The 229,262-nt window shown below is 58.8% G+C and carries 202 protein-coding genes, 8 tRNA genes, 1 pseudogene and 1 other annotated feature; of the genes and pseudogenes, 110 read left to right on the top strand and 101 right to left on the bottom strand.

Translation table 11 applies throughout. The features are described 5' to 3' along the window. The first annotated feature begins 15 nt into the window (after positions 1 to 15). The 4 genes from AB5Y99_RS05080 to yjjG all read left to right on the top strand — a co-directional run bounded on the left by AB5Y99_RS05080 (position 16) and on the right by yjjG (position 2,623). Positions 16 to 92 (top strand) — tRNA-Met (locus AB5Y99_RS05080). An 88-nt stretch (positions 93 to 180) separates the two neighbouring features. Beyond that, positions 181 to 257, top strand: a tRNA-Met gene (locus AB5Y99_RS05085). A gap of 171 nt (positions 258 to 428) precedes the next feature. Continuing rightward, entirely contained in the window at positions 429 to 1,928 is a 1,500-nt protein-coding gene (locus AB5Y99_RS05090) for a leucyl aminopeptidase family protein (protein WP_368209135.1), read from the top strand. 14 nt (positions 1,929 to 1,942) lie between these two features. After that, on the top strand, positions 1,943 to 2,623 hold the full coding sequence (gene yjjG, locus AB5Y99_RS05095) for a pyrimidine 5'-nucleotidase (RefSeq protein WP_005333455.1): 681 nt from the start codon (positions 1,943 to 1,945) through the stop codon (positions 2,621 to 2,623). A gap of 117 nt (positions 2,624 to 2,740) precedes the next feature. Here yjjG and AB5Y99_RS05100 read toward each other — a convergent pair whose 3' ends face one another. The 3 genes from AB5Y99_RS05100 to dusC form a co-directional block, all read right to left on the bottom strand. Then, positions 2,741 to 3,460 (bottom strand): ABC transporter substrate-binding protein, encoded by a 720-nt coding sequence (locus AB5Y99_RS05100; protein WP_201946831.1) that lies wholly within the window; start codon positions 3,458 to 3,460, stop codon positions 2,741 to 2,743. 161 nt (positions 3,461 to 3,621) lie between these two features. Next, positions 3,622 to 3,990, bottom strand: a complete 369-nt coding sequence (locus AB5Y99_RS05105; RefSeq protein WP_005333451.1) for a hypothetical protein — start codon at positions 3,988 to 3,990, stop codon at positions 3,622 to 3,624. Between the two features lie 97 nt (positions 3,991 to 4,087). Next, complete coding sequence (dusC, locus tag AB5Y99_RS05110) at positions 4,088 to 5,032, bottom strand: tRNA dihydrouridine(16) synthase DusC (RefSeq protein WP_204381018.1); 945 nt, start codon at positions 5,030 to 5,032, stop codon at positions 4,088 to 4,090. Positions 5,033 to 5,155: 123 nt separating this feature from the next. On the opposite strand from dusC, the gene AB5Y99_RS05115 reads away from it, so the two are divergent. The 6 genes from AB5Y99_RS05115 to nfo all read left to right on the top strand — a co-directional run bounded on the left by AB5Y99_RS05115 (position 5,156) and on the right by nfo (position 10,585). Further along, entirely contained in the window at positions 5,156 to 5,533 is a 378-nt protein-coding gene (locus tag AB5Y99_RS05115; RefSeq protein WP_323894228.1) for a YbaN family protein, read from the top strand. A gap of 134 nt (positions 5,534 to 5,667) precedes the next feature. Beyond that, entirely contained in the window at positions 5,668 to 6,213 is a 546-nt protein-coding gene (apt, locus tag AB5Y99_RS05120; protein ID WP_005352403.1) for an adenine phosphoribosyltransferase, read from the top strand. Between the two features lie 172 nt (positions 6,214 to 6,385). Continuing rightward, positions 6,386 to 8,980 carry a DNA polymerase III subunit gamma/tau gene (dnaX, locus tag AB5Y99_RS05125; RefSeq protein ID WP_150389015.1) on the top strand — a complete coding sequence of 865 codons (2,595 nt, stop codon included), beginning with the start codon at positions 6,386 to 6,388 and terminating at the stop codon, positions 8,978 to 8,980. Between the two features lie 114 nt (positions 8,981 to 9,094). After that, the gene (locus AB5Y99_RS05130; RefSeq protein ID WP_005333445.1) at positions 9,095 to 9,424 is read left to right on the top strand and encodes a YbaB/EbfC family nucleoid-associated protein; all 330 of its coding nucleotides are present in this window, start codon (positions 9,095 to 9,097) and stop codon (positions 9,422 to 9,424) included. A gap of 129 nt (positions 9,425 to 9,553) precedes the next feature. Further along, positions 9,554 to 9,733 (top strand): hypothetical protein, encoded by a 180-nt coding sequence (locus AB5Y99_RS05135; RefSeq protein ID WP_150389016.1) that lies wholly within the window; start codon positions 9,554 to 9,556, stop codon positions 9,731 to 9,733. Positions 9,734 to 9,742: 9 nt separating this feature from the next. Then, entirely contained in the window at positions 9,743 to 10,585 is an 843-nt protein-coding gene (gene nfo / locus AB5Y99_RS05140; protein WP_150389017.1) for a deoxyribonuclease IV, read from the top strand. Positions 10,586 to 10,681: 96 nt separating this feature from the next. Here nfo and AB5Y99_RS05145 read toward each other — a convergent pair whose 3' ends face one another. Beyond that, positions 10,682 to 11,587, bottom strand: a complete 906-nt coding sequence (locus tag AB5Y99_RS05145; protein ID WP_150389018.1) for a LysR substrate-binding domain-containing protein — start codon at positions 11,585 to 11,587, stop codon at positions 10,682 to 10,684. A gap of 102 nt (positions 11,588 to 11,689) precedes the next feature. Here AB5Y99_RS05145 and AB5Y99_RS05150 point away from each other — a divergent pair, with 102 nt between their 5' ends. From AB5Y99_RS05150 to AB5Y99_RS05165, 4 genes are all read left to right on the top strand, one after another. Next, the gene (locus AB5Y99_RS05150; protein ID WP_005352390.1) at positions 11,690 to 12,682 is read left to right on the top strand and encodes a TDT family transporter; all 993 of its coding nucleotides are present in this window, start codon (positions 11,690 to 11,692) and stop codon (positions 12,680 to 12,682) included. Between the two features lie 258 nt (positions 12,683 to 12,940). Next, the gene (gene lpxM / locus AB5Y99_RS05155) at positions 12,941 to 13,930 is read left to right on the top strand and encodes a lauroyl-Kdo(2)-lipid IV(A) myristoyltransferase (RefSeq protein WP_368208917.1); all 990 of its coding nucleotides are present in this window, start codon (positions 12,941 to 12,943) and stop codon (positions 13,928 to 13,930) included. Between the two features lie 150 nt (positions 13,931 to 14,080). Beyond that, positions 14,081 to 15,076: a lipid A biosynthesis acyltransferase gene (locus AB5Y99_RS05160; protein WP_069555789.1), complete on the top strand. Its 996-nt coding sequence runs from the start codon at positions 14,081 to 14,083 to the stop codon at positions 15,074 to 15,076. Between the two features lie 195 nt (positions 15,077 to 15,271). Next, positions 15,272 to 16,132: a PA4780 family RIO1-like protein kinase gene (locus AB5Y99_RS05165; RefSeq protein ID WP_227273755.1), complete on the top strand. Its 861-nt coding sequence runs from the start codon at positions 15,272 to 15,274 to the stop codon at positions 16,130 to 16,132. 60 nt (positions 16,133 to 16,192) lie between these two features. Here AB5Y99_RS05165 and AB5Y99_RS05170 read toward each other — a convergent pair whose 3' ends face one another. The 3 genes from AB5Y99_RS05170 to AB5Y99_RS05180 form a co-directional block, all read right to left on the bottom strand. Next, on the bottom strand, positions 16,193 to 16,717 hold the full coding sequence (locus tag AB5Y99_RS05170; protein WP_368208919.1) for a GNAT family N-acetyltransferase: 525 nt from the start codon (positions 16,715 to 16,717) through the stop codon (positions 16,193 to 16,195). After that, complete coding sequence (locus AB5Y99_RS05175; protein ID WP_368208920.1) at positions 16,714 to 17,952, bottom strand: GGDEF domain-containing protein; 1,239 nt, start codon at positions 17,950 to 17,952, stop codon at positions 16,714 to 16,716. The genes AB5Y99_RS05170 and AB5Y99_RS05175 overlap by 4 nt, the downstream gene beginning before the upstream one ends. Before the next feature lie 263 nt (positions 17,953 to 18,215). Beyond that, positions 18,216 to 18,710, bottom strand: coding sequence for a prolyl-tRNA synthetase associated domain-containing protein (locus tag AB5Y99_RS05180; RefSeq protein ID WP_151286911.1), 495 nt, complete (start codon positions 18,708 to 18,710; stop codon positions 18,216 to 18,218). A 166-nt stretch (positions 18,711 to 18,876) separates the two neighbouring features. Between AB5Y99_RS05180 and AB5Y99_RS05185 the strand changes: the two genes are divergently transcribed. Further along, entirely contained in the window at positions 18,877 to 21,303 is a 2,427-nt protein-coding gene (locus AB5Y99_RS05185; protein ID WP_368208922.1) for a DNA polymerase II, read from the top strand. Between the two features lie 74 nt (positions 21,304 to 21,377). Then, the gene (locus tag AB5Y99_RS05190; protein ID WP_005333426.1) at positions 21,378 to 21,629 is read left to right on the top strand and encodes a DinI family protein; all 252 of its coding nucleotides are present in this window, start codon (positions 21,378 to 21,380) and stop codon (positions 21,627 to 21,629) included. 177 nt (positions 21,630 to 21,806) lie between these two features. Here the strand turns inward: AB5Y99_RS05190 and AB5Y99_RS05195 are convergent, their stop codons facing one another. The 5 genes from AB5Y99_RS05195 to dcuC form a co-directional block, all read right to left on the bottom strand. After that, the gene (locus AB5Y99_RS05195; RefSeq protein ID WP_150389025.1) at positions 21,807 to 22,655 is read right to left on the bottom strand and encodes a DUF2927 domain-containing protein; all 849 of its coding nucleotides are present in this window, start codon (positions 22,653 to 22,655) and stop codon (positions 21,807 to 21,809) included. A 26-nt stretch (positions 22,656 to 22,681) separates the two neighbouring features. Continuing rightward, positions 22,682 to 23,185: a M48 family metallopeptidase gene (locus AB5Y99_RS05200; protein ID WP_150389026.1), complete on the bottom strand. Its 504-nt coding sequence runs from the start codon at positions 23,183 to 23,185 to the stop codon at positions 22,682 to 22,684. A gap of 145 nt (positions 23,186 to 23,330) precedes the next feature. Next, positions 23,331 to 24,974, bottom strand: coding sequence for a hypothetical protein (locus tag AB5Y99_RS05205; protein WP_368208924.1), 1,644 nt, complete (start codon positions 24,972 to 24,974; stop codon positions 23,331 to 23,333). 189 nt (positions 24,975 to 25,163) lie between these two features. Beyond that, positions 25,164 to 26,810 (bottom strand): bifunctional UDP-sugar hydrolase/5'-nucleotidase, encoded by a 1,647-nt coding sequence (locus AB5Y99_RS05210; RefSeq protein ID WP_368208927.1) that lies wholly within the window; start codon positions 26,808 to 26,810, stop codon positions 25,164 to 25,166. 91 nt (positions 26,811 to 26,901) lie between these two features. Further along, positions 26,902 to 28,254 carry an anaerobic C4-dicarboxylate transporter DcuC gene (gene dcuC / locus AB5Y99_RS05215; protein ID WP_005336914.1) on the bottom strand — a complete coding sequence of 451 codons (1,353 nt, stop codon included), beginning with the start codon at positions 28,252 to 28,254 and terminating at the stop codon, positions 26,902 to 26,904. Between the two features lie 194 nt (positions 28,255 to 28,448). Here dcuC and AB5Y99_RS05220 point away from each other — a divergent pair, with 194 nt between their 5' ends. After that, the gene (locus tag AB5Y99_RS05220) at positions 28,449 to 28,913 is read left to right on the top strand and encodes a hypothetical protein (protein WP_252657360.1); all 465 of its coding nucleotides are present in this window, start codon (positions 28,449 to 28,451) and stop codon (positions 28,911 to 28,913) included. Between the two features lie 183 nt (positions 28,914 to 29,096). Beyond that, on the top strand, positions 29,097 to 29,693 hold the full coding sequence (locus AB5Y99_RS05225) for a DUF922 domain-containing protein (protein WP_323894247.1): 597 nt from the start codon (positions 29,097 to 29,099) through the stop codon (positions 29,691 to 29,693). 95 nt (positions 29,694 to 29,788) lie between these two features. On the opposite strand, the gene mnmC is transcribed toward AB5Y99_RS05225, so the two are convergent. Continuing rightward, positions 29,789 to 31,807: a bifunctional tRNA (5-methylaminomethyl-2-thiouridine)(34)-methyltransferase MnmD/FAD-dependent 5-carboxymethylaminomethyl-2-thiouridine(34) oxidoreductase MnmC gene (gene mnmC / locus AB5Y99_RS05230; RefSeq protein ID WP_323894248.1), complete on the bottom strand. Its 2,019-nt coding sequence runs from the start codon at positions 31,805 to 31,807 to the stop codon at positions 29,789 to 29,791. Positions 31,808 to 31,897: 90 nt separating this feature from the next. On the opposite strand from mnmC, the gene fabB reads away from it, so the two are divergent. Next, positions 31,898 to 33,109, top strand: a complete 1,212-nt coding sequence (fabB, locus tag AB5Y99_RS05235) for a beta-ketoacyl-ACP synthase I (RefSeq protein WP_127007769.1) — start codon at positions 31,898 to 31,900, stop codon at positions 33,107 to 33,109. Between the two features lie 294 nt (positions 33,110 to 33,403). Here the strand turns inward: fabB and AB5Y99_RS05240 are convergent, their stop codons facing one another. Then, the gene (locus AB5Y99_RS05240; RefSeq protein ID WP_019445829.1) at positions 33,404 to 35,089 is read right to left on the bottom strand and encodes an aspartate:alanine antiporter; all 1,686 of its coding nucleotides are present in this window, start codon (positions 35,087 to 35,089) and stop codon (positions 33,404 to 33,406) included. Between the two features lie 137 nt (positions 35,090 to 35,226). On the opposite strand from AB5Y99_RS05240, the gene AB5Y99_RS05245 reads away from it, so the two are divergent. Beyond that, positions 35,227 to 35,391: a hypothetical protein gene (locus AB5Y99_RS05245; RefSeq protein ID WP_368208929.1), complete on the top strand. Its 165-nt coding sequence runs from the start codon at positions 35,227 to 35,229 to the stop codon at positions 35,389 to 35,391. A 234-nt stretch (positions 35,392 to 35,625) separates the two neighbouring features. Next, positions 35,626 to 35,808, top strand: coding sequence for a hypothetical protein (locus tag AB5Y99_RS05250; RefSeq protein WP_368208930.1), 183 nt, complete (start codon positions 35,626 to 35,628; stop codon positions 35,806 to 35,808). 54 nt (positions 35,809 to 35,862) lie between these two features. Here the strand turns inward: AB5Y99_RS05250 and AB5Y99_RS05255 are convergent. Beyond that, positions 35,863 to 35,938 (bottom strand) — tRNA-Asn (locus AB5Y99_RS05255). A 133-nt stretch (positions 35,939 to 36,071) separates the two neighbouring features. Between AB5Y99_RS05255 and uvrB the strand changes: the two genes are divergently transcribed. From uvrB to AB5Y99_RS05270, 3 genes are all read left to right on the top strand, one after another. Beyond that, a complete protein-coding gene (uvrB, locus tag AB5Y99_RS05260) occupies positions 36,072 to 38,084 on the top strand; it encodes an excinuclease ABC subunit UvrB (RefSeq protein ID WP_368208932.1) in 2,013 nt (670 codons plus the stop codon). Further along, positions 38,081 to 38,338, top strand: a complete 258-nt coding sequence (locus AB5Y99_RS05265) for a YkvA family protein (protein ID WP_213388687.1) — start codon at positions 38,081 to 38,083, stop codon at positions 38,336 to 38,338. The genes uvrB and AB5Y99_RS05265 overlap by 4 nt, the downstream gene beginning before the upstream one ends. Before the next feature lie 179 nt (positions 38,339 to 38,517). Further along, on the top strand, positions 38,518 to 39,165 hold the full coding sequence (locus AB5Y99_RS05270) for a DedA family protein (RefSeq protein WP_019445832.1): 648 nt from the start codon (positions 38,518 to 38,520) through the stop codon (positions 39,163 to 39,165). A gap of 77 nt (positions 39,166 to 39,242) precedes the next feature. Here the strand turns inward: AB5Y99_RS05270 and dsbB are convergent, their stop codons facing one another. After that, positions 39,243 to 39,764, bottom strand: a complete 522-nt coding sequence (gene dsbB, locus AB5Y99_RS05275; RefSeq protein ID WP_005336895.1) for a disulfide bond formation protein DsbB — start codon at positions 39,762 to 39,764, stop codon at positions 39,243 to 39,245. A 98-nt stretch (positions 39,765 to 39,862) separates the two neighbouring features. Then, on the bottom strand, positions 39,863 to 41,443 hold the full coding sequence (gene nhaB, locus AB5Y99_RS05280; RefSeq protein WP_368208934.1) for a Na(+)/H(+) antiporter NhaB: 1,581 nt from the start codon (positions 41,441 to 41,443) through the stop codon (positions 39,863 to 39,865). A 333-nt stretch (positions 41,444 to 41,776) separates the two neighbouring features. On the opposite strand from nhaB, the gene fadR reads away from it, so the two are divergent. The 6 genes from fadR to AB5Y99_RS05310 all read left to right on the top strand — a co-directional run bounded on the left by fadR (position 41,777) and on the right by AB5Y99_RS05310 (position 47,298). Continuing rightward, a complete protein-coding gene (gene fadR, locus AB5Y99_RS05285; protein ID WP_026034983.1) occupies positions 41,777 to 42,490 on the top strand; it encodes a fatty acid metabolism transcriptional regulator FadR in 714 nt (237 codons plus the stop codon). Positions 42,491 to 42,755: 265 nt separating this feature from the next. Further along, entirely contained in the window at positions 42,756 to 42,896 is a 141-nt protein-coding gene (locus AB5Y99_RS05290) for a TIGR02808 family protein (protein ID WP_005345965.1), read from the top strand. 188 nt (positions 42,897 to 43,084) lie between these two features. Beyond that, a complete protein-coding gene (locus AB5Y99_RS05295) occupies positions 43,085 to 43,642 on the top strand; it encodes a YaeQ family protein (protein ID WP_005352343.1) in 558 nt (185 codons plus the stop codon). 12 nt (positions 43,643 to 43,654) lie between these two features. After that, entirely contained in the window at positions 43,655 to 44,539 is an 885-nt protein-coding gene (locus tag AB5Y99_RS05300) for an AEC family transporter (RefSeq protein WP_368208936.1), read from the top strand. A gap of 175 nt (positions 44,540 to 44,714) precedes the next feature. Next, positions 44,715 to 45,179: a hypothetical protein gene (locus tag AB5Y99_RS05305; protein ID WP_021229454.1), complete on the top strand. Its 465-nt coding sequence runs from the start codon at positions 44,715 to 44,717 to the stop codon at positions 45,177 to 45,179. 283 nt (positions 45,180 to 45,462) lie between these two features. Continuing rightward, entirely contained in the window at positions 45,463 to 47,298 is a 1,836-nt protein-coding gene (locus AB5Y99_RS05310) for a sigma 54-interacting transcriptional regulator (protein ID WP_368208938.1), read from the top strand. A 165-nt stretch (positions 47,299 to 47,463) separates the two neighbouring features. Here the strand turns inward: AB5Y99_RS05310 and AB5Y99_RS05315 are convergent. From AB5Y99_RS05315 to AB5Y99_RS05345, 7 genes are all read right to left on the bottom strand, one after another. Continuing rightward, positions 47,464 to 47,540, bottom strand: a tRNA-Val gene (locus tag AB5Y99_RS05315). 38 nt (positions 47,541 to 47,578) lie between these two features. Then, a tRNA-Val gene (locus AB5Y99_RS05320) sits at positions 47,579 to 47,655 on the bottom strand. Between the two features lie 34 nt (positions 47,656 to 47,689). Then, positions 47,690 to 47,766 (bottom strand) — tRNA-Val (locus AB5Y99_RS05325). 18 nt (positions 47,767 to 47,784) lie between these two features. Further along, positions 47,785 to 47,861, bottom strand: a tRNA-Val gene (locus AB5Y99_RS05330). 13 nt (positions 47,862 to 47,874) lie between these two features. Further along, positions 47,875 to 47,951, bottom strand: a tRNA-Val gene (locus AB5Y99_RS05335). 159 nt (positions 47,952 to 48,110) lie between these two features. Continuing rightward, entirely contained in the window at positions 48,111 to 49,490 is a 1,380-nt protein-coding gene (locus AB5Y99_RS05340) for an MATE family efflux transporter (RefSeq protein ID WP_005360967.1), read from the bottom strand. Between the two features lie 149 nt (positions 49,491 to 49,639). Beyond that, on the bottom strand, positions 49,640 to 49,846 hold the full coding sequence (locus tag AB5Y99_RS05345) for a YaeP family protein (RefSeq protein WP_270904857.1): 207 nt from the start codon (positions 49,844 to 49,846) through the stop codon (positions 49,640 to 49,642). Between the two features lie 130 nt (positions 49,847 to 49,976). On the opposite strand from AB5Y99_RS05345, the gene AB5Y99_RS05350 reads away from it, so the two are divergent. From AB5Y99_RS05350 to AB5Y99_RS05360, 3 genes are all read left to right on the top strand, one after another. Continuing rightward, positions 49,977 to 50,879 carry a DMT family transporter gene (locus AB5Y99_RS05350; protein WP_368208940.1) on the top strand — a complete coding sequence of 301 codons (903 nt, stop codon included), beginning with the start codon at positions 49,977 to 49,979 and terminating at the stop codon, positions 50,877 to 50,879. Positions 50,880 to 50,981: 102 nt separating this feature from the next. Continuing rightward, the gene (locus AB5Y99_RS05355; RefSeq protein WP_368209137.1) at positions 50,982 to 51,596 is read left to right on the top strand and encodes a riboflavin synthase subunit alpha; all 615 of its coding nucleotides are present in this window, start codon (positions 50,982 to 50,984) and stop codon (positions 51,594 to 51,596) included. A gap of 18 nt (positions 51,597 to 51,614) precedes the next feature. Next, the gene (locus tag AB5Y99_RS05360) at positions 51,615 to 51,998 is read left to right on the top strand and encodes a VOC family protein (protein ID WP_236765310.1); all 384 of its coding nucleotides are present in this window, start codon (positions 51,615 to 51,617) and stop codon (positions 51,996 to 51,998) included. Positions 51,999 to 52,059: 61 nt separating this feature from the next. On the opposite strand, the gene AB5Y99_RS05365 is transcribed toward AB5Y99_RS05360, so the two are convergent. The 5 genes and pseudogenes from AB5Y99_RS05365 to AB5Y99_RS05385 form a co-directional block, all read right to left on the bottom strand. Continuing rightward, a complete protein-coding gene (locus AB5Y99_RS05365) occupies positions 52,060 to 52,263 on the bottom strand; it encodes a CPXCG motif-containing cysteine-rich protein (RefSeq protein WP_323892011.1) in 204 nt (67 codons plus the stop codon). Positions 52,264 to 52,682: 419 nt separating this feature from the next. After that, positions 52,683 to 52,802: pseudogene (locus AB5Y99_RS05370) on the bottom strand (hexitol phosphatase HxpB); the annotation flags it as partial. Between the two features lie 11 nt (positions 52,803 to 52,813). Continuing rightward, the gene (gene hxpB / locus AB5Y99_RS05375; RefSeq protein ID WP_043850459.1) at positions 52,814 to 53,473 is read right to left on the bottom strand and encodes a hexitol phosphatase HxpB; all 660 of its coding nucleotides are present in this window, start codon (positions 53,471 to 53,473) and stop codon (positions 52,814 to 52,816) included. Positions 53,474 to 53,599: 126 nt separating this feature from the next. After that, positions 53,600 to 54,778 carry a formate-dependent phosphoribosylglycinamide formyltransferase gene (gene purT, locus AB5Y99_RS05380; protein ID WP_368208943.1) on the bottom strand — a complete coding sequence of 393 codons (1,179 nt, stop codon included), beginning with the start codon at positions 54,776 to 54,778 and terminating at the stop codon, positions 53,600 to 53,602. An 85-nt stretch (positions 54,779 to 54,863) separates the two neighbouring features. After that, positions 54,864 to 55,754: a DMT family transporter gene (locus AB5Y99_RS05385; RefSeq protein ID WP_368208944.1), complete on the bottom strand. Its 891-nt coding sequence runs from the start codon at positions 55,752 to 55,754 to the stop codon at positions 54,864 to 54,866. Between the two features lie 226 nt (positions 55,755 to 55,980). Between AB5Y99_RS05385 and AB5Y99_RS05390 the strand changes: the two genes are divergently transcribed. Continuing rightward, complete coding sequence (locus tag AB5Y99_RS05390) at positions 55,981 to 56,568, top strand: FMN-dependent NADH-azoreductase (protein ID WP_005352326.1); 588 nt, start codon at positions 55,981 to 55,983, stop codon at positions 56,566 to 56,568. 198 nt (positions 56,569 to 56,766) lie between these two features. Here the strand turns inward: AB5Y99_RS05390 and AB5Y99_RS05395 are convergent, their stop codons facing one another. The 4 genes from AB5Y99_RS05395 to AB5Y99_RS05410 form a co-directional block, all read right to left on the bottom strand. Beyond that, a complete protein-coding gene (locus tag AB5Y99_RS05395) occupies positions 56,767 to 56,946 on the bottom strand; it encodes a hypothetical protein (protein ID WP_159143782.1) in 180 nt (59 codons plus the stop codon). A gap of 163 nt (positions 56,947 to 57,109) precedes the next feature. After that, entirely contained in the window at positions 57,110 to 57,298 is a 189-nt protein-coding gene (locus AB5Y99_RS05400; protein ID WP_019445848.1) for a DUF4250 domain-containing protein, read from the bottom strand. 2 nt (positions 57,299 to 57,300) lie between these two features. Continuing rightward, positions 57,301 to 57,765, bottom strand: coding sequence for a MarR family winged helix-turn-helix transcriptional regulator (locus AB5Y99_RS05405; RefSeq protein ID WP_005336856.1), 465 nt, complete (start codon positions 57,763 to 57,765; stop codon positions 57,301 to 57,303). 170 nt (positions 57,766 to 57,935) lie between these two features. Further along, positions 57,936 to 59,150 carry a UPF0149 family protein gene (locus AB5Y99_RS05410; protein WP_159143781.1) on the bottom strand — a complete coding sequence of 405 codons (1,215 nt, stop codon included), beginning with the start codon at positions 59,148 to 59,150 and terminating at the stop codon, positions 57,936 to 57,938. Positions 59,151 to 59,381: 231 nt separating this feature from the next. On the opposite strand from AB5Y99_RS05410, the gene AB5Y99_RS05415 reads away from it, so the two are divergent. Both AB5Y99_RS05415 and AB5Y99_RS05420 read left to right on the top strand, forming a co-directional pair. Then, a complete protein-coding gene (locus AB5Y99_RS05415; protein ID WP_005336853.1) occupies positions 59,382 to 60,242 on the top strand; it encodes a S1 RNA-binding domain-containing protein in 861 nt (286 codons plus the stop codon). Position 60,243: 1 nt separating this feature from the next. Then, positions 60,244 to 60,555, top strand: coding sequence for a DUF1289 domain-containing protein (locus AB5Y99_RS05420; protein ID WP_005360950.1), 312 nt, complete (start codon positions 60,244 to 60,246; stop codon positions 60,553 to 60,555). A gap of 55 nt (positions 60,556 to 60,610) precedes the next feature. Here AB5Y99_RS05420 and AB5Y99_RS05425 read toward each other — a convergent pair whose 3' ends face one another. Then, positions 60,611 to 60,934 carry an HI1450 family dsDNA-mimic protein gene (locus AB5Y99_RS05425; protein ID WP_005336851.1) on the bottom strand — a complete coding sequence of 108 codons (324 nt, stop codon included), beginning with the start codon at positions 60,932 to 60,934 and terminating at the stop codon, positions 60,611 to 60,613. 147 nt (positions 60,935 to 61,081) lie between these two features. Between AB5Y99_RS05425 and AB5Y99_RS05430 the strand changes: the two genes are divergently transcribed. Then, positions 61,082 to 61,210, top strand: a complete 129-nt coding sequence (locus tag AB5Y99_RS05430; protein WP_019445852.1) for a hypothetical protein — start codon at positions 61,082 to 61,084, stop codon at positions 61,208 to 61,210. A gap of 3 nt (positions 61,211 to 61,213) precedes the next feature. Here AB5Y99_RS05430 and mtgA read toward each other — a convergent pair whose 3' ends face one another. The 5 genes from mtgA to minC form a co-directional block, all read right to left on the bottom strand. Beyond that, complete coding sequence (mtgA, locus tag AB5Y99_RS05435; protein WP_191966332.1) at positions 61,214 to 62,005, bottom strand: monofunctional biosynthetic peptidoglycan transglycosylase; 792 nt, start codon at positions 62,003 to 62,005, stop codon at positions 61,214 to 61,216. Further along, complete coding sequence (locus tag AB5Y99_RS05440) at positions 61,990 to 62,316, bottom strand: HI1450 family dsDNA-mimic protein (RefSeq protein ID WP_191966331.1); 327 nt, start codon at positions 62,314 to 62,316, stop codon at positions 61,990 to 61,992. Before AB5Y99_RS05440 ends, mtgA begins: the two co-directional genes overlap by 16 nt. Positions 62,317 to 62,512: 196 nt before the next feature. Further along, positions 62,513 to 62,779 (bottom strand): cell division topological specificity factor MinE, encoded by a 267-nt coding sequence (gene minE / locus AB5Y99_RS05445; RefSeq protein WP_005336848.1) that lies wholly within the window; start codon positions 62,777 to 62,779, stop codon positions 62,513 to 62,515. A 2-nt stretch (positions 62,780 to 62,781) separates the two neighbouring features. Beyond that, positions 62,782 to 63,594 (bottom strand): septum site-determining protein MinD, encoded by an 813-nt coding sequence (gene minD / locus AB5Y99_RS05450; protein ID WP_005336847.1) that lies wholly within the window; start codon positions 63,592 to 63,594, stop codon positions 62,782 to 62,784. 18 nt (positions 63,595 to 63,612) lie between these two features. Continuing rightward, positions 63,613 to 64,332: a septum site-determining protein MinC gene (minC, locus tag AB5Y99_RS05455; protein WP_058056865.1), complete on the bottom strand. Its 720-nt coding sequence runs from the start codon at positions 64,330 to 64,332 to the stop codon at positions 63,613 to 63,615. A 107-nt stretch (positions 64,333 to 64,439) separates the two neighbouring features. On the opposite strand from minC, the gene AB5Y99_RS05460 reads away from it, so the two are divergent. Then, on the top strand, positions 64,440 to 64,718 hold the full coding sequence (locus AB5Y99_RS05460; protein WP_005352312.1) for a YcgL domain-containing protein: 279 nt from the start codon (positions 64,440 to 64,442) through the stop codon (positions 64,716 to 64,718). A gap of 854 nt (positions 64,719 to 65,572) precedes the next feature. Here the strand turns inward: AB5Y99_RS05460 and AB5Y99_RS05465 are convergent. The 3 genes from AB5Y99_RS05465 to AB5Y99_RS05475 form a co-directional block, all read right to left on the bottom strand. Further along, positions 65,573 to 66,943, bottom strand: a complete 1,371-nt coding sequence (locus AB5Y99_RS05465; protein ID WP_005336844.1) for an L-serine ammonia-lyase — start codon at positions 66,941 to 66,943, stop codon at positions 65,573 to 65,575. Between the two features lie 275 nt (positions 66,944 to 67,218). Beyond that, positions 67,219 to 68,604 carry an L-serine ammonia-lyase gene (locus AB5Y99_RS05470; RefSeq protein ID WP_139443603.1) on the bottom strand — a complete coding sequence of 462 codons (1,386 nt, stop codon included), beginning with the start codon at positions 68,602 to 68,604 and terminating at the stop codon, positions 67,219 to 67,221. Positions 68,605 to 68,757: 153 nt separating this feature from the next. Next, positions 68,758 to 69,042 (bottom strand): pyrimidine/purine nucleoside phosphorylase, encoded by a 285-nt coding sequence (locus AB5Y99_RS05475; RefSeq protein WP_042055930.1) that lies wholly within the window; start codon positions 69,040 to 69,042, stop codon positions 68,758 to 68,760. Between the two features lie 270 nt (positions 69,043 to 69,312). Here AB5Y99_RS05475 and AB5Y99_RS05480 point away from each other — a divergent pair, with 270 nt between their 5' ends. Then, positions 69,313 to 70,554, top strand: a complete 1,242-nt coding sequence (locus AB5Y99_RS05480; protein WP_005352303.1) for a dicarboxylate/amino acid:cation symporter — start codon at positions 69,313 to 69,315, stop codon at positions 70,552 to 70,554. Positions 70,555 to 72,174: 1,620 nt separating this feature from the next. Here the strand turns inward: AB5Y99_RS05480 and pfkA are convergent. The 3 genes from pfkA to elyC all read right to left on the bottom strand — a co-directional run bounded on the left by pfkA (position 72,175) and on the right by elyC (position 74,957). Further along, positions 72,175 to 73,146 carry a 6-phosphofructokinase gene (pfkA, locus tag AB5Y99_RS05485; RefSeq protein WP_005336840.1) on the bottom strand — a complete coding sequence of 324 codons (972 nt, stop codon included), beginning with the start codon at positions 73,144 to 73,146 and terminating at the stop codon, positions 72,175 to 72,177. A 149-nt stretch (positions 73,147 to 73,295) separates the two neighbouring features. Continuing rightward, positions 73,296 to 74,051, bottom strand: coding sequence for a triose-phosphate isomerase (gene tpiA, locus AB5Y99_RS05490; protein ID WP_047440675.1), 756 nt, complete (start codon positions 74,049 to 74,051; stop codon positions 73,296 to 73,298). 135 nt (positions 74,052 to 74,186) lie between these two features. Then, positions 74,187 to 74,957, bottom strand: coding sequence for an envelope biogenesis factor ElyC (elyC, locus tag AB5Y99_RS05495; RefSeq protein ID WP_191966303.1), 771 nt, complete (start codon positions 74,955 to 74,957; stop codon positions 74,187 to 74,189). A gap of 101 nt (positions 74,958 to 75,058) precedes the next feature. Between elyC and cmoM the strand changes: the two genes are divergently transcribed. The 6 genes from cmoM to AB5Y99_RS05525 all read left to right on the top strand — a co-directional run bounded on the left by cmoM (position 75,059) and on the right by AB5Y99_RS05525 (position 83,713). Next, entirely contained in the window at positions 75,059 to 75,835 is a 777-nt protein-coding gene (gene cmoM, locus AB5Y99_RS05500) for a tRNA uridine 5-oxyacetic acid(34) methyltransferase CmoM (RefSeq protein ID WP_033113262.1), read from the top strand. 100 nt (positions 75,836 to 75,935) lie between these two features. Next, positions 75,936 to 77,255 (top strand): chromosome partition protein MukF, encoded by a 1,320-nt coding sequence (gene mukF / locus AB5Y99_RS05505; protein ID WP_042030892.1) that lies wholly within the window; start codon positions 75,936 to 75,938, stop codon positions 77,253 to 77,255. After that, the gene (mukE, locus tag AB5Y99_RS05510) at positions 77,236 to 77,955 is read left to right on the top strand and encodes a chromosome partition protein MukE (protein ID WP_005336835.1); all 720 of its coding nucleotides are present in this window, start codon (positions 77,236 to 77,238) and stop codon (positions 77,953 to 77,955) included. The genes mukF and mukE overlap by 20 nt, the downstream gene beginning before the upstream one ends. A gap of 3 nt (positions 77,956 to 77,958) precedes the next feature. Continuing rightward, positions 77,959 to 82,386 (top strand): chromosome partition protein MukB, encoded by a 4,428-nt coding sequence (gene mukB, locus AB5Y99_RS05515; RefSeq protein WP_323892030.1) that lies wholly within the window; start codon positions 77,959 to 77,961, stop codon positions 82,384 to 82,386. Between the two features lie 254 nt (positions 82,387 to 82,640). Next, positions 82,641 to 83,027, top strand: a complete 387-nt coding sequence (locus AB5Y99_RS05520; RefSeq protein WP_323892033.1) for a septal ring lytic transglycosylase RlpA family protein — start codon at positions 82,641 to 82,643, stop codon at positions 83,025 to 83,027. 158 nt (positions 83,028 to 83,185) lie between these two features. Next, positions 83,186 to 83,713: a hypothetical protein gene (locus AB5Y99_RS05525; RefSeq protein WP_323892036.1), complete on the top strand. Its 528-nt coding sequence runs from the start codon at positions 83,186 to 83,188 to the stop codon at positions 83,711 to 83,713. Between the two features lie 36 nt (positions 83,714 to 83,749). On the opposite strand, the gene AB5Y99_RS05530 is transcribed toward AB5Y99_RS05525, so the two are convergent. From AB5Y99_RS05530 to AB5Y99_RS05540, 3 genes are all read right to left on the bottom strand, one after another. After that, the gene (locus tag AB5Y99_RS05530) at positions 83,750 to 84,376 is read right to left on the bottom strand and encodes a heme-binding beta-barrel domain-containing protein (protein WP_323892038.1); all 627 of its coding nucleotides are present in this window, start codon (positions 84,374 to 84,376) and stop codon (positions 83,750 to 83,752) included. A gap of 299 nt (positions 84,377 to 84,675) precedes the next feature. Beyond that, on the bottom strand, positions 84,676 to 84,879 hold the full coding sequence (locus tag AB5Y99_RS05535; RefSeq protein ID WP_323892041.1) for a hypothetical protein: 204 nt from the start codon (positions 84,877 to 84,879) through the stop codon (positions 84,676 to 84,678). A 478-nt stretch (positions 84,880 to 85,357) separates the two neighbouring features. Then, positions 85,358 to 86,599 carry an esterase/lipase family protein gene (locus tag AB5Y99_RS05540; RefSeq protein ID WP_368208948.1) on the bottom strand — a complete coding sequence of 414 codons (1,242 nt, stop codon included), beginning with the start codon at positions 86,597 to 86,599 and terminating at the stop codon, positions 85,358 to 85,360. A 212-nt stretch (positions 86,600 to 86,811) separates the two neighbouring features. Between AB5Y99_RS05540 and AB5Y99_RS05545 the strand changes: the two genes are divergently transcribed. Further along, positions 86,812 to 87,816: a Wadjet anti-phage system protein JetD domain-containing protein gene (locus tag AB5Y99_RS05545; RefSeq protein WP_323892047.1), complete on the top strand. Its 1,005-nt coding sequence runs from the start codon at positions 86,812 to 86,814 to the stop codon at positions 87,814 to 87,816. Between the two features lie 41 nt (positions 87,817 to 87,857). Here AB5Y99_RS05545 and AB5Y99_RS05550 read toward each other — a convergent pair whose 3' ends face one another. Continuing rightward, positions 87,858 to 88,451, bottom strand: coding sequence for a hypothetical protein (locus tag AB5Y99_RS05550; RefSeq protein WP_323892050.1), 594 nt, complete (start codon positions 88,449 to 88,451; stop codon positions 87,858 to 87,860). A 605-nt stretch (positions 88,452 to 89,056) separates the two neighbouring features. On the opposite strand from AB5Y99_RS05550, the gene ygeW reads away from it, so the two are divergent. From ygeW to AB5Y99_RS05585, 7 genes are all read left to right on the top strand, one after another. Further along, positions 89,057 to 90,244 carry a knotted carbamoyltransferase YgeW gene (ygeW, locus tag AB5Y99_RS05555; RefSeq protein ID WP_005336811.1) on the top strand — a complete coding sequence of 396 codons (1,188 nt, stop codon included), beginning with the start codon at positions 89,057 to 89,059 and terminating at the stop codon, positions 90,242 to 90,244. A 137-nt stretch (positions 90,245 to 90,381) separates the two neighbouring features. Further along, positions 90,382 to 91,581, top strand: a complete 1,200-nt coding sequence (dpaL, locus tag AB5Y99_RS05560) for a diaminopropionate ammonia-lyase (RefSeq protein ID WP_368208951.1) — start codon at positions 90,382 to 90,384, stop codon at positions 91,579 to 91,581. A gap of 139 nt (positions 91,582 to 91,720) precedes the next feature. Further along, positions 91,721 to 92,938 carry a YgeY family selenium metabolism-linked hydrolase gene (locus tag AB5Y99_RS05565; RefSeq protein ID WP_201973183.1) on the top strand — a complete coding sequence of 406 codons (1,218 nt, stop codon included), beginning with the start codon at positions 91,721 to 91,723 and terminating at the stop codon, positions 92,936 to 92,938. Positions 92,939 to 93,043: 105 nt separating this feature from the next. After that, positions 93,044 to 94,468, top strand: a complete 1,425-nt coding sequence (gene hydA / locus AB5Y99_RS05570; RefSeq protein WP_368209139.1) for a dihydropyrimidinase — start codon at positions 93,044 to 93,046, stop codon at positions 94,466 to 94,468. A gap of 95 nt (positions 94,469 to 94,563) precedes the next feature. Beyond that, the gene (gene arcC, locus AB5Y99_RS05575) at positions 94,564 to 95,496 is read left to right on the top strand and encodes a carbamate kinase (protein WP_368208953.1); all 933 of its coding nucleotides are present in this window, start codon (positions 94,564 to 94,566) and stop codon (positions 95,494 to 95,496) included. A 193-nt stretch (positions 95,497 to 95,689) separates the two neighbouring features. After that, complete coding sequence (locus tag AB5Y99_RS05580; RefSeq protein WP_368208954.1) at positions 95,690 to 96,613, top strand: DMT family transporter; 924 nt, start codon at positions 95,690 to 95,692, stop codon at positions 96,611 to 96,613. Between the two features lie 160 nt (positions 96,614 to 96,773). Continuing rightward, positions 96,774 to 97,859, top strand: a complete 1,086-nt coding sequence (locus AB5Y99_RS05585) for a calcium/sodium antiporter (RefSeq protein WP_005360785.1) — start codon at positions 96,774 to 96,776, stop codon at positions 97,857 to 97,859. A gap of 103 nt (positions 97,860 to 97,962) precedes the next feature. Here AB5Y99_RS05585 and yqeB read toward each other — a convergent pair whose 3' ends face one another. Both yqeB and yqeC read right to left on the bottom strand, forming a co-directional pair. Further along, positions 97,963 to 99,555 (bottom strand): selenium-dependent molybdenum cofactor biosynthesis protein YqeB, encoded by a 1,593-nt coding sequence (gene yqeB / locus AB5Y99_RS05590; protein WP_368208955.1) that lies wholly within the window; start codon positions 99,553 to 99,555, stop codon positions 97,963 to 97,965. 39 nt (positions 99,556 to 99,594) lie between these two features. After that, the gene (gene yqeC, locus AB5Y99_RS05595; RefSeq protein ID WP_368208958.1) at positions 99,595 to 100,431 is read right to left on the bottom strand and encodes a selenium cofactor biosynthesis protein YqeC; all 837 of its coding nucleotides are present in this window, start codon (positions 100,429 to 100,431) and stop codon (positions 99,595 to 99,597) included. Positions 100,432 to 100,435: 4 nt separating this feature from the next. Between yqeC and mocA the strand changes: the two genes are divergently transcribed. Next, a complete protein-coding gene (mocA, locus tag AB5Y99_RS05600) occupies positions 100,436 to 101,095 on the top strand; it encodes a molybdenum cofactor cytidylyltransferase (protein WP_368208960.1) in 660 nt (219 codons plus the stop codon). Positions 101,096 to 101,204: 109 nt separating this feature from the next. Here the strand turns inward: mocA and AB5Y99_RS05605 are convergent, their stop codons facing one another. Continuing rightward, on the bottom strand, positions 101,205 to 101,432 hold the full coding sequence (locus tag AB5Y99_RS05605; RefSeq protein WP_368208961.1) for a hypothetical protein: 228 nt from the start codon (positions 101,430 to 101,432) through the stop codon (positions 101,205 to 101,207). A gap of 136 nt (positions 101,433 to 101,568) precedes the next feature. Between AB5Y99_RS05605 and ygfK the strand changes: the two genes are divergently transcribed. The 10 genes from ygfK (at position 101,569) to xdhC (ending at position 118,439) form a co-directional block, all read left to right on the top strand. Continuing rightward, a complete protein-coding gene (ygfK, locus tag AB5Y99_RS05610; RefSeq protein ID WP_368208963.1) occupies positions 101,569 to 104,679 on the top strand; it encodes a putative selenate reductase subunit YgfK in 3,111 nt (1,036 codons plus the stop codon). 30 nt (positions 104,680 to 104,709) lie between these two features. Then, on the top strand, positions 104,710 to 106,038 hold the full coding sequence (gene ssnA, locus AB5Y99_RS05615; RefSeq protein ID WP_368208964.1) for a putative aminohydrolase SsnA: 1,329 nt from the start codon (positions 104,710 to 104,712) through the stop codon (positions 106,036 to 106,038). Between the two features lie 80 nt (positions 106,039 to 106,118). Beyond that, complete coding sequence (gene ygfM / locus AB5Y99_RS05620; protein WP_368208965.1) at positions 106,119 to 106,895, top strand: molybdopterin-dependent oxidoreductase FAD-binding subunit; 777 nt, start codon at positions 106,119 to 106,121, stop codon at positions 106,893 to 106,895. Then, complete coding sequence (locus tag AB5Y99_RS05625) at positions 106,892 to 109,789, top strand: molybdopterin-dependent oxidoreductase Mo/Fe-S-binding subunit (RefSeq protein ID WP_368208967.1); 2,898 nt, start codon at positions 106,892 to 106,894, stop codon at positions 109,787 to 109,789. Before ygfM ends, AB5Y99_RS05625 begins: the two co-directional genes overlap by 4 nt. 95 nt (positions 109,790 to 109,884) lie before the next feature. After that, positions 109,885 to 111,402, top strand: a complete 1,518-nt coding sequence (locus AB5Y99_RS05630; RefSeq protein ID WP_368208969.1) for a nucleobase:cation symporter-2 family protein — start codon at positions 109,885 to 109,887, stop codon at positions 111,400 to 111,402. A 39-nt stretch (positions 111,403 to 111,441) separates the two neighbouring features. Next, positions 111,442 to 112,758, top strand: a complete 1,317-nt coding sequence (gene guaD / locus AB5Y99_RS05635) for a guanine deaminase (protein WP_368208970.1) — start codon at positions 111,442 to 111,444, stop codon at positions 112,756 to 112,758. Between the two features lie 397 nt (positions 112,759 to 113,155). Then, a complete protein-coding gene (locus AB5Y99_RS05640; protein WP_180343373.1) occupies positions 113,156 to 114,457 on the top strand; it encodes an NCS2 family permease in 1,302 nt (433 codons plus the stop codon). A 310-nt stretch (positions 114,458 to 114,767) separates the two neighbouring features. Further along, a complete protein-coding gene (gene xdhA / locus AB5Y99_RS05645; RefSeq protein ID WP_368208971.1) occupies positions 114,768 to 117,086 on the top strand; it encodes a xanthine dehydrogenase molybdenum-binding subunit XdhA in 2,319 nt (772 codons plus the stop codon). Continuing rightward, positions 117,079 to 117,957, top strand: a complete 879-nt coding sequence (gene xdhB / locus AB5Y99_RS05650) for a xanthine dehydrogenase FAD-binding subunit XdhB (protein WP_323892094.1) — start codon at positions 117,079 to 117,081, stop codon at positions 117,955 to 117,957. The genes xdhA and xdhB overlap by 8 nt, the downstream gene beginning before the upstream one ends. Further along, complete coding sequence (gene xdhC / locus AB5Y99_RS05655) at positions 117,954 to 118,439, top strand: xanthine dehydrogenase iron sulfur-binding subunit XdhC (protein ID WP_202003997.1); 486 nt, start codon at positions 117,954 to 117,956, stop codon at positions 118,437 to 118,439. The genes xdhB and xdhC overlap by 4 nt, the downstream gene beginning before the upstream one ends. Positions 118,440 to 118,554: 115 nt before the next feature. Here xdhC and AB5Y99_RS05660 read toward each other — a convergent pair whose 3' ends face one another. Continuing rightward, positions 118,555 to 119,094, bottom strand: a complete 540-nt coding sequence (locus AB5Y99_RS05660) for a glycine zipper 2TM domain-containing protein (RefSeq protein WP_323892096.1) — start codon at positions 119,092 to 119,094, stop codon at positions 118,555 to 118,557. 501 nt (positions 119,095 to 119,595) lie between these two features. Between AB5Y99_RS05660 and AB5Y99_RS05665 the strand changes: the two genes are divergently transcribed. Next, on the top strand, positions 119,596 to 119,784 hold the full coding sequence (locus AB5Y99_RS05665; RefSeq protein ID WP_005345660.1) for a hypothetical protein: 189 nt from the start codon (positions 119,596 to 119,598) through the stop codon (positions 119,782 to 119,784). Between the two features lie 62 nt (positions 119,785 to 119,846). On the opposite strand, the gene AB5Y99_RS05670 is transcribed toward AB5Y99_RS05665, so the two are convergent. Continuing rightward, positions 119,847 to 121,373: a YfcC family protein gene (locus tag AB5Y99_RS05670; protein WP_323892099.1), complete on the bottom strand. Its 1,527-nt coding sequence runs from the start codon at positions 121,371 to 121,373 to the stop codon at positions 119,847 to 119,849. Positions 121,374 to 122,038: 665 nt separating this feature from the next. Here AB5Y99_RS05670 and AB5Y99_RS05675 point away from each other — a divergent pair. Then, positions 122,039 to 123,661 carry an acyl-CoA synthetase gene (locus AB5Y99_RS05675; protein WP_368208972.1) on the top strand — a complete coding sequence of 541 codons (1,623 nt, stop codon included), beginning with the start codon at positions 122,039 to 122,041 and terminating at the stop codon, positions 123,659 to 123,661. Between the two features lie 85 nt (positions 123,662 to 123,746). Here the strand turns inward: AB5Y99_RS05675 and AB5Y99_RS05680 are convergent, their stop codons facing one another. Further along, positions 123,747 to 125,036, bottom strand: a complete 1,290-nt coding sequence (locus tag AB5Y99_RS05680; protein ID WP_236095558.1) for a sensor domain-containing diguanylate cyclase — start codon at positions 125,034 to 125,036, stop codon at positions 123,747 to 123,749. A gap of 354 nt (positions 125,037 to 125,390) precedes the next feature. On the opposite strand from AB5Y99_RS05680, the gene AB5Y99_RS05685 reads away from it, so the two are divergent. Then, a complete protein-coding gene (locus tag AB5Y99_RS05685) occupies positions 125,391 to 126,920 on the top strand; it encodes a P-loop NTPase fold protein (protein ID WP_330124199.1) in 1,530 nt (509 codons plus the stop codon). A gap of 33 nt (positions 126,921 to 126,953) precedes the next feature. On the opposite strand, the gene hisIE is transcribed toward AB5Y99_RS05685, so the two are convergent. The 8 genes from hisIE to hisG are packed head-to-tail and all read right to left on the bottom strand — an operon-like array spanning position 126,954 to position 134,207. Beyond that, a complete protein-coding gene (gene hisIE / locus AB5Y99_RS05690) occupies positions 126,954 to 127,604 on the bottom strand; it encodes a bifunctional phosphoribosyl-AMP cyclohydrolase/phosphoribosyl-ATP diphosphatase HisIE (RefSeq protein WP_368208973.1) in 651 nt (216 codons plus the stop codon). Continuing rightward, on the bottom strand, positions 127,597 to 128,370 hold the full coding sequence (hisF, locus tag AB5Y99_RS05695; protein ID WP_368208974.1) for an imidazole glycerol phosphate synthase subunit HisF: 774 nt from the start codon (positions 128,368 to 128,370) through the stop codon (positions 127,597 to 127,599). Before hisF ends, hisIE begins: the two co-directional genes overlap by 8 nt. Then, the gene (gene hisA, locus AB5Y99_RS05700) at positions 128,370 to 129,131 is read right to left on the bottom strand and encodes a 1-(5-phosphoribosyl)-5-[(5-phosphoribosylamino)methylideneamino]imidazole-4-carboxamide isomerase (RefSeq protein ID WP_368208976.1); all 762 of its coding nucleotides are present in this window, start codon (positions 129,129 to 129,131) and stop codon (positions 128,370 to 128,372) included. The genes hisF and hisA overlap by 1 nt, the downstream gene beginning before the upstream one ends. Positions 129,132 to 129,136: 5 nt before the next feature. Beyond that, entirely contained in the window at positions 129,137 to 129,781 is a 645-nt protein-coding gene (gene hisH / locus AB5Y99_RS05705; RefSeq protein WP_236341640.1) for an imidazole glycerol phosphate synthase subunit HisH, read from the bottom strand. Further along, positions 129,781 to 130,890, bottom strand: a complete 1,110-nt coding sequence (gene hisB, locus AB5Y99_RS05710; protein ID WP_368208978.1) for a bifunctional histidinol-phosphatase/imidazoleglycerol-phosphate dehydratase HisB — start codon at positions 130,888 to 130,890, stop codon at positions 129,781 to 129,783. The genes hisH and hisB overlap by 1 nt, the downstream gene beginning before the upstream one ends. A 15-nt stretch (positions 130,891 to 130,905) precedes the next feature. Further along, positions 130,906 to 131,976 carry a histidinol-phosphate transaminase gene (gene hisC, locus AB5Y99_RS05715; RefSeq protein WP_368208980.1) on the bottom strand — a complete coding sequence of 357 codons (1,071 nt, stop codon included), beginning with the start codon at positions 131,974 to 131,976 and terminating at the stop codon, positions 130,906 to 130,908. Then, entirely contained in the window at positions 131,973 to 133,298 is a 1,326-nt protein-coding gene (gene hisD, locus AB5Y99_RS05720) for a histidinol dehydrogenase (RefSeq protein WP_368208982.1), read from the bottom strand. Before hisD ends, hisC begins: the two co-directional genes overlap by 4 nt. Positions 133,299 to 133,310: 12 nt before the next feature. After that, entirely contained in the window at positions 133,311 to 134,207 is an 897-nt protein-coding gene (hisG, locus tag AB5Y99_RS05725) for an ATP phosphoribosyltransferase (RefSeq protein WP_307894932.1), read from the bottom strand. A gap of 28 nt (positions 134,208 to 134,235) precedes the next feature. Beyond that, positions 134,236 to 134,360, bottom strand: a sequence feature (His leader region). 187 nt (positions 134,361 to 134,547) lie between these two features. Between hisG and AB5Y99_RS05730 the strand changes: the two genes are divergently transcribed. The 7 genes from AB5Y99_RS05730 to rnd all read left to right on the top strand — a co-directional run bounded on the left by AB5Y99_RS05730 (position 134,548) and on the right by rnd (position 142,189). Further along, a complete protein-coding gene (locus AB5Y99_RS05730; protein ID WP_101324750.1) occupies positions 134,548 to 134,793 on the top strand; it encodes a hypothetical protein in 246 nt (81 codons plus the stop codon). Positions 134,794 to 134,860: 67 nt separating this feature from the next. After that, a complete protein-coding gene (locus tag AB5Y99_RS05735) occupies positions 134,861 to 136,780 on the top strand; it encodes an ATP-dependent DNA helicase (RefSeq protein WP_005345619.1) in 1,920 nt (639 codons plus the stop codon). 90 nt (positions 136,781 to 136,870) lie between these two features. Next, positions 136,871 to 137,572 (top strand): tRNA (adenosine(37)-N6)-threonylcarbamoyltransferase complex dimerization subunit type 1 TsaB, encoded by a 702-nt coding sequence (tsaB, locus tag AB5Y99_RS05740; RefSeq protein WP_368208984.1) that lies wholly within the window; start codon positions 136,871 to 136,873, stop codon positions 137,570 to 137,572. Between the two features lie 118 nt (positions 137,573 to 137,690). Next, on the top strand, positions 137,691 to 138,206 hold the full coding sequence (locus AB5Y99_RS05745; RefSeq protein WP_019446435.1) for a Slp family lipoprotein: 516 nt from the start codon (positions 137,691 to 137,693) through the stop codon (positions 138,204 to 138,206). A gap of 8 nt (positions 138,207 to 138,214) precedes the next feature. After that, complete coding sequence (locus AB5Y99_RS05750) at positions 138,215 to 139,093, top strand: alpha/beta fold hydrolase (protein ID WP_368208986.1); 879 nt, start codon at positions 138,215 to 138,217, stop codon at positions 139,091 to 139,093. A 198-nt stretch (positions 139,094 to 139,291) separates the two neighbouring features. Next, positions 139,292 to 140,968, top strand: coding sequence for a long-chain-fatty-acid--CoA ligase FadD (gene fadD, locus AB5Y99_RS05755; protein ID WP_204420633.1), 1,677 nt, complete (start codon positions 139,292 to 139,294; stop codon positions 140,966 to 140,968). A gap of 108 nt (positions 140,969 to 141,076) precedes the next feature. Continuing rightward, entirely contained in the window at positions 141,077 to 142,189 is a 1,113-nt protein-coding gene (gene rnd, locus AB5Y99_RS05760) for a ribonuclease D (RefSeq protein ID WP_204418996.1), read from the top strand. 180 nt (positions 142,190 to 142,369) lie between these two features. Here the strand turns inward: rnd and AB5Y99_RS05765 are convergent, their stop codons facing one another. From AB5Y99_RS05765 to selD, 3 genes are read right to left on the bottom strand one after another with little or no spacing between them, the layout of a single operon-like run. After that, complete coding sequence (locus AB5Y99_RS05765) at positions 142,370 to 143,014, bottom strand: MBL fold metallo-hydrolase (protein WP_368208988.1); 645 nt, start codon at positions 143,012 to 143,014, stop codon at positions 142,370 to 142,372. Between the two features lie 22 nt (positions 143,015 to 143,036). Then, positions 143,037 to 144,152 carry a tRNA 2-selenouridine(34) synthase MnmH gene (mnmH, locus tag AB5Y99_RS05770; protein ID WP_323892134.1) on the bottom strand — a complete coding sequence of 372 codons (1,116 nt, stop codon included), beginning with the start codon at positions 144,150 to 144,152 and terminating at the stop codon, positions 143,037 to 143,039. Continuing rightward, positions 144,149 to 145,186, bottom strand: coding sequence for a selenide, water dikinase SelD (selD, locus tag AB5Y99_RS05775; protein ID WP_368208990.1), 1,038 nt, complete (start codon positions 145,184 to 145,186; stop codon positions 144,149 to 144,151). Before selD ends, mnmH begins: the two co-directional genes overlap by 4 nt. A 409-nt stretch (positions 145,187 to 145,595) precedes the next feature. Here selD and AB5Y99_RS05780 point away from each other — a divergent pair, with 409 nt between their 5' ends. After that, entirely contained in the window at positions 145,596 to 146,024 is a 429-nt protein-coding gene (locus AB5Y99_RS05780) for a GNAT family N-acetyltransferase (protein ID WP_368208994.1), read from the top strand. 34 nt (positions 146,025 to 146,058) lie between these two features. On the opposite strand, the gene AB5Y99_RS05785 is transcribed toward AB5Y99_RS05780, so the two are convergent. Continuing rightward, the gene (locus AB5Y99_RS05785) at positions 146,059 to 147,243 is read right to left on the bottom strand and encodes an acyltransferase family protein (RefSeq protein ID WP_368208996.1); all 1,185 of its coding nucleotides are present in this window, start codon (positions 147,241 to 147,243) and stop codon (positions 146,059 to 146,061) included. A gap of 345 nt (positions 147,244 to 147,588) precedes the next feature. Continuing rightward, a complete protein-coding gene (locus AB5Y99_RS05790; protein WP_005336736.1) occupies positions 147,589 to 148,782 on the bottom strand; it encodes a class I SAM-dependent methyltransferase in 1,194 nt (397 codons plus the stop codon). A gap of 293 nt (positions 148,783 to 149,075) precedes the next feature. Here AB5Y99_RS05790 and AB5Y99_RS05795 point away from each other — a divergent pair, with 293 nt between their 5' ends. Beyond that, complete coding sequence (locus AB5Y99_RS05795; RefSeq protein WP_202003944.1) at positions 149,076 to 150,644, top strand: flagellin; 1,569 nt, start codon at positions 149,076 to 149,078, stop codon at positions 150,642 to 150,644. Between the two features lie 130 nt (positions 150,645 to 150,774). On the opposite strand, the gene AB5Y99_RS05800 is transcribed toward AB5Y99_RS05795, so the two are convergent. After that, a complete protein-coding gene (locus AB5Y99_RS05800; RefSeq protein ID WP_202003942.1) occupies positions 150,775 to 152,205 on the bottom strand; it encodes a methyl-accepting chemotaxis protein in 1,431 nt (476 codons plus the stop codon). Positions 152,206 to 152,287: 82 nt separating this feature from the next. On the opposite strand from AB5Y99_RS05800, the gene AB5Y99_RS05805 reads away from it, so the two are divergent. Both AB5Y99_RS05805 and AB5Y99_RS05810 read left to right on the top strand, forming a co-directional pair. Beyond that, positions 152,288 to 152,560 carry an acylphosphatase gene (locus AB5Y99_RS05805; protein WP_005345583.1) on the top strand — a complete coding sequence of 91 codons (273 nt, stop codon included), beginning with the start codon at positions 152,288 to 152,290 and terminating at the stop codon, positions 152,558 to 152,560. 15 nt (positions 152,561 to 152,575) lie between these two features. Further along, on the top strand, positions 152,576 to 153,442 hold the full coding sequence (locus AB5Y99_RS05810) for a CHAD domain-containing protein (protein ID WP_202003937.1): 867 nt from the start codon (positions 152,576 to 152,578) through the stop codon (positions 153,440 to 153,442). A 136-nt stretch (positions 153,443 to 153,578) separates the two neighbouring features. On the opposite strand, the gene metG is transcribed toward AB5Y99_RS05810, so the two are convergent. Further along, the gene (gene metG / locus AB5Y99_RS05815; RefSeq protein ID WP_368208998.1) at positions 153,579 to 155,612 is read right to left on the bottom strand and encodes a methionine--tRNA ligase; all 2,034 of its coding nucleotides are present in this window, start codon (positions 155,610 to 155,612) and stop codon (positions 153,579 to 153,581) included. 186 nt (positions 155,613 to 155,798) lie between these two features. Here metG and apbC point away from each other — a divergent pair, with 186 nt between their 5' ends. From apbC to AB5Y99_RS05835, 4 genes are all read left to right on the top strand, one after another. Then, positions 155,799 to 156,881, top strand: coding sequence for an iron-sulfur cluster carrier protein ApbC (apbC, locus tag AB5Y99_RS05820; protein WP_323892140.1), 1,083 nt, complete (start codon positions 155,799 to 155,801; stop codon positions 156,879 to 156,881). Between the two features lie 110 nt (positions 156,882 to 156,991). Then, positions 156,992 to 157,636: a uridine kinase gene (udk, locus tag AB5Y99_RS05825; protein ID WP_005345570.1), complete on the top strand. Its 645-nt coding sequence runs from the start codon at positions 156,992 to 156,994 to the stop codon at positions 157,634 to 157,636. Between the two features lie 63 nt (positions 157,637 to 157,699). Then, positions 157,700 to 158,281, top strand: a complete 582-nt coding sequence (gene dcd / locus AB5Y99_RS05830; protein ID WP_005336719.1) for a dCTP deaminase — start codon at positions 157,700 to 157,702, stop codon at positions 158,279 to 158,281. 377 nt (positions 158,282 to 158,658) lie between these two features. Next, a complete protein-coding gene (locus AB5Y99_RS05835) occupies positions 158,659 to 160,128 on the top strand; it encodes an inorganic phosphate transporter (protein ID WP_005336717.1) in 1,470 nt (489 codons plus the stop codon). A 132-nt stretch (positions 160,129 to 160,260) separates the two neighbouring features. On the opposite strand, the gene AB5Y99_RS05840 is transcribed toward AB5Y99_RS05835, so the two are convergent. Further along, positions 160,261 to 160,512 (bottom strand): DUF1289 domain-containing protein, encoded by a 252-nt coding sequence (locus tag AB5Y99_RS05840; protein WP_323892142.1) that lies wholly within the window; start codon positions 160,510 to 160,512, stop codon positions 160,261 to 160,263. Between the two features lie 150 nt (positions 160,513 to 160,662). Here AB5Y99_RS05840 and mltA point away from each other — a divergent pair, with 150 nt between their 5' ends. Next, positions 160,663 to 161,814 carry a murein transglycosylase A gene (gene mltA, locus AB5Y99_RS05845; RefSeq protein WP_323892145.1) on the top strand — a complete coding sequence of 384 codons (1,152 nt, stop codon included), beginning with the start codon at positions 160,663 to 160,665 and terminating at the stop codon, positions 161,812 to 161,814. A 128-nt stretch (positions 161,815 to 161,942) separates the two neighbouring features. Here mltA and yfaE read toward each other — a convergent pair whose 3' ends face one another. The 5 genes from yfaE to ubiG form a co-directional block, all read right to left on the bottom strand. Next, positions 161,943 to 162,266 carry a class I ribonucleotide reductase maintenance protein YfaE gene (yfaE, locus tag AB5Y99_RS05850; RefSeq protein ID WP_021230069.1) on the bottom strand — a complete coding sequence of 108 codons (324 nt, stop codon included), beginning with the start codon at positions 162,264 to 162,266 and terminating at the stop codon, positions 161,943 to 161,945. Continuing rightward, entirely contained in the window at positions 162,263 to 163,396 is a 1,134-nt protein-coding gene (nrdB, locus tag AB5Y99_RS05855) for a class Ia ribonucleoside-diphosphate reductase subunit beta (protein ID WP_005336708.1), read from the bottom strand. Before nrdB ends, yfaE begins: the two co-directional genes overlap by 4 nt. A gap of 80 nt (positions 163,397 to 163,476) precedes the next feature. Then, the gene (gene nrdA, locus AB5Y99_RS05860; protein WP_368209000.1) at positions 163,477 to 165,744 is read right to left on the bottom strand and encodes a class 1a ribonucleoside-diphosphate reductase subunit alpha; all 2,268 of its coding nucleotides are present in this window, start codon (positions 165,742 to 165,744) and stop codon (positions 163,477 to 163,479) included. A 624-nt stretch (positions 165,745 to 166,368) separates the two neighbouring features. Further along, entirely contained in the window at positions 166,369 to 167,064 is a 696-nt protein-coding gene (locus AB5Y99_RS05865) for an HAD family hydrolase (protein ID WP_368209001.1), read from the bottom strand. Further along, the gene (gene ubiG / locus AB5Y99_RS05870; RefSeq protein ID WP_005352120.1) at positions 167,064 to 167,780 is read right to left on the bottom strand and encodes a bifunctional 2-polyprenyl-6-hydroxyphenol methylase/3-demethylubiquinol 3-O-methyltransferase UbiG; all 717 of its coding nucleotides are present in this window, start codon (positions 167,778 to 167,780) and stop codon (positions 167,064 to 167,066) included. The genes AB5Y99_RS05865 and ubiG overlap by 1 nt, the downstream gene beginning before the upstream one ends. 198 nt (positions 167,781 to 167,978) lie before the next feature. Between ubiG and gyrA the strand changes: the two genes are divergently transcribed. After that, complete coding sequence (gene gyrA, locus AB5Y99_RS05875) at positions 167,979 to 170,717, top strand: DNA topoisomerase (ATP-hydrolyzing) subunit A (RefSeq protein ID WP_368209003.1); 2,739 nt, start codon at positions 167,979 to 167,981, stop codon at positions 170,715 to 170,717. Between the two features lie 107 nt (positions 170,718 to 170,824). Here the strand turns inward: gyrA and AB5Y99_RS05880 are convergent, their stop codons facing one another. Continuing rightward, complete coding sequence (locus AB5Y99_RS05880; protein ID WP_368209005.1) at positions 170,825 to 172,222, bottom strand: alpha-amylase family protein; 1,398 nt, start codon at positions 172,220 to 172,222, stop codon at positions 170,825 to 170,827. Positions 172,223 to 172,484: 262 nt separating this feature from the next. Between AB5Y99_RS05880 and AB5Y99_RS05885 the strand changes: the two genes are divergently transcribed. Next, positions 172,485 to 172,640 (top strand): hypothetical protein, encoded by a 156-nt coding sequence (locus AB5Y99_RS05885; protein WP_005336695.1) that lies wholly within the window; start codon positions 172,485 to 172,487, stop codon positions 172,638 to 172,640. A 158-nt stretch (positions 172,641 to 172,798) separates the two neighbouring features. On the opposite strand, the gene AB5Y99_RS05890 is transcribed toward AB5Y99_RS05885, so the two are convergent. Beyond that, a complete protein-coding gene (locus tag AB5Y99_RS05890; RefSeq protein WP_368209006.1) occupies positions 172,799 to 173,854 on the bottom strand; it encodes a PA0069 family radical SAM protein in 1,056 nt (351 codons plus the stop codon). A 173-nt stretch (positions 173,855 to 174,027) separates the two neighbouring features. Here AB5Y99_RS05890 and AB5Y99_RS05895 point away from each other — a divergent pair, with 173 nt between their 5' ends. From AB5Y99_RS05895 to AB5Y99_RS05960, 14 genes are all read left to right on the top strand, one after another. Further along, positions 174,028 to 174,615 (top strand): tetratricopeptide repeat protein, encoded by a 588-nt coding sequence (locus tag AB5Y99_RS05895; RefSeq protein ID WP_279487648.1) that lies wholly within the window; start codon positions 174,028 to 174,030, stop codon positions 174,613 to 174,615. Positions 174,616 to 174,847: 232 nt separating this feature from the next. Next, the gene (gene thrS, locus AB5Y99_RS05900) at positions 174,848 to 176,776 is read left to right on the top strand and encodes a threonine--tRNA ligase (protein ID WP_064336042.1); all 1,929 of its coding nucleotides are present in this window, start codon (positions 174,848 to 174,850) and stop codon (positions 176,774 to 176,776) included. 21 nt (positions 176,777 to 176,797) lie between these two features. Beyond that, positions 176,798 to 177,328, top strand: a complete 531-nt coding sequence (gene infC / locus AB5Y99_RS05905; protein WP_196783562.1) for a translation initiation factor IF-3 — start codon at positions 176,798 to 176,800, stop codon at positions 177,326 to 177,328. Positions 177,329 to 177,414: 86 nt separating this feature from the next. After that, positions 177,415 to 177,612 carry a 50S ribosomal protein L35 gene (rpmI, locus tag AB5Y99_RS05910; protein ID WP_005336688.1) on the top strand — a complete coding sequence of 66 codons (198 nt, stop codon included), beginning with the start codon at positions 177,415 to 177,417 and terminating at the stop codon, positions 177,610 to 177,612. Positions 177,613 to 177,627: 15 nt separating this feature from the next. Continuing rightward, positions 177,628 to 177,984, top strand: coding sequence for a 50S ribosomal protein L20 (gene rplT / locus AB5Y99_RS05915; protein ID WP_005336687.1), 357 nt, complete (start codon positions 177,628 to 177,630; stop codon positions 177,982 to 177,984). A 380-nt stretch (positions 177,985 to 178,364) separates the two neighbouring features. After that, entirely contained in the window at positions 178,365 to 179,348 is a 984-nt protein-coding gene (gene pheS, locus AB5Y99_RS05920; protein ID WP_323892163.1) for a phenylalanine--tRNA ligase subunit alpha, read from the top strand. Positions 179,349 to 179,360: 12 nt separating this feature from the next. Then, complete coding sequence (gene pheT, locus AB5Y99_RS05925; protein WP_005351970.1) at positions 179,361 to 181,748, top strand: phenylalanine--tRNA ligase subunit beta; 2,388 nt, start codon at positions 179,361 to 179,363, stop codon at positions 181,746 to 181,748. A 3-nt stretch (positions 181,749 to 181,751) separates the two neighbouring features. Further along, positions 181,752 to 182,048, top strand: a complete 297-nt coding sequence (gene ihfA, locus AB5Y99_RS05930; RefSeq protein WP_005300715.1) for an integration host factor subunit alpha — start codon at positions 181,752 to 181,754, stop codon at positions 182,046 to 182,048. A gap of 15 nt (positions 182,049 to 182,063) precedes the next feature. After that, positions 182,064 to 186,053 carry a transporter substrate-binding domain-containing protein gene (locus AB5Y99_RS05935; RefSeq protein WP_368209009.1) on the top strand — a complete coding sequence of 1,330 codons (3,990 nt, stop codon included), beginning with the start codon at positions 182,064 to 182,066 and terminating at the stop codon, positions 186,051 to 186,053. After that, the gene (locus AB5Y99_RS05940) at positions 186,040 to 187,284 is read left to right on the top strand and encodes a response regulator (RefSeq protein ID WP_323892172.1); all 1,245 of its coding nucleotides are present in this window, start codon (positions 186,040 to 186,042) and stop codon (positions 187,282 to 187,284) included. Before AB5Y99_RS05935 ends, AB5Y99_RS05940 begins: the two co-directional genes overlap by 14 nt. A 2-nt stretch (positions 187,285 to 187,286) precedes the next feature. Then, on the top strand, positions 187,287 to 187,928 hold the full coding sequence (locus AB5Y99_RS05945; RefSeq protein ID WP_113739514.1) for a GNAT family N-acetyltransferase: 642 nt from the start codon (positions 187,287 to 187,289) through the stop codon (positions 187,926 to 187,928). Positions 187,929 to 187,988: 60 nt separating this feature from the next. Further along, entirely contained in the window at positions 187,989 to 188,762 is a 774-nt protein-coding gene (gene cobB, locus AB5Y99_RS05950) for a Sir2 family NAD+-dependent deacetylase (protein ID WP_005351956.1), read from the top strand. Positions 188,763 to 188,853: 91 nt separating this feature from the next. Beyond that, a complete protein-coding gene (locus tag AB5Y99_RS05955; protein ID WP_368209011.1) occupies positions 188,854 to 189,330 on the top strand; it encodes a hypothetical protein in 477 nt (158 codons plus the stop codon). After that, positions 189,330 to 190,979 carry a diguanylate cyclase gene (locus AB5Y99_RS05960; RefSeq protein WP_368209013.1) on the top strand — a complete coding sequence of 550 codons (1,650 nt, stop codon included), beginning with the start codon at positions 189,330 to 189,332 and terminating at the stop codon, positions 190,977 to 190,979. Before AB5Y99_RS05955 ends, AB5Y99_RS05960 begins: the two co-directional genes overlap by 1 nt. 86 nt (positions 190,980 to 191,065) lie before the next feature. Here AB5Y99_RS05960 and AB5Y99_RS05965 read toward each other — a convergent pair whose 3' ends face one another. From AB5Y99_RS05965 to potA, 12 genes are all read right to left on the bottom strand, one after another. After that, entirely contained in the window at positions 191,066 to 192,070 is a 1,005-nt protein-coding gene (locus tag AB5Y99_RS05965; protein ID WP_368209016.1) for a substrate-binding domain-containing protein, read from the bottom strand. Continuing rightward, positions 192,070 to 193,002 (bottom strand): ribokinase, encoded by a 933-nt coding sequence (gene rbsK, locus AB5Y99_RS05970; protein WP_368209017.1) that lies wholly within the window; start codon positions 193,000 to 193,002, stop codon positions 192,070 to 192,072. Before rbsK ends, AB5Y99_RS05965 begins: the two co-directional genes overlap by 1 nt. A 108-nt stretch (positions 193,003 to 193,110) precedes the next feature. Further along, positions 193,111 to 193,986, bottom strand: coding sequence for a ribose ABC transporter substrate-binding protein RbsB (gene rbsB, locus AB5Y99_RS05975; protein ID WP_005336672.1), 876 nt, complete (start codon positions 193,984 to 193,986; stop codon positions 193,111 to 193,113). Between the two features lie 30 nt (positions 193,987 to 194,016). Beyond that, complete coding sequence (rbsC, locus tag AB5Y99_RS05980) at positions 194,017 to 194,985, bottom strand: ribose ABC transporter permease (protein ID WP_005336670.1); 969 nt, start codon at positions 194,983 to 194,985, stop codon at positions 194,017 to 194,019. Next, positions 194,982 to 196,511 carry a ribose ABC transporter ATP-binding protein RbsA gene (gene rbsA / locus AB5Y99_RS05985; RefSeq protein WP_040065582.1) on the bottom strand — a complete coding sequence of 510 codons (1,530 nt, stop codon included), beginning with the start codon at positions 196,509 to 196,511 and terminating at the stop codon, positions 194,982 to 194,984. Before rbsA ends, rbsC begins: the two co-directional genes overlap by 4 nt. 36 nt (positions 196,512 to 196,547) lie before the next feature. Further along, a complete protein-coding gene (gene rbsD, locus AB5Y99_RS05990) occupies positions 196,548 to 196,967 on the bottom strand; it encodes a D-ribose pyranase (protein ID WP_335844094.1) in 420 nt (139 codons plus the stop codon). A 233-nt stretch (positions 196,968 to 197,200) separates the two neighbouring features. After that, positions 197,201 to 197,818 carry a glutathione S-transferase family protein gene (locus AB5Y99_RS05995; RefSeq protein WP_368209019.1) on the bottom strand — a complete coding sequence of 206 codons (618 nt, stop codon included), beginning with the start codon at positions 197,816 to 197,818 and terminating at the stop codon, positions 197,201 to 197,203. Between the two features lie 394 nt (positions 197,819 to 198,212). Beyond that, entirely contained in the window at positions 198,213 to 198,731 is a 519-nt protein-coding gene (locus tag AB5Y99_RS06000; RefSeq protein ID WP_368209022.1) for a hypothetical protein, read from the bottom strand. A 495-nt stretch (positions 198,732 to 199,226) separates the two neighbouring features. Further along, positions 199,227 to 200,294 carry an extracellular solute-binding protein gene (locus AB5Y99_RS06005; protein WP_005345409.1) on the bottom strand — a complete coding sequence of 356 codons (1,068 nt, stop codon included), beginning with the start codon at positions 200,292 to 200,294 and terminating at the stop codon, positions 199,227 to 199,229. 81 nt (positions 200,295 to 200,375) lie between these two features. Beyond that, the gene (gene potC, locus AB5Y99_RS06010; protein WP_005336644.1) at positions 200,376 to 201,146 is read right to left on the bottom strand and encodes a spermidine/putrescine ABC transporter permease PotC; all 771 of its coding nucleotides are present in this window, start codon (positions 201,144 to 201,146) and stop codon (positions 200,376 to 200,378) included. Then, complete coding sequence (gene potB, locus AB5Y99_RS06015) at positions 201,143 to 202,030, bottom strand: spermidine/putrescine ABC transporter permease PotB (RefSeq protein ID WP_368209023.1); 888 nt, start codon at positions 202,028 to 202,030, stop codon at positions 201,143 to 201,145. Before potB ends, potC begins: the two co-directional genes overlap by 4 nt. Then, positions 202,017 to 203,120, bottom strand: coding sequence for a spermidine/putrescine ABC transporter ATP-binding protein PotA (gene potA, locus AB5Y99_RS06020; protein ID WP_368209025.1), 1,104 nt, complete (start codon positions 203,118 to 203,120; stop codon positions 202,017 to 202,019). The genes potB and potA overlap by 14 nt, the downstream gene beginning before the upstream one ends. Before the next feature lie 201 nt (positions 203,121 to 203,321). Between potA and AB5Y99_RS06025 the strand changes: the two genes are divergently transcribed. After that, on the top strand, positions 203,322 to 204,059 hold the full coding sequence (locus tag AB5Y99_RS06025) for a hypothetical protein (RefSeq protein ID WP_005351939.1): 738 nt from the start codon (positions 203,322 to 203,324) through the stop codon (positions 204,057 to 204,059). A gap of 16 nt (positions 204,060 to 204,075) precedes the next feature. Continuing rightward, the gene (locus AB5Y99_RS06030; RefSeq protein ID WP_368209027.1) at positions 204,076 to 204,762 is read left to right on the top strand and encodes a DUF2987 domain-containing protein; all 687 of its coding nucleotides are present in this window, start codon (positions 204,076 to 204,078) and stop codon (positions 204,760 to 204,762) included. A 102-nt stretch (positions 204,763 to 204,864) separates the two neighbouring features. Here AB5Y99_RS06030 and ttcA read toward each other — a convergent pair whose 3' ends face one another. From ttcA to ccoN, 11 genes are all read right to left on the bottom strand, one after another. Beyond that, positions 204,865 to 205,773, bottom strand: coding sequence for a tRNA 2-thiocytidine(32) synthetase TtcA (gene ttcA / locus AB5Y99_RS06035; RefSeq protein WP_323892196.1), 909 nt, complete (start codon positions 205,771 to 205,773; stop codon positions 204,865 to 204,867). A 74-nt stretch (positions 205,774 to 205,847) separates the two neighbouring features. Continuing rightward, a complete protein-coding gene (gene uspE, locus AB5Y99_RS06040; protein WP_005345417.1) occupies positions 205,848 to 206,795 on the bottom strand; it encodes a universal stress protein UspE in 948 nt (315 codons plus the stop codon). 151 nt (positions 206,796 to 206,946) lie between these two features. Beyond that, the gene (locus AB5Y99_RS06045; protein WP_005351934.1) at positions 206,947 to 207,702 is read right to left on the bottom strand and encodes an FNR family transcription factor; all 756 of its coding nucleotides are present in this window, start codon (positions 207,700 to 207,702) and stop codon (positions 206,947 to 206,949) included. Between the two features lie 68 nt (positions 207,703 to 207,770). Beyond that, positions 207,771 to 208,457 carry a sulfite exporter TauE/SafE family protein gene (locus tag AB5Y99_RS06050; RefSeq protein WP_368209029.1) on the bottom strand — a complete coding sequence of 229 codons (687 nt, stop codon included), beginning with the start codon at positions 208,455 to 208,457 and terminating at the stop codon, positions 207,771 to 207,773. Next, positions 208,441 to 208,629 (bottom strand): cbb3-type cytochrome oxidase assembly protein CcoS, encoded by a 189-nt coding sequence (gene ccoS / locus AB5Y99_RS06055; protein ID WP_005336630.1) that lies wholly within the window; start codon positions 208,627 to 208,629, stop codon positions 208,441 to 208,443. Before ccoS ends, AB5Y99_RS06050 begins: the two co-directional genes overlap by 17 nt. Before the next feature lie 138 nt (positions 208,630 to 208,767). Next, positions 208,768 to 211,152 carry a heavy metal translocating P-type ATPase gene (locus AB5Y99_RS06060; RefSeq protein WP_323892202.1) on the bottom strand — a complete coding sequence of 795 codons (2,385 nt, stop codon included), beginning with the start codon at positions 211,150 to 211,152 and terminating at the stop codon, positions 208,768 to 208,770. An 86-nt stretch (positions 211,153 to 211,238) separates the two neighbouring features. After that, positions 211,239 to 211,739, bottom strand: a complete 501-nt coding sequence (locus AB5Y99_RS06065) for a FixH family protein (RefSeq protein WP_368209030.1) — start codon at positions 211,737 to 211,739, stop codon at positions 211,239 to 211,241. Between the two features lie 140 nt (positions 211,740 to 211,879). After that, complete coding sequence (ccoP, locus tag AB5Y99_RS06070; RefSeq protein ID WP_047435046.1) at positions 211,880 to 212,860, bottom strand: cytochrome-c oxidase, cbb3-type subunit III; 981 nt, start codon at positions 212,858 to 212,860, stop codon at positions 211,880 to 211,882. Next, positions 212,860 to 213,039, bottom strand: coding sequence for a CcoQ/FixQ family Cbb3-type cytochrome c oxidase assembly chaperone (locus AB5Y99_RS06075; protein ID WP_005336620.1), 180 nt, complete (start codon positions 213,037 to 213,039; stop codon positions 212,860 to 212,862). Before AB5Y99_RS06075 ends, ccoP begins: the two co-directional genes overlap by 1 nt. Positions 213,040 to 213,049: 10 nt before the next feature. After that, positions 213,050 to 213,664, bottom strand: coding sequence for a cytochrome-c oxidase, cbb3-type subunit II (gene ccoO, locus AB5Y99_RS06080; protein WP_005336618.1), 615 nt, complete (start codon positions 213,662 to 213,664; stop codon positions 213,050 to 213,052). A 16-nt stretch (positions 213,665 to 213,680) separates the two neighbouring features. After that, positions 213,681 to 215,105, bottom strand: a complete 1,425-nt coding sequence (ccoN, locus tag AB5Y99_RS06085; protein WP_005336616.1) for a cytochrome-c oxidase, cbb3-type subunit I — start codon at positions 215,103 to 215,105, stop codon at positions 213,681 to 213,683. A gap of 281 nt (positions 215,106 to 215,386) precedes the next feature. On the opposite strand from ccoN, the gene AB5Y99_RS06090 reads away from it, so the two are divergent. The 9 genes from AB5Y99_RS06090 (at position 215,387) to AB5Y99_RS06130 (ending at position 229,058) form a co-directional block, all read left to right on the top strand. Next, a complete protein-coding gene (locus AB5Y99_RS06090) occupies positions 215,387 to 215,848 on the top strand; it encodes a hypothetical protein (RefSeq protein WP_005351925.1) in 462 nt (153 codons plus the stop codon). A gap of 93 nt (positions 215,849 to 215,941) precedes the next feature. Beyond that, positions 215,942 to 216,400: a GAF domain-containing protein gene (locus AB5Y99_RS06095; RefSeq protein WP_110303689.1), complete on the top strand. Its 459-nt coding sequence runs from the start codon at positions 215,942 to 215,944 to the stop codon at positions 216,398 to 216,400. A 102-nt stretch (positions 216,401 to 216,502) separates the two neighbouring features. Then, complete coding sequence (proQ, locus tag AB5Y99_RS06100; protein WP_005351923.1) at positions 216,503 to 217,141, top strand: RNA chaperone ProQ; 639 nt, start codon at positions 216,503 to 216,505, stop codon at positions 217,139 to 217,141. 8 nt (positions 217,142 to 217,149) lie between these two features. Next, entirely contained in the window at positions 217,150 to 219,165 is a 2,016-nt protein-coding gene (gene prc / locus AB5Y99_RS06105; RefSeq protein WP_213387198.1) for a carboxy terminal-processing peptidase, read from the top strand. 144 nt (positions 219,166 to 219,309) lie between these two features. Beyond that, complete coding sequence (gene pepN / locus AB5Y99_RS06110) at positions 219,310 to 221,934, top strand: aminopeptidase N (protein ID WP_323892206.1); 2,625 nt, start codon at positions 219,310 to 219,312, stop codon at positions 221,932 to 221,934. Between the two features lie 70 nt (positions 221,935 to 222,004). Next, entirely contained in the window at positions 222,005 to 222,226 is a 222-nt protein-coding gene (locus tag AB5Y99_RS06115) for a DUF2835 family protein (protein WP_005351919.1), read from the top strand. Between the two features lie 278 nt (positions 222,227 to 222,504). Beyond that, positions 222,505 to 227,343, top strand: coding sequence for an NAD-glutamate dehydrogenase (locus AB5Y99_RS06120; RefSeq protein ID WP_107682981.1), 4,839 nt, complete (start codon positions 222,505 to 222,507; stop codon positions 227,341 to 227,343). A gap of 77 nt (positions 227,344 to 227,420) precedes the next feature. Continuing rightward, positions 227,421 to 228,431 carry a quinone-dependent dihydroorotate dehydrogenase gene (gene pyrD, locus AB5Y99_RS06125; RefSeq protein WP_107682980.1) on the top strand — a complete coding sequence of 337 codons (1,011 nt, stop codon included), beginning with the start codon at positions 227,421 to 227,423 and terminating at the stop codon, positions 228,429 to 228,431. A 90-nt stretch (positions 228,432 to 228,521) separates the two neighbouring features. Beyond that, the gene (locus tag AB5Y99_RS06130; protein WP_107682979.1) at positions 228,522 to 229,058 is read left to right on the top strand and encodes a cell division protein ZapC; all 537 of its coding nucleotides are present in this window, start codon (positions 228,522 to 228,524) and stop codon (positions 229,056 to 229,058) included. Positions 229,059 to 229,262: the final 204 nt, after the last annotated feature.

Here is a 229,262-nt window from a genome sequence, read left to right on the forward strand (position 1 = left end):
AGGTGACAATTCGGACGCGGGGTGGAGCAGCTCGGTAGCTCGTCGGGCTCATAACCCGAAGGTCGTCGGTTCAAATCCGGCCCCCGCAACCAACTCTTTCGTCAGCTTGCGATTGTATAAACAGTCGAAGGCAGACAAACGCCAACAAGCTACTGCTCGGCTTGAGGGTGACAATTCGGACGCGGGGTGGAGCAGCTCGGTAGCTCGTCGGGCTCATAACCCGAAGGTCGTCGGTTCAAATCCGGCCCCCGCAACCAACTTTCTGAAAGTTCCCTTCCTGTATTGCCAACCATTGAACAATCCTTCTTGATGCTCGTCACCATCTGGTGATTGCTGCTATTTCTGACGCTTTTTCAAGACCAAAACTGGTCGTATCAACCATTTGTTGGGTATCATCAGGTATCTCTTCATGGATGAGGCACGCGCCTGTGATCACTCCCTTCACCTATCTTCCTCCTGCTATTGAAAGCCGGGATGCCACGGTGGCCGAAGCCCTTGCCCAAGGGCTGCCGTTGCAACTGCTGCTGATCGCCGAAGAGCAGAAGGAGTCCTTGCTTTCGCTGCCCGCCCTTGCGGGTCTCCAGACCCAGCTTGCGCTGGGGAAAAAAGCGCCCTTTACCCTGATGCATGGCAATACCCTGTTGCAGGTGATGTTTGTGGCCGGCAGTGTGACGCGGGATCACCGCCTCTATAAACAGATCAGAGGCTGGATTGCTCCTCTTTCTGGGCTCAATGTGGAGCGGCTCGGGCTGCATCTGGAAGGTTTTTCTCCCTCCGAGCGAGTGATGCTGGCCGAAGTGATGTTGTCGGCCCTGCTTGCCGCCAATATTTCGTTGCCCACCAGCAAGCGCCGCAGTGAAAGCAGCTGGAGCTATCAGCAGATCAAGGTTTCACCCGCAGTGGTGCTGGACTTGGCGCGCCTCTACAGCGAAGCGGGGGGCAACGGGCTGGCTCGCCATCTGGCGGTGTTGCCTGCCTCCGAGTTGACGGCCGCCAGCTATCGCGAGTTTGTCAGCAAGCTGGCGCAAGATGAGGGGTGGCAGTGCCATCACTATGATCAGGCGCAGCTGGCCGAGCTGGGGGCGGGGGCGTTTCTGGCTGTTGCTCGTGGCTCGGAAGACAATCAGGGAGCCATGGTCAAGCTCAGCTACTATCCACCCAAACCGGTGCGCCGCATTGCACTGGTGGGCAAGGGAATTTGTCACGACTCCGGCGGTTACAACCTCAAGGTCTCTGGCAGCATGTATGGCATGCATCTGGACATGGGGGGCAGTGCAGTGGCGCTCGGCACCCTCTACGCTATCAGCCGAGCCCAGTTGCCTTACGAGGTGCACTGCTGGCTGGCCATTGCCGAGAACCATATCGGCCCTCATGCCTATCGTCCTGGCGAGGTGGTGACCGCCATCAATGGCACCTCCATCGAGGTGGTCGATACCGACGCCGAAGGGCGAATGGTACTGGCCGACACCCTGGCAATGGCGGTGCAGGATACCCCGGATCTGCTGCTCGATTACGCAACCCTGACCGGGGCCTGCAAACGGGCGCTGGGTAGCCGTTACAGCGGCGTTTTTACCAATCGCAGCGAATGGATGACATCGCTGGTCAATCTGGGTCAGCGCAGCGGTGAACGAGTCTGGCCCTTCCCGCTTGATGACGATTACGACGACAACATCGAAAGCGAGTGGGCCGATCTGTTGCAGTGTGCGCCGGGCAGTTCTCCGGATCACATTGATGCGGCCCGTTTCCTCGCCCACTTCGTGCCCGAGCAGACCCCCTGGCTGCACTTCGACCTGAGCGGTTTTCGCAACAAGGGGGGCAATGGGGTGGTCTCCAGCGAAGTGACCGGCTTTGGCGTGCGCCTCACGCTGGATCTGCTGGCCAGCCCGCTTGGCAGAGTTGGTCGCCAAACCTCTGAACAATCTGAATGATAACAAGGAGTTCTGTGAAACAACCAAGCTATGACTGGGTGCTGTTCGATTTGGATGAAACCCTGCTCGATTTTCCGGTCGCCTCTGCGCTGACGCACACTCTGCAGATCTATGGCGTACAGGCTGATGACGCCAGCATGGCGCAGTACCACGCCCTCAACCACGGGCTCTGGCAGCAGTACAACGACGGCGAGATCGATGCAACGGCGTTGCAGCAGACCCGCTTCTCCCTCTTTGCCCAGCAGGTCGCCGCCGATCCCATGGCGATGAACAACACCTTTCTGGAGCAGATCATTGCCCTTAGCATGCCTCTTGAAGGGGTGGTCGAGACTCTGCAGCAGCTGCGCAGCAAGGTGCGGATGGGGATCATCACCAATGGTTTCAGCGTGCCTCAGCGGGGGCGGCTCGGCAAACTGGGCTGGAGTGAGTGGTTCGAGCCGCTGGTGATCTCCGACGAGATCCGGGTGACCAAGCCGGCGCCAGCCATTTTCCAGCACACCCTCTCCCTGATGGGGCAGCCAGATCCGGCCCGGGTGCTGATGGTGGGGGATAACCCGAAAACCGATATTGCCGGGGCGGCGGCGCAGGGGCTGGCGACCTGCTGGTACAACCCGGCGCGGCAAGCGGGCGAGTGCGATGCCACCCACGAAATCCACCACTTCGCCCACCTTGCCGATATTGTGCTGGGACGCTGATAGCCAGGCTTAATCCATCACGTTATCGGTGACCAAAACGTCCTGGCAAGTTGCAACCAGGGTTGTTTGAAACAGGATTGGGTTTGCTTGAGACGGCAAGGGGAGCTGATGCTCCCCTTACTTATGAGTGTTTTCCTGTGAATGCAGGGATCTGAACTGGTAGCGATCGAGGATCTGCTGATAGTCGGGGCTCTGTTTCAATTGATCGATAGCCTGATTGATCCGCTGCAGTTGCGCCTCAGTGGTGCTCTCTTTGCTCAGCATCAGGTGAACAGGTGTCTGTTCGATATGCAGCAGAATATACAGTTTGTCCTGCACGCCATCCTTACCCTGCCACTCCTGCAGTCCGTGGGGATCCAGAATAAACCCCTGGATCCGTCCCCCTTGCAACATCTTCAGCAGCTGATCCAGCCGCAGGCGCATCTGCAGACGGGGCTGCAGCTCGGGCCTTGCCATCAACTGGCGGAAGGTATTGCCGTAATCAAAGCCCTTGAGCACCCCGATATGAAAGTCAGGGGTGTTGATCAACTGCTCCAGGGTGGTGATCCCGCGCCAGCGAGCGGCATCTTGCCGACGGATGACGATGGCCGTCTCCTCTTCCCGATAGGGGTGGCTGAAGCGGGCATATTGCTGCCGCTCGGCGGTGATATTGGCTGACATGGCCAGTTGAACCGTGCCGAATTTCAGCTCGTGCAACACGCGAGCCCAAGGCATTTCACTGAATCTGGCCTGATAACCGGCACGCAGGAAGATGGCGTTGAGCAGCTCCACATCCAGTCCGCGGAGCTGTTGCTGTTCATTGCGATAACTGAAGGGCTGCCAGTCGACCCAGCCCACGACCAATGACTCTTGTGCCGTAGCCTGGCAACACAAACACCATAACAACAAGAGTCTGTACACAACGCATACCCTCGAACAGGCTGATACGGTTGAGTATTGGACAGGAACGACGGAGTAACCAGTGCTGAGGGTTGAGCGGATGCACAGATGTGCATCCCTCACAGTTCGTGGGCGTGGAATCCCTTGCGATAGCGGGTTTCACAGCGCGGGCAGCGTTGCAGGGTCGGATCCTGTTCCAGCTGTTCGATGGAAAGCGGCTCTTCACAATCGGAGCAGAGGCCATAGAGGCCGAGATCCATCTGGCAGAGTGCCGCATCGATCCGCTTGAGGCGGGCCACGCTCTGCTCAACCTTCGGCAGATCCAGCCGGCTGGTCAGTTCCACCAGTTGATCCTGCTCGCAGTGACCGACCTGTTCGGCCCACTCGTCACGGCGGCAGGCTTTGAGCTGACCGATCAGCGTTTCTCTTACTTGGGCCCAGTCTGACAGCAGGCGATTACGCCAGACAGTCAACTGTGCTTGCGTCATTTCACACACATTATCCCCCACAGGACAGACGACAGATTCGGGGCAGTATAGGGATCCGATAACTCTATCAAGATGATATGCGTCAAGTTAAACGTGGTTAGCCGTGGCTTTTGGCTGCTTGCAGCAGGGCATCGCGGATGGGAGCCGTCTCTTTGAGCACCCGGATCTCCTGAAACAGCAGGTCCGCTTCGGGATATTCCCGCTTGAGGTAGCTGAACCACTGTTTGATGCGGCTGGGGTAGTAGTCGGCTTTTTCGCTGGCCAGATCCTGCTCGGTATAGCTCACCATCAACTGCAGCACCTCGGCCCAGCTCATGTGCGGGCAGCCGGTTTTCATCACGTTGGCCAGATTGGGCAGGGAGATGGCGCCGCGCCCGACCATCAGGGCACCGCAACCCGAGACCCTGGCGCAGGCGAGGGCATCTTTGTGATCCCAAATTTCGCCGTTGGCGGTGACTGGGATGGGCAGGGCGCGGCGAATGGCGTCCACATACTCCCAGTGGGCGGGGGCCTTGTACCCTTCGCGCTTGGTGCGCGCATGAACGGCCAGCTCGTTGGCGCCCCCCTGGAAGACCGCCTGGGCGTTCTCCAGATAGAGATCCTTGTCGTCGTAACCGAGGCGAATTTTGGCGCTCACCGGCAGATGGGCGGGCACTGCGTCACGTACCGCCTTGACGATGCGGTAGATGGTCTCGGGCTCTTTGAGCAGCACCGCACCGCCCTTGCTCTTGTTGACCGTAGGGGCGGGACAGCCGAAGTTGAGATCGACGCCGGGGGAGCCCAGCTCGATGGCGCGCACGGCGTTCTCGGCCAGCCACTCAGGGTGTTGCCCCAGCAGTTGCACCCGCACCGGGGTGCCTGCGCGGGTTTTGCCATCTTGCAGCAGTTCAGGGCAAAGGCGGTAGAACACCTTGGCGGGCAGCAGCTGATCGACGACCCGGATAAACTCGCTCACGCAGAGATCGTAATCATTGACGGAGGTGAGTACCTCCCGCATCAGGTGATCCAGTACCCCCTGCATGGGGGCCAAAATAACGCGCATAACGGCTTTCCGACGAGAGTGGCAAGAAAAAAGAGCGCAGATTGTAGTGGGGTTGCGGCCTGCTGTCAGCACCCGCTCAAACTCTGTTAGGCTAGAGGGAGATAAATCACGCAAGGAGAAGGAATGAAGCGTTGGTGTCTGATGGCGCTCGGGTGGCTGGCATTTGCCACCGGTATTGTGGGCATTGTGCTGCCGCTCTTGCCGACTACCCCCTTCATGTTGCTGGCCGCCGCCCTGTTTGCCCGCTCATCGCCCCGTTTTCATCGCTGGCTGCTGGCCCATCCCTGGTTTGGCCCGCCCATCGTGGATTGGCAACAGTATCGCGGCATTCGTCGTCAGGCCAGACGGCGCGCCATTATCTTCATTTTGCTCACCTTTTCGGTGTCGCTGGTGGTGGTGCCACTGCTGTGGGTCAAGGGGTTGCTGGTTATCATAATGGTGATCCTGCTCACCTGGTTATTGCGCCTGCCGGTGCTGGAGCCAGTTGCAATGGTGAAGTGAAGTCCCTAAGCTATTGCAGCAATAATGCTATGGAGTCGGCCTGTCATTTTTGCGTGACAGGCTTTTTTATTTCCCGCAGAAGGGAATTGAGAAAAAATGGCCACCCCTGGGTCAAAAAAATAAGCGGTCAACACATGAATCCGGAAACCCTGAAATTTATCGAAGCAAGCATCAAGACCATTCCCGACTATCCGAAGCCGGGCATTCTGTTTCGTGACATCACCAGCCTGATCGAGAACGCCGAGGCCTTCAAGGCCACCATCGATCTGCTGGCCAATCATTATCGTGATCAAGGGATCACCAAGATTGTTGGCACCGAAGCTCGCGGCTTCATCTTTGGCGCGCCGGTTGCCTATGCCATGGGGCTGGGCTTCGTACCGGTCCGCAAGCCGGGCAAGCTGCCGCGCGAAGTGATCGAGGAGTCCTATGCCCTCGAATACGGCACCGACACCCTGCAACTGCACACCGATGCCATCGTGCCCGGTGACAAAGTGCTGGTCGTGGACGATCTGCTGGCGACCGGCGGTACCGTCGATGCGACCGTCAAGCTGATCCGCCGTGCCGGTGGTGAAGTTGCCGATGCGGCCTTTATCATCTCCCTGCCGTCTCTGGGTGGCGATGCTCGCCTGACTGCCGCTGGCATCAAGGTGGTCTCACTGGTCGAGCTGGCCGGCGAGTAATGCCTCTTCGGCCCGATCCTCTGCATCGGGCCTGCATTGAACCGGTGCCCGTGCGGGCATCGGTTTGAAAATCAAGCGATCCCTCCCGCTCTGACCGATAGCCGATACAGCCAGCCCGCCATTTGTGTTAGCATCCGGCCTCAATGCCCTGTCTTCCCTGCATGATGGATTTATGAGCTATCAGGTTCTGGCGCGTAAATGGCGCCCCCATACGTTTGAACAAGTGGTAGGCCAGCAACATGTGCTGACCGCCTTGACCAACGCCCTGGATCAGGGACGGCTGCATCACGCCTATCTGCTGAGCGGTACCCGTGGGGTCGGCAAAACCACCATCGCCCGTATTCTGGCCAAGAGCCTCAACTGCGAGCAGGGGATCAGCAGCCACCCATGCGGTGTCTGCGATACTTGCCGCGAGATCGATCAGGGCAACTTTGTCGACCTGCTGGAGATTGACGCGGCGTCCCGCACCAAGGTGGAAGATACCCGCGAGCTGCTCGACAACGTGCAGTACCGTCCGGCCCGCGGCCGCTTCAAGGTCTACCTCATCGATGAAGTGCACATGTTGTCGCGCCACAGCTTCAACGCGTTGCTGAAAACCCTGGAAGAGCCGCCCCCCTATGTGAAGTTTCTGCTGGCCACCACGGATCCGCAGAAGCTGCCCATTACCATTCTCTCGCGCTGCCTGCAGTTTCATCTGAAGAGTCTGGATCAGACCCAGATTGCCAAGCAGCTCGAATGGGTGCTGGATCAGGAGGGGCAGCCCTTCGAGCCCCGCGCCCTGCTGGCTTTGGCCAAAGCCGCTGACGGCAGTATGCGCGATGCCCTGAGCTTGACCGATCAGGCGCTGGCCCACGGCAATGGTAGCGTGCGCCTCGAGAGTGTGCTGGCGATGCTGGGCACGCTCGATCACCGCCATCTGCACCAGCTGCTGGAAGCCATTTTGCGGCAAGATGCCCCCGCGACCATGGCCAAGATCACCGAGATCGCCACCCTGGGCCCCGATTTTGATCAGCTCCACGCCGAGCTGGAAGGCTTGCTCCATCGCATCGCCATGGCGCAGCTGCTGCCTGCCAGTGTGCAGGAGCAGGGGGCGGATGCTGATTCCCTGCTGCAACTGGCCAAGGCGATGAGCCCGGAAGAGGTGCAGCTCTGCTACCAGATCGTGCTGGGTGGTCGTAAAGATCTGCCCTGGGCCCCCGATGGCCGCACTGCGCTGGAGATGACCTGCCTGCGGATGCTCGCCTTCTCCCCAAGGCGCGATGCCCTGCATCCGGCCAGCCTCACCGCGTTGCCCCCGTCAATGACGAGCAATGCAACGCCGGTTGGCACCTTGCCGGGAAAGCGCCCGGCCGCTGAATCGGCCGTAGTGGCACCGATCAGCGGCGCCGTGCCCGCACCGCTAGCCAGCCCTGTTGCCAGCACGCCTGTTGCTACCAGTGCAGTGCCCGCGGTTGATGTCTCCCTGCCTGCGATGACGGATGACATCGGCAACCCCGCCGATAGCGAGGAGGAGGCGCAAGCCGCCGAGCTGTTCAGCCAGCAGGATGAGCTGCTGCGCGAAGCCGCAGGCATGGGGTATCAACCCGAGCCCGCGTTGCCACGTGTGCAGCCCGATGTGTCTGCGTACTCAGCCGCACAGCCCGTTGATGCTGATGATCGAGCGTCTGCCGCAGCCGATACCGACTATTCCCGTGGCGAGCCGCTGACCGCCCCCTTCGAGCCCGCGCTCGCAGCGACAGCAACGCCTGTTGCCGCTGCTGAACCGGTATCAGCGGTATCGAGCATGCAGAGTCTGCTTGGCAAGCGAAATATGCTGCGCAGCCGCCAGCGAGGTCAGGATGCCCCGGCGGCGCCTGCGCCGCGCGCAGTACCAGTTGCGCCAGCTCGTCCTGTCGCGCCCGCTGCTGCTCCGGCCGTCACCCAACAGCCAGCTCCGGTCGGCCAACCGGCCGGACAGGGGATGGTGACGATGGGACACTATGATGATCTGCCACCGGTGGATCTCTATGGCGACGGTTACGAGCCGCAGGGTGATAACGGCGATTACGAAGAGTACCTCAATCAGGGATTTGCCGGGCAGACTCAGGTGATGAGCCACGCTCCCGTCACGGCACCGGCCCAGCCAACCGATCTGCCACCCTGGGATCTCGACGGACAGCCGAGCTATCGACCCGGTGAGCGCAGTGCTGGGGTGCCTGCGGTGACGCCCGCCCCAGCGACTCAGCCACCCGTTGCCACCACGGCGGTGGCCGCTACCCCTGTGACGCAGGATGAACCCCCTCAGCCGGTGATGGAGACCATCGACTGGGATGAGCTCGAGAGTGACAGCGAGCCGCAAGAGGGAGAGGCGACCCGCCTTATCCCCTCCTCGCTGCTCAATGGTTGCGGTGACCCTTGGGCCGAGTTGATCGCTCACACTCAGGTGGGAGGGCGGCTGCGTCAGCTGGCCATCAACTCGGTGATGACGCGGGAAGGGGACAAGGTACTGCTAACCCTCAAGCCCGAGCAGCGCCATCTGGTGAGCGACAAGGCGCGCGCCGATCTGGCAGAGATCATCGGGCCAGCGCTGGGGCAACCGGTGCAGGTCGAGGTGACGCTTGGTGTGGTGCCTGACCAGGAGACCCCCCTCGAGATCGAGCACCGCCTTTATCTGGGGGTGCGCGAGCAGGTGACCCGGGATCTGGAGCAGGATCCCAACGTGCAGTTTTTAGTTCAGCGGTTTGGTGCCGTGCTTCATCACGAGAGCATCGAGCCCCTCAACCGCTAAATTCCGTGGCCGGGAGCTTGCTTCCGGTTGAAAAGCAGTTTGGCTGTCCCCATCTAGGACAGACAAGCCCACAGCCCGGCGCTGGATGCCGGATTTCAAGACGAGAGACGACATATGTTTGGTAAAGGTGGAATGGGGAACCTGATGAAACAGGCCCAACAGATGCAAGAGCGTATGCAGAAGGCGCAGGAGCAGCTGGCTCAGATGGAAGTGACCGGTGAAGCCGGTGCTGGCATGGTCAAGGTCACCATGACCGGTAGCCACAGCGTCCGTCGCATCGAGATCGACCCCTCCCTGATGGAAGATGACAAGGAGCTGCTGGAAGATCTGGTTGCCGCCGCTTGCAACGATGCCGTGCGTCGTGTGGAAGAGCAGAACAAGGCCAAGATGGGCGAACTGACCGGTGGCATGCAACTGCCGCCAGGCTTCAAGATGCCCTTCTAAGACGACTCTCCCCGCGCATTCTTGCTCCCTTGTCGCTGGCCATTCGGGCCACGGCAAGGGAGACGGCCGAGAGACCCAAAGACGCAGCGTTGTTGCTCAGGCGATACGCTGCGTTTTTTTATGGGCGCCATGCTGGCGTGGACGGGCTCTAACTATCCCTTCTGGGGAGAGGTTGCCACAGAGCAGGCCGATTGCGCCATGAAACGCAGCCGCTTTGCCAAGGCGGCGCTATTTGTCGATACCCGCTATCGGATATCCCGGTTTGGCGTGGCCGGGCTGGATCGGCATAATGGCGGCTTGCCGTATTGAGGAGATTGTATGAAATATATCGGAGCCCACGTCAGTGCGGCCGGCGGGGTGGAAAATACCATCGCCCGTGCCCAGGCCATCGGGGCCAACGCGTTTGCCCTCTTTACCAAGAATCAACGTCAGTGGCAGGCGGCTCCCTTGTCGGATGCCACCATCCGCGCCTTCAAGGCGGCCTGTGACAAGGCCGGTTTTCTGCCGGAGCAGATCCTGCCCCACGACAGTTACCTCATCAATCTGGGCCACCCGGATCCCGATGGTCTGGCCAAATCCCGCGATGCGTTTCTCGACGAAATGAAGCGCTGCGAGCAGCTGGGGCTTTGCTATCTGAACTTCCATCCCGGTAGCCATCTCAAGCAGATCCCAGAGGCGGCCAGCCTCAAACTGGTGAGCGAGTCCATCAACTGGGCGCTGGAGCGCAGTGAAGGGGTGACGGCGGTGATCGAGAATACCGCCGGGCAGGGGACCAACCTCGGCTGGTCGTTCGAGCACCTCACCACCATCATCGAGGGGGTGGAGGACAAAAGCCGCGTCGGGATCTGTTTCGATACCTGCCACGCCTTTGCCGCTGGCTACGATTTGCGCACCGCCGAGAGCTGCGCTGCCGTCTTTGCCGAGTTCGACCGCACGGTGGGTTTTCACTATCTCAAGGGGATGCATATCAACGGCGCCAAGTGCACCTTCGGTAGCCGGGTCGATCGCCACCACAGCTTGCGGGAGGGCAATCTGGGAGAGGCGGTATTCCACCACATCATGAATGATGATCGCTTCGATCGCATTCCGCTGATCCTCGAGACCATAGACGAGTCCATCTGGGGCGAGGAGATCAGCTGGTTGCGCAGTCTGGCGAAGTGATACCGAGCAAGCGAATCAAAGAGAGGGAGCCGCGGCTCCCTCTCTGCTTTTTCCGTTATTGGCGGGCGGGCCTGCCAGCGGCGCTCCGAGCGGGCGTTACTCTGCGCGGCTCACCTCGGCATCCTTCACCTGAGCCCGGCAGAAGTGGATAAAGTGGCGCAGGGAGGTGGAGTGGTACTTCTGCTTGTGCCAGATAAGGGAGAGCTGGCGCGGGAAGCGACGGGAGAGGGGCAGGGCGATCAGCCGCCCATCTGCCAGGCGATCCGAGGCTGCCAGCCGGGAGATAAAGGAGATGCCAAGCCCCTTCTCCACCGCCAGCATCACCGCCTCCAGGGTGTTGAGTTCAAGCCCTGGTTGCCAGCGGGGCAGCTCGGGCTGGATCTGCTGGATAAATTGCTCGCGGCTGCCCGATTGTGCTTCACGCAATACCCAGGTCTCGCCCCCCAGTCGGGAGAGGGAGAGATCCTTCTTGTTGGCAAGCGGGTGACCGGGTGGGGCTACCACCAGCATCTCGTCCTGCAGCCAGGGTTCGGCGAGCAGGTCGGGGTGGTGGTTCTCCCCCTCGATCAGTGCCATATCCAGCTCGAAGTTGGCCAGCGCATGGCATAGCAGGTGAGTGTTGTTGATGGTCACCTTGGGGGGGAGCCCCAGCTCCTGTTTGCTGCTGGCGAGCAGGGTGGGGAGCAGGTAGTTGCCGATGGTCTGGCTGGCACCAAGGCGAAGCTGGCCGCTCGGCTCGGCATCGGGACTGAACAGGTTCTCGATATCCTGCATCCGGGTCAGCAGCTCTTCGGCGGCCGGTTGCAGCAGGCGCCCCTCGTTGTTGAGCTGCAATCTGGGGTGAATGCGGTCAAACAGCGGGGTAGAGAGCTGGCGCTCCAGCTCCTGCAGCGACTGGGAGACAGCCCCCTTGCTCAGGCAGAGCTCGTTGGCGGCAAGGCCAAGGTTTCCATAGCGGGCAATGGTGGCGAACACTTTCAGCTGCTGCAGGGTCAGTTTCATCGTGTTTGGTTTTCCTGAATGATTGATTTAATTCATTTAGATATCGTAAACGATAAGGGGGCATTATCCTATCGCCATAGTCATCAATAGAAAGGTGTCATCATGATCGCAAGAACCCGTAAATCACTGGCTGCCGCCCCAACCCCCATGGCGGGTCTGGCGCTGGGCATCGCCAGCCTTGGTTGGTGTTGGGAAAATGCCGGTCACTTCGATGGCCGGATGCAACTGCTGGGCGCTGCCATCGCGGCCGTGCTGCTGGTGATCCTGACCTTCAAGTTTCTGCTTCACCCCCGCCTGCTGTTGCAGGATCTCGCTCACCCCGTGGTGGGCAGTGTGGTACCGACCTATGCCATGGGCACCATGGTGGTCTCCAAAGCGTTGGGTATGATTGCGCCGCAAGCGGGCGAGGCCCTCTGGCTGTTTGCCGTGGCGGTTCATCTGCTGTTCCTGGCCACCTTTATCTGGCATCGTGCCAAAGAGTTTGAAATCCACCACATGGTGCCGAGCTGGTTCGTGCCGCCGGTAGGCATCATCGTGGCGGACGTCGCCTTCCCGGGTGGTCAGTTTGCCCCGCTGGCCAACGGTCTGCTCTGGTTCGGGATCATCTGCTATGGCCTGATGCTGCCGCTGATGCTCTATCGCCTGATCTTCAGCCATGAAGTGCCGGATGCCGCCAAACCGACCATCGCCATTCTGGCGGCTCCTGCCAGCCTCTCTCTGGCCGGTTACCTGACCGTCAGCCAGGAGCCGTCACTGCTGCTGGTGGCCGTGCTGTTGGGGATCGCCATCCTGATGACCGGCATCATCTATCTGGCCTTCATCAAACTGCTGCGTCTGCCCTTCTCGCCGGGTTATGCCGCCTTCACCTTCCCGTTGGTGATCGGTGCCACCGCCCTGTTTAAAGTGGCTCATCTGGTGGAAGGATTTGCGCAAGGGAGTCACTACGTCGAGCAGATCAGACTGCTGGCCCACTTCGAGCTGGGGGTGGCTACCGTCATCGTCGGGTATGTGGCACTGCGTTACCTGATGTTTTTTCTGCCGCAGCGTAATACCGAAATGAATAACGGCATGGCCCGCCAGGGTGCTCACCGTTAAATCTTGAAGAAGATGTGACATCGGGAAATGGATAAGCAGTGCGCTCCGAGAGCGACGGGATAAACGACCAGTCATACGATGGATGGACAAAGAGCCTCCACCCTGGTTGTGTAACGAGCAAAATGCCCCGCAGTGCGGGGCATTTTTTTATGGTTTTTTGATGTGGCGCCCGTGGCGGGCTATTTGCCATGGATTTAACTGGTATTACCTGTCAGGACGACTACAATGCAGCACCACTTTTTCGCTCGACCCCAATACATGTCGTCCCAAGATCCCGTATTTGACTCCTCTTTTGAAGCCCGTTTTCTGCATCCCCGCTACTGGTTCAGCTGGCTGGCGCTCGGCGTGCTGATGTTGCTCGCCTTTGTGCCGGTGCGATTGCGCGACCGTTTGGCCGAAGCCTTGGCACCGCTGGTGTTTCGTATCTCGAAAAAACAGATTTATATCGCCAGAACCAATCTGGAGATCTGCTTCCCGGACAAGAGCCCGGAAGAGCGGGATGCCATTGCACTGACCTCGATCCGGGTCGGCCTCAAGAGTCTGTTGGGATTTGGCGAGTTCACCATGCGCAGCCAGCGTTATCTGATGAGCCGGATGCAGGTGATCGGTTGGGAGCATATCGAGGCGGAGCGGGCGGCCGGCCGTCCGGTGATCCTGGTGGTGCCCCATACCTGGCCGGTGGATGCCTCTGGTTACTGCTTCACCCAGCGCGGGGTGCCCATGTGCACCATGATGAAACGGGCACGCAATCCGGTGTTTGACTGGCACCTCAACCGTGCACGAGCCAAGAACGGTTGCCGTGTTTATGAGCGCAGCGCCGGGATCAAGGCGGTGATCAGGACTATCAAGAGCGGTCGCAGCTTCTTCTATCTGCCGGATCAGGATCATGGCCGCGAGAAGAGCATCTTCGCCCCCTTCTTTGGCTATCCCAAAGCGACCCTGCCTGCTTTGCCCCGTCTGGTGCAGGTCAGTGGCGCCAAGGCGGTGCCGCTGCTCGCCTGCTATGACGAAGCGAACCACTGCTACCGGCTGGAGATTGAGGCACCGTTCGACAACTATCCCACCGAGGATGTGATGGCTGATACCTGTCGCATGAACGACATGGTGCAACAGCAGCTGATGCGCCATCCGGGCCAATACATGTGGTTCCTCAAGATCTTCGATACCCGTCAGGATCAGGAGGGGCTGGATGGCCTTTACGAGGCGGGGATCCAGCGGATCCGCAAGGGATTGTCGCCCCACGGCTGACCCAGAATTTGCGTTGATTGAAATGGCCCCAGGTGGGCCATTTTTTATGATAACTCGTCTGATCAGTGCCTTGCGGGTCGATGGCCTGCCTCCCCAGGGTAGAAAAAAATGTCAGGATAACTACAATAACCGTTTGTTTTTGATGACTTGATGGCCGCCATGTCTGCGTTAGATCCGGTATTTGATACCTCATTTCATAGCCGCCTGCTGCATCCCAAATGGTGGGGTAGCTGGTGTGCGCTGGGCCTGCTCTCCCTGCTGGCATTTACCCCCGCGAGACTGAGGGATCGCTTCGCCGATCTGGTCTCTCCAACCCTGCTGCGTTTTTCGAAAAAGCAGGCCTATATCGCAGATACCAATCTCAAGATCTGCTTTCCCGAGCTGGATGCCGCGGCACGGCAGGCGCTGCTACTCAAATCGATCCGGGTCGGGCTCAAGACCTTTATGGGCTTTGGCGAGCTCAGCTGGCGAAGCAAGGCGCGGCTGACCCGCCGCATCAAGGTCACCGGCTGGGAGCATGTGCAAGCTGAGCAGGCTGCGGGCCGCCCGGTGATCCTGGTGGTGCCTCACACCTGGGCAGTCGACATGATTGGCCGCTACTTCTCCATGATGGGCATCGAGATGTGCACCATGATGAAGAGCCCGAAAGATCAGGTGTTCGACTGGTACATCAACCGCGAGCGGGCCAAAGGGGGCAAGGTCTATGAGCGCAGCGCCGGGATCAAACCGGCGATCAAGTCGATCCGCGCCGGTGCCAGTTTCTTCTACCTGCCAGATCAGGATCACGGCCGCGAGGCGAGTGTGTTTGTTCCCTTTTTTGGTCGCCCCAAGGCAACCCTGCCCGCGCTGCCCAAGCTGGTGAAGCTGACTGGTGCCAGAGCCGTGCCCATCTTCGCTAGCTATGACGAGGATGAGGGACGCTATCTGCTGGAGATTGAGCCGCCGTTTGACCCTTATCCCACCGCCGATCTGCTGGCAGACGTCAATGCCATGAACCGGGTGGTGGAGATGCAGGTGGCGCGCCATCCCGAGCAGTACATGTGGTTTCTCAAGATCTTCGAAACCCTGGAGCATCAGGAGGGGGATGACGGCCTCTATGAAGCGGGGATCCAGCGCATTCGTCAGGGTTTGCCGCCCGAACCTTGAAAATTGGCCCGCTTGCGGGCCATTTTTGTTGGTACAGGAGCCTTTCGTATTTGGTCTGCTGCTGGCGGTTTTTAAGGCGAACAGGTGGACAAAAACAGCGCAAACAGGGGATAACAGGGTGTCTTATGAAAGGGAGAGGCAGGTGAGCGTGCGCGGAGCTATCTTCGAGAGCGGAAATAGGGTAAAAGGGCGGCCATGAAAATTCCAAATCGAATCCAACCTCTGGTTGATGACGGCCTGGTCGATGAGGTCGTCAGCCGGTTGATGAGCGGCAAAGAGGCCGACGTCTATGTGGTGTGCTGCGGCGACGAGATCCGCTGCGCCAAAGTCTATAAAGAGGCGTCCAAGCGCAGCTTCAAGCAGGCCGTGGTCTATCAGGAGGGGCGCAAGGTGCGTAACAGCCGCAGCGCTCGCGCCATGGAGAAGGGCTCCAAGTACGGCCGCAAACAGCATGAAGAGGTGTGGCAGAACACCGAGGTCGACGCCCTGTTCAAGCTGGCGGCGGCCGGTGTGCGGGTGCCGCAGCCCTATGTCTGCCTCGATGGCGTCCTCTTGATGGAACTTATCACCGATGAGGATGGCAATGTCGCGCCGCGCCTCAACGATGTGGCGCTTACCCCCGAGCAGGCGGTCATCGACCATGCCAAGGTGATCCGTTACGTGGTGCGGATGCTCTGCGCCGGTCTTATCCACGGCGATCTCTCCGAGTTCAATGTGCTGGTGGATAGCCAGGGCCCTGTCATCATCGATCTGCCCCAGGTGGTGGATGCCGCCGCCAACAACCAGGCCAAGGCGATGCTGGAGCGGGACGTCAACAATATGCGCAACTACTACGGCATGTATGCCCCCGAGCTGCTCAAGACCCGTTATGCCCAGGAAATGTGGGCGCTGTTTGAAGATGGCAAACTCACCCCCGATAGCGAGCTGACCGGTCACTTTGAAGAGAGTCGCGCCGCCATCGATCTCGATTCGGTGCTGCAGGAGATTGAGAGCGCCGAGGAGGAGGCCTATGCCCGTCAGGCCCGGATGAAGGCGGAGCAGGAAGACAGCTACTAACGGTCTTGCCACGTTCGCAAAAAGAGCGCCTTCGGGGCGCTCTTTTTATTACTGCTGCGGCTATGGTCGGCTGGGGCAGGGGGCTAGCTGATACATCTCCAGCCAGTTGCGATCCCCCGGATGGAAGCGCCGCCCCAGCAACACGCCCCCGGCGGCCGTAATGACCTTGCGGGAAGCCAGATTATCTTCGCCGCAGCTGATCAGCACCGGCGCTGCCAGCACCTGTTGTTGCACCCAGCGCAGCAGCACGGTCGCGGCCCCTTCGCCACGGCGAGAGGGGCGGGTTTCGTAACCGATATGACCCAGCCACTGGCGGGTTGCCTCATTGTCACCGTGACGCAGTCGCAGGGTGGCGATGATCTCCTCGCTATCGAGGGCAAAATAGGTGGTAGTCGGCAGGTATCCACTGGGCAAGTTGCGCCCTTCTGCGTGATCCAGCAGGCTCTGTAGCCAGCTGTCCGGGTCAAATTGCGCCACCTGATAGAGCGGCTGTCCGTCCTCGGCGCATTCGGTGACATAGCGACGGTAAGCCGGAGCATCTGCCAGCCTGGCCGGTCGGCACTGCAGAGCGAGCACTGTGCTCATGACAGGAGCGCGCAGGGCTGCAGCGGTTGCGGTTCGCTGTGGTGGGGTTCCAGCACGCAGGCCCGTTGCCTTCCAGCCTGTTTGGCGGCGTAAAGAGCCTGATCCGCTCGCAGGTAGGCCGCTTCAAATCCCTCGTCAGGGTGCAGCGAGGTGAGGCCGATGCTGAGGCTGATGGGGCCACCGGCCAGCGCCCGGGTCGCCTCGGCGATCTGCTGTTGCAGGCTGTGACAGTAGTCGGGCAGGGTCTGCGGGTCCGCCATCAGCAGCAGGGCCAGCTCATCGCCGCCAAGCCGACCGGCCATGTCCTCGGCAGGCAGGGTATTGGCGATCACCCGACCCACGGCCCGCAGCATGGCATCACCGGCGGGGTGGCCGTGGTGGTCGTTGATCTGTTTGAAGTTATCCAGATCGATCAGCAGCAGCTGGCCGGGGCTCGTCACCTCGCGGGCACGCAGGGCCACCTGGCGTTCGAAATAGTGGCGGCTGAACAGGCCGGTCAGCTCGTCCTGATTGGCGCGCCGCTCCAGCGTGCGCTGGGTGGCCAGCAAGGCTTGCTGCTGGCGGGTGTGGACCAGGCTCAGCAGCAGATAACTGCGGGCGATGGTAAAGAGCAGGCTGAGCAGGATCACAGGTCCGAGCAGCGGGTCGGTGAAGGAGTTGGCCGCCAGCTCCGGTTGCCAGAGGTGTTTGGCGATCCGCAGCAGTTGCAACAGCAGTTGCAGGCCGAGCAGCAGAATGGCAAAGCGCAGCACCCGATAGACAGGGGCCAGCCGCTGGTAGCGCCAGAGCTGCCAGATAAGCAGCGCAATCTGCAGCGAGAGCACGCCGGAGAGCACGATGATCCGGCTATGCACATCAAAGAGGGGTTGCTTCAGGGCGGTCAGGGCAAACAGAACGAAACCGCCGAGGGTAACGGCGGGCAGCAGCCAGCCCAGTTGGTCGGCTTCACGGCGAAAGAAGTGGCGCATCCCCCGTTCATAGAGCAGGGTGGTCGACATCAACAGCAGGTTGGTGCAGAGAATATTGGCAAGGGATGCATTTCCCTCAAGGGGGCGCAGCAGCAGGCAGCAAAAAGCCCCCGCGATAACCAGTTCCCCCGCTGACCAGTAGATCAATGCCCTGATCTGGCGATGGGTGTGCCACATGGCGGCGAAAATGGTGGCGACCCCCACATGTGACAGCGTGACGAACAGCACCAGACTCAACAACTGGGCCGAGGAAAACAGACTTGGCATCAAGGGGCTCTCTGGGAAGTCACCTGTGAACGAACAGGCGATGGGGTATCGCCCGCTGGCAGTGGCCGATCACAACATGAATCCAACCTATTATCAATGGGTTAAATGGCCGAACGTGCTCACCTCCGACTTTTTGCACGATGGCAATTGCTGACTCGATTTATCAGCGCACAAGGAGCCATTTTATTGTCTTGTCAGTCAATTTCGCTGCGTGAAAGGTGGTTGTGTTGGCGGCAGGGTGAACCCAACCGCCAGACGTTGTGCTAATCGCAGGTTGCAGCAGGCAAGCGCATTACGATGGCCTCCCTGTCCAGATGGGTCAGCAGACGGCGCACGTCGTCGAGGCGGATGATCAGAGTCGCGGTGTTGACCAGCGGATGGCACTGCACCTGTTCGGCCTGCCAGATGGCCTCGTCCACCACCAGCTCTACCGCTTTTTCCCTGTCGCGCACCATGGCGAGCAGGGTCACCGATCCCGGGGTGAGGCCGAGCACCGCATCGAGCCGCTCGGGGGAGCCAAAGCTCAGCCGCTTGACGCCGAGCATGGCAGCCAGCGCCTTGAGGTCGACCCGGTGATCCTCCGGACTCACCACCAGAAACAGCCGCTCGCTTTTCGGATCGCGCAAAAAGAGGTTCTTGGTCTTGGCGGCGGGCAGGTCGGGCAGCAACTTGCTCGCCTCCTCACAGGTAAACACCGGGGGATGGTCAAAGCGCTGGTAGGGGATAGCCAGCTGATCCAGCAGGGAATAGATTGCCACAGAGACTCCTTTCGTCGGCGAAGAGTGGTCAGAACGGGATGGGCGGGAATAACGACCGGATCGAGCTTACCAGTTTGACTCCCGCCTCGCAGCCAGCGTGATGATTGCGAGCAGGCACTGTATGAACGTACAATAGTCCCATTCTCGGACAGCCCCTTTACGCTTCATGACTGCAACCCAGCCCACCGTACCCGCCACTCCGCCCCTCGACGGTTTTATCCTGACCCGCCACGGTCGGGACGTGCGCGGTCGCAACGGGCTGCCTGCCACCACCGAAATCGTGATGTGGCTCTGGAGCGCGCAGGGGCCGGTGCGGGTGGTGGTGCCGGGGCAGGAGCCGGTGTTCTTTTTGCCACAGAGCCACATGGCAGAAGCCGCCGAGCTGTTCAAGGGGGCCGGGGTGAGCGGGCGGTTTCGCCGCCTGCCGATGCACACCTTCGACGGTCGCCCCGTGGTGGGCTGCTATTTCGCCACCCTGAGCGCCTTTCACCGCGCCATCGAGCTGTTGCTCATTCGCGGTCTGGAGCACTTCGAGGCGGATATCCGGCTGCCGGAGCGCTTCCTGATGGAGCGTTTCATCACCGCTGGCGTGCGCTTCGATGGCTGGGCGGTAAAAAAGGGGGGCAAGCAGGGCTACTGGGAGGTGAACGAGGCGCGCTGCGCGCCGCAGGCGGTGACGCCAACCCTCTCCTGGGTGTCGCTGGATGTGGAGTGCGCCATGGACGGGGCGCTCTTCTCGGTCGGCCTTTACAGCGAGCAGGATGCACGGGTCATCATGATCGGCACCCCGGAGGCAGATGCCGAGAGCTGGGGAACCCAGGTACAGTGGGTAGAGGACGAGAGCACCCTGCTGAGTGCGCTGGAGAGCTGGTTCAGTCTGCATGACCCCGACTTGGTGATTGGCTGGAACGTGGTTAATTTTGACTTTCGTCTGCTGCTGCGCCGCGCCGAACTTAACAAGCGGCGACTGCGGCTCGGGCGGGGGCGCGAGCTCTGCTTCTGGCGATCCTCGCGCAACGACCCCCAGAGCGGCAGCGTCATCATTCCCGGGCGCATGGTGCTCGATGGCATCGATACCCTGAAAAGCGCCACCTGGCAGTTTGCCAGCTACAGCCTGGATGCGGTGGCGAGCGAACTGCTTGGCCGTGGCAAGGATATCGAGGATGTGGCCAATCGGGGGGAGAAGATCACCGAGCTGTTCCATTCCGACAAGGAGGCGCTGGCCCGCTACAACCTGGAAGATTGCAAGCTGGTGTGGGAGATCTTTGACTACTGCCACCTCATCCCTTTTGCCATCGAGCGTGCCTCCCTCACCGGTCTTGAGCTGGACAGGGTAGGGGGCTCGGTGGCGGCCTTTACCAACCTCTATCTGCCGCGGCTGCATCGTGGCGGCTACGTGGCCCCCAATTTGCCAGCCGACGGTGGGCTGGCGAGCCCCGGCGGCTATGTGATGGACTCCAAACCCGGTCTCTATCGCCATGTGCTGGTGCTCGATTTCAAGAGCCTCTACCCCAGCATCATCCGCACCTTCTGCATCGACCCCATGGGGCTCATCGAAGGGCTACAGCATCCCGAGCACGCGATTCCCGGCTTTCGCGGCGCCATGTTCTCCCGCGAGCGGCACTTCTTGCCGGAACTCATCGCCACCCTGTGGGCGGCGAGGGACAGAGCCAAGGCGGCCAGCAACAAGGCGCTCTCCCAGGCCATCAAGATCATCATGAACTCCTTCTACGGCGTGCTGGGGTCGGGGGGCTGCCGTTTCTATGATCCGCGCCTGGCCTCGTCCATTACCCTGCGTGGCCACAGCATCATGCAGCAGACCCGCGAGTGGATTGAAGAGAAGGGGTTCGAGGTGATCTATGGCGACACCGACTCCACCTTTGTTCATCTGGGGCGCGAGACCAGCCCCGATGAGGCGGACGAGATCGGCCAGCGACTGGCTCAAATGATCAACGATAACTGGGCTGCACTGATCAGGCGCGAGTTCGACCTGCCGAGTTATCTCGAGATCCAGTACGAGACCCACTATCGCCGCTTTCTGATGCCCACCATCCGCGGGCTGGAGAAGGGCAGCAAGAAGCGCTATGCCGGTCTGGTTGGCAAGGCCAGCGAGGGGAGTGAACAGCTGGTGTTCAAGGGGCTCGAATCGGTGCGCACCGACTGGACCATGCTGGCCAAGCAGTTCCAGACCCGCCTCTATGAGCTGGTGTTTCACGATGAAGATCCCAGCGGCTATGTGCGCACCATGGTGGATGAGACTCGCGCCGGTCGTCACGACGATCTGCTCATCTACCGTAAACGGCTGCGCCAGAAGCTCGAGGAGTATCAGAAGAATGTGCCGCCCCATGTGCGGGCGGCGCGGCTGGCCGATGAGGAGAACCTGCGCCGCGGTCTGCCCCAGCGCTATCAGCATCGGGGCTCTATCGCCTATCTGATGACCCTCAATGGCCCCGAGCCGCTGGAGTACCGGCGCAGTGCCATCGATTACGAACACTATATCGACAAGCAGTTGCGGCCCATTGCCGATGCCATCCTGCCCTTTATCGGCGAGTCGTTCGACCGGATTTGTGGTCAGCAGCTGGATCTTTTCTGATTGGTGCAAGATGGCACTTTACTTCCCATAAATACTGGATAAAAATACAGTTATAAATCATGGAGAAGTTTCCTATGCGTCTTGAAATCATCATCGACAGAAAACATCAGATCCCGACCTCGACCATGGAGGCGCTGCGTCAGGAGCTGCTCAAGCAGCTTGGCGAAAAATTCCCCGACATCCATGTGCGGGTCGCGCCGGGCAGCGCCATGGCCCTGACCGTCAGCCGTGCCAGCAAGGAAGACAAAGAGCTGGCCGAAGCCATGGTGCAGGAGGTGTGGGAGAACGCCGAGAGCTGGATGCCGGAAGAGAACGTCGCCTCCTGATCCCGCACGGTCAGTGGATAACACGGGCGTTGGATAAATGGGCGGCGGATAAACGGGCATGCCCGCTACTGATCCGTTGATCCCCGGACAACACAAAAAACGCAGCCAAGTGGCTGCGTTTTTTTGTTGGTGATGAGTTCGCGGTGGCTTGTCTGGCTCTGGGTTGAGCCAGGCCCGTTACAACCCCGCCCAGCTTTTCAGGCTCTGCTGCTGCACCCGGCGATTGGCTTCGCGGATCTCCCCTTTGGCGCGCAGGTCGGCCAGTGCGATAGGCAGTGCGGCGCGGATCTCGTCACTGCTCATTCCGGCTTTGAGGGCCGGGTGATAGGCCATCTTGAGCAGCACATAGTCCAGCCCGGTCAAAAAGCTGTCGATGCTGTTGTCATTGAAGATGGAGGGAAACACCTTGTCCGAGTCGTTGGGCAGCCCCATCACCTGGGTGAACTCCTCCACCACACAGTCGAGAAAGCGACCCTTGGCCCGGCTGTAGTCTACCGGAATGATGATGGTGGCACGGCTGATCTCGTGTTTTGCATTGGTTGCGAAGTTGGCAAGGCAGAGCCCCTCCTTGAGCGCCATCTTGACCGATGGATCGCCCCCCATAGTACGGTTGGCCCAGCTCTTCATCTTGTTGTAGTCGGTCATGATCAGGGTGAGGTTGGGCTTTGCGGCCACCATGCTGATGGAGTGGCCGGTGATGCGAGCCAGATGGGCCGCCTGTACCTTCACCACGTCGGCCTGCAGCGGCTTGTCACCCGACTCGTTGATAAGTTGCAGCCGGATCGGCTGCTGCCAGCGGGCAAAACGGGTCTGCCTGGCTTCGCCATACTCCCGCTCCATGGCGATGGCCATAAAGCTTTCGACCAGATAGCTGTCGCTCTGCCAGCGCTCATCGGCACGGGCGCTGTGGCCTGCGAGCAGAATCAGCAGCACCAGCAGCCCGTGTGACGCGCGGTGGGGACGGGCAGCGCAACCCAAGCTGGTCATTACCAAAGTGGCAATAAAGCGCGTGGCGGCAAATGGCATGTTTCCTCCCTGAAACGGTTGTCAGCCTAGCGGTTGGCCTTGTCGATATCGCGCCAGGTGAGCCAGAGCCTGAGATCAAACTCCAGTTGATGATAGTCGGGCTCCATGTGCTGGCAGAGCTGATAGAAGCTCTTGTTGTGATCCTTCTCTTTGATGTGGGCCAGCTCGTGCACCACGATCATTTTCAGGAACGGGGGCGGCGCCTCCTTGAACAGGGCGGCGATGCGGATCTCGTTCTTGGTCTTGAGCTTGCTGCCCTGCACCCGGCTGACGTAGGTGTGCAGGCCGAGGGCATCCTTGATCACGTTGATCTTGCCATCGAACACCACCTTTGACAGGGGCGCCGAGCTTTTGAGGTAGCGGTTCTTCAGCTCCATGGTGTAGGCGAGCAACGCCTTGTCGCTCTGGATCTGGTGGCTCTCCGGATAGCGTTTGGCCAGCATCTCCCCCAGCTTGCCCGCCGCAATCAGCTGTTGTACCTGTGCCTTGAGGGGGTCTGGATAGCCGCCCAGATAAGTCAGTTCCGCCATGGTGTTACTCGTTACATCAAAAAGAGCGTCATTGTAGTTATCTCGGGCGGGCTTGCCTACTGCGGGCCGCTGCTGCAAGGGGGCTCTGGCGCAAGAAAAAGGGCAGCCATTGCAACAATGGCCGCCCTGCGGGGCGTATTGACGATCAGCGTCGGCGATAGAGACCCGGATCCACCTCTTCATAGTGGCTGGTCAGGTATTGATAGAAGGCGAGATGGGAAGGGGTGCTCGGCTTTTTCAGCTCCTCGCTCACCCGATCCGGCTTGGCGATGATGAACTTCGGATTCTGGCGCTGGATATCGGCCAGCACCCGCTCGCGCACGTCATAGGGCGGATTGACGTTGGCAAAGAAGAGGTAGGCGGACGCTGGCTGGCGATCGGTCCAGAGATAATATTGCGGCTGGATGCCATCGACCCAGATCTTGTCGCTTGGGACTGTCTCGGCCTTGATGCGATCGACCCGTACCTGCGCCGCCGGATTGAAAGGGCGACCCTTGAGGGTGCCTTCCCAGGCGTTGTTGATCATCAGCAGCAGCATGGCAAGCGTTGCCAGCCAGGGGGTGGCACTGCGCACATCCCAGGCGCGCCAGAGGGGGATGAGGATCAGCACCGGCAGCGCCCACAGCAGGCTGGTGCCGAGCACCTCGTTGACCCGTTCGAGGGACCACTCCTTGGTGCTCCAGCCAAAGGCGAGCTGCTGGGCCAGCAGCCAGCTGGCGGTGAGTACCACCAGCGAGATGCAGAGCAGGCCGATGGCATCAGCCTGCTGTTCGCTGCGATCCAGCAATACCGCCAGCGGTAGCACCGCCAGTTGCAGATAGAGCACGTCATAGTGATCGAACACATGGCCGGAGACCGAGTTGGCGATCAGGGTGAACAGCACCCCAAACAGGGTCGCCAGCAGGGCGGGCAGATACCACTCCTGACGGCGGCTCAGCATCAGAATGATGAAGGCGGGCAGCAGCATCACAAGGCCTGTGCGCAGCAGGCCGACGGCGCCCACCATGGGGGAGAAGCCATTGCCGTAGCTCCCCTCGAAGAAGATGTCGAAGGCGTAGTATTTGAAGGCCGCCAGCAGATCATGTTGCTGGAAGTAGGCGTAAAGCGGGCCGCCAATCAGCGCCAACCCCAGCAGGCTGGAGATGAGCAGCAAGATGGCATCACGCCACTTCTCGTGCAGACACCAGTGGCAGAACAGCACCAGATACCAGGCCCCCCAGAAGGCGCCGTTGTTGGTGCGCATCCAGGCGACGATGGCGAAGGTGAAGGCCGCCACCAGCGCGGGCCACCAGCGAAATCCCTTGTCCAGCAGCAGGGTGATGAAGGCCCACTGGGCGATGAGGGCGAGGTGGAAGGTCCAGTCCTCAGTCATGTTGCCGTAGTAGTAACGGGTGCCGTAGAGAGCCAGCACCGCCAGCATGGCGCCAAGGCGCGCCTTGAACGAGAGTCCTAGCTGGGCAAAGGCTTGCCAGCTGGCCAGCAGTCCGAGCCAGCAGAGCACCCACTCCAACGCCCAGATCCCGACAAAACCCCCCATTCGATAGCCCAGCGCGTCGAGGGCGAAGATCATCGGCCCCTTGATGTCGATCATGTCGCGATAGAGCACGCCCCCTTCGCTCCACATCTTGCCCATCACCGCGAACAGCGAGGCATCAAACCCCGGCGCCATGGCGTGGAAGAGCGGGTTGCGCAGACAGAAGAGCAGCGCCAGCAAGGCGGTCAGCAGCACAATGGCTGGCTTGATACCCGGGTTGACGCGAGGGGGAGTGAAACGGATGGAGTGATTCATGAAGTCGCCTGTTCCTGCAGCTGGTCTTGAAAGCGGGCCTATCTTGCCGAGCTAGTGAGTGCGATGCAATGGGGCGGGCCCGTGTGGGGCAAATATTCTCGAAAAAGCCCGGTTCTTGCAGGGAACCGGGCGCTGGCTGCGGCAATATTGGCCGTCAGGGGGAGATGTAGCAAGCCATCACCCTCGGCATCAACTGAGGTACTCAAGCAGGGGCGGTTGCGCTTCCAGTGTGGGCAGGTGGCGAGCCCAGCGGATAAAAGCGTCGGCCAGGGTGATGCCGAGCTCCTGATTGTGCTGGGTCAGGGTACGCGCCAGTGCGGTGTAACCCTCCTTGCCGGAGGCGGTATAGGCGCTCGACACCCCGCGATAGACCTGTTCGGCATTGACCGGTTGCCACTGGCCGGGGGCGGCTTCCCACTCCAGTCGGGTGATGCGCTGACCCTTGGGCCGATCGGCCTGATAGGTGAATCGCACCCCTGCGGTGTAGGGGAAGCTGCCGTTGCCATTGCCGACCACGCCGTTGTTGGTGGCGTTGTCGATGGCATTTTCCAGCGCTTCCGCCAACTCGTGACCGTGCACCCGATAGAGGGTGAGGGGAATGGCAAACGGCAGCAGGCGACCGGCGATATCTGCTTCGCTCAGGGGGCCCGGCTCCAGCGAGCAGCGCACGCCGCCAGCATTGTGCAGGGCAAAGTCCACCTCGCCTACCTGTTCACGAGCGGCGGTCAGCATGGCGCGGGCCACCAGCGGGGCGAGCTGGCTGCCGTGCGGCAGGGTGGCATCCGGCAGCCGCTGATGGGGCAACGGTGCCGCCAGTCGGGTGACGATGCGCTGGCTCATGGTTTCAATCTCCGGCCGATAGCGTTTGGCCAGATGTTGTTCAAGCTGTGGATCCGGCTCGCAGAAGGTGAGCCCGACAGGTGGCGTGGAGGCAAATGGCCAGGGTTGCCAGGGGAGCCACTCCAGCTGCCCCTGACTCTGCACAACACGCCCCGCCTCATCGAAGGTGAGCTCGCAGACACCGAGGCAGAGGGCGCTGTGGCCAGCATGCAAAATGGCCACCCCGTTGTTCATCAGCGGATAGCTGCCTTCACTTGGCAGACCCAGCGGCGCGAGATCGCCGAGCAGGCTGTGGGTGTGGCCACCGATGATGAGGCTGAGCTCGGGGAAGCGCTCGGCCAGCAGTTTGTCCTGATCCAGCCCGAGGTGGCTCAGCAGCACGATATGGTGGATCCCTTCGCGCTTGATCTCCTGCAACACCCTGGTGAGGGTGTCGGCGACCGCGTGGAAACGGGTGTGGGGATCCGGGTTGGCGATGGCAGCCATCTGGGCGAGGGTGATGCCGAGCAGCGCAAAGGGAACCCCGTCGATCATCTGACGATGCCAGGGCTGATGGGCGTCGTAGAGATGGGGAATATCCCACAGCCCAAGGGTTGTGTCGGCAGGCTCCTGACTGTTATCCAGATTGGCGGCCAGCACCGGAAAATCGAGCTGGCGCAAGAACTCCACCAGCGGGCCGTTGCCCAGATCGAACTCATGGTTGCCAAGTACCATGGCATCGGGGGCCAGCATGGCGAGCAGGTCGGCGTTGGCGCGCCCTTTGAAGCGGTTGAAATAGAGAGAGCCCTGAAAGGAGTCGCCACCGTGCAGAAACAGAAAACGCTGGCCGGCTGCTGCGGCTTGGGCACGCAGTTGGGTCAGTCGGGTCAGGATCCGGGCATAACCGCCGCACTGGGTGCGCCACTGGCCTTCACCGACAGGGGAGAAGCTCATGGGCGCGCCATCGAAGTGGGAATGGCAATCACTGAAATGGGCAAGTTGAACCGTAATACTCATCTCGGTCCTCCTTAGGGGGAAAATGAGCACCGAGTCTACTGCAAAGGGGGGGGAGGATACCAGCCCGACAGGGTGCCGGGCTGGTCAATGATCAGGCGGGTACCATGATCTGGGTGGCGACGATCACCACCAGCAGGCCGACGGCGACCGGCATACTGGTGCGCTTGACCACCTCGAACGGCGAGAGCTTGCCCATCCCGGCACAGGCGACCACCACCCCGGAGACCGGAGAAATGGTACGACCCAGGTTGGAGGCTTGCAGCATCGGGATCACCAGATAGGCCGGGTTGATGCCAAGGCTGCTGGCCAGGTTGGGGATCAGCTCCACGAAGGCGTAGAAGGGGGCATTGCCCGAGCCGGTGGTGAACGCGGCCAGGGTGGTGATCACCACCAGTGACAGCATCATGATCAGGCCGCCGGAGCCGAGATCCTGCGCGTGAGCCAGCAGGGTGTCGATAAAGCCGATGGTCATCAGACCCTGGGCGAAGACGCCGGCACCGACCAGCAGCATGACCACACCGGCAAAGGCATCAGCCATGTTGCGCCAGCAGACCTGGAGACCGTCCAGCAGCTCCTTGCCATTGCGGATACGCACCAGCTCCAGCAGGCTGGCCAGCACCATGCACATGACGATGATGGTGACGATATCCAGCTGCGGGCCCCATTTACCGTCAAACACCAGCACCCCGATGATGGGGGTAAAGGGCAGGATGGCGTAGAAGGCCGGCGCAGTCGTCACCAGATCACCCGGGGCGACCGGTTCGTTGTGCTCACCGGATTTTTGATCAAGGTAGCGCTGCCAGAAGAAGTGGGTCACCGCCATGCAGGCGATCGCCACCAGCGAGATGGGCAGGGTCAGCTTGAAGGCAAAATCCAGCAGCGGCATGTTGGCGGCCTGAGCGGCCATCACCACGTCACCGGAGGTTGGTGCCAGAATGATGGCGGCTGGCGAGGCGCACACGGCCGCCGCCGCGCCACGGGAGATCCCCATGTTGACCATCAGCGGGAACAGGGTGGCCATCAACAACACGCCGAGGCCGGTAGCGGAGCTGACCGCCAGCGACATGGCGCAGGCCACCAGATAGGCAGCCACCAGCAAGATATAAGGGGACTTGATGATGCCGAGCGGTTTGCTGGCCAGCTTGACCAGAATGGTGTTGGCACCGATATGGCTCATGTAGCCGGCAAAGCCGCACAGCACCATGATCAGCATCCCCAGTCCACCGCCACGGTCATTGAGCAGGAAGCGGACGTATTCGAAGATATCGGTTGCGATATAGCCGGTGCTGACCACCTTGCTCGGCAGTACCGGCTTGCCCATCATGGCGGTGATGACCAGCAGCAGCAAGCCGCCGCTCAGCAGCACCCCGGTCGCGGAGTATCCTTTGAAAATGGCACGGCCCACCACCAGGGTGACCAGGGTGCCAACGATGAGTTCCAGCATATGTTGCCTTCTGATTGGATGAGAGTGGAGGGAGTCTATTCCGATAGGGGTAGAGTGGCGACTGGAAACAGGATGTTGTGTGAGCTAAATCAACGTTTAACCCCATGAACAGAATTAAAGAAAGGTAAAGGTACTTTACCCAGCGGGTTTGGCTACCTACCCTTGCCAGCCTTGGTTGTCTTTGAGGCTTTTATATGGCTGTTGGTGATTTTTCAGGCATTAAACGCTCTATTTTTCTGCTTGCGATGCTATTTTCACCTACTTGCGTGTTTGCGGTAACCAATGACGGTTTTCATCAAACCGGTCCTCATCAGGCGGTCGCCATGCGGCGTCTCATGGCTCCTCACTCTTACGGCGTACTGGTGGTTGCCGAGGGGAACAGACCCCGTTTTGCCGCGCTGGCATCGAAAACCACCGAAGCAAACTGCCTGGCCCGTCATGCCATCCGGGTAGATGGGGTTGCGCTGCTGGTCACCCCGAGATTCTATGCCAAAGAGGGAAAACGGGGACTTTGCGAGCTGTGGCTCAATGAGGGGGCAGATCAGGACTTTTTTGCCAACCGCCTTAAAAATGATCATTTTATTCAGATAGATGGTCATGACATCAATGTGAAAAACTATCACCTCGACTGGCAGCGCATCAGCCGTCATGCTCAATAAAAATACAGTTTTGGCCTTGTGCCATACTCTGCTCACGCAACCTGTGAGCGTGCTCTGATTTCTGGGCGCATCATTGTATTGCGCCGCCTCGTCGTCACACATAGGCTATACCCGTCATCTGTGTGGCGGTGGGGTTCACCAAGGTTGGTACTCCGCCCGTGCAATCAAGGAAGGTAGTCTGGCATGGTCAGCAAGGTTTATGGAGTAGTGGGGGTCGGGTTGTTGCTGTTGCCCCTGATGAGTCAGGCTCAGCCGAGCCGGCCGCAAGTGGTGCCAGAGTCCCGCATCAATGTCCGTTTTTATGAGGTCAATGCAACCAGTCCGGAGCAGCTAGCCCGGGCGATTGCCCAGAGTGCTCCCAAGGTGAATGGCAAGCCCGTACTCGGCAAGGCGAGTTATCAGGTGGACTGGCAGCTGGATACCGAGCAGTTGCCGGGTCGCTGCCAGCTCAACCGGGTGACGGTGACCACCAACGCCACTGTGTTGCTGCCCCGCTGGCGTCAGAGCGCGAACAGTAACGATCCTGCCCGCCAGCGCTGGGGGCGGCTGCTCTCCAGCATGTTTGACTACGAATCCCGCTTCAAGGAGATGGTGCTGCATGGGGCCAATCAGGTGGGTGGCGCCATTGCGGCGTTACCGGGCCATGCAGATTGCCAGGCGCTGCGCTATGCCGCGTGGGCAGCAGGCAGTGGCGAGCTGAACAAGATCAAGGGACGGCTCGACGGATTCCAGCGGCAGACAGGTTACGGCGAACAGCTTGGGGTGCACTGGCCCAAGTGAGGGCTATCTCAAGACGCAATATCCAGCATCGCACGATTTGATAAATAGAATGGCCGCCCGATGGGCGGCCATTCTATTTGTTTGCAGAGTCCGGTTCAGACCAGCGCTTTGCCCTTGAGCAGCTTGCGTACCCAGTAACGGGCAGGGTGGAGCGCTTCCAGCAGATCGGCGGCCAGCGGCAGGGGATCGCCGCAGATCTCGCTGGCGAGCAGCTCACCACAGAGCGGCGCCGAGCAGAGGCCCCGCGAGCCGAGCGCCCCCAGCACATAGAGGCCGGGGTGAAGGGGGAGCGGCTGGGCGTTGTGCTGATCATGCTGCAGCTGCGCATAGTGATCCGCCAGACCTTGCAATCTGGCCACTGGCCCCACCACCGGCAGGTGATCCCGACTGGCACAACGCACCCCTACGCGCGCCTCGTTGCCGCTCACATCCACTTCGCCGGGCCAGGTTTGCTCCGGCAGGCAGGCTTGCAACCGCACCTGATTCTGGATTTGCTCCTCGGCACGAAACTCAAGGCTGCTCTGGTTACGGCCATAGCTGGCACCAATACAGTGTTGATCGTTGTGCATAGGTGTGAGGTAGCCATCGTAGCAGAGCACCGTGTTGAGCTGACTCAAGCTGGCTGAGGTTGGCACATGACTCACCTGACCGCGCACCGGATAGAGCGGCAGCTCGGCAAAGGGGAGCAGTGCTGGCAACTGGTGTCCGGCGGCGACCACCAGATTGGGGGCCTGCCAGTGGCGGCCATCCTGGCTCTCTACTTGCCAGCCATCGGCCAGTTCAGTAATAGCGACCACCTCGGTGTTGAACACGACCTCCAGCAGGCCGTTGGCTTGCGCCTCTTTCAGGGCGGCTCGGGTGAGATCGGCCGGACAGAGCCAGCCCCCCTGTGGGTAACTGACGCCGCTGTGGCCACAGGGCAGGCCAACCACCTGCTCTACCTCTGCTGTAGAGAGGGGATGCATCAGCTCGGACGGGAAGGGGCCCTGGTTCATTTTCGCCAACTTGGCTGCCGATTTGTCGTCATAACCGAGCTGGGTCACTCCGCATAATTCGAAAGCGATAGGGTGGCGTTCGGCCAACGCCAGCAGTCGTTGGCGGGCATAGCCAAAGGCGAGCGAATAGAAGCGTGACAGGGCATCGTGCTCGCCGTTGAGCAGGGGATAGAGCGCCCCCTGACGATTGCCCGAGGCGCCGGTGGCCGGTTCGCCATCTGTACACAGCAATGTCACCTTGCGACCCCGCTCCACCAGAGAGAGCGCCGTCATGGCCGAGGCGATGCCGCCGCCGATGATCACCACCTCGCCAGTGCGTCCGGCAGGACGGGCATACCAGGGGGCGATGGTCTGCTGCGGCTGCTTGTCGGTGCGATCCCCCACCAGCATCTCCCGCTTGCTACCGTGGCCCTTCACCTTCTTCATGGCAAAACCGGCGGCAATCAGGCCGCGACGGACAAAACCGGCACAGGTAAAGGTGGCAATGGAGCAATCGGGACGGGCGAGGCGAGCGAGACCATCAAACAGCTCCTGTGTCCACATCTCCGGGTTCTTGGCCGGGGAGAAACCATCCAGATACCAGGCATCCACCAGCCCCTTTGCCCGGTGAGGCACCTGCGGCATCATATCCTTGATGTCGCCAAACCAGAGATCGAGGCGAATGCGGCCACCCGCAAAATGCAGGCGGTGGCAACCGGAGACCGGCAGCGGCCATTGGGCGACAAGATCCTGACTCAAGTGGCCAAGTTCAGGCCAGGCGGCCAACGCCTTGCGCAGATCGTCTTGGGTCAGGGGGTATTTCTCGAAACTGATGAAGTGCAGACGGGAGCCGTTGCCGGATTGAGGCGCCTGTTCCAGGAAGGCTTGCATTGTCGCCAGAAAGTTAAGGCCTGTGCCGAAACCTGTTTCACCTATCACGAAACTGTCACTATCGTGGTGCGAAAATCGCGCAGGTAGCCGGTTTTGCTGCAAAAAGACGTAGCGGGTTTCACTTAGACCGTTATCATTGGAAAAGTACACATCCCCGAAGTCACTGGAGACAGGAGTTCCCGCTTCATTCCAGTCCAATCGGGCATGATGTAAGGATGTTTGACTCACGTTTTCCTCGGCTCGCGTCACAAAATCGCGGGCATTCTACGTGAAAGCAGACCAGTTTGGCAGCCGAAAGCGGGTAGACTTGGCGCCAGTTTTTCCAGACGAGATGAATTAATGAGAAGAGCAGTGATCACCGGTATCGGCGTCATCTCCAGTATCGGCAACAACAAGGAAGAAGTGCTGGCCTCCCTGAAAGCAGGTAAATCCGGCATCACCTATTCCGAGCAGTTCGAGCAGCACAACCTGCGCAGCCGTGTCTGGGGTAACATCAAACTCGAACCGTCTGAACTGATCGACCGTAAAGTCATGCGTTTCATGGGTGACGCTGCGGCCTACGCCTACCTCTCCATGCAGCAGGCCATTGAAGATGCCGGTCTGGCGGAAGATCAGGTCTCCAACGAGCGTACCGGCCTGGTGGTCGGTTCAGGTGGTGCCTCCGGCAAGAACACCTCGGAATCTGTGGACATCGCCCGTGAGAAAGGGGTCAAGCGTGTGGGCCCTTACATGGTGCCGCGCACCATGTCCTCCACCACTTCCGCTTGCCTCGCGACCCCGTTCCAGATCAAGGGTGTCAACTACTCAATCAGCTCAGCTTGCGCCACCTCTGCTCACTGCATCGGTCACGCGCTTGAGCTGATCCAGCTTGGCAAACAGGATGTGGTCTTCGCCGGTGGCGGTGAAGAGCTGGACTGGTCCTCTACCATCCAGTTTGACGCCATGGGCGCCCTCTCCACCAAGTACAACGACACGCCGGAAAAAGCGTCCCGTACCTATGATGCGAACCGCGATGGTTTCGTTATCTCCGGTGGCGGCGGCATTCTGGTGATCGAAGAGCTGGAACATGCGCTGGCCCGTGGTGCTCACATCTATGCCGAGTTGACCGGTTATGGTGCCACCTCCGATGGTTACGACATGGTTGCACCGAGCGGTGAAGGCGCGGTGCGTTGCATGAAGATGGCGATGCAGGGTGTGGGCAAGGTTGACTACATCAACACCCACGGCACCTCCACTCCGGTCGGTGATACCAAAGAGCTGGAAGCTATCCAGACGCTGTTTGGCGCCAACGGTCCCAAGATTTCTGCCACCAAGGCGATGACCGGTCATGCGCTGGGCGCTGCGGGCGTGCACGAGGCTGTCTACTCCCTGCTGATGATGGAACACGGCTTTATCGCCCCCAGCATCAACATCGAGACTCTGGACGAGAAGGCTGAAGGTCTGCCCATCGTGCGTGAGTACGAAGCGGCCGAACTCAACACCGTCATGTCCAACAGCTTCGGCTTTGGCGGTACCAACGCCTCCCTGGTGTTCAGCAAGTTCAAAGCTTGATCATCCGGTTGATATGAAAAAAGCGCCTCAGGGCGCTTTTTTTGTCTTCGGGATCTGCCATCACTCATTGCAGAGCAGAGCAGAGCAGAGCAGAGCAGAGCAGAGCAGAGCAGAGCAGAGCAGAGCAGAGGCCATTGTGGAATAGGAAGAGTGGGTTAGTGGCAGATTTCAGCGCAGATGGTGGGGGAGGTGACGCCACACCAATGAACCGGATCTACATCTCTCTAGTGGAGTAGATAGCAAGAAGAGAGCCTTAGGCTCCCTCCTTTGTTAGCGGTAATGTGATGGTACTGGCTAGAACCAGAAGCCGATGATAAAGGAGCCCGCCAGGGTTAGCATCACGTTGGCCACCGCATAGGTACCGGCATAACCGAGCGCCGGAATGGAGCTGTTGGCTGCCTCGTTGACCACATCCATCGCCGGGGCACAAGTACGGGCACCTGTGATGGCACCGAGCAGCAGCGCCGGGTTCATCTTGAGCACCCAGACCCCGAACAGATAGCCTACCAGCACCGGCAAGGTGGTCACCAGCATGCCGGAGAAGAGCACTACCGTACCTACCTCGCTGAGGTGGTCGAGGATGCCGCCACCGGCTTTCAGGCCCGTGCTCACCATAAAGACCGCCAGACCGAGATCCTTGGCCAATCTGAGCGCGCCGGGCGGCACATAGCCGACCGTCGGGTGGTTGGCCCGCAGGTAACCCATCAGAATGCCTGCCAGCAGCAGGCCGACGGCATTGCCGAGACCGAATTCGATCTGACCGAACACCAGCGAAACGGAGCCGATCAGCAGGCCGAGTACGAAGAAGGTGGTGAAGGCCACCAGATCCGTGGTCTGGCTGTGGATGCTGATAAAGCCGATCTTGTTGGCCAGCAGTTTGACCCGCTGCTTCTCGCCGCTGATCTGCAACACGTCGCCCTTTTGCAGCATGATGTTGCGATCGAACGGCATCTCGATCTGGGAGCGTACCACCCGGTTGAGGAAGCACCCTTTCTCGGTGAGGTTGAGCTCCACCAGATGGCGGCCTACCACGGAGTCATTCTTTACCACTATCTCTTCGGTGACGATCTGCAGGTCAAGCAGGTTGCGGTCGAACACCTCTTTACCGTTGCGGTAGTTTACGTCCAGCTTCTCGTGGCTCTCGGGATAGCCCACCAGAGCGATCTCATCCCCTTCCTGAATGACGGCATCGCCATCGGGACTGGCCAGAATGCCGTTGCGGCGGATCCGCTCTACATAGCAGCCGGTGTGGGGATAGATACCGGTCTCCCGCAGGGTACGGCCACCGATCCAGGCTGCCAGCTCGGGGCCCACCCGATAGGCGCGGATGATGGGCAGGTAGGTCTTGCGACTCTCGCTGTCGGAGAGACCCCGCTCGCGGGCGATTTTTTGTGCCTCGGTATTGAGGTCGAGGCGAGCCAGTGAGGGGAGGTAGCGCACCACCAGCATCAGACCCACCAGACCCACCAGATAGGTCAGGGCGTAGCCGATGCCCATATTGTCGAGCACCGCCTGCATATCGGTCTGATGGGGCAGGTTGAGCAGACCACTGCGCAAGGCATCCTGGGCACCCACCAGCGCCGGGGTCGAGGTGAGGGAACCCGCCAGGATCCCCGCCGCCATACCCGGCCCCAGATTGAAGAACTTGGCCAGCCCCACCGTCAGCAGCAGGGCGGTCAGCAAGATCACCAGGGTCAGGGTGATGTAGTGGATGCCGTCGCGCAGGAATACGCTGAAGAAGTGAGGGCCCGCCTCGATCCCCACACAGAAGATGAACAGCATAAAGCCGACGTTTTCTGTGGTGGCAGTAAACTCGAAGCCCATCTGGCCGAACAGCAGGGCGGTAAACAGCACACCTATGGTGTTGCCAATCTGAAAGTTGCCAATTCGCACCTTGCCAAGCAGCAGGCCGAAGGCCAATACCACGAACAGCAGCAGGGAGTCGCTTTGATGTAGCAGTGTCACGAAATCTATGGTCATGCCCGGAAAAACCGAGGAAAAAAGTGGGGTCGATATTGTGCCGGATCTATCCCCAATAAAGAAGCGCAAGGGAGCGATTAATCGGACGTTATCGGACGCTATTTGTGGAACCGGCGGCGTGATAGGAAGAGAAGCGGATGAAATCTGGCAATTTTTACTGTAACCGCCGTTGTCAATTAGTGAAATCTGCTGCCCGCGACCGAAGTGCTCTTGCGCAGGCCGATATTTTAGATTCTGCTGTTCAGCCGCTTGGCGGGGATCAGTTTCAGCAGATTCAACCGATGGCCGCCATGGTTGGCTGAGGAGCAAGTCAGCTTGATATTTGCCCGTCCGCCCACGGGAAAAGGGTTGGCAAAAAGATGCTTCTGAAAAGTGCCAATAGAGCCTGTCACCCCGCTGTTCCTGAGGGGGCAAAAAAACAGCATAAAATCAGGTTGGCCAGCAAAATGACTCTTCGCCGGGGGCCATCAAGGGCAATCCCGCGTCCTGACAGGGCTTGCTGCACTTACCCACAGAATCTGTGGATAACCCTGTTTATGAAACTTGTTCATCGCCCTGAAAGCCGCGCCAGTACTGGGATGCAAGGGCTGTTCAAAAAATACCGGAAGAAAAATGTTTGTATAAAAATCAAATGGTTAGATGCGACAGGAGAAAACTCTGTCGAGCCGGGACGGGTAACAAAAGGGAGCGTCAGCAGCAAGAAGGATCTTGTGCATTAAAATTGGCAGGAGAGGGCACTAAAGTGGATAACTTGCACCGAGATGGTGAGGAATTGGCTCCCCCGACTGGACTTGAACCAGTGACATACGGATTAACAGTCCGCCGTTCTACCGACTGAACTACGGGGGAACATCAGGCAAGGAGGAGCATCATACAGAAGGTGTCCTGGGTGGTCAAGCCATTCGCGGGATGATGGCACGGGTGTACCGCTGCCAAACCCTCGGTTACACTGCTCCTCTGCTGTTTTGTGTCGGGAGTGTTCATGAGCAAATTGTTCAAGTTAGCCAGCCAGTTTCAACCCGCCGGGGATCAGCCCACGGCGATTGCCCAACTGCTGGATGGCATCGAGTCAGGGCTGGCCCATCAGACCCTGCTCGGGGTGACCGGTTCGGGCAAGACCTTCACCATGGCCAACGTCATCGCCACCCTGAACCGCCCGACCATGATCCTGGCTCCCAACAAGACCCTGGCCGCCCAGCTCTATGGCGAGATGAAGGAGTTCTTCCCCGACAACGCGGTGGAGTATTTCGTCTCCTACTACGACTATTACCAGCCCGAAGCCTATGTGCCGACCACCGACACCTTTATAGAGAAGGATGCCTCCATCAACGATCACATCGAGCAGATGCGATTGTCGGCCACCAAGGCGCTGCTGGAGCGGCGCGACGTGGTGATCGTTGCTTCGGTGTCGGCCATCTATGGTCTGGGGGATCCCCAAGCTTATCTGAGCATGATGCTGCATCTCAAAGTGGGGGATGTGATCAACCAGCGGGATATCCTGCGTCGCCTCGCTGAGCTGCAGTACACCCGCAACGACATGGCGTTTCAACGCGGTACCTTCCGGGTGCGCGGTGAAGTCATCGATATTTACCCTGCCGAATCGGACAAGCTGGCCCTGCGGGTAGAGCTGTTTGATGAAGAGGTGGAGCGCCTCTCCCAGTTCGACCCGCTGACCGGCGCCATAGAGCAGACGGTAGTGCGCTACACCATCTACCCCAAGACCCACTATGCTACCCCGCGCGAGACCATTCTGGGGGCTATCGAGCATATCAAGGAGGAGCTGCGCGGCCGCCGCGAGCAGCTGTTGTCTCTCAACAAGTTGGTGGAGGAGCAGCGCATCAGCCAGCGCACCCAGTTCGACATGGAGATGATGCAGGAGCTGGGTTACTGCTCCGGTATCGAGAACTACAGCCGCTACCTCTCCGGCCGTGCGCCGGGGGAGCCGCCGCCCACCCTGTTTGACTACCTGCCGGGGGACGGTCTGCTCATCATCGATGAGTCCCACGTCACGGTGCCGCAGATCGGCGCCATGTTCAAAGGGGACCGCTCCCGCAAGGAGACTCTGGTGGAGTACGGCTTCCGGCTCCCCTCTGCGCTGGACAACCGGCCGCTCAAGTTCGACGAATTTGAAGCGCTGATGCCGCAGACTGTGTTTGTTTCGGCGACTCCCGGCCCCTACGAGCTGGAGAAGTCCGGCGGCGATGTGGTGCAGCAGGTGGTGCGCCCAACCGGCTTGCTCGATCCGGAGATCGAGGTGCGTCCTGTGACCACGCAGGTGGACGATCTGCTCTCCGAGATCCGCAAGCGGGTCGCCGTCGAGGAACGGGTGCTGGTTACTACCCTGACCAAGCGGATGGCGGAAGACTTGACCGAGTATCTGGCGGAGCACGACGTCAAGGTGCGCTATCTCCACTCCGATATCGACACGGTCGAACGGGTGGAGATCATCCGCGATCTGCGCCTTGGCAAGTTCGATGTGCTGGTGGGCATCAACCTGTTGCGGGAAGGTCTCGACATGCCGGAGGTGTCGCTGGTGGCGATTCTGGATGCAGATAAAGAGGGCTTCCTGCGCTCGACCCGCTCGCTGATCCAGACCATCGGCCGGGCGGCGCGTAACCTCAACGGCAAGGTCATTCTCTACGGCGATACCATCACCAACTCGATGAAGGTCGCCATTGAGGAGACCGAGCGGCGCCGCGCCTTGCAGCATGCCTATAACCTCAAGCATGGCATCACCCCCAAAGGGCTCAACAAGTCCATTGGTGATGTGATGGACATGGGGGGCAGCCGCACGGCAGGTAAACCAGGCAAGGGGATGCGCAAGGCGGCCGAGCCGCAAGGGGAGTACCATGTCCGCTCTGCCAGCGAGATTGCCAAAGAGATCAAACGGATGGAGGAGCAGATGTTCCAACATGCCCGGGATCTGGAGTTCGAACGGGCGGCGGCACTGCGGGATCAGATCCAGCGGTTGCGCAGCGAGTTGATCGAATCATGAGCCGCAAACGCTGGCTGATTTGGCAACGACTGCGTCGTCTCTATCAGGGCTTTCGCCATCCCGGTACCCCCTGGTGGGCGAGGGGGCTGGTGATCCTTATCCTGCTCTATGGCATCAGTCCGGTGGATCTTATCCCCGACGTGGTGCCCTTGCTGGGTTGGTTCGATGATGTGACCCTGCTGCTGGTGTTGCTATGGGGTTGGGAGCGTTGTTTGCCCTCCGCAGTGCGCAGCGATCTGGAACAGGCCTCCTAGTTCACCTTTTCAACACGGCGCTCGGCATCTCTCTTTGTGCCCCCACCCTCGAAGGAAGCGGAAAAACGGTTTCATTTGAAGGTGGGCGCTGCGGGATGAAAAAGAGGCAGGCCCGGTGATTGTCGCCCGGATGGCATTGGCGTAGACTCCACGCCGTTCACTTTATGGGTATGGAAAAAATGGATCTGATCCTCTTTGCAATCGACTTTATTCTGCACGTAGACGTGCATTTGAAAGAGCTGTTCGAGAACTATGGCGTCTGGGTTTACGCCATCCTGTTTCTGATCATCTTCTGTGAAACCGGCTTGGTAGTGACGCCGTTCCTGCCGGGTGACTCCCTGCTGTTTGCCGCCGGTGCGCTTACCGTGGGCAGCGTGCTGGACGTCCATACCCTGGCGGTCGTGCTGATCATCGCTGCCGTGCTGGGCAACGTGGTCAACTACACCATTGGTCACTTCTTCGGCGAGCAGCTGTTCCGCAACCCGGACTCCAAAATCTTCCGCCGCGACTATCTGGAGAAGACCCATGCTTTCTACGCCAAGCATGGCGGCAAGACCATCATCATCACCCGCTTCCTGCCCATCGTGCGTACCTTTGCGCCGTTCGTGGCAGGGATGGGGGCCATGACCTATCCGCGCTTCCTGGCGTTCAACCTGGTTGGCGGCCTGCTGTGGGTACTCTCCTTCGTCTATGCCGGCCACTTCTTTGGCAATCTGCCGGTGGTGCGTCACAACTTTACCCTGCTGATCTTCGGCATCATCGGTATCTCCCTGTTGCCCATGGTAATTGGCGCGGTCAAGGCCAAGATGAGTACAGCCAAGGCATAACCAGAAATACGGTCAACCAGAACGAGAAGGGGGAGCCATTATGGCTCCCCCTTTTTATCTCCACGCGGGTATGATGATCAGTTGCAGCAGCGCCCTTTCACCAGATTGCCGATGGCCACTACGGTGAAGACCAACAGGTAAGCGGCGAAGATGACGACCAGCCACTGGGGCATGGAGTAACCGAAGAACTGCCAGGTGATCTGGGCACAATCCCCTTCTGGCATAAAGAGCCAGGGGAGCCACTGATCGAGCGGAGCCCAGCTCGGGAAGTCGGCAAACGGGCTGCAGACGTTGAAAGGGGAGGGGTTAACCTGATAGTCCACATGCTTGAGGGCCAGCTGGAAGCCACGGAAGGCACTGTAGCCCCACAGCAACATGGCACTCCAGCGAACATACCACTTATCCGGCGCCACCATGCCGAGCAGACCAGCGGCCAACACACCCAGGGTCGCCAACCGTTCGTAAACACACATCACGCACGGGGAGAGGCCCAGCACATGCTGGAAGAAGAGGGCGCACAACTCGAGGAACAGGGCTGATGCTGCCAACAGACCCCAGGCCAGCCGATGAGCGGCAATACGGCGGAGAAACTCGATCATCTCATTGATCTCTCAGAAAAAACAGTGGCTGAATTAGAGCAGAGCGGAACCGAAAAGAAAAGGGCCCTGAAAGGGCCCTCGGGTTCCGTTGCAGCGGATTAATGCAGCGCTGGTTGTACCGCTGGCAGCGCGCTCTCCATCACCAGCCATCCATGCTGATAGAACCACTCGGTGGCAGGACCAAGCAGCAATTCGACAGAGAAAAAGCCGATCAGCCCCAGCACCAATGTGTAGGGCAGCGCCATCCAGACCATGCGGCCATAGGAGAGACGCAGCAGCGGCGCCAATGCCGAGGTGAGCATAAACAGGAAGGCGGCCTGACCATTGGGGGTGGCGACCGATGGCAGGTTGGTACCTGTGTTGATGGCTACCGCCAGCAGATCGAACTGGGCGCGGTCGATGGCACCATTGAGCATGGCCGTCTTCACCTCATTGATGTAGACGGTGCCGACAAAGACGTTGTCACTGACCATGGAGAGCACCCCGTTGGCCAGATAGAAGAGGGCCAGCTGGTTCTCCGGTTTGGCTGCCAGTACCAGCTGGATCACCGGCTTGAACAGCTGCTGATCGATGATGACGGCGACCACGCTGAAGAAGACCGCCAGCAGGGCGGTGAAGGGGAGTGCCTCCTGGAAGGCTTTACCCAGCGAGTGCTCCTCGGTGATCCCGGTCAGGGAGGTGGCCAGCACGATGACCGAGAGACCAATCAGGCCAACGGCAGCCAGGTGCATGGCCAGACCGACAATCAGCCAGATCGCAATCAATGCCTGAACGATCAGCTTCGCCTTGTCTTGCGGGCTGCGTTTTGCCTCTTCGTAGCGGTTGTACTCCTCCATGATGGCGCGCACCGTGTCCGGCAGGCGGGCACCATAGCCAAACCAGCGGAACTGCTCCACCAGCACGCAGGTCAGCAGTCCGCAGATAAAGACGGGGATGGTGACGGGAGACATGCGAATGGCAAATTCAGCGAAGTTCCAGCTGGCTTGCTCGCCGATGATGAGGTTTTGCGGCTCGCCCACCAGGGTGCAGACACCACCCAGCGCGGTACCGATGGCGGCATGCATCATCAGGCTGCGCAGGAAGGCACGAAAATCGTCGAGATCCTGGCGATTGAGCTCGGCGACTTCCTTATCATCGGTATGGTCATGGCTGTGACCAAACTCCTTGCCGGACGAGACCTTGTGATAAATGGCATAAAAGCCGGTGGCGACACTGATCACCACGGCAATCACGGTCAGGGCATCGAGAAAAGCCGACAGGAAGGCGGAGACCAGACAGAAGGAGAGGGAGAGCAGGATCTTGGAGCGTACACCGATCAGCAGCTTGGTGAAGACATAGAGCAGCAGCTGCTTCATGAAATAGATGCCTGCCACCATGAACACCAGCAACAGCAGCACTTCGATATTGGCGACCAACTCGTGTTTGAGCTGATCGGCGGAGGTCATGCCGATCAACACGGCTTCGATCGCGAGCAGACCACCTGGTTGCAGGGGGTAGCATTTGAGGGCCATGGCCAGGGTGAAGATAAACTCAACGACCAGTAACCAGCCCGCAATGAAAGGATCAAGGTGGAAGGCAATCGGATTGATCACCAGAAATAGCAAGATGGCGCTTTTATACCACTGTGGTGCATTGCCCAAGAAGTTCTTGGCGAATGCCTGCCCTAGGCTTATTGGCATGATAATGGGTCTCAACTTTGTTGTTAGGATCTGCTTCTATGCAGTCAAGGATGATTCGACCTGTGCCTCCGGATGTTGGCCTTTATCTGTCTGATTCCTCGTGATTTTAATCAAAAAGCGTGACGATTATAAATGATAGCCGATGGATCTCTGCCCATCTGTCTGTTTTATAACCACCTTGTCGGGGTTGGCTGGCTCCCTCGTGGCGATTAGATACATATTCCCAACACTATATTTGCCATATGTGAGCAGAGGACTGACCTTATGCTTGCCAGCCATCATCGCTTTGATATCATTCGTCAGCCTTTTTACGCATTACAACAGAGTCAATTCATGGTTATAAAAGCGCAGAGCCCAGCTGGGTTTGCCGAGGAATACATCATCGAGTCCATCTGGAACAATCGCTTTCCTCCCGGATCTATTCTGCCCGCCGAGCGTGAATTATCCGAGTTGATCGGGGTGACGCGGACTACCTTGCGCGAAGTGCTGCAGCGACTGGCCCGTGATGGCTGGTTGACCATACAGCATGGCAAGCCGACCAAGGTGAATAATTTCTGGGAAACCTCCGGCCTCAATATTCTGGAGACGTTGGCTCGTCTGGATCAGGACAAGGTACCTGATCTGATAGCTCAGCTGCTCTCCGCCCGTACCCACATCTGCACCATCTTTATCCGCGGGGCGATCCGTCACAATCCGGAACAGGCCGCCGAGATCCTGCGTGGCGCCGATGGGGTCGAGAACAACGCCCAGGCTTATGCCGAGTTCGATTATCGCCTGCACCACCAGCTGGCGTTTGCTTCCGGCAATCCGATCTACGCTTTGATCCTGAACGGTTTCAAAGGGTTGTACAGCCGGGTTGGCAGCTACTACTTCTCCGACAAGCAGGCCCGCGAGACCGCAGATGCCTACTACAAGACCCTGCTCAATCTGGCGGAGACCAAGAACCACGAAGCGGTGTTCATGACGGTGCGTCAGTACGGTATCGAGTCCGGCAAGCTGTGGACCCGCCTGCGTCAGGACATGCCAAGCGATCTGTGCGACAACTGATCCCTTGCCTGTGCTGTCCAAGAAACGCGCCATCCGGCGCGTTTTTTTATTCTGCCGTGTTTGTGTCTATCCTTGATTGGCGGTGGTAATTGCTTGAACTGCATGGATATTTGGCCAAAAAGCTTGATCCAGCGCAAATGAACCCTGCATTTATCACTTTGGTGGCATAGGACCCAACCGCTGATTGAGGTCAAATGGAGGCATCAAGAGCGGAGCCAATATCCGCCAGAAGGAACACACCTTTCACCGGATGAAGGACACAACAATGAGTCTTCTTGAACACACCATCTGGACAGTACTGGGATATGGGGCCATGCCCTTTATCTTTCTGAGCGGATTCGTGGCGGTGGCAGTGACCTGTTGCATGCTGCTGAATGCGTTCGGGGTACAGTCCGCCGAGAAGTGAGTCGCTTCTCCATGCCGCCAAATGCCAGTCTTCGGACTGGCATTTGTTTTTTGTGTCTTTTAAAGCACTTATCCCGGCAGGGAAGGGGAAATCTTTGGTCAGGATGGTCGAACCTGCCGCCGATTTTGATTACACTGGCGCCCGTATTTCTCACTCACCCTTCTCTTATCAGGTGTTCAAGGTTTTCTATGGCTCTCAAGGCAACCGTATTCAAGGCCCAGATCAGTTTGTCTGATATGGATCGCAATCTGTATCAGGACTTCTCCCTCACGCTGGCGCGCCACCCCTCCGAAACCGATGAGCGAATGATGATCCGGCTGGCGGCCTTTGCCTGGCACGCCGCTGAACGACTGGAGTTCACCAAGGGATTGAGCGCCGATGATGAACCCGAGCTCTGGTGCAAGAACTACTCGGACGAAATAGAGCTCTGGATCGAGCTGGGCCAACCCGATGAAAAACGGCTGAAAAAGGCCTGTAACCGCGCCCGCCAGGTGGTGCTCTACCTCTACGGCGGTCGTGGTACAGCCGTCTGGTGGAAGCAGAACCAGGGCAAGCTGAGCCAGCATGACAACCTCAGCATCATCGAACTCTCCGACAGCCAGACTCTGCCGCTCACCGCCATGGTCGAGCGCACCATGCAACTCACCTGCACTATCTCCGATGGTCAGCTCTGGGTCAGTAACGGCGCACTGGAAGTGACGCTGGATCCGGTGGTGCTGATGGGCAAGCCGGCCCGCGAACTGTAACGGACGCCGCCCATGTTCAGCGCCTTGCTCAATATCGTCATTCCGGTGTTCGGTGTGGTCGGGCTCGGCGCCCTCTACGGGCGATTGCGACCGGGGGCTGCGCTCGGTTACGTCAATCGGGCCAATATCGAGCTGTTTACCCCGGCGCTGGTCTTCTCCGCGCTGGTCAAGTATCCGCTGGCGCTGGCGGAGCATATGCCGCTGATTGCGGCGGGGGCGCTGGTTATTCTGTTACCCGGTCTACTGCTCGCGCTGCTCAAACTCAAAGGGATTGAGCGGGCAGCCCTGACCTTGCCCGCCATGTTCCGAAATACCGGCAATCTTGGTATCCCCTTGATGGTGCTGGCATTCGGCGAGCAGCAACTGGGGGCCATTGTGATCCTTTTTGTGCTCTCCAATCTGCTGCACTTCTCGGTCGGTATGTTTATCCTCTCGGCCAATACCTCCCGCTGGCTGTGGCTGCGCAGCCCTGTGCTGTGGTCCGCGCTGGCCGGTTTGCTGGTGGCCAACCTGCACATTACGCTGCCGGAATATGTGGTGACCACGGTCTCGCTGCTCGGCCAGATCTCGGTGCCCCTGATGCTCTTTGCGCTGGGTATTCGCCTGATGGAGGGAGAACTCGATCACCTTGGCCTCGCGCTCAAGTGCAACCTGCTCTATCTGCTGGCGGGGGGATTGTCGCTGCTGCTGGCGATCTGGCTGTTGCCGCTCAAGACGGAGTGGATCCCGCTGTTGATGTTGTCGGTTTCCTTGCCCCCTGCGGTGTTGAATTACATGCTCTGCGAGCAGTATCACTGTCAGCCGGACAAGGTGGCCAGTATCGTGCTCGGCGGCAATGCCCTCTCTGTGCTGGTGATCCCGCTGGCGGTCTGGCTGGCACTTCATCTGCCCGGCTAAGTCAGATTGCATCGCTGCGGCTCTTCTCGTGGAAACGGTTCGTACCAAATCATTGCCTCCGTGATACATCTGTCGTCCCCGTATCCGGCCCTGAGCCCCAGGGCTAACGGCGACAGCTATAGTATGAAAAAGAGCTGACTGACACTGTTTAACCAATGCCAGTGAGGGAAACCGGATGGGCACAAGTGAGCAATCTGATCCTGTGGGGCAGGCAAAATCGCGCTATGACCCGGCATTGCCTACCGGTTATGACTGGCGCAGACACCGCCGTTTTATCCTCAGTGGCGGTGGTTACAAGGCAGAATGCAGCCGTCGCAACTGGTTTTTGGAGTTGCTCAACCCGGTGCCCTATGTGGTAGTGCGCGACATAGCCATCGGCGGCATCGGTATTCTGGGGGCCATACGGTTGAAAGAGGGGGATGAGCTGGTGATTGCCATTCCCTCTGGCGAGAAACTGCGCGGTCTGGTCGTGAGATCCCAGCCAGACCCACTCTTTCCCAAACTCTATCGCACCGGTATTCGTCTGCATCGTTATCCAACGGCCGAGCTGTTTGCCCGCTGGCAAAGTTACATTCAGCCGCAAGATAAAGCGGATTTCGACCATGAGTGCCAAGTTTTGAAACAGGTACGCGGCGCGTGAGCCAGATGCCATTTCAGTGGCTGTTTTCCCCACCTTCAGCATGATTTGTCGATGGATTCCGCAGATCAGCAGGCTTGGCTGTCCCGAGTGGTTTATCTTGCTGCATGTGTTTTCATCTTCATGTTTTTATTGAATTTTATCTGTGCCTCTGAAGTCACGGAGGATACGGATCATTTTCCCTTTTCGTGATCCCCCCCGAAGTAGTTCCCCCTGATATCCCTTAGTATCTGGCCAGCATGACTCCCTTTCGGGGGAGGATAACAAGAACAAAAAGGAATGATGGATGAGATCCGTGAGCAACCAGTGTCTGTTGATGCAGATCCAGCCGACCATCTTGCGCTTTGCCAAGATGCTGGCGAGTGTGCTGCAGCTTGAGGTCGAAATTGTGGATGCCGATATGGTTCGGGTGGCTGGCACCGGGCCCTATGGCAAGTTCTTCGGACGTCAGCTGGAGGGCGACTCCCGCCTGCTGCGCTATGTGATTGATAACCAGCGGGAGAAGATCGTTACCCACACCAGTGATGATCCCGTGTGTGACGGTTGTACCTGCAAGGAGAGCTGCCGTGAGCGCGCCTTCCTCGGGGTGCCCATCATGGTGGACGAGCGCTGCATCGGGGTGATCAGTTTGGTGGCTTTCAGCGACGAGCAGCAGGCGCGCCTCAACAACAATCTGCAGGATGTGTGCGACTATGTGCGCCACATCTCCACCATCTTTGTGGCCAAGTTGCTCGATTCGCGCGGGCTGTCGGACGGGGTCAACAAGGTGTTCCTCAATCTGATGACCAACATGGATCAGGGCTGCCTGCTGCTCGATGACAAGAGTCAACTGCTCTACGCCAACGAGGCGGCGCTCCATCATCTGGGTTGCCAGCAGGAACAGCTGCAGGGGCGCGAAGTGGGGATCCGCCCGCTCACCTTCTCCCAGCAGGGGCTGAGTGGTCATCTTCAGCACATCATCACCTTTGAAGGTCGTCAGGAGCTGATCATCGGCCAGCTACATCATGTGCAGGGCCAGCAGCTCTTTCTGATGGCGTTTCACCAGTCCCACTCCGGTCAGGTTCAGGAGCCGGATCCGGATGTGCGGATCGATCAGCTGATCGGCGAGAGCAAGCCGATGCGCACCCTCAAGCGACTGCTGCACCGCATCGCCCAGAGTCCCTCCAGCGTGCTGATTTGTGGCGAGAGCGGCACCGGTAAAGAGGTGGTGGCCCGCGCCGTCCATCGCCTGAGTCCGCGGCAGGACAAGCCGTTCATCGCCATCAACTGTGCTGCCATTCCCGAACAACTGCTGGAGAGCGAGCTGTTTGGTTATGTGAAGGGCTCCTTTACCGGTGCCTCCAGCGGTGGCAAACAGGGCCTGATCCAGGCGGCCCATCAGGGCACCCTGTTCCTTGACGAGATTGGCGACATGCCGCTCACCATGCAGGCCAAGCTGCTGCGGGTGCTGGAGCTGCGGGAGGTGACCCCCATCGGGGCCAGCCGACCGGTGCCGGTGGATATTCGCATCATCGCCGCCACTCACCAGCATCTCGATCAATACATCGCCGAGGGGAAGTTTCGTGAAGATCTCTACTACCGCATCAACGTTATCCCCCTCAACCTGCCGCCGCTGCGGGAGCGGGAAGGGGACGTGGAGCTGCTGACCCACTACTTCCTCAACCTGCACACCAGCCGCATTGGCATTGTCTATCCCGGTTTGGCTCCCGAGGTGATGGCGCTGCTCAAGGGGTATCGCTGGCCGGGCAACGTCCGCGAGCTCAGCAACCTCATCGAATATCTGGTCAACGTCAGCCAGGCGGGCGAAGTGATTGACGCCAGTCTGCTGCCCCCCAACATCATCCGCAATCAGGAGCCCCATCGCGTGGCGGACCAGTCGATCCCGGTGACCAATCTGGATGCGTCGTTCAATGTGCCTGCCACCGCTCCGCTCGCCGCCACGCCGGAGAAGCTGCCTGAACCCGTTCCGGGTGAGAGCGGCCTTGAGAGCATGGAAAAACAGATGATAGAAGAGACCCTGCAGCGGCTCGGCAACAAAAAACTGGCCGCACAGGCGCTGGGGATTGGGATTGCCACCCTCTATCGCAAGATAAAGAAGTACGAGATTGCCGTGCAGAGCTGAGGCGCTGGCGGCATCGATCTAGCCCGTGTCGTTTATCGGATGGCACGGGTTTTTTATGGGAACAAGGTTCTGCGCCATTGCCCGGTCGGTGTTGAACAGATTGGCGGGGAAGGGGGGGCGGACAGAATGCAAAAAGCCCGCTCGATGAGCGGGTTTTTTATAATCTGGTGCGTCCTAGTGGATTCGAACCACCGACCCCCACCATGTCAAGGTGATGCTCTAACCAGCTGAGCTAAGGACGCAGGGTGCGCAATGCGGCTTTTATTTCTTTATGCAGAAGTGGTGGGTTTAATTGGATTCGAACCAACGACCCCTACCATGTCAAGGTAGTGCTCTAACCAACTGAGCTATAAACCCACATCTGGAATAACTGCAAAGTATTTAAACTGAATGGTGCGTCCTAGTGGATTCGAACCACCGACCCCCACCATGTCAAGGTGATGCTCTAACCAGCTGAGCTAAGGACGCATAATCAGTGTTCTGTAATGGTGCGTCCTAGTGGATTCGAACCACCGACCCCCACCATGTCAAGGTGGTGCTCTAACCAGCTGAGCTAAGGACGCATCACATAAAAAGTGGTGGGTTTAATTGGATTCGAACCAACGACCCCTACCATGTCAAGGTAGTGCTCTAACCAACTGAGCTATAAACCCACTTTCTATCACTTCACTACGCCAGCGCTGCTGACGTGGTCGGCATACTACCCATGCCCCCCAAGGCTGTCAACAGGCCATATGCACAAAGGAGACTGTTTGCCCAGTTCTTGCGCAGCCTGTTGATTTTGCAGGCGAGTTGTCGCTTGCCAAGCCCTGTTACTGAGATCGCGACAGGGTAGTGCAGGCTTCCGGAGTGGCAAAGCGGCCATAGATGTAGCGCAATCTCGCCCCCAGCATCAGGGCCGCGCTGGTGAGACCGACGATAAAGCCGATCCAGAAGCCCTGCGGCCCCATCCGCGGCACCAGCCAGTCGGTCAGACCCAGGATCATGCCGGTGGGCAGCCCCAGTCCCCAGTAGGCGACGATGGTGACGTAGAAGATCGCCTGGGTATCCTTGTAACCGCGTAGCGCGGCGGCCGCGACCACCTGCACCGAGTCGGAGATTTGATAGATGGCGGCGAAGAACAGCAAAATGGCCGCCAGGACGATCACCTGCTGATCATCGGTATAGATGGAGGCGATCTGCTCGCGCAGCAGCACCGTCATGGCGGCAGTGGCAGCGGCAATGGCCATCCCCAGCATCAAGCCGGTGCGAGCAGCTACTCGGGCGTGATGTGGCTGCCCTTCACCGATGCTGTGGCCAACTCGGATGGTGACACCCACCCCGATGGAGAGGGGCAGCATAAAGACCAGGCTGGAGAAGTTGAGGGCAATCTGGTGACTCGCCACCGTCTCGGCACCGAAGGGGGCCAGCATCAGTGCCACCACGGTAAACAGGGTCACCTCGCAGAAGATCGCCATGGCGATGGGGAAGCCCAAGCGAAACAGTCGCCAGATCCGGCTGCCGTTGGGGCGAGCCAGCTGGGAGAAGAGGCGGATCTCGGTGAAGTGACGGGAGAGCTTCACATAGAGGATCATCGCCAGCAGCATGGCCCACAGCACGATGGCCGTGGCCACGCCACAGCCCACCCCGCCCAGTTTCGGCATGCCGAAGTGGCCGTGAATGAAGATGTAGTTGGCGGGAATATTGACCGCCAGCCCGACAAAGCCGATCACCATGGTAGGCATGGTGTGGGAGAGCCCCTCACTGAAGTTGCGTAGCACCTGGAACAGCACGAACGCGGGAAGACCCCACAGGATGGCATGCAGATAGCCCGTGGTCTTGGCAGCCATCACAGGTTCCACATCCATGAACTGCAACGCCAGCGGGCTGTAATAAAGCGCAATCATCGCCAGCGGGGTGACGATCAGTGCCAGCCAGAAGCCCTGATGAACGGCCGGGCGAATGGCTTCGCGTTTACGGGCGCCATTGAGTTGGGAGACGATGGGGGTGAGCGCCATGATGATCCCCTGCACCAGCAGGATCACCGGTAGCCAGAAGCTGGACGCCACCGACACGGCTGCCAGATCGACTGCACTCACCTGTCCCGCCATCACGGTATCGACGAAGTTCATGGCGACCTGGGCGACCTGGGCGACCAGTATGGGGCTGGCTAGACGGACGAGCTGCTTCGCCTCGGACCAATAACGTTGCACTGACACCTCCGAGTGGATCAGATAAGAGTAAAAAAGAGCGGAAATCGGGAAGAGCCTTTGCACTTTCGGACGAAAGTGCAAAGGGTGGGGGAGGCATTCTAGCCTGAAATTCAGCCAGGACGAAATAGTTGCCGCCCCGAGGGGCAGGATCAGGCGTCTTCGTGATCGCTGATCAGCAGGTTGGCGGCAGCATAGGCAGCCTGTTCGCGCAGTTCGGCGGGCACCCGTTCATCGGCGGCGACCGAGTTGAGGGCGCGGATGGTGGCGGCGATGGCCTTCGGCACATAGCCCTGCTCGCCGGAGCCAATCTGGTTATAGGCGATACGGATCGCTTCACAGCACTCATAAACCATCATGATTTGCTTCCTTGAAAGTAAAAAGGCGAGCAAATATAGCGGTTTTGCTCCCATTTTGTCAGTCTCGCGGTTGTAATTTGCGGCAAGCCCGTTAGTTTGGTTACCCCCTTTTCCTGTTTCGGCCTCTTTGATGCTGTTCTCTTCGCGCAACTCACTGGCGATCTTCCTGACGCTGTTTGCACTTCTCGCCCTGACGCTTAAGGATGGCGCGGACAAATATCTGGTACTCCATGGCTACTCCGTGATGGAGATGGTCTGGTTTCGCTTCTTTGTTCCTTTCCTCGGTCTGCTGCTGTTGTTGCCAAGGCGCACCATGTCGGCGCTGCTGGCGGTGGATCGCTGGCTATTGTTGCGCTCGCTGCTGTTTCTGGTCTGTGCGCTGGTCTCGGTGATTGCGCTGGCCCATGTACCGCTCAACGTCTACACCATCATCTGCCAGCTTGGTTCGCTGGCCTTCGTGGTGGCGGGCGTGATCTTTTTCAGGGAGCGTCTGACCCGGGCCAAGGTGGCGGCCGTGCTGTTGGGGTTGTTTGGCGTGCTGGTGGTGACCCATCCTGACGGGGGCGACGCGAACCTCTACTATCTGCTGCCACTGGTCATTGTACTGGCCAACACCGGCTACAACCTCATCACCAAGCTGGTGGATCCACGTCTGACCACCCTCGATATCCTGATCGTCACCTGCTTCATGCTGGGGATGGTGGCAATGGTCGCACTCTGCTGGCAGCCTGCACTGTGGCGCTTTCCGGCGCTTGCCGACTGGCCCTATCTGCTGGCGCTACCGGTGGTGACCCTGCTCTCCCAATATTGCCTTATCAAGGCGATGCAGTATGCGCAGGCCTCTACTCTGGCGCCCTTCTTCTATTTCCAGATCTTTTTTTCTACCCTCTGCGGCTATCTGATGTTTGGTGAAATGCCGACCCTCAGTAGTATGGCGGGGTGTCTACTCATCGTGCTGGCTGGCATAGTGGTCATCCATTCCCAGCGCCGGGCTCGTGTGCAGGCGCGGTCTGAGGCGGCGGAGCAGGTGTGACAGTTTGTACGAAACGAATAGTGTAAAAACGGATTATGTAAAAGAAGCGGCCACAGGCCGCGATAAAAAACAGAGCGTGTTACCAGAAACAAAGAGGTGATGATGTTTACCGGAATTGTGCAAGGTGTGGCCGAGCTGGTCGCCATCGAAGAGAGTGCTTCATTTCGTACCCACGTGATCCGCATGCCCAGCTGGGAGTGGGGGGAAGGGCTGGCTCTCGGCGCTTCGGTCGCCCACAACGGCTGCTGTTTGACCGTCACTCGGGTCGAGGGGGAGCTGGTCAGCTTCGATCTGATGCAGGAGACCCTGCGTCTCACCAACCTCGGCCTGTTAAAGGTGGGGGACAAGGTCAATGTGGAGCGGGCTGCCCGCTTTGGTGACGAGATCGGCGGTCATGCCATGTCTGGCCATATCATCGGCATGGCAGAGGTCACCTCGGTGATCGATACACCCAACAACCGTCAGGTGTGGTATCGCCTCGCCCCCGAGCTGATGAAATATGTGCTGACCAAGGGGTACATCGGCATCGACGGCATCAGTCTGACCATAGGTGAGGTGCGCGAGCGGGAGTTCTGCGTCCACCTGATCCCCGAGACCCTGGCCCGCACCAATCTGGGTTGGGTCAAGGCTGGCTGGCAGACCAATATCGAGATCGATCCTCAGACCCAGGCCATCGTCGATACCGTGGAGCGGGTGCTGGCCAGTCGAATGGCCTGATGTCAGGGAAAAGCGCAGATGAAACCGGGCCTGAACTATACATTTCACCACTTCGGCATCCCCAGCGCCGAGCCCTTGCCCCATGGCATCCACAGCGAAAAGGTGGGGATGTATACCGAGGATAACCCGGGGCGGTTTCGGGTTCAGTGGCACTACTTTACCGATGATTCCCCGCTGCACGAGCTGCTGAGAACCGTGCCTCACGTCGCCTTCAAGGTGGATGATCTGGCGGCCGCCATTGAGGGGGAAGAGGTGATCCTGGGGCCCTACGAGCCGATCGACGATTATCGGGTGGCGGTGATCAATGATGCCGGGGTGCCCATCGAGCTGATCCAGACCGATCTGGATGACGAGACGCTCTGGGCCAGAGCGAAATCGCGGCAAGGCAGCATCTACCGCTGACCACGAAACGAAAAGGGGCGTCACTCTCGAGAGTCACGCCCCTTTTGCTATCTGGCCGCTCTTAAAACATCTGCTCGTCGTCAGCATCCACGAAGAGTTGCAGACGGTCGCGCTCCTCATCCCGATGCAACCGCAGGTGGATCGGATTGCAGCAGGCCATGCAATCTTCGTAGAACTCCTGATCCCCCTGACTGGCATCCAGCTCGACCAGGGTATGGTGGCCACAGTGAGGGCAGACGATGCGCTTGCTGGTGTACTCGATCATGATAACCTCCTCGGGCCCGCGGGCCGCCTGTCTCCCTTGATTCTAGCTGCGCAGGCGTGGGCTAACCGCGAGCAAGCGCACGTTTATGAAGGAGGTATGACAGGGATCAAACCAGGATCGGAAAAGGGGATCAGCAGGCACTGCCGGGGCAAAAATGGCCCGAAAGTTGGTTTCTAATCGGCGATTTGCAGCTGTTATTGCCAACTAATGGTTGGTAATGGAAGGGGCTGAACGGCGGTTTTTACTGGCCAAAAAGGCCATTTGGCCATCCGGGAGGGGGGCTGTGCATCCGGCCGGTTTTCCTCTTGTTGCCGCTAGGTGGGTATCTATCCTTTGGCACCTATTCACCTATAAAAACGGGGCCACAGACAGGTATGCCTGCGGCCCCGTGAAGGATACCAATGGTTGGTGCGGGCGAATTATTTCGCCCAGCTGGCCAGGGTGTCAGCATTCAGCTCTGCGAGCGAGCTCAGCTGGTAGTTGGCGATGGCCAAGCGTGGGTCACCCACCAATGCCGGGTACATGGGAACGATCAGCGCCAGCTTGTCCTTTACTTGACCCAGCTGGCCAGCATTTCACTATTGAGTTCGGCCAGCGAGCTTAGCTGGTAGTTGGCGATAGCCAGACGCGGGTCTCCCACTAAAGCCGGATCCGGCACGATCAGCGCCTTCATCGAGGCTGCTTTGGCCGCCAGCAGACCGGTGAAGCTGTCTTCAATGGCCAGACAATGTACCGGCTCAACCCCCAGCTTTTCGGCGGCGTGGATATAGACATCCGGGTGCGGTTTGCCGAAACGCTCCACCTCTGCGGAGTGCACCGCCATAAAGCGATCGCGAATGCCGAGTTTGCCGAGCACCGCTTCTACCATCGCAAAGGGTGAGGAGGTAGCCAGACCCACTTTCAGCCCGCGGGCCTCGATAAGGTCGAGCGCTTCCAGCACACCGGCTTTGGCCTGACCTTCGGAGAGGATCAGGGCGTTGACCCGATCCAGAATGCGCTGTACCACTTCTTCCTGGCTCGGGCCGCTCCACGGGCGCAGACGATACCAGTGGGCGACCAGCTGATCGATGCGCACGCCGATGGTCGATTCACAATCCTCGACGGTGTGGGGGTGACCCAGTTCGGAGAAAACGGCGATTTGGGCCCGTTGCCAAAAGGGTTCCGAGTCGATCAGAACACCATCCATATCGAAGATCACGGCAGCTAACATCTTGTACTCCTGACAAATTTGAAGACGGGATTATAAGCCTGACGGGGAAATGCAAAAGGGGCATTGCCATGCCCCTTGCGCCCGATCACATCGGCAAACGTTTGTTTTGCTGTGGCAAAAAAGCACTTAGAACAGTACTTCGACCTTGGCGGCCACGGCTTTGGCTTTCTCTACCGCATCCTGGCAATCCGCTGCGCGGGCCAGCGCCACGCCAAGACGGCGGCGACCGGCGATCTCCGGCTTGCCAAATAGCCGCAGCTGGGCACCCGGTACCAGCGCCAATGCCTCACCAATGCCCTGATAGCGGATATTCTGGCTGTGCCCTTCGCGCAGTACCACGGCGGAGGCACTCGGCCCGTACGGGGTGATGGTGCCGACCGGCAGCCCCAGAATGGCGCGCACGTGCAGGGCGAACTCGGAGAGGTCCTGGGAGATCAGGGTCACCATGCCGGTATCGTGGGGACGCGGCGATACCTCGCTGAACCACACCTCATCCCCTTTGATGAAGAGTTCGACCCCGAACAGGCCGTAACCGCCGAGGGCCTCGACCACCTTGGCGGCCACCTCTTTGGATCGGGCCAGCGCCAGCTCGCTCATCACCTGCGGCTGCCAGGATTCGCGGTAGTCACCATCTTCCTGACGGTGGCCGATAGGATCGCAGAAGTGAATGCCATCGACGGCGCGTACCGTGAGCAGGGTGATCTCGTACTCGAAGGGAACGAAGCCCTCGACGATCACCTTGCCACGACCGGCGCGGCCGCCCTCCTGGGCGTAGGTCCAGCTCTCATCCAGCTTGGCGAGTTCGCGCAGCACGCTCTGTCCCTTGCCGGATGAGCTCATCACCGGCTTCACCACGCAGGGCAGGCCGATAGCCTCGACGGCGGCGACAAACTCCTCCTTGCTCTGGGCAAAGCGGTAGGGGGAGGTGGGCAGACCCAGGGTCTCGGCGGCGAGGCGGCGGATCCCTTCCCGGTTCATGGTGAGCTGGGTAGCGCGGGCGTTGGGCACTACCTTGACCCCTTCTTGCTCAAGGGCAGCAAGGGTATCGGTGGCGATCGCTTCAATCTCGGGGATGATGAGGTCGGGTTTAACCTCGGCAACCAGGGCACGCAGGGCGTTGCCATCGAGCATATCCAGCACGTGGGCAGCGTGGGCCACCTGCATGGCGGGGGCATTGGGGTAGCGGTCGGCGGCGATCACTTCGATCCCGAACCGTTGCAACTCGATGGCGACCTCCTTGCCAAGTTCGCCGGAGCCCAGCAGCAGGGCACGGGTGGCGCCGGGGCGGGTTGCGGTTCCAAACATACGATCTCTCCTGATGTCGATGGTCACTGTTGATGGCCGCTATCGCGGGAATAGCGGGCAAAAAAAGAGGCACGCATGGCGTACCTCAGGAAACGGATTTGTGAGCGCGCTGCTCCAGATGGGTCAGCAAGGTAATGGCGCCAATGATGATGGCGGCGCCAAGCCACAGACGGCCGGGGGGCGCCCAGCCAAATACCAGCCAGCCCGCCAGCACATTCATCGGCAGCTTGGCAAAATCGAAAGGCTGCACGAAGGAGGCCTCCGCTACGCTGTAGGCGCGAGCGATGGACATCTGTGCCAGTGCCGTCAACACGCCGGAGGCGGCTACCAGCAGCCACTGGCTCTCGCTTGGCCACTGCCACTCCGGCAGTGCCAGCATGACGTTGAACGGGGTACTGAAAATAAGCAGGTAGACCACGATAGTGTGGGATGATTCGTTGGCAGCCTGATAGCGCACCATCAGGGAGTAGCCGGCCCAGAACAGCGCCGCTGCCACCGGCAGCAGGGAGGCCCAGTTGAATTCGTCAGTCCAGGGGGCGAGGATCAGCATGGCGCCGGCAAAGCCCGCCAGGGTGGCCAGAATGCGGGTGCGGCTCACCTGCTCCTTGAGCAGCAGGGCGGAGCCCAGGGTGGCAAACAGCGGGGAGGTCATCAGCAGGGCGATCCCCTGCCAGATGGGGACGGGGTACGCCAGTGCCCAGAGCCAGAGCTGGATGCCGATCACTGCCAACAATACCCGCAACAGGTGCAACCGGAACTGATTGGTCATCAGGGATTGGCGCAAGCCATGACGAACCAGCCAAGGCAGCAGGCAGATCAGGGCGATCAGGTATTGATGAAAAGCGACTTGGGTCGATGGGAGGCCAAGCTTGAAGCTGACATACTGGCTCAGGCTGTTGACGGCGGCGAAGCAGAGTCCTGCCACCATCATCCAGACTGCACCGGCCAGAGGAGAGTGCCTGCGCGAGGGTATCATGGGATCCGGGTCGCTGGAAAAAAGTGCGGCGGATCATAACGGCAATCGTTTGTTCTGCCAAGGGTTGAAGCGCGGCCGCAGGGTTGGCTGGCGAGGAAGTGGCCTTTCATCAAAAAATTTGAACAAGTTGAGCATCTATTTTCGCTATCAGCAAATAAGCACAATGTTTAGAGTGACCTCCATCGACAGCAACGCTGTGCAACCGACAACCAAATGGAGTTTCACCATGGCCAATATCCTCGTACTCAAATCCAGCATCCTGGGTCAATATTCCCAATCCAACGCCCTGATCGACGGCTTCCTGGCTGATCATCAGGATGATGCCGTCACCGTGCGTGATCTGGCTGCCCTCAACCTGCCGGTGCTGGATGGCGAGCTGGCCTCCGGCCTGCGCGGTGGTGACAACCTCAATGAGCGTCAGTTGGCGGTGATCGCCCAGTCCGACGAGCTGATCGCCGAACTCAAAGCAAGCGATCTGGTGGTGATTGCGGCCCCCATGTACAACTTCAACATCCCGACCCAGCTGAAAAACTGGATCGATCTGGTAGCTCGCGCTGGCGTCACCTTCCGCTATACCGAGACCGGTCCGGTCGGTATGGTTGAAAATACCCGTGCGTTGGTGATCAGCCCCCGCGGCGGCATGCACGTTGGCAGCGCCACCGATCTGGTCACCCCCTACATGCGTACCGTGCTGGGCTTCATCGGTATCAAAGAGGTGGATTTCATCTACGCCGAGGGGATGGGGATGGGCCCGGATGCCCAGAGCAAGGGGATGGAAGCGGCCAAAGCGCAGCTTGAGGCTCTGGCTATCTAAGGGCTCTCTCTATAAGGGCTCTTTATCCCGTCAGGGGTTATCTCTTCAAGGGGTTGCCCGCCAGATACCACAACGCAGCCATCAGGCTGCGTTTGTTTTTTGGCTTGGTGTGATTGCGACAGACGTTATTGCGACAAGACCGTAATGCTACAGAGAGTATCGCGGCAAGCGGTCGGTATAGACGTTCCGGCGGAGTCACTACTCCAGCATAAAGCGGCGACAACCACGCACCAGCAGCAATGCCACCGCGACCAGCAGGCCAAGCAAGAGGGTGGTCAGCCACTGTTCGGTACTTTGCGGCATGTGGGGCGTGAAGAGGCTGATCATCAACAGGGTACAGAGCGTGATCAACAGGCTCTGTCGGGTCATCAATATCATGGGGTCATCCTTGGTTTGCTCACCTGAAACGATTTTAATGCCCTCTTGTGACAGGGTGATGTATCCGTGCATCACCCTGTTGGGGCTCTTCAGACCATATCAGGTTTTTACCGCAGAGCCAGCGCCATCACTGGCGCTGTGATCCCGATCCCGCTAGCTCTCTTTATCTGAACTGTTTCTGCGCTGGCTGGTAGTGAAAATCGCCGCTGGCGAGCCGCGCTTCCAGTGCTGCCTGATCGATCTCCTGCGCCTTGCAGAGATCATCCAGATCGTCATAGCGATCACGCAGCTGCATATTGACGACGCTCAGCAGCATGTTGATGTCCATGGTGGCGAACTTTTTCAAATCCATGATTATTTCTCCCGATCCAGTGATTGCAGCTGCTCGATGGCGGCGCTGACGCTGTGCAGATGCTGGCGGATCGCCTCGCGGGATTCGCTCGGCAGATAGTCGGTCAGGGTATGTTGCCAGCTGCCAGCTTCACTCTTGAGCTGCAGGAAGAGGGCGAGCCCGGCATTGGTGAGGGAGACCAGGCTGATGCGTTTGTCCTGCTCGCTGCTCTCGGTAAAGATGATCCCTTTTTCGACCAGACGGCGGATCTCACGGGAGATGCGCACCTTGTCCATGCCGCTCGCCTCGACCAGCTCTTTCTGACTGATGGGGTAGTTGGGGCCGAGCACCATCATCAGGCGCCACTGCGGCACGGTCAGCTGGTAACGCTGCTCATAAAACTGTTCGAAGGTATCCCGTAGCATCTCGGCGGCATGTACCAACTGATAGGGCGGGTAGTGAGCGAGTAACGCTATGATTTTTGACATATTACACCCTGCTGTGACGGCTGCATCAGATGCAGTTTCTTTTGATACTTTGACATTGATGATACGAAACTCAAGCTGATTTGTCTGACCCGGTTGCGATGAAATGTGCGGTGGCGCACGCCCTCAAGGAAAAACCGGGTCTGACCGACGGGATTTTAAGCCAACGTTGTTCAGCCTTTACGCAACCAGATGAGGGCATTCTGCTTGAGCCAGGCCTCGCGAGTGTGGATAGCGTAGAGCGCGGCCTCGTCGCGGCTGCCCGCTTGCCAGCTTTGTGGCTCCTGTTTGGGCAGCTTGCGCTGACCCAGCAAGCAGGCCGGAATGTGCGGATTGGCCTCGATGGCGACCAGCAGATGGGGCTTGGCTGCCTCGGCACCCTCGGTAGCAAAGACCATCAGTGCCTTGTTATAGAGCAACCAGCTGGAGGCTTCATCGAAGCGCACCAGCAGGGCGGCCAACGCCTGCCAATCCCCTTGCAGTGCATAGAGGGTGGAGAGGTTGTAGCGGCAACCCAGCTCATCGGCCATGCAGATTGTCAGCAGCTCCAGATACTCCGCTTTGGCCTCGCCCAGCTTGCCAAGGCGCAGCAGGCAGTCGGCGCGGCCGGCTCTGGCGGCCAGCAGAGGACGCAGCTCGGGGGCACTCCAGCCGTGGCCGGCGATTTGCTGCCAGAAGGCTTCATCAAAGAGCGGAGTGGCATCGGCGATGATCTTCTCGAACCAGCCGAGGCGGGCCTGATGATCGCGGCAGCTGTCGGCCAGCTCGAACCAGGTCTGCCACTGCTGGGCCTGCTCGCCATTGAGGGTGACATCAGCGCTGGGGGCGGCCTGATACTGGTCGAGGTTGAGCAGCTGGTTGAGGGCGGTTTTCATATTCTGGCGCTGGCGTTTGCAGAACTCGACAAAGGGGAGTTCACTGGCGGCGGCGCTATAGAGCATCTGGGCCATCTGCTTGTCGCGAAACAGGCTCAGCTCGGCGGCCAGACTGAAGCGGTACTGGGTGGTCGGGTCGTTCAAATCCTTCGGCTTGGGCCAGGTGGCAAAACCCATGCTGAAGCCATAACACCATTGACCGAGGGGGTGGCTCTGTTCGAACACCTGCTCGGGGTTATCGCTGGGCAGGCGGCACTGGCTGGGCAGGGCCAGCTGGGCGTCGTCGGCTTGGGATTCCAGTTCGGCGATCAGGTGGTTGAGGGCTTCTGCGCTTTTTTCATCCAACTCGGCATCCTGTTCCAGCAGACCAGCCAGCGGGCGTTGCCAGTCAGGGCTTTCCGGCCCCACCAGACGAGCACAGAGAAAACCGTGCAGGGCCGGGTAGGTCATGTCCTGATCGCTGTGGCTCTGGATCCATTGATTAAGATGGCGGGTACGAGTGGATGGGTTCATCGACAGTTCCTCTGGATTTGAACAGCCGCGAAGTCTACCTAAAAGTGGGGTTATTTGCAGCAAATGGCCGCCTGTTTGGCGATTTAATCACCATTGGCGGATAAGATAGGGGCGAAAGGGCGGCTCGTGGTGGCTTGGGGACTAGGCCGGATCACCGCTCTTGAGGTAACATGCGCGCCCATAGGGGCCATGATCAATTGGTCCATCCGGGTAATGAAAAAAGAGAGCACCATGATACAGATTGGCAAGATGAACACCCTCACCGTTGTTGAACTCGAAGATCGCGGCGCCTGGCTTGCGGCCGATGAGTACGGTGAACTGCTGCTGCCCAAGCGTCAACTGCCAGAAGGGGTGAAAGAGGGGGATAGCGTGCAGGTCTTCCTCTATCTGGATGCCGACTGCGAACCGGTGATCACCACCGACAAGCCATTTGCCATGGTGGACGAATTTGCCGGTCTGAAAGTGGTCAATGCCAACAAGATTGGTGCTTTCCTCGACTGGGGCATGAAAAAGGATCTGTTTGTGCCCAGCCGCGAGCAGAACAAGCCGATGCAGGTGGGCCACGTCTATCTGGTGCGTCTGCAACTGGATAACGAAGGGCGCATGGTCGGCACCAGCCGCATCGAGCGTTTCCTGACCCCGGCCGGCAGCAACTTCAAGGTTGGTGACGAAGTGACCGCGCTGCCGGGTGAGCACTCGCCCCTTGGCATCAAGGTGATCGTCAACGGTCAGTATCCCGGCATGCTGTTCAAGAACGAAGTGTTTGGCCGGGTGATGACCGGTCGGCCGCAAACCGCCTGGGTCAAGCAGGTGCGCGAAGATGGCAAGCTCGATCTGACCCTGCAAAAGCCGGGTCTGGCGCGGGTTGATGACGCTGGTGAGCGCATTCTGAGCCGGATGAAAAAGCAGGGCGGCAGTCTAGCGGTGGGTGACAAGAGCGAACCCGAGCTCATCTACAAGCTGTTCAGCATGAGCAAGGGTACCTTCAAGAAGGCGATCGGCGGCCTCTACAAGCAGGGCAAGATCGTCATCGAAGATAACGCCATCACTCTGGTGGCCACAGAGACCGACTCGGCCGTGGATAGCGAATAAGATGCCGAGTCCCTGTGTTGGCCTCTGCAAGGCGAAAGACGGGCTTTGCCTTGGTTGTGGCCGCACCTTGACCGAGATCGGCCACTGGTCGGCGATGGATAGCAAGGCCCAGCTGGCGGTGATGGCCGAGCTGAATGGCTCGAAAAGCACCCACCGCTGTCCGGGTTGTGGCGAACCGGCCTATTGCGCCGTCTCTGCCGGTCAGACCATCGCCCAGTGCTGGTGCAGCCAGTTGCCGGTATTGCCGATGCAGGAGGCCAGCGCTTGCTGGTGCCGCCGCTGTCTGGCCAAGGCTATCGCGGCGCAGGATTAGCAGAGAGCAGAAATAAAAGAGCATAGAAACAAGAAAGGCGCCGATGGCGCCTTTCTTATGCCTGCTGCTGGCGATGCCAGCGCACATGCACTTGATCTTCGGTCAGCAGACGGGGCAGCAGGAAGGTGGCGAAGATCACCTCAAACTCATCCTGATGATCCAGCAAACCGACCCACACTTCGACCCAGCGCTCCATATCGACCGGCTCACCCAGCTCGGTCGACCAGTCGGCATTGGGCAGGGTCGCCTCCACGGCGCCACGCTGCTCAAACTCCAGGGTGATGTCGACTATTTGTTCGGGGGCCAGCATATCGGCGGCCTGCTCAAGAAACTGATCATAGGCCCATTCGACCAGCTGATCCGGGGTACGCTGTTCCATGAAATCACTCCAGATACATCGAGGTTCGCTACTGTAACAATTATTGGCTGTGGCGGCCAGACCAGTGCGCCGGGCGTGCCTGACCTGTCCAAGTTGCCGTTGGGGGAGTATGGTTAAGGCGCGGATCATCTGGCAGGGAGTAAGGGGATGAAGCAGCGGGGACGGCGGCAACAGATCAAGCGACGGCGCGAGGCCTGGTGGTGGCACTATCTGCCGCTTCACCGCGAGACGGTGGGCGGCCATCTGGGCCCACCGGAGAAACCCGATGAGCCCTGAGGATCAGTCGGCCTGATGCACCCGATTGAGGGTGATCTGACCCAGTTGCCCCATCTGACGGCGGATCCAGACCGAGCGCTTCTGCACATAGGGTGAAGGGGGCTTGACCCGATAGCGCCACGGATTTGGCAGGACGGCGGCCAGCAGGGATGACTCGTAGCGGGTCAAGCGGCTGGCCGGTTTGCCAAAGTAGGTGCGGGCGGCGGCTTCGGCGCCATAGATGCCGGGGCCGAACTCCACGATATTGAGATAGACCTCGAGAATGCGGGCCTTGTCCCAACCCAGCTCCATCAGCAGGGTAAACCAGGCCTCCAGCCCCTTGCGCAGGAAGCTGCGATCACTCCACATAAAGAGGTTCTTGGCGGTCTGCTGGCTGAGGGTGCTGGCGCCGCGCACCCGTTCGCTGTGCTGGTTGTGCTTGAGGGCCGCGTTGATGGCATCCATGTCAAAGCCGTTGTGCTCGGCAAAGCGCTGATCCTCGGCGGCGATGACCGCCAGTTGCAGCTCCTTGGAGATGGACTCCAGATCTACCCATTGATGGCGTACCTGGGTGATCTTGGCGGGCGGAAAGAGGGCCCGCTCGATACGCCAGCTCCACATCGGCGGATCGATAAAACGCAGCAAGGCGACCGAGCCGACCGAGCAGAGCAGCCCGGCCAGCGCGATCTTGCCTGCCCACCTCAACACCCGGCGCCCAAGCGATGCAGATGGACGCTCAGGGGCCACAGAGTCAGGGTCAGACTCCCACTGATAATGGCTGGGATCATCGGGATCCGGAATTATTGGGGCAGCCATTCGATGTGGCAGAACTTCTCGTCAACACGGCGGGAGAGCAGCATGCGGGCAAACAGGTGCTCATACTCTTGTTCTTCATTGCCAAGGCCTACCCAGATCTCGGCATAGTCGGTGTCGCTCACGGCAAAACCCACGTCCGCTTCCCAGTCATCGGCCGGGTCGGTTTCGGCCAGCAGGCCGCGGTCGTTGAACTCCTGATTGAAGCGGGCGATCTCCTGCTCCGGCAGGTTGTCAGAGGCCAGCTCCATAAAGAGTTGGAGGGCGGTATCGAGCAGTTCCTCGACGCTGTGCATTTCGTCATTCATAGACATAAGCGGTCTGTTCCAGAAAAGAGAAAAAGGTGCCGCGCAGATCACTGCCTGCGGGGCGGCGCTATTCTAGCGGTCGGCAGACCCCTTGGCGAGATGAGGCGAGCCGCTGTGACCTGTTTTTGTGCCAATAAAAAACCGGATCCAGTGACAGGATCCGGTCTTCATTGGGGGAAGGGGTCACGCATAGGGCGTCAGCTCATCCCTTCTTGTCATCGGCGAAGGTGATGTTGAGCTCCAGTACCGACAGCTCATCACTCTTCTGATCCAGTTGGACGGTTATCTTCTCCGGATCAATGTTGACGTATTTGCGGATCACATCGAGGATGTCCTGCTTGAGCTGGGGCAGGTAATCCGGCCCCCCTCTGGATGAACGCTCGTGAGCAACAATGATCTGCAACCGCTCTTTGGCCAGTTGTGCGGTGTTCTGTTTCTTGTTGGAACGAAAATAATCCAATAATGACATGTTTAACTCCCGAACAGTCGGCTAAAGAAGCCCTTCTTCTCTTCTTCCAGAAAACGAAATTCCTTGGCATCGCCCAGCAGGCGGGACACCGCATCTTCGTAGGCCTGACCGGCATCGGACTCCTTGTCCAGAATAACCGGTTCGCCGGAGTTGGAGGCGCGCAGCACCGCCTGGGACTCCGGGATCACCCCGAGCAGCGGGATGGCCAGGATCTCCTGCACATCCTGCACGCTCAGCATGTCGCCGCGGTTGACGCGGGTCGGGCAGTAGCGGGTCAGCAGCAGGTGCTCCTTGATGGGGTCTTCGCCACGCTCGGCGCGACGGGACTTGGAGGCCAGGATGCCAAGGATGCGGTCGGAGTCACGCACGGAAGAGACTTCCGGGTTGGTGGTGACGATCGCTTCATCGGCAAAATAGAGTGCCATCAGTGCGCCCGCCTCGATCCCCGCCGGCGAGTCGCAGACGATGTAATCGAACTTCATCTCTGCCAGCTGATCCAGGATCTTCTCGACCCCCTCACGGGTGAGGGCATCTTTGTCCCGGGTCTGGGAGGCGGGCAGGATAAACAGATTTTCAGAGCGTTTGTCTTTGATCAGCGCCTGATTGAGGTTTGCTTCCCCGTTGATGACGTTGACGAAGTCATACACCACGCGCCGCTCGCAGCCCATGATGAGATCCAGGTTTCTCAGACCGATGTCAAAGTCAATGACCACTGTCTTGTGACCACGCTGGGCTAAGCCGGTGCTCAGGGCCGCACTGGTTGTGGTCTTGCCAACGCCACCTTTACCCGATGTAACGACTATGATTCGCGCCATTCTCGCTTCCTTGTAACTCTATTTGATACGGTCTATTCGGAGTTGTTCGTTGTCCAGCCGGACGTGTACCGGTTGCTGGATCAGGCCTGCCGGCAATGCATCGCTCAGCTGGAATGTGCCCGCGATGGAGAGCAGCTCGGCCTGTAATTGCTGGCAATAGATCCGGGCCTGGGTGTTTCCCCGGGCACCGGCAATGGCTCTGCCACGCAGGGTGCCATAAATATGAATGCTGTCGTCGGCGAGCACTTCGGCTCCCGGACTGACGGACCCCAGCACCACCAGCGAGGTGCCGGCGGCGTAAATCTGCTGGCCGGAACGAACCGGTCCCACATGTACCTTGCTCGGGATCAAGGGGGCGGGTTCGGGCTCGGGAACTACCACAGGCGCGGCTGGCGCGGGGGCAGGCTCGGGTTCCGGCTCGCTCTTGCGACTCTTGCCCGAGGCCATCACGGCCAGTCCCACCGCCTTGGCGGCTGTCTTCATCTCTTCACTGCGCGCCCCCGTGATGCCAACCAGCACAAACTCTTCGGACTCCACCAGCTCCTTGAGCTGTTCGAAATCGGGAATATGTTCCAGTCGGGAAACATTGATCACCAGCGGCGCACAATTAAAAAAGTAGGGTGCCTGGGCCACTTTTTCGGCCAACAACTGACGTATCCGCTCAGGCTCGCCATCGCTGATATGCAACACAGAAATAGTGAAGGTGGTCCCTTTCAATTCGTTATCGCGCTCAACCATGAATCTTCCCCGAGGCAGAGATGCTAATCCGTTATTGTTATTCAATTCCTGATGTTATAGTTTGCCCCCATCAGAGGCAATAAACTCGTCGGATTATATCAATTTCCATGTTGTGTGCAGTCTATAAAAGTCGCAAAAAAGCCGAGACCTACCTTTTTGTTGAAAAAAGAGAGGATTTCTCCCGCGTTCCCGCGCCATTGCTGAGCGCATTCGGGCGTCCCGAGCTGGTGCTGATGACCAAGCTGGATCCGGCCAAGCCCTTGGGGTTGGCTGATGTCGGCAAGGTGATGGCCGCGCTGACCAACCAGGGGTTCTACCTGCAGGTGCCGCCGCCCCCTGAGAATTTGCTGGAGCAGCACAAGGCCAGCCTGAAAAAACCATCCTGAATATCCAGCCCCGTTGTGTGTTCTGCCCAGCGGGGCTAATTCTTTGTGACTCTGCATGACGCATTCCGGCCCCGGAGAGGTGGCCTGCGATAATCCCGTGACAGGATCTGGCCAAATTAAACCCTCCCTTTGGTGATATTCACTTTTCGCTGTTTAAATAGAAAGTCAATCTGCTCCCAACACCATATCCTCAACCTTTGCTGGCGCTCACAAAAATAGCGAGTGGCGCCCGCTCATATCCTCCATTTCAACGGCTATTGGTTCATTCATCGATTATTTTCAGCCTCTTCCTTGGGCGCTTTTTTGGCCTCCACTGCGTGATGAGTTGTCCATCAAAGGGCGCGTAAAGAGGGCGGTGATAACGGTGCTAAAACCAGTTTGCGCGATGCGCTGTGGCCAAAATGATGAGCTAACCCCCTGTTTGTGTACTTGATTGTTTGCCCTGATCACGAAAGTGCCACATAGGTGGCACTTTCGTGGCGGCGTGATAATCCGCAGGGTGAGCGGTAACCGCGTCTTGCCAAACAAGGGTATGACCAAAGGGGGGATATTGAGCTGAGGGGCCATCTCGATATCGATTAGTTGTGGAATCGTGACCGGGGCAAGATAGCAGGTACAGGTTTCATGTAGGGGCGTAATGTCCCTCTCAATGCATTGAGAAGAGTTAATCAAGGTATGTAATCAGAGAGACATTTAGATAAGGCAATCCGCATTGCGGTGGCGTAGCAGGGGTATATCCGCGACGCCCTACAGTGAAATGGTCGGTATGCCGGTATAAGTGCCCGGCATCCCATTCGGGCAATAAAAAAGGCGGGATATCCCGCCTTTGTTCAGATGAGGGTCGTAACCCTTATTTATTCGCAGGCAACCTGCATCACCTTGATGGCCAGACCGCCACGGGAGGTTTCACGGTACTTGGAGTCCATGTCCTTGCCGGTGATGTACATGGTCTCGATCACCTTATCCAGGGAGACGCGCGGCTTGGAGGTACGACGCAGGGCCATACGGGAGGCGTTGACAGCCTTCATGGCTGCGATGGCGTTACGCTCGATGCAAGGCACCTGTACCTGACCGGCAACCGGATCACAGGTCAGACCCAGGTTGTGCTCCATACCGATCTCGGCAGCTTCGCAGACGTGCTCCGGGCTACCGCCCATCAGCTCGGTCAGGCCGGCAGCGGCCATGGAGCAGGAGACACCCACTTCACCCTGGCAGCCCACTTCGGCGCCGGAGATGGAGGCGTTCATCTTGTAGAGGATGCCGACGGCACCGGCAGCCAGATAGAAACGGGTGTACTCGTCGCGGCCAACCGGCTGGATGAACTTGTCGTAGTAGGCCAGTACGGCCGGGATGATACCGGCAGCGCCGTTGGTCGGGGCGGTGACGACACGGCCACCGGCTGCGTTCTCTTCACTCACGGCCAGAGCGAACATGTTGACCCAGTCAACGATGTTCATCGGGTCGCTCGAGAGGTTCTCGTTGGTGTTGAGCTGACGGTAGAGCGGTGCGGCACGACGGGGCACGCGCAGCGGGCCGGAGAGAACGCCTTCGGTACGGCAGCCGCGCTCGATACCTTCGCGCATGGTGTTCCAGATCTTGCCGAACTTCTTGTAGATCTCTTCCGGAGTGTTGAAGCACTTCTCGTTTTCCATCATCAGGGCAGAGATGGAGAGACCGGTCTGGCTGCAATGGGCAACCAGCTCAGCGGCGCTCTTGAACGGATAGCGTACGGACATGTCGCCGCTGTCAGCCTTGCCGAAGTTCTCTTCGTCAACGATGAAACCGCCACCGATGGAGTAGTAGGTCTTGCTGTAGACCACTTCATCTTCGATCAGGGCAGTCAGCTTCATGCCGTTTTCGTGCAGCGGCAGGGCTTCGTCGTGGAATACCATGGCGTCGCGCGGGAAGCTGACGGTGTGGCAGTGCAGGCCGATCGGCAGGCGCTCGGTCTGTTCAACACGGGAGATAAACTCGGGGATGGCATCGATATCGACATTTTCCGGCAGGTTGCCAGCCAGGCCCATGATGATGGCAGTGTCGGTATGGTGGCCTTTGCCGGTCCAGGAGAGGGAGCCGTAGACATCGACATTGATCCGGGTTACATCGCGGATCTTGCCGCCCGCGCGCAGCTCGTCAACAAACTGTTTGGCCGCTTTCATCGGGCCAACAGTGTGGGAAGAAGAGGGGCCTACACCGATTTTGAAGATATCAAAAACGCTGATCATGTCACTATTACCTCAGGGTAGAAGGGGGCGGCATGCCCACTCACAGAAATTTGGGAGATCCATGGAATGCGCTTGTCAGCGCAGGTCACAGAACCAGATAACCGTAGTGTAACGGCTCCAGACCTAAAAAAAGTTGAAATAGATCTATTTTTGTTGAATCTGAGGCGCGAGTATAAAATTTATTTTTGTGCTTATCCATTTTGTTAAGCGTTTGCCCATAAAAATACCCGGCGATGCCGGGCATTTCGGAACCAAATGGATTCATTTTCCGTTTTTTAACATTCGGTAATGTTAACGGCGAGGCCACCACGGGCCGTCTCCTTGTATTTGGTCTTCATGTCGTTGCCGGTCTCCCACATGGTCTTGATCACCTTGTCCAGCGACACCTTGTGCTCGCCGGTGCCGCGCAGGGCGAGACGGGCGGCATTGATCGCCTTGACCGCCCCCATGGCGTTGCGCTCGATGCAGGGCACCTGTACCAGCCCGCCAATAGGATCGCAGGTGAGCCCGAGGTTGTGCTCCATGCCTATTTCGGCGGCGTTCTCCACCATGGCCGGGCTGCCACCCAGCAGTTCGGTCAGCGCGCCAGCCGCCATGGAACAGGCGACTCCCACTTCTCCCTGACAACCCACTTCGGCGCCGGAGAGGGAGGCGTTCTTCTTATATAAGATGCCGATGGCAGCTGCGGTGAGGAAGTAGCGGATCAGCGTCTCGTCATCCACCTTGTGCACGAAGCGATCGTAGTAGTGCAGCACGGCGGGGATGATGCCCGCAGCGCCATTGGTGGGGGCGGTGACCACCCTGCCACCGGCGGCGTTCTCTTCATTGACCGCCAGCGCAAAGAGATCGACCCACTCCATCACCATCAGCGGATCCTTGTTGAAGTTGGTCTCGCAGCTTAGCTGGCGGAACAGCCCCGGGGCGCGGCGCCGAACCTTGAGGCCGCCCGGCAGCACCCCTTCGCTTTTGCAGCCTCGCTCGACGCAGCCCTGCATCGCCTGCCAGATCTTGCGCAGCCCCGCTTTTATCTGCTCATCGCTGCGAAAGACCCGCTCGTTGGCCAGGATCAGCCCCGAGATGGAGAGGCCGCTCTCCTGACAGTGGGCCAGCAGTTGGGCGCCGCTGTCGAACGGGTAGGGGACTGGGTGCTCGGCATCGGACTTAGCGGCCTCTTCCTTGGCGGTGGCAAAGTGGCTCTCTTCAATGATGAAGCCGCCCCCGATGGAGTAGTAGGTCTGGCTGAAGCGCAGGTTTTCCTCTTTATCAAAGGCCCGCAGAGTCATGCCATTGGTGTGGGCCGGCAGGGTTTTGCGGCGGTTGAAGATGATGGCACCGGTGCGTGGAAAATGGCTTGGTTGCTCGCCTGCCAGCGGCAGGCTCTGTTCCTTTTCCACTCGAGCCAGAATGGCGGGAATCGCATCGATATCGACCGATTCCGGTTCAAAGCCCGACAACCCAAGAATGATCGCCTTGCCGGTACCGTGCCCTTTGCCGGTCTGGCCCAGCGAGCCGTAACACTCCACTTCGACCCGCGTGACCTGTGGCAGATGCCCTTGCAGCTTGAGCTGCTGGACGAAGGCATAAGAGGCACGCATGGGGCCGACGGTATGGGAAGAGGAGGGACCAATTCCGATGGAAAACAGGTCAAACACGCTGATCATGACATCAATCCGGTGATGGTTTATGTCTGTTTATTCTAGGATTTTTGCCGTGGATGGAAAGCGGGGATGTGCGGTGCTGTGACATGGACACAGATAATGGGGCCGGGGGGAACCAAGAAGGTTGAAGGGGCTGATCCCCTTCAACCGGCCTGATCAGTCGAGAAATTCGCACAGGTAGGCGGTGGGGGTTTTCACTTCCAGTTTGAAGGAGGAGTGACCGGCCACCAGGAAGGATTCCCCCTGGTTGTAGGTGTGCCACTCATCTTCATCAGCCAGCTGGATGGTGAGGGCGCCCTTGATCACTGTCATCCGTTCGGGGGCGGCAGTGTTGAACAGGTAGTCACCGGCGTTCATCACCCCGACGGTTGATTTCTCGCCTTTTTGTTCGAAACCGATGGATTTTACATTTCCGTCGAAATACTCGTTAACTTTCAGCATCTTTACATCCCTGTATGTACGTTTGTGCAGCCAAACTAGCACAATCTTTTGCCAGTTGTCATGGGGGATGAGGTAAAAATCGCCGAGACCGCTTTGAATCTTCACTTTTTCGCAAACTTATTAATAGCCAAGGTTAATGATTTGCTGATTTAAAACAGCAATTAAATGTGAGATAACACGCGCAAACAGGGGAATGGGCAGCCGCTCATTCCCCTGTTTGGTTAATTGCACTGGGAAAAGTGTGAATTTTGCTACATAAAGGAACATATTGTGTTAACTAAAGGACTCATTAAAAACATCGGCTTCCAGGTTGTGGTCGCCATGGTACTGGGCGCAGTGGTCGGCGCGTTCATGGGTGAACAAGCCACCGTGTTTGCACCGCTCGGTACCCTGTTTATCCAGCTGATCAAGATGCTGGTAATCCCGCTGGTGGCGGTAGCCATCCTCTCCGGCGCCGCCAATCTGGGCGCCAGCCCGGCTGCGGGCAAGATCGGTGCGGCTACGCTGGCCTTCTTCCTCGTGACCTCCGCGTTGGCCGTGTTGCTGGCGCTGGTGATGGGGCAGATCTTCAAACCGGGTGTCGGGGTCGATTTCGCTTCCGTCGCCTCCATGTTTGGCGGTGACTACGCCGATAAAGGGGCGCTGCCGGATGCAGTCGCCACCCTGCTTGGCATGATCCCCACCAACGTATTCAACTCACTCAACGAAGCGAACATCCTGCAGATCCTGGTATTCTGCATGTTCCTCGGCATTGCGCTGGCCAAACAACCGCGCGAGCGGGCCAAGCCGCTGGTCGATGGGCTCAATACCCTGGTGGATGCCTTCGTCTGGATGATCAACAAGGTGATGATCATCGCGCCGCTCGGGGTGTTCGGTCTGATGGCGGAAGCCATCGGAACCTATGGCTTCGATGTGCTGACCCTGGTACTCAAGCTGTTCGTGGTCTATGTGGCTGCCATCCTCATCTTCGGCTTCGTGGTCTATCCGCTGCTGGTGATGATGTTCTCCAACACGCCGGTAATGAAGTACCTCTCTGCCATGAAGAAGCCGCAGATCGTGGCCTTCTCCACCGCCTCTTCCATGGCGACCCTGCCGGTCAATATGGAGACCTGCGAGCATGATCTGAAAGTGACCAACGCGACCGCCTCCTTCGTATTGCCGCTGGGTGCCACCATCAATATGAGCGGCAACGCCATCTATTACGGTCTGGTCGCTATCTTCTTCGCGCAGGTTTACAACATCGATCTGAGCGTCGGTGCCTGGGCAGCCATCATTGTGACCTCCACTCTGGGCGCGATCGGTCAGGCCGGTGTGCCGGGCCCAAGCTTCCTGGTGGTTGCCGTGCTGCTGGCGGCCGGGATCCCCATCGAAGGGTTGCCGCTGCTGTTCGCGCTGGATCGTCTGTTCGACATGATCCGCACCTCCCTCAATATCACCGGCGATGCGGCCTGTGCTGTCATTGTTGACCGCTTCAGCCCGGAATATGACCCGCAGCGCTGGAACAAGGCATAATTGCTTTGAGCTGGACTGAGATATAACAGCCCTAAGCTGACACTGCGTAACGCGAGCCCCTGCCATGATGGCGGGGGCTTTTTTATATCTGCCGGACAAGTATCAGAGCAAAGGTGTGCACAAGAGATTGCTGACGGATTTAGCTGTGTTGAATGGAGAGTACAGGAGGGGAAAACATCAGTTGTGGGCATGGGCCGTATGGCGTCAACCGGCCTGTTGTAGATGCCGGGGTAGGGGATTGTCAAACGGCGGGTAACAAAAAGGGGAGCTTTGCTCCCCTCGGATATGATCTGCTGCTGGTTCTACTCCATCAGGCCATATGGTTAAACCATCCTGGTTACACCCTTGTGGCGAAAGAAACAGCGTCAACGTGATGAAATCATATCTATGTTGACCATCTCGGCATTATTACTGAAAAGCGCCAGTTGGTGGCGATTAAACAGACATGGCAAAGAGGGTCGGTCCGGATTGATGCCTCTCTATCCGGCTCAGAACTGTGACAGTGAGGGCAGAGAGACAGCAACCAGGGTGAAAAACACCGTGAAAACGGCAGTAACGACAAACTCTTTCATTTTTCTCTCCCTAAGTTGTTGGTTGATGTAGTCAAGATACCATAACAAGGGGGTAAAACAAGGTGTAAGTTGATAAAATGACTGCTTTGTATGTGTGGTTGGTTGAGATGGCTATTTTTGTCATATTGAGCTGATTTTATCACCTGCTATGGCATGTTAGGCATTCAAGATTCTGTTTTTATGGTTATTTCATTTAAATTCAATTGGTTGGTGAGCTGTTGGCTGGTTTGGTAAAGGGCTTTGTATGGAGCTTAAGTGGCATTTTATAAGTTTTCACCCTCGTAATAGTGTCATTGAGGCCATAAAAAGTGCGCAAGGCAATGATTTGACGATTCCTGACGTAGATAGCCCATCCAAAAGAAGTCTATGGAGAGAGTCTGGTTGCCAACCCTTGTCACACCATCACTTTATCAGTCCAGAGTCTCCGCATTTTTACAGCAATACACTGGGTTCATAGGGATGAGAGCCGTGCATCGGGGGGATACAGAGTAGCAGCTGGCTGTTTTATCACCGCCAATTTCCCCGTTGGCCTCGGAAGAGACATGGTCGCAGCAAGAGTGAGGTGGGCAATAGGCCAGAGGCGTACTCTCTGGTTGGGTTGGGTTGGGTTGGGTTGGGTTGGGCGCGAGCAGCGATTTGTGTAGCCGGTGAATCTGCGTGAGTCATGTGCTTGTAATACGAAAGCAGGGCCGGAGCATGGTTGGGGAAGATATCTGAGTCCCTTCTGCAAGATTGAGATATAAAAAGCGGCGTATGACGAGGAGGCTGAACAAGCTCGTTTCAGGGTCGACAGAGCACAGGTCAACGCAATCCGGATCGCAGTAATAAAACACATCCACGACGATACCGGAACTCTGTTCGTAGGCTGATGCCGGTTGGTGTGAGGAGGGGAAGGCTAGTGATCAACCAGATGGCGCAAGGGTTGGTAATCAGGCAACCCATATGGTGAGGGCCACAAAGCGTGCCGATGCACCCGTTTTTGTAAGATATTAAAAAACCCTCCGATGGAGGGTTTTTGTCATCAACAGCCGGTAAAAAGCCGCTTGGCTTAGAACAGGGTGGTGGAGAGGTTGTAAAGCTCCTGATCGAACGGACGCTTCATGTTCTCGATGCAGTCGATGATGTCGTGGTGTACCAGCTCGTTGCGCTGGATACCGACGCAGCGACCACCGTGACCAGCCAGCAGCTGCTCAACGGCGTAAGCACCCATACGGCTGGACATGATGCGGTCACGAGCAGTCGGGGCACCGCCACGCTGGATGTGGCCCAGGATGGTGGCGCGGGTTTCACGACCGGTCAGGGCTTCGATGTCTTTCGCTAGGGCGTTCACGTCGGTAACGTGCTCGCAGATGGTGATGATGGCGTGCTTCTTGCCCTTTGCTTCGCCTTCCTTTATCTGCTTGAGCAGCTTCTCTTTGTCGAAGGCCACTTCCGGCACGATCACATATTCGGCACCACCGGCAACGGCGGCGGACATGGCCAGATCGCCACAGTGGCGGCCCATGATCTCGACCACGGAGATACGGTGGTGGGAACTGCAGGTGTCGCGCAGGCGGTCGATGGCGTCAACCACCACGTTCAGGGCGGTATCAAAGCCGATGGTGAAGTCGGTACCGGCGATGTCGTTGTCGATGGTGCCCGGCAGGCCGATGCAGGGGAAACCCTCTTCGGTCAGCTTCTTGGCACCCATGTAGGAGCCGTCACCACCGATGACGACCAGCGCATCGATACCGTGTTTTTTCAGGTTTTCGATCGCTTCGGCGCGCACTGCGGGGTCTTTGAAAGCAGGGAAACGGGCGGAGCCGAGGAAAGTACCACCACGGTTCACCACGTCGGAGACGCTGTGACGCTCCAGCTTGACGATGCGATCCTGGTGCAGACCGAGGTAGCCATCATAAATACCGTAAACTTCCAGGCCATGATGCAAACCGGCGCGAACCACGGCGCGAATGGCTGCGTTCATACCCGGTGCGTCGCCACCACTGGTCAAAACACCAATACGTTTGATTTGTTTGGTCATGAGTGCCTCTGGATCTGAGTTGTCAAATACGAATGTTTAAATAGACAAGCCACTTTTACTATATCGGCTTTCATATGGGATGCGGGGGCCACCATAGGAAAAGCGATACAAGAGAGGGGACGAGCCCCTCTCTTTGCCGTAATCAGCGATTACTTGGCAGCGCCAGCGATGATCTGGGAGAAGTCGTCCACTTTCAGGGACGCACCACCTACCAGGCCACCGTCGATGTCCGGCTGACCGAACAGGTCGGCTGCAGTGGCGCCAGTGACGGAACCGCCGTACAGGATCTGTACTTTGGCAGCAACAGCGGCATCAAAACCGGCCAGGTACTGACGGATGTGAGCGTGAACGGACTGAGCGATCTCCGGAGTGGCAGTCTTGCCAGTACCGATGGCCCATACCGGCTCGTAAGCGATAACGGCGTTGTTGAAGGAGGCGATGCCGCAACGGTCGATAACAGCTTTCAGCTGGGTCTCAACCACGTTCTTGGTCACGCCGGCTTCGAACTGCTCCAGAGTTTCACCGATGCACAGAACCGGGATCAGGCCGCCTTTCTGGATCGCTTCGTACTTGGCAGCAACCACGTCGTCAGTCTCTGCGTGCAGGGTACGACGCTCGCTGTGGCCGACCAGAGAGTAGGTGCAACCAAAGGCTTTCAGCATGGAGGGGGCGTTTTCGCCGGTGAAGGCACCAGACTCGTGAACGTCAGCGTTCTGGGCACCGTAGGCAATCTTGCTGCCAGCGGTCAGTTGCTCAACCAGACCCAAAAAGATAACCGGCGGGCAGACGGCGACTTGCACAGAAGGATGAGCGGCAGCAGCCGGGGTCAGTCCTTTGATCAGAGCTTCTACAGAAGCCTTGGTGCCGTTCAGTTTCCAGTTACCCATTACCAGGTGCTGTCTCATCTTGTATATCTCCTAGGCATTTGATTGCGCGACATTATATGAATTGAACCGAGCCCAAGATAGCTGACCCGGCGGCAAATGACGTAATTTTTTTTCGCTTTCCTGATCCAAATCAGGAATGAAACGCTTGATCGCTCATTCGTTAACCTGCCCCCGCAAGCGAGCCCACCATACCCCAATCCATTCGTGGATGGCAGCTTCGGAATACATCAGATAACGCCCTTTGGGTAAATAACTGTAGAGGGGCTGGGCCACCTGGCTCTGCTTGGCGGTGTAGTCGGTGGGGGCCGGCACGGCCTTGAGTCCCTGACCCTGATAGAGGGCCATGGCGCGCGGCAAATGAGTGGCCGAACTGACCAGCGCCACCTCTTTTCCTTTCAGATGGCGGCTGATACTGACCGCTTCATCATGAGTGTCTTTGTTGTTTTCAAACAACGTCATCCGCGAACGGGGAATGCCGAGACTCTCGGCCATCCGGGCATTGACCTCGGCATTGGAGAGGGTATCCCCCGATACATAGCCGGAGAACACCAGCTCGGCGTCGGGATAGGCCTGGGCGAGGCGAACCCCTTCGAGAGTCCGTGCCAGCGAGATATTGTTCTGCCAACTGCGCATCGGCACCGCCGGGTCGCTGACATGGCCATTGCCGAGCACCACGATCGCCTCGACGTTGGGATGCTGGCTCACCTCGAACGGTGGGTAGGTCTGCTCCAGCCCGCGGGCCAGTTCATAGCTCATCGGTCGCATTCCCATCAGCGCCACAATGAGCAGCGAGAGAGTGGCCAGCAGCTTGCCGGTTTTCTGAAATCGGGTGAACCAGAGCAGCAGCAGGGCGACCAGCAGCAGTGAGAGGGAGAAGGGGAGCGGCATCAACAGTTGACCCAGCCACTTTTTGAGCACAAACACGGCAGACACTTCCTTGAGTTTTCAGCAAATTCGGGATGTGACAGAATACCTCTCTTTTTTGGGATGGCCACAATCCTGTGGCGCTAATGTTGAGTTTCTCCTTGAAGCACGATCAGAGTTTTGACGGGCGCGCCGATAAGTTCGCCCGCAACATTTACGACTCCACCAAGGGGCGCATCCGCACCACCATTGTCTGGAGCGACATCGAAGCCTGCCTGGCACGCCTTGGCAACCGACCGCTGCGCATCCTCGATGCGGGGGGCGGTTTTGGCTATTTCGCTCAGAAGCTGGCGGCCATGGGTCATCAGGTGGAGCTGTGCGATCTGTCAGCAGAAATGCTGGAACTGGCCCGCAGCCAGATCGCCGAGAAGGGGCTGGAAGACAAAATTCGTCTCATCCATTGCCCCATTCAGGATCTGAAGCAACACGTGACCGGTACCTTTGATCTGGTGCTCTGCCATGCGGTGCTGGAGTGGCTCGCCGAGCCGCGCCAGACCTTGCTGGGTCTGTTCCCTTTCGTCAATGCCGGGGGCATACTGTCGCTGCTTTTTTACAACCGTCATGGCTTGCTGTTCCAGAGCCTGGTGGTGGGCAATTTTGACTATGTGCGTCTTGGTCTTCGCAAGAAGCGCCAGACTGCGCTCACGCCCACCAATCCCCAGCTGCCGGAGCAGGTCTATGACTGGATTGGTCGCGGTGGGCTGCGCATCATCGGCAAGACCGGGGTGCGGGTGATCCACGACTATATGCGTCACAAGCAGGATCAGGTGGAGAAGTTCGACGATCTGCTGGCCATGGAGCAGCAATATTGCCGTCAGGAGCCTTTTGTCTCCCTCGGTCGCTATATCCATGTGATGGCCCAGAAGCCGGCCAGCTGATTGCTCGCGGTTCACGTCGATGTGAACCATGTTTTCGATGCTACCGGATGTAGCCGCGCGCACGATTTTGCGCCCAATACAACAACGAGATGACAACATCATGATGAGTACATCCCGTACCCTGCCAGAGATGGTGGGATGGGTCAGGCAGGAGGGGTTGGCGTTGAGCCTGCCGACCGACCGGCTGGCCTTTCTGATTGCAATCAAGACCCTGTCCGAAGATGAGTCGGACCTGTCGGAAGCGGCGCTGCACGATGCCTTCGGCTATGTCAGCAGCGCCTTCGGCCAGATGGACGAGACCCTCACCGGTCGCGCCAACAACGCCATCAACGATCTCATTCGCCAGCAACTGCTGTCGCGTTTCAACACCGACATGGTGGCGGGGGAGAGCCTCTACCGCCTGTCTCGCCTTGGCGTGAGCATCGTCGACTTCTTTATGGATCAGCGTCAGGTTGACTCCATCAAGCTCTCCATTCTGCTCGAGCACCTGGCTTCCGAGCTCGACACCGCCCGCAAGGCGGCTCTTGAAACCAACACCCGTGAGCAGTGGGATGCCGAGGTGCTGCCACGGCTCACTTTTTCGCTGGAAGAGACCCTGGGGCGGATCGATCTCACCCAGCGCGCCATGGATGAACAGCAGAATCAGGTCAAGAGCGAAATCGCGGCCCTGCTGACCCAGAACTGGGTCGATGCCATTCACAGCTGCGAAAAGTTGCTGCACGAGACCGGCCAGACCCTGCGCGAGCTGCAGGATACCCTGGACGCTGCCGGCCACCGCCTGCAGGCAGGGCTGCTCAATATTCAGGAAGCGGCGCAAGGGCGCGACGATCTGTTCCACGTCGAGGAGCTGACTCACGCCTTGCAAGGTCGTCTTGACGTCATCACCAGCTGGGGTCAGCAGTGCATCGAGCTCTGGTCCCGCTACGACAGGCACGTCCACAAATTTATCCGCAACGCCATCGACATGGACAAGAACCGCGCCTTCAGCCAGCGGCTGCGCGAGTCCATCCGCAATTTCGAGCAGCACAACTGGCAGCTGCGGGTGGCCGAGGAGCCCCGTCTGCTGGAGCTGCGCGACGAAACCATCGCCATCCACGACGAGGAGGTGACCGGTGAGGTGCCACTCGAGATGGAGTACGTCGAGATGGTGGATATCAACCAGGAGCTGGCCGAGCGGATCGAGCGCTATCTGGCCCGCTACCCCGAGCAGGGCCAGCAGCTGGACTTGGCCGATGTGCTGCGGGAATACCTGCTGGATTACCCGGCTCATGCCCACTTCGATGTGGCGCGTCTTCTGATCGACCAGGCCGTGCGCCTGGGCCATGCCAGCGGCGAGCGCGAACTGCATCGCCAACCCGCATGGAAACCCATTAACCAAGCTGGATCCAAGGTTCAGGCCTATGTCATTGATCAATTCTGAGTTTCCCTTGCCGCTGCGCCTCGCAGAGGCGATTGCCAACCCCTTGTTTCCGCGCATCGACACCGCCTTGCGCTCCGGCCGCCACATCAGTGCTGACGAGTTCGAGCAGCATTCGGCGCTGGTCGAATATCACAGCGAGCTGGAGATCTTCTACGGCCGCTATCAGGTGGAGCTGATCAAGGCGCCGGAAGGCTTCTTCTATCTCCGTCCGCGCCCGAGCTCCGACATCGGCACCACTGTGCTCTCCGAGCTCGATATGCTGGTGGGCAAGGTGCTCTGCTACCTCTACCTGAGCCCGGATCGTCTGGCTTCGGAAGGGGTATTCGCCATGGCCGAGCTGCAGGAAGAGGTGCTGAGCCTCGCCGACGAGAAGCAGCTGCTGCGGATGGTCAACAGCCGCTCCGGCGGTACCGATCTCGACAAGAAGAAGCTGCTCGAAAAGATCCGTACCTCCATGCGCCGTCTGCGCCGCCTTGGCATGATCACCGCTCTTGGCAACGGGGATAAATTCCGGGTCAACGAATCGGTGTTCCGTTTCGCCGCTGACGTGCGCTCCGATGAAGATCCGCGCGCCGTTCAGCTGCGGATGATCCAGGAGGGTGAAGCCATCTTCCACGACGACGAAATGCCGAGCAGCGACTCGCTCTTTGATGACATCGAGGCGGATCTCGATGAAGAACAACTGGATCTGGAGGTATAACCGGTGCGAGGCAAGTTCAAATCCCTGACCATGGTCAACTGGAACGGCTTCTTTGCCCGGACCTTCGATCTCGACCAGCTGGTCACTACCCTTTCTGGCGGCAACGGCGCGGGCAAGTCCACCACCATGGCGGCCTTTATCGCGGCGCTCATCCCCGACCAGTCACTGCTTCACTTCCGCAATACCACGGAAGCGGGTTCCAGCAGTGCATCCCGTGACAAGGGGCTCTACGGCAAGCTGCAGCGAGGTCACTGCTATTCCCTGCTGGAAGTGATGAACAGCCGCGAACAGCGGATCTGGGTCGGCGTGCACCTCGAGCAGGTGGCCAACCGCGACAACAAGGTCAACATCACTCCGTTTGCGCTGGTGGATGTGCCGGAGAATCTGGCACCGACCGATCTGCTGCTGGAGAAGCTTGATGGCGGCAAGGGGCGGGTACGCGCCTTTACCGATCTGAAAGGGGCGGCCGCCGAGCTGGGTGCGCTGAAAGTCGCCAAGTTCAATACGGTGACCGACTATCACAACTTCATGTTCGAGTTCGGCATCACCCCGAAGAAGCTGCGTGATCAAAAAGATCGCGGCAAGTTCTATCGCCTGATCGAAGCCTCCCTCTACGGCGGCATCTCCTCGTCCATCAGCCGTTCTCTGCGCGAATACCTGCTGCCGGAGAACTCCGGGGTGCGCAAGGCGTTTGCAGACATGGAGGCGGCCATCTATGAAAACCGCCGCACGCTGGAAGCGATCAAGGAGACCCAGGGTCAGCGGGATCTGTTCAAGAACCTGATCACCGAGACCACCCACTATGTGGCGGCGGACTATGTGCGCAATGCCGCCGAGAAGAGCCGCCTCTCCGAGCTGGCCCTCAAGGCGCGCCAGGAGCTGGCCGACAAGCGCCGCATTCTGGCCGAAGAGAAGCAGCGCGCCATCTATCTGGCCGATGAAGTGGAGCAGCTCACCAACCGCGAAAAATTGCTGACCGACGAGCTGGAGTCTGCCTCCGAGCATCTGGCCAAGGTGATGGCGGCTGTCAGCTTGCAGAAGAAGATAGAGATGTACCGCGCCGATTTGGCGGATCTCTCTGACAAACTCGAACAGCAGCAGGCGGTGGTGGAAGAGATCCATGGCCAGCTGCTGGAGGTGGAAGAGCGCAAGGAGCTGGCGCAGGCCGAGGTAGACAGCCTCAAGACCCAGCTGGCCGACTACCAGCAGGCGCTCGATATCCAGCAGACCCGCGCCATCCAGTACCGTCAGGCGGTGCAGGCCCTCGATGCTGCCCGCGAGCAGTGCGAGCTGCCGGGGCTGACCGCCGAGCAGGCGAGCGACACCCTGCACCAGTTCCGCTCCGCCGAGCAGAGCCTCACCAGCCGGGTGCTGGGGGCCGAACAGCAGCTGGCGCTGGCCAAGGCGGCAGTGGCCGAGCACGAAGCGGCGCTGGCGCTGCTGCTCAGCATCGCTCCGGAAACAGTGCGCGAGGCCGCCTGGCCCACCGCGCAGGCGCTGCTCAAGCGTCACATCGAAGACAAGGCTCGCATTGCCCAGGGGCAGGGGCTGCGCGCCGCGCTGGCTCGCCTCGAGAAAGAGAGCGAAAGCCAGAAGAGTCTCTTCAAGCTGCGTGACGAGCTGCAGCAGGCCTCTGGCCAGCTGATTGCCAGCAGCGATGAGCTGGAGATTTTCCTTGAAGCCCAGCGCACCCGTCAGGAGGAGCTCTCCGAGCAGCAGGCGGAGGTCAACCAGCGCCGCGCCAGCCTCGAGCATCAGGGCACCCAGCTGGGTCGCGATATTGCGGAGCTCACCAAGCTGGCGCCGCGCTGGCTCAAATCCTTTGAAAAGCTCGAGCAGCTGCGCGAGCAGAGCGGTTTACCGCTCGCCACCGCTGAAGAGCTTTCGGCCGGTATGCAAACCGTGCTCGACAAGGAACGCGAGTTCGAGCAAGAGAGCAACCGCATCGCGGCGCAGAAACAGGCGCTGGAGCTGCAAATTCGCAACCTGCAGTTGGGTGCTGGCGAGGCGGATCCCCGTCTTGCCCGCATCGCCGAGCAGGTGGGGGGCGTGCTGCTCTCCGATGTCTACGACGACATCTCCATCGACGATGCCCCTTACTACTCCGCGCTCTACGGCCCGGCCCGCAGCGCCCTGGTGGTGCTCGACCTTGAGGGTGCCATCGAGCGGTTGAAAAAGCTGGAAGATTGCCCGGAAGATATCTACCTCATTCAGGGCAACCCCGACTCCTTTGACGAGGATCTGGTGGAAGCGGACGAGCTGGGGGATGCCGTGCTGGTGCGTACCAGCAAGCGTCAGGTGCGCTTCTCCCGCTACCCCGAGCTGCCGCTGTTTGGTCGCGCCGCCCGGGAAAAACGGATCGAGCAGCTCGACCTTGAGCGCGAAGGGCTCATCGAGGGTTACGCCAAGGCCGCTTTCGAGCAGCAGAAGTACCACCGTCTCTACGGTCACTTCCGCGACTTTATCGGCCAGCATCTGGATATCGCCTTCCGCCCCGACCCCGAAGCCGAAGTGCAGGCCAAGCAGGCCGAACTGCGCGCGCTGCAAGGGGCCATCGGTGAGTGCGACAAACAGCTGAGTGATGCCAAAGCGGCCGCCGCCCAGCTGACTCGCCATATCCAGCTGGTGCAGGGGATGCTGCCCTTTGCCCACCTGTTTGCCGAGACTGATTTGGCGGCCCGCCTCGAGGCGGCTCACGCCGATGTGGAAGCGCTGAAACAGGCCGAAGCCTTTATCGCCAAACACGGCAAGTCGCTGGAAAAACTGGAAACCATGGTGCAGGTGCTGCGTCAGGACCCGCAGGATCTGGCCGCGCTGCAGGCTGCCTATGATGAGGTGAGCGACCTGCTGGCCGAGCAGAAGCGCCGTTGCTACGCCCTCGATCAGCTGGTGGCCCGTCTGCCGCACTTTGCCTATCAGGATGCACAAGACCTGCTGGGCAAGGCCTCCGAGATGAGCGAACGACTCAAAGAGAAGCTCAAGGCGGCGGAGCTGGCGGCCCGCACCGCTGGCGAGCAGCACAAGCAGATTGCCCTGCGTCACACCGAGGCGTTGCAGCTCCGTACCGCCCTCAACTCCAGCGTCGAGGCCAAGCGCCAGACCTTGACCGAGTTCGAGCAGGAGCTGGCGGCCATGGGGCTGACCCTCTCTGACGATATGGAAGAGAAGGCGCGTGCCCACAAGAAAGAGATTGAAGAGCTGCTGATCCGCACCCGTTCCCGTCGCACCAGCGCCGAGGCCCAGTTGCAGGTGACCAAGCGCGAGATCGAATCCCTTGGCGGTCGTCTCAAGCTGGAAGGCAAGGATTACTACAGCGCCCGTAAATCTCTGGTGGGCCACAAGGCGAGCTGGTCGCGGGTAGTGCGGCTGGCGCGGGAGACCGACGTCGAGAAGCGCCTCAACAAGCGCGAACTGGCCTACCTCGACAGCGACGAGCTGCGCTCCATGTCGGACAAGGCCCTCGGCGCCCTGCGGGTGGCGGTGGCGCACGATGAGGCCCTGCGCGATGCGCTGCGACTGTCGGAGGGCAACCGCAGCACCGAGCAGAAGGTCGCCTTCTACGTGCAGGTCTACCGTTACCTCAAGGATCGCATCCGCAACGACATCATCCGCTCCGATGATCCGGTCGAAGCGATCGAGGAGATGGAGATCGAGCTGGCCCGTCTCGCTGACGAGCTCAAGCAGCGGGAAACCCATCTTTCGCTCTCCTCTCACGAGGTGGCGGCCAAGATCACCAACATCATCCGCCGCGAGCAGAACCGCATCCGGGTGCTCAACCAGGGCTTGCAAAACATCGCCTTTGGTCTGGTGCGCGGGGTGCGCCTCAACGTCAATATCCGCGAAGCCCACACCCGTCTGCTGACGGCGCTGGCCGACCAAACCGCCATGCACAACGATCTGTTCGCCGACAAGGAGCTCAGCTTCTCCGAGGCGATGGCCAAGCTGTTCCAGCGTCTCAACCCGCAGATCGAACAGGGGGATCGCAGCTATCAGGTGATGGGCGACGTGCTGCTCGACTATCGCAACTATCTGGAGCTGGAGATCGAGGTGCAGCGTGGCGCCGATGGCTGGCTGCGGGCCGAGAGCGGCGCGCTCTCTACCGGTGAGGCGATCGGTACCGGTCAGGCCATCCTCTTGATGGTGCTGATCAGCTGGGAGGAGGAGTCCCGCCGTCTGCGCGGCAAGGATATCGCCCCCTGCCGCCTGTTGTTCCTCGACGAAGCGGCCCGTCTGGATGGCAAATCCATCGCCACCCTGTTCGAGCTGTGCGAGCGGCAGGATATGCAGCTGCTTATCGCGGCGCCCGAGAACATCAGTCCCGAGAAGGGCACCACCTACAAGCTCATCCGCAAGGTGCAGGGCAAGCACGAACACGTGCATGTGGTGGGTCTGCGCGGCTTCGGCTTCGCCGACGACAAGCTGATCGCCTGAGAAGTCTCTGCCCCATCCCGTCACGGGATGACCGGTAACTAGTTGAAAGGGAGGCATTTGCCTCCCTTTTTACATGGAAGATATGGCAAAGTAGCTGCACCGTCGCTGCTGCCTGACAACAAGGCGAGTAACATGGCGAGTGCCTTGGAGCTATGGCAAGGTTAGAGCCTGCCTGTAAATGTGTCGCCAGCATTATCGGTTGAATCGAAGAGTAAAAAGTGCGCAGAGCGAAAAGAAGAGAGGAGAGGGGAAAGGTGCAACATATCCAGAAAGGGCTGCTGTTATCTCTTTGCCTGCTGTTGGCGGCCTGTAGCAGCCGTTATGACGAGAGTCACGGCGGCAGCTGGCGCGGCTATAGCGAAACCGGCTATGCCAGCTATTATGCCGACCGCTATCACGGCCAAAAGACCGCCAGCGGCGAGATCTATCGCAGCAATCTCAATAGCGCAGCCCATATGGAATTGCCCTTTGGTTCCATGGTGCGGGTCACCAACCTCGCCAACGGCAAGAGTGTAGTAGTCAAGGTCAATGACCGCGGCGCCTTTAAAAGGGGACGTATTATCGATCTCTCCAAATCTGCGTTTAGTGCCATCGGCAATATTCGCGACGGGATTATCAAAGTAAAAATAGAGGTGCTCTAGGCTGGATGAGCCTGTTTATACACGAAAATGGATGTTGATGAATGATATTGGGAGGCTGACATCGACCAGTCAGCCTTTCGGTAGATAAAGATATAATATTGATATGGATCAATGTTTAATTAAGCTAAAAATTGATTTGTTATCAATGGAAAAAATCGATGATCGTGATTGATATTTATTTTAGCTTATCTCGCCTGTTCGGCCTTACTATGGGGCAAACGGAGGGATTAGTGATGATTATCTATGGTAAATATGGTGGTGCAGCGCTGAGAGCTGTTCATCTGATGGTGCAGAATAATTATGGGCATGCCACCGCCTGGGATATGGCTATTGCTGAAGCATTTGGTGGTGATATCAGTACAGGAAAATTCAAAAATAATCCAAAGGTAACTTTTTTGACTCTTTGCAGTCTTGGTTGTATCAGTTGCATCATGCCAGTTCATTATGTAGCTGCGACCAAAACCAGAGCACATGTATTGGCTGCCATTGATTTATTGTCACACAAGGATATTACCAAACCGATCAATCCCGAGCAGTTATGGCTTGAGGTGATCTCGGCCTGTAAGAGCGGCAAGGTTGTGAAGCATAACAATCAGATGGATGTCATTCTGACACTCTGGTATGCCGGTGTGCTCAATCCCGAGTGGGATAGGGATGCCATCAGGATAGACTATCGACGAATATAAAAAAGCCAAGGTAATGAATACCTTGGCCATAAAACATCAATTGGTTCTGGTCAGGGATGCACTATCGGAGTGTGCGAATGGCTTGCCATACACCATCAGGTTGGTGGTTTGACTGTATTTGAGGAGATCTTTCTCTGAGAAGTCCAGTGTCATCGAGAAATCCGCGGTGGAATCATTAATGGTCATATAACTGCTTTCCGCAATACCGCGCTTGCCCGTCTTGAACTCGATTTTGTTACCCGCTTTGCCTTCAGTGACCACACAGACTGCACGAGGTATACAGTATGAGTTGTAAACAAGCTGATTGGTCTTGTCATAAATCAGATAACCGCGTTGGTCATGAAATTTCCCATTATCACTTTTTCTGAATACTTCCTGTTTGTAATACATGGCTACCAGATATTGTTCGCTGGCATTTTTAGCATCGGCAGCCGGTTCAAAAGTAATGACTTCGTAAAAGGGTTCCACTGCCGGCCCCCCTTTGCCAACTTTGCTACCCTCTTGGCCGGGTGCTACATCTACACCACCAGCATCGGTGCTTTTCCATGTGCCAGCCAACTGAGCTAATGGACCAAAATCCAGACCGTTGATAATAGTGCTGGACTCTGCGTGAGCGAGCGTGGCACAGGTAATTAATGCTATGGGTAAGATAACTTTATTCATTGTGATAACTCCATCACTAATAATGACTTGCGAATAAATATGTTCAGCAAAGTAATTGTTATAACGCACCAAGGATGTGGTCAATGATATTGAGTGATGGTGATTCGTTTTTGTGAGGTATGATTTGCTTTTTCGTGGCTAAATAAATTGAGTTTGATATAAGACAATGTTTTATTTTTTTCATCGCGCTTCCTCATATGTATCGTGATAGAGATAAAGGAACATTGACATGATGCGATGATTATTATGTCAACAGCGTGAATATTTAACTCAGCCCCATCAATTGAAGGCGATAGCCACTAACTCTGCGGCACCCTGACCCCTTTATCGAGATAGAGGCTACTGTAGTTGGCCCTGTGGGTGACAAACATCACCTGATGGCGGCTGCCGTCGGAGAGGATAATAAAATCCCCCGCCTGAGCGGGGCTTTGCAAGGTGATCTCCTGCTCGGGGGCGGTCAGGCGGTCGACATCATCCTTGAAGGTGAGGGTGTAAGAGAACATATGGCGCTCCACTGCTGGCTCATATCAAACACTCCGTTGAAGGTAGTTGCTGGCATGGGCGCGCGCGGCGCCCGATTGGCGCTGTTAGACCAAATATCAGCGATGAGCACGTGCGTGGCTTCAGTCGGGTTGTTCTGCTGAGGTGCGCTTGAGGCGTTTACATCAAGGCCATTGGTATTAAAACGATGGTAAAGGGGTGAAAGGGGGATGAAAAACCGCCTATTGGCGGTTTTTCTTATGCGATGGGTCCTACTTCAGGGCCTTCTTCAGCTTCTTGATCTTGCCTTCATGCTTGGCAATTTTCTCAAGACGAGCGGCGATCTTCTTCTTGATCTCTTTCTTGCTTGCTTTGGCCATCGGTGGCGCTCCTTTGCAGTGGGGACACATCAGGTGTCAGTGTGGGTCTTCCCTTTGACGTCCCAGAGTGCCACAGGGATACCTTGTGAACCAGCACTCTGTTGCTTTAATAGCCAGCGCGTTATAGCTGCAAAGGGCTGAGCCAGCGCAGCAGTTGCTGGCCAACCTGCGGGCTGGCGAGCAGGGCCATATGACTGGTGTGATAGACAATCAAGGTATGGGCAGGAAGAAAAGCCAGCTGATGGCGCGCTTCGTTGTGCTGACCGAGGGCGCTGCGAAGGGGCACCAGTCCATCGCCTATCAGCCGGTCGGCCAGCAGGCTGCGCTTGGCGGCAGTGGTCGCGGCAATGGCATAACAGTTGACGCTGCAGGGCAAGGGGAGTGGGATGCGGGGATCGCGCAAGGGCGCGGCGGGATCGGGTATGGCTACCTCATCGATCACCTTGCCGTGGCGCAGATCCCTGATGCCTGCACTGCGCAGCCGTGCCAGCCTGACGAAGGGCTCGCTGTAGGCGGTAGCGGGCAGCAACTGTTCCAGCCAGTGGCCTGCATGTTCGAGCGGTGCGCCGTGGTGTGGTGTGCCGAGAAATATCAGGTTGGCAAGTTGCGCAGGCCAGGTGAGCCCGGCCACGCCGGCATGGTGGCAGGCGCTGCGTGCAACCAGTCCCCCCATGCTATAGCCCATTATCGTTATCTCTTTGAGCTCTCCCGGCCAGTGGGCGAGCAACTGCTCCAGCAGCAGGGCCAGCGCCTGTCCGTTTTGTGCAATGGGCCGGCCCGAGTTGTAGCGCAGGTAAAGAGGCTGATAGCCAAGCGCGGCGGCAAGTTGCTCCCCGTGATTGACCTGCTTGCCTTGATGCTCGGTCTGCCACTGCAGATCGTTCATGCAGAGGCCATGGATCATCAGCAGCACCCGTCCCTTGCGGGGTAGATCCTCCGGCATCGCTTGCCAATCGAGGGGCTTGCCCTGATAGCGCAGGGTCATGGGGGTGGCGAAGGCATTGTGGTGTTCGACCAGCTTGTCCCCCAACACGCCGTTGAGCGTGGCGAGCAGGGCCGCGCGTTTCGGGGTTTCGGGGATCTGGTGGGGCGGCGGTGTGGCTGGCAGGCGGCTGAGCAGATGGTTGATGCCGCTGCTTAGGTTGTTGGCGGTGCCATGTACCCCCTTGTAGACCAGCCCGGTGATCCCGGCTGTTTTTCCCTCATCCCGTCCCTTGAGCCCCATACCGCTCAGTACCGCCTGATGTACCGCTTCGGTGATCTCTACCGCGGCGGGCAGCGCCAGAGTCAGCAGTTGCGCCAGCTCGCGGATATCCGAAAGATGCCAGGAAGAGGATGGCGAGGGGTCTGTGGCGTCGGTCATGGCAAGCCCTTGTGAAAGCGGGTATCGCGTTGTCGTGCCGCGAAGAGCACAGTGTGTCTCTATATCAAACCAGCTTGCGCCCTTTGTGGCAGGTTTACCAGTAACGGGCCATGCATGGCGGGGCTGATAAGAACCGCTTGCGAAGCCGGTCACGGTAATGACAGGGAAAATCACCTCTACTTCATCATATGAAGCCACATGGAGAGGTGAGGATGCCGCTGTTTGATGAGGTACGGGTACAGGATTTGTGTGCACGGTTGCTCGATAGCCAGAACGAAAAGGGCTGCTCCCTTGAGAGTCGGCATGGCCGCGAGTTGAAGGATCTGTTGCAGGCAGTGGGCGGAGTCGAGTCAGTTGGGCGCAGTTCCCGTCATATATTGACCGACGCGGGGCGGACTTTTCTGACCGGACAATTGGCACGGGCTGCGCCCCCCGAACCGGACAAGGGGGTGCAGCTGCAACGAATGGGAGTGATTTTGCCTGCACGGCTCAATCAGGCCTGCTTTTATGCCCTCTGGCATGGGGACAGCAAGCATCCGCGATCAGCATCCCTTGCCGCGCCACTGCTTGCGAAATTGTCGCTAACTCAAGATGAGGTGATCCGCATCCGTACCCTCGAACCGCTCTCACTGGTCGATCAGCAGGGTCAGCAGCACGATATGACGGCAATGCTGGCGCTGCTGGGGGAATTGGCGTTGCCGGAGCGGACTATGGACATGCTGGCGGCCATCGGCTGGCAAGGGGAGCGGGTCATTACGGTGGAGAACAAGGGTGCCTTTGTCGACTACCCGCTGCAACCCGGGCAACTGCTGCTCTTTGCCCCCGGTCGCAATACTACCCTGGCCAAACAGCTGATCCCGCTGCTGCCTGCGGGCGTGCAGTGGGCCCATTTTGGCGATCTCGATCAACGGGGTATCGATATTGCCATCGAGCTGGCGCGTGAGCTAAATCGACCGGCCATGCTCTGGCTTCCCTGTGAGTTGCGGCCTTATCTGGATCACTATGCCCGCCCTGTTCGCACCTTTGCAACGGACAGTGGCAAGGTGCCCTGGCGTTTGACGACGCAGGCTGATCAGGTTGATGGTCATGGCGCGTCGGCAGGCGTTCCCTGGCTTGAGAAACTGATCACAGACGGGACTTGGCTGGAGCAGGAGGTATTGATTCTGGCCCCTCACTGGCGGATCTGGTCATTGGAAGAGATGGGCAATCAGGGGTGAAACGGGGAGCCCGCGCTCCCCGTCATTTCGTGGTCAGCTGTTTACTTGGCGTTGATAGGCCCCTTGGTGCCAGCATCATTATCGACCCAGCCATCTTCACCCTTGATGCGGCGATCCCCCTGAATGGTGTAGATGACCATGCCATCCTTGAACACCAGCGCGCCATCGGATTTCTTGGCATTGACCTTCTTGTCGTTGACCCACACCTGATCCTTGCCATCGATGCGGATATTGGCCACGGTGGCGCCGGTTTGGGGGAAGGTGGCGATCCAGTTGCCTTCATAGGGGCTGGCGCTGGTTGCCGCGGCCGGAGCATTGCCAACACCGGCAGCCGCGTTCTCAGCCTTGGTTTTGTTGATATCGCAGCCATTGAGCTCGCTCACCTGAGTGCAGCCCGAGCGCTCCAGCTTCTGCTCATAGCTGAGATTCAGACCACCCTCCGCGGCCGGGGCGGCCGTGCCAAATCCCGCCTTGGCATTTTCCGCTTTGGTTTTGTGAATGTCACAGCCCTGCGCCTCGGTGACCTGGGTACAACCGGATCGCTCCAGTTGCTCGGCATATTTGGCACTGATGGCGTGGGCAGGGGCGATACCGAGCAGGGTCAGGGTGATGAGCAGAGCAGCATTCCTGGACATAGATAATCCCTCAAAGATGTAAGTCATGCAGGTTCTTCCGCGCAGTTGCGGCAGTGAACGTCGGCCTCTTCTGAGCATCCGAGACAGATGCGCAGCTGGCGTATTCACGTTAGCACCTTGGGCCAACCGCGCCCAGCGATGTGGCCGGAAGATAAGGCGAGAGGTGATACGGGAGTGCAGGGGAGGCGAGATAGCAGCAGTGTCAACGCTGGAGAGATCATTCCAAGAGAAAAGGTGCTGCGGGCATTATCATAATGATAACGACAGCCCCACTGATATCATTTCAGCCCCTGAAACTGACCTTTGATGATAATTCTCACCGATGCCGAGATATCGTCTCTGATTATTATCACCCGGCTATTTTATCGCTTGGCCACCCTATCCATCCTTTTATGGAATAAACCGCTGAAATAGCCACTGATTTTGTGGGTGGCATCACACACTTTCGTCATTTATTAATATCTTCCTGCATTTTATTGGTTTGGCACGGTTATTGATTGCCTCATATCGACGCTAACCGACGCGCTCACCCACAACCGGGATGCTGGTGACATCGTGAGTGAAAGGGGAGCTATCCATATCTCATCCAATGATTGGGGCGAACGATGAAAGCAGTTAACGAATTAATCAAAGAGATCAGAGCACTCAAATCCAACCTGCATGAAAAAGATTTTCTGCTGACCTGGGAGCAAACTCCTCAGGAGCTGGAGCTGGTATTGAAACTGGCCGAATCCCTCAAGACCCTGCGCGCCGAAAATATCTGCACCAAACTGTTTAACAGCGGGCTCGGTATCTCGGTTTTCCGCGATAACTCCACCCGAACCCGCTTCTCTTACGCCTCTGCCCTGAACCTGCTCGGTCTGGCCCAGCAGGATCTGGATGAGGGCAAATCCCAGATCGCCCACGGTGAGACCGTCCGTGAAACCGCCAACATGATCTCGTTTTGCGCCGATGCCATCGGCATCCGTGACGACATGTTCCTCGGTGCCGGCAACGCCTATATGCGCGAAGTGGGCGCCGCATTGGATGAAGGATTCGAGAAGGGAGTACTGCCCCAGCGTCCGGCGCTGGTCAACCTGCAGTGTGACATTGATCACCCGACCCAGTCCATGGCTGATCTCGCCTGGTTGCAGGAGCACTTCGGCAGTCTGGAGAGCCTCAAGGGCAAGAAGATTGCCATGACCTGGGCTTACTCCCCCAGCTACGGCAAGCCGCTCTCCGTGCCGCAGGGCATCATCGGCCTGATGACCCGTTTCGGTATGGACGTGACCCTGGCCCATCCGGAAGGGTATGACCTGATCCCGGACGTGATCGAAGTGGCCAAAGAGAATGCCAAGGCCTCCGGCGGCAGCTTCCGTCAGGTCACCTCCATGGAAGAGGCGTTCAAGGATGCCGATATCGTCTATCCCAAGTCCTGGGCCCCCTACAAGGTGATGGAGCAGCGCACCGAGTTGCTGCGTGCCAATGACCACGCCGGCCTCAAGGAGCTGGAGAAACACTGCCTTGAGCAGAACGCCAAGCACAAGGATTGGCACTGCACCGAGGAGATGATGAAGCTCACCAAGGGGGGCGAAGCGCTCTATATGCACTGCCTACCGGCCGATATTTCCGGCGTTTCCTGCAAAGAGGGCGAAGTAACCGAAGGGGTATTCGAGAAATACCGTATCGCCACTTACAAAGAGGCGAGCTGGAAGCCCTATATTATCGCCGCCATGATCATGGCCCGTAAATTCTCCGCCCCGGCAGAAACCCTGGAAAATCTGATTAAAGAGGCGCAAAAGCGGGTGAAATAAATAGCAGAAGGGCAGGGTGAATATTCATCCTGCCCACGCTGTCGAATCCATTATTTCGAGTTTTCTCCCCGTGGTATCTGAATAACGGATCTCCCGGCGAGGCAGCTCTTTGTCAGGTAACGCCTAGTGAGGTAAGCATGTCCCAATTTTCTTTGAAGATGGATATTGCCGATAACCGCTTTTTTACCGCCGATCCATCTCCGCTGTTTTCTCGCGCCGAAGCACAAAAGGCTCGCGCTTTTCATAAAAAACTGGCCGGTTATGAACCGACCCCATTGTGCGACCTGAAAGCTCTGGCCGCCTATATCGGGGTGAAAAATATATTGGTCAAGAACGAGTCAAAGCGCTTTGGCCTCAATGCCTTCAAAATGCTGGGTGGCGTTTATGCCATCGCCAACCTGCTCTGTGAAAAATATGGGGTGGCCATCGAGGATTTCTCCTTCGATCTCATCAAACGCACCATCAAGGAGCCGATGACCTTCGCCACCACCACAGATGGCAACCACGGTCGCGGCGTTGCCTGGGCCGCCAAGCAGGTGGGCCAGCATGCGGTGGTCTACATGCCCAAGGGCTCGGCCCAGGAGCGGGTTGACCACATTCTCAATCTCGGTGCCGAGTGCATCGTCACCGACATGAACTATGACGATACCGTGCGCCTGACCATGAAGATGGCCGAAGAGCGCGGCTGGCACATAGTGCAGGACACCGCCTGGGAGGGGTACACCAAGATCCCGACCTGGATCATGCAGGGTTACTCCACCCTGGCCGACGAAGCGGTCGAGCAGATGCAGGATATGGGCATCAAGCAGCCGACCCACGTGCTGCTGCAGGCCGGGGTCGGGGCGCTGGCGGGCGGGGTGCTCGGTTATCTGGTGGACTGCTTCGGGGCGAAAAACCTGCACAGTATCGTGGTCGAGCCGGATCAGGCCGACTGCATCTACCGCTCCGGCGTGGCGGGGGAGATGGTCAACGTGGGGGGCGACATGCGCACCATCATGGCCGGTCTTGCCTGCGGTGAACCCAATCCGCTCGGCTGGCCGCTGCTCAGAAGCTGCACCACCCAGTTCATCTCCTGCCACGACAAGGTGTCGGCATTGGGCATGCGGGTGCTGGGCAACCCCCTTGGCAATGACCCCCGAATCATCTCCGGCGAATCCGGCTCGGTCGGTACCGGCGTGCTGGCGGCAGTGCGTCACCACCCGGATCGTGCGGCGCTGATGGAACGTCTCGGACTAAGTCGCGACTCCGTGGTGCTGATCATCAACACCGAAGGGGACACCGATGTGACCCACTACCGGGAAGTGGTGTGGGAAGGCAAACATCCTGCCTGCGATTAACCCCGGCTGTGAGTAATCCCTGCGAGAGCAGAGACACGAATTGAAGAACTGATCGCGCCTCGCCAACGGGGCGCGGTAACGGGCACAGGGCGCTGCCGACGAACAGGCCGCGCACTCTCAGTTGTTATGGAGAATCACAATGAGCAAGCAAATTCCGTTTGAAATGGTGTTGGAGAAGGCCTACCAGTACAAGGCCGAGATGAGTCAGTTCCTGCGTGACATGATCGCTATCCCGAGCGAGAGCTGCGATGAAGAGCGCGTCGTGCTGCGCATCAAGCAGGAGATGGAGAAGGTTGGCTTTGACAAGGTCGAGATCGATCCCATGGGCAACGTACTGGGCTATATCGGCCACGGCCCGCACCTGATCGCCATGGATGCCCACATCGATACCGTGGGCGTCGGCAACATGGCCAACTGGACCTTCGACCCCTACGAGGGGATGGAAGACCACGAGATCATCGGCGGTCGCGGTGCCTCTGATCAGGAAGGGGGCATGGCCTCCATGGTTTATGCGGGCAAGATCATCAAGGATCTGGGGCTGGAAGATCAGTACACCCTGCTGGTGACCGGTACCGTGCAAGAGGAGGACTGCGACGGTCTCTGCTGGCAGTACATCATCGAGCAGAGCAAGATCCGCCCCGAGTTCGTGGTCAGTACCGAACCCACCGACTGCCAGATCTACCGTGGCCAGCGTGGCCGCATGGAGATCCGCATCGATGTGCAGGGGGTCAGCTGCCACGGCTCCGCACCGGAGCGCGGTGACAACGCCATCTTCAAGATGGGCCCGATCCTCGGCGAATTGCAGGAGCTGAGCCACAACCTCGGCAACGATGACTTCCTCGGCAAGGGTACCCTGACCGTCTCCGAGATCTTCTTCACTTCGCCAAGCCGCTGCGCCGTGGCGGACAGCTGCGCCGTCTCCATCGACCGTCGTCTGACCTGGGGAGAGACCTGGCAAGGTGCGCTCGACGAGATCCGGGCCCTGCCTGCGGTGCAAGCCGCCGGTGCCGAGGTCTCCATGTACCAGTACGACCGTCCGGCCTACACCGGTCTGGTCTACCCGACCGAGTGCTACTTCCCGACCTGGAAGGTGGAAGAGGATCACATCACCGTCAAAACCCTCTCCAAGGCTTATCGCGAGCTGTTCAACAAGGAGCCGGTGGTAGACAAGTGGACCTTCTCGACCAACGGGGTCTCCATCATGGGTCGTCACGGTATTCCGGTCATCGGTTTTGGCCCGGGTAAAGAGCCGGAAGCCCACGCGCCGAACGAGAAGACCTGGAAAGAGCATCTGGTCAAGTGCGCCGCCATGTACGCCGTGATCCCCATGCTCTATCTGGCCGAGCTGGACAAGTAAGGGGTCTGCCGGGTGGTGACTGCCATCGCCGCCCAGCTGTTGAAAGTGCCCCGTCTCCATTGAGGCGGGGCCTTGCTGTTTGAAGTGATGTTCGAGGTGGTGGGGATGAAACGGCTGATCAAAAAGGGCGTGCTGGTCGATGCGCAGGGTGAATATCGTCAGGATCTACTGATCGAGCACGGGGTGATCCGCGCCCGTGCCGCCGATATCCAGTCCGATAGCGAAACCGAGCTGATCGATGCCAGCGGCTGCTATGTGATGCCGGGTGGCATCGATGTCCACACCCACTTCAACATAGATGTGGGGATTGCCCGCAGTTGCGATGACTTCTTCAGCGGTACCCGTGCCGCCGCCTGTGGTGGCACCACCACCATCGTCGACCACATGGGATTTGGCCCGGCGGGGTGCAATCTGCATCACCAGCTGGTCCGTTATCACGAGTACGCCGCCGATCAGGCGGTGATCGACTACAGCTTTCATGGCGTGATCCAGCATGTGGATGACGCCATCCTTAATGAGATGGCCGCCATGGTGCTGGAGGAGGGGATCAGCAGCTTCAAGCTCTACCTCACCTACCAGTACAAGCTGGGGGACCATGACGTGCTGCGCGCCTTGGCCCGCCTCAAGGAGGTGGGGGCGCTTGCCACCGTCCATCCCGAGAACGATGCCGCCATCGCGGTGCGCCGTGCGGCACTGCTCGCCGCTGGCCATCATGAGCCCTGGTATCACCCGCAAAGCCGCCCGCTGGAGTGCGAGGCGGAGGCGATCGCCCGGATGATCAATCTGGCGGGGCTCGCGGGCAATGCCCCGCTCTATATCGTCCACCTCTCCAATGGCTTGGGGCTGGAGTATCTGAAACTGGCGCGTCGGCAGGGCCAACCGGTCTGGGTGGAGACCTGCCCGCAATATCTGCTGCTCGATGAGCAGTGTTATTACAAGGAGAACGGGGTCGACTATCTGCTGAGCCCGCCGCTGCGCTCGCGTCGCGAGCAGGACAAGCTGTGGGTCGGTATCGCTGCGGGTGACATCGATACGGTGGCGACCGATCACTGCAACTTCTCCCACGCCCAGCGCATGACCCTCTCGGGGGGCGATTTCAGCCGCTGCCCCAACGGCTTGCCGGGCGTCGAGAACCGGATGCTGCTGCTCTTTGCCCACGGGGTGTTGGGGGGGCGCATCTCGCCATCACGCTTCGTGGCCCTCACCAGCGCCAACCCGGCGCGCCTGTTTGGCCTCTGGCCGCGCAAGGGCAACCTGCAACCGGGGTCTGACGCCGATCTGGTACTGATGGATCCCCGTGGCGAGACCCTGATCCGTCACGCCGCCTTGCACGACAACGGCGACTACAGCCCCTACGAGGGGATGCGCTGTCCCGGCCAGATCAGGATGACCCTCAGTCGCGGCGAGATAGTCGCTCGCGACGGCGAGTTTACCGGACAACGGGGGCATGGCCGGTTTTTGGCCAGAGCACCCTTTGATCCGGCGTTGGCGCCTGATCTGCACTCGCCTTGCCCCGCGGTTGCTGGCTGACAATCCGTTCGAAACAGACAGAGCAGCAAGGTTATGTGAACAACGAAAGGTGGGCCGGTATTGCGCCGGCTTGTCCCATCACTGGAGATAACAAGATGAAACAGAGAATCGTACTGGCCCTTGGTGGCAATGCGCTGGGCAACAACCTGCCCGAGCAGATGAAGGCGGTGCAGAGCACGGCGCACACCATCGCCGACCTGATCGCCCAGGGGCACGAGGTGGTGGTGACCCACGGCAACGGCCCGCAGGTGGGAATGATCCAGCAGGCGTTCGAAGTGGCGGCCCGCCACGAGCCCAAGTCCCCCCATCTGCCCATGTCGGTCTGTGTGGCCCTGAGTCAGGGTTACATCGGTTATGACCTGCAAAACGCCCTGCGTGAAGCCTTGCTGGCGCGTGGTATTCAAAAGCCGGTTGCCACTCTGGTGACCCAGGTTGAGGTCGACAAGAACGATCCCGCCTTCCTTGACCCGAGCAAGCCCATCGGCGGCTTCTTCAGCAAGGAGGAGGCCGAGGCGCTGATAGCCAAGGGCGAGCGGCTCAAAGAGGATGCCGGTCGTGGCTATCGCCGAGTAGTGGCCTCCCCCAAACCCGTCGACATCATCGAGAAAGAGACCGTCTCTGCCATGCTGGCTGCCGGTCAGGTGGTGATCACCGTCGGGGGCGGCGGCATTCCGGTGCTGCGCGAGGGCAATCACCTGCGCGGTGCCAGTGCGGTGATCGACAAGGATTGGGCCAGTGCCAAGCTGGCGGAGCTTATCGACGCCGATATGCTGATCATCCTTACCGCGGTAGAGAAGGTCGCCATCAACTTCGGCAAGCCCGATGTGCAGTGGCTCGATCAGCTGAGCGTGGCCGATGCCAACAGCTTTATTGCACAGGGGCAGTTTGCCAAGGGTTCCATGCTGCCCAAGGTGGAGGCCGCGCTCTCGTTCGCCACATCCATGCCGGGACGAAAATCCCTCATCACCCTGCTGGAAAAGGCAGCCGAGGGGATCGCTGGCAAGACCGGTACCGTGATCAGCCTGTAGCGTGCAACGCGATGACGGGGTGATAGACAGGGGGCCTTGGCCCCCTGATGTTTTTGGCTCGGGCGCTACTGTGGCTGAGGTCGATTTCCCATAGATCGTGGGCAGCCCGCCAGCACAGGGGTAAGATAGCCACCCCGATAAGGGTTGGCCCATCGGAACAAAAGGCGAAAGGCAGAGCAATGCGTGGTACGAAATGAGCACAAAGATCAATATGGCGGCGCTGGTGGGATTGATCCTGCTCACCGCCATCTGGAGTTACAGCTGGATCGTAATGAAGCAGGTGATGCTCTACGCGGGGGCCTTCGAGTTCACCGCCCTGCGCTGCCTGTGCGGTTCATTGGTGTTGTTGCTGGTGTTGGCACTGCGCGGGTGCCGTTATCTCAAACCCACCCCGTTTCGCTATACCCTCGCCATCGCCCTGTTCCAGACCTGCGGCATGGTGGGGTTGGCACAATGGGCGCTGATCAGCGGCGGGGCGGGCAAGGTGGCCATTTTGAGTTACACCATGCCGTTCTGGGTGGTGATCTTCGCGGCGCTCTTTCTCGGCGAGCGGATGCGCAAGCTGCACTATCTGGCGGTCGGAGTGGCGGCCTGCGGGCTGCTGCTGGTGATCCAGCCCTGGTTGCTGCATCTTGAATCCCTCAAGAGTGCCCTCTTGGCGATCCTCTCCGGCATCTGCTGGGGGATCAGCGCCATCATCGCCAAGCGGATGTATGCTCGCCACCCCGCGGTGGATCTGATGTCCCTCACCACCTGGCAGATGATCTACGCAACCATAGTGATGGCGCTGGTGGCGGCGCTGGTGCCGGAGCGCCCCATCGACTGGCAGCCCTACGTGATGGGGGCGCTGGCCTATAGCGCCATCTTCGCCACCGCCATCGCCTGGAGTCTCTGGTTGTTTGTGTTGAAAAAATTGCCGGCGGGGATTGCCAGCCTCAGTACTCTGGCGGTGCCGGTGACCGGTGTGCTGCTCTCCTGGTGGCTGTTCGGCGAAAATCCGGGGCCGGTGGAAGGAAGCGGCATCGCCCTTATCGTACTGGCGCTTCTCGTCATCAGCCGCAAGGGCAAGCGCTCTGTGGTGTCGGTCGCAGGAGAGACCCGCATCAAACACGGTTGAGTGACAACAGGCTGGCCAGTGGCACGATAAATGGCACTCAAAAGAGCCCGAGACAGGGAACCTGCCCCTCATTACAATGGTGTTTCATAGCTGTGTTGACGCGCAGTTATTTGATTCATTGTGATTATTTCAACGAACCTAACGGCAAGGATGAAACCGTATGATGACGCTGGTGTGGTTGGCTGTAGGCCTGGTGTGTCTGGTGGTGGGGGCCGAATCTCTGGTGCGGGGCGCATCTCGCCTCGCCACCATGATGGGGATATCGCCACTGGTGGTGGGATTGACCATAGTGGCCTTTGGGACCAGTGCTCCCGAGCTGGCTGTGAGCATCCAGTCTGGCCTCGAGGGGCAGGCAGGGATAGCGGTGGGAAACGTGGTCGGCAGCAATATTTTCAACGTGCTGTTTATTTTAGGTATTTCGGCACTGATCGTACCGTTGACCGTCTCCCAGCAACTGGTACGTCTCGATGTGCCCTTGATGATAGTGGTCTCTTTTCTGGTGTTGTTGCTGGGCTACGATGGCCGTATTGCGCCACTGGAAGGGGCGCTGCTGTTTGCCGGCATCATCGCCTACACCGGGTTTCTCTTTGTCCAGAGTCGACGGGAAAACAAAGCGGTGCAGGCGGAGTACGAGCAGGAGTTTGGTACCCGTGAAGCGAGTACGGCGGGCAACTGGTTGCGCAATCTGCTCTTTATTGCCGCAGGTCTGGGTCTGCTGATCCTCGGCTCCCGCCTGCTGGTTGGCAGTGCGGTGGAGATTGCCCACTACTTCGGGGTGAGCGATCTAATCATCGGCTTGACCATAGTGGCGGCCGGTACCTCCTTGCCCGAAGTGGTGACCTCCATCGTTGCAGCCCTGCGCGGGGAGCGGGATATCGCTGTGGGTAACGTGGTGGGCAGCAATATCTTCAATATCCTCTGCGTGCTGGGACTTACCTCCATCGTCACTCCCGGTGGGCTTGAAGTGTCGGCCACCGCCCTTCAGTTCGATATTCCGGTAATGATTGCGGTGGCGCTTGCCTGCCTGCCCATCTTCTTTACCGGTTACACCATCGCCCGCTGGGAAGGGGCGCTGTTTCTGGCCTACTACATCGGCTACACCTGCTGGCTGATCCTCCACGCCACATCCAGTCCGCTGCAAGGTCAGTTCAGTGCAGCGCTGACCGGTTTTGTGTTGCCGCTCACCGCCATCACTCTGGTTGTGCTGGCGGTGCGAGCCTGGCGGTTGCAACGAACCCGGTCGTGATGCAGGTTCTCCTGATGTAAAGGAGCTGCATCAACAGACAGGCCGAAAAAAGCCCCACCATCATGGAGGGGCTTTTGCTTGGTGAGGGGGACGCGAAGAGCCGTTATCGGCGCTGGGCCAGATGTATCATGGCTTCCAGCACGGCGCCGCCGATGGCGCGTGCCTTGTCCGATACCGTAGTGGCGTCGGCCCGCTCGCCTCTGGGGTCGATGTCACCGATCTTGAAGCCGACGGTCACCTCGATGCCATCGCTGAGCAGACCTCGCACCATGCCGGAGAGCGGCGCTATGATGGGGGCGTCCCCCACATGGGCGATCACATCTCCCTCCTGCACCAGATCACCGAGCTTGATCAGGCTCTTCATCACACCGGGGGCGGGGGCACGCACCACCCGGCGGGCGGAGTGCCCCTCGATCACCCCGGGAATGCCGGTGTTGGGCTGGGCGGGGCCCTGATAGATGACTCGCCCAAGATGGTGGCCACGGTTGGTCTCGATCACTGCATCGCAGTCGCGCCCCGCTTCAAAGCCCGGGCCGAGTGCCACCGTGATGGGGGCCATCTCCTTGTGGGTGCCGAGGTTCTGCTTGGCCAAAATGGCATCCACCAGATAGCGGGGCTTGAGCTCACTCAGGGTTGCGCAGTCGGGATCAACCAGCAGCGGGATAATGCCCCGATCCAGCTGCTCGAACGCCTGCTCGACGTTCTCGACCCGCTTGGCGCGCACCCCTTCGACACAGGTTTCGCCGTCAAACATCCCCTGGGCGAATGCGACGGTGCGGCGGATCACCGTGGGTTTGTCGAGATCCAGCATCACCACCTTGAAACCTGCATTGTGCAGGCGCAGCGCGACGCCGGTAGCGATATCGCCGGAGCCGCGCATCACCACCAGCTGATCCCGCTTGAGGCGCACGTCATCCTGCATCAGCCCACCCGATTTGCCGTTTTTCACCTGCAGCAGCTCGGCGAGGATGCTGATGGCGATCTCCTCGGGGGTTTCGGCGCCGATGTTGTAACCGATGGGGGCGTGCAGCTGCTGCAGTTGCTCCTGGCTCACCCCTTGCTGGCGCAGCGCCTGGGTGAAGGTCTGCACCTTGCGCTTGCTGGCGAGCAGCCCCAGATAGGCGAGGGGACGGCTGATGAGCCGATCCAGCGCCTCCTTGTCCTGATGGTTGGTGGCGATGATGACGAAGTTGGCGGGCTCGATGGCCAGTTTCTCGATCACCGCGCTGATGGTATCGGCCTGCACCAGATGGGTACCGGCGGGGAAGAGGTCAGGGTTGAGGCTCCCCTCGAAGCAATCCCCTACATGGACATCAAAGCCGAGCGGCGCCGCAGCATGGGCCACAGCCCGGTTGACGTGGCCAGCACCAATGAGCACCAGCCGTGGTCGCAGACCATAGACATCGATATAGACCGACATGGCACCACCGCAATCCGACCCGACCGCATGCTCACCGTTGCGTGCCATCCGGCCGTGGAAGATGCGCGGCTTGCGCTCGGCAATGGCGGCCATCGCTTCCTCGATCACCAGCCGTTCGATCATGCCGCCGCCGATGGTACCGAGGATCTGGCCATCGGCCATTACCAGCATCTGGGCCTGATGGCGAGGGGTGGAGCCCCGGCTCTCGATGATCTGGGCCATGGCAAACGGAGTGTTCTCCTGTTCCAGTCGGGCTGCGTGTGCAAACAGATTCATAAGGTACCTCTTTTCATCCTTAAAACGTCAGGGGTGAGGCTAAAGCGCCTCCCCGTGCGGAGCTGTGCAGATCAGGTGACGGATGGGGGGGGATTCGCGCACGGCCCCCTGCCAGATGGCGTGGAGCTCGGGGTACCGGGCCAGCAGGTTTATCAAGTGCGGTAGCCATGACGGCTCATTTTGATAATCGCCATTGATAAACCAGATCCGGCGCGCCCTGGTCGGGGTGCCCTTGAACAGCCCCTCGGGGTGGGAGAGCAGCTTGTGAAACAGGGCCCAGTCGAGCGGGTCACCGGCCTCTATCCCGCACAGGGCCTGGAATTCGGCCCAGCGGTGGATCTGCTGCGGGTCGGCCTTGGCCCCCACCATGGCGCCGCCTGTCAGGGCGATCACCCAATCACTGCTCTGGGGAATGCAAGGTTCGTGCAAAGCGGGCACTTTCAATAACTTGTGATTGGCGCCATCCGCTTCGACCAGAATGAGATCGAAGCGTTGCTGCCCCTTGATGAGATCAATCTGCTGGGGTGTGGGGCCCGCCACCTTGCCGCTGGCCTGATCGATATGGCTGAACAGGGCGACCAGGGTCGGGCCATCCGGCAGGGCCTGACAGCGGGTCAGCTGGCGGACGGGATCGGCTTCCAGGATCAATTCCCGATAGTGTGACGGGGCAGGCAGAAACATCCGGGTGGTGGTGGTAATTAGCACCCTTTTACCCTGTTGATAAAAATATTCCGCCAGCCAGAACAGGGTGCTGGTTTTTCCGCCGGCACCACAAAGGCTAATTAGCGTGGTATGGTTGTCACTATTTTCAAGCAGTGGATTTAAAAGCGAACCAATATCCGGAAACGCGTGAATAACAGAGTGTGGCAAGGACATGGCAATGACCAAAATAAATAGCGAGGTGAATGAAAAGGTGCAGTTTCGGGGGCGTGAACAGTGTGACTGTATAATTACCGCAGCAGGTTTGTCATCCCGCATGGGGGCATGGAAAATGATGCTACCTTATGGCTCGGGGACAATTCTTGATGCAAGTCTCAAAAATGCCCTGGCCTTCTGTTCCCGGATTATTTTGGTCGTGGGCCATCGCGGGGCCGAGCTCGCTGCCTGTTATGAGAATCGCCCCGACATCCTCATCGTCCACAACCCTGACTATGAGTTGGGGCTGGGCAGTTCCATCCGCTGCGCCCTGGCGGCCAGTGACGCTGACTACCTCTTTATCAGCCACGGGGATCTCCCCTGTATCCCGCGCGAGGTCTATCAGCAGTTGTGGCAGGCGCGCGGAGAGCTCGCCCTGTTCCCGAGCTTTGAGGGGGAGGCGGGTCATCCGGTCTTGCTGCCAAAATCCCTCGCAAGGGAGCTGGCTGCCGCGCCGGCACAGGGTTCGGTGCGCCGCTGGTTGCTGCAACGTCCCCATCGCACCATACCGGTCGAGAGTCCTGCCATCCTCTTTGATATCGATACCCCCGAGCGCTATCAGGCGCTGATCCGTGGCGAACTGGAGCTGCGTTCTGCCGACGAGTTTACGACCGAGCAGGGCTGAGTCGCATCGTTGGGGCCCACCTCCCTCTGCGTGCAATGGCAGCCAGCGGGGCGGTAACGCCGAGTCATCTCGCAGCCTTTGGATAAACCGAAATAGCGACGACTGCCTTTTATATAGCAGTGACTTTTAAGCAAACCCCGGCCATATTGGCCGGGGTTTGCTTGCGATAATGCTGGATGATTTTTACCCTATCAAAGTGATATTTATCGCTGCCGATTTGATACTTTTCATTTTTCTCTGGCATTGCCTTGAATAAAATATCAAGTGAGTGAGAACCACTCTCATTAATCATAATGGCGACATGCCAAACCGCCTTCATTAATTCGAGCCATCTCACGCTTTTACCCTAAAAAATAGTTTTGCCGATGGAGTGGCCTGATAGTTGCTCCTCTCCTTGCCAAGGGGTAATGCCCGTGCGGGATACCCCATTTATTCATGCTGCCAATGCGCAGAACAGCTGCAAGGAGATAGCCATGGGCGATATTATGCGACCCGTTCCCTTCAAGAACCTTCTGACCCGTATTTTTGCGGAATATAAAGAGAGTCAGACTATTTTCGGTATTCCCGCCGCACAATTTTATCGCAAGCAGGACGAGCGCAAGATCAAGGTGTTCGGTGAAACCTGCGAGACTCCCATTGGCCCGGCAGCCGGCCCCCATACCCAGTTGGCCCAGAACATCGTCACCTCCTGGCTGACCGGCGGGCGCTTTATCGAGCTCAAGACGGTGCAGATCCTGGACCGTCTCGAACTGGAAAAGCCCTGCATCGATGCCGAAGACGAGTGCTTCAACACCGAGTGGTCTACCGAGTTCACCCTGCCCAAGGCGTTTGACGAGTATCTGAAAGCCTGGTTTGCCCTCTACCTGCTGGAAGAGGTGTTCGATCCCCGTCTCGACGGAGAGGCCAAGTCCTTCATCTTCAACATGAGCGTGGGTTACAACCTCGATGGCATCAAACAGCCACCGATGCAGCAGTTCATCCACAGCCTGATGGATGCCAGCAGCAGTCCGAAATTTGCCGAGTACCAGCAGGTGGTACGCGAGCTGGTTGCCGACGAGCAGTTTATCGCCGAGCTGGGACTGGGGGCGCGCCGCGATCGCCTGCAACAGCTGGTGGAGCGCATCCCGGCCGAGCTGGTGCACGGCGTTACCCTCTCCACCATGCATGGCTGCCCGCCGAACGAAATTGAGGCCATCTGCCGCTACATGTTGGAAGAGAAGGGGCTCAACACCTTCGTCAAGCTGAACCCGACCCTGCTGGGTTACCCGCGGGTGCGCGAGATCCTCGATACCTGCGGCTTTGATTACATTGGTCTGAGCGAAGAGTCGTTCGATCACGACCTCAAGCTGGATCAGGCCAAGGCGATGCTGACCCGCTTGATGGCGCTGGGCGCCGAGAAGGGGCTCACCTTCGGGGTCAAGCTCACCAACACTCTCGGCACCATCAACCGCAAAGGGGCGCTGCCGGGGGATGAGATGTATATGTCCGGCCGTGCGCTGTTCCCGCTCTCCATCAACGTGGCCGCCGTGCTGTCCCGCGCCTTCGATGGCAAGCTGCCCATCTCTTACTCCGGTGGTGCCAGCAAGTTCAATATCGCGGAGATCTTCGAGACCGGTATCCGTCCCATCACCATGGCCACCGACCTGCTGAAACCGGGTGGCTATCTGCGCCAGATCGAGTGCCTCAAAGAGATCGACGCCTCTGACAGCTGGGGCATGAGTCAGGTGGATGTGGCCAGGCTGGAAGCGCTTGCCGCCAAGGCGCTCACCATGGATTACACCCAGAAGGAGTGGAAGTCCGAGGATCGCATCGAAGTGGGTGGTGGCCTGCCGCTGACCGACTGCTACGTGGCGCCCTGCGTCACTGCCTGCGCCGTGCATCAGGATATCCCCGAGTACATTCGCCTGATGGGCGAGGGGGAGTATGTGGCAGCCCTTGAGCTGATTTATCAGCGCAACGCCTTGCCCGCCATCACCGGCCATATCTGCGATCACCAGTGCCAGTACAACTGTACCCGTCTCGATTACGACAGCGCGCTCAATATCCGTGAGCTGAAAAAAGTGGCGCTGGAGCGCGGCTGGGAAGGGTACAAGGCCCGCTGGCACAAACCGGCAGGCAGTGGTGACAAGCACCCGGTTGCAGTCATTGGTGCAGGTCCGGCTGGTCTCTCCGCCGGTTACTTCCTGGCCCGTGCCGGCCACCCGGTCACCGTGTTCGAGCGCGAAGCGGATGCCGGTGGCGTGGTCAAACACATCATCCCCGAGTTCCGCATTCCGGCCGAGCTTATCCAGCACGATATCGACTTTGTCGCCGCCCACGGGGTCAAGTTCGAGTTTGGCTGCGATCCGGCGCTCACCGTCGACAAGCTGCACGCCCAGGGCTTTACCTATGTATTCGTCGGCATCGGCGCCGACAAGAATGGCGGCATGCGCCTCGAGGGGGGGCACGAGCGGATTTACAAATCCTTCAACTTCCTGCGCAGCTTCAATCAGGGCAAACCGCTGCCGCTGGGCCGCCATGTGGCGGTGGTCGGCGCCGGCAACACTGCCATGGACTGCGCCCGCGCCGCCCTCAAGGTACCCGGTGTCAGCGATGTGACCGTGATCTACCGTCGCAGCGAAAAAGAGATGCCCGCCTATCGTGAGGAGGTTCTGGAAGCGGTGGAGGATGGGGTACGTTTCTGCTTCCTCACCAATCCGGAGCGCTTTGAGAAAGATGGCAAGCTCACTGTGCGGATGATGGCGCTGGGGGATCCTGACGAACAGGGCCGCCGCCGTCCTGTGCCCACCGAGCAGACCGAAGTGATGCAGATGGATGCGCTGATCACCGCCATTGGCGAGCAGCCTGACTGCGAGGTGCTCAAAGCGATGGGGATTCCCCTTGGCAGCGATGGCTGGCCCGAGGTGGATAGCCAGACTGGCGAAACCAGCCGTCGCAACGTCTTCCTGATCGGTGACGTGCAGAGCGGCCCGTCCTCGATCGTCGGTGCCATCGGTGGTGCCCGCCGTGCCGCGGATCTGGTGCTCTCTCGCGAGCATATCGCCAGCCAGCAGAGTGAAGTGACCATCCAGCCGTCGGGCAAGGATGAGATCTACCGCCGCAAGGGGAGCATCGCCGTCACCATGGTCGACAAGAACGAGCGCGATGCCTTCGTGGCGCAAGAGGCGCACCGTTGCCTCGAGTGCAACTACCTCTGCAGCAAGTGCGTGGATGTCTGCCCCAACCGGGCCAACGTCGCCATTGCTGTGCCGGGCTTCAAAGACCAGTTCCAGACCCTGCACCTGGATGCCTACTGCAACGAATGTGGCAACTGTGCCCAGTTCTGCCCGTGGCAGGGCAAGCCCTATCAGGACAAGGTCACCATCTTCAGCCTGCCCGAGGATTTCGACAACAGCCGCAACCCCGGTTTCTATCTGGCTGACGGTGGCGAGCTGCGGGTGCGTCAGGATGGCGAGACCTATCGCCTGACCATAGATGCCCAGAGCCGGATCAAGGATGCGCCAGCGGCTCTTGGCGACATGTGCCGGATCATCAGCCATGTTCACGCTCATCACCACTACCTGCTGGGGGCCGTCGAGGCCTGAGCGAACAACGAATAAGCGAAGGAGCAAACCATGTTTATTCTGAAGAACGTCACCGCTGTCCAGCTGGAGCCGACCCGGGTGCTGGAAGGGGTGGATATTGCCATCGAAGGATCGCTTATCAAAGCGGTGGGGCCCAATCTGCGGGCCCTCTACCCGGAGGCCAACTATCGGGAGATGGGGGGCAAGCTGGTGATGCCGGGCATCGTCTGTGCCCACAACCACTTCTACTCCGGCCTGTCGCGGGGGATCATGGCCAATATCGCCCCCTGCCCGGATTTTATCTCCACCCTGAAAAACCTCTGGTGGCGGCTCGATCGGGCGCTCGATGAAGAGTCCCTCTACTACAGCGGTCTCATCTGCTCGCTGGAGGCGATCAAGAGCGGCTGCAGCGCGGTGATCGACCACCACGCCTCGCCCAACTTCATCAAGGGCTCCCTGAATGTGCTGCGCAAAGGGTTTATGGAGGCGGGCCTACGCGGCATGACCTGCTTCGAAACCACGGATCGCAACGGCGGCCTCGCCGAGCTGCAGGCCGGGGTGGAGGAGAACATCCTGTTCGCCCAACAGATCGATGCGACCAAAGCCAAGGGGAACGAACCCTATCTGGTGGAAGCTCATATCGGTGCTCACGCCCCCTTCACCGTGCCTGACGAGGGGTTGGCCATGCTGCGCGAAGCGGTGCAGGTCACCGGTCGTGGTCTGCATATCCATGTGGCGGAAGACCGCTACGACATGGCCCACGGTCACCACCACTATGGCAAGGAGCCCATCGCCCGGCTGGACGAGTTTGGCCTGATCGACAGCAAGACCCTGATCGCCCACGGCATCTACCTGAGCCCGGCCGACATCGAGCTGCTCAACAGCCGCGATGCCTTCCTGGTGCACAACGCCCGCTCCAACATGAACAACCACGTGGGCTACAACATGCACCTGCCGGAGTATCGCAATCTGGCGCTTGGCACCGATGGCATCGGCTCCGACATGCTCGAAGAGCTCAAGTTTGCCTACTTCAAGCACAAGGATGCCGGCGGCGCCCTGTGGCCCGACAGCTTTGCCCGTTTCCTCTGGAACGGCAACACCCTGCTGGAGCGCAACTTCGGCGCCAAATTTGGCCGCCTGGAGCCGGGATACAAGGCCGACCTCACCATTTGCGACTACGACGCGCCGACCCCGCTGGCGCCGCGCAACCTCGGTGGCCATCTCGCCTTCGGTATGGGATCTGCCAGCGTCAACAGCGTGATGGTGGAGGGGCGCATGGTCTATCAGGACCGCGAGTTCCCGTTCGATGTCGCGCCTATTTACGAGCAGGCCAGCAAGGTGGCGAGCCGCCTGTGGCAACGGATGGATCAGCTGGCCTAAGGCCTCCTTCCACAGTTTTGGACCGGATTGCCCGCCCTGTGGATCACCCCGGCGGCGGGCAGCAAGAGTAAGGATGACACATGATTGAGCAATTCTTCCGACCCGAGCAACTGGGTCAGGCTTTGGAACTCAAGGCCAGTTTCGGCAACGACGCCGTCTACATGGGAGGCGGCAGCAAGCTTAACGCCGCCCCGACCCGCACCGACAAGAAGGTCGCTATCTCACTGGACAAGCTGGGACTGAACCAGATTGAGCAGCAGCACGGCCAGCTCCATATCGGCGCCACCGTCACCCTGCAGACCCTGAAAGATGATCCCCGTACCCCGGCCGCCCTGTGCGAGGCGCTGGGGTTTGTCTACTCCCGCCATCTGCGCAATCAGGCCACTCTCGGTGGCGAGCTTGCCTGCCAACAGCAGGATTCCCCCTTGCTGCCGGTGCTGCTGGTGCTCGAAGCGGTGGTGGTGCTGGAGAACAACCTGCTGCAACCCATCGACGCCTATCTGGCGGGGCAGCGCAATGCCCTGGTGCTGGGGATTGTGCTGCCGGAGCCTGAACTGCGCTGCGCCACTCGCCGCATCAGCCGCAATGCCGATGGCTTGGCGGTAATGACCGCCGCGGTAGCCCTCGACAGCATTGGCGAAATGCGGGTAGCCGTCGCTGGCGTTACCCCGCAGCCGATGCGGCTGCGGGATCTGGAGCGCCGCGATCTGCACGACGCTGCGCTGGAGGCCGCCGTGAGCGAGCTGATTGCGCCCCGTGAGGATCTGGCGGGCAGCGTGAGTTACAAGCGGTATATCACCGGTGTGGTAGTGGCGGATCTGCTGGTGGATTGCCAGCAGCAGGAGGTGCAAGCATGATGGAACTCAACTTTACCCTGAACGGAGCCCTGCGCACCGTCATCTGCAAGGCCGGTGACAATGCCCAACGGGTGCTGTTCAACCAGTGCCGGATGCACTCGGTGCGCAACAGTGACGACGGCTTCGGTTTTGCCGGCTCCGACGCCATTCTCTTCAACGGCAAGGTGATCAACGCCTCCCTGCTGATCGCCGCCCAGCTGGAGGGGGCGCAGGTTCGCACCGCCGAGTCGCTCGGCAGCTGGAACCAGCTCAGTCTGGTACAGCAGGCGATGGTGGATGTGGGGGTGGTGCAGTCCGGCTATAACGATCCGGCCGCCGCGCTCATCGTCACCGACCTGCTTGATCGCCACCCCGAGCCCACCCGTGATCAAATCGATGACGCGCTCTCGGGCCTCTTTCACCGCGATGGCGGTTATCAGCAGTTTTATCAGGCCATCGAGCTTGCCTGTTCACGGATGAAGGATCCCGATTATCTGTGCCAGATCGCCCCGGAATTTCGTGACGATCTGCGCCACATCGGCAAGAGCTGCCCGAAAGTGGACGCCGCCAAGATGGTGCAGGCCAAGCCCTGCTACGTGGAGGATCGGGTCACCGAGGATGCGCTGGTCATCAAGATGCTGCGCAGCCCCCATCCCCATGCGGTGATCACCAAACTTGACGTGAGTCGCGCCGAGGCGCTGCCGGGGGTGGTGCACGTCATCACCCACCTCAATTGCCCGGATGTCTACTACACCCCGGGTGGTCAGAGCGCCCCCGAGCCGTCACCGCTGGATCGCCGTATGTTCAGCCGCAAGGTGCGCCACGTAGGTGACAGGGTCGCCGCCGTGGTGGCCGAGAGCGAAGCCATCGCATTGGCGGCGCTGAAACTCATCGAGGTCGAGTATCAGGTGCTGCCGGCGGTCATGAATATCGATGAGGCGATGGCCCCCAATGCACCGCTGGTCCACGACGAGCCCATTATCTACATGGCAGGTGCGCCGGCGGATCTCGAGCAGCAGAACGCCTGCTCGGTGCGCCGCGGCGATGAGCACATGATCATCAACTTCCCCATCGGTTCCCGCCCCCACGAGAACCTGGCCGCCAGCGTCCATGGCCAGATCGGCGATGTAGCCAAGGGCTTTGCAGAGGCGGACGAGATTATCGAACGCACCTACGAATCGACCCAGGCCCAGCAGTGCCCGACCGAGCCGCACATCTGCTTCACCTACATGGATGGGGATCGTCTGGTCATTCATGCATCCACCCAGGTGCCGTGGCACGTGCGCCGTCAGGTGGCGCGTATCGTCGGCCTCAAGCAACATCAGGTGCACGTGATCAAGGAGCGGGTAGGGGGCGGCTTTGGCTCCAAGCAGGATATCCTGCTGGAAGAGGTGTGCGCCTGGGCGACCAAGGTCACCGGCCGTCCGGTCACCTTCCGCTACACCCGTGAAGAGGAGTTCATCAGCAACACCTCCCGCCATGTGGCCAAGGTGAAGGTGAAAGTGGGGGCCAAAAAAGATGGCACCATCACCGCCATCGACATGGATTTTCGCGCCAATACCGGCCCTTACGGCAACCACTCATTGACGGTGCCGAGCAACGGCCCGGCGCTCTCCCTGCCGCTCTACCCGTGCGACAACGTGCGCTTTACCGTCAACACCTACTACAGCAACATCTGCCCGACCGGCGCCTATCAGGGTTATGGCGCGCCCAAGGGCAACTTCGCGCTGACCATGGCCATTGCCGAGCTGGCCGAGAAACTGGGGATCGATCAGCTCGACATGGTGGAGCACAACCGGGTGCACGAAGGGGATATCCTCAAGGTGCTGGGTGCCATCGGCGAGGGCAAGATGCCCACCTCGGTACCCCATGCCGCTAGTTGCGCTCTTGAGCCGATCCTCAAGCAGGGTCGTGAGCTGATTGCCTGGGACAGTCCCAAACCCGCCGACGGGGATTGGCGCATCGGTCGTGGCGTCGCCATCATCATGCAAAAATCAGGGATCCCGGATATCGATCAGGCCAACTGCATGGTCAAGCTGGAATCTGACGGCACCTTTATCGTCCACTCCGGTGGCGCCGATATCGGCACCGGCCTCGATACCGTGGTGGCCAAGCTGACCGCCGAGGTGCTCGGTTGCCCGCTCAGCGATGTGCATGTGATCTCTGGCGACACCGACCATGCGCTATTTGACAAGGGAGCCTACGCCTCGTCAGGCACCTGCTTCTCCGGCAATGCGGCCAAGATGGCGGCCGAGAACCTCAAGGCGAAGATCCTGTTCCACGGCGCCGCCATGCTGGGCGAGCCGGTGGAGGATGTGGAGCTGGTTCATCCGGGCATAGTGCGCGGCAAGCAGGGGGAGGTGAGCCTCGCCAAGCTGGCCCACAAGGCGGAGACAGGTACCGGCTTCGGCATTCTGGTGGGCACCGCCAGCTACATCACCTCTGAGCTGGCCTTCCCGTATGGCGCCAACTTCGCCGAGGTGGCGGTCAACGTCAGAACCGGCGAGATCCGGCTCGACAAGTTCTACGCCCTGCTCGACTGCGGTACCCCCATCAATCCGGAGTTGGCCCTCGGCCAGATCTACGGGGCGACCATGCGGGCCATCGGCCACACCATGACTGAAGAGATCTGCTACGACAGCAAGGGCATCCCGCTGACCCGGGATCTCAAGAGCTATGGCGCGCCCAAGATTGGCGACATTCCCCGCGACTTCCGGGCCTTCCTGGTACCGAGTGATGACAAGGTCGGCCCTTACGGCGCCAAGTCCATCTCGGAGATCGGGGTCAACGGCGCGGCGCCTGCCATCGCCACCGCAATCCACGACGCCTGCGGTGTCTGGCTGCGCAAGTGGCACTTCACGCCGGAGCAGATCCTGCGCGAACTGGGCAAGCTGGAGCAAAAAGTGTCGGCATAACAAAAGAAAAGGTGAGGGGCGGGCGCCAGCTCGCCCCCAGCGCCTGACGGCGGAATGAGTACTCCGCCTACATTCTGTGTGATGGGACAAACACGATGTCTAAAACAACACGCAAGCACTCGGATCTCATTTACGAGCTGGAAGACAAACCCCCGTTTTATCAAACCCTGATGGGCGCAGTGACCCATCTGCTGGCCATTTTTGTTCCCATGGTGACCCCGGCGCTGATCGTCGGCGGCGCCCTGGGCCTATCCACCGAGATCACCGCCTATCTGGTCTCCATGGCGATGATCGCCTCCGGTATCGGCACCTGGCTGCAGGTAAACCGTTATGGCCCCATCGGGTCTGGGCTGCTCTCCATCCAGTCGGTCAACTTCTCCTTCGTCACCGTGATGATCGCCCTGGGCGGCACCATGAAAAAAGATGGCATCCATGAGGAGCTGATTGTCTCGACCCTGCTCGGGGTCTCATTTGTCGGCGCCTTTCTGGTGATGGGCTCCTCCTTTGTGCTGCCCTACCTCAAGCGGGTGATCACCCCGACCGTGAGCGGTGTAGTGGTACTGATGATTGGCCTGAGCCTTATCAAGGTGGGGATTATCGACTTTGGCGGCGGCTTCTCCGCCATGAGCAGCGGCACCTTTGGCAAATACGAGCACATCGGGCTGGGGCTTTTGGTGCTCTGTGTCATCGTCGCCTTCAACTGCAGCCGAAGCCCGCTGCTGCGGATGAGCGGCATTGCCATCGGTCTGATGGTGGGTTATGCGGTGGCCCTGATGCTCGGCATGGTGGATTTTTCCGCCCTTGAGAACCTGCCGCTTATTACGGTGCCGATCCCGTTCAAGTACGGTTTCTCCTTCGACTTTCACGCCTTTATGTTGGCGGGCACCATCTATCTGTTGAGCGTGCTGGAGGCGGTGGGGGACATCACCGCCACCGCCATGGTCTCCCACCGGGATATTCAGGGCCCCGAGTTTCAAAAACGGCTCTCCGGCGGTGTGCTGGCGGACGGTCTGGTATCGGTGATCGCCTCGGCCCTCGGTTCCCTGCCGCTCACCACCTTTGCCCAGAACAACGGGGTGATCCAGATGACCGGGGTGGCGTCACGCCATGTGGGCAAGTTTATTGCCGTCATTCTGGTGCTGCTGGGGCTTTTCCCCGTAGTAGGGCGCTTCTTTACCACCATACCGTCACCTGTGATGGGGGGCGCCATGGTCATCATGTTCTCCATGATCGCCATCGCTGGTGGTCGCATCATCATCAGCCACGGCTTCGATCGGCGGGAGACCCTGATTGTCGCCACCTCCCTGGGTCTTGGGCTTGGTGTCTCCTATGACCCGAACGTCTTCAAGGTGCTGCCGGCGGGTATCTACATGCTGGTGGAGAACCCCATCTGCGCCGGTGGTATCACCGCCATCATCATGAATCTGGTATTGCCGCAAAGCCGCAAGCGCAAGGCGGCCGTCAGGGATGCCGAGGCGGTGGAGGTGATCCAGCTGAGCGACAAACCGGATGTGACCTTCACGGCCCGTCCTGTCAGCACTGCGAACCGCCGCGATGAAGAGGCGCTGGCCGATGCCAAACCGGTCGCCGCCGTCCAGGTCGAACGGATCTGATGGTCACAACAGAACAATAAAAAAGTAGGGGAACGAGGTATGAAATACGACAACTCCGTCAAAGCCGTGCGCGGCAGCTTCTTCGACATCACCCGGGTGGTGGAGCAGTCCGAGGAGATTGAGTCCAACGCCCGTCTTATCGAGGATGGTCTGCTGATCATTCGTAACGGCTGCATCGACTGGTTCGGTGAGTGGGAGGAGGGGAAGGATCGCATTCCGGCCGAGGTGCGGGTGCGGGATTATCGCGGCAAGATGATAGTGCCGGGCTTTGTCGACACCCACATTCACTATCCCCAGAGCGAGATGGTGGGGGCCTATGGCGAGCAACTGCTGGAGTGGCTCAACCGCCACACCTTCCCGGCCGAGCGGCGTTACAACGATCTCGAGTATGCCCGCGAGATGTCCACCTTCTTTATCAAGCAGTTGCTGCGTAATGGCACTACCACGGCGCTGGTGTTCGGCACCGTTCACCCAGAGTCGGTGGATGCCCTGTTCGAGGCGGCCAGCCGCATCAACATGCGGATGATCGCGGGCAAGGTGATGATGGATCGCAACGCGCCGGATTATCTGCTCGATACCGCCGAGAGCAGCTATGTGCAGAGCAAGCAGCTTATCGAGCGCTGGCACGGCAACGGTCGACTGCTCTATGCCATCACACCACGATTTGCACCCACCTCGACACCCGAGCAGCTGGCGATGGCGCGGAGACTGCGCGAAGAGTTTCCCACCACCTATCTGCACACCCATCTGTGCGAGAACAAGGATGAGATCGCCTGGGTCAAATCCCTCTTCCCGGCGCACAAGGGCTATCTCGATGTCTATCACCAGCATGGCCTGACCGGCCACAACTGCGTCTTTGCCCACTGCGTCCATCTGGAAGAGCAGGAGTGGGATTGCCTGAAGGAGACCGGCTCCACCATCGCGTTTTGTCCCACCTCGAATCTTTATCTCGGCAGTGGTCTGTTCAAGTTGCACAAGGCGTGGTGCAAGCAGGTGAAGGTGGGGATGGGCACCGACATCGGCGCCGGTACCACCTTCAACATGCTGCAGACCCTCAACGAGGCCTACAAGGTGATGCAACTGCAGGGCGAGCGGCTCTCCGCCTATCAGGCCTTCTATCTGGCGACCCTGGGCGGCGCCCATTCGCTGGGGCTGGACGAGAAGATCGGCAGCTTTGCGGTGGGCAAGGAGGCGGATTTCGTGGTGCTCGACCCGGTCGCCACCCCGCTGCAGCAGCTGCGTTATGACAACTCCACCACCCTGCGGGACAAGCTCTTTGTGCTGTTGACCCTGGGGGATGACAGATCCATCTACCGCACCTACGTGGATGGCCAGCTGGTGCATGAACGGGGGTAGGGGCTGGAGTGGGCTGCCGCGGCGCAGCCCCAACGAATACGGCGGCTGGCGTGCCCCACAGGGGCGCCAGTCTTGCCGCACCACAGGGGATCTCCCCGCATAGAACGTGAAATGGCCCGGTTTTTTTGACCAGCAAGGCAAACGTTTGAGTCAAGGCTGCCTGCCCTGGTCTGTCTGTCGCATCCTCTGCCGTTATCGCCTGTTTTTTATCAAACTAGCGCGAGGCAGACCCGCAGATCCTGTTGCCATTTCGTCATGGAACATTCAGGCGCGTGTGAAGGAGTTGGGTATGACCCAAGCAAACAGCAGGACAAACAGCGTGGAACAGCTGGCCAATGATGACGCCAGCCAGAGCGCAGCAAAGCAACAGCCGCTCACGGCTCTTGATCGCTACTTTATGATCAGCGAGCGGGGCAGCAACGTCAGACAGGAGGTACTGGCGGGCCTCACCACCTTCCTTGCCATGGTCTACTCGGTGATCGTGGTGCCGAGCATGCTCGGCAAGGCGGGCTTTCCCCCCGGCGCCGTGTTTGTCGCCACCTGTCTGGTGGCGGGGTTCGGTTCGCTCTTGATGGGGCTCTGGGCCAAGTTGCCGATGGCCATCGGCTGCGCTATTTCCCTCACGGCGTTTACCGCCTTCAGTCTGGTGCTGGGGCAGCAGATCCCCATTCCGGTAGCGCTGGGGGCCGTTTTCCTGATGGGGGTACTCTTTACCGCCATCTCGGTGACCGGGGTGCGTAGCTGGATCCTCGACAACCTGCCGATGGGGATTGCCCACGGCACCGGCATCGGGATCGGTCTCTTCCTGTTGCTTATCGCCGCCAATGGGGTGGGGCTGGTGATCAAGAACCCGCTGGAGGGGCTGCCGGTGGCGCTGGGGGCTTTTACCTCCATGCCGGTCATCATGTCCCTGATCGGCCTTGCGGTGATCTTCGGGCTGGAGAAGCTGAGAGTACCGGGGGGGATCCTGCTGGTGATTATCGCCATCTCCATCTTTGGTCTCATTTTCGATCCGGCGGTGAAGTATCAGGGGCTGTTCGCCCTGCCGAGCCTTTCGGACGATCAGGGCAAGTCCCTCATCTTCAGTCTGGATATCATGGGGGCCCTCTCGCCGCTGGTGCTGCCCAGCGTGCTGGCGCTGGTAATGACGGCGGTATTCGATGCCACCGGCACCATCCGCGCCGTGGCGGGGCAGGCCAACCTGCTTGATAAGGATGGTCACATCATCAACAGCGGCAAGGCGCTCAGTGCCGACTCGGTCAGCAGCATCTTTTCCAGTCTGGTGGGGGCGGCGCCAGCTGCCGTCTACATCGAATCGGCGGCGGGCACGGCGGCGGGGGGCAAAACGGGCCTCACGGCGACTGTGGTCGGTGGTCTTTTCCTGCTGATGCTGTTCCTCTCGCCGCTCTCCTATCTGGTGCCCGCCTATGCTACGGCGCCGGCCCTGATGTATGTGGGGCTCTTGATGCTGAGCAACGTCACCAAACTCGATTTCGATGACTTTGTCGGGGCCATGTCCGGGCTGGTATGCGCCGTCTTTATCGTACTCACCTGCAATATTGTCACCGGCATCATGCTTGGCTTCAGCTCGCTGGTGATCGGCCGCATCTGCTCGAAGGAGTGGCACAAGCTCAACGTCGGCACCGTGGTCATCGCCCTGGCACTGGTGCTCTTTTATGCTGGGGGGTGGGCTATTTAGGGATAACCCGCCCGTTTGGGGCTGCCATCGGCAGCCCCGCTTTTCTTTGCCAAACCTGCATGTGCCTTTGATTTTCACCCCGTACCATTTTGATAAATCCCCTTACCAGATTGATAGCGCAGCGGACACTGGTTGCATCGGGGGCTGCTGCTTCGTCTTTGGCTGGCACCTTGCCGGCCAGAAAAAGGGAGACAGATGGGATCCTCTTCACACTTCTTCCCATCGTCGGGGCGAGAGGGGGAAACAGGCGCATATCTTGCTGTTTTTTATCCCGGTTCTGGATTTTTCTTCCCTGAAAAAGGACTTGATCATGTCCATAGGATTACCGCTCAAGCGGGTGGATGCCGAGGCCAAGGTGACCGGCAGTGCCCGTTATACCGATGACAACATCATGCTCGGTATGCGCCACGGCAAGTACGTGCGCAGTAATATCGCTCATGGCAAGGTGCTTGCTATCGACGCCAGCGAGGCGCTGGCGCTGCACGGGGTCGAAGCCGTGTTTACCCATGAAGATGTGCCCACCACCTGTTTTCGCACCGCCGGTCACGCCTGGTCTCTCGATGAGGCGAAACGGGATGTGAAAGACCGCCGTCTGCTCACCGACCATGTACGCCACTTTGGTGATGGCGTTGCCATAGTCGTAGCCCGCGATCCGCTGGTGGCCGAAAAAGCGGCCGCGCTGGTCAAGGTCACCTACGAGCCGCTGCCGGTGATGACGGATGCCGAAAGCGCCCTGGCCGACGAAGCCTATCCCATCCACCCGAGCGGCAATCTGCTGCGCCAAAGCCAGCTTCGCGCCAATGACCCGGAGCAGGCCATTGCGGCGGCCGATCTGCAGTTTCAGGGGCACTACCGGACGCCGGTGGTGCAGCACTGCCATCTGGAGACGGTGACCTGCTACGCCTACATGGATCAACCGGACCACATCATCGTCGTCAGCAGTACCCAGATCCCCCAGATTGTGCGCAGCCGGGTGGCAAAGTCCCTCGGCCTGCCCTGGTCGAGCGTGCGGGTGATCAAGCCCTATATGGGTGGCGGTTTTGGCAACAAGCAGGATGTGCTGGAAGAGCCGATGGCGGCGTTTTTGAGCTACAAGCTTGGCGGTGTGCCGGTCAAGGTGACCTTGAGCCGGGAGGAGTGCTTTTTTGCCTCCCGCACCCGTCACGGCTTTGCCATCGATGGCAAGATAGGCCTCAACCGCGACGGCACCCTCAAGGGCTATCAGCTCGACGTGCTCTCCAACACCGGCGGCTATGCCTCTCACGGCCACTCCATCGCCAGCGCCGGGGGCAACAAGATCAGCTACCTCTATCCGCGCAGCGCCTTCGGTTATGACGCCAAAACCTTCTACAGCAACCTGCCCACCGCCGGTGCCATGCGCGGTTACGGCGCGCCCCAAGTGATTTTTGCCCTCGAATGCATGCTGGATGACGCCTGCGCCGAGTTGGGGCTGGATCCGCTTGATGTGCGGATCGCCAACGTGGCGCGGGAAGGCGACGTCAATCAGGTCAACCAGAAGACCATCTACAGCGCTGGTCTGCCCGACTGCCTGCTGCGTGGCCGCGAGATGTTCGAGTGGGATCGGCTCAAGGCCGAGTGTCTGGAGCAGGATCCGGCGAGCCGGGTGCGGCGCGGCATTGGGGTGGCCTGTTTCAGCTACGGCTCCAACACCTATCCGGTGGGGGTCGAAATTGCTGGTGCCCGCATGCTGCTCAATCAGGATGGCACCGTTAATCTGCAGATCGGTGCTACCGAGATAGGGCAGGGGTCGGACACCGTCTTTGCCCAGATGGCGGCCCAGACGTTAGGCATTCCGTTTGAGCAGATCCGGGTCATTTCGACTCAGGATACCGACATCACCGCCTACGATCCTGGCTCGTTCGCCTCGCGTCAGAGCTATGTGGCGGCCCCTGCCATCCATCAGGCGGCGCTGCAACTGCGGGCCCGCATTTTGTCGCTGGCGGCCCAGCTCTGCCATCAGGATGTAGGATCCCTGACCCTGATCGACGGTTACGTGGTGCTGGCCGGTGCGCCGGACAAGGTGCTGATCAGCGTCGCCGAGGTGTCGGTCAACGCCTACTACCACCTCACCATCGGCGGTCAGATCACCTCCGAGGTCTCCCACAAGACCACCACCAACCCGCCCAGTTTCGGCTGTACCTTTGTCGATCTCAGCGTTGATATCGATCTCTGCAAGGTGACCATCAATCGCATCATCAACCTGCACGATGCGGGCAAGATCCTCAATCCGCAGCTGGCGGAGGGGCAGGTGCACGGCGGCATGGGGATGGGGATCGGCTGGTCCCTGTTCGAGGAGATGATCATCGACGCCAAAACTGGCGTGGTGCGCAACCCCAACCTGCTCGACTACAAGTTCCCCACCATGCTGGATTTGCCCGAACTTGAATGCGACTTCGTGCAGACCTACGAGCCCCAGTCGGTCTATGGCCACAAATCCCTGGGGGAACCGCCCATTATCTCGCCGGGCCCGGCGATCCGTAACGCCATTCGCATGGCGACCGGGGTGGCCATCAACGAGCTGCCTATCACCCCCAAAACCCTGTTTCGGGAGTTTGTCGCGGCGGGTTTGATTGGCGAGGGATCACGGGAGGAGCAACACCATGTTTGATATTGCCCGTTACTACAAGGCGCACAGTGTGGCCGAGGCAGTCGCCCTGCGCCAGGCTGACCCCGAGGCGCGTCTCTTGGCCGGTGGCACCGATGTGATGATCCAGCTCCATCACCTCAACGCCGCCTATCGCCATATCGTCGATATTCACGACTTGCCCGAGCTCAAAGGGGTGAGCGAGTTGCCTGATGGGTCGATCCGTATCGGCTCTGGCACCACCTTTACCGAGATCATCGAAAACGAACTGGTGCAGCGCCGCCTGCCGATGTTGGCCGAAGCGGCTGCCACCATCGCCGGCCCGCAGATCCGCAACGTCGCCACCTATGGCGGCAATATTTGCAACGGCGCCACCAGTGCTGACTCGGCGGCGCCGACTGTCGCTCTGGAAGCAGAGCTGGAAATCGCTGGCCCCGATGGTACGCGCCGCATCCCCATCGCCGGTTTTCATACCGGCCCTGGCAAGGTGGCGCTGCAACCTGCGGAGATCCTGGTGGCGTTTCATTTCTCCCCGGATACTCACCCCCAGGTGGGCTCCCACTACTTCAAATACGCCATGCGCGATGCCATGGACATCGCCACCATCGGCTGCGCCGCCTACTGCCAGATTGAGGATGGTCACTTCAAGCGCTTGCGGCTTGCTTACGGCGTGGCGGCACCGACGCCGGTGCGCACCCCTCACGCGGAAGCGGCGGCCGAAGGGCAACCCCTGACTCGCGCCACACTGGCAGCGATTGCCGAGGCTGTGGTAGCCGATGTGGCGCCGCGCTCCTCCTGGCGGGCAGAGAAGGAGTTTCGCCTGCACCTTATCAAAACCCTGGCGCAGCGGGTGGTCGCCTGCGCAGTCGAACGTGCCGGAGGGAAGATCCTATGATGCAACCGCAAAGCTGTCCCGTAGTGGAGATCCAGTGTGAGATCAACGGCAAACCTTACTCTTATGCTGTGCCGCCCACCATGTCGCTGCTCCACTTCCTGCGTGGGCAGGGGCTGATCAGTGTGAAAGAGGGGTGCAGTGTCGGTGAGTGCGGCGCCTGTACCGTGCGTGTGGATGGCACCGCTATCGACAGCTGCCTCTATCTGGCGGTCTGGGCAGATGGCAAATCCATTCGCACCGTGGAGGGGGAACGCAAAGGCAATGAACTCTCAGATGTACAACAGGCATTTATCGACGAAGGGGCGGTGCAGTGCGGTTTTTGCACTCCCGGCCTCGTGATGGCGAGCGCGGCCCTGCTCGACAAGACCGAGCGCCGCCCCTTGACCGATGCGGAGATCCGCCGCGGCCTGTCGGGGAATCTGTGCCGCTGCACCGGTTATCAGAATGTGGTGCGGGCGGTGAAAAAGTGCTGCAAGGGGTAACTGACTGGGCGCAATGACCCTGAGTGCCGTTGTTTGAAAAAGGAAACAAGCCGCCCCATAAACCACAGGCCCGCCTCGAAAGAGGCGGGCCTGTGGTTTATGGGGCCAGGAGACATCACACTTTTGGCTGGTCGATCACCAATTTGCCATCCTTGACCGGAATGGTGGCACCGGGGGCTTGCTTCATGTGGATCACCCCCTCCTGACCGGCGAGGCGATAGGTCACGTCATAACCTATGGTGTTGACGCTCGTATCCTGCACGGTTTTGCAGCGCTGCTCGGTGGTGGTGTAGGTATCCCCCGCCTGCATATTGCCCTGCACCTGATTACCGGCATAACCCCCCGCGACGGCCCCGGCAGCGGTGGCCACCTTCTTGCCGCTGCCACCGCCAAACTGGTGGCCGACCACGCCACCCAGCGCTGCGCCGACCACGGTGCCGAGGATTTTGTGCTCATCCTGTACCGGCTTGCGGTGGGTCACTGTGACGTTGCGACACTCCTGACGCGGGGTCTTGATGCTCTCGGTGATCGGCTTGCTGGCGATCACCTCGGCAAAGGTGGGTTGTGGTGTAAAGAGGGAGCCGCTAGCCGCGGCCGAGAGCGCCAGGGCCGAGGCGATGCCAATACCGATACCTGCCATCATGGATCTGTTCATCTTGTTGTTCTCCTGCATACCCATACGGGCTGTTCCAATCTGGCGCCATCTTGTCATAACCGGTTGGCCGGACAAGGCGAGGGGGATGGGCCTGCGACAGGCGCTGGCAAGGTCAAAAAACAGCCACCATGAAAAAGTGTCTGACTTTGGCGACAACGAACTAAAAGTGACCAGTTTCCGGCGCATGGCGGGCTTTGCTTGTGTGATAAGGAGCAATTCGAGTCGCAATTTGCAAGGCGGGCGGTGAGCAGAATGCCAGAGTGGCAAAGTGCTGACGGGGGCAGGTCAAGGGAGGTCTTGAGCAAGGGCTCTGTTCGTTGAGATGGCCACGCAAGTGGTTGATAAATGGCTCCAGCCCCATCAGATGTTGGCCGATAAGAGATCACGGCAAGCATTTTGCTTTGATTGGGTGAAGCAGAGGGTGAACGGGTCGGCAGACAACTGCGTAAGACCTGATATGAAGAGGTTCACCCGAGATCATCGGATCAATGAGGGGGAGATATGTCAATGTTACCCAGCTGGATCACCCCGGCCATCCAGGCCAACATCATCACGGTGCAGCAGGCCGAACGTCTGCTCTCATCCCTCTACCGACCCCTGGCCGAGCAGGGAGAGGAGCTTCCCGCTGATATCGCCGACATCAGCCTTAAACTCTACTGCTTCCGCCAGCAGGGGCGGGTGCGCCACTAAGGCTGACAAAAGAACACCCCGCGCCAGGCACGGGGTTTTGTCACTCATGTATCACAGGCCCATCAGGCCAACATCACTTGCGCCACCAGCATCAGGGCGCCAAATCCCAGCACAAAACCCACCATGGGCAGCACGAACTTGACCCACTTGTTGAACTGGATGCCGAGCATCTGCAAAGTGACCAGCACCAGTCCGGTGGGGGCCAGAAACAACATGGCGTATTGCCCCCAGTTGTAGGCCGACACCACGATATAGCGGGGGATCATCACAGTATCTGCCAGCGGTGCCATGATGGGCATGGAGAGCACTGCGAGCCCCGAGGAGGAGGGCACCACCAGCCCCAACAGGGTGAACACCAGCATCTGCGCCACCGCGAACACGGCGCCATGCATGCCGGAGACCAGATCGGAGGCGTAGGCCAGAATGGTGTCCGAGATCATCCCCTGATCCAGCACCAGATTGACCCCCCGCGCCAGTCCGATGATGAGCGAAACGGCCACCAGCTCCGACGCCCCCTGAGTAAAGGCCTCGACCGCCTCTTTCTCTTTGAGGCCCGAGATAAAAATGATGATGATGGCGATGGTCAGGAAGGAGGCCGCCATCTGCGGGAACCACCAACCCGCCATGGAGACGCCCCACACCATCAGCGGGAAGGCGAGGATAAACAGGGTCAGAATGATCTTGCGGCGCAGGGTGAAGGGCACCCCTTCGTCCATAGAACCCTCTTTGAGAAAACGGGCGCGAAAACTCTCTCTGTCCTCATAGGTGTAGGAGAAGGCTGGATTGGCTTTGATCTTCTTGCAGTACCAGTAGAGATAACCGATCACCACCAGGGTGCCCACCAGACAGCCGACGGCGCGAAAGATCACCCCCTCGGTAAAGGGAATGCCGGCGGCATTGGAGGCGATCACCACCGAGAAGGGATTGATGGTGGAGAAGGTGGTGCCCATGGAGGCGGCGAGGAAGATGGCCCCTACGCAGACGATGGAGTCATAGCCGAGCGCCAGAAAGATGGGCACCAGTATGGGGTAGAAGGCGACCGCCTCTTCCTCCAGTCCGCAGGTGGTGCCTCCCAGCGCCATCACGAAGCAGACCAGCGCCACAAACAGGAACTCGTTGCCCCGGGTTTTGTGTGAGAGGGCGACCAGTCCCGCACTGAAGGCACCTGTCTTGTTGATGACGCCGATCAGCCCCCCGAGCACCAGAATAAAGACGATGATATCCGCCCCCTCGATGGTGCCCTTGACCATGCTGACTGCTACGTCACCGAGCCCCTTGGGCGCTTGCTCCAGCAGTGCATAGGTGCCGGGAATGGCGATGGGCTTGCGGATGGTACCGTTGGTAAATTGCTCCACCGCAATATTGATATTGAGTTTTGCCAGGGCATCCTGGGTTGCGGGAAGTCGGCTAATTTCCCCCTGTGGACTATTGACCATCAGGCTTTCACTGGCCGGATTATAAGAGAGCTTGGCATAGGCGCCCGCCGGAATTATCCAGGTCAGCGCAATGGCCAGTAACATAATAAGAAACAGAATGGTAAATGCAGTAGGGAATTGTCTGCGTGGTGTGGTATTCGGCACGGCACACATAAAATGCTCCTTGATAAAGCAGGTTTGGGCTCGGCGGAATATCGGGTCGATAGGGTTTCTGCGTCATACATCCAAGGTACGCAAACTCACTCTGTATTGCGTAGTGATTGGCGAGAAATCTGGCCTGATATTGAACATCCGGTAGATTGTTTCACGTTGTAACCGTAACCCGTGCGCGGCTGGATGAACATGGCGCCATGCTCGCTTTATGGGATGGCTCACAAAATTTATTTTCCATGGATTTAACAGCTGATATGAAATAAAGGTTATTATGCAATAACTATTTCAGCTTTCATTTAACGTGCTTTGCCTTAAATAAAGGTCATGAAAATAGTGCGTACCGAGATGAATGGAATGACATATAAAGCAGCTTTGGTGGAATAATATTCCACCATCGTCATTTTTCGTTATTTGCCAAAAACAGCCTGTGAAAAAAATGGCACACTTTCCAGTAACGAAATATTTTTTGCAACGAAAACAGGGGGCCCTGTTGGCAGGCGGCAGCTCCTGTCTAAGACGTTTTGCTAATACCTGCCGCCGTAGGCTCACTGTTAGGCTGTCATCCCCATAAGAGACCAGTGACGGGCAGGATGCCTATGTCGCTGTCTGATCTCTGAATCATCCCGGAACAGCCCGTTTTGTGCCACCTGTGAGGAAGGAACCCGATGACAGTGCAGAACATCTATGAGCGCGACCTTGCCAAAACCGCCGCCAATTTCGAGGCCCTGACCCCCATCAGCTTTCTGGGGCGGGCGGAGCGGGTCTATCCCGACTATCCGGCGCTGATCCACGGCTCGCTACGCCAGAGCTGGGGCGAGACCGCCCGCCGTTGCCGCCAGCTTGCCTCGGCCCTGCGGCTTCGCGGTATCGGGGAGGGGGATACCGTCTCCATCGTTGCGCCCAATATCCCTGCGATGTTTGAAGCTCACTTCGGGGTGCCCATGAGCGGCGCCGTGCTCAACACCATCAATACCCGGCTCGATGCCGAGTCGATGGCCTTTATCTTCCAGCATGCCCAGAGCAAGGTGGTGCTGGTGGACAGGGAGTTCGGCCCTGTGGTGCGCAAGGCACTGGATCTGCTGGAGTGCCAACCGCTGGTCATCGCCATCGACGATCCCCTCTACCGGGAAGGGGCGCTTATCAGTGACCTTGACTATGAGGCCTTTATTGCCACTGGTAACGGCGATGAGCCCGGCTGGTTGCCAGAGGATGAGTGGCAGGCGATCTCCCTTAACTACACCTCCGGCACCACCGGCAACCCCAAGGGGGTGGTCTATCACCATCGTGGCGCCCACCTCAATGCCATCAACAATGTGCTCTCCTGGGAGCTACCCAAACACCCCGTCTATCTCTGGACCTTGCCGATGTTTCACTGCAACGGCTGGTGCTTCCCCTGGACGCTGGCGGCGACGGCCGGGGTGAGCGTCTGTCTGCGTCATGTGCAGGCGGCCGCCATTTATGAGGCGTTGCATGAGCACAAGGTGACCCATTTTTGCGCAGCGCCCATCGTGCTCAATATGCTCAACAATGCCGATCCGGCGCTCAAGCAGGGGCTGGATCACCCCATCAAGGTGATGACCGCCGGCGCAGCGCCCCCCGCCACCGTGATCGCCGGTATGGAAGCGATGGGGATCGCCGTGACCCACGTTTACGGCCTCACCGAAACCTATGGCCCCTGCGTGTTGTGCGAGCCGCAAAGAAGCTGGCAAGGACAGGATGCCACCACGCTGTCGCGTCTCAAGGCACGGCAGGGTGTTGCGTCGCCCCTGCAGGGGGAGATGCGGGTTATCAATCCGGTCACTGGCGAGCCGGTGGCCAAGGATGGCAAAACCATGGGGGAGATAGTGCTGCGCGGTAATGTGGTGATGAAGGGCTATCTGAAAAATCCGGCGGCCAGCGCCGAGGCGATGGCGGAGGGGTGGTTTCGCAGTGGCGATCTGGCGGTATGGCACCCGGATGGTTATGTGGAGATCAAGGACAGATCCAAGGACATCATCATCTCCGGCGGGGAGAATATCTCCAGTCTGGAGGTGGAAGATGTGCTCTATCGCCATCCCGATGTGGACGAAGCGGCAGTGATCGCCATGCCCGATGAGAAGTGGGGGGAGGTGCCCTGCGCCTTCGTGAAACTGAAAGAGGGGCGAGAGACCACCCAGGCGGAGTTGATCGCCTTTTGCCGGGAGCAGATGGCTCACTTTAAGGCCCCCAAACGCATCATCTTCACCCCGTTGCCGAAGACCTCGACCGGTAAGGTGCAAAAATTTGTGCTGCGCAAACAGCTGGGGTAGCAGCCTGTTCGTAAGGAGCCAGCACAGCCATTCATAGGAGGGAGATACGAGGGAGCTGGAGGGCTGCGGGCCCTCCCGTGGTGTGCTAGGGAGCCTTGCAGGCAACGCAGTTGCGGCCGCTCTGTTTGGCCTGATAGAGCATCTGATCGGCGCGGGCGTAGAGGCTCTCCATCAGCTCCCCCTCGCCATTTTCCACCAGTCCGGCGCTGATGGTGATGACCAGCTTATCCCCATCGGGCAGGGGGAGCGGGCTTTGCATCACCTGCAGGCGCAGTCGCTCGGCCAGTGATGCGGCGGCCGAGAGGGTGGTGTTGGGCAGCAAGATGGCAAACTCGTCACCGCCGATGCGGGCCAGCACATCTTCGCTGCGCAGCACCGATTGCATCACCCTGCCCAGATGCATCAGCGCGCTATCCCCAAGGGGGTGACCGAAGCGATCGTTGATGCACTTGAACTGATCCACATCCAGCACCATCAGCACCGAGGTGAGGTGGTGGCGCATGTCCAGACTGAGGTTCTTCTCACACAGTTCGAAAAAGAAACGGCGGTTGTAGAGACCGGTGAGGCCATCGCGCACCGACTGCTGGTGCAACTGTTCCTTGAGCTGGTGCAGTTCGGTAATGTCGGAGGAAATACCGATCAGGGTCGGGGTGCCATCCCCCAGCAGAAAGGGCACCTTGACCGACCAGTAGTAGTGCTGATTTCCTTCGGGATCGGTCAGCATCTCTTCCCCGGCTTGCAGCTCGCCGGTTTCGAATACCCGGTTGTCCAGTCGCCACAGCTGGCAGGCGCTGGCAGCCGGGATCACCTCATCATCGCGCCGATTGATGATCTGCTCGGCAGGAAGGCCCAGCAGATCGGCGACCTTTTGGTTGACGTAGAGAAAGCGGTGCAGGCTGTCCTTCATATAGATATGGGCATCCACGTTGGCGAGGATGATTTCCAGCAGCTGATGCTGCTCCGCCATGCGGGCCTCAATCAGCTTGTGTTCGGTGATATCGGTGGAGATGCCGCACAGACCGATCAGGTTGCCATCCTTGTCATGGATGGGCTTTTTAACGGTCCAGTAGCAGCGCTTTTCCCCGGTGGATTTGAGGTAGTTGATCTCCTCCTGGGCGATGGCGAGTTGCTGCTCCAGTACCAACCGGTCGTTGCGTTGAATGGTGTCGGAGAATTCGAGATCAAAAAAGGCCCGATCATCCTGCCCCTGCAACTCGGCGAGGGTGCAGCCAAAGAGATCCAGCACCGCCTGATTGGCATAGGTGTAACGGCCCGCCAGATCCTTGGTAAACATGTAGGCGTCCGTCTCGTTGAAGATGGCTTTGAGGTGATCCAGCTCATGCTGTAACTGGATAGAGAAGGGTTCATCCTTCATGGGGCTAGCCATCCTTGGTTAAGGGCATCGTTGTATACAGCGCGAATATATGTACCAACGGTTTAAATTAAGCACTGAACAGGCCATATTTCGTGTTTATTTCCGCAAGTTCTGCGCCATGTCACACGATTGTCATCGTTGGTGTGGTCAAAGGAAATCAACTGAGTCCGTGGCTATGCAGATAACCGTCCCACCTATATCGGCCCGGCATCGTGGGCCAGCAGCAGAGCAATTGCCCGGCAGTCAAATACGCCAGCCCGAGCGGCAGAAAGGGCAACAAACAGGTCTTTAATCAAACTATTTTCACTGTGCCCCTGATATCATCCTCAGCAACGTAATAAGGAGAGATACGAGATGGCAGTGGCACCGTTTAATTGGGATGACGCAGTTCAGTGGGACGGGCCGGGGGCCATTGCGGGCGGTGAAGAGTTGGCTGGTGATCGGCTGGAACGTGCCCGCTATGCCGAGTTTCTGACCAACTACCTCGCAGCCGAAGGCACGCAGCGCAACTATGTGCTCAATCTCAATGCCGAGTGGGGGGCGGGTAAAACCTGGTTTATCAAGCGTTGGTATATGGAGCTGAAAGCGCACTATCCCACTGTCTATATCGATGCTTGGCAGCAGGACTTTTCCGATGATCCCTTATTGACGGTTATCTCGTCGATTATCGAGCAATTGAGAGATGCAACAGGAAATAAGGTTTCAATACCTGATGGCATCAAGTCCAAACTATTGGGTTTGCTAAAGGTGGGCGGAAAATTGGTGCTCAAGTCAGCCATTAAAAAAGCTGGATGGGAAGATAGTGATTTTTCTGTGGAAGGCGAAGATGCAGATAAGCTGGTTGATACGCTTTGTAGCAATCACAAAGAGCGTTATGAATCTATCCAGTATCTTAAACAAGAAATTCGGCAATGGGTTGAAGCTGCGGTTTCAGCAAACTTAGACCAATTGGATGGCCAAGGTCGATTGGACTATCCCGCCTTTATTCTGATTGATGAGCTGGATCGCTGTCGCCCCTCCTATGCGGTAGAAATGCTGGAGACCATAAAACATATTTTTGATATTCGCGGCGTGGTGTTTGTACTTGCAACCGATACCGAGCAGTTACAGCATGCTATCAAGGTCATTTATGGCGATGGTTTTGATGCAGAAAGTTATCTTGGCCGATTTTTTCATAGACGATTTACGTTAGGCAGTATCTCTCGACGAGAGTTTATTCAGCAGGCAATTGTAGATAAAAAATTGCATTTTGAGCATATCAATGCATGGCCGAAAATAACTGATAGTCAAGTGTTGGTAAATGTATTAACAGCTGTCTGTGATCATTTTTCATTGAGCTTAAGAAGAACAGAGCAAGTGTTGGACCGAACGATTGCTTCCATCGTTAATTACGAAGGTTGCACATTAAATCTGATTTTTCTTGTCTATCTGTTCTCTCTATGCGAGAAAAATAATGAAGATTATCGGGCTGTAGCGGATGGCAAAATGCCTACGACAGATAACCATCCTAAGCTAAAAGGTTTCAATACTCTTACAAGTGAGTATGAAGAACAACATTTTCAATGTTTTATAAAAGCAGGGAGTGCAATAGGAAGTTATATTGAGGATGTCGATCATGAACGATATCTAAATCCTTTTATAGATGGAATATATATGGTTTCATTAAAAAATATGTTAGCCATTTCTTATGGAAGTCTATTAAAATCGACTTCAGATGATGAGTGTTCATATCGTTTTATCACGTTAGCAAAAGATTGTGTTAAGCGAATGCGAAATTTGACTGTAGAAGAAAATACTATTTTGGCAGAAAAGGAACTCTCACTATTGGAGCGACGTTTAACAACGTATAAAAATTTAGTTGAGCTGGCTGTGCATCTTGACTAAATAAAGCCGGGAAATCCCGGCTTTATTATCAGTTTATTTATTGTGCCGCTCATAAAGCCGCTGAACGACATCCTTTAATCCGAGTCCTTCGTTTTGCAGCAGTACGGTCAGGTGGTAGAGCAGATCGGCGGATTCGTTGATGAGCTCCTCCCGATCCTTGGCCATGGCGGCCAGCGCCACTTCAACACCCTCTTCACCTACCTTCTGGGCGATGCGCTTGGTGCCCTTGCCATAGAGGCTGGCGGTGTAGCTGGTGGCCGGATCGGCCCCTTTGCGGGCGGCCAGCACCTGTTCCAGCTCTGCCAGAAAACCGAGTGGTGGCACCGGGTGGCCGTTAAAGCAGGAGGTAGTGCCCTTGTGGCAGGTGGGGCCGACGGGGTTGGCGGCGATCAGCAGGGAGTCCTGATCGCAGTCGGTGCTGATGGCGACGAGTTGGAGCACGTTGCCCGAGCTTTCGCCCTTGGTCCAGAGCCGCTGTTTGCTGCGGCTAAAGAAGGTGACCTGACCGGTAGTCTGGGTCTTCTCCAGCGCTTCACGGGTCATAAAGCCCTGCATCAGCACCTCGCCGCTGGCGGCGTGCTGGACGATGGCAGGGATCATGCCGTCGCATTTTTCCCAGTCGAGCTGATCGGCAAGGGGGCGCGCGCTTGCGGTTGTTTGTGTGTTATCAGAGAAGTTATTCACGGATGGCGACTCCTTCGTTTTTCAGCCAGCGTTTCAATTCGGGAATGGGGATAAGGCCCTTGTGGAACACAGAGGCGGCCAGCGCCCCGTCAACATCGGCGAGGGTAAAGGCATCGCGAAAGTGCGCCATGGCACCGGCGCCGCCGGAGGCAATCAGTGGCACCTTGCAGGCGCTGCGCACCAGCTTGAGCTGTTCGAGATCATAACCCTGACGCATGCCGTCCTGATTCATCACGTTCAGCACGATTTCACCTGCGCCGCGCTTTTGCACCTCCTGCACCCAATCGAGGGTGTGCCAGGCGGTGGTGCGGGTGCGACTCTCGTCACCGGTAAACTGTTTGACCTGATAGTGGCCCGTGTCGGCGTCGAAGTAGGAGTCAATGCCCACCACCACGCACTGCACGCCAAAGCGCTCGGCCAGTCGGCTGATCAGGGGCGGGTCGGCCAGGGCCGGAGAGTTGATGGAGACCTTGTCGGCGCCAAATTCGAGGATCTGGCGGGCATCTTCGACGCTCTTGATGCCACCGGCGACACAGAAGGGAATATCTATCACCTCCGCTACCCGGCTCACCCAGCTCTTGTCCACTACCCGCGCATCGCTGGAGGCGGTGATGTCATAGAACACCAGCTCGTCAGCGCCCTCTTCGGCGTAGCGGCGCGCCAGTTCGACAATGCCGCCCATCACCTCGTGATTGCGAAACTGCACCCCCTTGACCACCACGCCATCTTTCACGTCGAGGCAGGGGATAATGCGTCTTGCCAGCATCAGTTGCCTCCTCTGGTATCGGCTGCGGGCGCTTGCCAGCAGGCGATGGCGTCACCTACCGAGAACTTGCCTTCCAGCAGGGCGCGACCAAGGATGATCCCCTTGACGCCGGAGCCCTTGAGCGCCTCGATATCCGCGATGCCGCCAATGCCGCCGGAGGCCTGAAAGGCGACGCTCGGGTAGCGGGCGCAGAGATCACGATAAAGCTCGACGTTGGTGCCAGCCAGGGTGCCGTCACGGCTGATGTCGGTGCAGAGCACATGCTTGAGCCCGGCGGGGAGGAAGCGCTCGATCAGCGCCTCGATGGTCACGCCGCTGTTCTCCTGCCAGCCTGCCACCGCGATATGGCGATTGCCCTGCTCATCGATATTGACGTCCAGCGCCAGCACGATCTGCTCGGGGCCATATTTCTCCATCCAGCTCGCCACCAGATCCGGGGATTTGACGGCGGTGGAGCCAATCACCACCCGGCTGGCACCGGCGGCCAGCAGATCTGCCACATCCTGATCGGTACGCACGCCTCCGCCGACCTGCACCGGTGCTTCGGTGGCTGACAGCAGTTGGGTCAGCAGGGGCAACTGGCGCGCCTTGGCATCCTTGGCCCCGTCCAGATCCACCAGATGGAGCTGCACCGCCCCCTGGGAGACATATTCATCGAAGCGGGCCTGCGGGCTGCTGCTGTATTCGGTCTTCTGGTCGTAGTCCCCCTGATAGAGGCGAACTACCTGACCGTTGATAAGGTCAATTGCGGGAATGATCATGCTAGTCACAGCTCCAGAAAATTTTGCAGCAAACGGGCACCGGCTGCGCCTGAGCGCTCCGGGTGGAATTGGGCGCCAAAGAAGTTGTCACGGGCGACAATCGCGGTGAAAGGCTTGCCGTAGTCGCAGGTCGCCAGCGTCGCTTCGGTTACCTCCAGCGCATAGGAGTGCACGAAATAGAAGTAGCTGCCGCTCGGGATCCCCTTAAGCAGAGGATGGGTCTCGTCGTGCTCAATCTGGTTCCAGCCCATATGGGGCAGGCGCATGCTTGACTGGTGTAAGGTGCCGACCTCCATCAGCCGGATCTTGCCCGGCACTATGCCAAGGCAGTCGATGAGATCGCCTTCACTGCCATCGGCACTCATGCTCTCTTCGGAGGCCTCCGCCAGCATCTGCATGCCGAGGCAAAAGCCCAGCAGCGGCTGCTTGGCGGCGCGAATGAGCGGTACCAGCCCCCGCTCATTGAGGTTCTTCATGGCGGCCACCGCGGTGCCGACACCGGGCAGGATCAGCTTGTCCGCCTGCTCGATATCGGCCGCCACGCTGGAGACCAGCGGCTGCACACCGAGGCGTTCGAACGCCATTCTGACCGAGGCCAGATTCGCGCAGCCGGTATCGATAATGACCAGCTTCTGCTTGCTCACATCCATCACAGCACTCCCTTGCTGGAGGGAAGCTCGATCCCTTCCACCCGAATGGCCTGACGCAGGGCGCGGCCAAAGCCTTTGAACAGTGCTTCCACCTGATGGTGGGTGTTGCCGCTGCCCACCTTCATCTGCAATGTGATGGCCATGGCGTCCGACAGCGAGCGGAAGAAGTGGGGCACCATCTCGGTGGCCATCTCGCCCACGTTGTCGCGGCCAAAGCCGCTCGGGCAGTCAAACACGAAGTAGGGGCGACCGCTGAGATCCAGTGCTGTGCTCACTTCCTGCTCGGTCAGCGGACGCGCATCGATCACCGCCTGTACCTCGTCCATCGCCAGCACGAAGCCGAAACGGCCGATACCGCGCTTGTTGCCAAGGGCCTGACGCAGCGCCTGACCCAGCGCCAGTCCGACGTCTTCCACCGTGTGGTGATCGTCGATATGCAGATCGCCGCTGACGTTTAGCTTGAGCTGGAAACCGGCGTGGGTGGCAATTTGATCCAGCATGTGATCAAAGAAGCCGATGCCGGTGGCGATCTGGTTGCCGCCGCTCTTGTCCAAATCCAGCGCCACCTGAATACGGGTTTCCTTGGTGTAGCGTTCCACCGAGGCTACGCGTCCCTTGGACAACAGCTGATCACGAATGGCGAGCCAGTCGTGATCTTGCGGGTGGTAGCGAATACCGCCAATGCCCATATTCTCGGCAAGCTGCAGATCGGTCTGGCGATCGCCAATAACGAAGGAGTTGGCAAAGTCGATACGACCCGAGGCGAGGTACTCCTTTACCAGCCCGAGGTGGGGTTTGCGGCAGCTGCAGCCGTCGGTGGGGAAGTGCGGACAGATCAGCACCTGCTCCCAGTTCACCCCTTGCGATTCAAACAGGTGCATCATCAGGTCGTGGGGTGGCTGGAAGTTCTCCAGCGGCAGGCTGGCGGTGCCCAGCCCATCCTGATTGGTCACCATCACCAGCACATAGCCAGCGGCCTGTAACTCGCGCAGCACCGGAATGACCATGGGCTCGAAGCGCAGTTTGGCGAGGCTATCTACCTGCTTGTCGGTCACCGGCTCTTCAATCAGGGTGCCGTCGCGGTCGATAAACAAAAACGGGGTCTTCATCGCTACATCCTTGTCTTACAAAGTGGGAGAGGGCTGATCACGCAGTACCGCCAGCACGGCATCCATCTCGCCCTGATAGCCGATGGTGACGCGAATGCTGTTGTCCAGACCCGGCTTGCTGGAGAAATCCCGCAGAATGATGCCGGCGGCCTTCATGGCAGCAAAGACGGCGGCGCCATCCACAAAGCGCACCAGCACGAAGTTGCCCTTGTCCTCGAATACTTCCTTCACGCAGGCAAGCGTTGTCAGCTCTGCCTTGAAGGCAGCTTTTTGCTTGTTGAGCTCTATTACTCGCTCGCGCATCAGCTCCAGCCCCATGGGGGAGAGGGCCTGCGCCGCGATCTGGGCGATGGGCTCGGGGATGGGATAGGGGGCGATCACCTTGGCTAGCATGGCGATCACCTCGGGGCTTGCCAGCGTAAAGCCGCAGCGGATCCCCGCCAGGGCAAAGGCTTTGGAGAGGGTGCGGGTCACCACCAGATTGGGGAAGCGGGCCAGTAGGTCCACCACGGACGCTTCCGGGCAGAACTCGATATAGGCTTCGTCCACCACCACGATGGCGCGATCCCGAGCTTTTTCCAGCAGGGCGATAAGGCCGTCGCGACCCACCAGATCCCCGGTGGGGTTGTTGGGGGAGCAGAGAAATACCAGTTTCACATCAGACAGACGGTCCGCGATGGCGGGCCAGTCCGGCTGGCGGCTGGCGGTTAGCGGCTGCTCGACGATGCCGACGCCACAGGTCTCGGCGCTGATGGCGTACATGCCGTAGGTGGGCGGGCAGATGAGGATCTGATCTTCACCCGCTTCGCAGAAGGTGCGAATAAGCAGCTCAATGGCCTCATCGGCGCCGCGGCTCACCAGCACCTGATCCGGATTGACCCCGGCGTAGGCGGCATAGCCGTTCACCACCTCGGCCGGTTGGCACTCGGGGTAGCGGTTGAGGCGGCTCCCCTCGATGGTAAAGGGATAGGCCTGTGGCGCCTCATTGGCGTTGAGCCAGACGTGGCCCTTGCCGCCGATGCGGCGAGCGGATTGATAGGGGGTGAGGGCCCGCACCACGCGGCGCGCCAGATTGGCAATGCTCATGACAAATCCTTCTGCTGTGCTGTTGGTTGGGGTGCGGCGGCCAGGGCGTTCAATCTCAGCGTCACGGCATTTTTGTGGCCATCGAGCCCCTCGGCTTGGGCGATACGCTCGACGATAGGGCCAAGGCCCTGAATACCGCGCTCGCTCAGCTCCTGCACCGTGTAGCGGCGCTGATAATCGGCGAGGCCAAGGCTGGAGCAGGTGCGGGCATAGCCGTAGGTGGGCAGGGTGTGGTTGGTGCCGCTGGCGTAATCGCCGACCGACTCGGGGGTCCATGCTCCCAGAAAGATGGAACCGGCGTTCTCGAGTTTATCCAGCAGATCGCGGGGGGCTTGGGTCTGCACGATCAGGTGTTCCGGCGCGTAGGCGTTGGAGATGGCACACGCCTCGGCCAGATCGTCACAGAGGATCACCAGACTGCTGCCGAGCGCCTGCGCGGCGATATCGCGGCGGCTCAGCTTGGTCAGCTGGCTCTTGATTTCTCCTGCGATGGCGTCGGCCAGCAGCGGCGAGGTGGTGACCAGCACCACTTGGCTGTCGGGGCCGTGCTCGGCCTGGGAGAGCAGATCCGCCGCCACGAAGGCGGGGTTGGCGCTCTCGTCGGCAATCACCAGCACCTCGGAGGGGCCGGCGGGCATGTCGATGGCAGCGCCGCGCCAGTCGCGGGAAACCTGCCCCTTGGCTTCGGTCACATAGGCGTTGCCCGGGCCGAAGATCTTGTCCACTTTGGGAATGCTCTCTGTGCCGTACGCCATGGCGGCGATGGCCTGGGCGCCGCCGATGGCGAACACCTTCTCGACGCCGCAGGCGCGGGCGGCAAACAGGATCTCGTCGCTGGCGGGGGACGGGGTGCAGAGCACCACTTCACGGCAACCGGCTAAGCGTGCCGGAATGGCCAGCATCATCACGGTGGAGGGGAGCGGCGCGCTGCCCCCCGGCACATAGAGGCCGACCCGACTGATGGGCTGGGTGCGCAGCTCGCACACCACCCCGGGCTGGGTTTCTACCCGTACCACTGGCTGCATTTGGGCTGCGTGGAAGGTGCGAATGTTGGCAATGGCCGCTTCGATGGCATTTTTGATGTCGTCATCCAGCCGCGCGCAGGCAGCTTCAATCTCATCTTCGCTGACGCGCAACTGCTTACGGGGGGCGCGCTCGAAGCGCAGGCTCAGCTCGCGCAGGGCCTCGTCGCCACGGCTGCGCACCGCGGCGATGATATCTCGCACCACGGCGCCGATATCCGCCTCGTCACTCAAGGCCGGTCGGGTCAGCACGTCGGCCTGCTGGGCGGGGGAGAGGGTCTTCCAGATCAGGGTCTGCATGATATCCCTTCCTTATTCCATCATTTTTTCGATGGGCAGCACCAGAATGGAGCTGGCACCGAGGGCCTTGAGCTGCTCCATGGTCTCCCAGAACAGGGTCTCGCTGGAGACGACGTGCAGCGCCACCTGATTGGTGTCACCGGCCAGTTGCATGATGGTGGGGCGCTCGGCACCCGGCAGCAGATCGGTGATGGCATCGAGCTTGTCTTTGGGGGCGTGCAGCATGATGTACTTGCTCTCGCGCGCCTGCTGCATCCCCTGAATGCGGGGCAGCAGTTTGTCGATAAGCTTCTGCTTGGCATCGGACAAGGGGTTGGGGGCCTGGACCAGCACCGCTTTGGAGCGGTAGATCACCTCCACCTCTTTGAGGCCATTAGCTTCCAGGGTCGCGCCGGTGGAGACCAGATCGCAGATGGCATCGGCGAGACCCGCGCGGGGTGCCACTTCCACCGAGCCGCCCAGCATCACGCTCTTGAAGCCGAGCCCCCTTTCGTCAAAGAAGCGTTTGAGCAGCCCGGGGTAGGAGGTGGCGATGCGCTTACCCGCCAGACTTTGTGGCCCTGTATAGGTCACATCTTCCGGTACCGCCAGCGAGAGGCGGCAGCCACCAAAGTCCAGCTGCTTGAGGGTTTTGACCTCGAAGGGGAGGCCTTGGGAGGCACGAATAAGCTGCACCTCTTCCAGCACGTTCTCGCCGATGATGCCAAGGTCGACCACCCCTTCCATCACCAGACCTGGGATGTCGTCATCACGCACCCGCAGGATATCGATGGGCATGTTCTCGACATGGGCGATAAGTCGCTGCTCGCGCAGGTTGATTTTCAGGCCACAGCTCTTGAACAGGGCTTGGGAGTCCTGGCTCAGACGACCGGACTTTTGCATGGCGATACGCAGACGTTGTGTTTCCATTGCTCGATTTCCTTCTAGTCAAAAACGAAAAAACCCTCGGAAGTGGGTGCTTCCGAGGGTTTATGAATCTTGCGGTCCTTTTGGAAGTCACCAGTTAAGTGTCTTCCAGCAGTCAACCTCCTGAAAGACTAGTCGGGATGATGATGGTGGTGATGAGTCTTCAGGGTGGTGAACTTCATGTAATCAATCCTTTACAAAATAAGATGTCGTAATTGACGCCTGATTTAAACTACCTGCCTTGACAGAAAATGCAACCCGAAATTGTGATTTGATCGATTAAAGTGGCGAAAACGGTTTTCTGGTCGATAACTAGACAATAACCCCTGCAGGAGTCGCCATCATGCCCAGCCAGGACCTGTTGTTCCCCATTTTGCCCCGGGCGCCCGCTGCGCCCGGCAGCGAAGAGATCAAGCGGGAAGTGAATCAGATCAGCAAAAAGCACCAGCTGCGCAAGACCAGCACTGACAACAGTGACTCCCAGCAGCGCCAGCAGGCGTATAACACGCCCGCCAAGCGTGATCAGCCAAAGGCGGAGGAGGACGATCACAAGCCGGATCCCGAGCATCAGATCGATCTGTTCGTCTAGGCATATTATCTGTCCCGCTTTTGCCGCGCTTTTGGCATAATGGCCGCTTTTGCTGCGGGACGCCCTTTTGACCATCCAGACCCTGTTCAAGCCAGATGGCCCTCTGGCCAGCCATATCGACGGTTTCAAAGCCCGCGCTCCCCAACTGGAGATGGCCGAAGCGGTCGCGCGCGCCATCAAGAGTGGTGGCCGTCTGCTGGTTGAGGCAGGAACCGGTACCGGCAAGACCTACGCCTATCTGGTGCCAGCGCTGGAATCCGGCAAGCGGGTGGTGATCAGCACCGGCTCCAAGAACCTGCAGGAGCAGCTTTTCTATCGGGATCTCCCGACCATTACCGGCGCGCTCTCCTACACCCCGCCGGTGGCCCTGCTCAAAGGGCGCAGCAACTATCTCTGCATCGAGCGGATGAACCGGCTCTTGAGCGAATCCCATCTGCAAAAGCCTGAAATCCTGAACGATCTGGTGAAGGTCAAATCCTGGTCCACCGCCACTGATAACGGCGATGTGGGGGATATTCCAGGATTGCAAGAGAACGCCGAGATCCTCGCCCACGTCACCAGCACCAACGACAATTGCCTCGGCCGCGACTGCCCCTATTACGACGACTGCCATCTGGTGGTGGCTCGACGCCGCGCCATGGATGCCCAGGTGGTGGTGATCAACCATCACCTCTTCTTCGCCGATATGGCGGTGAAAGACACCGGATTTGGTGAGTTGGTGCCGGAAGCACAAGTCTATGTGTTTGATGAAGCCCATCAGTTGCCGGAGATCGCCACCAACTACTTCGGCAAATCGGTGGGCAGCCGAACGATTCAGGATTTGGCGCAGGATATCCAGCTGGCCTATCGGGCCGAAGCCCACGACATGGCGCAGCTTGGCAAGGCGGCAGATCGGCTCGCTATCGCCAGTCAGGATTTGCGTCTTGCCTTCGGAGTGGATGGCGGTCGCGGCAATACCCGCGACATGCTGCGCCAGCCGCTCTGGGGGCAGGCCTTGGCTCGTCTCAACGATGCCATCGGGCTCTGCTACGAGGTGCTGAAACTGGCTCTCGGCCGTGGCGAGCAGCTGGATCACGCCTTCGAGCGCATCAGTGAACTGCGCACCCGCCTGGGTGAAGTGCTGGCGGTCAACCAGACCGGTTTCTCCTACTGGTACGATTGCTCACGGCTTCATTTCACCCTCAATCTGACGCCGCTGTCGGTGGCCGAGCGATTCAGTGCCGAGGTGCAAAGACCGGAAGTGGCCTGGGTCTTTACCTCGGCCACCTTGACGGTGGATATGCGGTTTGATCACTTCAAGGCCGAGCTGGGGCTGGCGGGCAGCGCCGAGCTGATCCTCGACAGTCCGTTCGACTATGGCGAGCAGGCGCGGCTCTGTGTGCCCCGCTATCTGCCGGAGCCCAACGCCTTTGGTCGTGGCGAGCAGCTGGCCAATCTGATGATCCCGCTTATCAACAAGACACCGGGGGGCTGTTTCTTCCTCTGCACCAGCCATCAGGTGATGCGTCAGGTGGCCGAGGTGCTGCGCCGGGAAATTGGTCGCACCGTCTTGTTGCAGGGGGAGGACAACAAGCAGCGGTTGCTCAAGGAGTTTGTCGAGAATGGCCGTGCCGTGCTGGTGGCGACCAGCAGCTTCTGGGAGGGGATCGACGTGCGAGGGGCGGCGTTGTCGTGTGTTATCATCGACAAACTGCCGTTTGCCAGCCCCGATGATCCGCTGCTCAAGGCGCGGGTGGATGATTGCAAGCTCAAGGGGGGTGATCCCTTCGCCGAGCTGCAGTTGCCCAAGGCGGTGATTGCCCTCAAGCAGGGGGTTGGGCGGCTTATTCGTGATCGCAGTGATCACGGGGTACTGGTGATCTGTGATCCACGAATGGTCAACAAGCCTTACGGCGCCACCTTTATCAAGAGTCTGCCCGCCATCCCTCGCACCCGGGAGTTGGGCACGTTGGGGAGTTTTTTCGATCGCACTGAACGCGGTGAATAAGTGTGCCGCCAGATAGCAGATTTGAACAACGGGTGAGCATATCTCGCTTGCCGGTTATGTAATTGACTGATTTTATAGAGATTGGAAAGCATGAACGAGTTGAAGATCCTGGCCGTTGATACCGCCACCGAAGCCTGCTCCGCCGCCCTGCTGGTGGGTGACAAGCTGTTCTCCCGCTGGGAGGAGGCGCCACGGGATCACACCCGAAAAATCCTGCCCATGGTTCAGGCTGTGTTAGAGGATGCCGGGATAAGTTTGAGTGACCTTGATGCCATTGCGTTCGGTCGCGGCCCGGGCTCCTTTACCGGCGTGCGGATCGGCATCAGTGTGGCGCAAGGTCTGGCGTTTGGTGCGGGTGTGCCGCTGATTGGCATCTCGACCCTGGCCGCCATGGCGCAAGGCGCCTATCGACTGGATGGCGCCGAGCAGGTGCTGACCGCCATCGATGCGCGGATGAACGAGGTCTATTTCGGCCGCTATGAGCTAATTGAGGGCCGCATGCAGCTGGTGGGGGACGAGGTGGTGAGCGAGCCCGCGGCACTGGTTGACGTCCGTGGCAAGCTGGCGGGCCCTGTGACCTGCGTCGGCACCGGTTTTGAAACCTATGGTGAGACTCTGAGTGGTCTGGCCGATGAGCTGGCGGTGAGTCAGGTACGCTTCCCGGCGGCAGAAGATATGTTGCCGCTGGCCCGCGCCGCCTGGTTGGCGGGGGAGGCGGTACCGGTTGAACAAGCAACGCCGGTCTATTTGCGTGACAAGGTGACCTGGAAAAAGCTGCCGGGTCGCGAATAAGGGCAGGAGCACTGACAGCATGTCGCTCTTGCCGCTCATCAGCTGCAATAAAAGCGGATGGCCCGACGGGCCACGCCGGCAACAGGAGAGTGACATGATGCGTAATACCAGAATCGACATGATGAAACGCACTATGGTGGTCGGGGCGCTGGCTCTGCTGCTCGGGGCCTGCAGCTCGGTTCCCAAGGAGCTGGCCTATGAGCCAGAAAACCAGCTGGTGGCTTATCAACCCGCCCTTGGCGGAATGGAGGGCAAACCGGCCCGCTGGAGCGGCGTTATCTCGGCGGTGCACAACAAGGCGGATCAGAGCGTTATTGAAGTAGTCTATCTGCCGCTCAAGTCCAACGGTGTGCCGGAGCAGACCGAACAGAGCCCGGGCCGTTTTCTGGCCATCATGAAGGGTTTTGTCGATCCGACCCTCTACGCCAAGGGGCGCAGCCTGACAGTGCTTGGCACCATAGGCCAACCGGTGGATAGCCAGATTGGCGAGCACAAGTACCGCTTCTCGGTGCTCAATGTGACGGGCAGCAAGCTGTGGCCGCCAGTCAAGGAAGTAGAGGTTCGCTATATGGACCCCTACTTCTACGACCCCTTCTATGATCCCTTCTGGCCGAGACGGCCGCTGCGTCGCTAAGGCTTGCCATGATCAACGGCATCAAAAGCACTCTGCACGAACGTCAGCTCACCTTGGCAGATGGTCGGCAGGTGGCCCTGCTTGAGAATCAACTCGCGGATCAGGCTCAGCAGGGCAAACCCCTGCTGATTGCCCTGCACGGCTGGCTCGACAACAGTGCCAGCTTCTTGCCGCTGGCGCCCCATCTAGGTGATTTTCACCTCATCTGTATCGATCTGCCGGGGCACGGTCACTCCGATCACAAAACCACCCCTTATGTCTTTGTCGACTGGCTGGACGATCTCTACCAGATCGTGCAGGCGACAGGGTGGTCGCGTTTCACTCTGCTCGGTCACTCCCTCGGGGCGCTGATCGCCTCCGCCTATGCCGGGGTGTTCCCCGAACAGGTGGAGCGGTTGATCATGCTGGAGGGGCTGGGGCCGCTGAGCCAGCCCGATGAGGAGGTACCTGCCCAGCTGCGACGTGCAATTTTAAACCGCAGCCGCACCCGGGAGCGCAGTGCCAACGGCTTTGCCTCCATCGATGAGGCTGTCGCCGCCCGTTGCAAAGTGGCGGATATCACGCCGCAGGCGGCGCATCTTATCTGTGAACGGCAGCTTGAGATGAGGGCAGGGCGCTGGCACTGGCGCAGCGACCCCCGCTTGCGGGATCTTTCACCCCTTCGAATGAGTGAAGGGCAGGCTCGGGCATTGATGGCGGCTATCCGTTGTCCTGTGCTGTTGATTCAGGGGGAGCAGGGCTTTGCTGCGCTTGAAGCCCAATGGCAGGCCCGTCAGGATGCCTTCCAGCAGATCGAGCGGGTCATATTGGGTGGAAACCACCATTTTCATATGGAAAATTCGGTTGATACGGCCGTTTGTATCGTAAAGTTTTGTCAAGTTCGGTAGAATCGCCAGCTTTCAATAATTCCAGGTTTGTTTTCTCCCTCACATTTTTCTGTTGTTAATTTGCTGTTAATTGATGTTGCACTGTGTAAATATGTGCGGCATTAGAGCATCAGCTTAAAACAACCGATTAAAATGGATGTGAACCGGGACGGAGGCAACACAGTGAGCGCACAGGTGCTAGTTATGCAGGAGAAGTTTGTGGAAAAAGTCTGGCTGAAACGTTATCCGGAAGGGGTCCCCGCCGAGATCAATCCAGACCAATACAGCTCCCTGGTCGAGATGTTCGAATCCTCGGTGACCCAGTTTGCCGATCAGCCCGCCTTCGTCAACATGGGCCAAACCATCACCTACCGCCGGCTGGAAGAGCAGTCCCGCGCCTTTGCTGCCTACCTGCAAAACGAGCTGAAGCTGGAGAAAGGGGATCGGGTTGCGGTGATGATGCCTAACCTGCTGCAATACCCCATCGCCGTGTTCGGCATCCTGCGCGCCGGCATGATCGTGGTCAACGTCAACCCGCTCTATACCCCGCGCGAGCTGGAGCATCAGCTCAAAGATTCCGGTGCCAAGGCCATCGTCATCGTCTCCAACTTCGCCCATACCCTGGAAAAGGTGGTCTATGACACCCCGATCAAGCACGTTATCCTGACCCGGATGGGGGACAACCTGGGGCTGGCCAAGGGCACCCTGGTCAACTTCGTGGTCAAGTACGTCAAGAAGCTGGTGCCGAAATACAATCTGCCCCACGCTACCACCATGCGTCAGGCCCTCTCCAAGGGGCGTTTCCTGCAGTACATCAAGCCGGAGATCACCAACGACGATCTCGCCTTCCTGCAGTACACCGGTGGCACCACCGGCCTCTCCAAAGGGGCCATGCTGACCCATCGCAACATGATTGCCAACGTCGAGCAGTGCCTCGGCGTCTACGGCCCCATGCTGGAGCGCGGCAAGGAGTTCGTGGTCACCGCGCTGCCGCTCTATCACGTCTTTGCCCTGACCGTGAACTGCCTGCTCTTTATGCGCATCGGTGGTTACAACCTGCTGATCAGCAACCCGCGCGACATTCCGGGTTTTGTCAAAGAGATCAAGAAGTATCCCTTCACCTGCATTACCGGGGTCAACACCCTGTTCAATGCGCTTGTCAACAACGAAGAGTTTCAGGGGATCGCCTTTGACAAGCTCAAGCTCACCATCGGCGGCGGCATGGCGGTGCAGCGCGCGGTTGCGGAGAAGTGGAAGACACTGACCGACACTCCGCTGCTGGAAGGCTATGGCCTGACCGAGTGTTCGCCACTGGTGAGCGTCTGCCCCTACGATCTGACCGATTACAACGGCTCCATCGGTCTGCCGGTCTGCTCTACCGAGATCCGGCTGGTGGATGACAACGGTCAGGTGATCCACTCCCTCGGCACCCCGGGCGAAATGCAGGTTCGTGGCCCGCAGGTGATGGTTGGCTACTGGCAGCGCCCCGAGGCGACCGCCGAAGTGATGCAGGATGGCTGGCTCTGTACCGGTGATATCGCGGTGTGCGACGAACAGGGTTTCTTCAAGATCGTTGACCGCAAGAAGGACATGATCCTGGTCTCCGGTTTCAACGTCTATCCGAACGAGATCGAAGATGTCGTTGCCTTGCACCCGAAAGTGCTGGAAGTGGCTGCCGTCGGCGTGCCACACAAGGTCTCCGGCGAGCTGGTGAAGATCTTTGTGGTCAAGAAAGATGCAAAATTGCAGGAGGACGAGATTATTGCCCACTGCCGCAAACATCTGACTGCCTATAAGGTGCCGAAACTGGTAGAATTTCGTGACGAACTTCCCAAGACCAATGTGGGCAAGATCCTGCGCCGCGTACTGCGCGACGAGGAGATTGCCAAGCAATAACCGGACTGCGGCTGCAGAAGCCTCTGCAAACCAGCACCGTCGTTATGCAAAACCGTGGGTCATCCCACGGTTTTTTCTTTTTGGCCCTGATCAACCGCGCAGGCACAGATGCACTATCAACTTATCACTCAGCAAGACGAACTTGAGCAGTATCTCGCTTCTCTGGCCGACGTTCCCCTGGCTATCGATACTGAATTCGTTCGCACCCGTACCTACTACCCCCAGCTTGGCCTGTTCCAGGTTTATGACGGCGAGCATCTGGCGCTGCTGGACCCGCTGACGCTGGATCTCTCCGCCCTCTGGCAGCGACTGGGCCGGGAAGGGCAGATCGCCATCCTGCACGCCTCTGGCGAAGATCTGGAGCTTATCCAGCATCAGGCGGGCCACCTGCCCAACCAGATGCACGACACCCAGCTGGCCACCGCCTTCCTCGGTTACGGCGTCTCGGTCGGCTTTGGTGCGCTGGTGAATGAATTCCTCGGGGTCGAGCTGGAAAAAGATCAAGCGCGCACTGATTGGCTGGCCCGCCCGCTTACGCCACGTCAGCTTGAATACGCGGCAGCGGATGTCTTCTACCTGATGCCGCTCTACGAGAAGGTGATGGCCAAACTGCGGGAAAGCGGCAAGTTTGCCTGGTTCGAGCAGGAGTGTCAGAACCACTCCGCCCGCAAGACCCAGGGTAGCGATCCCCGTCAGGCATATCTTGAAATCGTCAACGCCTGGCAACTGGGTCGCCGCGAGCTCGCCATTCTGCGCGAGCTGGCCGCCTGGCGCCAGCAAGAGGCGGTGCGCCGGGACCTGGCCCTCAATTTTGTGGTGAAAGAGCTGCACCTGTTCAAGGTGGCGGAGCGTCGTCCTGCCTCCCTGCGGGATCTCAACGAGCTCGGCCTCTCGCCCATCGAGATCAAGATCCACGGCAAGCGGATGCTCGATATCGTCGCCAAGGCGCAGCAGAGCGATCCTGACAGCTGGCCCGAGCCCATTCGCCGGCTGGTGGACTTCCCCCAGTACAAGGCCGAGCTCAAGCGCATCAAGGCCATGGTGGAAGAGAAGGCCAAGGCGAGCAATATTCCGCCCGAGCTGATTGCCAGCAAGAAGATCATCCACCAGTACTTCACCTGGAGCTGGCGGATGAATGACGAAGAGCGGGCTCGCAGCGACAAACCGATGCTGCTGCAAGGGTGGCGTCATGAGCTGGTCGGTCACCTGCTGGCACAATAAGCCACCAGAGTGTTGCACCTATAAATCAATCCTCACCCTCGGGTGGGGATTTTTTATTGGACGACATTCAGAGAGAGGCAATGATGGGGTGGCCGATCTGGCCAAGCGATCAATTTGGCATGTATCAGCGGGAATAGCGTAAGAGTGAAAAAGGCAGCGGAACACCGCTGCCTTTTTTGATCACCAGATAGGCTGGGTCAGGTAGGGGTTGCTCGCCTTCTCGCGGCCGAAGGTGGAGCTGGGGCCGTGGCCCGGGATAAAGACGATCTCGTCACCCAGCGGCAGCAGGGTTTCGGTGATCGACTTGATAAGCGTGCCGTGATCGCCACGAGGGAAGTCGGTGCGGCCGATGCTGCCGGCAAAGAGCACATCGCCAACCCAGGCGAGTTTTTCGGCCTGGTTCAGCAGCACGATATGGCCCGGGGTGTGGCCTGGGCAGAAGTAGACCTCCAGCTCGCACTGGCCAATCTGCACCTTGTCACCCTGCTCCAGCCAGCGATCCGGCGTGAAGGCGGGGGTATGGGCGAAGCCGAACATCTGGCTCTGCTGGGGCAGCATGTCGAGCCAGAAGGCGTCCTCCTTGTGGGGGCCGGTAATGGCGACGCCAGTTTTTTCCCGCAGCTCGGCGGCGGCACCGACGTGATCCAGATGACCGTGAGTCAGCAGGATATGAGTCAGGGTCAGGCCGCGCTTGGCGATGGTGGCCAGCAGTTTGTCCGCTTCGCCGCCCGGATCGATCAGGGCCGCCTGATGGGTCTCGTCACACCAGATGAGGGAGCAGTTCTGGGCGAACTGGGTGACCGGGATCACCTCGAATTTCAACATAGAGTTCCTCTCTTGGGATGGGTCAGCCGCGCAGCGCGTTGGCATGCTGCTCGGCGAAATAGTCGAGGCAGGCCTGCTTGTCACCGCGAAACACGATGCGCTCCTGCTTGTTGCCAAGCTGGTAGAGATACATGGGGTCGTAGTAGCGGGTCAGCAGCAACGTGATCCAGGCCAGATGCAGCGCGGTATCGCCGCTCTTTTCCTGCTCGGTGAGGGCGGTCTGCATCAGGGTATCCAGCTCGCGGTGGGCCAGATCGCCGAGGCGGCGCTTGAGGCGGGCCAACGCATCGGTGAGGTAGGCGGCAAACAGCGGCCATCCCTCTTCCTGGCCATACATGGCTTGATAGCGCAGCCAGAGATCGTGCACGTAATCTTCGCGGATCTGCTCGGCGCGATCGATCTGCGGTACATCTACCACCACCAGCGGTGCCTGACTCATGGCCTCATGGAGGGAGAGGGGCAGGCAGCAGCGGCCAATCAGGCGGCTCTCGTCCTCGACCACGAAGGCATGCTCGCCCTGATGGCGGCGCTTGAGCAGTTCGATGGCCATGTTGTTTTCAAAGTTGATGTTGCTGGGCTGGCCGCCGGGCAGCTGACCAAACGACGAGCCCCTGTGATGGGCGTGTCCTTCCAGATCGAGCGCCTGGGCCACATGGTCCAGCATATGGGTCTTGCCGGAGCCGGTCATGCCGGTCAGCACAGTCCAGCGGCACTCGGCAGAGGCCTTGTCCTGGGTGTCGATCAGGAAGCGGCGCAGCTCCTTGTAGCCACCGGCGACGCGGGGGCGAGTCACCCCGGTATCTGCCAGCCACTGTTGTACGGTTTGCGAGCGCAGGCCGCCGCGAAAGCAGTAGAGCACGGCATCGGGCTGCTGGCGCAACTGCGCCAGCCAGCCTTCGAGTCGTTCGGCACGTACTGCGCCCCCCACCAGCTTGTGTCCAAGCTCAATGGCGGCGGCCTGACCCTGCTTCTTGAAGCAGGTCCCCACCTGGGCGCGCTCATCGTCTGTCATCAAGGGCAGATTGGTCGAGCAGGGGAAGGCCCCCTCCTTGAACTCGATGGGGGCGCGCACATCAATCAACGGCACATCGTCCAAAAAGAGTTGGGCGTAGTCCGTGGCCAGTGGCAATTCATTCATTGGACAATCTCGATAAAGCGGGAGCCCTCAAGGGGCTTGATCTGACCGATGGGCGAGAGTTCTAGCCCAGCGTCTTGCGCGATAGCGAGCAGCTCGGCTTCGCTCTCTTTACCCACGGCGACCAGCAGGCCGCCGCTGGTTTGCGGGTCGCACATGATGTTGCGGGTGCGATCGTCCATGGCATCCAGCTTGTGGCCGTAAGAGTCATGGTTGCGCAGGGTCCCGCCCGGTACGCAGCCCTCACTCAGGTAGTAATCCACCTCATCCAGCAGCGGCAGCGCCTTGAAGTCGAGGCGGGCACTGACGCCAGATCCTTCACACATCTCCAGCAGATGGCCAGCCAGACCAAAACCGGTGACGTCGGTCATGGCGTGCACACCCGGCAGTTCGGCAAAACGCTGACCGATCTTGTTGAGGGTGCACATGGCGTCGGGGGCCAACTGCTCGTGTTCGGGCTTCAGCTTGCCCTTCTTCTGGGCGGTGGTGAGGATGCCGATACCGAGGGGCTTGGTCAGATAGAGGGAGTCACCCACCTTGGCAGTGTCGTTCTGCTTGATGGCATTCAGAGGCACGATACCGGTGACCGCGAGGCCGAAGATGGGCTCGGGGGCATCGATACTGTGACCACCGGCCAGCGAAATGCCCGCTTCATGGCACACCTGACGGCCGCCATCGATCACCTGCTGGGCTACTTCCGGCGCCAAGGTATTGATGGGCCAGCCGAGGATGGCGATGGCAACGATAGGCTTGCCGCCCATGGCGTAGATATCGCTGATGGCGTTGGTGGCGGCGATGCGGCCAAAGGTGAAGGGGTCATCGACGATGGGCATGAAGAAGTCGGTGGTGGAGACAATGCCCTGACCGTTGCCGATATCGACCACGGCCGCGTCATCCTTGCTGCTGTTGCCAACGATCAGGGTCGGGTCGTTGAAGCCCGGGATCTGGCTCTTGAGAATGGTGTCGAGTACCTTGGGAGAAATTTTGCAGCCGCAGCCAGCGCCGTGGCTGTATTGGGTCAGACGAATGGAAGACATACTTACCCCTTTTATTTGCAAACAGAGCAGAGGCTCTGTGGAGCCGTCTTGGTCAATGGGCGGTCTTGTAGAGAGAATGACAAGAAGCCGCAAATATGGGTGGCCTCGGTGCCAACAGGGGCAGCGATGACTGGCAGTTATGAAAGACCGCCAGGCCGGACGGGGAAGAAAAGGGCGACAAGGTGCGCCAGCGCAGCCCCGCCAAGGGCCACAGGACGGGGCATTATGCCACATTTGCCCCTTGGGGTTCGAACAGGAATTCACATAAACAGCAGGGAATTGCCCGCACTTGCTTGTCATCGGGCTGGAACCGCCGCGCACTGCTTGATTGCAGTACAGATGCAGCCAAGAGAACGTCAATTGAGAGCAATAGCGCACGCAACCACTGCGTCATCAGGAGGAGAGCTTAGTGACCACCACATTTTTGGTTAACCACCCCATTACCACGGCGCAGTTTGCGGCGTTGTTGGCGCAGACCTCGCTGGGGGCGAGACGGCCGCTGGACCATCCGGCCACCCTGCAGGGCATGCTGGATCACGCCAATTTGCTGATCACCGCCTGGCAGGGCGAGATCCTGGTCGGGGTGGCCCGCGCGGTGACCGATTTTCATTTTTGCTGCTATCTCTCGGATCTGGCGGTGGCCGAGTCAGTGCAGGGGCAGGGGATTGGCAAAGCCCTTATTCGCGAGACGTTTTTGCAATTGCAGCCGGGCTGCAAGCTGATCCTGCTGGCCGCGCCGCAGGCGGTGGCGTACTACCCCAAGCTCGGATTTAGCCAGCACCCGAGCGCTTGGGTGATGAGCAGTCAGGATGAACTGGTACTGGATGAGTTGGCATAAAACCGTCAACTCATCCAGACAGGGCGAGATTAACTTATCCGGCTTGCTCCAGCGCCGGTTGCCGTGACTTGCCCCAGCGGCGCAGGCGCCGTTGCAGTGGCCGCTCCAGCAGGTTGTAGCTGAAGGCAGAGAGGCCGATCAGCACCGCCAGCATCAGCAAGGTGGCCACTACCCCCAACAGCGGGTTGGTCTGGCCATACCACCACTCAGTGAGCCCCGGCGCCAGATAGTGGATGAGCTCGCAACCGGTGAGCAGCACCAGCACATGGAGCAGGTAGATGGAGTAGGAGAGGTCTCCCAGCCAGTTGGTGAAGGGGTTATCCAAAAGGCGCAGTAGCGGGCTCTGGCGCTCCCCCTGGGCGGCGGCAATCCAGATCAGCAGCACGTAGGAGGCGATCAGCAGCAGGGTCAGCTGCGGCGTCATGGTGAACTGCATCAGCGCGAAGGGCAGCACAAAGGCGATCAAGAGCGGCAGATCCCGCTTCATCATGGGCATGCCTTTCGCAGCCTTGACCCTTGGCAGCAGCCAGAGGCCGAGCACAAATTCACTCACCCCGCGTCCCACCGCCAGTGCCCCGCTGGTGACATCCAGGGTGCCGCGACTGTGTACGATAAAGGCCAGCACCGTCAGCGCCAGCAGGGGGACGAGATGGCTCCAGCGACTACGGGTGACCGCCAGCGGAATAAGCAGCGGGAACAGCAGGTAGCTAATCCACTCTACGCTCAGGGACCAGGCGGCGAAGTTCCAGGTCAACCCGTGATCGGTTACCACCTGTAGCAGCAGAAAGGCGCTCGGCAGCGCCTCGGCCGGGGTGAAGGGGGAGCCGAAGGGGGGCATCCCTTCCCACTCCCACATCTTGAACAGGGGGCCGGCGTAGAAGCCCACCCCATGCTGCGCCTTGTAAAGCTCCCAGCCGACCAGCAGCAGCAGGGTCACCAGATAGAGGGGGTAGACGCGGGTCAGCCGCAGCCAGAGAAAACGGCCATAGCTCACGGTGCGGGGCGTGCGGGTGAAGGCCTCCCCATAGACATGTGCCAGCACCACGCCGCTCAAAATAAAGAACAGATCGACCCAGAGGTAGCCGTTCTCGATGAGTTGGGTGTGGCCTGCGATCGGCTCCATCCACTGGGGAAAGAGCAATAATCGGGCATGGAACAGCACCACCATCAGGGCAGCGATGCCCCGCAGCGGCGTTAACAGCGGCAATGATTGATTCATATCGGGATCCCTTGTGATGTTCAGCTTGGCCTGACATCTATTTTGTTGTTGTACCGCCCATCAATCCTGACGGGACGGTTGCCCCGGCTCGGCTGCCGCAGGCGGGATCACACTACGGAAAAGAGAGTCATACGGGTGTGATTTGAATCATAAATGCGCAGTTATTGTGCAAAAAAATTTAAACAGATAAAGACGTGGGACGCAGGCAGGGAAAGAGGAGGAGAGAGAACACCCATAAAGCAGAGAGGGGGAATCGGAGCGAGCGTCAGGCTCAGGCACCATACGATGCAAAGCAATCAGGCCCACAAGGGGCCTGATTGATCATAAGGGGAAGGGGGGGGCCGATCAGCGGGCGCGTACCACCAGACCCTTGAGGTAGAAGCCTTCCGGATAGGCGGTACCGATAGGGTGATCAGAAGCCTGGGAGAGCAGCTCCAGTATCTGGGCATCGCGACCAGCATCGAGCGCTGCATCGGCAACGATCTTCTGGAACAGGCTCTGCTCCATCAGGCCGGAGCAGGAGTAGGTCAAGAGCACTCCACCCGGCGCCAGCAGCTGGAATGCCAGCATGTTGATGTCCTTGTAGCCACGGCAGGCGCCCAGCAGCTGGGCCTTGCTCTCGGCAAACTTGGGCGGATCCAGCACGATGACATCGAACTTCTCGCCCTTCTCGCGGTATTCACGCAGCAGCTTGAACACGTCGTGACGGACAAACTGGGTGTTGCTGGTATCCAGCCCGTTCAGCTCGGCATTCTGGCGGGCAATATCCAGCGCATTCTGGGAGAGATCGACGTTGACCACTTCCTTGGCGCCGCCCTTGAGGGCATAAACGCCAAAACCGCCGGTGTAGCAGAAGCAGTTGAGCACCCGCTTGCCTTCGGTGTACTTGGCAGCAGCCTGACGGTTATCCCGCTGATCCAGATAGAAGCCGGTTTTATGGCCGTTGCGAATATCCACCAGGATCTTGACGCCACCGTTCTCTTCGATGACCACCGGCTCGTTCGGGGTCTCGCCATAGATGACGCCGGTGCGCTCTTTCAGCCCTTCCTTCTTGCGTACCGCCACGTCGGAGCGCTCATAGATGCTGCACTCGGGGTAGAGGGTACGCAGTGCTTGCGTTATCAGCTCGCGCTGGAACTCGGCACCGGCAGAGAGGATCTGGCACACCAGAAAATCGGCATAACGGTCGATGGTCAGACCCGGCAGACCGTCTGATTCGGCGGCGCAGAGGCGATAGCCGGTGAGACCCTGACGCTTGATCAGCGGATCGCGAGACTCTTGAGCATATTTGAGGCGACGGATAAAGAAGTCGAGATCGACGGTCTCATCCTTGTCGAAGGTCCAGACTCGGGCTCGGATCTGGGAGCTGCCTGACCAGGCGCCACGGGCGAGCCACTTGCCATCGTTGGCATAGATCTCGACGGTATCGCCGTCAATGGGGTTGCCCTGAACCCGCTCAATCCCCTTGGAGAAGATCCAGGGGTGGCGACGCAGCAGGGATTTTTCGCGGCCTTTGACGAGATAGATGGAAGCGCTCATGGATGTTTGCCGATGGTAGAAAGAAAAGGGGCCACATTCTATGTGCAATAGTGCGGCTAAGCCAGCCTTTGCTGGTATATGGCAGAGTGACGAATTGTACGTCTGGACAACGCCCGAGTGTTGCATATGCAAGATTTGCAGAATCTCAATGTTGGCGTTTCACGCTGTTTATCTTATATGTCACAGTTGGTTGTGCTTGTTTTTTGTTCAGCGCTGGTCGCTATGTGTGCACAATGTAGTCAATAAAGCGTTTTAACCTTACTTTATAGTGATTTTCGCTAAAGAGTCATTTGATGATGTCGATAGTGGGGAAGACCATTTTGAATCTTTCCTGTATCGAGCTGTCCATGTCCCTCTCCATCGCTACCAATATTTCTGCCCTCAATGCTTCTCGCCATCTTGGTCAATCATCCAACATGCTGGATTCGGTATATCGACGACTCTCATCCGGCTTGCGCATCAACAGTGCCGCTGATGATGCAGCAGGCTTGCAGATCAGTAATCGCCTCACCAGTGAAGTGAACGGGACCAACACCGCTATTCGCAACGCCAATGATGGGATCTCGGTGATCAACGTCGCCGATGGGGCGCTTGATGAGTCGGTGAACCTGATGCAGCGGATGCGCACCCTGGCACTGCAGTCGGGAAGCGGTGCCAATACGGCAGAGGATCGCGTAGCCCTGAATGCTGAGTTCAAGCAACTGCAGTTGGAGATGGACCGGATTGCCACAGGTACCAGGTTTGCCGGACAGGACCTGCTGGCGGGGAGTTACGAAGGTATCTTCTTGGTCGGTGCCTATGCAGGACAGAATACCGTCATTACCGATCTCAATGCCCAGACCAAAAATCTGGGGGAGATGGAGTGGCGAGCGCGCAGTCCGGCAGGAAGCAAGCCAGGGGCGTATGACATTGCTGATCTCAAGCTTTCATCTCAGCCTATCACCCTTAATGGCGTCACTTTTGACAAGGACTATTCAACTCTGGAAGCGTTCGTGGCAGATATTAATGGCACCACCTTTCCCAATAATCAGGGGCCGGTACAAGCGCAACAACTGCCATTTTCAGTCGCCTCCACGGTCGATTTATCCGCATTACCCTCCTATATCGATGTGGCGGGTCACTCTGTGGATTTGACCACAGGCATTGATATGACCGGATGGGATCCGGTCAATCCGACAGCAAAAAATAGTGCCATCATGGCAACCGTGGTTCAACGCATCAACAGTACTGCGCAATCGGCAGGTCTGGGTTTTTATGTGAGTGCCTCCAACAACAGCAATCCCGCCAGCAATTCATTGACCATGCATAGCGCCCAGGGGAACAGCCTTGCGCTGGCCAATGGCACAACCCCCCCTCCGCAGCCAGCACCACCGGCGCCTCCGGTGATCAGTAGTTCCTCTCTGAGCTCTCTGTTACCCGATGTTACATCGACGACGTATATCGGTCAGATGGAGCTGCGCTCATCAGGCGACAAGTATTCCAATATTGATATGCAGGGATCCAGCTTGCATGCGCTTGGCTTTTATCAAGAGGACAAGAAGAAATATACCGTTGATAATATTGATGTTCTTAGTGAAGACAACGCCAGCAGGGCCATCAAAACCCTGGATGTGGGTATGAAACAGCTGGGTGTTCAGCGCGCTCGGCTCGGGGCCCAAGCCAACGCGCTGGATTCACGGGTACGCAATCTGGCCAGTGCCAATGAGAACCTCAGTGCTGCCCGCTCAAGGATCCGGGATGCCGACATGGCTGTGGAATCGGCGCGGTTGGTCAGCACCCAAATCTTGCAGCAGGCGAGCTCTTCCATTTTGAGTCAGGCAAACAGTCGCCCCCATGCGGCCCTGAGTTTGCTGCAATCCTAAACGGGGCTGACAGGCGGCATGGTAATTGGTCGCTATCATTTATGGTCACGATCAATAAAGAGAAGAGGCCACCCATTGGGTGGCCTCTTCTCATATTGCTTCTTGTTGCCGGACTCTATTGGCGGCAGCGTCAGAGAGTAATCCCCTTGAGTGCCCGGGTCAGCTCGCTGGCGGTGGCTTTCAGCCCCTGCGTGCCGGCTACCGACGCGCTGGCAGACTCCTCCACCTGCGCCGCTTCATGGCGTACCTGATCCAGATTGTGTGTGATCTCGGCAGCCACCGAGCTCTGCTCTTCGCTGGAGGTGGCGATCTGGGTGCTCATCTCCAGCACCGCATCGCTGTGATTGCTCAGCTTCTCGATATCGAGCCCCACCTCGCTGATGAGTTGCTGGCTGCTGGCCGCGCGCCCCACGGTTTTCTCCATGATGTCGTTCAGCGCCCCGGTGCCGGCTTGCAGCTCTTCGATCATCTTCTGGATCTCGACCGTTGCCTGCTGGGTGCGGCTGGCGAGGGTACGCACTTCGTCGGCCACCACCGCAAAGCCGCGTCCCTGCTCACCGGCGCGGGCCGCTTCGATGGCGGCGTTAAGGGCCAAGAGGTTGGTCTGCTGGGAGATGGCGTTGATGACGCTTACCACCTCGTTGATGCGGTTGGCATTGTGGGTCAGGCGCTCTACCGCGCCGGAGGCATTGCCAATCTCGTCGGCCAGAGTGCGGATCGCCTCTATGGTACGAGCCACCCGGTTGGCGCCATTGGCCGCCTCTTCGCTCGATTGACGGGTCTGCTGCAGGGTGTCGTTGGCATTGCGCGCCACTTCGCGAATGGCGGCTGACATCTGTTCCATGGCGGTGGCCAGCGAATCCATGTGCTGGCGCTGGGCGCGTGCCATGTTTTCGCCTTCACTGGCGTGGTCACGAAACTCGTCGGCGGCCATGGTCAGCGCCTCGGCAGACTCTTCGACCAGCTTGACGATCTGATGCTGGCGGTCGGTAAAGCGGTCGATGCTGCCCGCCAGGGTAGAGAACTCGTCGCGTACCGGGAAGAAGTTGAGGCGGAAGGTGAGATCGCCGTCGGCCACGGTTTGCAGCGCCTTGTTGGTGGAGTACAGGGCACCGGAGACAAAGGTCATCATGTAGTGGATCACCAGCGCCATCAGGGCTGCCAGCGCGCAAATCATGGTGAGCGTGGTGCCCTGATCATCCCACATTGAGGAGGTACTGGTGTCGAGCTCGCCGGTCACATAGCCAGCCTGACCCGCTGGTGCGGTGAAGCGGTAGCGATCGCCCTGCTGTTCGAGCCCGCTCACCCCTTGTGGCTGGATGCGCAGATCGGCTGGCAGGGTGAGCGTTGGCTGCTGGCTGACCAGTTGTGCGGTGGTCTTGACCCGCTGCTGCAACTGCTCAACCTTGAGTTTTATCTCCTGCTCGTGGCTGTTTGCCAGCAGATACCAGCTGAGAAAGGCGATGATAAGCAGGGGAAGCCAGAAGGCGATGTGGAATTTTTCACTGATGGTGAGGTGAATGAGATAGCGGTCAACCCACCGGAATTTAACTTCTTTCATAATGGAGCTGCATCCTGCAGAGATAGAGTGTCGGGCACATTATCGTCTCGGGAATTTTTTTCTTAAGCAGAAGGTGTGAGAAATGGGAGAGCAATCGTTTGTCATTCGGGTGTGGGGGCAGGTACAAGGGGTCGGATTTCGCTACTTCACCCGTGAGCGTGCCTTGCAGCTGGGGCTGCGCGGCCATGCCTACAACCTGGAGGATGGCTCGGTGGAGATCCTCATCAGCGGCCCCGCGCAGGGGGTGCAGATGATGCTGGGTTGGCTGGAGCATGGCCCGCGCACCGCCAGAGTGACCCGGATGGAGTATGAAGAGGCGCTGCCGCCCACCGGTCAGGGCTTTCACACCAACTGAAGGGGCGGGGGTGAGATGGACGCTGACAAGGAAGGTCTGTTGCTGACTCAGGCAACAAGCTGGGTCGCCCGTTATCAGGAGGCGGCGCGGGCGGTGCGCGAAGAGGCCAGTGAACCTGCCGTGCATGGCTACCGTATCGCGGCGCGCCGCTTGCTGGCGCTGCTCGCCCTGTGGCGGCCACTCACCTATCATCCCGAGCTGGAGCGGCGTCTGCTGCGCTCAGTCGGGCGGCTCTCGGCGCTGCGGGATGCTCAGGTCTACGCCGAGCGTTTTGGCAAGCCGCCTGCCAGCACTGGTAATACCCACAAATCTGCCTGTCGCGTGCCCCTGTTGCCGCGGCGACTGGCCCGCTGGCTTGCTGCGGTGGCGCAGGTGCCGGATGCGTGGGCATTGGCGTTCCTCTATCAGCAGCATCTGGCCCTGCGCCTTGATGAGGCACAGAGCGCTCTCGATGAACCTATTCCCTGTGTTGGGAAATCTGCCAGCTCCCGTCAGCAACAGTTGCGCCGCTGGCATCGACTGCGCCTCGAGATCAAGCAGGCCCGTTATGGCGTGGAACTGTTGCTGGAGCTGGGGAGTGGGGATCCCGGCTGGTTGAGCACCCTGACTCACTGGCAGGAGCGACTCGGTCAGTTGCAGGATTGGCGTCAATGGCGGCGGAGGTTGCGAGCAGAGCAGGGGCACACCCGCAAGCAGACGAAACTGCGGCAGCAGTTGAAGGGGAAGATCACCGCCCGTTTGCGTCAACTGGACTGCCAGCAGGCGGAGCTGGTGGCGCTCAAACTGGCGATGCAGGCAGGCCACAACGTGGATGACATGGCAAGTCGGGTGGTCAGGTATTCAGGACAAAACGTATCGCCCGCGAATCCCTGTTGTGGATAGCCCCGAGACCGCAATCTGCGGAAGTCATCCACGACCAGCATCTACAAAAACTATCCAAGCCAAACAGGTGAGACAAAAAAGAGAGGCCGTTTGGTCTCTCTTCTCTATCTGGCTGTGGTCGCAGTCAGCGATGTGCTTACTTGACGCGCATTCCAGGCTGGGCACCTTCTTGCGGCTCCAGGATCCAGAGATCCTTGCCGCCCGGGCCTGCAGCCAGCACCATGCCTTCGGACATGCCGAAACGCATCTTGCGCGGCGCCAGGTTGGCCACCATCACGGTCAGCTTGCCTTCCAGATCTTCCGGGTTGTAAGCGGACTTGATACCGGCAAACACCTGACGGGTTTCGCCGCCGATATCCAGTTGCAGCTTGAGTAGCTTCTCGGCTTCCGGTACCGCTTCGGCCTTCTTGATCAGCGCGACGCGCAGGTCAATCTTGGCAAAATCGTCATAGGTGATGGTTTCGCTGATGGGGTCATCAGCCAGCGGGCCGGTCACTTTCGGTGCCTGCTCTTTGGCCAGGTCTTCCTTGGAGGCCTCGATCATGGCTTCAATCTTCGCCGGCTCGATGCGGGAGAAGAGGGCTTTGAACGGTGCAACGGTGTGATCAACCAGCGGCATCTCGATGCCATCCCAGCTGAGGGTCTCGGCCAGGAAGGCTTCGGCACGTTCGGCCAGCAGCGGCATGACGGGCTTGAGGTAGGCCATCAGCACGCGGAACAGGTTGATGCCAACGGAGCAGACCGCCTGCAGCTCGGCGTCAGCCCCTTCCTGCTTGGCGATAACCCAGGGAGCCTTGTCGTCCACGTAGCGGTTGGCCTTGTCGGCCAGCGCCATGATTTCGCGGATGGCGCGGCTGAATTCGCGGCTCTCATAGGCTTCCGCAATAGCGGTGCGGGCGTTGGCGAACTCGGCGTAGAGCTCCGGTTCGGCGCAGGTGGCAGCCAGCTTGCCGCCAAAGCGCTTGGCAATAAAGCCGGCGTTGCGGGAGGCGAGGTTGACCAACTTGTTGACCACGTCAGCGTTGACGCGCTGCACGAAATCTTCGAGGTTCAGGTCCAGATCATCGATGCGGCTGTTGAGCTTGGCGGCGTAGTAGTAACGCAGGCACTCCGGATCCAGGTGGTTCAGGTAGGTGGATGCCTTGATAAAGGTGCCCTTGGATTTGGACATCTTGGCGCCGTTGACGGTCACATAGCCGTGCACGTTGACCTTGGTCGGCTTGCGGAAGTTGGCACCTTCCAGCATGGACGGCCAGAACAGGCAGTGGAAGTAGGCGATATCCTTGCCGATGAAGTGGTAGAGCTCGGCGTCGGAGTCCGCTTTCCAGTAGCTGTCAAAGTCGATGTCGCCGCGCTTGTTGCACAGGTTCTTGAAGGAAGCCATGTAGCCGATGGGGGCATCGAGCCAGACGTAGAAGTACTTGCCCGGGGCGCCGGGAATTTCGAAACCGAAGTAGGGGGCGTCGCGGGTGATGTCCCACTGCTGCAAGCCGCTTTCGAACCACTCCTGCATCTTGTTAGCCATCTCTTCCTGAATGGCGCCGGAGCCGCGTACCCACTCAGAGAGCCATTTTTCAAACTGGGGCAGGTCGAAGAAGAAGTGCTCGGAGTCCTTCATTACCGGAGTCGCGCCGGAGACGGCAGATATCGGATCGATCAGCTCCGTCGGGCTGTAGGTGGCGCCACAGCTGTCACAGTTGTCGCCATACTGCTCCGGAGACTTGCACTTGGGGCAGGTACCCTTGACGAAACGGTCCGGCAGGAACATGGATTTTTCCGGATCGAACAGCTGGGAGATGGTGCGGCTCTTGATAAAGCCACCATTTTTCAGGCGGCCATAGATCAGCTCCGCCAGCTCGCGGTTCTCGTCGCTGTGGGTGGAGTGATAGTTGTCAAAGCTGATGTTGAACCCGGCGAAATCAGCCTGGTGCTCCTTGGAGACAGCGGCAATCATCTCTTCCGGGGTGATCCCCATCTGCTGTGCCTTGAGCATGATCGGGGTGCCGTGGGCATCATCGGCACAGATGAAGTGCACCTGATGGCCGCGCATTCGCTGATAACGAACCCAGATATCGGCCTGGATATGTTCCAGCATGTGGCCAAGATGGATGGAGCCATTGGCATAGGGGAGGGCGCAGGTTACCAGCATTTTACGAGGATCAGTTGCCATATTACGTTCTTGATGTGCTTGTTGGGATGATAGAGTGCCGTGCATGTTACCCGAATTGGGGGTAGCCTGCCTAGGGTTGTGGCTATGCCAACCTTGGCAGCACCTGCTGTTACGATGGCAGGCAAGCCACTGATTTGTGTGCGGTAACCGTTCACCTCAAGATAATGACAAGATAATGAGGAGTTAATGGTGATTGATTCAGTAAAACAGATCCTCGCCGAATTTAAGCCAGCTGGCTGGCACAAGGATCTGGTGGATGCCGGATTCGTTCGCGAGATCATCAATCAGGGTCAGGGGCTCACTATCCGGCTGGTATTGCCGTTTGCCGGTCTTTCGCTGCTCGATCAGCTCAAAGAGAGCTACGATGCCAGGCTGCGCAGCGCCACCGGTGCCGCCCGTATCGACTGGGCACTGGAGATTGACGTCGCCAGCATGCCACGGGCCCAGGGCCTCAATGCCGTGCAGGGCATTCGCAACATCATCGTGGTCGCTTCCGGCAAGGGGGGGGTGGGCAAATCCACCACCGCGGTCAACTTGGCGCTGGCCCTGCAAAAAGAGGGGGCGCGGGTCGCCATTCTCGATGCCGATATCTATGGCCCTTCCATTCCCACCATGATGGGCACCCTCAAGGAGCGCCCGGTCAGCCATGACGGCAAGCTGATGGAGCCGGTGATGGCCTGCGGCCTCAAGAGCAACAGCATCGGCTATCTGGTCTCCGAGCAGGATGCCACCATCTGGCGTGGCCCGATGGCGAGCAAGGCGCTGGCGCAGATCCTCCATGAGACCCGCTGGGGCGAGGTGGATTATTTGGTGGTAGACATGCCGCCGGGCACTGGCGATATCCAGCTCACTATGGCTCAGCAGGTGCCCACCTCGGCGGCAGTGATCGTCACCACCCCGCAGGATGTGGCGTTGGCCGATGCCCGCAAGGGGATCGCCATGTTCAACAAGGTCAATGTGCCGGTGCTTGGTATTATCGAGAACATGAGCTACCACGTCTGCAGCGCCTGTGGTCACCATGAGCCGCTGTTTGGTACCGGTGGCGGCCAGAAGATGGCAGAGCAGTATCAAGTGGCACTGCTTGGTCAATTACCGCTGCACATCGATATCCGCCAACACATGGATGATGGCTGTCCGACGGTGTTCGGCGCACCGGAAGGGAGCCTGACTCAGACCTATTTGAAGCTGTCGCGCAGGGTAGGGGCTGAACTCTTTTTCAGCGCAAAACCGATTGCGACCCCCCTCTATGCCATGGCGCTGGATGAATAATCGGCGGTCGGTCACTTGAAAGGGAATTGAGGGTGGGCATGACCCACCCTTTTTTATATAATGGATCGGTTTAAACCATCCCCACTGCTCTTCTCTTTTAGGTATTTGTCATGTCTGATACTCAACATTCGTGTGTGATCATCGGTATTGCGGGCGCATCTGCGTCTGGCAAAAGTCTTATAGCCCAGACCATTTATGAAGAGCTGGTGGCCGAACTGGGCGCAGGTCAGATTGGTGTGATCACCGAAGATTGCTACTACCGTGATCAGACCCACCTGACCATGGAAGAGCGGGTCAAGACCAACTATGACCACCCCAACGCGCTCGATCACGACTTGCTGGTACAGCACCTGAGCCAGCTGGTCAAAGGTGACGCGGTTGCCATTCCCCAGTACTCCTACACCGAACACACCCGGATGAGCGAAGTGACCCCGTTTGCGCCGCGCCGGGTGATCATCTTGGAAGGGATCCTGCTGCTGACCGACAGCCGTCTGCGGGATCTGATGGACGCCTCCATCTTCATGGATACCCCGCTCGACATCTGCCTGCTGCGCCGTCTGGTGCGTGACGTGCAGGAGCGTGGCCGTACCATGGACTCCGTGCTCAAGCAGTACCAGAAGACGGTGCGTCCGATGTTCCTGCAGTTTATCGAGCCGTCCAAACAGTATGCCGATGTGATCGTGCCCCGTGGTGGCAAGAACCGCATCGCCATCGACATGCTCAAGGCGCGTATTCGCCACATGTTGATCGGTTAAGATGAAACAAGCCGGGTGATGCCCGGCTTTTTTAAAAGCACAATTTGTCAGGAGAGTCGCCCAATGCGTCTGTGTGATACCGATATTGAACGCCATCTGGATGAAGGCAAGATCGTCATTGAGCCACGGCCCGGGGTAGAGCGGATCAGTGGTGTCAGTGTCGATGTGCTGCTGGGTAACGAGTTTCGGGTGTTTCGCGATCATACCGCACCTTATATCGATCTGAGCGGCCCGAGCAGCGAGATGGCCGATGCCATCGATCGGGTGATGAGTGACGAGATCCACATTCCCGATGGCGAAGCCTTCTACCTGCACCCGGGTCAGCTGGCGCTGGCGGTGACCTACGAATCCGTTACTCTGCCTGCCGATATCGTCGGCTGGCTGGATGGCCGCTCTTCATTGGCGCGCCTGGGTTTGATGGTGCACGTGACGGCGCACCGGATCGATCCGGGTTGGTCCGGTCGCATCGTGCTGGAGTTCTACAACGGCGGCAAACTGCCGCTGGCGCTGCGTCCGAAGATGAAGATCGGCGCCTTGAACTTCGAGATGCTCTCCGGCGTCGCGGCCCGTCCCTACAACAAGCGGGAAAATGCCAAGTACAAGAGCCAGCAGGGCGCCGTTGCCAGCCGTATCAATCAGGACTGATAACTGGCAACACGGCAACGATTCAAGGGAGCACAAGGTGCTCCCTTTTTGCATCTGGAATCAAACGGATATGGGGCTGATAGTGCTGGTCGGATGAGATTGGCGGGGCAGGGACGTTTTATCACCACTTTCGCCCGTTTTTCTGTCATAAAAACGTCATAAAAATGAAATTATTGGCTTAATTGTCAGCTATTTTTGCCCTTTCCCGCAATCATTGGCGGCTTTAATTAATCGATGGCAAGCCGCATGATGACTGGCTCTAGGATATTTTTTTCCAAAAAGCTCTTTTTTTTTATGGCTGAAATATTTCAATGGTGGCTATGGTGTTGGCCGCCATCTGGCATAATCCGCCGCAACTCATAAACAGGCTTTTTTTTATGTTTGAAATGTTTAGTGGTTTGGGGTTGTGGTGGTCAATCGGTTTGGTATTGGCCGTTTTTTTTGTGCTTGCCTATGAATTTATCAACGGCTTTCACGATACCGCCAACGCGGTAGCAACGGTTATCTATACCAAGGCGATGCCAGCTCACCTGGCGGTCGTTGCATCGGGGATCTTCAACTTTTTCGGCGTCATGTTTGGTGGACTGGGTGTGGCCTATGCCATTGTCCATCTGCTGCCCATCGACCTGCTGCTTGGGATGGACTCCACCCAAGGGTTGATCATGGTCTTCTCCTTGCTGTTTTCCGCCATCGTGTGGAACTTGGGCACCTGGTTCTTCGGGATCCCGGCCTCCAGTTCACATACCTTGATCGGTTCCATTCTGGGGGTAGGCGGCGCCTATGCCTGGATCACCCATAAACCGGTGACAGAAGGGATCAACGTGGGCAAAGCGATCGACATCATGCTTTCCCTCATCATCTCTCCCACCATCGGCTTCATCATCGCGGCGCTGCTGCTGCTGGCGATGAAGCGCATCTGGACCAGCAACAAGATCCACAAAACGCCGGAAGAGCGCCAGCTGGTGGATGGCAAGAAACACCCGCCGTTCTGGGCGCGTCTGACCCTGGTGGCCTCGGCCATGGGCGTCAGCTTCGTGCACGGCTCCAACGATGGCCAGAAGGGTATCGGTCTGGTGATGCTGGTGCTGATCTGTATGGCGCCAGCCTATTTCGCACTGGACATGAACAGCCGCGCCTATGATCTGGACCGGACCCAGGATGCCAACCAGCGCATCATGGAGATCTACCAGCGCAACCAGTCCGCCCTCTCTGGCGTCATCAACTTCTCTGCACCGGCAACGGCTCAGGAAGAGCTGATGACTCACTGCTCCGCCGATGGCGTGCTGCAGGCGATGGCCACCCTGGATGCCCGTCTGGGTGCCGTGCGTACTTATGATCAGATGAGCCTGACTGACCGCCGCGAAGTGCGTCGTCTGCTGCTCTGTATCGATGACACCGCCCGCAAAGCGGCCAAGCTGCCGCTGCCCGCCAAGGAGCTGACCGACCTGGCCAAATGGCGCAAGGATCTGACCGCCACCGCTGAATACGCACCGACCTGGGTGATCGTCTCCATCGCACTGGCGCTGGGTTGTGGCACCATGGTGGGCTGGCGTCGTATCGTTCATACCGTGGGCGAGAAGATCGGCACCACCGGCATGACCTACAGCCAGGGCATTGCGGCCCAGATCACGGCTGCAACCTCCATCGGGGTCGCCAGTCTGACCGGTATGCCGGTGTCCACCACCCACATCCTCTCTTCTGCGGTGGCGGGGACCATGGTAGCCAACAAATCCGGCCTGCAGAGCCAGACTATCAAGACCATCCTGATGGCCTGGGTGCTGACCCTGCCGCTGACCATGCTGCTCTCCGGCGGCCTGTTCATCGTCAGCCACCATCTGTTTGGTTGATCTGCCGCGCTCATAATGCGCATCACAATGACAATGCCGCTAGGTCGAAAGATCGGGCGGCATTTTTTATATGCAGGATAGGTCGTGTCTCGTGAGCGCAGGAATATGGCTTGCAGGGATGTTAGGAGCGGGTCAGAAATCCCAGCCAGATTGCGGTATTGGTTCAGGTTGATCGCCTTCATGAGCCTTGCGCCGCGCAGCCTCGACTCGGCGTTTGCGATCCCGGCACAGACGCATTACATCCTGCTGCTGGGCAGGGGTCATGGTGAGCCAGTTGAAACGCTCTTCGCGATTGCGCAGGCACCCCTTGCAGTAGCCTTTGTTGTTCACTTCGCAGACCCCGATGCAGGGGCTCTGCAGCGGGAATATTTCGAGCTGTTCCATCCATCACCTCGCACATCCTGTCACCTTGTTATAACCCAGCGGATCCCCTTTGGAGAAATCCTGCTTCAAGTGATTGATGTCGTTTGCTTTCCCCCTGCAAATTTGGCATCTTCCCCGCCGAGCATGGCTCTTGGCGTTATATGAGGACATATGAACAAACACGCGTACTGGCTGACCGCCGCAGTGCTGGGACTGGCCGGTTGTGCGGGCAACTCTGAGAAAGCAGAAGTGCCCAAAAAACAGACCGACAACAGATGCCTTCTTAACTGCGAGGTGCCGGAAAATCTGGGCAAGCAGTATCTGGACGGGACCTTGCCAGAGGATCTGGTGAGGGTGGAGCGGGTCAATAGCCGTGCGCGTGCCGACTACAGCAAGTTTGGCCCGCAAAGTAGACTGGTATTGGAGCGCTCCGGCAAGATGACCCGCCGTTATGGCGAGCTCTATCACCAGCTCTCCCGCTGGGTAGCGAGCGGCGGCAATCCTGCCGATATCACTCGTTACGGTATCAGCCTGGCTCAGCTGGGCGGCGCCGATCGCATGGGCAACGTGCTGTTTACCGGTTACTACTCGCCGGTGCTGGAGGTGCGTCACCGCCCGGATGCCAAATACAAATATCCCATCTATGCCATGCCAAAATGTGGCGGTCGCTGTCCGACCCGGGCCGAGATCCATCAGGGGGCCTTGGCCAATCGCGGGCTGGAGCTGGGTTACAGCAAATCCCTTATCGACAACTTCCTGATGGATGTGCAGGGCTCGGGCTTTGTCCATTACGGGGATGACGATCGGCTGCAATATCTGGGCTACAGCGGCAAGAACGGTCACGGTTACGTGAGTATCGGTCGGGTACTGATCGACCGCGGTGAAGTGCCCAAAGAGCAGATGTCGATGAAGGCCATCAAGGAGTGGGCCAACCGTCAACCGGAGGAGAGCGTCAAGGAGCTGGTGGAGCAGAACCCCTCCTATGTCTTCTTCGAGCGTCGCCCGACCAATGATGTGATCGGTGCGGCCGGTATCCCGCTGCTGCCGCTGGCGGCCGTCGCTGCCGACAAGACCCTGCTGCCGATGGGTACCCCGATCCTCGCCGAAGTTCCCTTGCTCGATAAAGAGGGCAACTGGACCGGCAAGCACCAGCTGCGGCTGTTGATTGCGCTGGATGTGGGCGGGGCGGTGAAGAAGGGGCACCTCGATCTCTACCACGGTATGGGTGAGAAGGCCGGTGTCGCGGCCGGTCACTACAAGCACTTTGGCCGGGTCTGGAAGTTGGGCCTGCACCACGGGCCGACCGCTGCCCCCTGGTTGTAATCCTCTGAGGGGGTGGGCGTCTGTCATCGGGCGCCCGAGCAAACCCGAACAAAGATGAAGAGACAAAAAAAACCGCCGGATTGCTCCGGCGGCTTTCTATTTTGTGCGAGTGGCAGCTGGTGGCTGCGTCAGCTCTTCTGGATATCCAGCCGGATAGCGCCGACCGGTTTGCAGCAGCAGGGGAGGCACTCCCCCTGGGCGACGAATGCCAGCGGCACATTGGGGTAGTGCACCTTGCCAGCCATCAGCGGAGTGCGGCAGGCGCCGCAATAGCCGCTGCGACACTGGAACTCCACATGATGACCGTGGCGCTCCAGGGTCTCCAACACGCTTTCGCCGGGATGGGCGTGCAGCACGGCACCATCTCGTGTATGTACCCGTGGTGCCACGACCGCATGCTGTTCGGCAGGCGCGTGCGGGGCAGGGGTCAGCGTGTTGGTGGCGTCACTCACAGCTCGAAATCACCCAGGTCATCGGCATTGACTTCGCTGTCGATCTGACCGACCAGATAGGAGCTGACCTCTACCTCTTGCGGGGCGACCTGCACGTTGTCGGATGACAGCCAGGTGTTGATCCAGGGGATCGGGTTTTGCTTGGTGCCGGCAAAGGCTGGCTGCAAGCCGACTGCACTCATGCGCAGGTTGGTGATGTACTCCACGTACTGGCAGAGGATGTCCTTGTTCAGGCCGATCATGGAGCCGTCCTGGAACAGGTACTCGGCCCACTCTTTCTCCTGAATGGCCGCTTCCTTGAAGATCTCGAAGCAGGCCTGTTCGCACTCGGCGGCGATCTCGGCCATCTCCGGGTCATCCTGGCCGGTGCGCATCAGGTTCAGCATGTGCTGGGTGCCGGTGAGGTGCAGCGCTTCGTCGCGGGCGATCATCTTGATGATCTTGGCGTTGCCTTCCATCAGTTCGCGCTCGGCGAAGGCAAAGGAGCAGGCGAAGCTGACGTAAAAGCGGATCGCTTCCAGCGCGTTGACGCTCATCAGGCACAGATAGAGCTTCTTCTTGAGCTCGCGCAAGGTGATGGTCACCTCGCGGCCCGCGACGGTGTGGGTCCCTTCACCATGCAGGTTGTAGAGGGCGGTCGCTTCGATCAGGTCGTCGTAGAAGTGGCTGATGGAGCCGGCGCGCTTCAGGATCTGCTCGTTGGTCACGATGTCGTCGAACACCTGGGCGGGGGTGTTGACGATATTGCGGATGATGTGGGTGTAGGAGCGAGAGTGGATGGTTTCCGAGAAGGCCCAGGTCTCAATCCAGGTTTCCAGCTCCGGAATGGAGACCAGCGGCAGCAGCGCCACGTTGGGGCTGCGGCCCTGAATGGAGTCCAGCAGTGTCTGGTACTTCAGGTTGGAGATGAAGATGTGCTGCTCGTGGGGCGGCAGGGCCTGATAGTCGATGCGATCACGGGAGACATCCACCTCTTCCGGGCGCCAGAAGAAGGATAGCTGCTTCTCGATCAGCCGCTCGAACACTTCGTGCTTTTGTTGATCATAACGGGCTACGTTGACCGATTGGCCAAAAAACATCGGCTCTTTGAGCTGGTCGTTTTGGGTTTGGCAGAAAGTTGAATAGGCCATGGTTACCAGAATATGTGAATAGAGAAAACAGGAGAGCGGGAGCTTCATGCTCCCGCCCGGTTATCAGTTCTTGCCGTGACTTAGATTTTGCAAGCCCCGCCAGCACAACCGTCATCTTGCAGATCGGTCTGGGCATCGTCTGCACCATCACGGGTGTTGTGATAGTACAGGGTCTTGAGGCCGTATTTGTAGGCGGTCAGCAAGTCCTTGAGCAGCTGTTTCATCGGGACCTTGTTGCCTTCGAAACGGGCAGGGTCGTAGTTGGTGTTGGCGGAGATCGCCTGATCCACAAACTTCTGCATGATACCGACCAGCTGCAGGTAGCCGTCAACGCTCGGTTGCTTCCAGAGCAATTCGTATTGATCTTTCAGGCGATCATACTCGGGCACCACCTGTTTGAGAATGCCGTCTTTGGAGGCCTTGACCGACACCAGACCGCGCGGCGGCTCGATGCCGTTGGTGGCGTTGGAGATCTGGCTGGAGGTCTCGCTCGGCATCAGGGCGGTCAGGGTTGAGTTGCGCAAGCCCACGGACTTGATATCGGAACGCAGACTTTCCCAATCCAGATGCAGCGGCTCGTTGCACAGCGCATCCAGATCCTTCTTGTAGGTGTCGATGGGCAGGATGCCCTGGGCATAGGTGGTCTCGCCAAACAGCGGGCAGGGGCCGAACTCTCGGGCCAACTGCACGGAGGCTTTCAGCAGGTAGTACTGGATGGCCTCGAAGGTGCGGTGAGTCAGCGCCAGACCGGAGCCGTCGGAGTAGCGGGCACCGTTCTTGGCCAGGTAGTAGGCGTAGTTGATGACGCCGATCCCCAGGGTGCGACGACCCATGCTGCCACGCTTGGCGGCGGCAATCGGGTAGTCCTGATAGTCGAGCAGGGCATCGAGGGCACGCACGGCCAGATCGGCCATCTCTTCCAGATCTTCCAGCTTCTCGATGGCACCCAGGTTGAAGGCGGAGAGGGTGCACAGGGCGATCTCGCCGTTCTCGTCGTCGATGTTGTTGAGCGGCTTGGTCGGCAGCGCAATCTCGAGGCAGAGGTTGGACTGGCGTACCGGCGCCACGCTCGGGTCGAACGGGCTGTGGGTGTTGCAGTGATCGACGTTCTGAATGTAGATGCGACCGGTACCGGCACGCTCCTGCATCATCAGGGAGAAGAGGTCTACCGCTTTCAGGGTCTTCTTGCGAATGGCCGGATCCTGCTCGTACTTGACGTAGAGCTCTTCGAACTTGTCCTGATCGGCGAAGAAGGCATCGTACAGACCCGGCGCATCGGACGGGGAGAACAGGGTGATGTCACCGCCCTTGATGAGGCGCTGGTACATCAGCTTGTTGATCTGCACGCCGTAGTCCATGTGACGAACACGGTTCTCTTCCACGCCGCGGTTGTTCTTCAGCACCAGCAGGCTTTCCACTTCGGTGTGCCACAGCGGGTAGAACAGGGTAGCCGCACCGCCGCGCACGCCGCCCTGGGAGCAGCACTTCACGGCAGTCTGGAAGTATTTGTAGAAGGGGATGCAACCGGTGTGGAACGCTTCGCCGCCACGGATGGGGCTGCCCAGACCGCGGATGCGACCCGCGTTGATGCCGATACCGGCGCGCTGGGAAACGTAACGCACGATGGAACTGGCGGTGGCGTTGATGGAATCCAGACTGTCATCGCACTCGATCAGTACGCAGGAGCTGAACTGACGGGTCGGGGTGCGCACGCCGCTCATGATTGGGGTCGGCAGGGAGATCTTGAAGGTCGAGACCGCATCATAGAAGCGCTTGATGTAGTCCAGACGGGTATCTTTCGGATACTTGGAGAAGAGGCAGGCCGCAACCAGCATATAGAGGAATTGCGGGCTCTCGTAGATCTCGCCGGTAACGCGGTTCTGGACCAGATATTTGCCTTCCAGCTGTTTGACTGCCGCGTAGGAGAAATCCATGTCGCGCCAGTGATCCAGATGGGTGTTCAGCTCTTCGAATTCGGCCTGGGTGTAGTCTTCCAGCAGGTGCTTGTCGTACTTGCCCATGTCCACCAGACGAGCCACGTGCTGGTAGAGGTGGGGCGGTTCGAACTGGCCGTAGGCCTTCTTGCGCAGGTGGAAGATGGCCAGACGGGCTGCCATGTACTGGTAGTCCGGGGTCTGCTCGGAGATGAGGTCAGCCGTCGCCTTGATGATGGTTTCGTGAATGTCGGCGGTACGGATACCGTCATAGAACTGGATGTGGGATTTGAGCTCTACCTGGGAGACCGACACGTTGTCGAGCCCTTCGGCGGCCCAGTCCAGCACGCGGTGAATTTTATCCAGATCGATGGGTTCTTTGTGTCCGTTACGCTTCGTCACAAACAAGTTCATTGGCTGATGACCTTCAGTTGATTCCCGAAAAACCATCGCACAATGGCGCCACCCAGGCTCCGGCGGTGTGCGGGAGTTGGGTAGAGATTGTGCGATGAATCACAAGATGTAGTGTTATTTTAAGTTCGAGCTACAAGATAGTGAGGTCGGCCCGCCATTGCAATGTGTGGATAAGTGACGAGCTGTGGATAAATTGTGAGTCTTGCTCCATCAGTTAGTGACCGCTCACAGTGAGCGGGTTTTCATTCGTCCGCTCCGCTAAAAGCAAGTCTCCCGATCGAAGATGGAAAATTTAAATAACTTTTTTTGCTTGCGAAACGGGGGGCTTTTTACTAGCAAACGGCGGCTGATTATCCCTTATGCAACAAGGGTCAAAAGCTGTCCAGTTGTCGCAGCCGCGGGCTCAGCATGGCAAGGGCTTTGCATCAGATGACGGTGGTTTGTGGCCGCTTTGTGACGGCAGTGAGCTTGTCAAATGGGTATCCAACAGGCAGAAAGCTGCCTTTATTATCCATGAATAGACGAGTGATGGTGGCGCAGGAAGCAGGAGCGTAAAGGAAGAGATGCAAGGGGCGAAGAGTCTCTTCGCCCCCGTTTTCGCATATCAGCCGGTAAGGCTGCGCGTTACGCTTTGGCCGTCAACTCATAGCGCAGCCAGTGGTGCAGGGCCTGCACGGTATCAAACTGCAGATCGGCGCCCCACAGGGCGGGATCTTCCTCATCATTGAGATAGCCCCAGCCAGCGACCGCGGTGCGCATGCCAGCATTGCGGCCCGCTTCGATATCCCGCACATGATCCCCCACATAGAGGCAGTACGCCGCCTCGACCCCCAGCTTCTCACAGGCAAAGAACATGGTGGCGGGGTCGGGCTTGCGTACCGGCAGGGTGTCGGCGCTGACGGTGACGCCGCAGCTGGCAAGCTGTGGCAGGGCTGCCAGCAGTGGCTCGGTGAGAAAGCCCGGCTTGTTGGTGACGATGCCCCAGGGGAGCTGTTTTTCATCCAGCCACTCGATAAGGTCCACCATTCCCTCATAGGGGCGGGTACCGACGCAGAGATTGGCCGCGTAGTAGTCGAGTAGGGCATTGCGCAGGCGCGTGGCCCCCAGCTCTTCGAGCAGTTCATCGCCGAGGCCCGCTTTCAGCAGCCCGAGCGCTCCGTGGGAGGTGGTCTGACGAATAATGTCGTCAGAGAGCGGCGCAAAGCCTTCGCTGATCAGTACATGGTTGACGGCGGCCCCCAGATCCGGGGCTGTGTCGAGCAGGGTGCCATCCAGATCGAACAGCACACCGCGCAGGGGCAGAGGGTGAGAGGCACTCATCAACCGTGCTCCGGGCGGACAAACTCCACCATATAGTTGACGTCGACATTTTTGCCGAGCTTGAACTGGTTGGTGAGGGGGGCGTAGTGGACGCCGCTCATGTCCCGCACCAGCAGGCCAGCTGCTTCCCCCATGCGACACAGTTCGGCCGGGGTGATGAATTTTTTGTGATCGTGGGTACCCTTGGGCACCATCTTCATCAGGTATTCGGCCCCGATGATCATCATCAGATAGGATTTGGGGTTGCGGTTGATGGTGGAGACAAACACCCGGCCGCCCGGGCGCACCAGGGTAGCGATGGCGCGCAGCACGGAGGCGGGGTCCGGCACATGCTCCAGCATCTCCATGCAGGTGACCACGTCATACTGGCCCGGCACTTCGGCGGCATGGGCTTCGGCGGTGATCTGGCGATATTCGAGCTCAACACCCTGCTCAAGGGCGTGCAGGCGGGCGACGCCGAGGGGTTCCTTGCCCATGTCGATGCCGGTGACCTTGGCACCACGGCGGGCCATGCTCTCGGAGAGAATACCGCCACCACATCCGATATCGAGAATGCGCTTGCCAAACAGACCGCCACTTTTGTCGGTGATCCAGTCAAGGCGTACCGGATTGATTTGATGCAGGGGTTTGAATTCACCTTCCATGTCCCACCAGCGGGAGGCGATGGCTTCAAACTTGGCGATTTCTGTCAGATCGACATTGGCATCACTGTTCATTTTTCGAAGATCCTGTGGCAGGGCGCCCGCTTCTGAGTCATGGGCGCAATCTATTGTCCTGGCGGGCATTATAACGGACGGACTTTGTCACACCAGCCCGATCTGATACCCGATTTGTGGCTTAAGGTATTTGGCTCAGTGTGTTACCATGTCGCGCTGTTTAAGCCAAAGAACAACTAATTAGGGATAAGGCTTTCTATGAGCGATCTGGCCAGAGAGATCACGCCGGTCAACATCGAAGAAGAGCTCAAGAGTTCCTATCTTGATTACGCCATGAGCGTGATCGTAGGACGAGCTCTGCCGGATGTGCGTGATGGCTTGAAACCGGTTCACCGCCGCGTTCTGTTTGCTATGAACGAGTTGGGGAACGACTGGAACAAGCCCTATAAAAAATCGGCCCGTGTGGTCGGTGACGTAATCGGTAAATATCACCCGCACGGCGATAGCGCTGTGTATGACACCATTGTCCGGATGGCGCAGGATTTCTCCATGCGTTACATGCTGGTCGATGGTCAGGGCAACTTCGGTTCAGTCGACGGCGACAGCGCCGCGGCGATGCGTTATACCGAAGTGCGGATGGCCCGCATCTCCCACGAGCTGCTGGCTGATCTGGACAAAGAGACCGTGGACTGGGTGCCGAACTATGACGGCACCGAGATGATCCCGGCGGTCATGCCTACCAAGGTTCCCAACCTGCTGGTCAACGGCTCCTCCGGTATCGCGGTGGGCATGGCGACCAACATTCCGCCTCACAACCTCACCGAGATTGTCAATGGCTGCCTGGCGCTGATCGAAAACGGCGACCTCACCATTGACGAGCTGATGACCTACATCACCGGCCCGGATTTCCCCACCGGCGGCATTATCAACGGTCGTTCCGGCATCGTGCAGGCGTACCGTACCGGTCGTGGCTCCATCTATGTGCGGGCCAAAGCTGAAGTGGAAGTGGACGAGAAGACCAGTCGCGAGACCATCATCGTTCACGAGATCCCCTATCAGGTGAACAAGGCTCGACTGATCGAAAAGATCGCCGAGCTGGTCAAAGAGAAGAAGATCGAGGGCATCAGTGCCCTGCGCGATGAGTCTGACAAAGACGGCATGCGCATCGTTATCGAGATCAAGCGCGGCGAGTCCGGCGAGATTGTGCTGAACAATCTCTACAAGCACACCCAGATGCAGACCACGTTCGGCATCAACATGGTGGCGCTCGATAACAACCAGCCCAAGGTGATGAACCTTAAAGAGATCCTGGATGCGTTCCTGCTGCACCGCCGTGAAGTGGTGACTCGCCGGACCGTGTTCGAACTGCGCAAGGCGCGGGATCGGGCGCACATTTTGGAAGGTCTGGCGGTTGCGCTGGCCAACATCGATCCCATCATCGAGCTGATCCGCCACAGCGCGACCCCGGCCGACGCGAAAGCGGGCCTGGTTGCCAAGGGCTGGGAACTCGGCAACGTGGCCGCCATGCTGGAAAAAGCGGGCGACGACGCGGCACGGCCAGAGTGGCTGGAGCCGGAGTTCGGTATCCGTGAAGGTCAATACTTCCTGACCGAACAGCAAGCCCAGGCCATCCTTGACCTGCGTCTGCACAAGCTGACCGGCCTCGAGCACGAGAAGATCCTGGAAGAGTACCAATCTCTGCTGGATCTGATCGCCGAGCTGCTGCACATCCTGGCGAGCCCGGCTCGTCTGATGGAAGTGATCCGCGATGAACTGCTGGCCGTGCGCGAGCAGTATGGCGACGAGCGTCGCACCGAGATCAGCATGTCCAGTGCCGAGATCAACATCGAAGATCTGATCACCCCGGAAGACGTGGTGGTTACCCTGTCTCACCAGGGCTATGTGAAGTATCAGCCGCTCTCCGACTACGAGGCCCAGCGCCGCGGTGGTCGTGGCAAGTCGGCCACCCGGATCAAGGAAGAGGACTTTGTGGAGCGTCTGCTGGTGGCCAACACCCACGACACCATTCTGTGCTTCTCCACCCGTGGCAAGGTCTACTGGCTCAAGGTTTACCAGCTGCCGGAAGCGTCCCGTGGCGCCCGTGGCCGTCCGATCATCAACCTGCTGCCGCTGGAAGAGGGTGAGCGTATCACCGCCATCCTGCCGGTGAAGGAGTATGACGCCGAGAAGTATGTGTTCTTCGCCACCGCCAACGGTACCGTGAAGAAGACCAGCCTCTCTGACTTCAGCCGTCCGCTCTCCTCCGGTATCCGCGCCATCAACCTCAAAGAGGGTGATGAGCTGATCGGGGTGGATATCACCGATGGCAGCAACGAGATCATGCTCTTCTCCGATGCGGGTAAAGTCGTTCGCTTCGCCGAAGGCAGCGGTCGCGCTGATGCCGATGTCAGCGATGACGTTGAAACCGACGACGATGCCGGCAATGACGATGATGGCAGCGACAACGGCGAAGGCACCGAAAGCAAGGGCACCTTCAAGGGCGTTCGTCCGATGGGTCGTACCGCGGCCGGTGTGCGCGGCATCAAGCTGGGCGCCGGTGACAAGGTGGTTTCCCTCATCGTTCCGCGCGGCGAAGGTGCCATCCTCACCGCCACCGAGAACGGTTACGGTAAACGGACTGCGTTGGCCGAATACCCGACCAAGAGCCGTGGTACTCAGGGCGTTATCTCCATCAAGGTGGATGAGCGTAATGGCAAGGTGATCGATGCGATCCAGGTCGAAGATACCGACCAGATCATGCTGATCACCAACGGCGGTACTCTGGTGCGTACCCGTGTTGCCGAGGTGAGCGTCATTGGCCGTAACACCGGCGGTGTCCGTCTGATCCGTACCGGTGAAGACGAGACCGTGGTTGGCCTGCAGCGTATCGCCGAGAGCGACGAAGACGAGAACGACGCTTTGGCCGTTGATGGTGAGGTATCTGAAGGTACCGATACCGCGACCGGCACTGATGCGGTCGATGCTGGCGACGAGTAATCGTCACCGGTTACCCGAGCAACGTCTCTGAGCAAAAAGAGCGACCCTGGTGGTCGCTCTTTTTATTTGTCTGCTTTTTATGACTCTCCACTGATCTTATGGCTGGATCACTCCTGCAGCCACATTCTGGCGCTGCGGGCGGGAATGGCGACCCGTACCCACTGGCTCTGCACGTTGACTACGGCCCCTTGGTCGAGCACGTCCCGATAGTTGCGATACCAGTTCATCTCGAACCTGGCGGTATCGAGCCAATACTCCTGCTCATAGTCGCACTTGTTGATGCCGACCAGCCCCTGTTTGCCCCGTTTGAACAGCACGAAGCAGTCACCGCTGCCGATCAACTGCATGGGTTGACCCTGCACCGCATTGTGGAAGCGGATCATCCCCTTGAGATCGGCGCGCTGGTAGTAATCCTGCCAGCGCAGTCCATCTTTGGCCTGAGTCTCGCCGTGATCCGAATAGACCAGCGGCGAGCCGCCATCGCGGCCGAGCAGGTAGGCATAGGCCAGCTTCTCGTCAGTCTGGCTTAAGATCTGATAGCGGAAGCCGTCGTTGGTGGGGATGTCGTGGGTCACGGCAAAGGTGACGGCGCGACTGCCCGGTAGCGCCTGACCGTAGGCGCCCGGATCCGCCAGCAGGTTCATGCTGCCACCGTAACTGAACGCGCTGCGCAGGGAGGCAAACAGCGGAAAGTCATAGGCTCCCTGGCCGCTGCTGTCGAGGTAGGGTTTGAGGAAGCGCTCGTAATCGGTGCTGCCTGCCCCCCCAGTGGTGATCACCTCGCCAAACACGTGCATCCCCTGTTTGATTTCGGGGGTGAACACGGCATTGATCTGGTAATCGCTCATGTGTTTGACCGCATCGACCCGAAAACCCTTGATCCCCATCCCCTTGAGCGCCTTGAGATAGGCCTGCTGCTGACTCACTACCCAGTTGTTGGGATCCAGATCCGGCAGCCCCTTGTCACCGGCACCACCACAGAGTCGCCAATACTGGACATGACCCGGATTGCTCCAGTCGCTGATGCACCCTTCCGGATGAAAATCCTGACCGGAGAGGAAGTTTTGCCCCAGATCGCCAAACAGTTTCTGGCGCTCGAAATAGGCCGGGTTGCTGGCGTAGCTTTGCAGCAGCTCGTTGCCGGGATAGTTGAGGTCCTGGCGTTTCCAGCTCTCGTTGGCCATGTGGTTGAGCACCATATCGGCATAGACGGCGATACCCCGCGCCTTCATGGCGGCGATCAGCTGCTCGAGATCCTGCTTGTTGCCAAGAGGGGAGTCGACAAGACGCAGATCCTGCGGCTGGTAACGAGCCCACCACTCGTTGCCTGATGACTTGAGAGGCGGCGAGATGAGTACCTGTTTGTAACCGGCCGACTTGATAAGGTCGGCTTTGGCGGTCACTTCACTGTACTTCCAGTTGAAGGCGTGCAGTATGACGTCGGCGTGCGCCAAGGGGGCGATCAGCATGCCTGCGATCGCCCATATTCCCGCTGTGTGTTTCATTATTGTGTCCCTGTTTTTATAGATGCCTGAATGGGCAAGCCAGCTTTGGCGGGAACAGAGTGAGCTGCAATCCACAACCTGCAGATTTGTGACCGCTTTCAGAGTGATTTCGCCGAATATGTGAACTGTTTCGGCTTTTCCTCGCCACCGCCAGTTGCCTTTTTACAAGTGATTTTTTTGTCATTTCCCTGTCATTCCTAGTCGCTATCCTGCCGGGCGAGTGGTGCGTTGTTGCCATCACCTTCACCGTCAGGAGCTGCATATGACCAGTTGGATCACGTGGGAAATTTGGTGGAGCCGGGTATGGGGCGAGTCAGAGGTGCCGCAGTATGAAGAGGATGAGCACGAAGTGGCCCATGAACCCTCGCGGCTGCCGGTTGAAATGGTGCAGCAGGGTCGGGATCAGCGCGCAGGCTAAGGCGTTAGCCCTCTCTTTACCGAATAGCGCTTTCTTGTCGCGATATGGCTACTTCGTTGGAAAATTCTGAAAAGCGGGGTTTCCACAGGATGTGTTGCGGCAGGCCTTCCTCTCAACCTCTTGGCACACCTGATGTGTGAAGGGCGTGAGCAGGGGGATTAGAAGAGCGACAGCTGCTCCCCGGGGCGGATAAACCCATCCAGCCTGAGCTGAATATGGTGTTTACCCAGATTGAGGCGCTTGCTGATAAGGCGAAAGCGCTGGGCCAGCAGATCGGCAAAGTGCCCCTCACCGCGCATGCGGGTGCCGAAGGCGGTACTGTTGAGCCCGCCACCGCGGCTGGCTCGCAACTGATTCAAAATAGCCTCCTTCTGGCCCGGATAGTGGGTATCGAGCCAGTCCCCAAATAGCGGCGCCAGCTCGTGGGGTAACCGCAGCAGGATGTAATCGGCGCAGCTGGCGCCTGCCTCGGCAGCCGATTTGATGACCTGCTCCAGCTCCGGTTCATTGAGCCGCGGGATCATGGGAGCGGCCAGTACCCCCACCTGCACGCCAGCGTTGGCCAGCTTCTCGATCACTTTCAAGCGGCCGGCGCCCGTGCTGGCGCGGGGCTCCAGCTGTCGGCGCAGGGTTTCGTTCAAGGTCGTCACCGATACCATCACCTGACACAGTCCCTCTCTGGCCAGTTCGGTCAACAGATCGAGGTCGCGCAAGATCATGGCGCTCTTGGTAATGAGTCCGACCGGATGGCGGTGGGCCAGCATCACTTCCAGCAACTGCCGGGTGAGGCGATAGCGCTGCTCGATGGGTTGATAGGGGTCGGTATTGGCGCCAATGAAGATGGTCTGTGGCTGATAGGCCGGTTTGGCAAACTCCCTGCGCAACAGGTCGGCTGCATTGCGTTTGGCAAACAGCTTGCTCTCGAAATCGAGGCCGGGGGAGAGTTCCAGATAGGCGTGGCTGGGTCTGGCATAGCAGTAGATGCAGCCGTGTTCGCACCCCTGATAGGGGTTGATGGAGCGACCAAAGGGGACATCCGGCGAGCTGTTGTAGCTGATGATGCTGCATGCATCGATCTCCCGCACCTCGGTGCCAGGAACAGAAGAAGTGAAGGCGGCATCCCAATCGGACGATTGCCAGCCGTCATCGACCGCTTCGACAAGGGGGCCGCTAAAACGGTGATCGATATTGTGGGGGCTGCCTCGTCCTGCCATGGTGTGCATCTATACTGTTTATACATACAGTTATTTTGCAGGTGCCCCGGATAAATGACAACAACTGCTGATCGAGCGGGTGCAACAAGGGTTGTCGTAGGGATCTCTTGCTTGATCGCAACGCTACATTTCGTTTACATAGACGAAATGAGAACTGGATCACGGAAATCATCATGAGCCCCACCACTTCCCGCTGGCTGTTTATCGGTCTGTTTGCGCTGGTTATCTGGCGTCTGCTTCCGCTCTCCACCGAGCAGGAGATGGCTGCTGCCAACCGTGCCTGGCGTACCGGTCATTTCGATGAGGCGACCCGGATCTGGTCGCCACTGGCCGATCAAGGCCAACCTCGGGCGCAAGCCTTGATGGGCTGGAGCCATGAAGTGGGGCAGGGGAGCGAGCAGGATATCCATCAGGCCATCACGCTCTATCGCCAGTCGGCGCAGGCAGGGGATCCCTTCGGCCAATATCGGCTGGCAGAGCTCTATCTGCGCGGTATTGGGGTCAAGCGAGATCTGCGCCAAGCCTTTCACTGGATGGATCAGGCTGCCCGCAATGGTGATGTCCCGGCCATGCTGAAAGTCGGCGTCCTTCATCTGATGGGGGTCAGCGGCAGGGTCGATTTGCCTCAGGCGAAACAGTGGCTCTATCAGGCGGCACAAAAGGGCAACAAGCTGGCGCTTCAGGTGCTGCAAGAGCTGGCGCTGGCCGAGGAGGGGAGCAGTGACTTTGACTTCAACTGGCAATCTCTGCTTGGTGAATAGTCGGTAGGCGACTCATTTGACTGTAGAAAATATCTGCAAATCCGATACAGCACGCCCAACTTCTGGTAGCATGGAGCCGTTTTGGCTTGGTTTGTCACGTTAGACACGCTGTTTGCGTGTCAGGCCGTCTTCGCAAAGTGCTGTGGAGAACCAGAACATCACCTTTTTGAATCTCTTTTCCATCCCGCATGTGACCTTTGGTAGGGGTCACCACTGTATAAGGAAACACATAATGCCAATCATTACTCTGCCTGACGGCAGCCAACGTCAATTTGCCCACTCTGTTTCCGTCATGGATGTGGCTGCGGACATCGGTCCCGGTCTCGCCAAGGCGTGCATTGCCGGTCGGGTAAACGGTGAACTGGTGGATGCGTGCGAGCTGATCGAAGCTGATGCCTCGCTGGCCATCATCACCGCCAAAGACGAAGAAGGTCTGGACATCCTGCGCCACTCCTGCGCCCACTTGCTGGGTCATGCTATCAAGCAACTCTGGCCCCAGACCAAGATGGCCATCGGTCCTGTCATCGACAACGGCTTCTACTATGACGTTGATCTTGACCGTACCCTGACCGATGAAGATCTGGCTGCCCTGGAAGAGCGCATGCTGGCGCTGGTAGCCAAGGATTACGACGTCATCAAGAAGAAAGTCTCCTGGCAAGAAGCGCGCGATGTATTTGAGGCGCGCGGCGAGTCTTACAAAGTCGAAATCCTGGATCAGAACATTGCCCGTGATGACCAGCCAGGTCTCTATCATCACGAAGAGTACATCGACATGTGTCGCGGCCCGCACGTGCCCAACATGCGTCACTGCCACCACTTCAAGTTGCTGAAGATGTCCGGCGCCTACTGGCGCGGTGATTCCAACAACAAGATGCTGCAGCGTATTTACGGTACCGCCTGGGCTGACAAGAAGCAGCTCAAGGCCTATCTGCAGCGCTTGGAAGAGGCCGCCAAGCGCGACCACCGTAAGATCGGCAAGCAGCTCGACCTGTATCACATGCAGGAAGAAGCACCCGGTATGGTGTTCTGGCACAACGATGGCTGGACCATCTTCCGTGAGCTGGAAACCTTTATCCGCGGCAAGCTCAAAGAGTACGACTATCAGGAAGTGAAAGGTCCGTTTATGATGGACCGCGTCCTGTGGGAGCGTTCAGGTCACTGGGAGAAATACGCCCAGGCCATGTTCACTACCCAGTCCGAAAACCGCGAGTACGCCATCAAGCCGATGAACTGCCCGGGTCACGTCCAGATCTTCAACCAGGGTCTGAAGTCCTACCGCGATCTGCCGCTTCGTATGGCCGAGTTTGGTTCCTGCCACCGCAACGAGCCGTCCGGTTCCCTGCACGGTCTGATGCGGGTGCGCGGCTTCACTCAGGATGACGCTCACATCTTCTGTACCGAAGAGCAGATCATGGAAGAGGTCTCCGGCTGTATTCGTATGGTCTATGACGTCTACGGTACCTTTGGCTTCGAGAACATCGTGGTCAAGCTCTCCACTCGTCCCGAGCAGCGTATCGGCTCCGACGAGATGTGGGATCGCGCCGAGAAAGCACTGGCCGAAGCGCTGGAACTCAACGGTCTGAAGTACGATCTGCAGCCGGGTGAAGGGGCGTTCTACGGTCCCAAAATTGAATTTACCCTGCACGATTGCCTTGATCGTGCGTGGCAATGTGGTACCGTGCAGCTCGACTTTGCCCTGCCTGGTCGTCTGGGTGCCACTTATGTGGGCGAAAACAACGATCGCCACGTACCTGTGATGATCCACCGGGCCATCCTGGGTTCTATCGAGCGTTTCATCGGTATTCTGACTGAAGAGTACGCCGGTCTGTTTCCGACCTGGTTGGCACCGACTCAGGCTGTGGTCATGAATATCACGGACAATCAGGCCGATTATGCGGTGAAAGTAGCCAAAGCATTGAATGATGCGGGCCTTCGCGCAAAAGCGGACTTGAGAAATGAGAAGATTGGCTTTAAAATCCGCGAGCATACTTTGAAGCGAGTACCTTTCATGCTGGTCTGCGGCGATAAAGAAGTTGAAGCCGGTAAGATTGCAGTACGGACTCGTAAAGGGGCTGACCTGGGCACTTATCCTGTTGAAGAGTTCATCGCTCTGTTGACCCAGGAAGTTCAGACCCGCGGACAAAAGAAAGTGGAGGAATAAGCTATAAAAGGCGGAAAAAAACTGGGCAAGCAACCGCAAGCCCGCGCTCACCGGATCAATGAAGAGATCCGTCTGAAAGAAGTTCGTCTGACTGGTCTGGATGGTGAAGCAATTGGCATCACCTCCATTCAGGATGCTCTGAACTTGGCCGCAGAGGCCGGAGTTGATCTGGTCGAGATCAGTCCAAATGCTGAGCCGCCCGTTTGCCGGATCATGGATTACGGCAAATTCCTCTACGAAAAGAGCAAAACAACCAAAGAACAGAAGAAAAAGCAGAAAGTCGTCCAGGTTAAGGAAATCAAATTCCGTCCTGGCACTGACGAAGGCGACTATCAGGTAAAACTACGCAACCTGGTTCGCTTTCTGGAAGACGGGGACAAGGCTAAGGTCACCCTGCGCTTCCGTGGTCGTGAAATGGCCCACCAGGATCTTGGTATCAAGGTTCTGGAGCGCGTCAAGAACGATCTGGAAGAGTTGGCCGTAGTCGAGTCGTTCCCGAAAGTCGAAGGCCGTCAAGCTGTGATGGTTCTCGCACCTAAGAAGAAATCTTAAGGCCCACAAGAAATTGACTCATGGGGCCTGCCCCATGAGTTGGTTCGCCTTGCGATTTTGTTGTCACTCACAATGCGGAGTATGAAATGCCGAAGATGAAAACCAACCGGGGTGCTGCAAAGCGCTTCAAGAAGACTGGCTCGGGTCGCTTCAAGTGCAAGCACAACCACCTGCGTCACATCCTGACCAAGAAGAGCAGCAAGCGTAAGCGTCAGCTGGGACCGAAATTCATGGTTTCTGCTGCCGACCACAAACGTGTTGTCGCTTGTCTGCCGTACGCATAAGGGGGGATGTGAAAAATGCCAAGAGTTAAACGTGGTGTGACTGCTCGAGCTCGTCACAAGAAAGTAATGAAAGCCGCCAAAGGTTACTACGGCGCCCGTTCCCGTGTTTACCGCGTAGCGGTACAAGCGGTAACCAAAGCTGGTCAGTATGCCTACCGTGACCGTCGCCAGAAAAAGCGTCAGTTCCGTCAGCTGTGGATTGCGCGTATCAACGCTGCAGCCCGTCAGAACGGTCTGTCCTACAGCCGTCTGATCAACGGTCTGAAGAAGGCTTCTATCGAGATCGATCGCAAGATCCTGTCCGATATCGCCGTTCACGACAAAATGGCTTTCACCGCCCTGGTTGAAAAAGCTAAAGCAGCCCTGGTTTAATCCAGTTCTGTTATAAACGCTAAAAGGAGGCTCAGGCCTCCTTTTTTGTATCTATAACCATCTGTTTTGCATCACTATTTCCTTTCTCTCATCCACGTTTTGTTCGCTTTTTGCACGAGTTATAGATTTCTCTACATGCAAAGCGATATGTGCGAGATGACCTTTTCTACAAATGGTTTATATGCCAACAAACTAGATGTTTATTCTAATATTTCAGGAGTTGCGGTGAGTCAATGAGACTCGCTTGATATAACAAAATGATTTGTAGGGAGAAAAGCCCACCTTAACTATGGTCAGCGAAGGGGCTTTTTTTGTATTATTCCCCTCTTGACCTTATTTAGCCTAAAGGCTCCTGTACCGGGAGTGGTGACGAGGAAGACATGCAACAGCTTGAAGAAGTAGTCGGCCAAGCCAGAGCCGAAATTGAGGGCGTGAGCGATATCGCGACCCTCGACGAAATCCGGGTCAAATATCTGGGTAAAAAGGGCTTTTTTACCGAGCAGATGAAGGGCCTGGGTGCCTTGTCTGCCGAAGAGCGTCCCGCCGCGGGCGCCGTGATCAACCAGGCCAAACAGCAGATTCAGGATGCGCTGAACGAGCGTCGTGAAGCGCTCGAAGTTGCTGTGCTGAACCAGAAGCTGGCAGCCGAGACCATCGACGTCAGCCTGCCGGGCCGTCGCATCGAGAATGGCGGTCTGCACCCGGTAACCCGCACCATCGAGCGCATCGAGCGCCTGTTTGGCGAGATGGGCTTCAAGGTTGCCCGCGGTCCCGAGATTGAAGATGGCTTCCACAACTTCGATGCGCTGAACATTCCGGCTCATCATCCGGCGCGTACCGATCACGATACCTTCTACTTCAATCCTGATCTGATGCTGCGAACCCACACCTCCGGTGTGCAGATCCGCACCATGGAACATCAGCAGCCGCCGATCCGCATCATTGCACCGGGCCGCGTCTATCGTAACGACTACGACATGACCCACACCCCGATGTTCCATCAGGTTGAAGGTCTGCTGGTTGACGAGCATGCCAGCTTTACCGAGCTGAAGGGCATACTGCACGACTTCCTGCGCAACTACTTCGAGGAAGACCTGACCATTCGCTTCCGTCCTTCCTATTTCCCGTTCACCGAGCCGAGCGCCGAAGTCGACGTGATGGGCAAGAACGGCAAGTGGCTGGAAGTGCTGGGCTGCGGCATGGTGCACCCGAACGTACTGCGTTCGGTCGGCATCGATCCGGAAAAATACTCCGGCTTTGCCTTCGGCATGGGCGTTGAGCGCCTGACCATGCTGCGTTACGGGGTCAACGACCTGCGTGCCTTCTTCGAAAACGACCTGCGCTTCCTCAAGCAGTTCAAGTAAGGGCGAGAGAACATGAAATTCAGTAAATCCTGGGTGATGGAGTGGGTCCGCACCGAGTTGAGTGACAACGCGCTGGCCGAGCAGATCACCATGGCCGGTCTGGAAGTGGACGCCGTGGAAGCGGTGGCTGGCCAGTTCAACAATGTGGTCGTGGGTGAAGTGGTCGAGTGCGCCCAGCATCCTGACGCCGACAAGCTGCGGGTGACCAAGGTCAACGTGGGTGAAGCCGAGCTGCTGGACATCGTCTGCGGCGCGCCGAACTGCCGTCAGGGCTTGAAAGTGTGTGTGGCCAAAGTAGGGGCGACCCTGCCGGGTGATTTCACCATCAAGAAAGCCAAACTGCGTGGCCAGCCGTCCCACGGCATGCTCTGCTCTTTCAGTGAGCTGGGTATCGACGTTGAAGCCGATGGCATCATCGAGCTGCCGGCCGATGCCCCCATCGGCACCGATATTCGTGACTACCTCAATCTGAACGACGTCTCCATCGACGTTGATCTGACTCCGAACCGTGCCGATTGCCTCGGCATCGCCGGTCTGGCCCGTGAAATTGGCGTGCTTAACAGTGTGGACGTGGTCGAGCCGACCTGGGCGCCAGCTGTTGCCACCATCGATGCCACCTTCCCGATCCGGGTTGAAGCGCCGGCAGATTGTCCCCGTTATCTGGGCCGCGTCATCAAGGGGCTGAACTTGCAGGCCCAGAGCCCGCTTTGGATGCAAGAGAAGCTGCGTCGGGGCGGCATTCGCTCCATCGACGCCATCGTCGACATCACTAACTATCTGCTGCTGGAATACGGTCAGCCGATGCACGCCTTCGATCTGGCTACCCTGGAAGGGGAACTGGTGGTACGTCGTGCCCACGCCGATGAGCCCATGACCCTGCTCGATGGCAACGAAGTGAAGCTCAAAGAGACCACTTTGGTGATTGCCGATGCCAAAGGTCCTGCCTGCATGGCCGGTATCTTCGGTGGCAACCGCACTGGTGTATCCGAGACCACTACCGACATCCTGCTGGAGTGCGCCTTCTTCGCACCTCTCTCCATCACCGGCCGTGCCCGTGCCTACGGTCTGCACACCGATTCTTCCCACCGCTTCGAGCGCGGGGTGGATCCCGAGCTGCAGGCCAAGGTGATGGATCGTGCCACCCGTCTGCTGCTGGACATCTGCGGCGGTGAAGCGGGTCCGGTCATCGAGGTCAAATCCGATGCCCATTTGCCGAAAGCGGCCCCCATCAAGCTGCGTCGCAGCAAGCTCGACAAGGTGATCGGTATCAGCGTGGCGGATGCTCAAGTGGTCGAGATCCTGACCCGCCTCGGCATGCAGGTGACCGTGGATGCTGACGGTTGGACTGCGCTGGCACCCTCCTGGCGTTTCGATATCGCCATCGAGGAAGACCTCATCGAGGAAGTGGCTCGCATCTACGGCTACAACAATATCCCGAACCTGAAACCCGCCGCCTCTCTGGCGATGGTTGAGCAGGCAGAAGGGCAGGTGACCCTGAAGCGTGTGCGCGACCTGCTGGTTGATCGCGGCTTCCAGGAAGCGATCACCTACAGCTTCGTCGATCCCAAGACTCAGCAAACCCTGTTCCCGCAGAGCGATGCCATCGTACTGCCCAACCCGATCTCGGTCGAGATGTCCGCTATGCGTGTCTCTCTGTTCCCGGGTCTGGTGCAGGCCGTCGTTTACAACCAGAACCGTCAGCAGCCGCGCGTGCGTCTGTTCGAGCAGGGTCTGCGTTTCATCAAGGATGAAAGCGCCGAGAACGGCATCCGTCAGGAGCCGATGCTGGCCGGTATCATCACTGGCAACCAGAGCGACGAGCACTGGGACATCAAAACCCGCGCAGCCGACTTCTTTGATTTGAAAGGGGATCTGGAAGCTGTGCTGGACTTGACCGCCGAAGGGGCCACCTTTACCTTCGAGCGCACCGAGCACAGCGCCCTGCACCCGGGCCAGAGCGCAGCCATCCTGCGCAATGGCGAGATCATCGGCCACATCGGCGTGATCCACCCGAGCCTCGAGAAGAAGCTGGGTCTCAAGAGCCGCGCGGTGATGTTTGAGCTGGAGCTGGACAAGCTGACCCCGGCCAAGGTGCCTGTGGCAGCCGAAGTTTCCAAGTTCCCGGCGAACCGTCGCGACATCGCCGTGGTGGTCGATCGTCAGGTTCTGGCAGGTGATGTGCTTGCGGTAATTAAAAAAGTTGGCGGAAATCAGGTAGTTGGAATAAACTTGTTTGACGTATACCAGGGTGCTGGTATGGCAGAGGACAAGAAGAGCCTGGCCATCAGTCTTGTATTGCAAGACACACAGCGCACCCTGGAGGAGAAAGAGATTGCCGAGACCGTAGACAATGTCGTGCGGGCCCTTGGTGAAGAGTTGAATGCATCCTTGAGGGATTGATCTATGGCGCTTACCAAAGCCGACATTGCAGAGCACCTGTTCACCCAGCTCGGGATGAGCAAGCGTGAAGCCAAAGATATGGTGGAAGCCTTCTTTGAGGAAATCCGACAGGCGCTTGAGCGTGGTGAACAAGTCAAGATTTCAGGCTTCGGTAACTTTGACCTTCGTGAGAAGAATCAGCGTCCCGGACGCAACCCAAAGACGGGCGAGGATATTCCTATCAGCGCCCGCCGCGTGGTGACCTTCCGGCCTGGCCAGAAGCTCAAGGCCAGGGTAGAAAATGTTGAACCCAACGAGTGATAAAAAGCCAGGCAGATGCCTGGCTTTTGTTTTCAGATGACCAAATTCCCCGTTTTTCTTCTGGGTGCCGTACTGGCACTGCCATTGCACGCCAAGCCTTTGCAGACCACAGTGCTGCCGTTGGCGCCGGCGACCCAAGCTTATGTAAATTCACTGAGTCAGCTTTCGCTCTGCTATCCTGCGACGCTTCCTCCACCATACCTGATGGCCGAGGGGGGTCTGCTCAAGGATCGTCTCGCCCGGTTGCAGGAGCTGTTCCCGGTTCCGCTGGTGCTCAAAGAGTTGCCCGATTGGCAGACATTGCGCAACGGGCTCGCAGAGGGTGACTGCGACATCATTCCCTATGTCGGAACCCGCAAGAAGGCCGTGGAGGGCATGCGGTTAAGTCGTCCGATGATGGAGACCGATGCCGCCATCCTCTACAAGGGTGAAAATCTCAAACAGGCCCGCTTTCTGGTCTACTCGGTGGCAGACTCTGCCCGCCTGCTGCACGAGCTCTATCCCCAGGCACGCATTATTTCCCTAAAAAGCGGAGAGAAGGTCTACGACGCGCTGCAGAGTGGCAAGGGTGATGCCTATCTGGGGGACTATCTGCAACTGCGCTATCTGATGCGCGAGTTTCCTGCCGATGGGTTGCGCCTGCGCCGCCTGTTTGGTGAGGATCGGATCATCAGCTATCGCCTGATGATGCGCGATCAGCCTGAGTTGGCCAATCTGGTGGACACCCTGATCCGTCATATGCCCGCCGGTACTATCTATACCGATCTGGCTCGCTATCTCGATCAGGGGTCGCTCTATGTCAACCAGCCCCACTTCAGCGATACCGAGCAGGCCTGGTTATCCGGCCGCGGGCGTACCATTCGCCTGGTGGTCAATCCCGAGTTGATGCCCTATAGCGGCGTCAATGATCTGGGGGAGGCGAAAGGGTGGAGCGCGGATGTGCTGCGCTGGGTCACCCAGGAGACCGGCCTGAAATACAAGCTGGTGCCTGCCGCTAGCAAGGCGGAGGCCGTAGAAAAGCTGCGCCGTGGTGAGGCGGATATGATGGCCGGCTTGCCGGAATCTCCGGCATTGACGGATCAGTTCATTTTCAGTCGGACGATCTCCACCAACCGGTTTGCCTTGATCAGCAAGCGCAAGCTGGCTGCCGATCGCATGGCGCAGCTCAAGCGGCAGCGTATTCTGGTGCCGGAGTCCCTCTACGATCCCTCCTTGCTCGCCCTGCTCGGTGATCAGGAGTGGCTTCGCACCGACGGCCTCGAGCAGGGACTTGCCGCGATCAAACAGGGCAAGGCTGACGCCATGCTGAGCGAGCTTTATCAGCTGCAATATCCCCAGCGTACCAACTTGCTGGACGGGCTCGATATCGAGGAGCTGGAAGATCGCTTCAGCCTTGGCTTTGCCATCAACAAGAGTCAGACCGAACTGGCCGGGGTGATGGATCGCAACCTGATGGCACTGACCAGCACCCAGATCGACGAACTTAACCAGCGCTGGCGCCGCTTGCTCGTCGTGCAGCAGCCCGGCGTGAGCTACGCCGCCTGGTTTGGCTCCATTGCCATGGCACTGCTGATCAGCGGCATTGTCATCGGCGGGATCTGGCGCTCTCGCCAGCAACTGGCACGGGAAGTCGCCCAGCGTCACGCTGCCGAGAAGGCGCTGGCCATCGAGAGCGAGCTGCGGGAAACCATGTTTCAGGCGTTGCCGGTGCCCGTCTATCTGCGCAATAGCCAGGGCAAGGTGATCAAATCCAATAAACAGGGGCGACGTCTGGCCCTGCGCTATTCGCAGCAGTTGATGCTGCCGCCGGTTCAGTCCCAAAAAAGTGAAGGAGAGCTGGTGCTGGGGGATCAGGTCTTCGCCTATGCCCAGCATCCGCTGCGGCTCGACAAGCAAGCACCCGCCACTGATCTCATCGCCCTGTCGGATATCAGTGTGCTGCGTGAGCAGGCCCGTTTTCTGCGTCAGGCAGAGCGCCGCCTGCGCGCCCTGACCAATACCGTCCCCGGCGTGGTGCTGCAGTTTATGTTCGAGCGGGGACGGGTAGGGGGTATCGAGTTTATCAGCCGGGGCTGTTACGAGCTGCTGGGGCTGGCGAGTCAGCAGATCCGTCGTGAGCCCAAACGGGTGCTCATTATGCTGGAGCGCGAGGATCGCCGTCGGGTAAGCCGTGAGATGTTCGCCATGTTGCAGGCTGGCAAACCCTTCGCATTCACCATGCGCTACCACCATCCGACCAAGGGTCTGCGCTGGTTGCAGCTCTATGGCCGTGGCCGCAGTCAACCGCAGGGTTGGCGAATTTATGCGGTGATGCAGGATGCCACTGCCAGGGTCGAGCAGGATCAGGCATTGCAGCACTCCCATGAGCAGGCGCAACAGGCAGTTCTGGCCAAGGGGCGCTTTTTGGCTGCCATCAGCCACGAGATCCGCACGCCGATGAACGCCATGCTCGGCTTGCTGGAGTGGCTGGCCAGCACTCCTTTGTCGAGAGAGCAGGATTCGGCGCTGGCGCGGGTGCGTCAGGCGGGGGATGAGTTGCTCGGCCTGCTCAACGATGTGCTCGACTTTAGCCGCAACGAAAACAGCAAACTCTCCCTCTCGCCGCAACCCACCGATTTTGCCGAGCTGTGCGAGCACGTGGCGGCGGTGCACTGGACCAAGGCGCGGGCCAAGGGATTGCAACTGCGCCTTAAGTTGGACCCGGCTCTGCCAGCCCTGCAGACCCTCGACCCTCACCGGGTACGGCAAGTGCTCCACAACCTGCTCTCCAATGCCATCAAGTTCAGCCTGCGTGGAGAAGTGGTGCTGTGGGCCGAGGTGGTCGCATCGACCTTGCGCTTTGGTGTGGATGATCAGGGACCGGGGATCACCGCCAAGATGCGTACCACGCTCTTTATGCCGTTCGAGCAGTTTGCCGTTGAAGGCCAGCTGCGGGCGCCTGGCACCGGTCTTGGTCTGGCGATCTGCAAGCAGCTGATCGAGCAGATGGGTGGGCTTATCGATGTCGAGGGGCGCGCCGGTGGTGGTAGCCGCTTCTATTGCGAGTTGCCCCTGAAGCGGGTGCAGCAGGAGCCGGACTGGCAGCCCAATGTGCGGCAGCTGGCGCTCTCTTTACCGCACGATGAGGCGCAAGCACTGTCGCCCTGGCTCAGTCGATTGGGGATCGCCACCGTCAGCAACGCCGTTGATACGCTGCAAGCGGAGGTGGACGAGAAGGGGCTCTACTATTGGGCCTGGCAAGGGGAGTCCTGGGTGCCCGGGACCATCATCACCCTGCTGCAGCCACGGCTGACCCCGGATCAACCGGTCGCAGGCACCCAGCCCGGGCTCGGCATGCGGGTACTGCTGGTTGAAGATCACGATGTCAATCGCGAGCTGATCAGCCTGCAACTGGGGCAACTTGGTGCCAGCGTTATCACTGCCGCCAACGGGCAGCTGGCGCTGGAGATGCTGGCGCAACAGGAGGTGGATTTTGTGCTGACCGATCTGCAGATGCCGGTGATGAACGGGGCCGAGCTGTGCAGGCAGTTGCGCCAATCCGCCCGTTGGGCCCGTCTGCCGGTCTATGTGATCACCGCAGATCTCAGTGATCAGGCGGCAAGGGAGCTGCAATCCTGCGGTTGCGATGGCCATCTGGACAAGCCGGTAGCTCTCAAGGAGCTGGCGACCTTGCTGCGCCATATTGCCAAAGAGGGGAGCAATGCTGTCGTCCCGACACCGGTTGCCTCGCTGCTGACCGATGAACTGGCCGCCCTTTATCTGGAGGCTACCCGTGATGATTTGGCCGAACTTGAGCGCTGCAGCACAGAAGAAGATGAAGTTGGCGTGAATGCTGCTTTACACAAGTTGAAGGGGGCCGCCAGAATGGTAGGGGCGACCGCGTTGGTGGCGGTCATTGAAGAGTGGCAACAGGCGCCCCATCCGATGCTGCAAGCCAGATTGAACCGGGCACTGGATGAGTTCAGCCAGCAGTTTTCAAAGAGGGCTCAAGATGATCATCACTGATGAAGAATTACTGGCGTTGCTCGATTCGGAAGAGCATGAGGCGGCAGGATTTTGCCCCATTGTGCTCTATGCCCTCGACAGCACCGCCCATGAGTTGGCCAGCACCATGACATTGCCCTCCTATGTCACGCTGCACCGTACCCGACCGGATGCCTGCTGGCAGTGGGAAGGGCTGTTTGCGGCCGGCGCCATCGCACTTTACGACCCCGCCGCTCATCAGCAGGCGGACTACTTCCCCCAGTTGCAGCAGCATGAGGGAATTTACGCTATTGGCGAGAATTGGCTGGGGGGGCTTGCCGCCAGTTACCGTAACTGGTGCAACTGGCTGGCCGCTAACAAGGTGCTGCTGCTCGAGGATCACCCGTTTCAGGGGATGCAACTGCAACAGACCATCGCCGGGTTGGGGCTCTCCTGTCAGTGGGTACAGGATGAATCGGCCTGTCTTGCGGCATTGTCGGCAGGCGACATCAGCCTGCTGGTGTGCGATCTCAGCCTGGTGGAGCAAGATGCCATCAGTCTGCTGATGAACCAGCCCCAGTTGCAGGAGGCCGGGCTGCCCATCGTGCTGCTTTCGGCCCATGAGCAGACGCTGATCGACGGTGCCCGCCGCCTGCTGCACGATGCCGGTTTCAATATTCTGGCGGCGCTGGCCAAGCCGCTTGATTGTGACGAGCTGCTCAGGTTGCTGCGTCGACTCTATCTGGGCCCGCTGCGTCAGCAGCGCTTGAGCGGCCAGCGCCGCTCCATTCGCCGTTGGCAGGGGGAGGTGCAGGGTCAGCTTGGGCTGCTCTCCAGTCCCGCGACCCCTCATCCGGTCTGGCTGGCGGTGACCGGCTTGCCCAGCCGCTGGGAGGCGCTCAAGGAGTGGCTGACGGAGCAGTCGCGTACCCCAGCCGAACTGACCCTGCTGATCCACCGTCGTGACCACCTGCTTAGCAATGCCGATCGCTTCGCGCTGGTGCTGCAAGCCAGCCTGGCGGGGAGCAAGCTGGCGCTGCTGCTCGATAACAGCCAGCATCTGCCATTCGATCTGCTGGAACGTTTGCCGCTGCAAGCCTTGCTGCTGGGGCAGGGGATCTTGCCGGAGATGGAGTCCTTGACCGGTGACTCCCTGCTGGGACGCTTTATGGCCCGGGTTCGAGAGCTGGGGATCGCCGTCTATCTGGATGATCCTTACAACCTGCTCGATGTCGAGGTGTGGCGAGAGCACGGTATCGCGGGGCGCTGGTAATTATGCCGCGCTACCTCTGCTGGCCCATGCACCGGGAGCGCCTTGGCAAAGGACTGGAGGGCTGGCTCCATCCGGTTTCCCGAGCTGCGCTGCCACTGGCGATGCAGGTCTCCGGGGTGCCTTGCCTGCTGCGCGAGCTGCATGGGGTGGCGCCTGCCCGCATGCTGGCCGCCTATGATGCGCTCAGTGAAGAGAGCATCTATCTGCGCTTTATGCGCCCGAAACGGACACCGCCACCGGAACAGGTGGCCCAATTTCTCAATTACCATCCCGAACAACAGATCTCGCTGTTGCTGACCGATCTGGCTGGTGAGCCGCTGGCTCAGGCGCAATCAATCCGTCGCCGCCTTCATCCCGATCGGGCGGAGTTCTCCTGCATCGTAGCGGACCACTTTCAGCACAAGGGGGCGGGGCGGCGCATTCTGCTGGCGCTGGCACTGCTGGCCAGGGCGGACGGGATCCGGGAGTGGACGGCGGAAGTGTTGGCCCAGAACCGGCCCATGCTGACACTGCTCAAGCGCCTTGGCTTGCCGCTGACCCTGGTGACCGGGCGGGAGATGGTCTTTGTCAGGCTGGATCTGTCGGTACTGGATGCCTGGTTAACCGCACCGCCAGCGGCGCCGCTTAAGACCAAGGGCGAATAGTGACACTTTTTTCCCTGTGCTAAGGTCACATTTATTGTGCGGGGATAGACGGAGCAGCTTATGGCGCAGTCATATAAACATATCGTGATCCTGACCGGCGCGGGGATCTCTGCCGAATCCGGCATCAAGACTTTTCGTGCCTGCGATGGTTTGTGGGAAGAGCACAAGGTCGAGGATGTGGCGACCCCCGAGGGGTATGCCCGGGATCCCGAACTGGTGCTGCGCTTTTACAACTCCCGCCGCAAACAGCTGCAACAGCCCCAGGTCCATCCTAATCCGGCCCACTATGCGTTGGCCCGCCTCGAGCGACTGCTGCCCGGCACGGTCACCCTGGTCACCCAGAACATCGACAATCTGCACGAGAGCGCTGGCAGCAAGAACCTTATCCATATGCACGGCGAGCTGCTCAAGGCCCGCTGTCCCGAATCCGGTCAGGTGATCGAGTGGCGCGGTGATCTCCATCAGGACGAGCTCTGCTCCTGTTGCCAGTTCCCCCAGCCGATGCGTCCTCATGTGGTCTGGTTTGGCGAAATGCCGCTCGGGCTGGATCGCATCTACAGCGCGCTGGCCCAGTGCGATCTCTTTATCTCCATCGGCACCTCTGGCGCCGTCTATCCGGCCGCCGGTTTTGTCCATGAAGCGGGATTGAACGGGGCACACACCATCGAGCTCAATCTCGAACCGAGCGAGGTAGGTAGCCAGTTTGACGAAAAACGCTATGGCCCAGCCTCCCTGCTGGTGCCCGCCTATGTCGATGAGTTGCTGGAGGCGTGCGGCATTCATCAACCGAGGCAAGTCGAGGGGCACAACTGGATGGAGATGCGCGGTCCCTGAGCTACTGTGCGACGGGACAGTTGCAATGGTTCGGTGAAATCGCCACACTGGCAACCATTTAAAAAATGGGACGCAGTTGGCGCAAATTACCATGATCGCAGTCAAGCAATGGATCGCTTTTTTTCTCCTGGTGCTGGCCAGTGCCAGTGCATCGGCCTCCATCCCCCTGATGACCCTGATACTGCCAGATGGCCAGCAGGTGACCCTCGATGAGGCGGCCCTCTCCGCCTTGCCACAGACCGAATTCACTACCACTACTCCCTGGACTCAGGGCGCCCAGCACTATCGCGGGCCGACCCTGTCAGCCGTGCTGGCGGCGCAAGGGATCCCGGATGCTCGCAAGATCGCCGTTTCGGCCCTCAACGGCTATCAGCAGGTGGTGGATCTGGCCCTGTTCGACGGCGTGCCGCTGACCCTGGTGCGTCAGGAGGACGGCAAACCGCTGACCCGGCGCAACAAGGGGCCGCTTTGGCTGCTCATCCCGTTCACCACCTATCCCAAGCTGGACGTGCCCGCCATCCATAACTGCATGGTGTGGCAGGTGACCCGCATCGAGATCGTCGATTGATGGGGCTATCCCGCCAAAATATGCTGTTGGTTGCGGTGTCGCTGCTGTTTCTGCTCTCGTCTGGCAGCAGCCTCTATCTGCAGTATCGGCAGGAGCTGCTGGTCGATACTTTCTACCGCAATGTCCACTGGAACATCAGCCAGGTGATGCTCGAATCCCAGCGTTTCCTCTACGATCTGCAGCTCTATCGGGCTGGCAGACTGTCGATGGAGACCCTGAGCCTTGATTACGATCTGCTGTGGAACCGGCTCGATATCTTCCTCATCAGCAGTGAGACCGCCGAGATGCGCCAGCGGCACGGGCTCGGCAAAGTGCTGGCCACCCTGTTCGAGCAGATCAAGCAGCTCGAACCCCAGATGGAGGCTGGTGCGCTGCGCGAGGGGGCTGAGCTTGCCCGTTTGCAGGAGGCGATCGCCAGCCAGACCCGTCTTATCGAACAGATAGGGGATCAGATCCTCTCCGGCCAGGAGCGGGAGCATTCGGTCAGCCAGATCCGCAACAGCCTGTTCTGGCTGCAGATCTGGCAACTGATCCTGCTGCTGACCGGTGGCGCTCTGGTCGCAGCCCTCATTCGCGCCAATCTGGCGAACCGCCGGCTTGCCCTGCTCGATCCCCTGACCCAGCTTGGCAACCGCCGTGCCCTGCAGGAACAGCTCTCTCGCGCTCTGCATGCTGGCGAGGTGAGCGCTTTGGTGGTGCTCGATCTCAAGCGCTTCAAGCAGGTCAATGATCTGCTGGGTTATCAGGTCGGTGATCGGCTGTTGCAGATGGTGGCCAACAAGCTGCTGCAGGCCCATGGCAGCCACGCTTACCGGCTCGGCGGAGATGAATTTGCCGTGGTGCTGACCAAGGCGAATGATGCGCTGGAAACCGCCATTCATGAGCTGGTGGATCTGCTCCATTTCGAGTTCGTGACCCGGGAGTGCAGCTTCGACCTTGCCTGTCGGCTCGGGGTCGCCAAGGCGCAACAACAGGATGCCGCCCGGTTGCTGGATCAGGCCATCCTGGCCCTCAACCAGGCCAAGCGTAGCCAGGAGGGGGCGATCAGCTGGTTTGAGCCCGCCATGCTGCAGCAGTTGCAGTTGAGTCAGCAGCAGCTTCATCAGCTGCGAGAGTGGCTGGCGGGGCGCGAGCCAGCACCGCTGCGAGTGGCATTGCAGGCGCTGACGGACGGGCAGGGCAACGACATGTGGCAATTGGTGCTTGAGTGGCGTGAGCAGGGGGCGCCCTGTCAGATGCGCTGGCTGCAGGAGTGCGGTGTGCTGGGGCCCGTGCTGGCCCGCGTGCTGCAAGCGCACGAGGCGCAGTATGCCGATGGTCGGGCTCTACTGGTCCCGCTTGACAACCAGGCCCAGCTGACCCATCTACTGGCCTATCTGCCGGGGGCTTCCCGTACGCCGCTGGTGTTGCTGGTACCGACGCTACAGCCGGATGGTGCCCTGCTGGCGGGATTGCGGCAGCAGGGTTGCACTCTGGCGCTCAGAGAGATTGGCAGCATCACCGCGGCGCAGCTGGCAGCCGGCTGGCCTGTCCGCTACTGGCTGCCGCAGGGTGATGAAGATGGCGAGTTGCTGCAACCTCTGGCCAGACGATTGGGGCTGGTGCCACTGCAAGTGTTGGCGGCCAGGGAGATCAGGTCGCTGGCCTGAGGGCAAAAAGCGGTATTGCACCGGCAAGAGACAGAATGAAACAAGGCGACCTCGGGGTCGCCTTGTTCTTTTATTGCCCCTGAACGTCAGGTGCAAGGGGCGCAGGATTGCCTGATCACCAGGTCCGGGTCGACGGTGATCAGGTGGTTCTCCACCGCTTCGCCGTTTATGCGAGCCAACAGGCGGGTGACGGCGAGGCGTCCCAGCTCCTCTTTGGGCTGGTTTACGGTGGTGAGTGGCGGCGACATAAATTCGGCCAGCGCCACATTGTCATAGCCAACGATGGAGATATCCCGCGGGATCACCAGCCCCGCCTGATGGGCGGCACTGATGGCTCCCATCGCCATCATGTCGTTGCAGACAAAGAGGGCGGTGGGGCGCTCGGGCAATGCCAGCAGACGAGTCATCGCCTGATGGCCGCTGGCGCAATCAAAGTCCCCCTCCTGGATCCACTCTTGATTGATCGTAAGACCCGCCTCCTGCAACGCCTGTTCAAAGCCAGCTTGGCGCTGGTTGGCGGGGGCGCGGCTGTGGGGGCCTGTGATGCAACCGATGGCGGTGTGGCCAAGCTCAATCAGATGGCGGGTCGCCAGATAACCGCCGTGGAAAGAGTTGTCGGCGATAAGATCCACATCCTCGCTGACCAGCCCCCAATCCATCACCACCACCGGCAGGCTCTTGAGCCAGTCGAGCTGATTGAACACCTCTTGTTGGCCTTCGCTACACATGATCAGCAGGCCATCGACCCGCTTGCGCAGCATCATCTTGAGGTAGGAGAGGGCCGTCTCGGCTTGACCCTCGGTGTTGCCCAGCATCAGGTTGTAGCCCTGCTCGAAGCAGTAACGCTCCACCCCGCGCACCACTTCGGCAAAGAAGGGGTTGCTGGAGGTGGTGACCAGCATGCCGATACTGTTGGTCTCCTTCACCTTGAGGCTGCGGGCAACCAGACTCGGGGCATAGTTGAGATCGCGCATGGCGGCGAAGACCCGTTCGCGGGTCTCCTCGGCCACGAAACGGGTCTCGTTGATGACGTGGGATACGGTGGTGGTGGAGACCTGGGCCCTCGCCGCCACCTCCTTGATATTGGCCATCAGTGCCCCTGTGCAGTCTGCTCAAGCAGGAAGGTGTCGACCTCCTGCTTGCTCGGGATGGAGCTCTGGGCGCCGAACCGGGTGACGGAGAGTGCCGCCGCCCCGTGGGCAAAGCGCACCGCGCTGTGGAAATCGGCACCCGCCAGTTCCGCCGCCAGCAGTGCGCCGTTGAAGGTATCGCCTGCGGCTGTGGTATCCACCGCCTTGACCCGAAAGCCCGGTATCAGCTGTTGCTGCTGGGTGTTGCTGCAATAGACCCCCTGCGACCCCAGGGTGATCATCACGTCCGCAATGCCCATCTGGTGGAAGCGGGCGGCCGCCTCGCGGGCACTCGCTTCGTCGGTGACTTTGACGCCGGTCAACAGCTCCGCTTCGGTCTGGTTGGGGGTGATAAGGTCGACCAGTGCCAGCAGCTCGCTTGAGAGCGGGCGGGCAGGGGCGGGGTTGAGCACCACCCGGGTGCCGTGGGCGCGAGCCAGCCGTGCAGCTTCATGGACGCTCTCGAGCGGCACTTCCAGCTGCAACAGCAGGGTGTGGGCGTCGGCGATCATCGCTTCGTGGTTTTTCACCACGGCAGGGGTGATGGCCCCGTTGGCTTCGGCGGAGATACCGATACTGTTCTCCCCCTCATCGCTGACATAAATGATGGCGATGCCGGTCGGGAGCTTGGGATCGAGTTCGACGGCGCTGACGTCAATACCGTCTTTGGCAAAGCCACTCTTCATCTGGTGGCCGATGGCGTCATCACCGATGCGGGCGATAAAGGAGACGGGGGCGCCAAGGCGGGCGGCAGCAACCGCCTGATTGGCCCCCTTGCCACCCGAGACAACCTGATAGCTGTGGCCGGTCAGGGTTTCACCCGGGCGAGGAAAGTGGGGTACGCGCAGCACGTGGTCTGCATTGACACTGCCCAGAACGACGAGACGATTCATTTTGACTACTCCTGATGCATCTTGGCTTGAACACTGTGATGGAGTGAGCCCAAGCCGGGAGGCACCTGAACGAGAGGGAAAAGGGGAGGCGAACCTCCCCTCGAGAACTTACTTGCTGACTACTTGCAGCGGTACCGGGATGGATTTCTCTACCGGCTGACCTTTCAGCACCTTGTCGGCAGTCTCGACGCCGATGGCACCGATCAGGGCAGGCTGCTGGGCCACGGTGGCGGCCAGTTTACCCTTGGCAACGGCGGCTTTGCCATCGTCAGTGCCGTCGAAGCCGACGATCATCACCTCTTTACCGGCAGCCTGCACCGCGCGAATGGCACCCAGCGCCATCTCGTCGTTCTGGGCGAACACTGCCTGTACGGTCGGATGGGCGGCCAGCAGGTTTTCCATGACGTTCAGACCCTTGGTGCGGTCAAAGTCGGCAGGCTGGGAAGCCAGCACCTGCAGCTTGTTGGCCGCCACGGCCAGGGCAAAACCTTCGCCACGGTCGCGGGCGGCGGAGGTACCGGCAATTCCTTCCAGCTGAATGACCTTGGCGCCGGTACCCAGTTTTTCGGTGATGAAGTCACCAGCCAGCTTGCCGCCCGCCACGTTGTCGGAGGCAATGTGAGCCTTGACCTCACCCTGCGCGGCGCCGCGGTCCAGAGTCAGTACCGGAATGCTGGCACGGTTGGCCAGACGAATGGCGTTGCCGACCGCTTCGGAGTCGGTGGGGTTGATCAGGATGGCGCCGACCTTGCGTACGGTGAGATCTTCCATGTTGGAGAGCTCTTTGGCCGGGTCATTCTGGGAATCCAGTACCACCAGCTCGTAGCCAAGCTCTTTGGCTTTGGCTTCGGCACCCTCTTTCATGGTGACGAAGAAGGGGTTGTTGAGGGTGGAGACCACCATGGCCAGGGTTTGATCGGCGGCATGGGCGGTGCCCAGCACGGACATGATGGCGGCAGCGAGCAGGGTATTGAGCTTTTTCATCATTTCATTCCTTGTGTGTGGCTTGTCTTATCAACGATTGCTTTTGTTATCGATCATCACGGCAAGCAAGATCACGCTGGCCTTGGCGATCATCTGGTAATAGGAGGATACGTCGAGCAGGTTGAGGGCGTTATTCAGGAAGCCGATGATCAAGGCACCGATCAGGGTGCCCATGATGCGGCCCTTGCCGCCCATCAGGCTGGTACCACCCAGCACCACGGCGGCGATGGCATCCAGCTCGTAACCCATGCCCGCTGTCGGCTGGGCAGAGGAGAGGCGAGAGGTAACGATAAGCCCTGCCAGTGCCGAGAGCGCGCCGCACAGACCATACACCGCCAGCTTCACCCGATCCACATTGATGCCGGAGAGACGGGTGGCAGACTCGTTGCCGCCCAGCGCGTAGATGTAGCGACCGAGACGTGTGTGGTTGAGCATGAACCAGGCGAGCAGGAAGACGATGGCCATCAGCCAGATGGGCACCGGCAGACCGAACAGGTAACCGGTACCGAGCCAGGCGAAGTGATCGGCGCCGTCACTGAAACCGGTGGAGATGGGGCGACCCTCGGTATAGACCATGGTGATGCCGCGCAGAGCGGTCATGGTGACCAGGGTGGCGATAAACGCCTGCACCTTGCCCTTGGCAATGATGAGACCGCTGACGCCGCCCAGCAGGGCACCGGCCCCCAGAGTGAGGGGCACCACCAGCCAGATCGGCAGCTCCATGGCAACCATGGTGGCGGCCAGCGCGCCGCACAGGGCGAGCACAGAGCCGACCGACAGATCGATACCGGCGGTGAGGATAACCAGCGTCATGCCGACCGCCATGATGGCGTTGACCGAGGTTTGGCGCAGGATGTTGAGCAGGTTGTCGGCGGTGAAGAAGTTGGGGCTCAGAAAGGAGACCACACCAATCAGGACCAGCAGCGCGACCAGGGATTTGTTCTCGATCCACCACGCCTTGCTCATGACGCCACGGCGGGAAAGGGTTTGGGTTGTCATTGGGATGCCTCTTGCTCTGCTTGCCACTGTTTACCGACTGCCGCCGCCATCAGCTTCTCCTGATTGGCATCGCGGGTGTTGAACTCTGCGCTGATGCGCCCTTCATGCATCACCATGATGCGATCACTCATGCCGAGCACTTCCGGCATCTCGGAGGAGACCAGAATGATGCTCATCCCCTCCTTCTTGAACTGGTTGATCAGCTGATAAATTTCCTTCTTCGCCCCCACGTCGACGCCGCGGGTCGGCTCGTCGAGGATCAGCACCTTGGGCCGGGTCAGCAGCCCCTTGGCGATGGCCACCTTCTGCTGGTTGCCACCGGAGAGTAGCTTTATCAGCTGATCCTGACTCGGGGTCTTGATGTTGAACAGGCGCACATAGTCGCTCACCGCCTGCCGTTCGGCCTTGCCGTCAATCTTGCCGTTGCTGATGAACTCGTCGAGGGCACACAGACTCATGTTTTCGCGCACCGACAGCTCCAGCACCAGCCCATCCCCCTTGCGATCTTCGGAGATATAGGCGATGCCTGCGGCCAGACCATCCGCCGGGCTTTTGGGCACCAGAGCATGACCGTCAACTTGCACTTCACCGGTGCTGATGGGGCTGGCGCCGTAGATAAGCTTCATCAGTTCGGTGCGGCCGGAGCCCATCAGGCCGCTAAAGCCCAGAATTTCCCCCTGACGCAGGGAGAAGCTCACCCCGCGCACGCCGGGACCGGCCAGATCTTTCACCTGCAGGCTGACGGGGCCGAGCTCGCGCTCAAGACGCGGGTACTGCTCTTCCAGCCGGCGACCCACCATCATCTCGATGATCTTGTCTTCATCCAGATCGCTCACCGCCTTCTCACCGATCCACTTGCCATCGCGCAGCACAGTGACCCGATCGCAGATCTCGAAGATCTCTTTGAGGCGGTGGGAGATATAGACGATGCCGCAACCCTGCTCACGCAGCTCGCGGATCACCTTGAACAGCTGCTCGGTCTCGGTATCGGTCAGCGCATCGGTCGGTTCGTCCATGATGATGACGCTGGCATCGAACGACAGCGCCTTGGCGATCTCCACCATCTGCTGTTCGCCGATGGAGAGATCCCCGAGTCGGGTATCCGGCCCGTGTTTGACGCCAAGTCGTGCCAACAGGCCGCTTGCCCGCTCGCGCAGCTGTTTGTGGTCGATGCTGCCAAAACGGGTACGCGGTTCGCGCCCGAGGAAGATGTTGGCGGCAATCGACAACTCCGGCAGCAGGTTCAGCTCCTGGTGGATGATGCTGATCCCCTGATCCTGAGAGTCGCGGGGGCCCTTGAAGTGAACCGGTTGACCGCGGTAGCTGACACTGCCCGCATCGGCCTGATAGATACCGGTCAGCACCTTCATCAGGGTGGATTTGCCGGCGCCATTTTCACCGAGCAGGGCCATCACCTGGCCCGGATAGACCCGCAGACCCGCTTCGTCGAGGGCGCGCACACCGGGGAAGGTCTTGACGATCCCGGTCAGCTCCAGAATGGGGGAGAGGGGGGAGGTTGTGCTCATTTGCAGCTTCCTTGAAGAGGCCTTCTTTGAAGAATGTCAGAACGCCACACCGGCGCAGAGGATCAGGTTGGCGTAGGGAGTCACCTCGCCGCTGCGCACGATAGCCTTGCTCTGGCGGGAGCGGGCCTTGAACTCCTCGTGCAGGCAGTATTCGATGGTGATGGGCTTGCCCTGGGCGGCTGCGTGGGCTTCAAGCTGATCGACCAGTGCCTGATGAGCGGCGGGGCTGATCTGCTTGATCTCGCTTGCCATGATCACCTTCTCCACCACCAGATCGGTGAGCAGGGCGGTCAGTACGGTTGCAAGGCTGGGCGTCCCCGCCATCAGCGCCAGATCGATCCGCTCCGGACCTGCCGGAATGGGCAAGCCTGCATCGCAGACGGTGATCTCGTCGGTGTGGCCCATCTGTGCCACCAGAGCACTCAGGGGAGCATTGAGCAGTACGCCTCGTTTCATACAGCACCTCATCAGGCCTTGGCCCGTCAATCTGTGAACCTCTAGGCAACCGGTTACGCAACCGGTTGCGTCATGGCGCAAAGATAGGCTTTTTACTAAGGAAGGGCCACGGCAAAACCACGGAAATGTGAAAACGATCTCAAAGGCGGGAGAAGAAGTGCAGGGGAGGAGGCAGGAAGGGTGTCAGCAGAGCCCTGACACCCTTGTTATTCATCGAGCTATTGATTTTATGGTTAGTTGGCCAGAGCTTTGGCGACCGCCGGACGGCTCAGCATGCGCTGATAATGACCGGTAACCTTGGGGAATTCACTGATCTCGACCCTATCGCTTTTCAGCCAGCCTGCGACCACGAACAGATAGATATCCGCCACGCTGAACTGCTCGCCGAGTACCCAGGGGCCTGCCAGATAGTGCTGCTCAATCTGGGCAAAGCCATCGCGCATATTGCTGGCGACTTTCTGCTGCATGGCGGCAATGGCCTGCTCGTCATCGGCCCAGCGGCTGCCACGGCGACCGTGGGCGTGGGAGACATGCACGGTGGAGGCGAGGAAGCTGTTGACCTCCTGCATGCGGGCCAGCAGGAACGGGTTGTCCAGCGGCGCCAGCTTGGCATCGGGGAAGCGCTGCGCCACATAGAGCAGCAGGGCCGGGGTCTCGGTCAGGGTGCCCTGCTCGGTGACAAGGGCAGGCACCCGCCCTTTGGGGTTGATGGCAAGATACGCAGGATCACGCTGCTCCCCTGCGGCGAGGTTGACGAGACGGGGTTGGAATGGGGCATTTGCTTCCAGCAGGGCAATCTGTACGGCCATGGCACAAGTGCCGGGAGCGAAATAGAGGGTCAGATCGGACATGAATACTCCTGATTGGCTCAGGCCACCCGCGATATCGGCGAAAAACGTGTTTTCCGTGATACCTCGAGGGGTCATGAAAAAAGAGAGGGGGCAACGCTTGCCCCCACAGCCAATCTACACCCCTGAGGGGGGATGAAAAAGCGCAGAATTAATCGATTCTTGCCATCTTATTGGTTGTCCATACCTTAAACTCCTCGGCCAAAACCTCGAACTAGCTACATAAACGCGGTTAAGCAGTCATTCTTCTGGATCAACTACGTTTAAACCTATATATCAAATAATCTACAGAGTTATTTAATTTCCATTTTTTAGCTCTAAGCGTATAACACTGATTTAAGGGGTTGAAAACATATACTTCAAACAAGGTGACTGCTTTAAATACCTAATTAAAAAATCATTTTCCTCTTGTATCAATAAGGCCGGTTAAATCCTGCTCATGAAACATTGATAACAATTCTGGATTATCAATGAAGTGAAGTTTAACCAGGTCACAATGTAGCTCACTATACAGTCTTTCAGCTTCAGTGACTAATGAGAGCAAATCAGATAGTGTCATTCTTGTATTCTCATTCTTAAGAGAGAATATTTCCTCTTCAACAGAGTCTTCATAGATAACCATCATCAAAGGATTATGAGCAATTAAATTTCGCTTTTTTGCTAGCTCTAGCATTTTTTTCATATTTTCGCAAAATGACTGAACTTCTTTGCGCTCACCATACCTATCGTTTGCCAAATCAATTACTATGTTTATTCTTTGCGCCAGAGGTAAACTTGTTAAGTGATTTAAAATTACTTGGCTATTTAACCATTTACTGATGCAATCAATGGTGAATCTTTCTAGGCTGCCAAACGACAGGAAAACCTTGCCAATATTTAGCGCCCATTCATGATTCAAATCAACAATTTTTGCCATACCGTTCCTCAATCTATAGCAGTGATTAAATGGAAAATATAAATTGATCTGTTAAAATAGCTTTCCATATAAATATGTTTTACTCATGATTGTCAAAGGACCGTAGGTTCGATTAGCGAAGCGTAATCGGACGTTCGCGGTTTCGATAATTCTGCACAGTCATTCCCCATAAACGTATCTATTGTGCCTATATCTCCACAATGGAGCAATGCTGAATCCATTCTGAATATAAAAAGACACCACTACCACTATCATATTCCCCTGACAATTTACTTTGAAGCTGGCTGCTGTGGAGAACGGACAAGAGTTGTGGTCTGTCTGTCAGTCTGGCTTAAAGGCGACTGTCCATATATTTTGCCATTAACCGAGGCTCGCCTGTGCCTCTCTGTGTCAATGAATGTTACGCTTAAAAATTGCGCAGATTGGTAAAAGGCGAAGGGGGCAAATATTGCCCCCTTAATCCATTAAGCCCGTCAGGGCCGATTAACAGCCGACTTAACCGGCCTTGGCCACCATGGCTTTTAGCTGCAGGAAGTACTGCTCGTAGAGGCGGGAGGCATCCCCCACATCGGACTGGAATTCGCCCTTGCGTTTGATCTCGTCGCTCGGGAAGACCATGGGGTTGTTGCGAAACGCCGGGGTGAGCAGGGGAATGGCATCCTTGACCGGGGTGGGGTAGCCAATTGCCTCGGCCACCTTGGCGGCCACATCGGGGCGCATCAGGAAGTTGATCAGGGCGTGGGCCTCTTTCACATGTTTGGCCTTGGCCGGGATGGCGAGGTTGTCCATCCAGAGCACGGCGCCTTCTTCGGGGTAGGTCATCTGGATGGAGGGGTATTCGCGCTGGGCGCCGTAAGCCGAGCCGTTCCACAGCATGCCGATATTGACCTCACCGGCGATAAAGGGGTCGGCCGGGTTGTCGGAGTTGAACGCCTTGACGTTGGGCATCAGTTTTTTCAGGTATTCAAACGCTTCGGCAATTTGTGCCTTGTCCTGGGTGTTGGGGCTGTAACCCAGCTGCACCAGCGCGATATGGAACACCTCGCGGGCATCGTCCATCAGCAGCAGGCTCTCTTTCCACTCAGGTGCCCAGAGCTGTTTCCAGCTGGTAACCGGTTGCTCGATGATGTCGGTGTTGGTGCCGATCCCGGTTGCGCCCCAGATATAGGGGATGGAGTAGCGGTTGTCCGGGTCGTACTCGTGGTTGAGCAGGGTAGGGTCGAGGTGCTTGAAGTTGGGCAGCTGGGCGCGATCCAGCGGCTGCAGCATTCCCTCTTTGGCCATTTTCGAGATGAAGTAGGTGCTGGGCACCACCACGTCATAGCCGTCGCCATGGGTTTTCAGTTTGGCGTAGAGGGTCTCGTTGGATTCGTAGGTGGAGTAGATCACCTTGATGCCGGTTTCTTGCTGGAACTGCTCCAGCAGGCCGTCCGGCACATATTCCGACCAGTTGTAGAAGTAGACCACCTTGTCATCGGCCGCGTGAGCGCTCTGGCTCAGCAGCGGGGTGGTGAGGGTGAGGGCGGCTGCCAGCAGGGCGCCGGCCTTGTGTTGGATTGTCATCAACAACTCCTTGGGGTTATGGGGCCTTGCGGCCCACCGTGACAGAGTTCGCCAAAGATGGCGGGGACGAAACGGGCAGGGTCAACCCTGCCGTTTACGCAGTAACAGTTGCGCCAGCAGCACCATCCCGAGGGAGGCGACCAGCATCAGAGTGGCCAGGGCGTTGACCTCGGGAGAGACCCCTACCTTGACCATGGAGTAGATCTTGAGCGGCAGGATCTCGTAGGCCGGGCCGGTAACAAAGGAGCTCACCACCACGTCGTCCAGCGACAGGGTAAAGGAGAGCAGCCAGCCCGCCATCACCGCCGGCAGGGCCAGCGGCAGTATGATGCGGCGCAGGATGATCCACTCGCCAGCCCCCAGATCCCGCGCTGCCTCCAGCATTCGCACATCAAAACCGCACAGCCGCGAGTAGACGGTGATCACTACGAACGGCAGGCAGAAGGTGATGTGGGCGATCAGCAGCGACCAGAAGCCCAGCGCAATACCGGTCACCACAAACAGGGTCAGGAGCGAAATGGCCATCACGATATCGGGGGACATCATCACCACGAACAGCATGCCGCTCACGTACTGTTTGCCGCGAAAGCGGTAGCGAAACAGCGCTACGGCGGTGAGGGTGCCGATCAGGGTGGCTGCGGTGGCGGTGAGGGCGGCGATGGTCAGGGAGTGCTGGGCCGCCTGCATCAGGCTGGCGCTGGCAAACAGCTTCTCATACCAGCCCAGGGTAAAGCCGCGCCAGTCGATGCCATATTTCGACAGGTTGAAGGAGTTGGCGATCAGCACCCCGATGGGTACATAGAGATAGCCAAACACCAGCAGCAGAAACAGAGCTTTCAATGCGCGCATCATGCCAGCTCCCCCTTCTTGCTGAGCAGTTTGCCCGCCCGCCAGTAGCAGTAGACCAACAGCGCCATCAGCACCGTCAGCATCACGCTGATGGCGGCGCCAAAGGGCCAGTCACGGCTGTTGAGGAACTGAGTCTTGATCAGGTTGCCGATCAGCAGGTGCTTGGCGCCCCCCAGCAAGTCGGAGACGTAGAACATCCCCATGGCGGGCAGGAACACCAGCAGACAACCGGCGATGATGCCGGGCAGGGTGAGGGGCAAAATGATCCGCACCAGCCGCTGCCAGCCGTTGGCGCCAAGATCTCGCGCCGCCTCCAGCAAACGGCCATCCAGCTTTTCGATGCTGGAGTAGAGCGGTAGCACCATAAAGGGGAGCAGCACATAGACCAGCCCGATGATGACGGCCACCTCGGTATACATCATCTGCAGCGGCCGCTCGATGATCCCCAGATCCAGCAGCCAGCAGTTGATCAGCCCCCGGGTGCCAAGCAGCACTTTCAGCGCATAGGTGCGAATGAGGGAGTTGGTCCAAAACGGCACCACCACCAGAAACAGCAGCAGCGGGCGGACACGCGCTGGCAGATGGGCCAACAGCCAGGCAAAGGGGTAGCCCACCAGCAAGCAGATGCTTGTAGCGAGCAGCGCCAGCCAGAGGGAGTGGAGCAGCACCTCGAAATAGAGCGGGTCCAGCAGGCGGCCATAGTTGCTCAGGGTAAAGAGCGGCGCGATAAGCTCGGACTCGTCACGGGTCAGGAAGCTGACGCCGATGATCATCAGGTTGGGCAGGAAGACAAACAGCGTCAGCCAGCCCAGGATCAGCGCGATGGCCCCGTTGCGAAAGCCGTTGTGGGCAAAGCTGTGCGCTACCCGCAGATTAGTGAGGCTCATAGGGCAGCACCACCTCCCAACTGTCGACCCAGTGGATCGCCACCTCCTGACCCAGACGGTAGTCAAAGTCGGGGTCATCCTCGTCGAAGAACTCGGAGATAAGCAGCTGTTTGCCGCTTTCGAGTTCGATCACCGAATCCAGCGTCGCCCCCTTGTAGTTGCGCTCGCGAATGTTGCCCCGCAGCGCACCGCTCTGATCGTCATCCTGATCGAGAATGCGCAGATCTTCCGGGCGCAGCAGCACCAGCACCTTGTCGTCTGGCTGGAACGGCAAGGTGGTATGAAGCAGGCATTCGCGCCCCTCCACCTCGGCCTGCCAGATACCGTGCTCGCGCTGGCTGATCAGTTTGCCATCCATCACATTGATCTCGCCGATAAAGCGTGCCACGAACAGATTGGCTGGCGATTCGTAGATATCGCGCGGGGTGCCGCGCTGGATGATCTTGCCGCCCTCCATCACCAGAATGCGATCAGACATGGTGAGCGCCTCTTCCTGATCATGGGTGACGAAGACAAAGGTGATACCAAGGCGACGCTGCAGCGCCTTGAGCTCGCTCTGCATCTGCTTGCGCAGCTTGTAGTCGAGTGCCGAGAGGGATTCGTCGAGCAGCAGCAGGCGTGGCTTGTTGACCACGGCGCGGGCGATGGCGACCCGTTGCTGCTGGCCGCCGGAGAGCTGATCCGGGCGGCGGTTGGCCAGCTCGGTGAGCTGCACCATGGCGAGGGTCTCCTCGACCCGCTGGCGGATCTCGCTGGCCGGTACTTTCTGCATCTCGAGGCCAAAGGCAACGTTTTCAAACACCGTCATATGAGGGAAGAGCGCATAGCTCTGGAACACGGTGTTGATGTGCCTGTGTTCGGCGGGGATATGGGTGATCTCGTCACCGGCCAGATGGATGGTGCCACCATCGACCGATTCGAGCCCGGCCAGCAGGCGCAGCAGGGTGGTCTTGCCACAGCCGGAGGGGCCCAGCAGGGTAAGAAATTCACCGTCATAGATTTCAAGGTCAAGGTCACTCAGGATCACCTTGCCATCGTATTTTTTGCTGATCTTGTTCAGCGCGACAATTACCTGTGGATTGTTCATCATCCGCCAGTCTCACCCCAGCCAGTGGCCATCGTGTTGAAAGAGGGCCGCATTCTATGCAGCCGACACATGAAATTAAAGGGTTTTTGGCCCGAATTAGCCGCAAGTGCGCAGGAAAAACGGCTACGAATAGCAGACCAAATCGCTATAATGTGCCACCTGATTTGGTCGTTTTCGATATTGGATAGTCAATTGAGTAATAAAATGCGTATTGGCGGCTCCCTTGAGCAGTCTCTGAACCAGGGCTACCGCCTTGATCTGAAAGGGGTCATCCAGGAGGGATGGCAACAGACCCGCCGTACCGGATTTGGCCTGCTGCTGGCGATTGTCGGAGTGACGGCGATCTGGATCCTGCTTAGCAATGTGCTGCTGTTGCCCTATCTGGGGGATGACAGCCAGATGAATGTGGCCATGGTGCTGAGCCTGCTGATGACGGTGGTGATGGCCCCCATGACCAGCTCCCTCGATATGTTGGGGTTGCAGCAGTCGGTCGGGGTGCGCGCCCGGGCCAACCAGGTGTTCGACTTCTTCCGCCACTTTGTACGCCTCGGCATGCTCAGCCTGCTTGGCAGTCTGCTCACCAGCCTGTTTGGCCCGCTGTTCGATCTGCTGGGATTGCCCGCCGTGCTCTCTTTCATCCCCTCGGCCCTGATCGGCATGGGGCTGCTCTTTACCGTCCCGCTGGTGCTGGAGCGTGGCCTGACGCCCCCCCAGGCCATTCTGGTCTCTCTCAAGCTCTTTGCGCGCGGCTGGCCCAGCATTGTGCTGTTCCACGGCGTGATGACCGCGCTCTTCTTCCTGGCTCTGATCCCCATGGGGTTGGGGCTTATCTGGGTGGCACCGCTCTATTTCAACTGCAAGGGGATCCTCTATCGGGATCTCTGCGGGGTGGGGGTAGAGGTTAATGAGGTGACAGAAGGCCCCAACCATTTCAATGCATGATGCAAAAGGATGTTGAATGACCCGTCGATATGGAGTGACCAAGGCTGTGCGCCAGAGTCTGCTGGCCACGCTCTTGCTGCCAGGGCTGGCGCTGGCTGAGCCGGTGCTGGATCTGCAATACAGCACCTTCTACAGCCAGATGAAGACCTTTGCCAAAGGGGAGTTTGGTCACGCCAGACTGGGGTTTTATCTGACCGATCCGCAAAATGGTCAGCGCTGCGGCCTCACCTTTGCCCGGGTTGCAACCGACAGCAAGGAAGTGGCGGGCGAGGTAACGGTCGATAGCGAACTGCGCCTGCCTTTTGATGAGGATCTCAACCTCGACAAGGGGATCGTGACCGTCGGCCTGAAAGAAGAGCACACCACTTGCGATATGACGGTACAGGTGATGGCCGATGCGCCGAACGGGCCCGAGCTGCCGCTGGCCGAGCTGGCGGCCCGTCAGCAGCAGATGCAGTCGCTGCTCGACAAGATGGCGGGCATGGTCGGCAAGCACTTCCTGCCGAAGATGGAAGGGGTGCGGATTACCCTGGTGCAGCAGAGCGGAACAGCTTATCTGATTGATGGCGCCCGTCAGGAGGCGCTGCCCTGGCAGGAAGGCCATCTGTTGCTTAGCAATGAGCAACTGGCCGCGTTCGCCACCGGGCAACTGCGCCTGCAGGGTGACGTGCTGCGACTGACCCCCTGGTTGCACAAGGGCTGATATAGATGGTGCTGTCACGTTGGTAACAGGCAGATCAAGAAAGCAAAAAGGAGCGATGATCGCTCCTTTTTTATTGTGTGGCGTTTGCCCTGTGAGCGCGGCTTAGCGCACTTCAATCACATCCAGAATGTCCATCTCGTCGATGTCCAGCAGCGGCGCCTTTGGCATCTCGGGCGGATCAAACGCCTTGTCGCCACCATCGATGATACCGGAGTCGCGGTTGATGCTCTTGAAGTCAAACAGCTTGTGGTCGAGCAGGTGGCTCGGGATCACGTCCTGAATGGCGGTGAACATGGTTTCGATACGACCGGGGAAGCGGCGATCCCAATCCTGCATCATCTGCTTGATGGCCTGACGCTGCAGGTTCTCTTGCGAGCCGCACAGGTTGCACGGAATGATGGGGAAGGCTTTGACGTCGGCGTAGCGGATCAGGTCCTTCTCTTTGCAGTAGGCCAGCGGGCGGATCACCACGTTCTTGCCATCATCGCTCACCAGCTTGGGCGGCATGGACTTGAGCTTGCCACCGTAGAACATGTTGAGGAACAGGGTCTCGAGGATGTCGTCGCGGTGGTGGCCAAGGGCAATCTTGGTGCAACCCAGCTCCTGGGCGGTGCGATAGAGAATACCGCGGCGCAGCCGTGAGCAGAGGGAGCAGGTGGTTTTGCCTTCCGGTACCTTCTCCTTGACGATGGAGTAGGTATCTTCCTCGACGATCTTGTACTCGATACCGAGGGAATCCAGATACTCGGGCAGCACATGCTCGGGGAAACCGGGCTGCTTCTGATCCAGGTTGACGGCAACCAGATCGAAATGGATGGGGGCGCTGGCTTTGAGGCTCATCAGTATGTCGAGCATACCGAAGCTGTCCTTGCCGCCGGAGAGGCAGACCATGACCTTGTCGCCCTCTTCAATCATGTTGAAGTCGGCAATGGCCTGACCTACGTTGCGCCGCAGGCGCTTCTGCAGTTTGTTGAAACTGTATTTTTCTTTGGCGTTCAGCTCTTCTAGCATGCTCGTAAAACCCGGGACACAAATAAGCGCGTTATTATAGCCATGTCCCGGGGGAGGGCAAGGTGCCAGGCACCTTATGATTGATTGCGACGACTGTCGACTGGGCAGCTGTAGTCCGCCGGTTTGAGGATCAGGATGTCGCAGGAGAGGCGGTCAATCACATGTTCGGCAGTATTGCCGAGCAGAGCAGCAGAAAGCCCGGTACGGCCGACGCAGCCCATGATCATCAAGGTCGCCTTGAGCTCTTCGGCCATATCCGGCAACACCTCTTCCGGTAGTCCTTCAGCAACCCGGGTCCAGAGATGACCGATCCCGAACTTGTCGGCATGGCTCAGCAGCAGGCTTTCGTGGTGTTTGCGGATAGCTTCGTTGTAGGCGTTGGGATCAAACTCCGGCAGCTCGATGGCCACGTTGACCGGGGTGCCCGGGTAGGTGTTGACCAGATAGAGGTTGGAGCCCAGCAGCTCGGCGATGTCACTCCCCTCCTGGGTGATCCGTTCGTTGAGCAATTTCTGATCCGGATCGTCGCTTGAGCAGTTGATGGCGGCGATGATGTTGCCGCCCCGTTGCCAGTGACCTTCCTTGACCAGCAGCACCGGACAGGGGCATTTGCGCAGCAGATGCCAGTCGGTGGGAGTAAAGATGAAGGTTTGCAGGAAGCTGTGATGGTGAGTGGCTTTGACCACCAGATCGTGGCGCTGCTCCAGCACTTCCTGAATGACACACTCGAAGGGGCGATTGTGCCAGACCACTTTCACTTCGCATTCGATCCCCTGTGCCCGATAGGGGGTCAGGATCTCGTCCAGCCACTCACGTCGCTGTGAAATGACGCCATCACGCATCTCTTGCCGCTCGTCCACCGAGAGCATGGCAGTCATTTCATACGAGAAGTCATAGATGGTGAGCAGCAGGGTCAGATGGGCGTTTTCGTCCAGCTCGGCGACTTTGACTGCCCGTTCGAGGGCGATTTGACGCTCCTCTTCTGGATTGATAACCACCAGAATATTCTGATATTTGACCATCTTCTCCTCCTTGGAAAAGTCCAATGACAGCAGAATCTTAGCCATTACAGCTTAGCGCAGGAGGAGGGTATGGGGAACGTACCGGATCACATTCCAGAGGAAAGGATCCGGCAGGGAAAACAGGAAAATAGCGGGAGAGTAAGCGGAAAAATCAGCCGCAGGGCGGGCGAGTGGCACCGGCCATCATACCCAGCGCGACCTGATCCAGCACGGTAATGTATTTGCCTTTGACGCTGATGAGACCGGACTTCTGGAAACGGCCGAGCAGACGACTGATGGTCTCGACGGTCAGACCCAGATAGTTGCCAATGTCACCACGGGTCATGGAGAGACGGAACTCCTTGGCGGAGAAACCGCGCTCGGAGAAGCGTACCGACAGATTGTGCAGGAAGGCGGCGAGGCGCTCTTCGGCATTCTTCTTGGAGAGCAGCAGGATCATCTCCTGATCGCCCATGATTTCGCTGCTCATCAGACGCATGATCTGCTGGCGCAGTTTGGGCATCTTGCCGGAGAGGTCATCCAGCACTTCAAACGGGATCTCGCACACCATGGCCGTTTCCAGCGCCTGAGCGAAGGAGGGATGGGCCTGCTTGTTGATGGCATCAAAACCGACCAGATCGCCAGCGAGGTGGAACGCAGTGATCTGCTCATCCCCTTGCTCGGTGATGGTGTACGACTTGATGGTCCCGGAACGGATGGCATAGAGCGATTTGAACTCATCGCCAGCCTTGAACAGCTCTTCACCCTTCTGGATCGGCTTTTTGCGCTCGATGATGCTGTCCAGCTGATCAAGCTCGTTGTCGTTCAGAGTGAAGGGAATACAGAGCTGACTGATGCTGCAATCCTGGCAATGAATTGCACAGCCACCGCTCTGGATACGTCTGCCAGGTTTCTTTTCCGGGATCATAGGCTCATACGAATAATTGATTTATATCAAACAAGTTTACCATCAACTCATCCGTTTTGGATAGGGTTTCAAAAGGAAGCAATGCCAATCCAGAAGGTATGTACCCCGAACAAAATGAGCAGCAGGGCCCCGCCAAGGCGCAAACTGCGCAGGGTGAGCCAGTATCTCAGGCGATCGGCAAGCCCCCCCAACGCAAACAGGGTGGGCAGGGTGCCGAGACCAAAAAAGAGCATGATGAGCGCACCACCACTGGCCGAACCCGCCGCCGCACTCCAGGTCAGCATGGAGTAGACCAGCCCGCAGGGGAGCCAACCCCACACCATGCCAAAGGGCAGTGCCTGCACAGGTGAGGTGAAGGGGAGAAATCTGCCGGCAAGGGGTTTGATACGGGGCCAAAGTCTGGCGCCGAGCCGCTCCAGCAGCAAGATCCCTTGCCACCAGCCCGCCAGATAGAGACCAAGCGCAATCATCAATAACGCCGCCACCAGGCGTAAGCCGGCAATAGCGTGTTTGCCTGCGCCCAGCTCGCTGGTGGTGGCGAGCAGGCCGCCCACCAGTGCACCTGCAATCACATAGCTCAGGATCCGGCCGAGGTTGTAGTTGAGCAGATAGGCAAGCCGCCCCCAGAAGTGCTGCTTGTTGGCGGGGATCGCCATGGAGAGCGCGGCGGAGACGCCACCGCACATGCCGATACAGTGGGCAGAGCCTGCCAGTCCGACCAGCAGGGCGCCGGCCAGATCAAGGTTGTGGGTCATGGTCAGCAGGCTTTACGGGTTTGTGGGCAGGTTGCTCTTCGTCAAACAGGATGTTGGAACCCTGCCGGTCGAGATCCTCGAACTGCTCGGAGCGAATGGCCCAGAAGAAGACGACCCCGGCGATGATCACAAACAGGATGGCGATGGGGATCAGGACAAAAATTATATTCATGAGAGGTACCTTGGCGTTCATCCTTGGCAAGCGTCCCCTATGGTAACCCTGTTCGGGCAGGGGGCCAGCCGCTATCAGTGAGAAATGTGGCCTGCATCGGAGGCAGGCCACATTTTCAGCTATTTTTCGCCACCGGTCTCATCGGTTGAGGCGCATGGAGTTGGTCACCACGATGAGTGAACTGAGCGACATGCCCGCTGCCGCCAGATAGGGGGGCAGCCAGCCGCAGGCCGCCAGCGGCAGCACCAGCAGGTTGTAACCGATGGACCAGGCGAAGTTCTCGATGATGATCTTGCGGGTACGCATTGCCAGCACTCTGGCCTCGAGCAGGCGGCTCAGGTCATCGGCCAGCAGGATGGCGTCGGCGCTGTTTTTCGCCAGATCGGTGCCACCAGCCATGGCAAACGAGGCGTGAGCGCCAGCCAGTACCGGCGCGTCGTTGATGCCATCGCCCACCATGATGCTGATATCCCCCTGGGCTTCCTGGGCCTTGAGGTACGCCAGCTTGCCATCGGGCGAGACCCCCTTGACCAGCTCATCCACCCCCAGCTCGCGGGCAATCTCGTCGGCCTGCAGGGAGCTGTCACCAGTCAGTACCGTAGTTTGCAGACCTGCCGCCTTGAATGCCGCGATCAGCGCCTTGGCATCGGGGCGCAGGGTATCTTCCAGATTGAAACGGGCCAATACCTGCTGCTCGTTAGCCAGATAGATAGCCAGACCGCGGCCGCGTTCTTGCGCCGGATCCAGCCCAATCCAGCGGGCACTGCCGAGGTGGTAGCGTACGCCATCCACCAGCGCTGTGATGCCGTGACCGATGACCGGGGTGATCTCGCGGGCGGATGGCAGCACTGTGATGTTGTCGGCGGGCAACCGGAAGGCGCGGGCAATGGGGTGTTCGGATTGCGCCTCCATGGCCCGGGCGATGGCGAGGCATTGCGTCTCGTCCATCTCTGCCAAGGTGGTGGTGCCTGTCAGACTGATTTCCCCTGTGGTCAGGGTGCCAGTCTTGTCCATCACGATCCGGTTGGCCTTGGTCAGCACATCCAGCACATGACCACGGCGCAGCAGAATGCCGTTGCGGGTCAGATTGGCGGTGGCCGAGGTCAGCGCCGTCGGGGTGGCCAGCGACAGGGCACAGGGGCAGGTGGCAACCAGCACGGCGAGGGTGATCCAGAACGCCTGATCTGGTTGATGGAAGTGCCAGAAGGTCCAGACCGCAGCGGCAATGATCAGCAGCACCAGAATAAAGTGGCGTGACAGCAGATCCGCCATCTGGGCGATGGCCGGTTTGTCATCGAGGGCGTGATCCTGCAGCCGCATGATCTGGGCGATCCGCGACTCTTCAATACGGTGGCTGACCCGGATCTGCAGCGGGGCATCCGTGTTGATGGTGCCGGCATAGACCTGATCACCACGCTGTTTGAGCAGGGGCAGCTGTTCACCGGTCAGCATGGATTCGTTGAGGCTGGCTTGCCCTTCGACAATGATGCCGTCTGCCGGCAAGGTGGCGCCAGCAAGCACCCGTACCCGATCGCCGACCTGCAAGGTCTTGGCCGCTACCTCATGCTCTCCTTCATCATCGATGCGGGTCGCCATAATGGGCACCAGCCGCGCCAGATTGGAGCTCGACTCCGACGCCTTGCGCCGGGCCCGCAACTCGAGAAAGCGCCCCAGCAGCAGGAAGAAGACGAACATGGTGATGGAGTCGTAATAAACCTCACCGGTATTGAACACAGTGGCCCACATGGAGGCAACAAAGGCACCGATCAGCGCAAGTGACACCGACACATCCATCGACAGATGGCCCTGTTTCAGGCTGCGCCAGGCACCCACGTAAAAGGGCTGGGCCGAGTAGATCATGATGGGGGTGGAGAGCAGCAGGCTTATCCACTTGAAGTAGACCATGAACTCATCTTCAACACTGATGAATAGGTCCATATAGAGGGCCACTGCGCACATCATCACCTGCATCGAGCCCAGCCCTGCCAGTGCCAGCCGGAACATATATCTGCGCACCTCTTTGGCGTAGAGCGCCTCCTGTTGATGGGTCTGGAACGGGTAGGCACGATAACCGATCTGGGCAAATCCCTTGAGAATGTCACTCAGGGAGAGCTGGTCCGGATCCCACTTGATGCGGGCCCGGTGGGTGGTGGTGTTGACGTTGATGTAGCGCAGGCCGCCAAGGGTCATCAGGTGGCGTTCGATAAGCCAGGCACAGGCGGCGCAGCTGAGCCCTTCAACTGTCAGCTGGATTTCGCGAAGGGTACCGTTGTCGGTGACAAACTCCTGTTGCACTTCTGCCAGATCGTAGTGGATGAGGGCAGCCAGCTCCTCGGGCACCAGATCCCCCTTGGTGCCGGGTGCGGTGCGGTGATCGTAGTAACTGGCGAGGCCGCACTCCATGATGGTTTCTGCCACAGCCTGACAACCGGGGCAGCACATGGGGCGAACAATCCCCTTTATCTCGAGGGTATAGCCACTATTGGCGGGTACCGGCTCGCCACAGTGAAAGCAGGGGGTCATGATTGATGTCCCCCTGAATGGAGAATGCAAGCAGCAGGGGTGGTGGCGAGCACCGGCTCGCCACAGTGAGAACAGCCGGTCATGGCTTAGCGTCCTTTCGGGTCGAGTTCGACAGGGGCCAGGGTGGGCAGCTGGACGGTCTCTTGCAATCGCCACTGGTGATCGAAGGCATCGACCCGAATGTGCCACTTGCCGACCAGCGGCTTGTCGAAATGGAGGCGATAGGTGCCGCTCGCATCGGCGGTGATCATGTGTTCGCTGTCCTGACCGGCCAAGGTCGGGTGGAACAATGAGAGATAGAGAGCTTGCCCGGCAGGAATGTCACCGCTGATGGGTTTGAGGGTCAGCTCGTTGCCGTCAACTTCCAGCCCAAAGCGGATATTGAGCGCTTCGGAGCGGTCAAACTTGCTCAAGTCCTGATTGATCTCTTTCCCTTGTTTGTAATAGTCCTCGGCCACCAGATTGACCCCATCCTTGCTGGCGATGATGGCGGTGGCGATGCTGCCGACAACGGCGGCAGTGGGGAGGGCGATGATAAACCAGGGCCAGAATTGGCGATACCAGGGTTTGAATACAGGTTGGGTCATGATGCTACTGCCGTGAAACGAATGATTAACGAGTAAGAGAGCTTTTCTGCAACACAAGATAACAAAAAGCCTCGAGGAGTCGAGGCTTTTTGCTGTGTAATCACGTGTTTATCACATGTTACGACTTATGTGAGCGACCTTTATTTAGCAGGCTGATGGGACAGGCTGTAAACGTAGGAAGCCAGCAGGTGTACCTTGTCTTCACCCAGGATGTCTTTCCAAGCAGGCATCACGCCGTGGCGACCGTGGGTGATGGTCTGCACCACCACTTCGCGGGAACCGCCGTAGAGCCAGGTGTTGTTGGTCAGATCTGGCGCACCGACGGCAATACCGCCCTTGGCATCGGCCCCGTGGCAGGCAGCGCAGATGGCAAAGCGTGCTTCACCTTTCTTCGCTTCGACCAAGTCGACCTTGCGACCGGAGAGGCTTAGCACATAGGAGGCCACTTCCTGAACGCCATCTTTGCCGAGGATTTCACCCCAGGCCGCCATGATCCCCTGACGACCGCCCATGATGGTGGTCTTGATTTGATCAGGCTGGCCGCCCCATTGCCATTCGCTGTCGGTCAGGTTCGGGAAGCCGCGGCCACCACGGGCATCGGAGCCGTGGCACTGGGAGCAGTTCTGCAGGAACAGACGTTGACCCACTTTCAGGGCTTCCGGATCCTTGGCGATCTCGGTGATGGCACGATAGGTTTTGCCATCCGCTTCGTAGGTGAGTTCACGGAACTTGGCGCCGTAGATCTCGTCAGCCTTGGCGACCTCGCGGTCATACTCCACCGCGCGACCTTCGGCCTTGGCCGATTCGGTTGCAGCCTTGGACTCGGCCAGCGAGCGCACGTCCTGGTTGGAACTTTGCCAGCCCAGCAGGCCTTTGAAGTTGCCAAGCCCCGGGAAGGCGATCAGATAGACCAGACCGGTGACGATGAAGAAGAGGAACATGTAAGTCCACCACTTCGGCAGCGGGTTGTTGATCTCCTCGATGCCATCGAAGGAGTGACCCATCGATTTGCCTTCTTCAACACCCATCTTGTCCTTGCGGCACCACATCAGCAGCAAGAAGCAGCCGAGGATGGTTCCCAGACTGATGACAGTCACAAAAATGCTAAACAGAGTGCTCATTATTGTTTCGCTCCTGCGTTCTTTTTATCAGCACCGGGTTGCTCATCATCGGCAAAAACCAGATTGGCAGCCTCGTCGAAAGAGGTCTTGCGGCGTTTGCTGTAGGCCCAGACGATGATGCCAATCATGATGGCCATCAACAGCAGGGTATACAGACCGCGAAATGTGCCGTAGTCCATCTTCGCCTCCTTATTTCAGGGCATGACCCAGTGATTGCAGATAGGCCACCAGCGCATCCAGCTCGGTTTTGCCCTTGACGGCTTCGCCAGCACCCTGAATATCGGCATCGGTATAGGGCACACCGAAGTGATCGCGGAACAGCGCCAGCTTCTTGGCCGTCATCTCACCGGTCAGCACATTGGTATCAAGCCAGGGGTAGGCGGGCATGTTGGATTCCGGTACCACATCGCGCGGGTTGATCAGGTGAACCTTGTGCCACTCATCGGAGTAACGGCCACCGACACGGGCCAGATCCGGACCAGTACGCTTGGAGCCCCACAGGAAGGGGTGCTCCCAGACGCTCTCACCGGCGACCGAGTAGTGACCGTAACGCTCGGTTTCGGCACGGAACGGACGGATCATCTGGCTGTGGCAGTTGGTGCAGCCTTCGCGAATGAAGATGTCGCGCCCTTCCATCTGCAGAGCGGTGTAGGGCTTGAGGCCCTCCACCGGCTCGGTGGTTTGCTTTTGGAAGAACAGCGGGGTGATTTCAACCAGGCCCCCCAGACTGATGGCAAAGATGATGCCGACCACCAGCATGGGAACGCTTTTTTCAAATATTTCGTGACGGTTATTGTTGCTCATGGGTTGACCTCTTCAATCATGCTGGCTGGGCGACAGGTTCCAGAGAACCTTTGGGCGCAGTGATGGTGCGATAGGCGTTGTAAGCCATCAGCAACATGCCGGTGACGAAGAAGCAGCCTCCCAGGAAGCGCACGAAATAGAAGGGATAGGATGCCTGCAGCGCTTCAACGAAGCTGTAGGTCAGGGTGCCGTCTTCGTTGACTGCACGCCACATCAGGCCCTGCATCACGCCGGAAATCCACATGGCAACGATGTAGAGCACGGTGCCCACGGTCGCCAGCCAGAAGTGAACGTTGATCAGCTTGACGCTGTACATCCGGCCCTGACCGAACAGGTTCGGGATCAGGTGATAGACCGCACCGATGGAGACCATGGCAACCCAGCCCAGCGCACCGGAGTGCACGTGACCAACGGTCCAGTCGGTGTAGTGGGAGAGGGCGTTGACGGTTTTGATCGCCATCATCGGGCCTTCGAAGGTCGACATGCCGTAGAAAGAGAGGGAGACGATCAGGAAGCGCAGGATGGGGTCATAACGCAGTTTGTGCCAGGCACCGGAGAGAGTCATGATGCCGTTGATCATACCGCCCCAGGAGGGTACGAACAGGATCAGGGACATCACCATGCCGAGGGACTGGGCCCAGTCAGGCAGTGCGGTGTAGTGCAGGTGATGCGGACCGGCCCAGATATAGAGGGAGATCAACGCCCAGAAGTGCACGATGGAGAGGCGATAGGAGTAAACCGGACGACCGGCCTGCTTGGGCACGAAGTAGTACATCATCCCCAGGAAGCCAGCGGTCAGCAGGAAGCCTACCGCGTTGTGGCCATACCACCACTGCACCATGGCGTCCATGGCGCCGGAGTACATGGAGTAGGACTTCATGCCGGAGAGCGGCACTTCCATGTTGTTGACAATGTGCAGCACCGCAACGGTGATGATGAAGGCGCCGAAGAACCAGTTCGCCACATAGATGTGGGAGGTAGTGCGCTTCATCAGGGTGCCGAAGAAGACGATGGCATAGGCGACCCATACCACAGTGATGGCGATATCAATCGGCCACTCCAGCTCGGCATACTCTTTGGCAGAGGTGTAACCCAGCGGCAGAGAGATGGCGGCAGAGAGGATGATTGCTTGCCAGCCCCAGAAGACGAAGGTTGCCAGCGGGCCACCAAACAGTCTGGTTTGACAGGTGCGCTGAACCACGTAGAAGGAGGTTGCCATCAGTGCACTGACGCCGAAGGCGAAGATCACTGCGTTGGTATGGAGGGGCCGCAGACGACTGTAAGTCAGCCACGGGGTCTCGAAGTTGAGGGCAGGCCAGATCAACTGGGCTGCGATCAGTACGCCAACCGACATGCCGACAATTCCCCAGACAATCGTCATGACGGTAAACTGGCGAACAACGGTGTAGTTGTACTCAGGATGGTTAGTTGTATGGCTCATCGTTATATTCCGCTTCCGATGCTGCTGTTGTTTGGTTTTGTATCCGGAGGACCGGACTGGCTTCATCAGCCACCGCCGACCAGTTGTTAACATCTGTTAACGAAAGGAAAAGCAAAAGATGGCTAAATGAAAACTGCATGGGAATGATACTGAAGTGACAGGTAAAATAACAGTATAAACAGTGATATATTTGGCTCCGTCCGGTCTCGATATAGCAGTTTTTTACCTTGTTCGAGATCACAAAAAACTATTTTAATTGCATCTTAATCGGGCTGTTTTTGATGAAAGAGAGACTTACCGCACGTAAAGTTTTGCACCTCGTACTGGTATTGGCGCTGTTATTGGCGCTGATGGCCTATCGCACCTGGTTTTCGGCCGATAACAGCGTCTCTGCTGACCAGAAAAAAGATCAGATTTGTGATCTTTCCCACACCCCTTGCAGCGCGCTGATTGGTGACAAGCCGCTGACGGTCGCCATCAAGGAATTACCGCTGCGCGCCGAACATGACTTTGCCATCGCTATTACCGGCGGCGATCCGGCCATCAAACCGGTGAAAGCGACACTCGAAGGCAAAGATATGTTTATGGGCACCATTCCGGTGAGCTTTGAAGAAATAGATGGACAGTGGCAGGGGGTAACCCAGGTGGGTAGCTGTACATCACCCGTCATGATCTGGTTGTTAAATATCGAGTGGAGTAATGGTCAACGCCAGCAATTGGCGCTTTCCGTTGCCCGGGAATAACGGCGCAAGAGGTGGGGAGTGGAAAAAATATTTGAAATTTCCCGGCCAGGCGTTACCTTCCCCAAACCATCAGGGAGTGAAGTTCATTTAATCATGATTGAAAAACAACCGTTTTATCGCACCCTCAACCAGCAGGCCAAGGCGCTGCTGGAGGGGGAAACCGATCTGATTGCCAATCTGGCCAACCTCTCCGCACTGCTTAATCAGGAGCTGACGGAGATCAACTGGGTCGGTTTTTATCTGTTGCAGGGAGAGACCCTGGTATTGGGGCCATTTCAGGGCAAACCGGCCTGCGTGCGGATCCCGGTCGGCCGCGGGGTGTGTGGTACGGCAGTGGCAGAGGGGAGAACCCAGCTCATTGACGATGTCCACCAGTTCGATGGTCACATCGCTTGTGATGGCGCGAGCAACTCGGAAATCGTGATCCCGATGCGCCGTGGTGGCGAGATCATCGGGGTGCTCGATATCGACAGTCCAATTTTTAACCGTTTCGACCAGCAAGACCGGATTGGCCTCGAAGAAACGGTGCAAATTTTGGAAAGCATGCTCTAAGTCATTGCTAGATGGTTCGCAAAAGGCCCCAAGCTCTCTATAATGGGGCCTTTGTTGTGCTCGGGACGTGCCCGTGCGTTTATATGAAAGCCAAGGTTATACATGGAAAACACTGAGAAGCTGAAGAACAGTAAAGAGATCGTTGCCTACCTGGTCGAGAAATTCCCGGCCTGCTTCGTTGCTGAAGGAGAGGCCAAGCCGCTCAAGATTGGCATCTTCCAGGATTTGGCCGAGCGTCTTGCTGACGATGCCAGAGTCTCCAAGACCATGCTGCGTTCCGCACTGCGTCAATACACCTCCAGCTGGCGCTACCTGCACGGTCTCAAAGCTGGCCAGGCTCGCGTTGATCTGGATGGCAACCCGGGCGAGCTGCTGACCGAAGAGCACATCGAGCACGCCAAGCAAGCTCTGAAAGAGAGCAAAGAGCGCGTATTCGCCAGCCGTCGTACCAATACCAAAGAGAAGGATGAGAAGGCCAAGAAGCCCCGTCGTCCTGCTGTGCGCAAAACCGAGAAAGCTGATGTAGCTGCCAAGCCGAAAGCTGCCGCCAAGGCACCGGTCGCTGACGCTCCGCTGGTTAAAGTGGATGCCGCTACGCTGAAAGTGGGCCAGGATGTGCGCGTCGTTATGGGTAAATTCCCGGTTCCGGCAACCATCAAGGAAGTAACCAAGGACGATGTACAGGTCCAACTGCAGACCGGCATGATGGTGCGGGTCAAATCAGAGCACTTGGTTCTCTAAGGAGACAAATGTTGAAGCATGGCGTAATTCGTTTTTCCCTCGTTGCCTGTAGCCTGGCGCTTGCCGGGCTTGCACAGGCCATCGAGCCGGTGCTCAAGGAGAGTGATTTGCCTGTGTTGGCTCAAGAGAGCCAACATGCTACGGCCAGCAAGCGAATTACCAATCTGTTTACCCGCTCGCACTACAAACAGTTCAAGCTGGACGATGCCTTTTCCTCCGTGATTTTCGATAAATATCTGGAGAATCTGGACTACAGCCGCAACCTGTTTTTGGCCTCTGATATCAGCCGTTTTGAAAAGTACCGTAACGGTTTTGACACCGACCTCGAAAGAGGCCGTCTGGCGCCCGCCTACGAGATGTTCAACCTGAGTCAGCAGCGGCGTTATGAGCGGTTCGAATACGCCCTCAAACTGCTTGATACTCCTTTCGATTTTACCCAGACCGACAACTATGTGTTTGATCGGGAAGGGGCGGCTTGGCCCAAAGATGAAGCAGAGCTCAACGAGCTGTGGCGTCAGCGGGTCAAGTTTGATGCTCTGAGCCTCAAGCTCAGCGGCAAGGAGTGGCCCGAGATCAAGGAGCTGCTTGGCAAGCGTTACAACAACGCTATCAAGCGGATGTCCCAGACCGAGAGCGAGGATGTCTTCCAGCTCTTCATGAACTCCTTCGCTCGCGCCATCGAACCGCACACCAGTTACCTCTCACCGCGCAGTGCCGATCGTTTCAATACCGAGATGAACCTCTCGCTGGAGGGGATTGGTGCCGTGTTGCAGGCGGAAGATGACTTTACCGTCATCCGTTCTCTGGTGCCCGGTGGCCCGGCTGCCAAATCCAACCACCTCAAGCCCGATGACAAGATCACCGGGGTGGGGCAGGAAGATGGCAAGATTGTCGATGTGATCGGCTGGCGTCTTGATGACGTGGTCGAGCTCATCAAGGGGCCCAAGGGGAGCAAGGTCAAGCTGGAGATCCAGCGTGGCAAGGGGGCAACTGCCAAGACCGAGCAGATCGAGCTGACCCGCGACAAGGTGCGCCTTGAAGACCGGGCAGCCAAGTCCAAGGTGATTAACGCCGAAGGCAAGAAGATTGGCGTCATCGAGATCCCGAGTTTCTACGTCAATCTGCACGACGACGTGATCAAGGAGCTCTCCAGCCTGAACAAGCAGAAGATCGATGGTCTGATCATCGATCTGCGCGGTAACGGCGGCGGCGCCCTGACCGAAGCCTCCGCCCTGAGCGGTCTCTTCTTTGCCAGCGGTCCCGTGGTGCAAATTCGTGATCACATGGGCCGTATCACGGTCAATGGCGATGACGATGGCAACGTTTACTACGGCGGCCCCATGTCGGTGATGATCGACCGCTACAGTGCCTCGGCCTCCGAGATCTTCGCTGCGGCCATGCAGGATTATGGCCGTGCCCTGATCCTGGGTGAAAACTCGTTCGGCAAGGGGACGGTGCAGCAGCATCGCAGCCTCGCCAAGGTCTATGACTTCTACGAGCAGCCGCTGGGTCACGTGCAGTACACCATCGCCAAGTTCTACCGGATCGACGGTGGCAGCACCCAGAACAAGGGCGTTGCGCCGGATATCAGCTTCCCGACACCGGTTGCTCCGGAAGAGACGGGCGAAAGCCGTGAGTTCAATGCGTTGCCGTGGGACAAGATTGCCTCCGCCAACTACGAGAAACTCGGCAACTTCGCCAGCGTGCTGCCCAAGTTGCAGGCGGCGCACGATGCCCGGATCGCCAAGGATCCCGAGTTTGCCTATGTGATGCAGGACATTGCCGACTACAAGGAGGAGAAAGACAAGAAGTCGGTCTCCCTCAACGAGGCGGAGCGTGTTGCAGAGCAGGCGAAACAGGATGAGAAAGCGCTCAAACGTACCAACGAGCGTCTGGCACGTCTTGGCAAGCCGGCGGTGAAGAGTCTGGATGAACTGCCCGCTGATTTTGAAGCGCCCGATGAGTATCTCATCGAAGCGGCCAATATCACGGCGGATCTGGCCAAGGTCAGCAAACGCAGCTGACAAGGCGACGTCCAATGCACAAGGGCGACTGCGGTCGCCCTTTCTTTTTGTCTGGCGTATCTGACGTAATGCAAATTGTTTGACCCCGCCAGTTGGTTGTGACAGCCTCTTTCTCGCCTTTAACAAGCGTGGAAGCAGACAATAATGACCGATCACTCCCAGGCCATGACGGCCAAATATCGCCAGGATTATCAGGCGCCGCTCTACTGGATCGACACCATCGACCTCGATTTCCAACTGCAGGAGCCGCTGACTCAGGTCACCGCCATCACCCGCATTCGTCGCAACGGTGAGCACAATGCGCCGCTCGTCCTCGATGGTGAACAGCTGACTCTCAAGAGCGTTGCCATTGATGGCATTCCCTGTGACCACTACGAGCAAGGCGAGAGCAGTCTGACCCTGTTCAACCTGCCTGCCGAATGTGTACTGACCATCGTCACCCTGCTGGATCCGGCCGCCAACACCGCGCTGGAAGGGCTTTACAAATCAGGTGATGCCTACTGCACCCAGTGCGAAGCCGAAGGGTTTCGCCGCATTACCTATTATCTGGACCGCCCCGACATTCTGGCGCGCTACAGCACCCGCATTACCGCCGACAAAGCCCAGTTCCCCTTCCTGCTCTCCAATGGCAACAAGGTTGATAGCGGTGATCTGGATGGCGGCCGTCACTTCGTGCAGTGGCAGGATCCTTTCCCCAAACCCAGCTACCTGTTTGCGCTGGTGGCCGGTGATTTCGATGTGGAGCGCAGCCACTACACCACCAAGAGCGGGCGCAAGGTGGCCCTCGAGATCTTCGTCGACAAGGGCAACCTGGATCGTGCCGGTTTTGCCATGGAGAGCCTCATCAACTCCATGCGTTGGGACGAGCAGCGTTTCGGCCTTGAGTATGATCTCGACATCTACATGATCGTCGCGGTGGACTTCTTCAACATGGGCGCCATGGAGAACAAGGGGCTCAACATCTTCAACTCCAAGTTCGTGCTGGCCAATCCGGCCACCGCTACCGATAGCGACTACCACGGTATCGAACGGGTGATCGGTCACGAATATTTCCACAACTGGACCGGCAACCGCGTCACCTGTCGAGACTGGTTCCAGCTCAGCCTGAAAGAGGGGCTGACGGTATTCCGGGATCAGGAGTTCTCCTCCGACTTGGGCTCCCGTGGCGTCAACCGCATCAACAACGTGCGTACCGTGCGTGGCCCGCAGTTTGCCGAAGATGCCGGCCCCATGGCGCACCCGATCCGCCCGGATGTGGTGATCGAGATGAACAACTTCTACACCCTCACCGTCTACGAGAAGGGGTCGGAAGTGATCCGCATGATGCACACCCTGCTGGGGGAAGAAGCCTTCCAGGCTGGTATGCGTCTCTACTTCGAGCGTCACGACGGCTCGGCCGCTACTTGTGATGATTTCGTGCAGGCGATGGAGGATGCTTCCGGTGTGGATCTCGGTCGTTTCCGTCGCTGGTACAGCCAGTCCGGCACCCCCGAGCTGACCGTGACCGACGAGTACGATGCCGCGAGCGGTGTTTACCGTCTACATGTGAGCCAGCACACCCCGCCGACTCAGGATCAACCGCAAAAGCTGCCGCTGCATATCCCTCTCGACATCGAGCTCTATGACGAGCAGGGTGCCGTTATCCCGTTGCAGTATCAGGGCAAGGCCATCGGCAACGTGCTCGACGTGCTGGAAGCGGAGCAGACCTTCGAATTCGATCGGGTGCCGGTCAAGCCGGTTCCCTCCCTGCTGCGGGACTTTTCCGCGCCGGTCAAGCTGCACTATGACTACAGCGATGAAGCGCTCGCCTTCCTGATGCGCTTTGCCCGCAACGAGTTTGCCCGCTGGGATGCCGCCCAGATGCTGATCAACAAGGCGGTCATCGATGGGGTGGCACGGGTCCAGCATGGGCGGGGGGTTGAGCTCTCCCAAACCCTGCTGGCCGCCTTCGTCGCCATTCTGGACGACAGCGATCTCGATTTGGCCCTCAAGGCGGAGATCCTGGCGCTGCCCGGTGAAGCGACCCTGGCCGAGCTGTTCGAGGTGGCCGATATTGATGCCATCCATCAGGTGCGCGACGCGATCCACACCCGTCTTGCCGAGGCCTTTGGCGCGCGTTTGGCGGCGACCTATCAGAGTTTGCGTCTGAACGGTTATCAGGTGGTGCATGCCGATATGGCCAAACGAGCCCTCAAAGGGGTCGTGCTCGGCTATCTGGCGGCGCTGGATGCGGAGCATGCCGATGCGCTGGTGCGCGAGCAGTATGCAACTGCCGACAACATGACCGACACCCTGGCGGCGTTGCAGGTGGCCAACGGCTATCTGTTGCCATGCCGTGCCGCGCTGTTGGCCGATTTTGAAGGCCAGTGGGCCAAGGATGGACTGGTGCTGGACAACTGGCTGCGGCTGATTGGCAGCAAACCGGCTGCCGATGTGCTTAGCGAAGTGAAACAGGCGATGAATCACCCCACTTTCAGCATTCGCAATCCGAACCGGCTGCGGGCGCTGATCGGCAGTTTCGCCATGAGCAATCAGGTGCAGTTCCATGCGGTGGATGGCAGTGGTTACCGCTTCCTGACCGATCTGCTGATCGAGCTCAACGAGGTCAATCCGCAGGTGGCCTCCCGCCTTATCACTCCGCTTATCCAGTTCAAGCGATTGGATGAGGCGCGCAAGGCGCTGATCCGCGCCGAGCTGACCCGTCTTGCCAACCTTGAGGGGCTGGCACGGGATCTGTTCGAGAAGGTCAGCAAGGCACTGCAGCAGTAAGTGTCGACGGGGCAGGGGCGTGAATGCGCCTGCCCCCATTGTGTGATTTGTCGTGTGATCAGGAGCAAGTGTGAAGCAGTTTACTTTTCGGCTCTCATTGAATAGCGATGAGGTGATGCTGATGTATCAGGGCCATGCCAGACGGCTGGTGGTGCGCAGCGAACAGGGATTGACCCTGGAGCTCGGCATAGAAAAAATACGGCCCTTTGTCGCCATCAATGGTGTGCATGGCTATTTTCGGCTCAAAACCCAGGACGATTACCGCTTTATCAGCCTCGAACGCATAAATTAACAAAAATCGAACAGATTACCGACTGTTTATCTGCTTTGCGTCACTATCCATCCGGTAAACTGGCACAAAGGTAGTGGGAATTTCTGTATTTTTGGTTATTTGCAAAATTTATCACAGTTTAAGCCGTGATCTGCACCTTGTTTTTAACATCTCGTTAGCACCTTTCCTCGCCTTCCCTTAGCCAAGCCATTACACTTCGCAACAACTCTGCACCAGCGGGTAACCAGGGTGGTTACCTCTGCGTCGGTGGTTAATGTCGTCCGATAAGGAATATAAAAATGGCATTGAAAGACGCCCCTACCTCAGTTCTGCTCGAAAACGTTCTCAGCCTGATCCATCAGAAGTTGCCCAAAAACAGTGCCTCTCTGGTCGAGCGCTTCGTTGCCAAGTTCTACGGCAACATGGCGAGCTCCGACCTGCACGATCGCAATGACAGCGATCTCTATGGCGCGGCCCTGAGCCTGTGGAATGCCCTCAATCAGCGCAGCGGTACCGATCCCTACATCCGGGTCTACAATCCCGAGCTGACCCGTCACGGCTGGCAATCGCCCCATACCATCGTCGAGGTGATCCTGCAGGACTCGCCCTTCCTGGTGGACTCCATCCGGATGGCGCTAAAACGGCTCAATATCACCGCCCACATGATGCTGCACCAACCGCTGCACCTCATTCGTGGAGCGGATGGCAAGATTGACGCCATTCTGGAGCTCGACAACACCGACGGGCAGACCTCGGTTGAAACGGCATTCCTTATCGAGATCGATCACCTCACCAGCGAGGAGCAGATGGCCGCGCTGGCTGCCGAGCTCAACTCGGTGGCTAGTGAAGTGGCACTGGCAGTCGGCGACTGGCAGCCCATGCTGGCCAAGCTCAATGAGATCATTGACGAACTGCCCAAGCGCAAGCACCCGGTCAGCAAGGAGGAGGTGGCCTCCTGCGTTGCTTTCCTCAAATGGGTGGCTGCCCACAACTTCACCCTGATGGGTTATCGCCGTTACGACGTCAAGGCGGTGGAGGGGGATCACGAGATCCTGCCGCAGGCGAGCTCCAGCCTGGGGCTGATGAAAAACTCCATCAAGGAGGTGGGTCAGCGCCTTGGCAACATGCCAGCCAGCGCCCGTCACGCCGCCCTGAGTTCTGATCTGCTGATCCTCACCAAATCCAACAGCAAGTCCCGGGTGCACCGTCCGGCTTATGTGGATTACATTGGCATCAAGCGCTTTGACGAGCATGGCAAGGTGATCGGGGAAGATCGCTTCATCGGTCTCTACGCCTCTTCCATCTACAACACCAGCGCGACCCAGATCCCGCTCATCAGCCATCGACTCGAGCGCATAATGGCCGCCTCCGGTCACGAGAAGGGCTCCCACGCCTACAAGGCGCTGCTGAACGTATTGGAAACCTATCCCCGTGACGAACTGATCCAGGCCCGCGAAGAGGAGCTGTTGGCTACCGGCCTTGGGGTGCTGGAGATGCAGGAGCGGGACATGCTGCGGCTATTCGTGCGCCGGGATGTCTATGGTCGCTTCTTCTCCTGCATGGTCTATGTCACCAAGGAGCGCTACAACACGGCGCTGCGGATCAAGACCCAGCAAATTTTGCAGAAATATTTTGGCAGCAATGAAGAGGTGGAGTTCAACGTCTACTTCACCGAAGGCGTGCTGGCGCGGACCCACTACATAGTGCGGGTCAACAACAACAACGTGGATGTGGATGTGAACGAAGTACAGAATAACCTGATTGAAGCGGCCCGCAGCTGGGACGACAGACTCGACTCCGTGCTGCTTTCCCATTATGGCGAGGCTCGTGGCAACGAGCTGCGACGCCGTTTTAGCACCGCATTCCCTCGCGCTTACAAGGAGGATGTGCTGCCAGGCTCGGCCGTGGCCGATATCATGGCGCTCGATAACCTGAGCGAAGCCGAGCCGCTGGGGATGCTGTTCTACCGCGCGCAGGAGGAGGAGAACGACCGTCGGGTACGGCTCAAGCTGTTCCATCGCACCGAGCCCATTCACCTCTCCGATGTGCTGCCGATGCTGGAGAACATGGGGCTGCGGGTGATCGGCGAGACCCCGTATCAGGTACGCACTCCGGCTGGCGATCTGTTCTGGATCCTCGACTTCTCCATGTTGCTGCACGGCGAGCAGCCCTTTGATCTGGCCCAGAGCCAGCAGCGCTTCCAGCAGGCGTTTGCCGCCATCTGGAACAAGCAGCTGGAAGATGACGGCTTCAACCGGCTGGTATTGGGGGCGGGCCTCACTGGCCGTCAGGTCTCGGTGCTGCGCGCCTATGCCAAATACATGCGCCAGACCGGCGTCTCCTTCAGCCAGTCCTATATCGAAGAGACCCTGACCCGTTACCCTGATATCGCCCAGCTGCTGTTTACCCTGTTCGAGCAGCGTCTCGACCCGGCTGGCAAGCAGGATGCCAAAGCAGAAGCCAAGTTGCACGAGGAGCTTGCCACCAAGCTGGATCAGGTGGCCAACCTGGACGACGATCGCATCATTCGCCGCTATGTGGAGATGATCGATGCCACCCTGCGCACCAACTACTACCAGCTGGACAAGGCGGGCAACATCAAGCCCTACATCTCCTTCAAACTGGCTCCCTCCAGCATTGCCGACATGCCGCTGCCGCTGCCGAAATTCGAGATCTTCGTCTATTCGCCACGGGTGGAAGGGGTGCATTTGCGCTGGGGTAAAGTGGCCCGTGGCGGCCTGCGCTGGTCAGATCGAAAAGAGGACTTCCGCACCGAGGTATTGGGTTTGGTGAAAGCCCAGCAGGTCAAGAACACCGTCATCGTGCCGGTGGGGGCCAAGGGCGGTTTCTACTGCAAGCAGATGCCTGTGGGGGCGCCCCGTGCCGTCATCCAGGAGGAGGGCAAGGCCTGTTATCGCCTGTTTATCCGCGGCCTGCTCGATGTGACCGACAACATCATCGGCGGCGAGGTGATCCCGCCCAAATCCGTGGTGCGTCACGATGAGGATGACTACTACCTGGTAGTCGCCGCAGACAAGGGCACAGCCACCTTCTCGGATATTGCCAACGAGATCAGCCTCGAATACGGTCACTGGCTCGGCGATGCATTCGCCTCCGGCGGCTCGGTCGGTTACGACCACAAGAAGATGGGCATCACCGCCCGTGGTGCCTGGGAGTCGGTCAAGCGGCATTTTCGTGAAATTGGCGTCAACTGCCAGACCACCGACTTCACTTGCGTGGGGATTGGGGACATGGCCGGCGACGTGTTCGGCAACGGCATGCTGCTCTCCGAGCATACCCGGCTGGTGGGTGCGTTCAACCACATGCACATCTTCGTTGACCCCATTCCGGATGCGGCAAAGAGCTTTGTCGAACGCCAGCGCCTGTTCGATCTGCCGGGTTCCAGCTGGGATGACTACAACCGGGAGCTGATATCACAAGGGGGTGGCATCTTCCTGCGCTCTGCCAAATCCATCAAGCTGAGCCCCGAGATGCAGACCCTGCTAGGTACCGACAAGACCAGCATGGCCCCAAACGAGCTGATCAAGGCGCTGCTTTGCCTCAATGTCGACCTGTTGTGGAACGGCGGCATCGGCACCTATGTGAAGAGCGCTCGCGAGAGCGATGGGGAAGTGGGCGATCGCAGCAACGATGCACTGCGGGTCAATGGTCGCGATCTGCGGGCCCGTATCGTGGGCGAGGGGGGTAACCTCGGCTTTACCCAGCTTGGTCGGGTGGAGTACGCCAGTCAGGGCGGTCGCATCAACACCGATTTTACCGACAACGTGGGCGGGGTGGATTGCTCTGATAACGAGGTGAACATCAAGATCCTGCTGAACCAGTTGGTGGCCGCAGGGGATCTGACCCTCAAGCAGCGTAACCAGATGCTCTATGAGATGACCGACGACGTGGCGCAGATCGTGATCACCAACGCCTATCGCCAGTCCCAGTCCATCTCGGTCACCAGCTTCCGCGGCTCTGAACAACTGAAAGAGCAACAGCGCTTTATTCAGGGGCTGGAGCGGGAAGGCAAGCTCGATCGTGCGCTGGAGTTCCTGCCATCCGATGAGGAGCTTTCCGAGCGGATGGCGGCAGGGCAGGGACTGACCCGCCCCGAACTGGCGGTGTTGGTGGCCTACGGCAAGATGGTGCTGAAAGAGCAGCTTAACTGCCCGGAAGTGACCGACGAGCCCTTCCTCGCCAACATGCTGGTCACCAGCTTCCCGGCCAAGGTGCAGCAGCAGTTTGGTGCCCAGCTGGCCGATCACCCGCTACGCGGCGAGATCATCGCTACCCGGGTGGCCAACATGCTGGTTAACGACATGGGGCTCAACTTCGCCAGCCGGATGAAGGACGAGACCGGAGCCTCGGTCGCCGAAGTGGCTTGCTGCTTCGCCATGGCCCGCGAAGTGTTTGGTATGAACCAGCTGTGGCGCGATATAGAAGGGTGCGACAACCTGGTTGATGCCCAGACTCAGCTCGAGCTGATGTTCTACAGCCGCCGTATTGTGCGCCGTGCCACCCGCTGGTTCCTGCGCGCCCGCAATCGCAGCTGGAGCATCAGCGAGAACATCGCCTTCTTCCGCCCGGCGTTCGAGACCTTAGGGAAGCACCTTTACGAGGTGATGGATGAGAGCGAAGTGGCCGAGCATCGTCAGGCTGTTGCCAAGTGGATGGAGAAACAGGTGCCGGAGGCCATTGCCCGTCAGGTCGCCCATATGAGCAGCCTCTTCTCCAGCCTGGATCTGGCGCAGATTGCCGCGGAGCACAAGACCGATATCCTGCGCGCCGCCAATGTCTACTATCGCCTCGGAGCCAAACTGGATCTGCATTGGTTCCTCGACCAGATCAACCATCAGCCGGTCGGCAACCACTGGCAGGCGATGGCGCGAGCCTCCTTCCGCGAAGATCTGGACTGGCAGCAGCGCAGTCTCACTTCTGTGGTACTGGAAGGGTGCAAAGATCAGGGAGAATGCGCTACCATACTGGCCGACTGGATTTCGGAGCATGAGCAACTCTTGTCCCGTTGGACCCACATGTTGGCCGACTTCAAGACCACCAGCACTCACGAGTTCGCCAAGTTCTCGGTGGCCTTGCGAGAGTTGAACCTGCTCCAGTTGAATTGTCGGGCACTTTAATTGCCAGATTAAGGCATGACACCGACATTACACCCAAAGCCCCGGCCAGTTGCCGGGGCTTTCTTTAAGGAGCAAAGATGTTGTACCCCATCGCCAGGCATTTCCTGTTCAAACTCAATCCGGAACAGGCTCACGATCTCTCCATGAAATATTTGCCCCGCCTTCTCGGTACGCCACTCGATTGTTTCTTCCGCCAGAATTTGCCAAAACGCCCCGTCACTGTCATGGGGCTTTCTTTTGCCAATCCGGTGGGATTGGCAGCCGGTCTGGATAAAGATGGTGAGTGCATTGACGCGCTGGGCGCCATGGGATTTGGCTTTATCGAAGTCGGTACCGTCACCCCCAGACCCCAGAGCGGCAACGACAAGCCGCGCCTGTTCCGGGTTATTCCGGCAGAGGGGATCATCAACCGGATGGGATTCAACAACAAGGGGGTTGATCATCTGGTGGCCAAGGTAAAAGAGGCCAAATATCAGGGAGTCATCGGCATTAATATCGGCAAAAACAAAGACACTCCCATCGAACAGGGCAAGGATGATTACCTGATCTGCATGGACAAGGTTTATGATCATGCCGGTTATATTGCCGTCAATATCTCTTCCCCCAACACCCCGGGTTTGCGTTCGCTGCAATATGGCGAGGCGCTGGATGAATTGCTGGCCGCCCTCAAGGTGCGTCAGCAAGAGCTGGCCGCCCAATATAAAAAGTATGTGCCGCTGGCGGTTAAAATTGCCCCGGATTTAAGCCTTGAAGAAATAGATCAGGTGGCCGCTTCGCTGGTACGGAATGGTATTGATGGGGTTATCGCCACCAATACCACCCTCGAGCGCGAGATGATTTATGACATGCCCCACGCCGGTGAAGCGGGTGGCCTGAGTGGTCGTCCGCTGCAGCACAAGAGTACCGAGGTGATCCGCCATCTGGCCAAGGCGCTCAATGGTGCTCTGCCAATTATCGGGGTGGGTGGTGTTGATAGTGCCATGGCCGCCCGTGAAAAATTGGCCGCCGGTGCCAGTCTGGTACAAATTTATAGCGGCTTTATTTATAAAGGGCCGGGGCTGGTCAAAGAGATTGTGACCAATATTTAAGAAATAGATGGAGGAGCCCTTTATTTGACGTTGCTGATTTCCTGCATATGGAATAAAGTCAACTGGTAATTATCAAGTAAGGGCTCCAACATGTTTATCCAACCGACCGATAGCTGGCAATGGCACTATGATGCCCAGAGTGACCGTCTGATGTTGGACCTGTCTGATAACATGTTATTTGCGACCGAGTATAAAGGGCGACAATTGGTGCCCAGTTCGTTTGCAGCCCAGCCTTTTTGTGTCGATGATGCAGCCCTCTATTATCAGTTGATGGATAAAGCAGCCGAACTTGAGTGGAGTATTCCTCATCAGGTTCAGTTGGTGCTTAATGCCATCGCGGTCAGTCGCTTTTATAAACCTCTGATGCCGCAAAGCTGGTTTTTTAGTGAACAGCATCCGCAAGTGATCCCGCAAAACGGTGATCTGGTCTTGATGAATACACCCCATGGCAACGGCGAATTTATGGTCATTGAGGCAGGGGATCAGGCTAGCGTCTGTTTGAACCTCACTGCCGATCTGGTATTGACCACCAGTAAAACCTTGCCGCGTTTCGGGGTGATCAAGGTGATGAATAACCGGATGAAACCGCGTATTACCGTGACCGAGCAATATCGTCAGGTCAGTTGATATATTTTCATCAATCGTTTTATCTCTGTGATTACACCGCTGCCTGTTTTTACTGTGGTAACCTCCATAGTGCCTCGTTTCTGATACTTCATTGATCCGCGAACATCTTGCCCATTCTGATTGATCTTCATGGTTGTGATCCAGCCTCTCTTGAGGCTTGTTACATCCACTTGCACCCTGTGTTCTGACCCACGCTGTATCTTG

It is taken from the genome of Aeromonas sp. R4-2, from assembly GCF_040908295.1.
Lineage (GTDB): Bacteria > Pseudomonadota > Gammaproteobacteria > Enterobacterales > Aeromonadaceae > Aeromonas > Aeromonas veronii.

Bases quoted from the DNA above. Each gene is read 5' to 3' on its own strand.
- AB5Y99_RS05105 (WP_005333451.1), bottom strand. From the start codon at position 3,990: ATGACGCAAGCACAGTTGACTGTCTGGCGTAATCGCCTGCTGTCAGAC.
- dusC (WP_204381018.1), bottom strand. From the start codon at position 5,032: ATGCGCGTTATTTTGGCCCCCATGCAGGGGGTACTGGATCACCTGATG.
- AB5Y99_RS05115 (WP_323894228.1), top strand. From the start codon at position 5,156: ATGAAGCGTTGGTGTCTGATGGCGCTCGGGTGGCTGGCATTTGCCACC.
- apt (WP_005352403.1), top strand. From the start codon at position 5,668: ATGAATCCGGAAACCCTGAAATTTATCGAAGCAAGCATCAAGACCATT.
- dnaX (WP_150389015.1), top strand. From the start codon at position 6,386: ATGAGCTATCAGGTTCTGGCGCGTAAATGGCGCCCCCATACGTTTGAA.
- AB5Y99_RS05130 (WP_005333445.1), top strand. From the start codon at position 9,095: ATGTTTGGTAAAGGTGGAATGGGGAACCTGATGAAACAGGCCCAACAG.
- AB5Y99_RS05135 (WP_150389016.1), top strand. From the start codon at position 9,554: ATGCTGGCGTGGACGGGCTCTAACTATCCCTTCTGGGGAGAGGTTGCC.
- nfo (WP_150389017.1), top strand. From the start codon at position 9,743: ATGAAATATATCGGAGCCCACGTCAGTGCGGCCGGCGGGGTGGAAAAT.
- AB5Y99_RS05145 (WP_150389018.1), bottom strand. From the start codon at position 11,587: ATGAAACTGACCCTGCAGCAGCTGAAAGTGTTCGCCACCATTGCCCGC.
- AB5Y99_RS05150 (WP_005352390.1), top strand. From the start codon at position 11,690: ATGATCGCAAGAACCCGTAAATCACTGGCTGCCGCCCCAACCCCCATG.
- lpxM (WP_368208917.1), top strand. From the start codon at position 12,941: ATGTCGTCCCAAGATCCCGTATTTGACTCCTCTTTTGAAGCCCGTTTT.
- AB5Y99_RS05160 (WP_069555789.1), top strand. From the start codon at position 14,081: ATGGCCGCCATGTCTGCGTTAGATCCGGTATTTGATACCTCATTTCAT.
- AB5Y99_RS05165 (WP_227273755.1), top strand. From the start codon at position 15,272: ATGAAAATTCCAAATCGAATCCAACCTCTGGTTGATGACGGCCTGGTC.
- AB5Y99_RS05170 (WP_368208919.1), bottom strand. From the start codon at position 16,717: ATGAGCACAGTGCTCGCTCTGCAGTGCCGACCGGCCAGGCTGGCAGAT.
- AB5Y99_RS05175 (WP_368208920.1), bottom strand. From the start codon at position 17,952: ATGCCAAGTCTGTTTTCCTCGGCCCAGTTGTTGAGTCTGGTGCTGTTC.
- AB5Y99_RS05185 (WP_368208922.1), top strand. From the start codon at position 18,877: ATGACTGCAACCCAGCCCACCGTACCCGCCACTCCGCCCCTCGACGGT.
- AB5Y99_RS05190 (WP_005333426.1), top strand. From the start codon at position 21,378: ATGCGTCTTGAAATCATCATCGACAGAAAACATCAGATCCCGACCTCG.
- AB5Y99_RS05195 (WP_150389025.1), bottom strand. From the start codon at position 22,655: ATGCCATTTGCCGCCACGCGCTTTATTGCCACTTTGGTAATGACCAGC.
- AB5Y99_RS05200 (WP_150389026.1), bottom strand. From the start codon at position 23,185: ATGGCGGAACTGACTTATCTGGGCGGCTATCCAGACCCCCTCAAGGCA.
- AB5Y99_RS05205 (WP_368208924.1), bottom strand. From the start codon at position 24,974: ATGAATCACTCCATCCGTTTCACTCCCCCTCGCGTCAACCCGGGTATC.
- AB5Y99_RS05210 (WP_368208927.1), bottom strand. From the start codon at position 26,810: ATGAGTATTACGGTTCAACTTGCCCATTTCAGTGATTGCCATTCCCAC.
- dcuC (WP_005336914.1), bottom strand. From the start codon at position 28,254: ATGCTGGAACTCATCGTTGGCACCCTGGTCACCCTGGTGGTGGGCCGT.
- AB5Y99_RS05220 (WP_252657360.1), top strand. From the start codon at position 28,449: ATGGCTGTTGGTGATTTTTCAGGCATTAAACGCTCTATTTTTCTGCTT.
- AB5Y99_RS05225 (WP_323894247.1), top strand. From the start codon at position 29,097: ATGGTCAGCAAGGTTTATGGAGTAGTGGGGGTCGGGTTGTTGCTGTTG.
- fabB (WP_127007769.1), top strand. From the start codon at position 31,898: ATGAGAAGAGCAGTGATCACCGGTATCGGCGTCATCTCCAGTATCGGC.
- AB5Y99_RS05240 (WP_019445829.1), bottom strand. From the start codon at position 35,089: ATGACCATAGATTTCGTGACACTGCTACATCAAAGCGACTCCCTGCTG.
- AB5Y99_RS05245 (WP_368208929.1), top strand. From the start codon at position 35,227: ATGAAATCTGGCAATTTTTACTGTAACCGCCGTTGTCAATTAGTGAAA.
- AB5Y99_RS05250 (WP_368208930.1), top strand. From the start codon at position 35,626: ATGAAACTTGTTCATCGCCCTGAAAGCCGCGCCAGTACTGGGATGCAA.
- uvrB (WP_368208932.1), top strand. From the start codon at position 36,072: ATGAGCAAATTGTTCAAGTTAGCCAGCCAGTTTCAACCCGCCGGGGAT.
- AB5Y99_RS05265 (WP_213388687.1), top strand. From the start codon at position 38,081: ATGAGCCGCAAACGCTGGCTGATTTGGCAACGACTGCGTCGTCTCTAT.
- AB5Y99_RS05270 (WP_019445832.1), top strand. From the start codon at position 38,518: ATGGATCTGATCCTCTTTGCAATCGACTTTATTCTGCACGTAGACGTG.
- dsbB (WP_005336895.1), bottom strand. From the start codon at position 39,764: ATGATCGAGTTTCTCCGCCGTATTGCCGCTCATCGGCTGGCCTGGGGT.
- nhaB (WP_368208934.1), bottom strand. From the start codon at position 41,443: ATGCCAATAAGCCTAGGGCAGGCATTCGCCAAGAACTTCTTGGGCAAT.
- fadR (WP_026034983.1), top strand. From the start codon at position 41,777: ATGGTTATAAAAGCGCAGAGCCCAGCTGGGTTTGCCGAGGAATACATC.
- AB5Y99_RS05290 (WP_005345965.1), top strand. From the start codon at position 42,756: ATGAGTCTTCTTGAACACACCATCTGGACAGTACTGGGATATGGGGCC.
- AB5Y99_RS05295 (WP_005352343.1), top strand. From the start codon at position 43,085: ATGGCTCTCAAGGCAACCGTATTCAAGGCCCAGATCAGTTTGTCTGAT.
- AB5Y99_RS05300 (WP_368208936.1), top strand. From the start codon at position 43,655: ATGTTCAGCGCCTTGCTCAATATCGTCATTCCGGTGTTCGGTGTGGTC.
- AB5Y99_RS05305 (WP_021229454.1), top strand. From the start codon at position 44,715: ATGGGCACAAGTGAGCAATCTGATCCTGTGGGGCAGGCAAAATCGCGC.
- AB5Y99_RS05310 (WP_368208938.1), top strand. From the start codon at position 45,463: ATGAGATCCGTGAGCAACCAGTGTCTGTTGATGCAGATCCAGCCGACC.
- AB5Y99_RS05345 (WP_270904857.1), bottom strand. From the start codon at position 49,846: ATGATGGTTTATGAGTGCTGTGAAGCGATCCGTATCGCCTATAACCAG.
- AB5Y99_RS05350 (WP_368208940.1), top strand. From the start codon at position 49,977: ATGCTGTTCTCTTCGCGCAACTCACTGGCGATCTTCCTGACGCTGTTT.
- AB5Y99_RS05355 (WP_368209137.1), top strand. From the start codon at position 50,982: ATGTTTACCGGAATTGTGCAAGGTGTGGCCGAGCTGGTCGCCATCGAA.
- AB5Y99_RS05360 (WP_236765310.1), top strand. From the start codon at position 51,615: ATGAAACCGGGCCTGAACTATACATTTCACCACTTCGGCATCCCCAGC.
- AB5Y99_RS05365 (WP_323892011.1), bottom strand. From the start codon at position 52,263: ATGATCGAGTACACCAGCAAGCGCATCGTCTGCCCTCACTGTGGCCAC.
- hxpB (WP_043850459.1), bottom strand. From the start codon at position 53,473: ATGTTAGCTGCCGTGATCTTCGATATGGATGGTGTTCTGATCGACTCG.
- purT (WP_368208943.1), bottom strand. From the start codon at position 54,778: ATGTTTGGAACCGCAACCCGCCCCGGCGCCACCCGTGCCCTGCTGCTG.
- AB5Y99_RS05385 (WP_368208944.1), bottom strand. From the start codon at position 55,754: ATGATACCCTCGCGCAGGCACTCTCCTCTGGCCGGTGCAGTCTGGATG.
- AB5Y99_RS05390 (WP_005352326.1), top strand. From the start codon at position 55,981: ATGGCCAATATCCTCGTACTCAAATCCAGCATCCTGGGTCAATATTCC.
- AB5Y99_RS05395 (WP_159143782.1), bottom strand. From the start codon at position 56,946: ATGATATTGATGACCCGACAGAGCCTGTTGATCACGCTCTGTACCCTG.
- AB5Y99_RS05400 (WP_019445848.1), bottom strand. From the start codon at position 57,298: ATGGATTTGAAAAAGTTCGCCACCATGGACATCAACATGCTGCTGAGC.
- AB5Y99_RS05405 (WP_005336856.1), bottom strand. From the start codon at position 57,765: ATGTCAAAAATCATAGCGTTACTCGCTCACTACCCGCCCTATCAGTTG.
- AB5Y99_RS05410 (WP_159143781.1), bottom strand. From the start codon at position 59,150: ATGAACCCATCCACTCGTACCCGCCATCTTAATCAATGGATCCAGAGC.
- AB5Y99_RS05415 (WP_005336853.1), top strand. From the start codon at position 59,382: ATGATACAGATTGGCAAGATGAACACCCTCACCGTTGTTGAACTCGAA.
- AB5Y99_RS05420 (WP_005360950.1), top strand. From the start codon at position 60,244: ATGCCGAGTCCCTGTGTTGGCCTCTGCAAGGCGAAAGACGGGCTTTGC.
- AB5Y99_RS05425 (WP_005336851.1), bottom strand. From the start codon at position 60,934: ATGGAACAGCGTACCCCGGATCAGCTGGTCGAATGGGCCTATGATCAG.
- AB5Y99_RS05430 (WP_019445852.1), top strand. From the start codon at position 61,082: ATGAAGCAGCGGGGACGGCGGCAACAGATCAAGCGACGGCGCGAGGCC.
- mtgA (WP_191966332.1), bottom strand. From the start codon at position 62,005: ATGGCTGCCCCAATAATTCCGGATCCCGATGATCCCAGCCATTATCAG.
- AB5Y99_RS05440 (WP_191966331.1), bottom strand. From the start codon at position 62,316: ATGTCTATGAATGACGAAATGCACAGCGTCGAGGAACTGCTCGATACC.
- minE (WP_005336848.1), bottom strand. From the start codon at position 62,779: ATGTCATTATTGGATTATTTTCGTTCCAACAAGAAACAGAACACCGCA.
- minD (WP_005336847.1), bottom strand. From the start codon at position 63,594: ATGGCGCGAATCATAGTCGTTACATCGGGTAAAGGTGGCGTTGGCAAG.
- minC (WP_058056865.1), bottom strand. From the start codon at position 64,332: ATGGTTGAGCGCGATAACGAATTGAAAGGGACCACCTTCACTATTTCT.
- AB5Y99_RS05460 (WP_005352312.1), top strand. From the start codon at position 64,440: ATGTTGTGTGCAGTCTATAAAAGTCGCAAAAAAGCCGAGACCTACCTT.
- AB5Y99_RS05465 (WP_005336844.1), bottom strand. From the start codon at position 66,943: ATGATCAGCGTTTTTGATATCTTCAAAATCGGTGTAGGCCCCTCTTCT.
- AB5Y99_RS05470 (WP_139443603.1), bottom strand. From the start codon at position 68,604: ATGATCAGCGTGTTTGACCTGTTTTCCATCGGAATTGGTCCCTCCTCT.
- AB5Y99_RS05475 (WP_042055930.1), bottom strand. From the start codon at position 69,042: ATGCTGAAAGTTAACGAGTATTTCGACGGAAATGTAAAATCCATCGGT.
- pfkA (WP_005336840.1), bottom strand. From the start codon at position 73,146: ATGACCAAACAAATCAAACGTATTGGTGTTTTGACCAGTGGTGGCGAC.
- tpiA (WP_047440675.1), bottom strand. From the start codon at position 74,051: ATGAGACAGCACCTGGTAATGGGTAACTGGAAACTGAACGGCACCAAG.
- mukF (WP_042030892.1), top strand. From the start codon at position 75,936: ATGATGAGTACATCCCGTACCCTGCCAGAGATGGTGGGATGGGTCAGG.
- mukE (WP_005336835.1), top strand. From the start codon at position 77,236: ATGTCATTGATCAATTCTGAGTTTCCCTTGCCGCTGCGCCTCGCAGAG.
- AB5Y99_RS05525 (WP_323892036.1), top strand. From the start codon at position 83,186: ATGATCGTGATTGATATTTATTTTAGCTTATCTCGCCTGTTCGGCCTT.
- AB5Y99_RS05530 (WP_323892038.1), bottom strand. From the start codon at position 84,376: ATGAATAAAGTTATCTTACCCATAGCATTAATTACCTGTGCCACGCTC.
- AB5Y99_RS05535 (WP_323892041.1), bottom strand. From the start codon at position 84,879: ATGTTCTCTTACACCCTCACCTTCAAGGATGATGTCGACCGCCTGACC.
- AB5Y99_RS05540 (WP_368208948.1), bottom strand. From the start codon at position 86,599: ATGACCGACGCCACAGACCCCTCGCCATCCTCTTCCTGGCATCTTTCG.
- AB5Y99_RS05545 (WP_323892047.1), top strand. From the start codon at position 86,812: ATGCCGCTGTTTGATGAGGTACGGGTACAGGATTTGTGTGCACGGTTG.
- AB5Y99_RS05550 (WP_323892050.1), bottom strand. From the start codon at position 88,451: ATGTCCAGGAATGCTGCTCTGCTCATCACCCTGACCCTGCTCGGTATC.
- ygeW (WP_005336811.1), top strand. From the start codon at position 89,057: ATGAAAGCAGTTAACGAATTAATCAAAGAGATCAGAGCACTCAAATCC.
- dpaL (WP_368208951.1), top strand. From the start codon at position 90,382: ATGTCCCAATTTTCTTTGAAGATGGATATTGCCGATAACCGCTTTTTT.
- AB5Y99_RS05565 (WP_201973183.1), top strand. From the start codon at position 91,721: ATGAGCAAGCAAATTCCGTTTGAAATGGTGTTGGAGAAGGCCTACCAG.
- hydA (WP_368209139.1), top strand. From the start codon at position 93,044: ATGAAACGGCTGATCAAAAAGGGCGTGCTGGTCGATGCGCAGGGTGAA.
- arcC (WP_368208953.1), top strand. From the start codon at position 94,564: ATGAAACAGAGAATCGTACTGGCCCTTGGTGGCAATGCGCTGGGCAAC.
- AB5Y99_RS05580 (WP_368208954.1), top strand. From the start codon at position 95,690: ATGAGCACAAAGATCAATATGGCGGCGCTGGTGGGATTGATCCTGCTC.
- AB5Y99_RS05585 (WP_005360785.1), top strand. From the start codon at position 96,774: ATGATGACGCTGGTGTGGTTGGCTGTAGGCCTGGTGTGTCTGGTGGTG.
- yqeB (WP_368208955.1), bottom strand. From the start codon at position 99,555: ATGAATCTGTTTGCACACGCAGCCCGACTGGAACAGGAGAACACTCCG.
- yqeC (WP_368208958.1), bottom strand. From the start codon at position 100,431: ATGTCCTTGCCACACTCTGTTATTCACGCGTTTCCGGATATTGGTTCG.
- mocA (WP_368208960.1), top strand. From the start codon at position 100,436: ATGACCAAAATAAATAGCGAGGTGAATGAAAAGGTGCAGTTTCGGGGG.
- ygfK (WP_368208963.1), top strand. From the start codon at position 101,569: ATGGGCGATATTATGCGACCCGTTCCCTTCAAGAACCTTCTGACCCGT.
- ssnA (WP_368208964.1), top strand. From the start codon at position 104,710: ATGTTTATTCTGAAGAACGTCACCGCTGTCCAGCTGGAGCCGACCCGG.
- ygfM (WP_368208965.1), top strand. From the start codon at position 106,119: ATGATTGAGCAATTCTTCCGACCCGAGCAACTGGGTCAGGCTTTGGAA.
- AB5Y99_RS05625 (WP_368208967.1), top strand. From the start codon at position 106,892: ATGATGGAACTCAACTTTACCCTGAACGGAGCCCTGCGCACCGTCATC.
- AB5Y99_RS05630 (WP_368208969.1), top strand. From the start codon at position 109,885: ATGTCTAAAACAACACGCAAGCACTCGGATCTCATTTACGAGCTGGAA.
- guaD (WP_368208970.1), top strand. From the start codon at position 111,442: ATGAAATACGACAACTCCGTCAAAGCCGTGCGCGGCAGCTTCTTCGAC.
- AB5Y99_RS05640 (WP_180343373.1), top strand. From the start codon at position 113,156: ATGATCAGCGAGCGGGGCAGCAACGTCAGACAGGAGGTACTGGCGGGC.
- xdhA (WP_368208971.1), top strand. From the start codon at position 114,768: ATGTCCATAGGATTACCGCTCAAGCGGGTGGATGCCGAGGCCAAGGTG.
- xdhB (WP_323892094.1), top strand. From the start codon at position 117,079: ATGTTTGATATTGCCCGTTACTACAAGGCGCACAGTGTGGCCGAGGCA.
- xdhC (WP_202003997.1), top strand. From the start codon at position 117,954: ATGATGCAACCGCAAAGCTGTCCCGTAGTGGAGATCCAGTGTGAGATC.
- AB5Y99_RS05660 (WP_323892096.1), bottom strand. From the start codon at position 119,094: ATGAACAGATCCATGATGGCAGGTATCGGTATTGGCATCGCCTCGGCC.
- AB5Y99_RS05665 (WP_005345660.1), top strand. From the start codon at position 119,596: ATGTCAATGTTACCCAGCTGGATCACCCCGGCCATCCAGGCCAACATC.
- AB5Y99_RS05670 (WP_323892099.1), bottom strand. From the start codon at position 121,373: ATGTGTGCCGTGCCGAATACCACACCACGCAGACAATTCCCTACTGCA.
- AB5Y99_RS05675 (WP_368208972.1), top strand. From the start codon at position 122,039: ATGACAGTGCAGAACATCTATGAGCGCGACCTTGCCAAAACCGCCGCC.
- AB5Y99_RS05680 (WP_236095558.1), bottom strand. From the start codon at position 125,036: ATGAAGGATGAACCCTTCTCTATCCAGTTACAGCATGAGCTGGATCAC.
- AB5Y99_RS05685 (WP_330124199.1), top strand. From the start codon at position 125,391: ATGGCAGTGGCACCGTTTAATTGGGATGACGCAGTTCAGTGGGACGGG.
- hisF (WP_368208974.1), bottom strand. From the start codon at position 128,370: ATGCTGGCAAGACGCATTATCCCCTGCCTCGACGTGAAAGATGGCGTG.
- hisA (WP_368208976.1), bottom strand. From the start codon at position 129,131: ATGATCATTCCCGCAATTGACCTTATCAACGGTCAGGTAGTTCGCCTC.
- hisH (WP_236341640.1), bottom strand. From the start codon at position 129,781: ATGGATGTGAGCAAGCAGAAGCTGGTCATTATCGATACCGGCTGCGCG.
- hisB (WP_368208978.1), bottom strand. From the start codon at position 130,890: ATGAAGACCCCGTTTTTGTTTATCGACCGCGACGGCACCCTGATTGAA.
- hisC (WP_368208980.1), bottom strand. From the start codon at position 131,976: ATGAGCATTGCCAATCTGGCGCGCCGCGTGGTGCGGGCCCTCACCCCC.
- hisD (WP_368208982.1), bottom strand. From the start codon at position 133,298: ATGCAGACCCTGATCTGGAAGACCCTCTCCCCCGCCCAGCAGGCCGAC.
- hisG (WP_307894932.1), bottom strand. From the start codon at position 134,207: ATGGAAACACAACGTCTGCGTATCGCCATGCAAAAGTCCGGTCGTCTG.
- AB5Y99_RS05730 (WP_101324750.1), top strand. From the start codon at position 134,548: ATGCCCAGCCAGGACCTGTTGTTCCCCATTTTGCCCCGGGCGCCCGCT.
- tsaB (WP_368208984.1), top strand. From the start codon at position 136,871: ATGAACGAGTTGAAGATCCTGGCCGTTGATACCGCCACCGAAGCCTGC.
- AB5Y99_RS05745 (WP_019446435.1), top strand. From the start codon at position 137,691: ATGATGAAACGCACTATGGTGGTCGGGGCGCTGGCTCTGCTGCTCGGG.
- AB5Y99_RS05750 (WP_368208986.1), top strand. From the start codon at position 138,215: ATGATCAACGGCATCAAAAGCACTCTGCACGAACGTCAGCTCACCTTG.
- rnd (WP_204418996.1), top strand. From the start codon at position 141,077: ATGCACTATCAACTTATCACTCAGCAAGACGAACTTGAGCAGTATCTC.
- AB5Y99_RS05765 (WP_368208988.1), bottom strand. From the start codon at position 143,014: ATGTTGAAATTCGAGGTGATCCCGGTCACCCAGTTCGCCCAGAACTGC.
- mnmH (WP_323892134.1), bottom strand. From the start codon at position 144,152: ATGAATGAATTGCCACTGGCCACGGACTACGCCCAACTCTTTTTGGAC.
- selD (WP_368208990.1), bottom strand. From the start codon at position 145,186: ATGTCTTCCATTCGTCTGACCCAATACAGCCACGGCGCTGGCTGCGGC.
- AB5Y99_RS05785 (WP_368208996.1), bottom strand. From the start codon at position 147,243: ATGAATCAATCATTGCCGCTGTTAACGCCGCTGCGGGGCATCGCTGCC.
- AB5Y99_RS05790 (WP_005336736.1), bottom strand. From the start codon at position 148,782: ATGAGCGCTTCCATCTATCTCGTCAAAGGCCGCGAAAAATCCCTGCTG.
- AB5Y99_RS05795 (WP_202003944.1), top strand. From the start codon at position 149,076: ATGATGTCGATAGTGGGGAAGACCATTTTGAATCTTTCCTGTATCGAG.
- AB5Y99_RS05800 (WP_202003942.1), bottom strand. From the start codon at position 152,205: ATGAAAGAAGTTAAATTCCGGTGGGTTGACCGCTATCTCATTCACCTC.
- AB5Y99_RS05805 (WP_005345583.1), top strand. From the start codon at position 152,288: ATGGGAGAGCAATCGTTTGTCATTCGGGTGTGGGGGCAGGTACAAGGG.
- AB5Y99_RS05810 (WP_202003937.1), top strand. From the start codon at position 152,576: ATGGACGCTGACAAGGAAGGTCTGTTGCTGACTCAGGCAACAAGCTGG.
- metG (WP_368208998.1), bottom strand. From the start codon at position 155,612: ATGGCAACTGATCCTCGTAAAATGCTGGTAACCTGCGCCCTCCCCTAT.
- apbC (WP_323892140.1), top strand. From the start codon at position 155,799: ATGGTGATTGATTCAGTAAAACAGATCCTCGCCGAATTTAAGCCAGCT.
- udk (WP_005345570.1), top strand. From the start codon at position 156,992: ATGTCTGATACTCAACATTCGTGTGTGATCATCGGTATTGCGGGCGCA.
- dcd (WP_005336719.1), top strand. From the start codon at position 157,700: ATGCGTCTGTGTGATACCGATATTGAACGCCATCTGGATGAAGGCAAG.
- AB5Y99_RS05835 (WP_005336717.1), top strand. From the start codon at position 158,659: ATGTTTGAAATGTTTAGTGGTTTGGGGTTGTGGTGGTCAATCGGTTTG.
- AB5Y99_RS05840 (WP_323892142.1), bottom strand. From the start codon at position 160,512: ATGGAACAGCTCGAAATATTCCCGCTGCAGAGCCCCTGCATCGGGGTC.
- mltA (WP_323892145.1), top strand. From the start codon at position 160,663: ATGAACAAACACGCGTACTGGCTGACCGCCGCAGTGCTGGGACTGGCC.
- nrdB (WP_005336708.1), bottom strand. From the start codon at position 163,396: ATGGCCTATTCAACTTTCTGCCAAACCCAAAACGACCAGCTCAAAGAG.
- nrdA (WP_368209000.1), bottom strand. From the start codon at position 165,744: ATGAACTTGTTTGTGACGAAGCGTAACGGACACAAAGAACCCATCGAT.
- AB5Y99_RS05865 (WP_368209001.1), bottom strand. From the start codon at position 167,064: ATGAGTGCCTCTCACCCTCTGCCCCTGCGCGGTGTGCTGTTCGATCTG.
- ubiG (WP_005352120.1), bottom strand. From the start codon at position 167,780: ATGAACAGTGATGCCAATGTCGATCTGACAGAAATCGCCAAGTTTGAA.
- gyrA (WP_368209003.1), top strand. From the start codon at position 167,979: ATGAGCGATCTGGCCAGAGAGATCACGCCGGTCAACATCGAAGAAGAG.
- AB5Y99_RS05880 (WP_368209005.1), bottom strand. From the start codon at position 172,222: ATGAAACACACAGCGGGAATATGGGCGATCGCAGGCATGCTGATCGCC.
- AB5Y99_RS05885 (WP_005336695.1), top strand. From the start codon at position 172,485: ATGACCAGTTGGATCACGTGGGAAATTTGGTGGAGCCGGGTATGGGGC.
- AB5Y99_RS05890 (WP_368209006.1), bottom strand. From the start codon at position 173,854: ATGGCAGGACGAGGCAGCCCCCACAATATCGATCACCGTTTTAGCGGC.
- AB5Y99_RS05895 (WP_279487648.1), top strand. From the start codon at position 174,028: ATGAGCCCCACCACTTCCCGCTGGCTGTTTATCGGTCTGTTTGCGCTG.
- thrS (WP_064336042.1), top strand. From the start codon at position 174,848: ATGCCAATCATTACTCTGCCTGACGGCAGCCAACGTCAATTTGCCCAC.
- rpmI (WP_005336688.1), top strand. From the start codon at position 177,415: ATGCCGAAGATGAAAACCAACCGGGGTGCTGCAAAGCGCTTCAAGAAG.
- rplT (WP_005336687.1), top strand. From the start codon at position 177,628: ATGCCAAGAGTTAAACGTGGTGTGACTGCTCGAGCTCGTCACAAGAAA.
- pheS (WP_323892163.1), top strand. From the start codon at position 178,365: ATGCAACAGCTTGAAGAAGTAGTCGGCCAAGCCAGAGCCGAAATTGAG.
- pheT (WP_005351970.1), top strand. From the start codon at position 179,361: ATGAAATTCAGTAAATCCTGGGTGATGGAGTGGGTCCGCACCGAGTTG.
- ihfA (WP_005300715.1), top strand. From the start codon at position 181,752: ATGGCGCTTACCAAAGCCGACATTGCAGAGCACCTGTTCACCCAGCTC.
- AB5Y99_RS05935 (WP_368209009.1), top strand. From the start codon at position 182,064: ATGCCTGGCTTTTGTTTTCAGATGACCAAATTCCCCGTTTTTCTTCTG.
- AB5Y99_RS05940 (WP_323892172.1), top strand. From the start codon at position 186,040: ATGATCATCACTGATGAAGAATTACTGGCGTTGCTCGATTCGGAAGAG.
- AB5Y99_RS05945 (WP_113739514.1), top strand. From the start codon at position 187,287: ATGCCGCGCTACCTCTGCTGGCCCATGCACCGGGAGCGCCTTGGCAAA.
- cobB (WP_005351956.1), top strand. From the start codon at position 187,989: ATGGCGCAGTCATATAAACATATCGTGATCCTGACCGGCGCGGGGATC.
- AB5Y99_RS05955 (WP_368209011.1), top strand. From the start codon at position 188,854: ATGATCGCAGTCAAGCAATGGATCGCTTTTTTTCTCCTGGTGCTGGCC.
- AB5Y99_RS05960 (WP_368209013.1), top strand. From the start codon at position 189,330: ATGGGGCTATCCCGCCAAAATATGCTGTTGGTTGCGGTGTCGCTGCTG.
- AB5Y99_RS05965 (WP_368209016.1), bottom strand. From the start codon at position 192,070: ATGGCCAATATCAAGGAGGTGGCGGCGAGGGCCCAGGTCTCCACCACC.
- rbsK (WP_368209017.1), bottom strand. From the start codon at position 193,002: ATGAATCGTCTCGTCGTTCTGGGCAGTGTCAATGCAGACCACGTGCTG.
- rbsB (WP_005336672.1), bottom strand. From the start codon at position 193,986: ATGAAAAAGCTCAATACCCTGCTCGCTGCCGCCATCATGTCCGTGCTG.
- rbsC (WP_005336670.1), bottom strand. From the start codon at position 194,985: ATGACAACCCAAACCCTTTCCCGCCGTGGCGTCATGAGCAAGGCGTGG.
- rbsA (WP_040065582.1), bottom strand. From the start codon at position 196,511: ATGAGCACAACCTCCCCCCTCTCCCCCATTCTGGAGCTGACCGGGATC.
- rbsD (WP_335844094.1), bottom strand. From the start codon at position 196,967: ATGAAACGAGGCGTACTGCTCAATGCTCCCCTGAGTGCTCTGGTGGCA.
- AB5Y99_RS05995 (WP_368209019.1), bottom strand. From the start codon at position 197,818: ATGTCCGATCTGACCCTCTATTTCGCTCCCGGCACTTGTGCCATGGCC.
- AB5Y99_RS06000 (WP_368209022.1), bottom strand. From the start codon at position 198,731: ATGGCAAAAATTGTTGATTTGAATCATGAATGGGCGCTAAATATTGGC.
- AB5Y99_RS06005 (WP_005345409.1), bottom strand. From the start codon at position 200,294: ATGACAATCCAACACAAGGCCGGCGCCCTGCTGGCAGCCGCCCTCACC.
- potC (WP_005336644.1), bottom strand. From the start codon at position 201,146: ATGATGCGCGCATTGAAAGCTCTGTTTCTGCTGCTGGTGTTTGGCTAT.
- potB (WP_368209023.1), bottom strand. From the start codon at position 202,030: ATGAGCCTCACTAATCTGCGGGTAGCGCACAGCTTTGCCCACAACGGC.
- potA (WP_368209025.1), bottom strand. From the start codon at position 203,120: ATGATGAACAATCCACAGGTAATTGTCGCGCTGAACAAGATCAGCAAA.
- AB5Y99_RS06025 (WP_005351939.1), top strand. From the start codon at position 203,322: ATGCGTATTGGCGGCTCCCTTGAGCAGTCTCTGAACCAGGGCTACCGC.
- AB5Y99_RS06030 (WP_368209027.1), top strand. From the start codon at position 204,076: ATGACCCGTCGATATGGAGTGACCAAGGCTGTGCGCCAGAGTCTGCTG.
- ttcA (WP_323892196.1), bottom strand. From the start codon at position 205,773: ATGCTAGAAGAGCTGAACGCCAAAGAAAAATACAGTTTCAACAAACTG.
- uspE (WP_005345417.1), bottom strand. From the start codon at position 206,795: ATGGTCAAATATCAGAATATTCTGGTGGTTATCAATCCAGAAGAGGAG.
- AB5Y99_RS06045 (WP_005351934.1), bottom strand. From the start codon at position 207,702: ATGATCCCGGAAAAGAAACCTGGCAGACGTATCCAGAGCGGTGGCTGT.
- AB5Y99_RS06050 (WP_368209029.1), bottom strand. From the start codon at position 208,457: ATGACCCACAACCTTGATCTGGCCGGCGCCCTGCTGGTCGGACTGGCA.
- ccoS (WP_005336630.1), bottom strand. From the start codon at position 208,629: ATGAATATAATTTTTGTCCTGATCCCCATCGCCATCCTGTTTGTGATC.
- AB5Y99_RS06060 (WP_323892202.1), bottom strand. From the start codon at position 211,152: ATGACCCCCTGCTTTCACTGTGGCGAGCCGGTACCCGCCAATAGTGGC.
- AB5Y99_RS06065 (WP_368209030.1), bottom strand. From the start codon at position 211,739: ATGACCCAACCTGTATTCAAACCCTGGTATCGCCAATTCTGGCCCTGG.
- ccoP (WP_047435046.1), bottom strand. From the start codon at position 212,860: ATGAGCACTCTGTTTAGCATTTTTGTGACTGTCATCAGTCTGGGAACC.
- AB5Y99_RS06075 (WP_005336620.1), bottom strand. From the start codon at position 213,039: ATGGACTACGGCACATTTCGCGGTCTGTATACCCTGCTGTTGATGGCC.
- ccoO (WP_005336618.1), bottom strand. From the start codon at position 213,664: ATGAGCAACAATAACCGTCACGAAATATTTGAAAAAAGCGTTCCCATG.
- ccoN (WP_005336616.1), bottom strand. From the start codon at position 215,105: ATGAGCCATACAACTAACCATCCTGAGTACAACTACACCGTTGTTCGC.
- AB5Y99_RS06090 (WP_005351925.1), top strand. From the start codon at position 215,387: ATGAAAGAGAGACTTACCGCACGTAAAGTTTTGCACCTCGTACTGGTA.
- AB5Y99_RS06095 (WP_110303689.1), top strand. From the start codon at position 215,942: ATGATTGAAAAACAACCGTTTTATCGCACCCTCAACCAGCAGGCCAAG.
- proQ (WP_005351923.1), top strand. From the start codon at position 216,503: ATGGAAAACACTGAGAAGCTGAAGAACAGTAAAGAGATCGTTGCCTAC.
- prc (WP_213387198.1), top strand. From the start codon at position 217,150: ATGTTGAAGCATGGCGTAATTCGTTTTTCCCTCGTTGCCTGTAGCCTG.
- pepN (WP_323892206.1), top strand. From the start codon at position 219,310: ATGACCGATCACTCCCAGGCCATGACGGCCAAATATCGCCAGGATTAT.
- AB5Y99_RS06120 (WP_107682981.1), top strand. From the start codon at position 222,505: ATGGCATTGAAAGACGCCCCTACCTCAGTTCTGCTCGAAAACGTTCTC.
- pyrD (WP_107682980.1), top strand. From the start codon at position 227,421: ATGTTGTACCCCATCGCCAGGCATTTCCTGTTCAAACTCAATCCGGAA.
- AB5Y99_RS06130 (WP_107682979.1), top strand. From the start codon at position 228,522: ATGTTTATCCAACCGACCGATAGCTGGCAATGGCACTATGATGCCCAG.